We start from the raw sequence: 230686 nt of genomic DNA, 5'->3' as shown, positions 1-230686 counted from the left end.
GAGTTCGACGGGGTCAGCAAGTGGTTCGGCGACACCGTGGCCCTCTCCGACGTCACCGTGCACATCGACGCGGGCGTCACGGGGCTGCTCGGGCACAACGGGGCCGGCAAGTCGACCGCGCTGCAGGTGCTGGCCGGGGGGACCCGGCCGAGTCAGGGGACCGTGCGGGTCCTCGGCCGCGACCCGCACCGCGATCCCGAGGTCCACCGCGGGCTGGGGATCGTCGCCGACGGCGAGGCCACCTGGGCCCACGCCAGCGCCCGCACCCAGATCGAGTTCCTCGCCCGGCAACGCGGGGTGCGGGACCCCCGCTCCGCCACGCAGGACGCCCTGCACCGCGTCGGGTTGAGCGAGGCCGCGGACCGGCGGGTCGGGGGGTTCTCCAAGGGGATGCGCCAGCGGGTGAAGCTCGCCCAGGCGCTCGTGCACGACCCGCAGGTGCTGCTGCTCGACGAACCGCTGAACGGCCTGGACCCGGCGCAGCGCCGGGCCGACGTCGACCTCCTCGCGGCGCTCGGTGCCGAGGGGCGGACGGTGCTGGTGAGTTCGCACGTCCTGTCCGAGGTCGAGCGGATGGCGCACCGCGTGCTGGTCGTCGTCAACGGCCGGCTCGTCGCCGAGGGTGAACCCGCGGGGATCCGGGAACTGCTCGTCGACCGGCCGCGCACGGTCCGCCTCGAGGGGGACCGCGTGCTGGAGCTCGCGGGGATGCTGCTCGCGGCGGGTCTGGTGGAGTCGGTGCGCCGGGAGGGCGCCGGTCGCACCGGGGTCCTCGTCGAGGCGCCGCGGGCGGTGGCACTGGCCGAGGCGGTGCCGCGTCTCGCCCGGGAGTCGGGCACGACGTTGCGTCGGGTCGAAGGGGTCGGAGAGGACCTGGAGAGCGTGTTCGCGCACCTGGTGCGGGCCGCGAGAGGAGCGGGACGATGAACTTCTCGACCAGTCTCTACGGGTTCTCCCTGCGGGGGATCCTCTTCCGGGGCCGGACCGCGGGGTTCGCCTCGCTGCCGCTGGTGGTCGCGGTCGTGGCGTTCGTCGTCATCGGCATCACCAGCGTCCCGTCCCGCTACGGCGTGCAGAACACCTTCACCGGGAACCTGCTCACCGGTCTGGTGGTGCCGATCGTGGCGCTCGTGCTGGCGATCGGCGCCTTCGGCGACGAACGGGACGGGCGCACGCTCCCGCTGCTGCGGGCGATCGCCCGTCCGCGGTGGCAGATCGTCCTGGCCCGGTTCGCGGCCGCGTGGACCTCGACCGTCGTGGTCTGCCTGCCGGCGGTGATTGCCTGCGTCGTGCTGGGGATCTCGGTGAACCAGCCCGTCGGGCGCGTCCTCGGCGGGGTCGTGCTGGCGACGGTGCTGACGTCCGCCGCGTACTGCGGGGTGTTCGTGCTGCTGTCGCTGCTGACCCGGCGCGGCCTGCTCGCGGGGCTGGCCTACGTCGTGCTCTGGGAGACGTTCCTGGCCGGTCTGGCCCCCGCCCTGCGGGGGTTGTCCATCGGGTCCTACGGGCGCCGGGTGGCCTCGCTGGCCATCCCCGGCGACGTGCCCCTGGGCACCGTCGCCTCCGGCGGGGTGACGGCCTCGGCGCTGGTGCTGGCGGGGATCGCCGTCGTCGCGGTGGCCCTCGCGGGCTGGCGGTTGCAGAAGATGGACGTCGGCTGACGTCAGCGCAACGCGAGGGCGGGACGACCGGTGCGCTGGGCCACGACGAGGGACTCGGCGAGCAGGCTGAGGCCGAGGGCGAAGAGCACCGACTGCCCGATGGTGGTGGAGGCCACTCCGAGGGCGACGGCGCCGGCGTCGACGCCGAGGCGCAGCACGACCAGGGCGCCGAGGGTCGCGAAGCACGCCGGTCCCCAGCTGGTGAACAGGGCCTGACCGCGCTGGGTGATCCGGACGACGGAGCCGCGGACGGCGCCAAGTCCGAGGGCGAGCACCGCCGTGAGGACCAGGAACGCGACGTCGGGGGCGTCGAGGAGGGTGTCGCGCAGCAGGAACAGCCCGACCGCGCTGAGGATCAGCGGCTTGCGCAGGGCCTCCTCGGCGACCGGCCGCGGACGGGAGCGGCGGACCACGACGAGGGCGATGACGGCGAGGGCGGCGAGGACGGAGATCAGGGTCGTCGGCATGCCCTCCACACTGCTCGGGCGCGGCCCCCACGGGATCGGCCCGGGGGTCGATCCCGGGTCGATCCGGGGTGGAGGTCCGGGTGGAGGAGCGGGTTGAGGACGGGGCCCGACGCGGGGCCTAGGGTCGTCGCCATGCCTGCTCTACGCGCCATGTGGCGGCGCACCACCGTTCCGCTGCGGGCCCTGGAACTGCTGGTCGTGCTCGTGCTGCTCGTGGCGTTCCCGAGCACCGCCTGGACGTCCTCGCCCGACGTCGTCGTCTCCCTGGTCGTCGCCTCGCTGGCCTGGATCGCGTGGATGGTCGTCGAGCCGCTGTCGATGCGCGGGACCGTGGCCGTCGTCGGCCGGCGGGCCGTGGTCGTGACCGTGGTGCTCTCGGTGGTGACCGCGTCCGCGGGCTACGCCGCGGCGCGGACCGAGGCGGGCTGGATCTTCGTCCTGGCCGTCATCGCGGGCCTCGCCGCCGGCCGCGACACCGGGGTGGCCGGTGCCGTGGCGTCGTTCACGGCCGGGACGGCCGGCATCCAGCTGGGGCTGCTCGCCGCCGGGGGTTTCCCGTTGTCGGCCGTGCTGGGCTACCCGGCGGGTCTGCTCTCCGCGGTGTTCGGCGGGGTGATCCGCGCCGGCCGCCGCGACCAGGAGGAGGCGACCCGGCAACTCCTGCGCGCCTCCGACCAGGCGCGGACGGAACAGGCCCGTGGTGCGGCGCTCGCGGAACGCGCGCGGATCGCCCGCGAGGTCCACGACGTCCTCGCGCACTCCCTCGGCGGGCTGGCCATCCAGCTCGAGGTGGCCGACGCGCTGCTCTCCGGGGACCTCGACGAGAAGTCCCGGGACGCTGCGCTGCACCGGGTCCGGACCGCCCACCAGCTGGCGACGACGGGACTGGAGGAGACCCGCAAGGCCGTCCACGCGTTGCGCGTCGACTCCCCGCCGCTGCCGGACTCGCTGGCGACGCTGGCCGCCGGGTCGCGGGAGAACGGCACCGAGGTGACGCTGGACGTGCAGGGTCGGCCCCGTCCGCTGGGGGCCGGCGAGGTGGCGCTGCTGCGGACCGCGCAGGAGGCCCTGGTCAACGCCGCGAAGCACGCTCCGGGGTCACCGGTGCTGCTGGACCTGGACTACGGCGAGGAGAGCACCACGTTGCTCGTCACCGATCGCGGTGCGCTGGACCCCGACGCGCGCCGACCGGGCAGCGTCGACGGGGGTTTCGGCCTGGCCGGTCTGCGCGAGCGCCTCGAACTCACCGGCGGGTCGCTGGCCGCCGGTCCGTACGAGCGCGGGTGGCGGGTCACGGCCCGGGTGCCGCAGTGAGGAGGAGGATGTCCGGGTGAGCTCCCCCCTGCGTGTGGTCGTCGCCGACGACCAGACCATCGTCCGCGACGGCCTCGTCGCCCTGCTGGATCTGATGCCGGACCTCGAGGTCGTGGCGACCGCCTCCGACGGGGCGCAGGCCGTCGAGCGGGCGCGGGAGCACACCCCCGACGTGGTCCTGATGGACCTCGGGATGCCGAACGTCGACGGGGTCGAGGCGACCCGGCGGATCGTCGCCGCCCAGCCCGGCGTGGCCGTCGTCGTGCTGACGACCTACGTCGACGACGCGACGATCCTCCGTGCGCTGCAGGCGGGGGCGCGCGGCTACCTCACCAAGAGCGCCGGCCGCGCGGACATCGCCCGGGCCCTGCACGCGGCGGCCGCGAACCAGGTCGTGCTGGACGCCGACGTCCAGGCGCGGCTGCTCTCCGCGGCCGGGAACCCGGCGCCGAGCGCGCCGGCGGAACTACCGGACGGGCTGACCGAGCGCGAGGCCGACGTGCTGCGCCTCATCGCCAAGGGGTTGTCCAACCACGACATCGCCCGGGAACTCGTCGTCTCGGTGGCGACGGTCAAGACCCATGTGAACCACCTCTTCGCCAAGACCGGGTCCCGGGATCGCGCGCAGGCGGTCGCCTACGCCCACCGCACCGGTCTGGTCTGAGGTCAGGCCTCCGGCGGTCAGCTCCGGGTGGGGCCGGCGGCGACCTCGTGGACGAACCGGCCGGTGGCCGACAGGTCGGGGGTCAGGACGAGGCGCCAGGCCGCCGGGTCGACCGGCGCCGAACCGGGGTCGATGCCGTTGGTCAGCAGCCAGTGCCGGGACCGGGCCTGCTCGCCGCGCCACGCACGGCGGTTGAGCCACCACGACACCCACAGCACCCCGCCCGCGGCGAGCCCGCTCAGCAGCAACCAGAACAGCACCCGCACAGCTTGGCCGTCGCACCGTCGCCGTGGGTGAACGCGGTGTGAACACCGCTCCGCCCGGCGGGGTGGGGCTGTGAGGGCGGAAAGTGTTGTTTCCGCGGGCCGGGGGGTCAGAGGTCGCGGCCGGCGCCTTCGGAGGGGAGCGCGGTGAGGAACCGGGGGGCGCGCAGACCCTGCTCGGCGAACGCGGCGGCCACGGCCTCCGCGACGGCCTGCACGCGCCCGGCCGCGACGAGCGCGATCGCGGACCCGCCGAAACCGCCGCCGGTCATGCGGGCGCCGAGGGCGCCGTGGGCGCGGGCGACGTCGACGGTGAGGTCGAGTTCGCGGCAGGAGACCTCGTAGTCGTCGCGCAGCGAGTCGTGCGACGCGTTCAGCAGGTCACCGATCTCGCCGGCGCGCCCCTCGTGCAGGAGTTCCGCCGTGCGGCGCACCCGGTCGATCTCGGTGACGGCGTGCCTCACCCGGCGGCGCAGCACGTCACCGTCGGGTTCGGAGCCGACGCGCTCCAGCGCGGCGCCCAGCGCGGCGGGGTCGACCTCGCGCAGCGTGGGGACGCCGAGGAGTTCCGCTGCGTGCTCGACGTTGGCGCGGCGCCTGCCGTACTCACCGCCCGCGTGGGAGTGCTCTGCGCGGGTGTCGACGACGAGCAGCGCGAGCCCGGCCCCGGCGAGGTCGAGGGCGACCTGGGAGACGGTGTCGTCGCGGGTGTCGAGCAGGATCGCGCCGCCCTCGTGGCAGCGCAGCGACGCGGCCTGGTCCATCCCGCCGGTGTTCGCCCCGGCGACGACGTTCTCGGCCAGCATGCAGGCCCCGGCCAGCGCGGCCCGTCCCGCGTCGTCCAGCGGGGCTCCGATGAGGTCCCCGAGGGCCACCGCGACGGCGCACTCCAGCGCGGCCGAGGACGACAACCCCGAACCGTAGGGGACGTGGCCGTCGACCAGGGCGTCGAAGCCGCCGGTCAGCAGGTCCCCGGCGAACTCCTTCTGGGCCAGCGCCCACGGGACCCCGGCGACGTAGGCCGCCCAGCCCTGCGGGGACCCGGCGCCGACCTCGGCGAGCGGGAGCTCGACGACGGTGTCCTCCTGCCGGGAACGCAGCCGGACGACGCCGTCGGTGCGTGGGCGCAACGCGACGAAGGTGCGGTGCGGCAGGGCCAGCGGCAGGCAGAGACCACCGGTGTAGTCGACGTGCTCGCCGATGAGGTTCACCCGGCCCGGGGCGGACCAGACGCCCTCGGGCTCGTCGCCGAAGACGTCGCGGAACTCCTTGGCCAGGGCGGTCGCCGTGCTCGGACGGTCGGCGGCGTCGAAGAACTCAGGGGTGCTCATCGGGAAACCTCACGGAGTCGGGCCGCCACCTTCTCGGGCGTCGTGTCGTTGATCCAGGCCGCCATCGCCGATTCGGACCCGGCGAGGAACTTCACCTTCGAGGGGCCGCGCAGCACGCTGAAGACCTGCAGGTGCAGGCGCATCTCGTCGCGCCCCTCGGTCGCGGGAGCCTGGTACCAGCCCGCGATGTAGGGCAGCGGGTGGTCGTCGGGGTAGTAGCGGTCGAGCCGGCCCAGCAGGTCGAGGTACGCGGCGACCAGGTCGTCGCGTTCCTCCTCGGTCAGGGCCGGGAGGTCGGGGACGTCGCGGTGCGGTGCGAGGTGGACCTCGACGGGCCAGCGGGCCGCGGCGGGGACGTAGGCGGTGAAGTGCTCGGTCTCGAACACGACCCGCGACCCGGCGCGACGTTCGGCGTCGAGGACGTCGCGGAACAGGTTGCCGCCGGTGGCCGCGCGGTGCTCGCGAGCGCGGCGCAGCATGGTCTCCATCTTCGGCGCCAGGTAGGGGTAGCCGTAGATCTGACCGTGCGGGTGCGGCAGCGTGACGCCGATCTCCTCGCCGCGGTTCTCGAAGACGAACACCTGCTCGACGCCCTCGGTCGCGTTGAGGGCCTCGGTGCGGTCGATCCACGCCTCGAGGACCGTGCGCGCCCGGCGCGGGTCGAGGGTGCCGAACGAGCCGTGGGTGTCGGAGCTGAAGCAGATGACCTCGCAGCGTCCGGCCGCCGGACGGGTCGGCCACAGGGCCTCCCCGTCGAGGAACCCGCTCTCGCCGCCGATCCGGTTGGAGAACGACGGGAACCGGTTCTCGAAGGCGACGACGTCGTAGCTGGAGTCGGCGATCTCGGTGGGGAAACCACCGGGCACGGTGGGGGCCAACGGGTCCTGGTCCGGCGGGGGCATGAGGGTGCGGTCGTTGCGGTGGGAGGCCATCGCGATCCAGTCACCCGTCAGGGGGTCGAAACGCACCTGGGAACCGCCGCGCACCGTCTCCTCGGCGGGGGGCAGCGGACGGTGGTCGACGGCGTCGCGCACCCGTTCCCCCGACAACCACGGTTCGGTGTCGTCGAAGTAGATGAGTTCGCGTCCGTCGGCCATCGTGGTCGACGTCTTGCGGAACGGGTGGCTCACTGGTCCTCCTCCTGGGGGATGCCGGCGATCACGAGTTCGCCGACGAGTTCTGAGATGACGGGACGGGCCGAGGGGTCCAGGGCGTCGTCGGTGACGAGGACGTCGACCGCGGAGAGCGCGGCGAACGACGTCAGACCGACGACCCCCCACTTCGAGGCGTCGGCGACGACCACGACCTGTGCGGCGCAGTCCATCAGCGCCCGGTTGGTGTCGGCCTCGGTCAGGTTCGGGGTGCTCAGGCCGGCCGCGGCGTCGAGGCCGTGCACCCCCAGGAACAGCACGTCGACGTGCAACCCGCGCAGACCCGCGCGGGCGACGGGGCCGACGAGCGCGTCGGAGGGGGTGCGGGTGCCGCCGGACAGGATGACCGTGCGGGAGTGGTCGGCCGGGTCGTGCAGCAGGTCGGCCACCCGAGGGGAGTTCGTCACGACGGTGAGGTCGGAGACGTCGCGCAGTTCGCGGGCGACCTCGGCCGTCGTCGTCCCCGCCGACAGCCCCACTGAGGCGCCGTCGGGCACGAGGTCGGCGGCGGCCCGGGCGATGGCCCGCTTCGCGTCCGGCCGCAGGTTCGACTTGGCCGCGAAACCCGGTTCCTCGCTGGTCCGGCCGATCGCGGCGGCGCCGCCGTGCACGCGCGCGACGAGCCCGCGCCGCGACAGTTCCCCGATGTCGCGGCGCACCGTCATCTCCGAGACGCCGAGGCGTTCGACGAGGTCCGCCACCCGGACGCCGCCGTGGGTGCGGACGGCGTCGAGGATGAGTTCCTGGCGCTGGTGGGCGAGCACTCAGTCCTCCCGCGCGGTTTCCCGGACCACGGCGCTCTGGCCGGGTTCGAGGTGCAGGACCTCGACCTCGACCTCGCCGACGAGTTCGAAACCCCGGACGACGACCGTGGCGTCCTCCTCGCCGTGGTTCAGCGCGAACAACCAGCTGCCGTCCGCGGAGGACCGGCGGATGACGTCGACGGGCCCGCTGGCCTCGGCGACGGGCGTGACCCCGGCTGCGGTGCAGACGGTCCGCAGCAGTCCGGCGAGGGCTTCGTCGTCGAGGGAGGTGCCCAGGTACCAGGCGTGCGCGCCCGAGGGCAGGTCGCGACGGGTCAGGGCGGGGCACCCGGCGGCGGCGCCGTCGGCGTAGCGGACCAGGACCTCGGTGTCGTCGTGCGCGCTCGCGATCTCGGCCCAGACGTCACCGACGGTGCCGTCGTCGAGTTCACCGGCGACCCCGTCGGAGAGCGGGTGGAACTCCTCGACCCGGACGCCGAGCAGGTCCCGGAACGCCCCGGGGTAGCCACCGAGGCGGACCCGGACGGAGGCGTCGACGATCCCGGAGAAGTAGGTGACCAGGACGTGGGTCCCGGACTCCGCGGCCGCGGTCACGGCGGCCGCCGTGGTGTCGTCGCACAGGTAGAGCGTGGGGACGACGAGGACCCGGTAGCCCGAGAGCACCGCGGCGAGGTCGTCGGGGTGCGCGGTCACGGGGACGACGTCGGCCCCCGTGTGGGCCGCCCGGAGCAACCCGTGGACCCGCAGGGCGAGGTCCGCGTGCCCGACCCGCTGCGAGGGCAGGGTCGGCGACTCCATGGCCCAGGCGTTCTGCCAGTCGACGAGGATCGCCACGTCGTTGGTCACGGTGGAGTCGCGCAGTTCCCCGAGCCGGCCCAGGACGGCACCGAGCTCGACGACCTCGCGGAAGCGTTCGCTGTCCCCGCCCGCGTGCGGGACGAGGGCCGAGTGCCACTGCTCGGCCCCGCCGGCGGACTGGCGCCACTGGAAGAAGCAGATCCCGTCCGCGCCGCGGGCGACGTGGGACAGGCTGTCCTGCAGCATCTCCCTGGCGGCCTTGGCGACGTTCACCGGCTGCCAGTTCACGGCCGAGGTCGAGTGCTCCATGAGCAGCCACGGGTTCCCCGACGCCGCGCCGCGGGTCAGGTCGGCGGCGTAGGCGAGTTCCCCGCGCGGGTCGTCGTAGGCGCCGTGGATCAGGTAGTGGTCGTTGGAGACGACGTCCTGCTCGCGCGCCCAGCGCCCGTAGTCCAGCGGGTTGAGCTGGGAACCGACCATGAAGTTGGTCGTGACGGGGACGTCCGGCGTGATCGCGCGCAGGACCTCCTTCTCGGCGAGGTGCTGGCCGAGGAGTTCGTCGGAGCAGAACCGGGCGAAGTCCAGGGCCTGGGCTGGGTTGTGGAAGGAGGAGGTGTGCGCAGGGACCTGGACCTGCTCGAGGGAGGTGTAGTGCTGGCTCCAGAACGCCGTCGCCCAGGCCGCGTTCAGCGCGGCGACGTCGGCGTAGCGCGTGGCCAGCCAGCCCCGGAACGCCGTCGCGCTGACGGCGCAGTAGCAGCGGGCGTTGTGGCAGCCGAGTTCGTTGCTGACGTGCCACAGCCGCAGCGCCGGGTGCTCGCCGTAGCGTTCGGCCAGCGCCCGCACCAGCTTCAGCGACCGTTCGCGGTAGACCGGCGAGCTCGGGCACCAGCTCTGCCGGCTGCCGAACGTGACGCGACGGCCGTCGGCGTCCACCGGGAGGACCTCGGGGTGCTGCTGGGTCAGCCAGGCCGGGGGAGAGGCCGTGGCGGTCGCCAGGGAGACGCCGATCCCGCCGGCGTGCAGGTCGTCGAGGACGTCGTCGAACCAGTCGAAGTCGAAGCGGTCCGGTTCGGGCTCGAGCAGGCCCCAGGAGAAGATGCCGACCGAGACGAGGTTCACCCCGGCCTCCCGCATGAGCCGCACGTCGTCCGCGCGGACCTCGGCGGGCCACTGCTCGGGGTTGTAGTCGGACCCGAACACCAGCCCGGACGGTCCCTCGCTCCATCGCTGCACCCGCCGAGGATGCCCGCCCGCTCGACCCCGGGTCAACCAGAACCGCACACAACCGCACACGAGCCTCCGTGTGGGGGACGGGGGTGGGGCGACGGGCCGGCACCCGGCGGCTGGCAGGATGGAGTCATGTCCGTCATGGCAGGTACGCGCCCGCGACTGCTGTCGGGGATGCAGCCGACCTCAGGGTCGCTCCACCTCGGCAACTACCTCGGTGCCCTCAAGCAGTGGGTGGCCCTGCAGGAGACCCACGACGCGCTCTACTGCGTCGTCGACCTGCACGCCCTCACCGTCGGGCCGGACCCGGCCGCGCTGCGCGAGCGGACCCGCTGGACGGCCGCCCAGTACATCGCCGCGGGCGTCGACCCCGAACGCTCGGCCCTCTTCGTCCAGAGCCACGTCCCCGCCCACGCCCAGCTCGCCTGGGTGCTGTCGTGCATCACCGGTTTCGGCGAGGCCGGGCGGATGACGCAGTTCAAGGACAAGTCGGCCAAGCAGGGCTCCGACAGCACCACCGTCGGGCTGTTCACCTACCCGGTCCTCATGGCCGCGGACATCCTGCTCTACCAGGCTGCGGAGGTCCCCGTCGGTGAGGACCAGCGCCAGCACCTGGAGCTGACCCGCAACCTGGCCCAGCGCTTCAACTCCCGCTTCGGCGAGACGTTCACCGTGCCGGAACCCTTCATCCCCAAGGAGACCGCGAAGATCTTCGACCTGCAGGAACCCGGCGCGAAGATGAGCAAGTCCTCGTCCTCGCCCAACGGGATCGTCGACGTCATGGACGACCCCAAGGTCACCGCGAAGAAGATCCGCTCCGCCGTCACCGACACCGGCCGCGAGGTCCTCTTCGACCCCGTCGAGAAGGCCGGCGTCTCCAACCTGCTCTCGATCCACTCCGCCCTGTCCGGGCAGTCGATCCCCGAGCTCGAGGCGGACTTCGCCGGCCGCGGCTACGGCGACCTCAAGAAGGAGCTGGCCGAGGTCGTCACCGACGTGCTGGGCCCGGTCCGGACCCGTGCGCAGGAGCTCATGGCCGACGCCGGCGCCCTCGACGAACTGCTCGCCTCCGGCGCTGCGCGCGCGAACGAGATCGCCGAGGACACGCTGGCCACGGTCTACGACCGGGTCGGCCTGGTGGGTCGGCGCCGGTGAGCGGATCAGCACGGGACGACGCAGCGCAGCGTGGTGACGTGGCGACCATCGGGGTCTCGATCCCCGTCCCCGCACCGCACGCGGCCGAGCTGACGGCCTGGCGGGAGAAGTTCGGGGACCCGCTCGCGCACGCCATCCCGCCGCACATCACGCTGCTGCCGCCCTTCGAGCTCTCCTGCGCCGACCTCGACGCCGCCCGCGACCACCTCGCGTCGACCGCCGCCACCGGGACCCCCTTCGAGGTGCACCTGCGGGGCACCGCGACCTTCCGCCCCGTCTCGCCCGTCGTCTTCGTCCAGCTCGCCCGCGGCATCTCCGAGTGCGAACTGCTCCAGGCCGCGATCCGCACCGGCCCGCTGCGGCACGAGATCGCCTTCCCCTTCCACCCCCACGTCACCGTCGCCCACGACGTCGAGGAGTCCTCCCTCGACCGCGCCGAACTCGTGCTGCGGGACTGGGAGGCGACCTTCACCGTGAAGGGGTTCAGCCTCTACGAGCACGGCGGCGACGGGGTCTGGCGCCCGCGCGAGGACTTCACCTTCCCGCAGTAGGTGCCCTCCGCTGCGACTCGTGGTGCGACTCGTGGTGCGACTCGTGTTGCGGGACGAGGTGGCGACCACCACCGTGAGAGGGTTCAACCTCCACGACGACGGCGCCGACGGCGTCCGGTCGCCCCGAGAGGGCGTCACGTCCCAGCAGTGAGGGGTCCCTCCCGGTGAGCGGTGCCGTCGATCAGGCCAAGAGCGCGGTCAGCACCGTCCAGCGGTCGCTGCCGGCGCGGGTCTACAAGAAGTACGGCGACGCCCGGGGGAACGTGCTGGCGGGCGGGATCGCGTACTTCGCGTTCTTCTCCATCTTCCCGGCGCTCGCGGTGGCCTTGACGATCATCGGGCTCGTGATGACCGGGGTGCCGGAGTTCCGGGACTTCATCACCTCGAACCTCGTCTCGGGGCTCAGCAAGTACCTGCCGGGTCTCATCAACACCGGGACCTCCGAGGCGGCCAAGCAGACGCCCGGCGGGCCCAAGGGCATCTACATCGACGATTTCCTCTCGGGCAGCGCCCTGACCTGGGGTCTCGTCATCTCCACCGTGACCGCCCTCTTCACCGGTCTCGGCTGGATCGACGGCATGCGCCAGGGCGTCCGGGCCATCTACGGCGAGGACGCCGGCGGCGGCAACTTCCTGGTCGTGAAGCTGCGCGACCTCGGCGGCATGGTCGTCATCGGGTTCGGCGTCCTGCTCTCCGTCATCGCCGTCGTCGGCACGAACGGCGCGGGCGGGGTGCTGCTCGACGCGTTCGGCTTCGAACCCTCGACGTGGTCGCGCTGGCTGCTCGCGATCGTGGGTTTCGTCGTCGCGCTGGCGATCGACACCCTGACCTTCCTCGCGGTGTTCCGGATCCTGCCCGGCGCGAACCTCCCCGTGCGTGACCTGCTGCAGGGCGCGGTGATCGGCGGGGTCGGGATCGGCCTGCTGAAGCAGTTCGGGACGGCCATCGCGGGGCGCAGCGCCTCCGGCAACGCGTTCCTCGGGGCGGCCGCGACGTTCGTCGTGCTGCTCGTCCTCATGCAGCTGATCGCGCGGGTCGTGCTGCTCGCCGCGGCGTGGGCCGCGACCGTGGCCGAGGACAGGGGTTCCCTGCACCCGGACCTGATGGCGCAGGCGCGCCTGCAGGTCCCGCTCGGCCCGGAGGCACCGGCCGACCACAAGGGCCGGATGCCCTTCGTCTCCGGCCTCGTCGTCGGGGCGATCGGGGCCACCGCCCTCAAGGTCGTGCGCCGGGGGCGCTGACCGGGTGGGATGATCGGGACGTGGTCCTGTCCAAGCGTTCCAGCTGGTTCCTCATCCTCTTCGGCGTCTGGAGCTGGATCATCTGGCCCACGTTCCTCAAGAACATCTGGGCGGACCCGCGGTCCTTCGACGACGGCGCCCAGCCCTTCTTCCTCGTCCACCTGGTGCTCGTCGTGGTGAGCCTGGTGCTGGGGACGGCCATCGCGGTCCTGGGCATCCGCAGCCTCCGCCGCCCCTGACGCGTGATCTTGCTGGTGGACCCAGCAAGATCACGAACGGGCGGTCAGAGGGTGACGGTGCTCCCCAGCGGGACGGTCTCCAGGGGCAGCCCGCCCAGGTCGCCGATGAACTGGGCGGTGCTGTGCTGACCGGTCTCGGACAGCATGAGGTCGTGGATCTGGATGGCGCGCTGCGGCTTCACGGCGCGCAGGTAGTCGACGCCCTCGCCGACCTTCGACCACGGGCCGCTGGTGGGGAGCAGCAGCGTCTTCACCGGGACGTTCGGCACCTCGTAGGCGTCGCCGGGGTGGAAGACGTCGCCGTCGACGAGGAAGGCGACGTTCTCCATGACCGGCACGTCCGCGTGGATGACGGCGTGCTGCCCGCCGAACACGGCGACCTCGAAACCCGCCGCCGTGAAGGTGTCGCCGGCGGCGACGACCTGCACACGGTCGTCGCCGACGAACTCGCGCACGCCGGCCGGGCCGAACACGGGGAGTTCCGGACGGGCGGCGAGCGCGGTCTTCAGCGCATCGGCGTCCACGTGGTCCGGGTGGTCGTGGGTGTAGAGCACCGCGTCGGCGGCCGCGAGGAGTTCCGGGGTGTTCGGGGTGTAGGCACCCGGGTCGATGAGCAGCGCAGAGCCGTCCTTGCTGAGGACGACCGTGGCGTGGGTGTGCTTGGTGAGCTCCATGGTCGAAACCTACAGCACAACCTGTTCAGGCTGCACTGAAGACTTCGGGTAGCCTCGAGGCCATGAAGCCCGACGTGGAGGACCTCGCCCACGACCTCCGGCTCGTCACCGGGGCCCTCATCCGCTCCGTCGAGGGTGGGAACACGTTGCCGCCCATCACCGGCGCCGTCCTCGGGCTGCTCGCCCGACGGGGTGCGATGACGTCCTCCGACCTTGCCGCCCTGCGGCGGGTCCGGCCGCAGACGATGGCCGTCACCGTCAAGGAACTCCTGGAGGCCGGCTACCTCGCCACGGCCCCGCACCCCGTCGACGGCCGCAAGATCCTGCTCGACCTCACCGCCCGTGGACGTACGGCGGTGCTGGCCGATCGGGAGGGGCGGGTTCGCCGCATCGCCGACGGACTGGGAGCCGGGCTGCCGGACGCGGACCTGCAGACCCTCGCCCGCGCCGTCCCGGTCCTCGCGCGACTGGTCGACGACCTGGGTGGCGCGATCGACGAGCCGCTGGTCAACGCGTGAGTCAGCCCTCCGCGAGTCCTTTCGGCGCCCGGTTCGTCGTCCCCCTGCTCATCGGTCCCGTCCTCAACCCCGTCAACACCACCATGGTCTCGGTGGCGCTGGTCCCCATCTCCACCGCGCTCGGGGTCGGCTCCAGCACCGTCGTCTGGCTCGTCGCCGGTCTCTACCTCGCGAGCTCCATCGCCCAGCCGACCATGGGCACGCTGGCCGACCGGTTCGGACCACGCCGGACCTACCTGTTCGGCCTCGTGGTCGTCGTGGTCGCGGGGATCGTGCCGCTGGTGTCGGCGACGTTCGCGGGGGTCCTCGTCTCCCGCGTCCTCCTCGGGATCGGGACCTCGGCCGCCTACCCGAGCGCCATGACGATGATCCGCGACCAGTCCGCCCGCGCCGGGGTCGCGACCCCGCCGGCCCTGCTGTCGGCGGTGTCGATCGCAGCGCTCGCGACCACGGCCGTCGGTCCCGTCCTCGGGGGTTTCCTCGTCGGCTCCTTCGGCTGGCCGGCCGTCTTCGTCGTCAACGTGCCGCTCGCGGGGATCGCCCTGGTGCTGTCCTGGCTCTGGTTGCCGGGCGACGACACCCGCCCGGCCTCCCGGCTCCTCGCCGATCCCGGTCGCCTCGACGTCGTGGGCATGGCGGGTTTCGCCGTCACCACCACGACGATGCTGGTGTTCCTGCTCGACCTGGCCTCGGGGTACTGGTGGCTGCTGGCGGGTTCCGTCCTGGTGGGCGCGCTGACGGTCCGCTGGGAACTCCGTCGCACGGCGCCGTTCATCGACCTGCGGATGCTGCGCCGCAACGGGGCCCTCACCCGCACCTACCTGCGGATGATGCTGCTGTACTTCGGCTTCTACTCGATGACCTACGGGTACAGCCAGTGGCTGCAGGACGTGGCGGGTTTCTCCAGCGAACGGGCGGGGCTGCTCCAGCTGCCCTCCGCGGTGCTGGCGGGGTTGGCCTCGGTGCTGGTCGCCCGGACCACCCGGTTGCGGGCGCCGCTCGTCGCGGCCGGGGTGCTGCCGACGCTGGGGGGAGTGCTCCTCGTGCTGACCGACGCGGGCTCGCCCGTGGGGTTCCTCCTCGTCGTCGCGGGCTGCTTCGGGATCGCGCAGGGACTGGCCTCGGTGTCCAACCAGGCGGCGATGTACCGGCAGGCGCCGCCGGAGACGACGGGTGCCGCGTCCGGGCTGTCCCGCACGTTCGTCTACCTGGCGGCCATCGGCTCCTCCGCCCTCGTCGGTCTCGTGTTCGGGCAGCGGCCCACCGACGCCGGCCTGCACCTCATGGGCTGGGTCGTCGCGCTGTCCTGCCTCGGGGCACTGGCGCTGGCCGTGGGGGACCGGACCCTTGCGCGGCGCACCCCTGCCGGGGTTGGGTGAGGGCAGCGCGTCGACACCGATGTCGGCGCCGGTGAGAAGGGCTCAGTCCGTGACCACGACCGACAGTTCTGCTGGTACCAGCACGTCTGCTCCGACCGGCAACCGCGCCGTGGCCTACCTCGGCCCCGGCCGGGTCGAGGTGCAGACCATCGACTACCCGACCTTCGAGCTGAAGGACGGCCCCGGGGTCAACCCCGCCAACGTCGGGCGCAAGGTCGACCACGGCGTCATCCTCAAGCTGGTGGCGACCAACATCTGCGGTTCCGACCAGCACATGGTCCGCGGGCGCACCACCGCCCCGCCGAACCTCGTCCTCGGCCACGAGATCACCGGTGAGATCGTCGAGAAGGGCCGCGACGTCGAGTTCCTCGAGGTCGGCGACCTGGTGTCCGTCCCGTTCAACATCGCCTGCGGTCGCTGCCGCAACTGCAAGGAACGCAAGACGGGCATCTGCCTCAACGTGAACCCGGACCGCCCCGGATCGGCCTACGGCTACGTCGACATGGGCGGCTGGGTCGGCGGGCAGGCCGACTACGTCCTGGTGCCCTACGCGGACTTCAACTGCCTGAAGTTCCCGGACAAGGACCAGGCGATGGAGAAGATCCTCGACCTGACCATGCTCTCCGACATCTTCCCGACCGGTTTCCACGGCGCGGTCAGCGCCGGGGTGGGCGTCGGGTCGACGGTCTACGTCGCGGGCGCCGGTCCGGTCGGCCTCGCGGCCGCCGTCGGCGCGCAGCTGCTGGGCGCGGCCGTCGTCATCGTCGCCGACCTCAACCCCGAACGGCTGGAACGGGCCCGCAGCTTCGGCTGCGAGACCGTCGACGTCTCGAAGGGGGACCCGCGGGACCAGATCGAACAGATCCTCGGCGTCCCCGAGGTCGACTCCGGCATCGACGCCGTCGGTTTCGAAGCGCGCGGCCACGGTGCCGGTTCGGGCACCGAGGCGCCCGCGACGGTGCTCAACTCGCTCATGGAGGTCACCGCGGCGGGCGGGTCGCTCGGCATCCCGGGGCTCTACGTCACGGGTGACCCGGGCGGGGTCGACGAGGCGGCCAAGAAGGGGTCGCTGTCGCTGGACCTCGGCACCGGCTGGGCGAAGTCGCTGGCCTTCACCACGGGGCAGTGCCCGGTGATGAAGTACCACCGGGGGTTGATGATGGCGATCCTGCACGACAAGGTGCAGATCGCGAAGGCCGTCGGGGCGACGGCGATCTCGCTGGACGAGGCGCCCGACGCCTACGCGAAGTTCGACGCGGGTGCGCCGCAGAAGTTCGTCATCGACCCGCACGACATGATCAAGCGCTGACAATCTGTCCAGTGCTGCGCAGGTGAACTAGGCAGACTGCCCGCCATCGGCGCGCTACGGTGTGACCACGTAGTGCGCCGATGATGGGAGCTCCACCGTGTCCTCGTTGTTCCTCGACTCCTCGGCCACCGTGCCGACCTTCCTCGAGCTGCCGGCGACGCAGCGGGCGGCGATGGCCGCGCTGGGGTCGCGACTGAGCGCCGACCCCGTGACCGAGCCCGAGGCCTTCGGCCGCCAGGCCCGCCTGCTGGCCCGGGAACTCCCGCAGGAGGTCGCCGAGACGCTGTGGGCCTTCGAGGAGCGCGGTTCCGACTCCGGGGTGCTCGTCCTGCGCGGCCTCGAGGTCGGCGACCTGCCGGCCACCCCCGCCGACAACACCGGCGGTGTCGGCGGTCGGACGCTGCTGGCCAAGCAGCAGGCCATCGTCAGCCACGCCCTCGGGCACATGGTCGGCTACGCCGCCGAAGGTCACGGCCACCTGCTGCAGGACATGGTCCCCAACGCCAGGCTCGCCGCGACGCAGCAGTCGCAGGGCTCCCGGGTGGAGCTCGAGGCGCACACCGAGCAGTGCTTCTCCGGCCTGCGTCCCGACTACGTCGTCCTCGGCTGCCTGCGCGGGGACGCCGACGCCTCGACCTACGCCTTCCGCGCGCTCGACCTGCTCGAGCACGTCGACCCGACCGACGTCATGGAACTCTTCCGTCCGCTCTGGACGACGCTGGTCGACGAGTCCTTCGCCGACTTCCTCGACACCCGCGAGGTCCGCGGCCCGTTCTCGATCCTCACCGGTGACGTCGACGACCCGACGATGCTCGTGGACCAGGACCTCATGCACGGCATCACCAAGCGCGCGCAGGCGCTGCTCGAACGGGTCCTGGAGATCTACGTCGCGCACCGCCACGCCGTCGTCCTGCAGCCCGGTGACGTGCTGATGCTCGACAACCTGCGCGCGATGCACGGTCGCTCGCCGTTCACCCCCCGCTTCGACGGGACCGACCGCTTCATCAGCCGGGGCTTCGTCGTCCGCGACCTGCGTCGCTCGCGCTTCGCCCGCCCCGGCGGCAACCGCGTCGTGCAGGCCAGCTTCTCCTGACGACTCCTGGGAGACTTTCCACTCTTCCGGAGGCCGTGAAGGGTGGAAAGTCTCCCAGGAGTTGGGAGGGGGAGGTCAGGGGAGGAGGACGATCTTGCCGCGGGTGTGCCGACGTTCCAGCTCGGTGAACGCGGCGCCCACCTCCTCCAGCGGGTAGCTCGCGGCGATCTCCACCTCGAGCTTCCCGGTGGCGACGAGTTCGGCGATCTCGCCGAGGATTCCCGTCGTCGTGGCCCCCTCGCTGCCCTCGGCCTTGACGCCGAGTTCCGCGGCCAGGGCGAAGGAGATGATCGTCTCGATGCGGTGCTTCGGGATCCCCAGGTCGACGGCGAGCTGGACGTAGTCGGGACCGAAGAGGTCGATGAAGGCGTCGGGGACGTCCTCCTCCAGACGCTCGGCCAGACCCTCCCCGTACTCCACGGGTTCGGCGCCGTGGGTGCGCAACCAGTCGGCGTTGGCCGGGCCCGCGATCCCCAGGACCTTCGCGCCGCGGCGGGTGAGGAGCTGCACGACGAGCGATCCGACCCCGCCGGCCGCCGCGGAGACCGCCACCGTCTCACCCGGCTGCGGGTCCACGGCGCGCACCGCGGCGAAGGCCGTCACCCCGGCCACGTAGAGGGAACCCGCGACCTCCCAGCTCAGCCCGGCGGGTCTGGGGATCAGCTGGTCGCCGGGCACGAGGACGTGGCTCGCCTGGCTGGAACGGGCCCAGGACCAGCCCATGACCTCATCGCCGGGCGACCAGGTGGCGTCCGGGCCCACGGCGCTGACGACGCCGGCGAGGTCGCTGCCCTGGCCGGACGGGAACGTCGCCGGGAAGAGGTCCTTCATCGCCCCGCTGCGGATCGCGGTCTCGCCCGGGTTGATCCCGGCGGCCCGGACCTCCACGACCACCTCGCCGGGGCCGGGGTGCGGGGTCGGCAGTTCCTCGACCTGCAGGACCTCGGGTCCGCCGTAGCGGTGGAAGCGCACTGCGCGCACGGTCAACTCCTTCGTGGTCGGTGTGGAGCGGAGCTCCGCGAGGGTGTGGAGCGGAGCTCCGCGAGGGTGCGACGGGGTCCCCGGTCCGGGACCGGGGACGGGACGGCTCAGCGTCGTCGGGAGCGGTGACCCCTCGCGGTCCAGCCGAGGTACCCCGTCAGCGCGCCCAGGGCCGCCACCCCCACGGCGACGACCTTCGTCTCGTGGGGTTTGAAGCGTTCGGGGTCGGTGGAGCCGACGGTGGCCAGCGCCCCGATCCCGGCGGAGACGACGAGGCCGGCGACGACGCGGTTGCCGATGCGTTCGAGCCTCGCCACCAGGGGGTCCAGCTCGTCGGTGCGCAACGAGACCGAGATCCCGTCCCGGTCCAGGACGTCGAGCAGCCGGCCGAGCTGCCCGGGGAGTTCCACCCCGAGCTGGGCGACGTCCAGACCGGCCTGGCGCACCCGCTTCGCCATCGCCAGCGGGTCGAAGTGGCGGGCCACAAGCCTGCGCGCGTAGGGGTTGAGGACCCGCCCGAGCTGGAAGTCGGGGTCCAGGCTCGACCCCAGCCCCTCGGTCATGACGATCATCTTCACGACGAGGGCGAGGTTGCGCGGCAACGCCAGGTGGTGGCGGCGGAGGATCTCCAGCACGTCGCGCACGATGTCGCTGACGGAGATGCGCCCCAGCGGCAGACCCTCGTAGGTCCGCAGCAGGTGCGCGCAGTCGGCGGTGAGCCGGACCCGGTCGACGCGGTGCTCGGTGACGCCGATCGTCGCGAAGGCCGCCGCGATGCGCGAGGGGTCCCGCCGGGAGAACGCCGCCAGCAGCATCGCCAGCTGTTCCCGGGAGCGTTCGTCGACCTCGCCGACCATCCCGTAGTCGAGCAGCCCGATGCGCCCGGAGGGTTCGATGAGGAAGTTCCCCGGGTGCGGGTCGGCGTGGAAGAACCCGTGCTCGAAGACCATGTCGGCGAGCAGGCGCGTCGCGCGGGCGGCGAGTTCCGTCCGGTCGATGCCGTGCTCGGCGAGCGCGGCGTCGTCGTTGATCTTGACTCCGTGCAGGCGTTCGAGGGTGAGGACCCGCGACGTCGTCGTGTCCCAGTAGACCGCCGGGACCCGGATGTCGGGGTCGCCCTCGAAGTTGCGGGCGAACCGTTCCGCGTTGTGGCCCTCGGCGAGGTAGTCGAGTTCGGCGCGCAGGGTGTCGGCGAAGTCCGTCGCCAGTCCGACGACGTCGTAGTCGGCCGCCACCGTCCACCGCCGCGAGGCCTGCACGGCGAGGGTGCGGAGGATCTCGAGGTCGCCCTCGACCTCCTCGACCACCCCGGGCCGGCGGACCTTCACCACGACCTGCGTCCCGTCCTCCAGGACCGCGGTGTGGGCCTGCCCGATCGAGGCGCTGGCGAGCGGTTCGCGGCTGAAGTTCACGAACAGCTCCTCGGGCGGCGCCCCGAGTTCCTCCTCCACGGCGTCGCGGACCGTCTCGTAGGGAACGGGGGTGGCGCTGTCCTGCAGCTTCTCCAGCTCGTGCTGGAAGCCGGGGGAGAGCAGGTCGGGACGGGTGGAGAGGATCTGGCCGATCTTCACCGCGGTCGGCCCCAGTTCCTCCATGACGAGGCGGACGTGCGCGGCCCGGGTGTGCCGCTCGCGTTCCTGGGCCCGGCCCCCGAAGAGGTCCCAGTCGGTGCGCACCCACCGCTCGAGGCCGAGCGCGTCGATGAAGTACCCCAGACCGTGCCGGGACAGGATCCGGCTGATCTGCAGGTATCGGTCCTGGTGCCGCATTCGGTCTCTCCCCCGGGGTGGCCCTGCGCGGCACTCTACGTGGCGTCGATCGGGGGCCGACGAGGAGCTGCGCGCACCCACGACGAAGGGCCCGTCCGCAGCGGCGGACGGGCCCTTCGTCGTGCGGGTCAGAGCTTGCGCGAGATGAGCGCCTGCTTGACCTCGGCGATGGCCTTGGTGACCTGGATGCCCCGGGGGCAGGCCTCGGAGCAGTTGAAGGTGGTGCGGCAGCGCCACACCCCTTCCTTGTCGTTGAGGATCTCCAGGCGCAGGTCCGAGGCGGAGTCGCGGCTGTCGAAGATGAAGCGGTGCGCGTTGACGATCGCGGCGGGCCCGAAGTACTGGCCGTCGTTCCAGAAGACCGGGCAGCTCGACGTGCACGCGGCGCAGAGGATGCACTTGGTGGTGTCGTCGAAGCGTTCGCGGTCGGCCTGGGACTGGATGCGTTCCCGGGTCGGCTCGGCCCCGTTGGTGACGAGGAACGGCATGACCTCGCGGTAGGCCGCGAAGAACGGTTCCATGTCGACGATGAGGTCCTTCTCCACCGGCAGACCCTTGATCGGCTCGATCAGGATGGGCTTGTCGATGTTCAGGTCCTTCAGCAACGTCTTGCACGCCAGCCGGTTGCGGCCGTTGATGCGCATGGCGTCGGAGCCGCAGACCCCGTGGGCGCAGGAGCGGCGGAAGGACAGCCGACCGTCCTGCTCCCACTTGACCTTGTGCAGGGCGTCGAGCACGCGGTCGGTGCCGTGCATCGTCAGGTCGTAGGACTCCCAGTGCGGTTCCGCGTCGAGATCCGGGTCGTAGCGGCGGATCTTGACCGTCACGGAGAACGAGGGGACCTCGCCCGCCCCGCCCTGCCCCTCGACGGGCGACCGGCGGCCGCCACCGCTGCGTGCGGTCTCGGCGGACTTCGCCGGACCCGCTTCGCCGTTGGTCTCGGCGGGGCTGGTCTCGAAGGTCGACATCAGTACTTGCGCTCCATCGGCTGGTAGCGGGTCTGGACCACGGGCTTGAAGTCCAGTCGCGTCGAGTAGGAACCGTCGGCGGCGTACTCGCGGTAGACCATGGTGTGCCGCATGTAGTTCACGTCGTCGCGGTTGGGGTAGTCCTCGCGGAAGTGACCGCCGCGAGACTCCTTGCGCTCCAGCGCCCCGAGGCACATGGCCTCGGCGAGGTCGAGCAGGAACCCGAGCTCGAGGCCCTCGAGCAGGTCGAGGTTGAACCGCTTGCCCTTGTCCTGCACCGAGGCGCGCGAGTAGCGCTCCTTCAGGCGGTCGATGTCGGTGAGGGCCTGCTTCAGCGTCGCCTCGGTGCGGAACACCTGGGCGTTGGCGTCCATCGTGTCCTGCAGCTCACGACGGATGTCCGAGACGCGTTCACCCTGGGCGCGGTCACGCATCTCCGACATCCAGTTGATGACCGGGAGCTCGGAGCCGTCGGGGACGGCGATCCACTCGGCCTTCGTCGCGTACTCCGCCGCGGCGATGCCCGCGCGCTTGCCGAACACGTTGATGTCCAGCAGCGAGTTCGTGCCGAGACGGTTCGAGCCGTGCACCGAGACGCACGCGACCTCGCCGGCCGCGTAGAGGCCCGGGACGACGCGGGTGTTGTCCTGCAGCACCTCGGTGTCGACGTTGGTCGGCACCCCGCCCATGGCGTAGTGCGCCGTGGGGTAGACCGGAACGGGTTCGGTGTAGGGCTCGACCCCGAGGTAGGTGCGGGCGAACTCGGTGATGTCGGGCAGCTTCGCGTCGATGTGCGCGGGCTCGAGGTGGGTCAGGTCGAGGTAGACGTAGTCCTTGTTCGGACCGGCCCCGCGGCCCTCGCGCACCTCGTTGGCCATCGCCCGGGCGACGATGTCGCGGGGCGCGAGGTCCTTGATGGTCGGGGCGTAGCGCTCCATGAACCGCTCGCCGTCGGCGTTGCGGAGGATCCCGCCCTCACCGCGGGCCGCCTCGGAGAGCAGGATCCCGAGACCGGCGAGGCCGGTCGGGTGGAACTGGAAGAACTCCATGTCCTCCAGCGGCAGACCGCTGCGGTAGGCGATGCCCATGCCGTCCCCGGTCAGGGTGTGCGCGTTCGAGGTCGTCTTGTAGACCTTGCCCGCACCACCGGTCGCGAGGACGACCGACTTCGCCTGGAACACGTGGATCTCGCCGGTGGAGAGCTCGTAGGCCACGACGCCGGCGATGCGCTTGTCGCCCGGGACGCCGATGGTCGGCGGGGTCTGCAACCCGCGCTGGTCGGCCGCGCCCTCGATCTCGCTGCCGGTCTTCGCCTCGTCGGCGGGCACGAGCAGCAGGTCGAGGACGTAGAACTCGTTGAAGAACTCGACCTCGTGCTTCACGCACTGCTGGTACAGCGTCTGCAGGATCATGTGACCGGTGCGGTCGGCGGCGAAGCAGCTGCGACGCACCGGGGACTTGCCGTGGTCGCGGGTGTGCCCGCCGAAGCGGCGCTGGTCGATCTTGCCCTCGGGCGTGCGGTTGAAGGGCAGGCCCATCTTCTCGAGGTCGAGGACCGCGTCGATGGCCTCCTTGCACATCACCTCGGCCGCGTCCTGGTCGACGAGGTAGTCACCGCCCTTGACGGTGTCGAAGGTGTGCCACTCCCAGTTGTCCTCCTCGACGTTGGCCAGGGCGGCGCACATGCCGCCCTGGGCCGCACCGGTGTGCGAGCGCGTCGGGTAGAGCTTGGTGAGGACGGCCGTGCGCGCGCGCTGGCCGGATTCGAGGGCGGCGCGCATTCCGGCGCCCCCGGCGCCGACGATGACGACGTCGAACTGGTGCGTCTGCATGAGTTCCTCCGGGTCAGCTTGCCGCGCAGAAGGAGAACCTCTGCGCCTGCGTCGGGTCGGCGCAGGGGTCGAAGGTGAAGATGACCAGCGTCCCGACGACGATGACGATGACCGTCGCGAGGTAGAGGGCCATCTTCAGCCAGAATCGCGTGGAGTCGCGTTCGGCGTAGTCGTTGATGACGGTGCGGACGCCGTTGGTGCCGTGCAGCTGCGCCAGCCACAGCATCAGCAGGTCCCAGACCTGCCAGAACGGGCTGGCCCACTTGCCGGCCACGAAACCCCAGTCGACCTGGTGGATGCCTTCGCCCATGACCAGGTTCACGAACAGGTGGCCGAAGATCAGGACGAGGAGGACGACGCCCGACATCCGCATGAACAGCCAGCCGTACAGCTCCCAGTTGGTCCGGGTCGCCTTGTTGCGCTTGTAGGGGGAACGGGGGGTTTCCAGGGCGGGGGCGTAGCTGCCACCCGGGGTCTGCTCTGCGCTCACGGTTCGATCCCTCAGTGCGAGAAGACGTTGATCAGGTGGCGGGGCAGGAACCCGGCCATCAGCAGGACCCAGACCACGACGACGCCCCAGAACAGCTTCCGCTGGTGCTTGGTGCCGCCGGACCAGAAGTCCACGAGGATGATGCGGATCCCGTTGAGCGCGTGGAAGACGACCGCGCCGACGAGGCCGGCCTCGCCGAGGCCCATCACGGGGTTCTTGTACTGTCCGATCACACCGTTGTAGACCTCGGGGGAGACCCGCACGGTCGCGGTGTCGAGCACGTGCACGAAGAGGAAGAAGAAGATGAGGACACCGGAGATCCGGTGCATCACCCACGACCACATGCCTTCGCGGCCGCGGTAGAGCGTCCCTGCGGGTTTCCTGCTCCCCGTGGGCGTGCCCTGTCCGGGTGGGGTGAGGCTCGTGGCCACCAGCGTCCTCCTCGAGTGCTCCTCGACGCCGGATCACCCGGGCTTCGGCGCTCGGGCGGCGGCGTCCTGCCACCCACTGTAGGCGCGCTGCCGCGCAGCGACTGCTCGGCAGGAGCACTCGCGGAGCTTTTGTGACGAAGGACTCACAGCGTCGTGAGGCGCAGGTCACGGAGGAGAGCCTGACCTTAGCGGCCCCGTGGACGTCCCGTCGACCTCCTGCGCCCTGTCGGGGGACGACCTCACCCGTTCGCCGCTCTCCGGCGTGGACGGACGGAGCGCACCGGTAGGTTCCCGACCATGACTGACGGGGGACAGGGCACAGCGGGCACCAACTGGTCGGCGTCGTGGTCGGAGGACGACCTCGAGGACGGCCAGATCGACCTCTCCGACTTCCACGCCGTCGTCCCGGCGGGTGGGGCGGGCACGCGGTTGTGGCCCCTCTCGCGCAGTGACCGGCCGAAGTTCCTCCTCGACCTGACCGGTCGCGGGCGCACGCTGCTGCAGTCGACCTGGGACCGGTTGCTGCCGCTCACCGACGCGTCCCGCACCCTCGTCGTCACCGGCCGCTCCCACGCCGACGCCGTCGCCGAGCAGCTGCCCGACCTGCCGGCCGAGAACATCCTGCGCGAACCGATGCAGCGCGACTCCGCCGCCGCCATCGGTCTCGCCGCGGCCGTCCTCGTCCGCCGGAACCCCGACGCCGTCCTCGGCTCGTTCGCCGCCGACCACAACATCTCCGGCCGCGACGACTTCGAGAGCTCCGTCGAGGAGGCCGTGGTCACCGCCCGCCGCGGGTTCGTCGTCACCATCGGGATCGCGCCCTCGCACCCGGCCACCGGCTTCGGCTACATCCGCCTCGGCAAGCGACTGCGCCTGCAGGGCGCCCCGAACGCGCGCCGCGTCGTGCAGTTCAAGGAGAAGCCGGACGCGCGCACCGCCGCGGCCTACCTCTCCACCGGGGACTACCGCTGGAACGGCGGGATGTTCGTGACCCGCGCCGACGTCCTGCTGGAGCTCCTCGCCACGCACACCCCCGCCCTGCACTCCGGGCTGATGCGCATCGCCGACGCGTGGGACACCCCGCAGCGCGACGCCGTCCTCGAGGAGCAGTGGGCGGCCCTGCCCTCCATCGCCATCGACAACGCCGTGGCCGAGCCGGCCGCCGAGGCGGGCCGCGTCGCCGTCGTGCCCGCCACCTTCGGCTGGGACGACGTCGGCGACTTCTCCTCCCTCGCCGAACTGCTGCCGGCCGACGTCGACATGCCGAAGATCCTGGGCGACCCCGACCTCGTCATCACCGAGGGCGTCGCGGGCGGTCTCGTCGTGCCCGCCAACGGCCGCGTCGTGGCGCTGCTCGGCGTCGACGACCTCGTCGTCGTCGACACCCCGGACGCGCTGCTCGTGACCACCCGCGCCCGGGCGCAGGAGGTCAAGAAGCTCGTGGCCCGGGCCAAGCACCTCGGCCTCGACCACATCGTCTGAGCGGGGCTGGGGTACGCGGGGGCGGAGGGCGACGGGTAGCGTCGACCGACGTGACCAGCGACACCGAAGCCACGAGTGACGCGGGTTCCGCGACCCGGCGGACCGAGGGGCTCGCGGTGCGCGTCGCCGACCTCGTCCTCGCCCACGAACCCACGGCGCGGGCGGTGCGGCGCGAGATCCACGCCCACCCCGAGCTGGCCCACCAGGAACACCGCACGACCGCCCGGCTCGCCGAGGTCCTCACGGCCGCCGGCGCCGCCGTCCGGCTACTGCCGGGGACGGGGCTGATCGCCGACATCGGCCCGAGCGGCCCGATGCTCGCCGTGCGGGCCGACCTGGACGCCCTGCCCGTCCCCGAGGCCACCGGTCTGCCCTACGCCTCCACCGTGCCCGGCGTGGCCCACGCCTGCGGGCACGACGTGCACACCGCGTCGGTGCTCGGCGCCGGACTGGTCCTCGCCGACCTCGCCCGGACGGGTGATCTGCGGCACGGGGTGCGCCTCGTCTTCCAGCCCGCCGAGGAGGTCATGCCCGGCGGCGCCCTCGGGGTCATCGGGACCGGTGTGCTGGAGGGCGTCTCGGCCATCTACAGCCTGCACTGCGACCCCACGCTGGACGCCGGCACCGTCGGCCTCAAGGCCGGGCCCATCACCTCCGCCAGCGACCACGTCACCGTCCGCCTGCACGGCACGGGCGGGCACACCTCCCGCCCGCACCTCGCGGGTGACCTCGTCTTCGCCCTCGGTCAGGTCGTCACGCAGCTCCCCGCCGTCATCGCCCGCCGCGTCGACCCCCGCGCCGGCGTGAACCTCACCTGGGGAGCCGTGCACGCCGGCGACGTCGCCAACGCCGTCCCCTCCGCGGGCTACGCCGCAGGCACGTTGCGCTGCATGGAGACCGAGGCCTGGCAGCACGCCGGGGAACTCGTCGAGTCCGTCGTCGCCGACCTCGTCCGGCCCTACTCGGTGCGCGCCGAGGTCGACCTCGTCCGCGGCGTCCCGCCCGTCGACAACGAGGTGCACTCCACGGCCGCCCTCGACGAGGCCGCCCGGATCCTGCTCGGGACCGACGCCGTCCTGCCCACCCGGCAGTCGCTGGGCGGCGAGGACTTCGCCTGGTACCTGCACCACGTCCCCGGCGCGATGGTGCGCCTGGGGACCCGCACCCCCGGCGGCACGACGTTCGACCTGCACCGCGGGGACTACGCGCCCGACGAGGCGGCGCTCGCCGTCGGGATCGGCGTGCTGGCGACCACCGCGGCCTCGGAGCGGGCGCTGCCCTCCGGTCTGTCGGGTTGAAAGGTCTCGATCTGGACAACCTGCGTGCTCGCGCGCACGGGGAGGGGGATTTCGGCCACTACGATGGCCGCGCGTTCGCCGGTCCTGCTCCGGGCGTCCGCCTCACCCCCGTGAGTCACACCCCGACCTGGAGGACTACCCCCATGAAGACGTTGCACCGCCTCGCGCCGGTGGCCGCCCTGGGCGCAGCCGCCCTGATGCTGGCCTCCTGCGGCAGCCGGCCGGACGCCGCGACGGGATCGGGTGACGCGAGCAGCAACGCCGCCGGCACGGCGTTCAACGCCTGCATGGTCCTCGACACCGGCGGCGTGGACGACCGCTCGTTCAACCAGTCCTCCTACGCCGGGTTCACCGCGGCGAACAAGGAGAACCCGGACGTCAAGATCTCCTACGTTCCCTCCGACGACTCCAGCGCCTACGAGCCCAACCTCACCACCGAGGTCGGGAAGGGCTGCGACACCATCGTCGCCGTCGGCGGTCTGATGTCGGACGCCGTGACGGCCGTCGCGAAGCAGAACCCGGACAAGAAGTTCGCCGAGATCGACGCCGCACCGACCGCGGACAACGTCTACGGGTTCCAGTACAACACCGCCGAGGGCGGGTTCCTCGGTGGCTACCTCGCCGCCGGAATGACCAAGACGGGCACCGTCGGCACCTGGGGCGGCCTGAACATCCCGCCGGTCACCATCTACATGGACGGCTTCTGGGAAGGCGTGCAGTACTACAACCAGCAGAAGGGGAAGTCCGTCAAGGTCCTCGGCTGGGACGAGAACAACCCCAAGGGCGGGACGTTCGTCGGTGGCGACGCCGGGTTCACCGACCAGGCCGCGGGCCGCTCCATCACCGAGACGTTCGCCGCCCAGGGCGCCGACATCGTCATGCCGGTCGCCGGTCAGGCGGGCCTCGGAGCCGGGGCCGCGGCCCAGGCCGCCGGGGGCAAGCTCAACCTCATCTGGGTCGACACCGACGGCTGCGTCAGCGCCGAGCAGTACTGCCAGTACTTCATCTCCTCGGTGACCAAGAACCTCACCGACGCGGTCAAGCAGTACGTCCTCGACTCCGCGGACGGCAAGGCCCCCACGGGTTCCTACGTCGGCGACCTGAAGAACGACGGCACCGGCCTCGCGCCGTTCAACCAGTTCGACTCCCAGGTCCCGGCCGACCTCAAGTCCGAGCTGGACAAGGTCAAGGCCGACATCATCGACGGCTCCATCAAGATCACCTCGCCCAGCGCCGTCAAGGCCAGCTGACAGCGGGTTTCGCGGACGAGTCGACGGCTGACGAGGGGAACGACCCGCAGGTGCAACTGGAACTCAAGGGCATCACGAAGCGCTTCGGGCCCCTCGTCGCCAACGACTCGATCGACCTCGTCGTCCGCGAGGGCGAGATCCACGCCCTCCTGGGTGAGAACGGGGCCGGCAAGAGCACGTTGATGAACGTGCTCTACGGCCTCTACACCCCGGACGAGGGCCAGATCCTCGTCGACGGCGAACCCGTGGAGTTCACCTCCCCGGGCGACGCCATGGCCGCCGGGATCGGCATGGTGCACCAGCACTTCATGCTCGTCCCGACGTTCACGGCCACCGAGAACATCGTCCTCGGCGCGGAGCTCACCACGGGCGGTGGGTTCCTGGACCGGCGCCGGGCCCGCAAGCGCGTCGAGGAGACCTCGCAGCGGTTCGGGCTGGCGATCCCCGCCGACACCCTCGTCGCCGACCTCGCCGTCGGCGTCCAGCAACGCGTCGAGATCGTCAAGGCCCTGCTGCGCGACGCGAAGGTCCTCGTCCTCGACGAACCCACCGCCGTGCTCACCCCGGCCGAGACCGACGACCTCATGCGCGTCATGCGCGAGCTCGCCGACGCCGGCACGTCGATCGTCTTCATCACCCACAAGCTGCGCGAGGTCAAGGCCGTCGCCGACCGCATCACCGTCATCCGCCGCGGCAAGGTCGTCGGGGAGGCGTCTCCCAGCGCGTCGCCGGAGGAGCTCGCCGCGCTGATGGTGGGCCGCGAGGTGCGCCTGCAGGTCGAGAAGAAGACCGCCGAACCGGGCGACAGCGTCCTGACGATGTCCGCGGTGCGGGTGGTGGACCCCGCCGGCACCGTCCTGCTCGACGACATCGACCTCGACGTCCGGGCCGGGGAGGTGCTCGCCGTCGCCGGTGTCGACGGCAACGGTCAGACGGAACTCACCCGGAGCATCGTCGGGCTGCAGGGCATCGACTCCGGATCGGTGCGCATCGCCGGCGTGGACACCGCCGGCCGCTCGATCGCCGACGTGCTGGCCCTCGGGGTCGGCTACGTCCCCGAGGACCGTCTGCACGACGGCCTGGTCGGCTCGTTCAGCATCGCCGAGAACCTCGTCCTCGACGTCGTCGACCAACCCGCCTTCGCCAGCGGCCCGTCGGTGAACCGGGAGGCCGTACGGCGCAACGCCGACGACCGCATCGCCGAGTTCGACATCCGGACCCCCTCGCCGCAGGCCGCCGCCTCGACGCTGTCGGGCGGGAACCAGCAGAAGGTCGTGCTGGCCCGGGAGATGTCCCGACCGCTCAAGCTCCTCGTGGTCGCGCAGCCGACCCGCGGGGTCGACGTCGGGAGCCAGGAGTTCGTGCACCAGCGGATCGTGGCTGAACGCGACCGCGGTGCGGCCGTCGTGCTGGTCTCGACCGAACTCGACGAGGTCCGGGCGCTGGCCGACCGGATCGTCGTGCTCTACCGCGGCCGGATCGCCGGCGAGGTCGGTCCGGACGCGACGCAGGAGGAACTCGGCCTGCTGATGGCCGGTGCCCACACGGAAGGAACGCACCAGTGACGCTGGAGAAGACACCCGTGCAGGCGAGGCGACGCCGCCTGCAGTGGGGCGGCGACTGGCTGATCACGGTGTTCGCCGTGGTGAGCGCGCTGATCGTCGGGGCCGTGCTCATCGCCATCGGGGACGAGCAGACCCGCGCCAGTGCCGGGTACTTCTTCAGCTACCCCTGGGACCTGTTCTCCAACGTCTGGTACTCGGTGCGCGACGCCTACACCGCGTTGCTGCAGGGGGCGATCTACAACCCGAACCTGACGGGCACCGCCGCACTGCGCCCGATCTCGGAGACCCTGGTCAACGCGACCCCGCTGATCCTCGCCGGCCTCGCGGTGGCGTTGTCGTTCCGCGTCGGGCTGTTCAACATCGGGGCCCAGGGGCAGATCATCCTCGGCGCGATCGTCGCCGCCTGGATCGGGTTCACGTTCCACCTGCCCGTCGTGCTGCACGTCATCGTCGCCGTGATCGGCGGGATCGTCGGGGGAGCGGTCTGGGGCGGGATCGTCGGCTGGCTCAAGGCCCGCACCGGCGCCCACGAGGTCATCACGACGATCATGCTGAACTACGTCGCGGTGAACCTGCTCGGCTACCTGCTCACCGTCAGCTGGTTCCAGCGACAGCCCGCGACGCAGGCGATCTCGTCCAACGTCGATTCCAGCGCTCGACTGCCGCAACTGCTCGGTTCGTCGCTGCGCGTCCACGCGGGACTGCTGCTGGCGATCGCCGCGGCGATCTTCGTGTGGTGGTTGTTCGACCGCTCCCGGCTGGGTTTCCGGCTGCGGGCGGTCGGGGCCAACCCGAACGCGGCCCGGACGGCCGGGATGGCCGTCGGGCGGCTGCAGATCGTCTCGATGGCGCTCGCCGGTGGTCTCGCCGGTCTCGCCGGGGCGAGTCAGGTCCTCGGCGTGACGGGCAGTGTTTCCGGCAGCGTCGCGGGGGACATCGGTTTCGACGCCATCACCGTCGCGCTGCTGGGACGCAACAACCCCTACGGCGTCATCGCGGCCGGCCTGCTGTTCGGCGGGATGCGTGCCGGATCGGTCCAGATGCAGTCCGCGACGGGTGTGCCCGTCGATCTCGTCGGGGTCCTGCAGGCGCTGGTCGTCCTCTTCATCGCCGCCCCCGCCCTCGTCCGCTCCGTGTTCCGGCTGCGTTCGGGTGGCGGCGCGGGGGTCGGCTCCGAACTCGCGACGGGATGGACCCGATGAGCGTCGAAACTCCTGCGGCGATCGTCGAGCTCGCGCAGGTCGAACCGCCCGTCAGCCTGCGCAAACGGGTCCTCACCGGAACCCTGCTCGTCGTCGTCGGGTTGATCGCCCTGCTCGGCTGGGGTCTGGGGTCGGACGGCAACGACGCGACGTTCCGCTTCGGCGGAGGTTCCTCCGTGACGTTGCCGGACTTGACGGTGCCGGCGACCGTGACCCCTGCCGCCCTCGGGATCGTCGTCGTCGCGCTCGGGCTGTTCCAGCTCGCCAAGGGGTTCCGGGCCAAGCGGGGGCCGCTACTCGTCGCCGTCGCTGTCGTCTGCTTCGTCGTCGCCTTCCTGTGCTGGGCGATGAGCGGGGGGCCGGACGCGTCCATCGACGTCGTGAAGCTGCTGCAGCAGACGGTCTTCCTCGCCACCCCGTTGATCCTCGGTGCGATGGCCGGTGTGCTCGGCGAACGCAGCGGCGTGGTGAACGTGGCCATCGAAGGGCAGTTGTTGACGGGCGCCTTCACGGGTGCGCTGGTCGGGTCGATGGCGGGGAGCCTCGCGATCGGCACGATCGGGGCGGTCATCGCCGGTGCCCTCGTCGGTCTGGTCCTCGCCGTGTTCGCGATCCGCTACCGGGTGAACCAGGTGATCCTCGGGGTCGTCCTGAACGCGGCCGCCCTCGGGTTCACGGGGTGGGCCTACAAGGCGCTCATGCAGTCCGACACCGAACGGTTCAACACCCCGGGCGTCCTGTCGCCGATCGCGATCCCGCTGCTCTCCGACATCCCCGTCGTCGGTCCGCTGCTGTTCCGGGCGAACGTGCTGGTCTACGTGATGTACCTCGTCATCATCGCGCTCGACGTGGTGCTGTTCCGGACTCGCTGGGGTCTGCGGACGCGGGCCGTCGGGGAGCACCCGAAGGCCGCGGCGACCGTCGGGATCAACGTGCTCCGGGTGCGTTACGTCAACGTCGTCGTCGCCGGTGGGATCGCCGGTCTGGCGGGGGCGTACCTCTCGATCGGCACCATCGGACCGTTCACCGAGAACATGTCGGCGGGCAAGGGGTTCATCGCCCTCGCCGCGGTCATCTTCGGTCGGTGGAGCCCACGGGGGGCCCTCGGGGCGTCGCTGCTCTTCGGGTTCTTCGCCGCGTTGCAGACCCTCGTCGGGGTGCTGCCGGCGCCGGGGGCCGTCCCGTCCAGCTTCCTGCTGATGCTGCCCTACCTCGCCACGATCCTGGCCGTCGCCGGTTTCGTCGGCCGCGTCCGTCCGCCCGCCGCCTCCGGGGAGCCGTACCCGTCGTGAACCCTGACTTCGACCTCCTGCGGGCCGCCGCGCGCGAAGCGCTCGCGCACTCCTACTCGCCGTACTCGAACTTCCCCGTCGGCGCGGCCGCCCTCGTCGACGACGGGCGGATCGTGTCCGGGGCCAACGTGGAGAACGCCTCCTACGGCGTCACGTTGTGCGCCGAGTGCACGCTGGTCGGGCAGTTGCAGATGACCGGCGGCGGCAGGCTCGTCGCCTTCGCCTGCGTCGACGGCGCGGGCAACGTCCTCATGCCGTGCGGACGCTGCCGGCAGCTGCTCTACGAGTTCGGCGGACCGGACCTCCTCGTCGACTCCCCGCGCGGGGTGGTCCCGATGACCCAGGTGCTGCCCGACGCGTTCGGCCCGCACGACCTGACCGACCCCGCCCGGAAGGCCCAGCCGTGAGCCAGCAGCAGTTCGCCGCCGTCGACGTCATCCGCACCAAGCGCGACAAGGGCGTCCTCTCCGACGCGCAGATCGACTGGGTCGTCGACGCCTACACCCACGGGGTCGTCGCCGAGGAGCAGATGTCCGCGCTGGCGATGGCGATCCTGCTCAACGGGATGAACCGCGCCGAGGTCTCGCGCTGGACGAACGCGATGATCGACTCGGGCAGCCGGCTCGACTTCACCGACCTGCCCCGGCCCAGCGTCGACAAGCACTCCACGGGTGGGGTCGGCGACAAGGTCACGTTGCCGTTGGCGCCGCTCGTCGCGGCCTGCGGCGCGGCCGTCCCGCAGTTGTCCGGTCGTGGGCTCGGCCACACCGGCGGGACCCTGGACAAGCTCGAGGCGATCCCCGGCTGGCGGGCCTCGCTCACCCTGGCCGAGATCCGCGACCAGCTCGTCGACGTCGGCGCCGTGATCTGCGCGGCGACGGGCGACCTGGCCCCGGCGGACAAGAAGCTCTACGCCCTGCGCGACGTCACCAGCACCGTCGAGGCCATCCCGCTCATCGCCAGCTCCATCATGAGCAAGAAGATCGCCGAGGGGACCAGCGCCCTCGTCCTGGACGTGAAGACCGGCTCCGGCGCCTTCATGAAGGAACTCGGGCAGTCGCTCGAACTGGCCCGCACGATGGTCGAGCTCGGCACCGACGCCGGGGTGCGGACGGTCGCCGTGGTCACCGACATGTCGACGGTCCTGGGCCGCACGGCGGGCAACGCGCTGGAGGTCCGGGAGTCCCTCGAGGTGCTCGCCGGGGGAGGACCGGGCGACCTCGTCGAGCTCACCCTGGTGCTGGCGCGCGAGATGCTCGCCGCCGTCGGGCTCGACGCGGTGGACCCCGCGGACGCCCTCGCCGACGGCCGCGCGATGGACGCCTGGCGGCGGATGATCGCGGCCCAGGGCGGCGACCCGGACGCGCCCCTCCCGGTCGCCGCGCACACCCAGGACGTGCTGGCGCCGGCCGACGGTTTCCTCGACGTCGACGCGCTGGCCGTCGGGGTCGCCGCCTGGCGGTTGGGCGCGGGACGCTCGCGCCGGGAAGAGGCCGTGCAGGCCGGCGCCGGGGTCGAGCTGCACGCCGTGCGCGGGGACCGGGTGCGCGCCGGTCAGCGCCTCATGACCCTGCACACCGACACCCCGGACCGCTTCGACTGGGCCACGCAGGCCCTCGACGGGGGTTTCACGGTCTCGGCCGCCGAACCCGCGACGGTTCCGCTGGTCCACGAACGCATCACCGCCTGACCCCTGCCGTGGTTAGGGTGGCGAGCGTGGGTGGGCAGCAGGAGCTGACGGCGCGGTTCTCGACCGCGCTGATCGTGCTGCCCCTGCTGCTCTCGGCCCTGCTCCTCGCGGGCGGGTCCGAGCAGTTGCTGCTGGGGACCGCGGTCGCGGTCGCCTCGAGCGTCGTGGTCGGCCTCCTCGTCCTGCGGGGGGTCGTGGCCGAACTGCTGGCCGCGGTGATCCCGTCGCCGCCGGTGACCCGTCTCGAACCCGCGGACACGTTGCCGCAGAACGCACCGGCCGCGGTGGGGAACCCGCAGCCCCGGGCACCCGGAGTCCTCGCGCTCCCGTGCTGAGCTGACGCGCGCACGGGAGTCGACGCCTCCCGTTCCCGCGACCTCCGGAGTTCCCCGTGCTCGACACCCTGCACTCGATCCTGCGTCCCGTCGAGGACGCCGTCACCTTCGTCCTGCTCCACCTGCACGACCTCGGCGCCCCCTGGCCGCTGGCGATCGTCGGACTCGTCGTCCTGGCCCGGACCCTGCTGCTGCCGTTGTTCGTGGCACAGCAACGGTCCGCCCTCCGTTTCGCCGCACTGCGACCGCAGGTCCTCGCCGTCCAGGAGCGCTACCGCGGCCGCACCGACGTGGCCTCGCGACAGGCGATGCAGCGCGAGGTCACGACCCTGCACCGCGACGCCGGGGTGAACCCCCTCGGTGGCTGCCTGCCGGGGTTGCTGCAGTCGCCGGTGTTCCTCGCGCTCACCCTGACGTTGGAATCCGGCGACACCCTCGCCTCGTTCGGGTCGGCGACCCTGGCGGGGGCACCGTTGGCGGGGGTCCTGACCCAGGACCCCGACCCCGCGACCACGGTCGTCGCCGTCGTCCTGCTGCTGTTGACCGCTGCGCTGCAGGTGGTCACGATGCGGGCCAGCAGCACCGGGGTCGCCACCCCCACCTCGCTGCTGGTGGCGATCCCCGTCGTCGTGGTGTTCTCGGCGGCGCACTTCCCGATCGGTGTCCTGATCTACTGGGCCACCTCCGGGGCGTGGACGGCGGGCCAGCAACTCATCGCCCGGCAGCTCGTCAGGCGGCGCTAGCCATCGTCGGTGGGGTTCCGCCACCCCCGGCGCCGTCGGGGTGACCGGAGGTGTCCGACCCGTTACCGGCCATGGTTCCCGCCGTCGGTTCCGTCGTCGTGTCGACGCCGACGGTCAGCGCGACGGCGTAGCCGCTGGTGACGTCCCCGCTGAACGTCGGCGTCTGGGTGGCGCCGCTGTCGTCGCCGAAGACGTTGTCGCTGTCCAGGCTCACCTGGGCGAGGTTGCTCACCGACTGCTCGTAGCCGGTGGTGGCGTAGACCGCCTCGTTCGCCCCGGCCGGCATCGCGACCTGGGAGGTGGCGATGCAGTTCGCCACGTCCGTGATGTCGTCGACGCTCGGGTAGACCTCGAAGTGGACGTGCGGCCAGCGCCCGGAGTAGCAGGCCGGGTAGATGCTGGTGAAGGTCACGTTCCCGTCGGCGTCGGCGACCTGGACCCCACGCAGGTAGTTCTCGTTCGTGAGGGAGTCGGCGTAGAGGGAGTACTCGCCGTCGCGGTCGCAGTGCCAGACGTAGACCGCCACCCCCTCGAACGGGACGTTCCCGCCGGCCAGGTCGACGACGCTGAGGGTCAGGGTCATCGCCACCCCCTCGGCGGTGGTCGTGCTCGACCCGAAGCTGGACCGGATGTCGCTGCGCACGACCCCGCTCTGCTCGAGGACGTCCGGGCCGTTCGAGCCGTCGCCCGGGTAGGGGCCGGCCGTCTCGTCGGGGATCTCGGTGAGCGTGCCGGAGGTGGCGCTCGAGGAGCTCGTGGTGGTGTCGGCCGCGGCGGTGTCGTCGCTCCCGCAGGCGGCGAGGGTGAGCCCGGTGGCCCCGAGGCCCAGCAGCCCCAGCGCGCGACGACGGCCGATCATCGTCGTGAGGTCGAAGGCGAGGCCCTGGTCGTCGACGTCCTCGTCGGGGCGGGGGAGCGGACGACCCTCGTAGCTGGGGAGGTTGTTCTTCATGCCTCCACCGTCGGGGGCCCACTGAGGAGGATCCGGTGCTGCGTCAGTGCGCTTCCTGTGAACCGTGCACCCGACGGGCGACGAGCAGGGCCACGACGGCGAAGACGACGCACACGGGCAGGGTCCCGGCGAACCCCGCCCACGCCGAGACGGCGCCCAGGGCGGCGAAGACCAGACCGGTCAAGGCCATCGCCGTGCCGCCGCCGGCGGCGTCGGAGATCGTCAGCGCCGCCGACCCCGCGCCCTCCTGGCCGGCGGGCGACTGCTCCAGCACGAGGACGGTGGTGCGGGGGAAACCCAGTCCCATCCCGGCCCCGGCGCAGGCCCAGCCCAGGGCGGACGCCACGCCGGCGACGACGTCCCCGGGGGTGACCGCGGCGACGACGGCCTGGACGACGACGCCGACCAGCAGCAGGACGGTGCCGATCCGGACGGCGCGCGCGTGCGGGAGCCGCTGCCCCAGGCGGCCCTGGACGGCCGAGGCCGAGGCCCAGGCGATCGCGGCGACGGTCAGCGTCGCCCCCGCGAGCCAGAGCGGGAGCCCGAACCTCTCGTGCAGCATCAGCGGCAGGTAGACCTCGGTGCTGAAGAACGTCGCGGCCAGCAGACCGCGCAGCAGCACCGTCGCGGGGAGTCCCCGGTGGGCCGTGAGGGTTCCCGGCGGCAACAGCGGGCGGACCGCGACGACCAGCACGCCGAGGGCGACCGCGGCGACCAGCCACCGCCAGGGACCGGTGGCCCCCGCGGAACTCACCGCCACGACGGCCACCGCCACCCCGGTGGCGGCGACGAAGCGACTGCGCGGCAACGGCTCCCGGGACCCTTCCGCGGCCGGGACCCGCAGCAGGGCGGGCAGCACCGCGGACGCGGCGACCAGCACGAGGACGAGGACGCCGGAGAACACCCACGGCCAGCCGAACGTCTGCGCCACCAGCGCGGCCAGGAACGGGCCGACGAGGGAGGGCAGCACCCACGCCGAGGCGAACGCCCCGAACACCGCCGGCCGCAACGCCGGGGGGAACACCAGGGCGACCGTCACGTACAGGGTCACGCTGATCCCGCCCGACCCGAGCCCCTGCAGGAACCGGGCCGCGACGAAGAACTCCATGGTCGGCGCCAGGGAGGCGGCCAGCAGCCCGGCGGCGAACACCGTGATCGCCGCCAGCAGCGGCTTCCCCGGGCCACGCCGGTCGGCCCATCCCCCGGCGGCGACCATCCCCAGGACGCTCGCCGCGAGCGTCGCGGCGAACGCCGTCGCGTACTCGCCGCGACCGCCCAGGTCGGCGCTCACGACGGGCATCACGGTGGTCACCGCGAGGCTCTCGAAGGCGGACAGGAACACCAGTGCCGTCGTCCCGAGGGTGGTGATCAGGTAGGTGCGGGAGAAGATCCCTGCGGTCGGGGTGGCGGTGGTGCTCGTGGTCACGTCGTCACGTTAGGTGCTCCAGCGCACTGGAGCTCAAGCGCTCCGGGTGGCCAGTCCGCGCAGGGCGTCGAGCACGGTCCCGACCCCGCGACGGGCCAGGGCCTCCGGGCGCAGCAGGGCGTCGATGCGCCGGTTGAGCGTGAGGTCGGCCAGGGGACGCAGGACCACCCCGGGTTCGACCCGCGAGGTCAGGGCCGGCAGCAGGGCCAGTGCGTCGCCCGAGGCCACGACCGCGGCCGACACGAAGAACTCGTTGATGCGGTGGACGACGTCGAGGGGTCGGCGGGCCGCCGCGGCGACGACGTCGAGCGCACCGGCCAGCGGGAAACCCTCGTGGACCGAGATCCACCGTTCGTCCGCGACGTCGGCGACGGTGAGCCGCTCGCGCCCGGCGAGGGGGTGGTCCGCCGCGAGCGCGACGTGCAGCGGTTCGGTGAGCAGCGGCACCACGCGCAGCCGCCGGGCCGGCCACGGCGGACCGGCCTCGGGACGGTGGGCGATGACGACGTCGTAGTCGGCGACGAGGCCCGGGAAGTCCTGCTGGGCGACGTCCTCGTCGGTGCAGCGCAGGGGTGGGGCACCGTTCAGCTCCCGCAGCAACGGGCCGAACCAGGCCAGCCCCACGGAGTTGAACGCGCAGACGGCGACCGGGGTGTCGAGGGACTCCAGGTGGTCCTCGACGGCGCGGTTCGCCCGGTCCAGGGCCGCGGCGACGTCCACCGCGGCCGCCGCGAGCGCCTCGCCCGCGGGGGTCAGGGCCAGCCGCCGGCCGCGCTTCTCGGTCAGGGGGGTCGGGCAGGTGCGTTGCAGCGCCGTCAGGTGCTGCGACACCGCCGACGGGGTGACGTGCAGCGCACGAGCCACCGCCACCAGGCTGCCCCGCTCGGAGAGCTCGCGCAGGATCGTCAGCTGACGCACGTCCATGAAGCGATGCTAAATCCTGGCGTGAGCAACTGGGGTCTGGACTGAACTGTTGCGACCACCGACCATCGACACGTGACACGTGATCGCCGGGTCGACCTGCTCCTGCTGGGGGTGGCCGTCGTCTGGGGCTCCAGCTACCTCGCCGCCAAGGTCCTCCTCGACGTCGCCGGGGTCCTGCCCCTGCTCGCGCTGCGCTACGCGGGGGCCGCGGTGGCGCTCGCCGTCGTCGTCGCCGTGACCCGCGCGCGGCTGGGGCGCGAGGAGCTGCGCTGCGGCGTCCTCCTCGGGCTCTCGCAGGCGGCGATCCTCGCGCTCGAGACCTACGGCGTCGCCGGGACGAGCGCGACCAACGCCGGTCTGCTGATCTCGCTGACGATCCTGCTCACCCCGGGGTTCGAGGGGATCGTGCGCCGCTCCTGGCTGCCGCCGGCGTTCTTCGCGGCGGCCCTGGTCGCCGTCGTGGGGGTCGCCCTGCTCGTCGGGGGCGGCGGGTTCCGGGTACCGAACCACGGCGACCTGCTCGTCCTGGCAGCCGCCGTGGTCCGGGCCGGGCACGTGACGGCCATCGGCCGGGTCACGCGCACCCGCGACCTGGACCTGCGGGCGCTCACGTTCGTGCAGACCGCGCTGGGGGCGGTGCTGTTCACGGTGCTGGACCCCGCCGGGCTCTTCCGTGCGGTGACGTACGCGTCGCCCGCGCAGTGGGTCGGCATCGCCTACCTCGCCCTGGGCTGCAGCGTGTTCGCCTTCTTGGCCCAGAGCTGGGCCGTGCGCCGGACGTCGGCGGCGCGGGCGAGTCTGCTGCTCGGCACCGAGCCCCTGTTCGCCGTGCTCGTGGGGGTCGTGCTCGGCGGTGAGCTGCTCGGCCCGCTCGGGGCGCTCGGGGCGGTGCTCATCCTCGCCGGGACGGCCTGGGGTCAGCGCGTGGAACGCCTCGCCCGGGTCAGGACAGCGGTTCCGGAACCCCCGCCGGGCCCGCACCCAGTGGTCGCTGCAGACGGACCACGTCCCACCACCGGTCGAGCTTGAACCCGATGCCCCGGAACGTGCCCACCTCCTCGAAGCCCAGCGCCCGGTGCAGGCCGAGGCTCGCCTCGTTGGGCAGCGTCACGCCGGCCACGAGCATCCGGAAACCCCGCGCCCGCAGCGTCGCGAACAGCTCGCCGTAGAGCGCCCGGCCGGCGCCGCTGCGGCGCAGGCCGGGCGCGAGGTAGACGCTCACCTCGCACGACCAGTCGTAGGCGGCCCGGGCGGCGTAGGGGGAGGCGTAGGCGTAGCCGGTCACCACCCCCGCGTCCTCGAGGACCAGCCAGGCGTGACGCTCCCGGTAGCTCTCGATCCGGTGCGCCACCTCGGCCGCGTCGGGGGGTTCCCGCTCGAAGGTGATCGCGGTGTCGCGGACGTAGGGCGCGTAGACGGCGGCGCAGGCCGCCGCGTCGGCGACGCTCGCAGGGCGGATCACACGCTCAGGCATGTGACGATCGTACGCACATCAGTGACTATGGTGTCCAGCATGGCTGACCCCTCGACGTCCCTCGCGGACTCCCTGGCCCGGACGGTGAGTTCGGTCCGCAGCGCCCGCGGGCTCTCGGTCGCGGCGCTCGCGGACGCGTCCGGGGTCTCCCGCGCGATGATCGCCAAGGTGGAACGCGGTGCGGCCCAACCGACCGCGGTCCTGCTGGGGCGACTGGCGGGGGCGCTGGGGCTGACGCTGTCGCAACTGGTCGCCTGCGCGGAGGGGGAGGAGCGCCAGGTCGCGCGCCGTGACGAGCAACCGGTCTGGACGGACCCGGCCACCGGCTACGTCCGGCGCGCGGTCACCCCCGGCACGGGCGGACCGCTGGAACTCATCGAGGTGGACCTGCCGCCGGGGGCGCGGATCGGGTTCCCGGCCGCCACCTACGCCGGCACCCACCACCAGGTCTGGGTCCTCGCCGGCCGGTTGCGGTTCGAGGAGGGCCCTCAGGTCCACGACCTCGGCCCCGGGGACTGCCTGCGACTCGGGCCGGCGCAGGACTGCGCCTACGTCAACGACTCCGACGACGCGTGCCGCTACCTGGTCTGCCTGGTCCGTGCGTGACTGGCACGATCGGGGGGTGAGCACTCCCGAGAGCACCACCCCCCCGACCATCGAGCGCCTCCGCGCCCTGCCGAAGGTGTCGCTGCACGACCACCTCGACGGCGGGCTGCGGCCCGCGACCATCGTCGAGATCGCCGCCGCGAACGGGCACCGGCTGCCGACCACCGACCCCGAGGAACTCGGCGCCTGGTTCCGCGACGCCGCGGACTCCGGGACGCTGGTCCGCTACCTCGAGACCTTCGACCACACCGTCGCCGTCATGCAGGACGCCGAGTCGCTGGCCCGGGTCGCGACCGAGGCCGTCCTCGACCTCGCCGCCGACGGCGTCGTCTACGGCGAGCTGCGCTACGCCCCCGAGCAGCACCTGCAGGGCGGCCTGAGTCTCGACGAGGTCGTCGTCGCCGTCGAGGAGGGCATGCGCCGCGGTGAGCAGCTCGCCGCCGAGGCGGGCACGCCGATCCGGGTCGGCACCCTCGTCACCGCCATGCGGCACGCCGACCGCGGCCTCGAGATCGCCGAACTCGCCCTGCGCCACCGCGACGCCGGTGTCGTCGGTTTCGACATCGCCGGGGCCGAGATCGGGTTCCCGCCCTCGAACCACCTCGCGGCCTTCGACCGGCTGCACGCCGAGAACTTCCCGGTCACCATCCACGCCGGTGAGGCGTTCGGCCTGCCGAGCATCGCCGACGCGGTCCACCCCTGCGGTGCCGAACGCATCGGGCACGGGGTCCGGATCATCGAGGACGTCGAACTCGGGGAGGGACGCGACCGGTTCGGCCTGCCCGTGGCGAAGCTCGGCCGCCTCGCGACCTGGGTCCGCGACCGCGGGATCGTCCTGGAACTCTGCCCGTCCTCCAACGTGCAGACGGGGGCCGCGACCAGCGTCGCGGACCACCCCGTCACCGTGCTCAAGGACCTCGGGTTCTCGATCAGCGTGAACACCGACAACCGGCTGATGTCCGGGACGTCCCTGTCGAAGGAGTTCGCCCTGCTCGTCGACGAGGCCGGCTGGGACCTCGCCGACGTAGAACGCGCCACGATCACGGCGCTGTCCGCCTCCTTCCTGCCCTTCCCGGAACGTCTCGCGATCGCGAGCGACGTGATCCGCCCCGCCTACTCGGCCTGAGCTCCGGGGTCGCCGTAGCGTTCGAGCACGTCGCGGGCCGTCCGCACGAGGTCCGCGACGAGTTCGGCGGGTTCCAGCACGTGGACCGTCGTCCCGAGTCCCAGCAGCACCGCCCGGGCGGCCGGCAGGGCCCGGAAGGTCGCGGTGATCTCGACCTCCTCGCCGTGGGCGACGACCCGGGGTTCGTCGAGCAGCTGGGCGTCGGCAATGCGCAGCAGCAGGCCGGCGTCCCCGGCGGCGACCCGCATCCGGACGGGAGTTCCCGAGGTGTCGTGCCGCTCGACCTCGGCGCGCAGCCGCGCCCAGACCGCCGCGAGTTCCGGGAGGTCGTCGGCGACGGTGTCGTCGAGGAGCTCGACGTCGAGGACGCGGTCCACCCGGAACAACCGTTCCCCGTCCGCCACCTTCCCCACCAGGTACCAGACCCCACCCTTGGCGACCAGGCCGAGGGGATCGAGGGTGCGGGCGCTCGTCCGGGTCGCCCCCGCCGAGCGGTAGCGCATCCGGATCCGGCGCGCCGAGAACACCGCCTCCTGCAGTTCCGCCAGGTGCGGGTGGTCGCGCTGGCGTGAACGCCACCCGCCGGGTTCCACGAGGATCCGTGTCGCCGCGCGGCGGAAGGGTTCCCGACGGCCCTCCGGGGTGGCGGCCAGGAGTTTCCGGACGGCCGACTCCCAGGCCCCGCGCTGGGGATCACCCGTTCCCGAGGCACCGGAGAACAACGCCCGCGCCTCCGCGGTGGTGAAACCCGAGACGTCCGTGCGCCAGTTCGGCATCAACGCGATCCCGCCGCCGCGGCCGCGTTCGGTCCAGACGGGGACGCCCGCGCTCGAGAGGGCCTCGACGTCGCGCAGGATCGTGCGCACCGAGACCTCGAGGCGGGTGGAGAGGTCGGGGGCGGACATCCGCCCGTGCGTCTGCAGCAGGAAGAGCAGCGAGAGCAGTCGGTCGGCGCGCACCCGGTGAGGATGTCACCAGAACACGACAGGAGGTGTCATGTTCAGGGGGGAACCTCGAGGCGTGACCACAGACCCCAGAGACGACCTGTTCCGCGCCGCCGACCTCGCCGGCGACCTCCTCGAGACCGTGCGTGCGGAGGACCACCACCTGAGGACGCCCTGCGCCGAGTGGTCGGTGCTCGACCTCGTGGGCCACCTGGTGGCCGTGACCCGCCGGGTCGCCCACATCGGCCGCGGTGGACTACCGGGCGACCTGGCGACGATGGCCTCCGGCGAACCCGCGCAGGGGTGGGGTCCCGCCTACCGGGCGGGGGTCGCGGAGATGCGGACGGTCTGGGCCGACGACGCGCTCCTGACGAGGACGGTGACCCACCCCGCCGGGCCGATGCCGGGCGGTGCCGCCGCGACGGTGTACGTCCAGGAGTTCGCGACCCACGCTGGCGACCTGGCCGTCGCGATCGGGCGCACCGACCTGCTCGACGAGGAACTGGCGGAGACGGCCCTGGCGGACTCGATGCGCTTCGTGCCCCGCGACCGGACGGGTTTCCCGTTCGGGGACCCCGTCGAGGTTCCCGCCGACGCCCCGGCCCACGTCCGTCTCGCCGCCTGGCTCGGTCGGGGCTGAGGTCAGGAGTGGTGGCGGTCGCGGGTGGCCTTGACGAGCTTCTTCCACTCCTTGCGGCGTTCCGCGGCGAGGCGGTGGTCGGTCCGGGAGGCGAACCACGCCTGCTCCCGTTCCAGCCTGCGGTAGCTGTCGAGCCGCCGCTGCTCGAACACCCCCGCGTCGATCGCCGACAGCACCGCGCACCCGGGTTCGTTCGTGTGCGAGCAGTCGGAGAACCGGCAGTCCACCGCGACCTCGTCGAGGTCGGCGAACGTCCGTTCCAGCCCGTCGCCGAGTTCCGCGACGCCGAGGGTGCGCAACCCGGGGGTGTCGACGAGGACGAGACCCCCGGGCAGCGGGACGAGTTCCCGGGTCACCGTCGTGTGCCGCCCCTTGCCGTCCACGGACCGGACGGCCCCCACCGCGAAACGTTCCTCACCGAGCAGGGCGTTGGCCAGGGTCGACTTCCCCGCGCCGGAGGACCCGAGGAGGACGACGGTTCCCCGGAGGTGGTCGCGCAGGGCCTCGACGCTGGCCGGGTCGGTGGAACTCACCGCGACGACCTCGGCGCCCACGGCGTCGCCGCGGACGGTGGTGAGGGTCTCCGCGAGCTCCCCCTGTTCCAGGAGGTCGGACTTGGTGAGGGCGACGACGGGGCGTGCCCCGGAGTTCCACGCGAGGGCGAGGAAACGCTCCACCCGACCGAGGGAGAGGCGGGAGTCGGCGCCGATGGCGACCACGACGGTGTCGACGTTCGCGGCGAGCTGGTGGTCGACCGACCGTCCGGTGACCGAGGCGCGGGCGAGCACGGTGCGCCGCGGGAGGACGCCCAGCACCCGGGGACCCTCCGGGGCGTCCAGCACCAACCCCACCCAGTCGCCGGTCGTGGGGGCCGGGACCAGGTGCCCCGGGGGAGTCTCCACCCGTTGCGGGCCGAGCGGGGTCTCCACGTCGCAGGCGCCGCGGTGCACGCGGACGACACGGGCGGGCAGCAGGTGCTGCCCGTCGTGGGTGGTCACCGCGCGGAAGGAGTTCCACCGGTCGTCCCAGTCCTCGTCCCAGCCGAGGCGGGCGAGGGGGTCGCCGGGGTGTTCGTCGGGTTCGGGCACGCGAGCAGGCTAGGTTCCGCGGCCCGGGGGCGGCGACGGGTTTTCGGAGGGGTTCCTCAGAGGGTGACGACGGCGCGTCCGCGCAACCTCCCGGCCTCGCCGTCGGCGTGCACGGCGGCCAGTTCGGCCAGCGGTCGACGGGTGGAGACGTCGACGGAGAGTTCCCCTGCGTCGACGGCCCGGACGAGTTCGGTCAGCTGGGCGGTGTCGTTGCGGACGTAGAGGATCCGCCAGTGCACGTCGCGGGCCTCGTCGTCGGTGAGGGGGAGCGGGGGAGCGCTGACGGCCCGCCCGCCGTCACGGACGAGGTCGGTCAGTCGGCTGAGTTCCGCGGGGTCGCCGGAGACGTTGTTGAACACCAGGTCGACGGGTCCGGTGAGGCCGTCGGCGAGGGAGGTGGTCGTGTAGTCGATGACCTCGTCCGCACCGGCGGCGAGCACGGCGGCCCGGCTGCGGGGGCTCGCGGTGGCGATCACGTGCGCACCGGCCCGCTTCGCGAGCTGGACCGCGAACCCGCCGACCCCACCGCCGGCCCCGTTGACCAGCACCCGCTGCCCGGCCTGCAGCCCGCCGTGGTCGAACAGACCCTGGAACGCGGTGAGCCCGGCGACGGGCAGGGCGGCGGCGTCGGTCAGCGGGATCGAGCGCGGTGCCGCGACCAGCAGGTCCTCGGGGACGGCCGCGAACTCCGCCGCGCCGCCGCCGACGGGGACGCCGAGGAAGGCGATGACGTCCTGGCCGGTGTCCTCGACGGTGCCGGCGAGGTCGAGCCCCGGGGTGTACGGCAGGTCCACGGGGATCAGCTCGGTCATGTACCCGGCGCGGATGGCGCCGTCGACGGCGTTGAACGTGGTGGCGGCGACCCGGACGAGGACCTCACCGTCGGCGGGGACGGGGCGGTCGACCTCCTCGACCCGCAGGGTGTCGGCGGTTCCGTACCGGGTGATGCGAACGGCGCGCATGAGCTCTCCTCCATCGACAGGTGCTCCGAATTCGAAGCACATGCCGAGAGTACGACTGCTTCGAATTCGACGCAAGTACCCTGAGGGGGTGGACCGCGGACTGAGTGAGCAGCAACTGGCGACCTACTTCGCCCTGACCGAGGTCGGGAACCTGCTCGAGCAGGCCGTCACGGCCCAGCTCCGCGCCGACGGGGACCTCAGCCCCGTCCAGTTCCAGATCCTCGCGACCCTCGGCACCAGTCCGTCGACGGATCACCGCATGACCGACCTCGCCGACCGGATCGTCTACAGCCGCAGCGGGTTCACCTACCAGGCCGGGCAGCTCGAGAAGCGCGGTCTCATCGAGCGGAAACCCTCGCCGCACGACGAGCGCAGCACCGTCGTCACCCTCACCGCCGCCGGGCGCGACGTGCTCGCGACGGTCATGCCCGGCCACGTCGACGTCGTGCGCGGCCTCCTCTTCGAGGACGTCCCGCAACGCGACCTCGACGCCCTCCAGCGCGTCCTCGGCCCCGTCCGGGACCGGCTGCGGCAGGCTCCGCCGCGCTCGGCCCGGTCCCGTCGCGCGCGGGGGTGACCGCCGGGGTCAGCGGGGACCCGGTCCGCCCATCGGTCCGCCCAGCGTGGTGCCGACCGCGGTGACGACGGGGTCGAGCACGTGCCGGCCCACCTGCTCGAGCGACTGACGCAGACCGTCACCGGGCGACCCGGGACCGCCGGTCCACGGCGTCCCGTGACCGGGCACCAGCGGGAGGAGCGGGAGGAGCACGGCGCAGAGCACGACGGCCAGCCCGCCACGCACCACGGCCCCGGCCACCCGGTCCAGGACCCTCAGGTGCACCGCGCCCAGGGCCCGCGCCAGTCCGGTACCCACGGCGGCGCCCAGTGACGCCCCGACGACGGCCAGCACGAGCACCGTGCCGATCGAGAGGATCACGGCGTCCCCGCCGGTCTGCGGCCAGCGCGCCTGGATCCGGGCGGCCACCTCGACGCCGGTGACGGCGCCGACCGCCACGCCGAGCAGGGCGAGGACCGGGCGGGAGGCACCCCGGCGCCACCCCGACCGGGCGGCGAGCACGACGAGGAGCACCGCGAGGAGGACGGGGAGGAGGGGTGCGAGGCGTTCGGGGGTGAGGTCCACGTGCCGACGGTAGGCACGGGAGGTCGCCGTCGTCGCCCTTCCGCCGGTAACTTCAGGGTCCGCTCAGGGTCACACCGGAACGGTGGCCCCCGAGAAGAGGGCCGCGACGAGGTCCAGGTCGGCCAGGTCGGCCAGCGCCGCCGGGGACAGCGGCGGCAGGACCCGGGTCCCGGCCTCTGCGCAGGCCAGGCGCAGGTCAGCGTCGTAGTCGGCCGCCGCCGCCCGGGCGTCCAGCAGCGTCACCGTCGTCGCCAGCCTGCGCACCGTGTCGGGGTCCCGGGCGACGAGGGTCACCGCGCTCGGCGGGAACTCGGCCGCGACCACGTCGACCAGCGCCCGGACGGCCGCCGACTCGTGCGCGACGACGCAGCGGGCGCCCGCCGCCAGGGCCGAGCAGATCGCGCGGGCGGCGCCGAGGAACTCCGCCGGCGCCAGGATCGCCACCGGCGGTGGCCGGCGGTCGATGGCCACGGGCAGCACCAGGTCGAGCTTGTCGGCCCACCCGGCCCAGCGCACGATCGTGTCCACGCAGCCGTCGACCTGGGTTACCGCCTCGGAGATCCCGCACCGGTGGGCCCGCCGGACCTGCTCGACGAACCTGTTCCGCCCGGTCTCGACCTCGGCCGCGGCGCCCAGCAGGGCGCGTCCGCGGCGAGCGGCGCTGTGGGAGGGATCAGGACTGAACGGCGCTTCACCCACGGCAGGCCCGGAGGAGGTCCAGCGCGTCCCGGCGCGGGTCCGGCGGTGCCGGGACGTCCGTGCCCAGGGAGCCGCCCCAGACGGTGACGGATCCGGCCCCTCCGAGGTGGGGCAGCACGTCGGCCGGCGAGCGGATGGTCCGCACCCCCAGGACGGGTCCCGGCGGTGGCCACGCGCTGTGCCGGCCGAGCGTGACGACCCCCGGCGGGGTCCACCAGCCGGCCTCGGGCAGCCCGGACGGCAGGGCGCTGTCCAGGGCCTCGTGACCGGCGCGGGCCAGGTGCGGGCTCGGGACGGGGCCGATCGCCGTCGCCCGGTCCAGCGGGTGCCCGGTGCGCAGCCGCGCGACGACGGGCGCCACCCGGGCCACCAGCGCGTCGGCCACGGTGCGGGCCACGACCACCCGCGACCCGCCGGGCCGTTCGTGGGCGCCGCCGACGGCCGCGGCGACGAGCGCGGCCATCACCTCCTCCAGGTCCGCCTCCGGCAGGACGACGTCGACGTGCGGCGCGTCGAGGCGTTGCAGCAGAGGCGTTCCGGCGTGGGCGAGGGCGATGCCCACGCTGCGCAGGTCGTCGAGGGAGCCGTCGGCGCGGACCGCCACGAGGTCCTCGTGCGCCCACAACCGGGCGTCGGTGGCCTGGTCCGCCCCGGGCGCGACCCGGACCAGACCGTGCGGGACACCCGCCTCCTCCACGAGCCGGACGAGCTGCCGGGCGCTCGCCGCCGCGGCCGGCCGGGCCCGCAGGACGACACCGCAGCCGGTCGCCAGCCCCGCCACGATCGCGGTCAGGGCGTCGGCGGTGCTGGTCCGCCAGGTCGTCAGCACCCCGACGACACCCCCGCCGGGACGGTGGGCGGCGCCGACGGCCTCCAGCTTGTCCGCCCAGCCGGCGGCGGAGAAGGCGGCGGCGTGCGCGGCCGGGGCGTCGAGGGTGTACCCGGCCGCGACGGGACGCCCCGTGGTGAGGGCCGCGGTCACGGCGAGCGCGCGGACGTGGTCGGCGAGGACGTCGGCGATGGCGAAGAGGAAGCGCGCCCGGTCCTCCGCCGACAACCAGGCCCAGTCGCTGCGGCTGGTCGCGGCCGTGTCGGAGACGATGCGCTGCACCAGGTCCGGTGGGGTGTCCTCGACCGAGAGCAGGCGTTCCCCGGTGGTCGGGGCGAGCACCTCGAGCAGGGGGCCGGTGCCGGAACCCCCGGCGGGGCCGTCGGCGACGACGAGGTCGGGGACGACGTCGGGCAGGTCGGTCGACGGCTCGCCGGACCGCGGGGTGGAGGGTCCGGTGGTGGACACCCGCAACGGGGACTCCCGCGGGGCACCCAGTCCCACGACAGCTTCCGGTAGCGAAGTGCTCACGATCAGTGAGTCTACTGAGGTTCCTGTGCCGGGAGAGGGTCGTTCGAGCACTCCGTCCCCCGACTGGCAGGCTGGGGCCCGTGCTCTCCGACGAACCGCACTCCCACGCGCCGTCCCCGCTGCCGCCCGATCCGGTCAGTTCCGACGGCGACGACCGGGACTTCGCCTGGTACGCCGGAGACCACCACATCCACACCACCTTCTCCCGCGACGCCATGTACTCCGTGGACGACCAGGTCCGCCGGGCGCACGAGTGCGGGCTGGACTGGATGGTCATCACCGACCACGGCGGCCCCGACCACGCCAAGCAGTCCGTCGCGCTGCAGACCCCGCTGATCGCGCAGGCCCGCCGGCGCCACCCCGTCCTGGTCTTCCAGGGCATGGAGTGGAACATCCCGGGCGCCGAGCACGCGACGTTCATCGCCCCTGAGCACGTGGACACCCCCGACCTGCTGCAGCGCTTCGAACGCGCCTTCGACGGCGACGTCCTCGGGGCGCGGCAGAACCCCGGCGGGCCGCGGCTGATCGAGGACTCCGTCCACCCCGGCCCGGAGGCGGAACAGGTCGGTCTCGACGCCCTCGCCTGGCTGGTCGAGGAACTGCGGACCGGGACCGTCGGCGAGGCCCTCGTGCTCTCGAACCATCCCATGCGGACCGGTCGGGTCACCCCGTCGAAGGTGCGCGGCTGGCGCGACGCGGCGCCCGGGGTGTTCATCGGCTGGGAGGGCGCACCCGGTCACCAGGCCGCGGCGCTGCCCGCCCCGCTCGGACGCGGGCGGGGACGCGGTCAGTACGACGAACGTCCCGGGAAGTGGTCCTTCCCCGGCTACGACCTCGACCAGTACCGGACGTGGGGCGGGTTCGACGCCGCCACCGCCCGGATGGGCGGGTTGTGGGACTCGCTGCTGGCCGAGGGGCTGCCGTGGTGGATCACCGCGAACTCCGACAACCACTTCGACATCGGCGACACCGTCCGGGTCGGGAACCTCTCGCACGAGCACTACCGCGAACACGGTTCCCGCGGGGAACCCGTCGAGACCGGGGTCGTGCAGCACGGTTACGTCGACTTCGCGCCGGGTTTCTACTCCCGGACCTGCGTGGGTTCCGCCTCCCGGGACTACCGGTCGGTGATGGCCGCACTGCGGTCCGGGCGGGTCTTCGTCGTGCACGGCGGGTTGGTGAAGGCCGTCGAGGGACGGGTGCGCACCGGCCCCGGGCCGGGGGTCACGTTCGGGGCGCGGACGACGGTCGAACGCGGCGGGGACGTCGAGGTGGAACTGGTCGTCGACCCCGCGACCGAGGCGAACGGCAGCGGCGCGGTACCGCGCTCGGCCCGTTGGGACGTCATCGTGGGAACCGTCACCGGACGGGTGGCCGACGTCGACCGCGACCTGTTCGAGGCCCCGGGAACCCGGGTGGTCGAGAGTTTCGAGGTCCCCGCCTCGGCGACCGGGCGCCAGGTGTTCCGCACCGTCCTGCGCGGTGTCGCCGACCCGCTCTACGTCCGGTTCCGCGGCAGCGACGGGAACCACGCGCAGGACGACGGTCACCCGCGGGTGGACCGCATCGGGGACTCCGACCCGTGGGACGACCTGTGGTGCTACACGAACCCGGTGTTCGTCGACGTGCGCTGACTCACCAGGGGACCTCGCCCTCGTCGTCGAAGAAAACACCGCTCGGGCCGCCGTCGGGCAGGGTCGCGAGCCGGACCGGGGTGGCGGCCCCCTCGGCCGGGCTGCGGCCGTGGAAACCCGTGAAGTCGGTCGCGACCAGCCCCGGGCAGGCGGCGTTGACCAGGATCCCGGTGCCCTCCAGTTGCCGGGCGTACTGCACGGTGATCGCGTTCAGGAAGCTCTTCGACGGCGCGTAGGCGGCCATCACCGGTCCGGTCCGACGCGTCAGCGAACCCATGCTGCTGGAGGTGTTCACGATCCGGGGGGACGGGGCCCGGCGCAGCAGGGGCAGCAGGGCGTTCGTCACCCGGACGGTGCCGTAGACGTTCACGTCGACCACGGCCCGGACGGCGTCGAGGTCGAGCGTCGTCGGGTCCTGGGTCCAGTCGGGGGCGTACGGACCGGAGATCCCGGAGTTGTTCACGAGGACGTCGAGGCGGCCCTCCTGCCGTTGCAGGAGGTCCGCCGCCGCGGCGACGCTCGCGTCGTCGGTGACGTCCAGGGGGACGCCGAACGCGTCCGCGCCGTCGGCCCGGAGCTTCGCCACGGCCGTCCCGAGGCGTTCCGGGTCCCGGGCCCCGACGCCCACCCGGAAGCCGAGGGCGCCCAGCCCTGCCGCGATCTCGTAGCCGATGCCCTTGTTCGCGCCGGTGACCAGCGCGGTCTTCTTCTCACTCATGTGCTCGATGGTCGGTCGGGGTTCCCGTGCCGGTCCAACACCGATCGGGTGGTCCGTCATACCTTCCGGGTATCACGGTCGTAGGCTGTCGTGGTGGACACGTTGGAGACCCGGGAGTTGCGGTACTTCGTCGCCGTGGCGGAGGACCTGCACTTCGGTCGGGCCGCGCAACGCCTCGGCATCGCGCAACCGCCGCTCTCACGGGCCATCCAGCAGCTCGAACGCCGCCTCGGGGTCCGCCTGCTGGAACGCGACCGGCAGGGGGTCAGCCTGACCGACGCCGGGTCGGTGCTGCTGGTCGAGGGCCGCGCGACGCTGGAGGCCGCGAGCGCCGCGGCCCGCCGGACGCGGCGGGCGGTCGCGCAGCGGGGGACGCTCGTCCTCACGGTCAAGGCCGCCGGTTCGCACGAACTGCTGCGGAAGGTCCTCGACGCCTACGCGGCCGAACCGGGCGCCGTCGCCGTCGAGGTCCTGCCGAGCGGGTTGTGCGACCAGGCGCAGATGCTGCGCGACGGCCGCGCCGACGTGGCGTTGCTGCACACCCCGTTCAACTCCCTCGCGGGTTTCGACAGCGAGCAGCTCTCGAGCGAGGGGCAGGTCGCGATCCTCCCCGCCACGAACCCCCTCGCGTCGCGGAGCTCGGTCACGGTGGCCGAGGTCTCCGACCTCCCCGGCCTGCCGATGGCCCGCTGGCCGCAGCGTGACGGCTCGTTCCTCCCCGGTCCCGGGCCGGCGATCAGCGACGTGTCCCAGCTCGCCCAGCTGATCGCCCTGGGCCGGACCGTCGCGGTGTTCCCGGAGTCGGCGCGTTCGTGGTTGTGGGCCGAGCACCGGGCGGTTCCCGTCGTGGACGCGCCGGTGGTCGGGACCCACATCGCGTGGCCCGCGCACAGTTCCTCCCTCGCGGTGGCGGCTCTGGTGCGGTCCGCGCTCGGGCGCTGACGTCTCACGGGTTCCGGACGCTGAAGACGTCGCCGGGTTGACAGCGCAGGACGTCGCAGATCGCGGTGAGGGTGGAGAACCGGACCGCGCGGGCCCGGTCGTTCTTGAGGACCGAGAGGTTCACCACGGTCACCCCGACCCGCGCGGCGAGTTCGGCCAGCGTCATCCCGCGCTCGGCGAGGAGGCGGTCGAGGTGGCAGACGACGCGGTGGTACTGGTCTTCGTCCGTCACACCAGGCCGACCACGTCGTCCTGCAGGGAACGGCCCTGGCGCAGGGCGCCGGCCAGCAGCAGCAGGAGCGCCACGAACAGGAGGGAGGAGTGGAGTGGCCAGCCCCACGACGGGCCGAAGTCGGCGTTGGCCCTGAGGCGGTGCAGGGCGAGGTCGAGGGCCAACGGCGGCAGCAGTGGGACGACGTGGGTCGAGACCAGGAGGGCGAGAGCCATCCGGCGCAACCACCGGGGGTTCTTGCTGTGGAAGGGGTTCCCGTCGGCGAACGCGCGCAGCAGGAACGCACCCCACAGCGCGCCGAAGCCCACGCAGACCGTGAGCAGGTCCTCCCGAGCGGTGACCAGGCCGCGCTCGACGCGGGTGAGCTGGACGGTGGCGGTCCACCCCGTCCCGGTGGAGGTGGCGTCGACCGTCATCCCGGTGCGGACCGTGGTGGGGTTGATCAGGGCACCGTCGGCGGCCGTTGCCGAGTCCGATCGCTCCACCCGGATCGGGAAGGACTCCTGCCCCGGCCCGCTGCCGAACGCGCTGAGCACCCCCAGCAGGCCGAACACCACGCACAGCAACCCGATCCGCTGAGCGAAGAACGCGCAGAGCCGGATCACGTGGGGGCACAGGTGCACCCCGAAGCGCTGCGCCACCTGCGGGGCCATCGACAGTCGATACGTCACGCCGTGAGCATGGCACATCGAGAATCGATGTGTCAGTCGATCGCGACGACCGCCCGGACGTCCGCCGTCACCGCGGACAACCGCTCGCGGGCGGCGGCCCGGACCACGCCGAGTTCCCCGGCGTCCCCGTCCGTCACGGCGGCCACGACCTCGCAGTAGGCCTTGAGCTTCGGCTCGGTCCCGCTCGGGCGCACCACGACCCGGGTGCCGTCGGCGGTGCGGAAGCGGAGCCCGTCCGTGGGCGGCAGTCCGTCGAGACCGTCCGCGAGGTCCTCGACGCTGGTCACCGGCGAACCGCCGAGGCTCGTGGGCGGCGCGGCGCGCAGCCTCGCCATGGTGGCCGGGATGAGGGAGAGGTCCTCGACGCGGATCGTCACCGGAGCGGTCAGGTGGACCCCGTCGGCGCGGTCGAGGTCGGCCAGGACGTCGTGCAGGGTCCGGCCCGCCGCGAGTTCCCGACGGACGATCCCGGCGACGAGCAGCGAGGCGGAGATCCCGTCCTTGTCCCGGACGACCTCCGGGGCGACGCAGTAGCCGATCGCCTCCTCGTAGCCGAAGGTGAGGTCCGGGACGCGGGCGATCCACTTGAACCCCGTCAGGGCGGACGCGAAGCGCGCGCCGCGGCGTTCGGCGACGGCGGTCAGGGCCTGGGAACTCACCACCGAGCAGGCCAGGACCGCGCCGGGGGCGACGAGTTCGTCCCCCAGCACCCGGCCGAGGTCGTCGCCGCTCAGCGTCGTGAACCCCTCGGGCCCGGGGACGGCCACGCAGCAGCGGTCGGCGTCGGGGTCCACGGCCAGCACGACGTCCGCGCCCAGCCGCTGCGCCAGGGCGACCGCGCGGTCGAGCGCGCCGGCCTCCTCGGGGTTGGGGAAGGGCACGGTCGGGAACTCCGGATCGGGGTCGGCCTGCTCCGGGACCACGTGGACGTCGTGGAAGCCGTTGCGTCGCAGAGCCTCCAGCAGCACCGGACCGCCGACGCCGTGCATCGGGGTGACGACGATCCGCGGGTCCCGCCCCGGCGCCGGCCGCACCGCGTCGGTGATCGCGGCGAGGTAGTCCTCGACGACCTCCTCACCGAGCACCGTCCACCCCTGCGTGGCCAGGGGGAGGTCGCGCAGCGGTCCGACGGCGGCGATGCAGGCGGCGATCTCGGCGTCGGCCGGCGGCACGATCTGCACCCCCCGGCCTTCCTCGGGGGCGGCCCGACCGCCGAGGTAGACCTTGTAGCCGTTGTCCCGGGCGGGGTTGTGGCTCGCCGTGACCATGACGCCGGCGTCGGCGGCGTAGCGGCGCACGGCGAAGGCCAGCAGCGGCGTCGGCAGCGGCCGGGGCAGCAGCAGGACCTCGCAGCCGGCCGCGGTGAGGACGGCGGCGGAGTCGTCGGCGAACTCGCGCGAGCCGTGGCGGGCGTCGAGCCCGATCACGACGCGGGGGCGTTCGAAGCGCTGGGTCGACCAGGCCCCCAGGCCCGCGGCCGCCCGCTGCACCACGGCCCGGTTCATCCGGTGCTCCCCGGCGGCGACGACCCCGCGCAGTCCGGCGGTCCCGAACTCCAGGGGCCCGCTGAACCGGTCCGCGAGTTCCTGCCCGGCCTCGGCGTCGCCGGTCGTCGCCGCGCTCAGCAACGCCTCCAGGGCGGCGCGGTCACGGGCTTCGGGATCGTCCTCGATCCAGGTCCGGACGCGGTCGTGCAGGGTCTGCGACGGGTCGGCGTTCACCCCCTCACCCTACGAGGACCCCGTGCGACGATGGCCGGGTGAGCACTCCCGTGGTCGTACTCGCCGGGTTCCTCGGAGCGGGCAAGACCACGGTCCTCAACCAGTTGCTGCGCTCGGCCACCGACGTCCGGCTCGGGGTCGTCGTCAACGACTTCGGCGCCGTGGGCATCGACGCCCTCCTCGTGGCCGGCTGGGCCGACAGCACGGTGTCGCTGGAGAACGGGTGCCTGTGCTGCTCCACCGACGACGGGACCATCGACGAGCTGCTGACCCGGCTGACGGCCCCGCGTCCGGGGGCGGGCCTGGACGCCGTCGTCATCGAGGCGAGCGGGGTCGCGGAACCCGCCGCGATGGTCCGCCAGGTGCTGAGCAGTTCCGTGCCCGGGGTGAGGTACGGCGGGCTCGTCGTCGTGGTCGACGCCGTGGAGTTCGAGGCCACCCGGCTGCGGCACGCCGAACTCGACGACCACGTCGCCATGGCGGACGTCGTGCTGCTCACCAAGACCGACCTGGTGTCCCCGGAGGCGGCGGCGCGCGTCGCCGAGGTGTGCCGGGGGCTCAACGCGTGGGCGCCCGTCGTCCCCGCCGCGCGCGGCCGGATGGACGCGCGGTTGCTCTTCGAGCAGCGCCCCCGCGAACAGCGGCAGCTGACCCTCGGGGAACTGGTCGAGGAGCACGAGCACACCGACCACCTGCACACGATGTACGACGCCCTGGAGTTCCGCAGCGCCGCCCCGCTGGACCCGCGCCGGTTCGTGGAGTTCCTCGCCGCTCGCCCGTCCGGGGTCTTCCGGATGAAGGGTTTCCTGCGGTTCGCCGTCGAGGGTTTCCCGCAGCGCTACCTGCTGCACACCGTCGGGGCGGCGGTGCGGTTCGAACGGGGCGGCTGGCCGCGGGGCTCGGACCGGGCGAGCGAACTCGTGCTCATCGGTGCGGGGTTGGACGCCGACACCCTGCTGGCCGATCTGCAGGCGTGCGTGCACGACGGGCCGCCGCTCGACGACGAGATGGCGATGATGGGGGTCCTGCGGGACACCGAGGGGGTGTAGCGGGTGACGCTGGGGCTGCGCGACGGGGAGGTCGAGCTGGTTCCCCACTCCGCGGCGTGGATCAGGGCGGGTCGGGTCGAGGGCGACCGGCTGCGGGTGGCGCTGCGACGCTGGACCCGGCGGGTGGAGCACGTGGGCAGCACGTCCGTCCCGGGTCTGGTCGCGAAACCCGTCATCGACCTCTGCGTCGGTGTCGCGGAACTCCGGGCCGCGGACGAGATGGTGGAGGTCATGGCCTCGCTGGGCTACGACTACCCCGGCGACGTGGGGATCCCGGACGACCGCGTCTTCGGGCGGGAGCCCGGGTGGCGGACCCACCTCGTCCACGTCGTCGTGGAGGGAGGCCCCGCCTGGCGGGCCTACCTCGGGTTCCGGGACGCCCTACGGTCCGATGCCGTTCTCCGGGACGAGTACGCGGCGCTCAAGCACCGCCTCGCCCTCGACCACGCCGGCGACAGGTTCGCGTACACGCAGCGGAAGTCGGAGTTCGTGGCGCGCGCGCTCTCGGGCGGCGCGTCGCCGGACTCCGCACCCTGACCGGCGATCATCGCGTCGGAGGTCGGTGAGAGGGTCGCCGCCGTGGTCGACGATCCCCGTGGCAGGTTCAGCGTGCCGCTCGCGGTGCAGGCCCTGGTGCTCGACGGGACCCGGGTGCTGCTCGCGCGGCGGCGCGGTTCGGGATACCACGACGGCGAGCTCGGGCTGCCCGCCGGCCACGTCGACGGTGGTGAACCGGTGCGGGCCGCGCTGGTCCGCGAGGTGGCCGAGGAGGTCTGCCTGCGGGTCGACCCCGCGGACGCCCGGCTGGTCCTCACCGCGCACCTGGCCCCGGAACGCCCGGGGGACCGGGAGTACCTGCACACGTTCTTCGCGGTCCGCCGCTGGTCGGGGGACCCGAGGATCGGCGAACCGGACAAGTGCGACGAGCTGCGCTGGGCCGACGTCGACGACCTCCCCACCGACACCGTGGACCACGTCGCGGCGGCGATCGCGGCCTGGCGGGCCGGGGAGACGCTGCTGGAACGGGGGTGGTCGGGCGATGAGTTCCCACCGCGGCCCGGGTCGGGACGTCGGACGGATCGGAACGGCGAGGCAAAGGACGGGCGTGGTGTCGGTGGTCTCTCCTAGGGTCGGGGACATGTCGGTGAGCGGTCCAGCAGCAGTCACGGGGTCAGCGGTCAGCGCCCGCGGTCTGGTCAAGCGGTACGGGGACGTCACGGCGCTGGCGGGGGTGGACCTCGACGTGCCCGAGGGCACGGTCCTCGCGCTGCTCGGGCCGAACGGCGCCGGCAAGACGACGACGGTGCGCGTCCTCACGACGCTGCTCGTCCCCGACGAGGGGAGCGCGACCGTGGCCGGGGTGGACGTCCTGCGCGACCCGCGCGAGGTCCGCCGCCGCATCGGGCTGTCCGGGCAGTACGCGGCGGTCGACGAGAACCTGACCGGGTTCGAGAACCTGGACATGGTGGGCCGGCTCTACCACCTGGGCCGCAAGCGGTCCCGCGAACGGGCGAACGAGCTCCTCGAGCAGTTCCGGTTGAGCGACGCGGCGAACCGGGTGGCCAAGACCTACTCCGGGGGGATGCGTCGTCGTCTCGACCTGGCCGGGGCGCTCGTCGCCCAGCCCCCGGTGCTGTTCCTCGACGAGCCGACGACGGGTCTGGACCCACGCTCGCGCAACGACATGTGGGAGCTGCTGACCCAGATGGTCCAGGGCGGGACGACCCTGCTGCTGACGACGCAGTACCTGGAGGAGGCCGAACGCCTCGCCGACGACATCGTGGTCATCGACCACGGCCGCGTCATCGCCCGCGGCACGGCCGACGAGCTCAAGACGCAGGTCGGCGGTCAGCGGGTCGAGGTCGTCGTCGCGGTCGACGCCGAGGTCGAGACCACGGTGGAGGTCCTGCGGCCGGTCGCGGTGGGGGAGATCCAGGTCGAACGACGCGCCCGCCGGGTGACCGTCCCGGTCAGCGGGGGCACCCCCGCCCTCGTGGACGCGCTGCGACGGCTCGAGGCGGTGGGGGTCGTCCCGCTCGACGCCGGGCTGCGGCGGCCGACCCTGGACGACGTCTTCCTCACCCTCACCGGCAAACCCGCCGAGGAACTCGCCGACGAGCACGAGGAGCAGAACGCATGAGCTCGCTGGGCATGGCTCTGGCCGACGGATCCGTCGTCGCCAAGCGCAACCTCATCAAGATCAAGCGGATCCCCGACCTGCTGGTCGGGACCCTCATCTCCCCGATCATGTTCATCCTGCTGTTCGGGTACGTCTTCGGCGGGGCGATCGAGGTCCCGGGCATCAACTACCGGGAGTTCCTCGTCCCCGGGATCTTCGCCCAGACGGTCATCTTCGGGGCCACCATCACGGGCGCGGGGTTGGCCGACGACATGCAGAAGGGGATCATCGAACGGTTCCGCTCGCTGCCCATGGCCCAGTCGGCCGTGCTGGTGGGGCGGACGTCCTCCGACGTGGTGACCAACGTGATCGTCACCGTCATCATGTCCCTGACGGGGTTGATCATCGGCTGGCGGATCCGGACGTCGTTCCTGGACGCCGTGGTCGGCTACGCGCTGCTCCTGCTGTTCGCCTACGCGATCTCGTGGTGCATGGCGATGCTCGGGTTGCTGATCCGCACCCCCGAGGCGTTCAACAACCTGACGTTCATCACGATCTTCCCGGTCACGTTCCTCACCAACGGCTTCGTGCCCATCGAGAGCTACCCCCCGGTCCTGCGCCACATCGCCGAGTGGAACCCGGTGTCGACGTTGGTGCAGTCGGCGCGGGAGCGGTTCGGCAACGTGGGGCCCGGCGCGGAACCCTCGTCGTGGGCGCTGCAGCACGCGGAGCTCTACACCCTGGCCTGGATCGTCGTCATCCTCGTCGTGTTCGTCCCGCTGGCGACGCGTCAGTACAAGCGGGCCGCCGCGCGCTGACGCTCAGGACGGCGTGGGCCCGCTCAGGTGCCGGCTGAAGAACGCGAAGACCTGGGGCATCACGGCCTTGAACGACGTGGTCAGGTGCTGCCCGCCCTGCTGCAGGGAGACCTCGGCGGTGGCGGGCGGGCGGAGGAGCTGCGCGAACCGCTGGGCCCGGGTGACGTCGTCCGGGCTGGCGGTCCCGGCCAGCAGCAGCACCGGGAAACCCGCCCTGCCCTGCGCGGCGAGGGCGGTGGGGTAGAGCGCCTGGACCGCGGGGTCCTTGCGCTGGGGCAGGTTCGTCTCCATGTCGAAGTACCCGGCGATGCTGACGACGGCCCCGTAGTCCTCCGGGTGGCGCAACGCGATGGCCGCCGCGCAGTAGGCCCCCGACGACGCGCCCGCCGTGCCCCACCCGCGACCCGGGGCCGTGACGCGGAAGTCGTCGCGCACCATGGTCGGGACGTCGGTGTCGAGGAACGTCCCGACGGCGGGCTCACCCGGCAGGTCGGTGCACTCGGTGTCGAGGTCCTTCGAGACCTGCATCTCCGGCATGACGAGGACGAACGGCAGGACGGAACCGTTCGCCGACCCCGTCCGGACGACGTCCAGCGCCGAGTACGAGCGGTCGGTCCAGTTGTTGTAGGAGGCGCCGTCGCCCCCCGGGTAGAGGAAGAGCACCGGGAAGTCGGAGTGGGCGTAGCGGGGGTCGTCGTACTGCGGTGGGGTCCACACCCACACCGTCATCGTCACCCCGGACCGCGCGCCGACCAGGACGGTCTGGCGGACCTGGCCGTCGCCGAAGTCCTTGCCGGTGAACTGCTGCGCGTCGGCCACGTGCGGGTTCGCCGGGGACGTCGCCGAGGCACTGGCGGTGGAGGACGTCGACGCACCGGTGGTGGAGGCCGACGGCGAGCCTGGCGGGTCCGCTCGACCGGTCCCACCGCCGCCGCACCCCGTCACCAGCAGGAGGGCCGCGAGCGCCGAGGCCGGGCCGAGGCGGCGGGGGAGGACGGGGGAGGACGGGAGCACCCCCTGATCCTCCCGGCTCCCGCCGACGGGAGGGGTGCCCACGCGGGTCTGCACCCGAGGTCCACGGAACCCACGCGGTCCCCGCGCCGGAGGGGGTCAGAGCAGCGGCACGACCCCGGCCAGCAGGGCGGCGCAGCGACCGGCGGCGTCCCGCCCGGCCTGCAGCACCTCCTCGTGCGAGAGCGGCTGGTCGGAGACCCCCGCGGCGAGGTTGGTGACCAGGGAGAGGCCCAGGACCTCCATCCCCGCGTGCCGGGCCGCGATGGCCTCCAGCGCCGTGGACATGCCGACCAGTTGCGCCCCGAGGACCCCGGCCATCCGCACCTCGGCGGGCGTCTCGTACTGCGGCCCGCGGAACTGGGCGTAGACGCCCTCGGCGAGGTCCGGGTCGACCGTGCGCGCGACCCCGCGCAGCCGGGTGGAGTAGAGGTCCGTCAGGTCGACGAACGTCGGACCCTCCAGCGGCGAGGCGCCGGTGAAGTTCAGGTGGTCCGAGATCAGGACCGGCGAACCGGCCGGGATCGCCGGGTCGAGCCCACCGCAGCCGTTGGTGAGCACGATCGTGCGGCAGCCCGCGGCCGCGGCGACCCGGACGCCGTGGGCGACGGCGCGCACCCCGTGACCCTCGTAGAAGTGCGACCGGGGCAGGACCAGGGCCCGCAGCGGGGTCCCCCCGGGGCGGGCGACCGACACCGAGCGGACCGTCCCCGCGTGCCCGACAACGGCCGGCGGCAGGAACCCGGGGAGGTCGGTGGCGGGCAACGTCGCCACGACCTCACCCAGCTGGTCGGCCGCGGCCGACCAGCCCGATCCGAGGATCAGGGCCACGTCGTGACGCCCGACCCCGCTGAGCTCGGCGAGGGTCGCGGCCGTCTCCTCCGCGAGGGCGAAGGGGTCGTGCTCAGCGGCGTCAGGGGCGGCGATCGAGGTCACACGCCCCACCCTAGGGTCAGGCGTCGTTGGACCGGCAGGGGCGCGCACGCAGGCTGAGGACGTAGTCGTGCGGGGCACCACCGGCCTCCGCGGCGTCGGCGAGGCGCCCGAGGTAACGCGCCGTCGGCAGCCCGCCCTCGTAGTCGTCGATCGCGTAGGTCCAGGCGACGACGTCCCCGTCGAGGGTCTTGACCCGGACGCGGATCTTGCGGAAGAGCCCCAGGTCCATCCCCTCCTTCGCGTCGAGACGGGCCTCGTCGGCGTCGGTCACGTCGTAGAGGGCGACGTAGACCTGGTCCCCGGGGGCTTCGACGACCGTCGCGAGCGGTCCCTCCCAGCTGCGGTCGTCGCCGCCGAAGGTCAGACGCCAGTCCAGCAGCCACCCCGTGGAACGCAGGGGGGAGTGCGGAGCCTTCTGCATCATGGCTTCGGGATCGAGGTTGGTCGCGTACGCGGCGTAGGCGGGCACGGAGTGAAAGGGTAGGGGACCATGGCGTCTGTGAGTCCCACCAGCGCGTCCCCGATCAACCAGGCGACCCGCGTCGCGATCCTCGGCGGTGGTCCCGGCGGCTACGAGGCGGCCCTCGTCGCGGCCCAGCTGGGCGCCGACGTCACCGTCGTCGAGCGCGACGGCCTCGGTGGTTCCACCGTCCTCACCGACGTCGTGCCCTCCAAGACGCTCATCGCCACGGCCGAGCTGATGGCCAGCGTGGCGGGTGCCGCCGAGCTCGGGGTCCGCTTCCCCGGCGGCAGCACCCCCGACTCCGAACCCGCCGGCGCGGTGACCGTCGACCTCGCCCGCGTGCACGCCCGCGTCAAGGCGCTGGCCTCCGCGCAGTCAGCGGACGTGCGGGCCCGGCTGGAGAAGGAGGGCGTCACGCTGCTCTCCGGCGCCGGTGCCCTCGACGGGCCGAACGCGGTGGTCGTGAGCGACGGCGAGGACGCGGGCGCGCGGGTGGAGGCCGACGTCGTGCTCGTCTCCGTCGGCGCCCGGCCGCGGACGCTGCCCGACGCCGAACCGGACGGGGAACGGATCCTCACCTGGAAGCAGGTCTACGACCTCACCGAACTCCCCGAGCACCTGATCGTCGTCGGCTCCGGGGTCACCGGTGCCGAGTTCGCGAACGCCTACGACGCCCTCGGGGCGCACGTCACCCTCATCTCCTCCCGCGACCGGGTGCTGCCGGGGGAGGACGCCGACGCCGCCGAGGTCCTCGAGAGCGTGTTCCGCCGCCGCGGCATGGACGTCATGTCGCGCTCGCGGGCCGCGAAGGTGGAACGCCACGGCGACTCCGTGATCGTGACCCTCGCCGACGGCCGCACCGTCGAGGGGTCGCACTGCATCGTCGCGGTCGGGGCGATCCCGAACACCGCCGGGCTCGGGCTGGAGGAGGCCGGGGTCTGGACGAGCGAATCGGGTCACATCGACGTCGACAAGGTGTCGCGCACCTCGGCCCGCGGCGTCTACGCCGCCGGCGACTGCACCGGGGTGTTCCCGCTCGCCTCGGTCGCGGCCATGCAGGGCCGCATCGCGATGTGGCACGCGCTCGGCGACACCGTCGCCCCGCTGAAGCTCCGTTCGGTCGCCTCCACGGTGTTCACCTCGCCGGAGATCGCGACGGTCGGCTGGACCCAGGCGCAGATCGACTCCGGGGAGGCGCAGGGCGAGATCGTGAAGCTCCCGCTCGCCACCAACGCCCGCGCCAAGATGCTCGGCATCCACGACGGGTTCGTGAAGCTGTTCTGCCGCACCGGGTCCGGCACCGTCATCGGCGGGGTCGTCGTCGCGCCGCGGGCCAGCGAACTCATCTTCCCGGTGACCCTCGCCGTCGAGAAGCGGCTCAACGTCGACGACGTCGCGCACGCCTTCACGATCTACCCCTCGCTCACGGGTTCGCTCGCCGAGGCTGCGCGGCAGCTGCACGTGATGGGGGAGTAGCGGACGCACCTCACCGCGGAACTCCCCGGCGCTGCGGGCGGAGTTCCGCGGGGGGGTCAGCTCACGCGTCGAGGATCTCGCAGAGCACGGTACCGGTGGTCGTCGTGTCGCCCTGGGCGGCGGTCAGGCCGGTGATCGTCCCGGCCCTGTGGGCCAGCAGCGGCTGTTCCATCTTCATGGCCTCGAGGACCGCGACGAGCTGGCCCTCGACGACGACGTCACCCTCGGCGACCTCGATCTTGACGATGGTCCCCTGCATGGGGGCGACCAACGCGTTCGGGTTCTGCGCCGAACCACCGCCGGCCTTGGTCTTGCCCTTGCCGCCGCGGTGCGTCGCGGAACGGTAGGCGCGGGCCACGGCGGCCCCCGTGGCGACGCCGGCCCGGGAGATCTCCTGGCCGGCGCGGGAGAGCTGCGCGTTGAACTGCTCGACGGGGAAGGACACCTCGAGGCGCTTCCCGGCGACCTCGACGACGATCGTCTCGCGGTGCTGCGCACCGTCTCCACCGGCCTCCAGCGCACCGGCACCCGGCAGGGTCGAGGCGTCGAAGTCGGTCTCGATCCAGCGGGTGTGGATCGTGAAGTCCTCGCTCTTCGTGGCCGCGAAGGCGGGGTCGGCCACGACCGCGCGGTGGAAGGGGATGACCGTCGGAACCCCCTCGACGGCGAACTCGCCCAGGGCGCGGGCCGCCCGGGCCAGGGCCTGCTCGCGGGTCGCGCCGGTCACGATGAGCTTCGCCAGCAGGGAGTCGAAGTCCTGGGAGATCTCGACGCCGCCGTTGACGGCCACGGCGCGGGGGTCGATCCCGGTGTCGACGCGGACCCCGGGACCGGAGGGGATGGAGAACCGCGTGAGCTTCCCCGGACGGGGCAGGAAGTTCGCCGTCGGGTCCTCGCCGTTGATGCGGAACTCCAGGGAGTGGCCCCGGGTGGCGACCTCGGAGTAGCCCAGGTGCTCGCCGCGGGCGATGCGGAACTGCTCGACCACGAGGTCGAGACCGCTGATCTCCTCGGTGACGGGGTGTTCCACCTGCAGGCGGGTGTTGACCTCGAGGAAGGCCAGCGTCCCGTCGGCCGCGACGAGGAACTCGACGGTCCCCGCCCCGACGTAGCCGGCCTCGCGCACGATCGCCAGCGACGCGCGGCGGAGCTCGGCGTCCTGCTCGGCGCTGAGGAACGGCGCGGGCGCCTCCTCGACGAGCTTCTGGTGGCGGCGCTGCAGCGAGCAGTCGCGCGTGGACACCACGACCGCACCGCCGTGGGCGTCGGCCAGGACCTGGGTCTCGACGTGGCGGGGACGGTCGAGGTAGCGCTCGACGAAGCACTCGCCCCGGCCGAAGGCGGCCTCGGCCTCGCGGACGGCGGAAGCGAACAGCTCGGCGATCTTGTCGCGGTCGCGGGCGACCTTCAGCCCGCGGCCGCCGCCGCCGAAGGCGGCCTTGATCGCGATCGGCAGACCGTGCTCGTCGGCGAAGGCGATGACCTCCTCGGGTCCGTTCACCGGGTCCGGGGTGCCGGCGACCAGCGGGGCCCCGGCGCGGGCGGCCAGGTGACGGGCCGAGACCTTGTCGCCGAGGGCCTCGATCGCGCTGGGCGGCGGGCCGATCCAGGTGAGCCCGGCGTCCATGACCTGCTGGGCGAACCCAGCGTTCTCGGAGAGGAACCCGTAGCCCGGGTGGACGGCGTCGGCGCCGGAGCGCACCGCGACCTCGACGAGCTTGGCCCCGTCGAGGTAGGTCTCCTTGGCGCTGGTCCCGCCCAGGGAGTACGCCTCGTCGGCCATCCGGACGTGCAGCGCGTCGCGGTCCCCCTCGGAGTACACGGCGACCGACTGCAGACCCGCGTCGCGGGCGGCGCGCACCACGCGCACCGCGATCTCGCCCCGGTTGGCGACGAGGACCTTGGTGACCGGACCCGTCACCCGTACCGCAGTCGTCGACGACTCGGTGGACGGTTCGGGGGAGGTCATGCGGCGTCTCCGGAGATCGAGGGGGTGGGGAGGTGCGGGGGTGGCGGGACGAGGGCTGAGACTACCCGCGCGGCGCCCACAAGTCGGTCCACCGGACGCCCGCCTCCCGCGCGAGGTCGCGCAGCAGCGGCAGCGACACCCCCACGACGGCGTGCGGGTCGCCCTCGACCCCACGGACGAACGCCCCACCGAGGCCGTCGAGGGTGAAGGCACCCGCGACGAGCAGCGGTTCACCCGTCGCGACGTAGGCCTCGATCTCGGCGTCGGAGACGTCGGCGAAGTGCACCGTCACGCTGGCGACGCCGCCGATGGTCGCGCCGGAGCCACCCGCGTCGGAGTCCCGGGTGTCGATCAGCCAGTGACCCGTGTGCAGCACCCCGCTACGACCCCGCATGGCCTGCCAGCGGGCGCTCGCGTCGGCGGCGTCGCTCGGCTTGCCGAGGACCTGACCGTCGAAGGCGAGGACGGAGTCGCAGCCCAGGACCAGTGCGTCCTCCGCGACGTCGTCGTGCCCGGCGACGTCCTCGGCCTTCGCCTTGGCCAGGACCAGGCAGACGTCCTCGGCGTCGGTGACGCCGTAGTGCGCGACCACCGCGGGTTCGTCGACCCCCGACACGATGACCTGCGGGTCGATCCCGGCGGAGCGGAGGGTGGCCAGCCGGGCGGGCGAGGCGGAGGCGAGGAGCAGCGACGTCACGCCGTCATGGTTCCACGCCCCGCACCCCGGACCGGCGTCCGCTCAGGCGGGGAGCAGGGCGGAGCGCAGGACGTCGAGGCCGACCGAGCCGACGTCGAGGGCCCGGTGGTGGAAGGTGCGCAGGTCGAAGGAGTCACCGTCGCGGGCGGCGACGTCGTCGCGCAGGGCCGTCCAGAGGCGCTCGCCGACCTTGTAGCTCGGGGCCTGACCGGGCCAGCCGAGGTAGCGGTCGAGCTCGAAGCGCAGGACGTCGGCGTGGTTGCCGGACACCGACTGCAGGAACGCCCACGCCTTCTCGTAGGTCCACTCGCCGCCGCCGACCTCGGCGGGCGCGGGCAGGCCGCAGTGGATCCCGATGTCGAGCACCACGCGGCCCGCGCGCAGCAACTGCCCGTCGAGCATCCCGAGGACCTCGCCCGGGGAGCGCAGGAACCCCAGGTCCTGCATCAGCCGTTCGGCGTAGAGGGCCCAGCCCTCGCCGTGCCCGGAGATCCAGCAGGCCTGCCGTCGCCAGCGGTTCAGGACCGCGGAGTTCACGGCCGTCTGGCCGACCTGCAGGTGGTGGCCGGGAACGCCCTCGTGGTGCACGGTCGTCGCCTCGCGCCACGTCGAGAACGTCGTCTGGCCCGTCGGGACGGCCCACCACATCCGGCCCGGACGGGTGAAGTCCTCGCTGGGGCCGGTGTAGTAGATCCCGCCGCTCGTCGTGGGCGCGATCCGGCACTCGAGGCGGAGGATCTCGGCCGGTATGTCGAAGTGCCTGCCCTGCACGGCGTCGATGGTCTCGTCGGAGCGGTCCTGCATCCACGCGCGGAAGTTCGCGGCCCCCTCCACCACCAGGGCGGGGTCGGCGTCGAGCGCGGCCGCGGCGGCCGCGACGTCGCGGGAACCGGTGATGCGCCGGGCCACGTCGGCCATCTCCGAGCGCAACCGGGCGACCTCCTCCAGGCCCCACGCGTAGGTCTCGTCGAGGTCGATGGTGGCGCCGACGTGGTAGCGCGACCACAACCCGTACCGCTCGCGGCCGATCGCGTCGACGCTCGGCGCCCGGGGCAGGAGTTCTTCGCGCAGGACGTCGGCCAGCCCCGCGTAGGCCCGCGCGGCCAGCTCCCCGGCGCGCTCGACGGCGGCACCGTGGCCCGCGGGGAACGTCGTGAAGAACCCGTCCGGGGCGGCGTAGGACCCGGCCTCGGCGATGCACGCCCGCACCTGGCGGACCGCGGCGACCCGTCCGGTCGCCGCGGCCGCGCGCAGGCTCTCGACGTAGCCGGTGATCGCGTCGGGGAGCGCGGCCAGGCGCTCACCGACGACCTGCCAGTCGGCGTCGGACTCCGTCGGCAGCAGGTCGAAGACCATCCGCAGGTCCTGGACGGGGGAGGCGATGACGTTGAGGTCGCCGAGGGTCTCGCCCGCGTCGTGCAGGGTCACCTCGAGCCCGAGCCGGTCGTTCATCGCGGCCACCGTGACGCGGTCGACCTCGTCCACGACCGGGGTGGCGGCCAGCTCGGCGAGCGTCGAGCGGTTCAGCGCCGCGACCTGCTCCAGACCGGCCGGGGAACGGTCACCGAGACCGGGGGCGGGATCGGGCACCCCCAGCGTGAGGGCGAACGTCGGCTGCAGGCGCAGCACCGTCTCGAGGTGCCCCTCGGCGACCGCGTCGACGGCGGTGGCGGGGCGTCCGGCTCTCTGCACGCCGCGAGACTAGCCGCGTGATCACCCCCGCGCGTTCGCGGCGGCCGCGTCCAGCAACGGCAGCAGGCGTTCCAGCTGCCACGGGATGTTCAGCACCGTCGCCGACGTCGCGCTGACCAGCGACTGGTCCTCGAGCCAGGCGACGGCGTCGGCGGCGACGGCCGGCATCGTCGCGTAGACCGGGTCCGCCCGGAGCTCCTCGCGGGGCATGCCGTAGCCGATGACGAGGTCGGAGTCGACGTCGCGCACGCGTTCCTTGGCGACCTCGGCGTAGAACGTCTGCTCCTGCTCGGCCAGCGCCAGCACGCCCGGGGAGTCGACCAGGCCGAGCTCGTGCAGCATGTCGACGCGCGGGTCACCCGGGAGGTAGACGTAGAGGGTGCCCGGGTCGGCCGAGACGTAGGTGATCGTCCTGCCCCGCAGCGCAGGGTGTGCGGCAGCGCTGTTCGCGAGGTCGTCCTCGGTGTCCGCGACCAGGGCCGCCGCCTCCTCCGTCCTGCCGACGGCCCGGCCGATGAGGGTGGCCTGGTCCTGCCAGGTCGTCAGCCACGGCTGGTCGGGGTAGGCGACCGTGGGAGCGATCCTGCTGAGGGTGGTCCAGTCCTCGGCCGTGATCCCGGAGTACACCGCGAGGACCAGGTCGGGGGCCAGGGCGGTGATCTGCTCGAAGGGGACCTCGCCCGAGGTGGGGTTGGGCAGGAACTCGGTCTGCGCGGCGTCGAAGTGGCCCTCCCACCAGGGGTAGGTGCCGTCCTCGAGTCCGCCGTAGGTGACCTCGGGGACGCCCACCGGTTGCAGCCCCAGCGCCCACAGCGCGTCCTGCGAGCCCCAGCCGAGGCAGACGATCCGGGTCGGGGTGGCCTCGATCGTCGTCGAGCCGAGGGCGTGCTCGATCGTCACCGGGAAGGCCGCGTTGTCGGCACTGCCGGTGCCCGCCGGGGTGCTGCCCGGGTCCTGGGTCGATTCCGCACTGCCGCAGGCGGTCACGAGGGCGGCGAGGGGAGCGGTGGCGAGCAGGGCTCGGCGACTGGGGCGCACGGGGACTCCAGGAGGACAGCGGTGGTCAGGTCAGGCTCACCTCACCACACAACCCCCCGTTCCGGGAAGTCCGGTGCGTAGCGTGGGGCCGTGGACACGCCGTGGACCGACCTGGACCGACCTCCGCTGCGGGCGCTGCCGCTGCGGCGAGCCCTGGTGGGGGACGGGCTCTGGAGCCGTCTCGACCTCGTCGCCACCACCGGCTCCACCAACGCCGACCTGCTCGCCGACACCGACGCGCCCGACGGGGCCGTCCTGGTCGCCGACCACCAGGCCGCCGGGCGCGGGCGCCTGGGCCGGGTGTGGTCGGCACCGCCGCGTTCCGGCCTGGCCGTCTCGGTGCTGCTGCGCCCGCGACGTCCCGTCGCGGACTGGTCGCTGCTGCCGCTCGTCACGGGCCTCGCCGTCGTCGACGCGATGCAGGCCCTCGGGGTGAGCGCCCGGCTGAAGTGGCCCAACGACGTCCTCGTCGAGGGTCCCGACCGGCCGGGGAAGGTCTGCGGGATCCTCGCCGAGGTCCGGGGGGAGCGCGTCGTGCTCGGGGCCGGGATCAACGTCTCGCTGCGCACCGACGAACTGCCCGTCGACACCGCGACGTCGCTGGTGCTGGCCGGGGCGCGCAGCCACGACCGCGACACCGTCCTGCGGCGCTACCTGCGGGCGCTGCGCACCCGCGTCGACGCGTGGGCCGCGGGGGAGTCACCGCTGGGCGACTACCGCGCGCTGAGCGCGACCATCGGCCAGGACGTGCGGGCCCACCTGCCCGACGGATCGGCGCTGGAGGCCCTCGCCGTCGACGTCGACGACGACGGACGGCTGGTCGTGGAGGGGTCAGACGGCGCCCGGACGAGCCTCTCGGCGGCTGACGTCGTCCACCTGCGCCGACGCTGACCCCGCGTGCTGCTGCGGGTGGGCCTCCCAGCCCTCCTCGCCGAGCTCCTCGACGAAGACGAAGCGGCGGTAGGCCCACCAGCGGAACAACGTCCCCAGCGCGACGCCGACGATCTTGGCGGACACGTTGGAGGCGACCGGACCGCGCAGGTCGAGGACGTAGTAGGTGAAGGCCAGGCAGACCAGGGAGATGAGCAGACCGACGCCGTTCATCACGAAGAACAGCACCAGCTCCCGCGGGGCCGAGGCCCGACGGCGGTGCCGGAACGTCCAGTACCGGTTGCCCAGCCAGGCGACCAGGATGCTCAGGACGGTCGAGATGACGTTGGCCGTCAGCGGTTTCGCGTGCAGGACGCCGACGCCGTCGGCACCCGCGTAGCGGAGGAGGTTGAACACCCCGAAGTCGGTGACGAAGGCGACCCCGCCGACGATGCCGAACTTCGCGGCCTCGCGCGCCAGCACCTCGTAGGTGTCGCGCAGACGGCGCACCAGCCCCTGGTCGTTCCTGCTCACGCTGCTGTTCCCGCCCTCTCGCTCGTCCGTGCCACCCGTCCCGGGCCGTTGCCCGTGCACCGGTGCGGCCACGCAGTCTGACGCGTCAGGCTGGGAACCGGCTCCAGGTCAGCCTTCGGAGCGGGCCCGCGTGTCGGATGGGACCGACCTCGGCTCGAGGTGGTCCTCCATCTTCATCGCTCCGACGATCCCGATGACGACGAACGTCACGCAGGCGATCACGGTGAACAACTGGACTTCCCCCTCCGTGGGCACGCCCCGCAGGCAGCGGAACGGTGCGACCAGGGTGACTCACCCCACGAGAGGTGGCATCCCAGAGGTCCATCGGCACCCGTCGGGTACGGCTGAGCGGATCCGGTGGCCTACCCTCGGCGAACGTGTCGACCCTCGGTTCGCGACCCGACCCCGCCCCCTACGCCCGACCCGGTGGGTTCCCCGTCGTCGGGGTCGTCGGCGGGGGCCAGCTGGCCCGGATGATGCAGCCCCCCGCCATCGCCCTCGGGCTGCGGTTGCGGGTGCTGGCCGAGGGCCCCGACGTCAGTGCGGCGCAGGTCATCACGCCCGCCCCGATCGGTGCCGCCGACGACCTCGAGGCGCTCGTCGCGTTCGCCTCCGAGTGCGACGCCGTCACCTTCGACCACGAGCACGTCCCCACCGCGGGACTGCGCGCGATGGCCGAGGTGACCTCCGTGCAGCCCGGGGCCGACGCCCTCGTGCACGCCCAGGACAAGATCGTCATGCGCGAGAAGCTCACCGAGCTCGGGGTCCCGTGCCCCCGCTGGGCCCGCGTCGGCGACCGCGCGCAGGTCGAGGAGTTCGCCGCGCAGACCGGTTGGCCGGTCGTGCTGAAGACCCCGCGCGGTGGCTACGACGGCAAGGGCGTCCTCGTCCTCGACTCCCCGGAGGACCCCGCCTGGACCACGGCCGACGGGTGGTTCGCGGACTGGGCCGAGCGGGGTCCGCTGCTGGCCGAGGAACACGTCCCCTTCACCCGCGAGCTCGCGGCCCTCGTCGTGCGCAGCCCGTCCGGGCAGGCCGCGGCCTGGCCCGTCGTCGAGACCGTCCAGCGCGACGGCGTCTGCCACGAGGTCACCGCCCCGGCCCCCGACCTCGACGACGAGCTCGCCGCCCGGCTCACCGGGATCGCGCTGAGCATCGCGGGCGGTCTCGGCGTCACCGGAGTGCTGGCCGTCGAGGTGTTCGAGGTCGTGCGTGACGGGCGCCCGACCGTCCTCGTCAACGAACTCGCGATGCGCCCGCACAACTCGGGCCACTGGACCATCGACGGGTCGCAGACCAGCCAGTTCGAGAACCACCTGCGGGCCGTGCTCGACCTCCCGCTGGGGTCCACCGCGGCCCGCGACCCGTGGACGGTCATGGTGAACGTGCTGGGGCCGCGAGAGATCGAGTCCCGCCACGAGGACCTGTACCGCTCCTACCTGCACGTCATGGCCCACGACCCGGGCGTCAAGGTGCACCTGTACGGCAAGGAACAACGGGCCGGCCGCAAGCTCGGCCACGTCACCGTCCACGGTGACGACCTGGACACCGTCCGCGCGCGTGCCCGGCACGCGGCGGCCTTCATCGCTGGGGAGATCGACGAATGAGCGCAGTGCGTGTGGGACTCGTCATGGGTTCCGACTCCGACTGGCCCGTGATGGAGGAGGCCGCCAAGGCCCTCGACGAGTTCGCCGTCGGCTACGAGGCCGACGTCGTCTCCGCGCACCGGATGCCGCAGGACATGATCGCCTGGGGTTCCGCCGCCGCCGAGCGCGGCCTGCAGGTCGTCATCGCCGGGGCCGGCGGGGCCGCCCACCTGCCCGGCATGCTCGCCAGCGTCACGCCGCTGCCCGTCATCGGCGTCCCCGTCCCGTTGCGTCACCTCGACGGCATGGACTCGCTGCTCTCCATCGTCCAGATGCCGGCCGGGGTTCCCGTCGCGACGGTGTCCATCGGCGGCGCCCGCAACGCGGGTCTGCTGGCCGTGCGGATCCTCGCGGCGACCGACACCGACCTGCGCGCCCGGATGGTGGAGTTCCAGGAGTCGTTGCGCCAGAGCGCCTACGACAAGGGCTCGGCGTTGCGCGCGCGGACCCGCCGGGGTGGGGTGGGTTTCGGCGGCTGACCCCCGCTGCGCCCAGCTGGAGTGGAGCGTTCGGCGGCTCCCAGGTGTTCCTGGAGCCGCCGAACGCTCCACTCGACGCTTCGGCGGGGTCCCCTGACCCACCCTCACCGGACGGACCGACACACGGTGGTGCTGCGTACTGGGTGCACGGTGGACTGTGCGCGGTGCTGGGCTGCGCGGTGCACGGAGAGTCGAACTCCAGGCTGCCCTCCACCCCCATCGGTTGGCCGGGGTGCCCGCCGGCCATCGGGTCGTGTCCGCTCCCGTCCGGTTACCGACTTCCCGCCTCGATCAGTCAAGCAGTTCGTGCGTCCAGTTCGCCTCCTGGATGCGGCCTTCCAGGGTGCGCAGCGTGCGGGCCACCTCGTCGGCCTGCGACCGCAGTTCGCCCACCGGCAAGGCCTTGAGCTGCCGCAGTTCGCTGCGCAGGTGACGCAGGCTGCTGCCCGCCGCGGCGTCCGCGGCCGACACGAGCAGGGCGTGGCGCATCCGCAGGACGTCGCGGGCCGCGAGCGCGTCCGTCATCGACCCGTCCGGGCCGAGGTCGACCTGGGAGTTGGTGCGGTTGATCCGGGTGATGAGGTTCTGCAACCGGGTGAGCACGTGCCCGGCCTCCACGAGCAGGGCGGCGGCGTCCTCGGCAGGCTCCTCACCCTCCTGGTACCTGGCGTTGGCGGTGATGCGGGCCCGCAACTGCTCCACCCGGCGCTGGGCGTCCGCGCGCTCGGTCAGTCCCTCGGCGATCTTCACGGCTGCGACCCTAGGCGCCGGCGCGGGTCTCGTCGACGGGGTCGCACCGCCCTGTGGGTACGGTCGGGCGGTGAGTCTGCACACCGAGTCCCACCGCGTCGACGGTCACGACGTCCACGAGCACGTCCTCACCGTCCCCCTGGACCACCGGGGTTCCGACCCCGGGAGCATCGAGGTGTTCGCCCGCGAGTACGTCCGCGACGGGCAGCGTGACGCCCCGCGGCTGGTGTTCTTCCAGGGCGGGCCGGGAAACCCCGCGAACCGGCCGGAGGTGGTCGGTGGCTGGCTGGAGCGGGCGCTCGAGGAGTTCCGCGTGGTGCTGCTGGACCAGCGCGGCACGGGCCGGTCCACCCCGCTGGACCGCCAGAGCCTCGCCGAGGTGGGTTCCCCGCCCGACCAGGCCCGCTACCTGAGGCACTTCCGCGCCGACTCCATCGTGGCCGACGCCGAACTGCTGCGCCTCGCGCTCGGCGACGACACCTGGGCCGCGCTGGGCCAGAGCTACGGCGGGTTCTGCCTCACGACCTACCTCTCGCAGGCCCCGCAGGGTCTGCGCGAGGTGTTCATCACGGCCGGCCTCCCGGGGATCGCCACGACCGCCGACGACGTGTACCGCGCGACGTACGCGCAGACGGCCGTGCGCAACGCCGAGTTCTTCGCCCGCTACCCCCGCGATCTGGGTGTGGCGCAGGCGGTCGCCGACCACCTCGAGCAGCAGGAGGAACTCCTGCCGAGCGGGGAGCGGCTCAGCGCCCGGCGGTTCGCGACCATCGGCATCGCCCTGGGGCAGGTGTCCGGTTTCGACGCCCTGCACTTCGCGCTGGAGGACCCGTTCACGCGCAGCGGCCGGTTGCGCGAACGGTTCCTGCTCGAGATGGGGCGACGGCTGTCCTTCGCGGCGCACCCGCTCTACGCGGTGGTCCACGAGAGCATCTACGCCCAGGGGGCGGCGACGAACTGGGCCGCGCAGCGGGTGCGGGCGGAGTTCCCGCGCTTCGACCTCTCCAGTGGTTTCGCCTTCACCGGTGAGCACGTCTACCCCTGGCAGTTCGAGGAGGACCCCGCGCTGGTCCCGTTGCGCGGGGCCGCCGACCTGCTGGCCGCGGACGCCGACCTCCCGCCGCTCTACGACGCGGACGTGCTGGCCGGGAACACCGTCCCCGTCGCGGCCGCGGTCTACGTCGACGACATGTTCGTGCCCTACGCGTCCTCCCGGGCGACCGCCGCGGCGATCCGGGGTGCGCGCACCTTCGTGACGAACGAGTACCAGCACGACGGTCTGCGGATGGACGGGCGGCGGCTGCTGGACGTGCTGTTCGGTCTGGCGCGTCGTTAGGGCGTCGCGAAGGTGTGGAAGCGGTTCTTGCCGCCCACCTTCGCCGTGTACATGGCGTGGTCGGCGTTGCGCAGCAGCCGGTGCGCGTCGACGTCCGGCCCGGCCAGCGCCAGCCCGACGCTGATCCCCACCTGCACGGTGCGGCCGTCGAGGGCGATCGGTTCGCTGACCCGGTCCACCACCCGGTGCGCGACGGCGGTCGCGACCTGGAGGACGTCGCCCTCGGGGATCCGCAGCAGGACGACGAACTCGTCGCCGCCCAGGCGGGCGCAGAGGTCACCCGGACGCAGCGTGCGGCGCAGGCGGTCCGCGACCCGGCGCAGGAGTTCGTCGCCCGCCGCGTGGCCGAGTTCGTCGTTGACGGGTTTGAACCCGTCGAGGTCGCAGAACAGCACGGCCGTGCCGTCCGCGCCGGCGCGCAGCTCCTGCTCCAGGGCCAGGGTGAACGTCGAGCGGTTCGCGAGACCCGTGAGCCCGTCGGTGCGGGCGGCCCGGACGAGGTCGTCGTGCTGCTCCCGACCGCGCAGCGCCAGGACCGCCTGCTGCGAGACCGCCCGGACGGCGGTGGACACCTCGCCGGAGGAGGTGCGCGAGGACTCGCCGACGACGATCCACCGCGTCGGTCGTCCGCCCGGGGCGGGCAGGGCGAGGCTGATCCAGCGGTCCGCGTGGCCGACCTGCTGCAACCGCTGCAGCAGCGGACCGCTCACGGGAGCGGGTTCGTCGGTGCCGGCGAGGGCGTCGCGGTCCCACGGTGTGGAAGCGGGTAGTTGCAGACCCGTGGAGGTGTGGACCGCGGTCCGCCCCGCGCGCTCCTCGACGCCGAGGGCGTGGCTGCCCGGCGTGGCGGAGCAGACGGCTTCCGTCGCGACCCAGGCCAGACGCACGATCTCCTCCCGGGTGGTCGCGGTCAGCAGGGCGGCGCTGAGACCGGCCAGTGCGGCCTGGCGTCCGGTCGCCTGCTCCCGGGCGAAGAGGCTCCCGGCCAGGTGGCGGGCCACCGCGCTGATGAGCAGCGTCAGCGGCAGCGGGCCGAGCAGACCGCCGACCACGACGGACCCGGGATGGCCGGGCAGCAGCGGCCAGGTGACCAGGGAGGTCAGCAGGGCACCGGCGACGAGGACCGCGTGGACCACCCCGCACCGCCACGAACCGTAGACGGCGCGTTGCCACATGGCGGTGAAGGCGAAGCCGAAGGCGAGCTGCGGGGAGCTCGCGCAGGCCGCGAACGCGGCCGACGCCGCGGCCTCGAGCAGGTCGGTGTACCAGTGGGCCGCGGCCACCCGGTACCGGCGGAGCCAGACCGCGCAGAGAACGGTGCTCGCCAGGGCGAGACCTACCAGGGTGCTCCCGCGTTCGCCCACGACGGCGCCCGGCAGCGTGAGGGCCAGCGAGACCAGGGCCGAGCCGCAGAAGAGCCAGCGGGTCCGGGCGATCAGTCCCTCGGGCCGACGCAACGCCCGGCGCAGCACAGGACGGGTCACACGGAGGTCATCGACGTCCCGCCGGTGGTCCTTGACCGCCCAGCGGATCCCGCGGGGACTGAGACCGTCACTCTGGCCCCTCGTGTCTCAGGTTGCTCACGCTCAACCCTTGTCTGTGAGCACTCTGAGCACCAAACTCGGCCTCGTTCGTCCACCGAATCTGGAGGCCCCGTGCGCAAGATCGTCCTGTCGGCCGCGATGAGCACCGCGCTCCTCGCGACGACGCTCGCGGTGACGCAGTCGTCATCGTCGGCTCAGTCCGCCACCCCCGCCACCACCCGCACGACGAAGACCACCACCACCGCGGCCCAGTACGTCGTCCTCTACGACGCCGGCGTCAGCGACGCCCTGGCCCGCACCTCGATCGCCGCGGCCGGGGGCACCGTGCTCTCCAGCAACGCCGAGGTCGGCTACGCGCTGGTCTCCAGCGACGCCGCCGACTTCGTCGAGAAGGCCGGTTCCGCCCTCGGCCTGGTCGGAGCCGCGAAGAACCGCAGCATCGGTGAGGCGCCCGCCGACACCGTCGCCGACGCCGCCTCCGTCGTGGAGAAGCTCACCGCGTCCGAGCGTGCGCAGGTGCAGGCGAACGTGGACCTCAAGTCCCTCGCCACCCGCAAGCCCAAGGACGAACCGCTGGCCCCGCTGCAGTGGGACATGGCCGCCATCGGCGCCACCAGCGACGGCTCGTACGCGACCCAGCCCGGCACGAAGAAGGTCACCGTCGGGATCATCGACACCGGCGTCGACGGCACCCACCCCGACATCGCGCCGAACTTCGACGCCGCGGACAGCCGCAACTTCGTCACCGACATGCCCGACCTCGACGGTCCCTGCGAGGTCGCGACCTGCGTCGACCCCGTCGACGTCGACGACGACGGCCACGGCACCCACGTCGCCAGCACCATCGGCGCCCCCATCAACGGCCTCGGGATGGCCGGTGTCGCCCCCAAGGTCAACCTCGTGAACATCCGCGCGGGCCAGGACTCCGGGTACTTCTTCCTCCAGCCCACCCTCGACGCGCTCACCTACGCCGGTGACGCCGGCGTCGACGTCGTCAACATGAGCTTCTACGTCGACCCGTGGCTCTACAACTGCCAGGCGAACCCGGCCGACTCGCCCGCCGAGCAGCAGCAGCAGCGCGTCGTCGTCGCCGCCGTCCAGCGCGCGATCGACTACGCCCGCAGCAAGGGCGTCCTGCCGGTGTCCGCGTCCGGCAACGAGTCGACCGACCTCGGCGCCCCCGGCGTCGACTCGACCAGCCCCGACTACCCGGTCGACGCCGACGGCAACCCGACCCAGGCCCGCGACCGCACCATCGACAACGCCACCTGCCTCAACGTGCCCGCCGAGAACGACGGCGTCGTCACCGTGAACTCGACCGGCCCGTCCGGCCGGAAGGCGTACTACTCCAACTTCGGCACCGAGCAGTCCGACGTCTCCGCCCCCGGTGGCGACGCCTACGACACCCCCGACCAGCGGGTCAGCCCCGACGGGGAGATCCTCGCGGCCTACCCGGAGGCGCTCGCCATCGCCAGCGGTGACGTCGACGAGAACGGCGAACCCACCAGCCCGTTCGTGATCCGCGAGGTCACCAAGGACGGCCGCAACGCGTACTACCAGTACCTGCAGGGCACCTCGATGGCGTCCCCGCACGCAGCCGGTGTCGCGGCCCTCATCGTCAGCCAGTACGGCAAGCCCGACAAGGCCCACCCCGGCACCCTGACGCTGGACCCGGACCTCACCCAGGCGATCCTGCTCGGGACGGCCACGGACACCCCGTGCCCGGTGCCGGCGGAGTTCACCTACCGTCGCGTGTCGGCGACCGCGGGGGAGAGCACCACCACCGCGACCTGCGCCGGACCGGCCGACGACAACGGCTTCTACGGCGAGGGGATCGTGAACGCCCAGACCGCGGTCTCCGCGTTCTGAGGTCAGTCCTCCCGCACGCACCACGACCCCGCCGACCGCACCTGCGGTCGGCGGGGTCTTCGGGTCTCAGGCCGCCAGCGACTTCAGGGCCGCGGTGTCGTCCTTCTTGAGGTCCTCGAACATCTCCAGCGCCTTGTCGGTGTTCCACTTCACGGCCAGGCCGTGGGCGGTCCGCAGGTTCGGGTCGGAGACGGGGACCGTCATCGAGATCCCCGAGGCGCTCGACGCGCCGCGCATGCCCTGCAGGAACTTCACCAGGTCCCCGATCCCGGCGTCCTCGTCCAGCGTCACCGCGGAACCGCCGGAGGAGGCCAGCGGGAAGGCCTTGAACGGGTTCAGCAGCGTCGCCGGGCTGGCCGCCTTCGAGATGATCGCCGCGAGGAGTTCGCGCTGACGCACGGCGCGACCGAGGTCGCCCTGGACGTCGGAGTAGCGGTACCGGGCGTAGCCCAGCGCGGTCCTGCCGTCCATCTGCTGGCAGCCGGCCTGGATGTCCAGCCCCGCCCGCACGTCGTCGACGGCCTGCGTCGGGCACATCTGCACGCCGCCGACGGCGTTGACGATCTGGGCGAACCCGCCGAAACCCGTCTCGACGTAGTGGTCGATGCGCAGCCCGGAGACGTTCTCGATCGTCTGCATCAGCAGGGGAGCGCCCCCGATCGAGAACGCCGCGTTGATCTTGTTGCTGTCGTGGCCCGGGATCGGCACGTAGGAGTCGCGCGGGATGCTGATGAGCGCCGCGGGCCCGCCGCCGTCGGGGACGTGCAGCAGCATGATCGTGTCGGTGCGCTGACCGGAGATGTCCGTACCGCCCGCGGAGTACTCCGCGATCTCCTCCGGGGACAGGCCGTCGCGGGAGTCGCTGCCGACGATGAGGTAGGTCGTCCCCGGGGTCGCCGCCGGCCGTGCCCCCGTGGAGGCCGCGGCCACCTGGTTCACCGCGGACCAGCCGCGCCAGGTCAGCGCCAACGGGTAGGCGACCGCGAGGACGACGAGGACGGCCACGATCCCGAGGACCCGGCGGCGACGGCGGACGTTGCGGCGCGGCCGGGACCGGGGCTCGCGGGGTTCTCGCGGTTCCCGGGGTTCACGCGGTTCGCGCGCGGTCTGCGGGGCCGGCGCGGCGGGTTCGTGGAGGTCGAGGAGGCGCTGTTCGCGCCCGGGGGTCTGCGCCGCCGGCCTCGGGGGGGCGGGACGTCGCGACGGGCGGCCGTAGGTCGTGGAGTGCCACTGCTCGCCGCGGTCGGCGGTGTCGTCGTTCGGCGGCTCGGCGGGCATTGCTCCACCGTACGGCGCTCGGTGCGCCGGATCCGGTACCCGCGACACGCCCGCACGCGGGCCTCACGCTTCGCTCACATCCGGGCCCCCGACGCCAAGAACCCTCCCCACCCCGCGAGCGCCCGGAACGGGGGCTGCGCCGGGCGGGAAGGGTCCTTCCCACGGGTGGTGCGTCAGGCGCGCGGGCGGCCCAGCGCGCGGTACGTCCAGCCGGCGTTGCGCCAGCGCGAGGGGTCGAGGGCGTTGCGGCCGTCGAGGATGCGCTTCTCCTTGACCAGCCCGGCGATGGTGGCCGGTTCCAGGTCGCGGTACTCCTTCCACTCCGTCAGGAGCAGGACGACGTCGGCGCCGCGGACGGCCTCCTCGACGGTGTCGGCGTAGGAGATGTCCGGGACGGCCTTGCGGGCGTTGTCCAGGGCCGCGGGGTCGGTCAGGACGACGTCGCCGCCCTGGAGGCGGATCTGCGCGGCCACGTTGAGGGCGGGGCTGTCGCGGATGTCGTCGGAGAGCGGCTTGAACGCCGCACCGAGGACGGCGACGCGCTTGCCGATGAGCGAGCCCTCGCAGACCTCGCGGGCCAGGTCCACCATGCGGATCCGGCGGCGCATGTTGATGGAGTCGACCTCGCGCAGGAACGTCAGCGTCTGGTCGGCGCCGAGCTCCCCGGCGCGGGCCATGAAGGCGCGGATGTCCTTGGGCAGGCAGCCCCCGCCGAAGCCGAGGCCGGCGTTGAGGAACTTGCGCCCGATCCGGTCGTCGTGCCCGATGGCGTCGGCGAGCTGGGCGACGTCGGCGTTGACCTTCTCGCAGAGCTCGGCCATCGCGTTGATGAAGGAGATCTTGGTGGCGAGGAAGGAGTTGGCGGCGACCTTGACCAGCTCGGCGGTCTGGTAGTCGGTGACGATCAACGGGGTGCCCCGCTTCAGCGGCGTGGCGTAGACCTCGTCGAGGAGGGCCTTGGCGGCCTTGCCCTCGGTCGTGGTCTGGCCGCCGGAGACGCCGTAGACGAGGCGGTCGGGGGTCAGGGTGTCCTCGACGGCGTGACCCTCGCGCAGGAACTCGGGGTTCCAGGCCAGGCCGGCGCCCGGGGCCTTGTCGAGGACCTTGGCGGCCAGGCGGGTCGCCGTGCCGACGGGGACGGTGGACTTGCCGATGACGAGTTCGCCGGCGGCGACGTAGGGGAGGAGTCCGTCGACCGCGGCGTCGACGTACTTCATGTCCGCGGCGAACTCGCCCTTCTTCTGGGGTGTGCCCACGCACACGAAGTGCACGGCCGACCCGGCCGCCTCGGCCATGTCGGTGGTGAACTTCAGTCGGCCGGTGGCCATGGTGCGCTCGAGCAGTTCGGGCAGGCCCGGCTCGAAGAACGGCGCACGAGCGGCCTGGAGGGCCGCGATCTTCTCAGGGTCCACGTCGATCCCGATGACGTCGTGTCCCAGCTCCGCCATGCATGCCGCATGGACGGCTCCGAGGTATCCGCACCCGATGACAGTCATCCGCATGGAGCGCACAGTAGCGATACGTGAGCGGTGAGAGAACTCTTGACTCCATCCGTGGCGGTGTGCGTGCCTGCTTCGGGGGGCTCAGGAGGTGGGTTCGTGCAGGAGTGGTGAGGGAGGTCACGGCGGCGCGTGACACTCTGTGCCTCAAGATTCGGCCGTCAGAGGTCGAAGACTGGAGCCACGGCACGTCCCACCGGAAGGTCACCATGCGCTTGCGTCCTCGCACCCTCGGCCTCGCGGCCGCCCTCGCGGTCAGCTCGGCCCTCGTGGCGGGTGCCGCTCCCGCGACGGCTTCCCCGGGAGTCGACCTGAAGGCGGCGGCGACCAGCCGCGTCTACGGGGCCGACCGCATCGGCACCGCCGTCGCCGCCTCGAAGTCCTTCACCGGACAGGGGGCCGACGCCGTCGTCCTGACCCGCTCCGACACCTTCGCCGACGCCCTCGCGGGTGCGCCGCTGGCCTCGGACAAGGGCGGCCCGCTGCTCATGACGCCTCGCACCAGCCTCGACCCCGGCGTCGCCGCGGCGATCAAGGACGAGCTGAAGCCCGGCGGCACCGTCTACCTCCTCGGTGACGCCAACGCCCTCTCCGCCGACGTCGAGAACTCCGTCAAGGCCCTCGGCTTCCCGACGGTCCGCCTCTTCGGCTCCGACCGCTTCGGCACCGCCGTCGCGATCGCCAAGCAGCTGCCGTCGGCCACGAGCGTCTCGGTCGTCACCGGCTGGAACTTCCCCGACGGCCTCGCCGCCGGTGCCCTCATGGGGGTCGTCGACACCGACTCCGGTCACAGCATCGGCGCGGTCCTGCTCTCCGACGGCAACAACCTCGGCGCGAGCACCCAGGGCTACCTGGACTCCCGTCGGTTCAGCACCAAGATCGCCGTCGGCGGGACCGCCGTCACCGCCGTCACCAAGTACCAGACCGGCTGGTCGCAGCTCGCCGGCAACGACCGCTACGAGACGGCGTCGCTGGTCGCCAAGCAGTTCACCTCCACCGCGTACTTCCAGGACGCCACCGAGATCATCGGTGTCGCCACCGGTGAGAACTGGCCCGACGCCCTGGCGGGCTCGGCGCTGCTCGCCTACGGCGGTGGCCCCATGCTGCTGACCGCGAAGGGCTCGCTGCCCGCCAGCACCCGGTCCGCGATCGACGCGCTCAAGGCCGACGCGGCCACCGAGGGCACGTCCATCCAGAAGGTGCTCGTCTTCGGTGACGAGAACTCGGTGTCGGCCGGCGCCTACGACGCGATCGTCTCCGCCGTCGGCTGAGGCGGTACCCGTCAGGCAGGCCCGTCGCGCTCGTCGCGACGGGCCTGTTCGCGTGCCGGTTCCTGGCGCCGGGCCTGTTCCGGGGTCACGGCCTCGTCGAGGGCCAGGCGACGGGCGAGCTGGGTGATGGTCTCCTCCAGGTGGCGCGAGCGCCGGTAGGAGGAGACGACGAACCCGAGGAACGCGATCACCAGCCCGTAGAGCAGCAGGTCCGCCCCCCGGCCCACGCCGACGGCGTTCGCGACGTCCGTGACGGCCCCCGGGACGAGGATGCTGGCGACGGCCAGCGCGACCAGCGCCCCGAGCAGCAACCGGCGGATCGCCTGGTGACGGGCTCCGGCGGTGGAGCGGACGAGGACCACGCCGACGACGAGCACGACGACGATGAGCAGGACCTGGATGGCGAGCACGCGGTCTACCCCAGCAGCGTTTCGACGAGGATGTTGATGCTGTTCAGCAGCGACTGACCCTTGGAACGGGAGTAGTCGGTGTAGAGCACGTGGACGGGGTGCTCGGCCCAGCGCAGGTCGCTGCGCCCGACCTGGTGGACGATCTCGCTGGCGTGGGCCATCCGGTTGTGCCGGATGCGCAACGTCGCGGCGCCCGTGCGCGAGAGCACCCGCAACCCGTTGTGCGCGTCGGTCAGGCGCATCCCCGTCGTCCGGTTCGTGTAGACGACCGCGGCGCGCAGCACCAGGCGCCGCAACGGGTCCAGCTCGGTGCGCCGGTCCAGGAAGCGCGACCCGAAGACGACGTCGAGGTGCTCGCGCTCCAGGCGGGCGACCATCGCCGCGGCGTCCTCGACGCGGTGCTGGCCGTCGGCGTCGAAGGTGACGACCGAACGCGTCGACGGATCGCGCAGCGCGTAGGCGATGCCCGTCTGCAGGGCCGCGCCCTGGCCGAGGTTCACCGCGTGCCGCACGACCACGGCGCCCGCGTCCTGCGCCGCGGCGGCGGAGTCGTCGGTGCTGCCGTCGTCGACGCAGACCACGTGGTCGAACCGTTCGCGCAGCCCGCGCACGACGTCGCCGACGACGCTGGCCTCGCAGAACAGCGGGATGACCACCCACGTGCCGGGGAACCCGGGCGTGCACGGATCGACCGGGGAGTCGGTCGCGGGGACGTTCGATGAGGTGTTCACGGCCCGTCCATCATGGCTGCTCGCCGCCGTCGATCGGCGCATCGGCGAGGATGGCGCGCGTGAAGTCCCTGCTGTCGACCGTCCGCGCCCTGCTCGCCCTCCTCCCGGCGGGGAGTTCGCGGTTCGTGACGGCCTACTGCACCGCCCAGGCCCTGCTCTCCGTCTTCGACGTCGTCGCGCTCGGTCTGCTGGCCGTCCTGCTGCCCGCCGCGGTCAGCGGGAACGGGCAGCTGGCGATCGCGATCCCCTTCCTCGGCTCGGCCATCACCACGACCCAGCTCATCGTGCTGATCTGCGTCGCGAGCCTGCTGCTGGTGCTGAAGTCGCTGACCCAGCTCGCCCTGGTGCGCTGGGGGGTGATCCGCTTCGCCGAGCACGAGGTCGACGTCGCCGACCGGCTCGTGCGCTCCTACCTGTCGGCGTCGTGGGCCTACCGGCTGCGGGCGAGTTCGGCGCGCGCGGTCCGCACGGTCGACGAGTCGCTGAACCAGTCCTTCAACGGGTTCCTCATGCCGTTCTCCAGCCTCGTCGCCGAGGTCGCCTCGTTGTTCGCGGTGGGGATCGTCGTCCTCGTCGCGGCCTGGCAGACGGCGATCGTGGCCGCCGTCTACTTCGGGCTCGTCGCCGTCCTGCTCTACTCCGTCATCGCCAAGCGGGCCGCCGCGGCGGGACGCACCGCCACGGCCGCCAGCGTCGACACGATCCGCCTCGTGCAGGAGTCGTTCGCGACGACGAAGGAGATCACCCTGCGCGGTCGCGGCGACCAGCTCGCCGGGGTCGCGCGCGAGGTCCGCACGGGCAGCGCCCGGGCGCGCGGGATGGCGTTCTTCTACTCCGTCGGGCCGCGCTTCGTCCTGGAGGCGGCCCTGCTGGGCGGGTTCCTCGTCGTCGGTGGGATCGCGGTGCTCACCCAGGGCGTGACCGAGGCGGTGTCGGCGATCGGCCTCTTCGCCGTCGCCGGGTTCCGCGTCGTGCCGTGCCTGACCCGGCTGCAGTCGGTCTTCGCGACGATGCACGCCCACGAGCCGAACGCCCAGGAGGTCCTGGAGGCGCTGCGCGAGACCGGCGCCTCCCACGGTGCCGCCCGCTTCGCCCCGGTCGACCCGCGCGGACTGCCGGCCGGCGCCGTGGCCATCGACCTCCTCGACGTCACCTTCACCTACCCCGGCAGCGACCGTCCCGCCCTGGACGGGGTGTCGATCACGGTGCCCGCGGGGTCCCGCGTCGCCGTCGTCGGCCGCTCCGGCTCGGGGAAGTCCACCCTCGTCGACCTGGTGCTGGGGCTGCTCACGCCGTCCTCGGGGCAGCTGCTCGTCGGCGGCAAGCCGTTCGACGAGGTCGCCGCGGCGTGGCGCGCGCGGGTCGGCTACGTGCCGCAGGAGGTCGCGCTGCTCGACGCCGACGTGGCCCGCAACGTCGCGCTGTCCTGGCGCGACGAGGATGTCGACGTCGCCCGGGTCGAGCAGGTCCTCGCGGCCGCGCAGCTCAGCGACGTCGTCGCCGGTCTGCCCCAGGGCGTGCACACGCCGGTGGGGGAGCGCGGGTTGCGGCTCTCCGGCGGGCAGCGGCAGCGGCTGGGGATCGCGCGGGCCCTCTACGCCGACCCGAAGGTCCTCGTCCTCGACGAGGCGACGTCGGCGCTGGACGCCTCGACGGAGGCCGCGGTGACCGCGACGGTCGCCGCGCTGCGTTCGGAGGTGACGGTCCTGGTGGTCGCGCACCGGCTCGCGACGGTGCGCGACTGCGACGCGGTGGTGCTGCTGGAGGAGGGGCGCGTCGTCGACGTGGGGACGTTCGACGAGGTCGTCGCGCGGGTCCCGGACTTCGCGCGCCAGGCCCAGCTCTCGGGCCTGGCGAGTGATCACGAGATCGCTGGGTAGGGTCACCGATCGTGTCGTGCCTGGTCCGCATCGCGACGCGGACCTACCCCCCGGACGTGGGTGCCGCGCCGTTCCGGCTGCGCGCCCTCGCCCGTGCCCTGGTCGAGGCCGGGTGCGACGTCGAGGTCGTCACGACCACCGCGACCGCGCCGGAGACCCGTGACCCCGGGGTCGCCACCTCGCGCTTCCCCGTGCTGCGCGACCGTGACGGTGCCGTGCGCGGGTACCTGCAGTACCTCTCCTTCGACGTCCCGCTGACCGCACGGCTGCTCACCGGTCGCCGTCCCGACGTCGTCGTCCACGAACCGCCGCCCACCACCGGCGTCGTCACCCGGATCACCTCGGCGCTGCGCCGGACCCCCTACGTCTCCTACCTGCCCGACGTCTGGTCGCAGGGTGCCGTCGCCGCCGGCGCGCCCCGGCCCGTGCTCCGGGCCGTCGAGTTCGCCGAGCAGGCCGCCCTGCGCGGGGCCGCGCGCGTCCTCGCCGTCACCGAGGGGATGGCGCAGCAGGTGGTCCGCGGCGGGGTCGACCCCGACACGGTCCGCGTCGTCGGCAACGGCGTCGACGTCGACGTGTTCCGCCCGCAGGAGAGCGTCGCGGGGCCGGGGTTGCGGGTCGTCTACAGCGGCACGATGTCGGAGTGGCAGGGGGCCGAGGTCCTGCTCCGCGGGTTCGTGCGGTTCCTCGGGTCGAACCCCGACGCCCGGCTGACCATGGTCGGCGGGGGAGTCGACGTCCCGAGGTTGCGGGCGCTGGCCGCCGACCTCGCCCCGCACGCCGTGGACCTCCCCGGCACCGTCGCCCCGGAACGCGCGGCCGAGCTGCTGGCCCACGCCGACGTCGCGCTCGCCTCGCTGGTCCCGGACACCGGCTACGACCTCATGTCGCCCACCAAGATCTTCGCCGCCACCGCCTGCGGGACCCCCGTCCTCTTCGCCGGGGTCGGGGGCGGCGCCGACCTCGTGCGCGAGCACGACCTGGGGTGGGTGGTCGGGCACTCCGCGACCGCCGTCGCCGACGCCCTGCGCGAGGTCACGACCCCGATCCCGCCGACCCGGGAACGCCTGCGGGAGTGGGCCCTGGAGCACGGGTCGCTGGCCTCCGCCGCGCGACGGGCCGCCGCCGCGGTCCTCGAGGTCCTGTGAACCCCCCGATCCCCGTCATCACCGGCGGCTCCCCGGCCTCCGACGCCCTGACCCTCGCGCTCGGCGTCCTCTGGGTCCTCCTCCCGGGCGGTCTGGTGCTGGTGGCCGGCGGGGTCCGGAAGGTCCCCGTGCTGCTCGGGGCCGCGCCGGCCACCTCCGTCGGGATCTCCACCCTCGCCGCGACGGTCAGCGGGCTGAGCGGCACGCGGTTCTCCTGGTGGCTCGTGCTCGCGGCCACCGCCGGTCTGCTCGCCGTGCTCGCCCTCGTCCGCGGCCGGGCCGGTGCCTTCGAGACCGAACGGGTCCCGCGCGGGCCCGCGCTCGCCGCTGCCGCGCTGCTGCTCGCCGCGACCGCCACCGCCCTCGAGCTGTTCCGCCGCGGGATGGGGGCGCTGGCGACGCCGTCGCAGGAACACGACACCCTCACCCACGCCCTCGTCACCGCCCGGATCCTGCGCACCGGTGACGCGGCCCCCTGGCGCGGGCAGGTCCTCGACGTCGTCACCGGGACACCCGCGCAGTACTACCCGAACGGTCTGCACCAGTGGGCCGCGCTCGTCGCCCAGAGCGGGGACGTTAGCGCCGTCGCCGGCTTCAACGCGACCAGCGTCGTCGTCCTCGCCGTCGTCCAGCCCCTCGGCCTCCTCGCCCTGGCGGCGCGGACCCTGCCGAAGGAGTGGCTGCCCGCCGGCGGGGTCGCCGCGATCGCGTCGGTGCTGGCCTACCAACCGCTGCAGGCCATGCACCACGACTCGGGCGCCCTGCCCAACGCCGCCGCGATCGCCTTCGCCCCCGGGGTGGTCGCACTGCTGCTGCCCCCACCGCGGACCCCCGGCCGGGGTGTCGTCGGGATCCTCCCCGCGATCGCCCTCGCCTGCGCCGGAGCCGTCACCGTCCACCCCAGCGCCGCCCTCACCATCGGCGGCGGCTTCCTCGGGGCCTACGTCTTCGGCCTCGTCCTCCGCGCGGAAACAACACTTTCCGCCCCTGACCGGGCACGTTCGAGGGCGGAAAGTGTTGTTTCCGCGGGGACGTGGCTCGCGGGGCTCGCCGGGGCGGGGGTCCTGGTCGCCGCGCTCGTCGGGACCGCCCTCACCCAGGCGGCGGCCGCCGGCGGCGGGTCCAGCTCACGCTTCGCCCGCGACATCCCGGCGCAGTCGCTGCCCGACGCACTGCACCGCGTGTTCACGCTGCCCTTCCAGGGCGGCCTCGACCTCGCCGCCACCCGCGAGCAGTGGTGGCTGGCGGTCCCCGTCCTGCTCGGTGTCGCGCTCGCCGGGCGCCGGGCCGGGGCCGTCGCGCTGACCTGGCTGGTCTGGTCCGCGCTCGCGCTCGCCTACCTGCTCGACCTGCACGCCCCGGGTCTCGACCTGGTCTGGGACACCGCGTGGAACTCCTACTTCCGGGTCGTGGCGCACGGCAGTCCCTGGGCGTGGCTGCTCGTCGGGGTCGGTGTGCTGCGGCTCTCGACGCTGCTCGCCCGCCGGTGGACCCCCGTGCTGGCCCCGGTGCTGGCCACCGTCCTGGGCGCCGCGCTGCTCACCGCCAACGTGCTCGACGTGTTCTCGATCGAGGTGCAGGCCCTGCGCGAGCGCTACGCCGAGCCCACCTACCAGCGCATCGACGCCGACGACCAGGCCGCCGGCCGCTACCTGGCCGCGCACGTGCAGCCCGGCCAGCGCGTCATGAACTCCGGCAACGACGGGTCGACCTACGACTACGTCCTCGACGGTGTCCCGATCCTCGCCACGACGGCCGTGCCCACGACCCCGCTGCCCGACCTGCGGACGCTGACGGCCCGCTTCCACGACCTGCCCACCGACCCCGAGGTCCAGGCGCTGGTCGCGAAGTACGACATCGGCTGGGTCGTCGTGGACTCCGTGGCCCCCGGCCTGCCGCTGAAACCGGCCGACGCCGTGTTCTTCGGCCAGCCCGGCTACGACGTCCCGCCCGGGCTCACCGGCCTCGACGGGGTCGAGGGGCTGCGCAAGGTCTTCACCAGCGGGACGGTGAGCGTGTGGCAGGTGACCCTGCCGTGACACCGCGAGCGACCTGGCACCCTGTCCCGGTGCCCCGGGAACGTGTCATCGCCGTCGTCGTCGCCTGGGACCGCCGCGACCTGCTGCTCGCCGGGCTCGACGCGCTCGCCGCCCAGACCCGCCGCCCCGACCTCGTCGTGGTGGTCGACAACGCCTCCTCCGACGGCTCCCCGCAGGCCGTCCGGGAGTGGAGCACCGGCACCGACCTGCCGCTCGACCTGGTCGTCCTGCCCCGCAACACCGGCGGCGCCGGCGGGTTCGCGGCCGGTCTGGCCCGCGCGGTGCACCGCCACGACGCCGACGCCGTCTGGCTGATGGACGACGACACCGTCCCGACCCCGACGGCGCTCGCGGAAGCGCTGGCCGCCCTGCGGCGCACCGGGTCCGCGGTCGTGGCGAGCCGGGTCGTGTGGACCGACGGCCGGGACCACCCGATGAACACCCCCCGCGAGCGTCCCGGGGTCAGCGCGCAGGAGCGGGCGGCGGCCCGGGCCGCGGGCTGCCTGCCGATCCGTTCGGCCAGCTTCGTCGCGCTGCTGCTCGACGCGCGGGCGGTGCGCGAGGACGGACTGCCCGAGGCCGCCTTCTTCCTCTGGAACGACGACTTCGAGTACACGACCCGGCTGCTGCGCCGCCGGCGCGGGGTCGCGTGCGCGGCCAGCGTCGTGGAGCACCGCACCAAGGTGTTCGGCTCCACCGACGCCGACCCGGGGGAGCGGTTCGTGCTCGAGGTCCGCAACAAGCTGTGGACCTTCACCCGCTCCCGACCCCTCGACGCCCGCGACACCGTCCTCTACGGCGGGGCGACGCTGCGCCGCTGGGGCCGGACCATCGCCCGCTCGCAGCGCCGCGACGTCCTGCTCAGGGGCCTGACCAGCGGACTGCGCCAGGGGGTCCGCCGCCCCGCCGCCACGGCCACCGTCCTCGCCGGCCTCGGAGAGGTCTCCGACGACGTCCGCGCCGTGGAGTCCGCCGCCGGCCGCGCCCCCCTCCTGGAGCCGGCTGGACGCCGGCTCCAGGACCTGAGGTTCTCGGTGCTGCTGCCGGTGTGGGCGCGCGACGAGGTCGCGCAGCTGCAGCGCGCGGTCGCCAGCGTGACGAGCGACCAGGAACTGCGGCCCGACGAGGTCCTGATCGTCCGCGACGGCCCCGTCCCCGACGACCTGCAGGAGGCCCTCGACGCCCTGCAGGGCGTCCGCGTCCTGGAACTGCCGGTCAACGTGGGTCTCGCCCGGGCCCTCGAGGAGGGTCTGCGGCACTGCACCTTCGACGTCGTCGCCCGGATGGACGCCGACGACGTGAGCCTGCCGCACCGCTTCGCCCGTCAGCTGCCGCTGATCGCCGCGGGTGCGGACCTCGTGGGGGCGGGTCTGCTGGAGATCGGCGCCGACGAGGACGACGTCGTCGGCCGCCGCGTCCCGCCGACCGGCGCGGCCGCGATCGCCCGCTACGCCCGCTTCCACGACCCCTTCAACCACCCGACGGTGGTCTACCGCCGTTCCGCGGTCGCCGCGGCGGGGGGTTACCGGGACCTGGACCTCATGGAGGACTACTGGCTGTTCGCGCGGATGATCGGCGCGGGTGCCCGCGTGGAGAACCTCGCCGAACCGCTCGTGAAGTATCGCGTGGGTGCGTCCCCGGACGCCGGCTCCTACGCCCGCCGCGGTGGTCTGCGCCTCTTCCGCTCCGAGCTCACCCTGCAGGGGCACCTGCTGCGGGAGGGGTTCACGAGTCCCGTCCAGGCCGCCCGCAACGTCGTCGTGCGCGGCGGCTACCGCTTCGTCCCGACCCGGATCCGCACGCTCGCCTACCGGGCGCTCATCGCGACGTCCCACCAGCAAGGAGGTGACCGGTGACCGCCGTCACCGACACGCAGCCCCCCGCCGACACCACGGCGGCCAGGCGCCTCCCCGAGGTCCGCTCGATCACCGGGCTGCGGATCGTCGCGGCCGTCTGGGTGCTGCTCTTCCACTGGAAGTTCACCCCGCTGCCGGACTGGGAGCGGGTGCGGGCCTTCCTCGTGCCGGTCACCGACTCCGGCCACCTGGGCGTCGACCTCTTCTACGTGATCTCGGGGTTCGTCATCACGCTGACCTACGTCGAGAAGATGGGCCGGCGACCGGACCTGCGCGGCTGGTGGCGGTTCTGGTGGGCCCGGATCTGCCGCGTCTGGCCCGCCTACGCCGTCGTCGTCGTGCTGTTCGGGATCTGGCTGCTGTGGCGGCGCAGCATCGACCCGACGTTCTACGCCTACCAGGGCGTCCAGCCCGACCTCGGGCCGTGGAGCTGGATCCAGCAGCTGCTGCTCGTCCAGCTCTGGCACCGTCCCGACTTCGACGGGGCCAGCTTCGTCGGCGCGACGTGGTCGGTCTCGGCCGAGATGGCCGCCTACGTCGCCTTCCCCGTCCTCGCGCTCGTGCTGTACCGGCTGAAGCGGCTGCCCTGGTGGGTGCTCGTCGCCGGCGCCGTCGCGCTGATGGCCCCGGCCGCCCTGCGCAGCTACCAGACCGGGGTCATCTACTGGGACTACAGCTGGCTGGAGCGCATCTTCACCTGCTTCGGCGCAGGTGCGCTGGTCTGCCTCGCGGTGCGCAAGCTGCAGGCGGGTCCCCGCTCCGGCGAGCTCGCGGCCCGCTGGGCCCCGCGGGTCGCCTGGATCCTGGTGATCGAGTGCGTGCTCGTCGTCGGCTGGGCCGCGGGCCGGCCCTACGACCGCTTCGCCGTCGTCGCGGTCTTCTTCCCGCTGCTCGTCGGCGCGCTGGCCCTCACCGACGCGGGCCCCTCGGCCTTCCTGTCCCGCCCGGCGATCGTGCTCGGCGGGCGGATCTCCTACAGCGTCTACCTGGTGCACGTGCCGGTGTACGAGATCTTCTGGACCTTCCAGAAGGAGGTCCCGCAGATCGCGCCGGGGGGGCCGTGGACGAGCTTCGTGGTGCCGAACCTGCCGATCGTCGCCATCGGGCTCGGGTGGGTCCTGTGGAGGTTCGTCGAGGAACCCGCCCGCCGCCGCCTGCGCGCGGTGGGCCGTGCGCGCCGTTGAAGTGGGTGGGGGTCCGGGACGGCTACGCTGACGCCACCATGCCCGAGCACAGTGACGCCCCTGTAGATGCCACGCAGAAGACGCCAGAGACGGAGCGACCGAGGGTGAGCCAGCCGTGAACATCGACCTCGTCGTCGTCGGATCGGGCTTCTTCGGGCTGACGGTCGCCCGTCAGTGCGCGGAGGACCTGGGCCTGAAGGTCCTCGTCATCGACCGCCGGCACCACATCGGTGGCAACGCCTACTCCGAGGCCGAACCGGAGACGGGCATCGAGGTGCACCGCTACGGCGCGCACCTGTTCCACACCTCCAACGAGCGGGTGTGGGAGCACGTCAACCGGTTCACGAAGTTCACGCCCTACGTGCACCGCGTCTTCTCGACGTACCAGGGCGGCGTCTACTCGATGCCGGTCAACCTGCACACGATCAACCAGTACTTCGGCAAGGCGCTCTCGCCGGCCGAGGCGAAGGCGCTCGTCGCCGAGCAGGCGGGCGAGATCGACACCGCCGCCGCCGACAACTTCGAGGACAAGGCGATCTCGCTGATCGGCCGTCCGCTGTACGAGGCGTTCTTCAAGGGCTACACCGCCAAGCAGTGGCAGACCGACCCGCGCAACCTGCCCGGGGCCACGGTCACCCGCCTGCCGGTGCGTTACGGCTACGACAACCGCTACTTCAACGACACCCACGAGGGTCTGCCCGTCGACGGGTACACGAAGTGGCTGGAACGCCTCGCCGACCACCCCAACATCGAGGTGCGGCTGAACACCGACTTCTTCGACGCGGACCAAGAGGTCCGCAAGGGCAACGTCGCCGGGAACGTGCCGATCATCTACACCGGTCCCGTCGACACCTACTTCGACAACGCCGAGGGCGAACTGTCCTGGCGCACGCTCGACTTCGAGCAGGAGGTCCTCGACGTCGGGGACTTCCAGGGGGCGCCGGTCATGAACTACGCCGATGAGGACGTGCCCTACACCCGGATCCACGAGTTCCGGCACTTCCACCCCGAGCGGGACTACCCCAAGGACAAGACCGTCATCATGCGGGAGTTCTCCCGCTTCGCGGTCGAGGGTGACGAGCCCTACTACCCGGTGAACACCCCCGAGGACCGGCAGAAGCTGCTGGCCTACCGCGACCTCGCGTCGCGGGAGAAGGGCGTGCTCTTCGGGGGCCGGCTCGGTACCTACAAGTACCTCGACATGCACATGGCCATCGGGGCGGCCCTGTCGATGGTGGACAACAAGCTGACCCCGCACTTCAAGGACGGCGTGGCCCTCGTGGCCGGTGGGGTGGACGCATGAGCACTGTCACTTCTGGTTCGGAACTGCACCTCGCAGCCACCGGCGTGGGCCTCGCGCCCGACGACGGCGCGTGGCGCGAGGTCCACCGCATCGTCTTCCCGTCCCGCGCGGACATCGACGTGCTGCCGCTCTACGTCGACTTCTCCCAGTCGGAGGGTTTCGCCTCCGCGGAGTCCGACGGCGTCGAGTTCGTGAGCACCGGTTCCGGTGACTCCGACACCGAGGCCGCCGGCGACCGCCGCAGCCTCACCGTCCCGGCCGGCAAGCGATACTCGCTGGGTTCCTACTTCAACGCGTTCCCGGCCTCCTACTGGCGCAAGTGGACTCGGGCCGAGAAGATCCGGTTCGCGGGCACGTTCGTCGGTTTCGGCACGGTGACGCTGTTCAAGTCCAACGCCCGAGGTTCGCGTCAGCGCGTCACGTCCTGGCGCGTGGACGGCGAGGCGCAGCTGCGCGAGGAACTCAGCCTCGCCCCCTTCGCCGACGGCGGCTGGTACTGGATCGACGTCGCCGGCGGTTCCGACGACCTGACGCTGGTCGAGGCTGCGTGGAGCGCCCCCGTCGCCGACCACGTCGCCGGCAAGGCCTCCATCGGGGTCACGACGTTCAACCGGCCCGACTACTGCGTGAAGACGCTCAACGCGCTGGCCTCCGACGCCTCCGTGCTCGAGGTCCTCGAAGAGATCGTCATCGTCGACCAGGGCACCCAGAAGGTGCGCGACGAGGACGGTTTCGACGAGGTCGCGGCCCTGCTGGGCTCGAAGCTGCGCATCATCGAACAGGCGAACCTCGGCGGGTCCGGCGGGTTCGCCCGCGGGATGTTCGAGGCCGTCCGCTCGGAGAAGGCCAAGTACGTCCTCCTCCTCGACGACGACGTGAACATCGAGCCCGAGGGCATCGTGCGCGCCGTGCAGTTCGGCGACGCGTGCCGCAAGCCCACCCTCGTCGGTGGGCACATGTTCGACATGTACGACCGTTCGGTGCTGCACACCCTCGGTGAGTCGGTGAACCTCTACCGGTTCTTCTGGGGCCCCGCGCGCGGGCTGTACCACGGCCACAACCTGGCGGCCTCGAACCTGCGCCAGACCCCGTGGATGCACCGCCGCGTCGACACCGACTACAACGGCTGGTGGATGTGCCTCATCCCCGTCGAGGTCGTCAAGGACATCGGGCTCTCGCTGCCCGCGTTCATCAAGTGGGACGACGCCGAGTACGGCCTGCGCGCCACGGAGCACGGCTACTCGACGGTGTCGCTGCCCGGTGCCTGCGTCTGGCACGTGTCCTGGAACGACAAGGACGACACCATCGACTGGCAGGCCTACTACCACGAGCGGAACCGCTTCCTGGTGGCCCTGCTGTACTCGCCGTACGAGCGCGGTGGCCGGTTGTTCCGCGAGAGCAGCTACACCGACGTCAAGCACCTCATCTCGATGCAGTACTACGCGCAGGCCCTGCGCAACCGGGCGCTGAGCGACCTGCTGAAGGGCCCGAAGCACCTGCACGAACTGCTCGGCGCGACGCTGCCGGCCGTCCGGGCGCTGCGCTCGGAGTACCCCGACGCGCAGGTCGCCGCCGAACCCGACGCCTACCCGACCCCCAAGCGCGGCAAGCCCGCGCACAAGGGCAAGGAACCGCAGGCGCCGAAGAAGGCGACGCTGCTGCCGTGGGCCGCGCAGGCCGCGCTGCGTCAGTTGCGTCCCCCGAAGCCGGAGTCCGCCCAGCGTCCCGACGCGACCCTCGCCGCCAGCGAGGGCAAGTGGTGGGAACTGTCCCTCTACGACAGCGCCGTGGTCTCGATGGCCGACGGCAAGGGGGCGGTCTGGTACCGCCGCGACGCGAAGAAGTTCCGGTCGCTGCTCGCCGAGTCGGCCGACCTGCACCGTCGGATGCTGACGTCCTGGCCGCAGCTGCGGGCCGCGTACAAGGCCTCGCTGCCGGAGATCACCTCGATGCAGGCCTGGGCGGACACCTTCGGCGTCGACCTCGACGCCCCCCGCGAGGAGAGCTGAGCGTGCCGACGGCCACGACCGTCACGGCGACGTCGCCGCTGGTAGCCCCGGGCCACGGCTCGGGGCTGCTGGACGTCGTCCGGTACCGGTACCTGCTGAAGCTGCTGGTCCGCAAGGAGATGCGGGTCCGCTACCGCGGCTCCGTCATGGGTCTGCTGTGGTCCTACGTGAAGCCGGGCGTGCAGTTCGCCGTCTTCTACTTCGCGATGGGGGAGTTCCTCAAGCTCAACGAGAGCGTCCCCAACTTCGCGGTGTACCTGTTCTCCGGCATCGTCGTGATCAACTTCTACACCGAGGCGTTCGGCAACGCGACGCGCTCGGTGGTGGGCAACGCCCCCCTGATCAAGAAGATCTTCCTGCCCCGGGAACTGTTCTCGGTGTCCTCGGCGTGGGTCGCGGCGATCCACTTCCTGCCCCAGCTGATCGTCCTGCTGGTGGCCTGCTTCGTCACGGGCTGGCGTCCCGGGGTCGTGCAGGTCCTCGCCGGACTGCTGGGTTTCGTGATCGTGGCCGTGCTCTCGGTGGGGCTGGGGCTGCTCTTCGGTGCGGTCAACGTGCTGTACCGGGACTTCGAGAACATCGTGGACCTGCTGCTGATGATCGTGACCTGGACCTCGCCCGTCCTCTACGACTGGCAGAAGGTCGCCGCCGCGACCGGCGGTCCGAACTCCCTGTTCATGACCCTCTACCAGCTGAACCCGGTGACGGCGGCCGTCGAGCTGTTCCACTGGGCGTTCTGGTACCCGACCGGCGACGTCCGTGACGCCGTGGCCCCGGTCGTGCTGCCGCCGCACCTGCTGTGGTCGGGTCTGTGGGGTCTCCTCATCGCTCTCGTGATGCTCGCGCTGGGACAGTTCGTGTTCCGCCGCATCGAGGGCCGTTTCGCGCAGGAGCTGTGATGAGCGTGACGACTTCCTCCGACTCCCCGGTGCCGGGCGCCGCCGCGGCCGACGCACCCACCGCGATCGAGGTCCACGGCCTGGTCAAGGACTTCACCCTCCGCCACAACCGCTCCCTCAAGGAGCTGGCGATGGCGAAGATCCGCAAGCGTCCGATCTCGGACAACTTCCGCGCGCTGCACAGCATCGACCTCGAGGTCCGCCAGGGCGAGTCCCTGGCCCTGCTCGGGTTCAACGGGTCGGGCAAGTCGACGCTGCTGAAGCTGATCTCCGGGGTCATGCGCCCGGACCAGGGCACCATCGGGGTCCGCGGCCGCATCGCCGGGCTCATCGAGGTCGGTGCCGGGTTCCACCCCGACCTGACGGGGCGGGAGAACGTCTACCTCAACGGCGCCATCCTCGGGATGGACGAGGCGACGATCAACGAACGCTTCGACGACATCGTCGCGTTCAGCGAGATCGAGCGCTTCATCGACACCGAGGTGAAGTTCTACTCCTCCGGGATGTTCCTGCGCCTCGCCTTCGCCGTCGCGGTGCACACCGACCCCGAGGTCTTCCTCATCGACGAGATCCTCTCCGTCGGCGACGAGCCGTTCCAGAAGAAGTGCCTGGCCCGGATCGAGGAACTGCGCGCCGAGGGCCGCACGCTCGTCATCGTCAGCCACGACCTCGACATGGTCGCGAACCTCTGCACCCGCGGGATCCTGCTCGAGCAGGGTCGCATCGTGGCCGACGACACCGCGACCCGCGTCGTCGCCCGCATGCGCGGTGAGGCGTGACCGCCACGACGACACCGGGGACGGGGCGGCCGCGCACGGCCGGACCCGCCGCCTCCCGCTTCGGGACCTTCGTCCCCGCCCTCGTGGTCGGCGTCCTCGCGGCCGCCACCTTCGTCCTCGTCCACCGGGCCCTGGTCGACGACGCCTACATCACCCTCGCCTACGCGCGGAACCTCGCGCTGCACGGGACGTGGGGGCTGCTGTCGAACGTCGAGTCCAACACCGCGACGTCACCGTTGTGGGTGCTGCTGCTCGCCGGGGTCACCGCCATCGTGCGCCGGCCCGTCGTCGCGCTGGGCATCCTGCACGTCGTGATGGCCGTGGCCCTCACCCTCTCGCTGACCTCCGCGGCCCGTCGCACGGGACTGCCGGCGTGGGTGGGTCCGGTCGCGGCCGTCGCGATCGGGGTCAACCCGCTGCTGCTGAGTTCCGTCGGCCTCGAGTCGGCGTTCCTCGTGCTGCTGCTGTCGTTGCTGCTGCTCACCGCGGTCCGCGGGGCCGCGCTGCCCTACGGGCTGGTCGCGGGCGCCGTCGTGCTGACCCGGATGGACGCCTCCGTCGTGGTCGTCGTCCTCACCCTGCTGACCCCGGCCGTGCTGAAGCGGGTCTGGATCGCCGTCCCCGCCGCCCTGGTCGTGGTGCTCCCGTGGATGGCGTGGAGCTGGTTCGCCCTGGGCTCCGCCGTCCCGGACACCGTCGTCATCAAGACGCTGCAGAAGGCGTGGGAGCAGTACGACGTCCACAACGGCATGCAGCTCTACGTCGAGGTCTACGGGCTGACGGCCGTCCTCGCGTTCCTGCCGGTGCTGCTGGGCGGGCTCGGTTGGTTCGTGCTCGTGGGGTTCGGCTGGACCCGTCGCCGGTCGGCGACGAGCGCCCCGAGCGAGCTGCGGGTGTGGCCGTGGCTGGCGCTGGGGATCGCGGGCGTCGCGCACTACGTGGCGCTGAGCGTCCTCGGCGTGCCGCCGTACCACTGGTACTACGCGGTGCTGGTGTCGGCGTCGACGATGGTCGGGGCCGCGGCCCTCGGTGCCTGCTTCCGCGGCCTGGAACTGCGCCCCGTCGCGCTCGGGGCGAGCGCGGCGGCCGTCGTCCTGCTCGTGGCGAGCGTCGGCTCCGACCTGCGGGCCGGGACGCCGTGGGCGCTGGCCCCGATCCAGACGAACTGGGCCCACCCGGCCCGCTACACCGAGATCGCCCTCGACGTGAAGACGATCCTCCAGCAGCAGGGGGGTCCGCAGTACGTGACCTCGCCCGGTGAGGTCGGGCACCTGGCCTACGTCTGCGACTGCGTCGTCGACTACTTCGGCGACCCGGCCCGGGTGCAGCCGATGATCGACCAGGTCGAGGCCGGGGCCTCGCCCCTGGAGAAGCGGCTGCTGGAGTGGAACTTCACGCACCGCGACGCGTCCGCACCGCCCGTCCCGGTGGCGGGGGAGTTGTTCCGCTACGACCGGGGGACCGAACCGCCCGCGGCGCAGGGGCTGCCGACCTGGCCGATCACCACGACCTGGGACATGGTCCCCTCCGACATCGTCCTGCAACCGGTGGGTGGCGCGTGAGCCCGTTGTCCTCGATCGCCGCGGCCGACCTGCGCGTCCTGCGCGGCGTCCAGTCCGCGGTGACCTTCCCCGGCGCCGTCCCCACGGCGACGGCCCTCTCGCACGCGGGGGAGCACGCCGCCGCGTGGATCGGCCTCGGCACCGTCGGGTTCCTGCTCGACCGGTCCCGTCGCCAGGAGTGGGCGATCGCCACGGCGTCGGTGGTCGCCGCGCACGGCGCCTCCGTCGTGCTCAAGCGCGTCGCGCGCCGCCATCGCCCGCTGGACCACCACGTCCAGGTCCGGGTCGGCACACCCAGCCGTTGGAGCATGCCCTCCTCGCACGCGACGTCGACGACGGCCGCCGCGGTCGCGTTCGCGCCGCTGCTGCCGGTCCCGACGTGGCCGCTGGTCCCCGCGATGGCCCTGTCCCGGCTCGTGCTCGGCGTGCACTACCCGAGCGACGTCACCGCCGGTGCCCTCCTCGGCGCCGCGACGACGGTCGTGGTCCGCCGGATCGCCTCGTGACCACCCAGGAGCGCTCGATCACCCCGTCCACGTCCCGGCTGCCCGCCTGGCTGCGGGCGATGCGCCCGCGGCAGTGGGTCAAGAACGTCCTCGTCCTCGCGCCGGTGTTCCCGGCCGGATCGCAGGTCGGGCTGGACACCCTCACCGGGGTGGGCGTCGCGTTCGTGCTGTTCTGCCTCGTGTCGAGCTCGATCTACCTCATCAACGACGCGAAGGACGTCGAGGCCGACCGCGCCCACCCGCGCAAGCGGTTCCGCCCGATCGCGTCGGGGGAGCTGTCCTCCCGGACCGCCGTCGTCCTCGCGATCGTGCTCGCCGTGCTCGCCCTGGGGTTCGGCACCTTCTGGCAGCCGATGCTCGGGGTCGTCCTCGGGGTGTACTTCGCGATCCAGCTCGCGTACTGCTTCGGGGTCAAGCACGAACCCGTCCTCGAGCTCGCCTGCGTCGCGTCGGGTTTCCTGCTGCGGATGCTCGCCGGCGGCACCGCGGGTGACATCCCGCTGTCGGGGTGGTTCCTGCTCACCACGGCGTTCGGTTCGCTGTTCATGGCGGCCGGCAAGCGCTACGGCGAGGCCCGTCGCGGGGAACTCACCGGTGAACCGGTGCGCCGCGTCGTGCAGAAGTACTCCACCACCTACCTGCGGTTCGTCTGGACGCTGGCGGCGACGGTCGTCGTCACGACCTACGCGCTGTGGGCGATCGAGGTGCTCGTCGCCCAGACCGGCACGAACCTCGCGACCCTGACCATCGTCCCGTTCATCCTCGCCGTCCTGCGCTACGCCGTCGACGTGGACGCGGGCAACGCCGAGGAACCCGAGGAGATCGCCCTGCACGACCGGGTGCTGCTGGCCCTCGCCGTGGTGTGGTGCGGCTCGCTGCTGCTGGCGGTGTGGCTCTGATGCGCGAGTTCCTGCGCTCCGAGCGCATGGGCGAGGTCGTCCGGTTCCTCATCTCGGGCGGGATCGCCTACCTCGCCGACCTCCTGGTCTTCAACCTGCTGCTGCTCGCCGGGGTCGACTCGATCCTGGCGAAGGTCGTCTCCAGCGTCATCGCGATCTTCATCGCGTTCCTGGGCAGCCGCTACTACACGTGGCGCGACCGGCGAAGCGTTCACCCGGGCCGCGAGTACGCGATGTTCTTCCTGTTCTCCGCGATCGCGGCGGGCCTGCAGCTGCTGTGCCTGGCGATCACCCACAACGGCCTCGGCTGGACGTCGGCGCTGGCCGACAACATCTCCGGCAACGTCGTGGGGATGGCCATCGCGATGGTGTTCCGGTTCCTGACCTTCCGGACGTTCGTCTTCCCGGACCGCTCCGTCACCCGTGCGTGACCGTCGCTTCCTGGTCCCCGCGCTGCTGGGGGCCGTGGTGGCCGTCGCGATCGTCCTCTCCGGGGTCGGTCAGGAGTCGTGGGAACGCGGCTACGACCTCGCGGTCTACCGCGACGGCGCGCAGGACCTGCTGGCCGGTCGCGACCTGTACCTGCGCGAGACCTACCGCGGGCACTGGTTCGTCTACCCGCCCTTCGCGGCGGTCCTCTTCCTGCCGTTGCTGCTCCTCCCGGCCGCGGCGGACCTCCTCGTGTGGGACGCGGTGCTGCTCGGGGTCACGGTGTGGGGGACCTGGCGGGTCTTCCGGTCCTTCGGCGCCGCGCTGTCCGCGGGTCTCGGTGTCGCGTTCGTCCTGCTGAGCGACCCGTTCCGGGAGGCGCTGGTGCTCGGGCAGATCAGCCCGCTCGTCGTGCTCGGGCTGGTGCTCGGGTGCCTCTACGGCGGCCGGGGCGGATCGATCCCCGCCGCGTTGTCGGCGGCGGTGAAGGTGACCCCGGCACTCGTCGTGGCGGCGCTGCTGAACCGGCAGGCGCGACGGTGGTTCGCGCTGCCTGTCGTCGTGGTCGGGGCCGTCCTGACCCTGCTCGGGGTGCTCGTCTCACCCCGGTCGGCGGTGTCCTACTTCGGGGGCCTGCTCTGGGACTCCGCCCGGGTCGCCGCCCCGGGGACGACGACGAACAACTCCCTGGCCGGGGCGTTCGCCCACGCCGGGGTGCCGACGTGGCCCGCGCTGGTGCTCAGTGTCCCGTTGCTGGTGACCGTCGCCGTAGTGGCGCGGCGCTGCGACTGGCTGGACCGGAGCGCCCGCGTCCGGTTCGGGCTGCTCGTCTCCCTGGTGACGTGCCTCGTGTCGCCGGTGACGTGGTCGCACCACGCGCTGGCCGCACCGATCGCCGTCGTGGTGCTGTTCGCCCTCGGGGGGTCCCGGCCGCTGGTGGTGCTGGCCGGCGTCCCGTGGTTGCTGCCGGTGCTGCAGTGGGGGCCCGTGCTCAGCGAGACGCGGCCGGTGTCGTTGCTGGTGCTCGTCGTCCTGCTGGTGCGGCGACGACCGCGAGCCTCGGTCACCCCACCGGGGCCGGCGACCGCGTAGGCACCGGGGGACGGACCACCAGCACCGCGACGACGACCGCCATGACCACGGCCGTCAGGGTCACGGGGACGGGCAGCACGGGGTCGAGTAGCACGAGCAGCGCACCGACCGGGACGACGGTGTTGACGAGGCGGTCGGCGCTCTGCCGGATCGCGAGGAACCAGATCCCGAGGACGAACACCGCGACGGGGACGGTCACCGTGAACGAGGCGGCGACGTCGCCGAGTTCGCCCTTCCCCGCGAGGTGCTCGATCTCCACCTCGATCCCGGCGGAGAACGCGCCCGCGGCGGCGAACACGAAGTAGTGCAGGTAGCCGTAGCGGAGGGAACTGCGGAGGTCGCGGATCACCCGGTGGTGCGGCGGCCAGAAGTAGGTCCACCACATCGCCGCCGTCACGACGAGGGTGAGGACGGCGATGGAGATCAGCGGTCGCAGCGCCTCGGCGTCGTGCAGGGCCTCGATGACCGCGTTGGCCGATCCGAGCAGGCTCTCGCCCAGCAGGATGAGGGTGAAGAGGCCGTACCGCTCGGTGATGTGGTGCGTGTGCCACGGCGTCCGGCCCTGGCGTTCCGCCACGACGGGGACGGCGATCTCGGCCAGGGCCAGGACGACGAACGCGGGGACCGCGAGGTCCTCGGGCAGGGCGAGGAACGCGATCCAGAACACCTGCACGACGGCGATGCCCAGCGCGTACACGACCGTCGTCCGCCGACGGGGCCCCGCGCTCCGCGCCGCGCGGAGCCACTGCGCGATCATCGCGACGCGCATGACGACGTAGCCGACGACGGTGATCGTGAAGTCGGAGTGCTCGAACGCCGGTTGCACCCCGGCCGCGAGGATCAGGACCCCGGCCATCTGGAGGATCGTGAGGACGCGGTAGAGCCAGTCGTCGGTGGCGAAGCTCGTGGCGAACCAGGTGAAGTTCATCCACGCCCACCAGATGGCGAAGAACAGCAACAGGTAGTGCGTGAGGGCGTACCCGACGTCACCGTCGGAGAGGGAGTGGTGGAACTCGGCCGCCGTGATGCTCACGGCCACCACGAACACCAGGTCGAAGAACAGTTCCAGCGAGGACGCGACCCGTCCCGGTTCCTGCGGGTCGCGGGCCCGCATCGGGATCAGGCGGGCACGGGCGCTCGTCTCGGTCACGCGCCGACGGTAGCGGGTAGCGTCGGGCCGTGGAGGAGGCGCTGCGAGGGGGATACCTGTCCGCGCCGGTCCGGCGAGGTGACACCGTCGTGCGGCCGACCGGACCGTGGAGTCCGGGAGTTCACCGCTTGCTGGGCGCGTTGGTCGAGCGGGGTTTCCCCTCCGCCCCGCGGCTCCTCTCGGTCGACGCCACCACCGAAACCCTGACGTTCGTGCCCGGTCAGGCCGGGACGTACCCGGTGAGCGCGGTCCAGCGGTCGGACGCCGCCCTCGTCTCGGTCGCCCGAACCCTGCGCTCGCTGCACGACACCACGTCGGGTCTCGACCTGGCGGGGGAGTGGCAGGCCCGGACGGTCCTGCCCGTCGAGGTCGACTGCTTCGGCCACAACGACCTCGGACCGTACAACGTCGTCTTCGACGGCTCCGAGGTGGTGGCCTTCATTGACTGGGACCTCGCGGGACCCTCGAACCGCGTCTGGGACCTCTGCTACGCCGCCCACCGCTTCGCGCCCCTGTCTGCGCCGCGGTCGACGGTGGCCTTCGGTTGGGATCCGGTGCCCGACCAGGGCGTCCGGTTGCGGACGTTCTTGCACGCCTACGGACGCCCGGTCGACGTCGGGTACCTGCTCGACCTGCTCGTCGTGCGGCTCTCCGCGCTCGCTGCGAACATCGAACTCCAGGTCTCCCGGGGTAACCCCGCCTACGACCGGCACCGCGACGAGCAGCACGGGGACGGCTACCGCGAGGACGTCGGGTGGATCCTCGGCCACCGGGCGGAGTGGGTCGTTCAGGCGGCGGGTCGTCCGGCGGTGTGAACGTCGCGGACCACTGCGAGCCACCACCCCCGCTGCCGGACGACCTGGTCCCAGCTGAACCGCAGCACGACGAATCCCCGTCGCCGCAGTTCGGCGTCCCGACGGAGGTCCTCGTTGCGTCGTTCGCGTGCGGAGTGGAAGGTGAAACCGTCCACCTCGACGACCAGCCAGCCGTCGATGACGAAGTCGGTCCGGCCGGCTGGTTCCAGCACACGCTGGGTTCGCAGCGGATACCCCTCGTCGAGCAGGTCGACACGCGCGATGCTCTCCAGCGCCGAATCGCACACCGGGTCGGCCAGGGTGATCAGCCCACGACGGGGATCGTTGCGGTTCATCCGACGGGCTGCGTCCTCCAGTTCCTCGACCGTGACGAGGCCGCGCCGCAGGGCGTGGTCGAGGGGGACGAGTGCGAAACGCCGTGGGAGGCAGCGCAGGCAGTCCAGGACGGTGGTCAGGGGATCGGTGCACCCGTCGAGGTCACGGACCTCCCTGCGGTGCACCACCGTCCCCGGCCAGGTGCCGCGTGAGCCGGGAGGACTGGTGATGTGCGGCCGTGAGGGTGGGTCGACGAGGTCGAGCCCGAGGGCGGCCGCCGCGGTGTGGCAACTGCGGACACCCCCGAGGACGGCGGCCGCGACGAGTTCGGGGTGGGTGTCCAGCAGCGCGTACACGCCCCGGCTGGGCTGGACGACCTCGCCGACGGCGACGGCTGCTCGCAAGGACGTCGGGACGTCCTGAGGTGCAGCCGTTCGAACCGTGCGGCGCCACCGCACTCGCGGAGGGCTTCGAGGGGGTCCATGGCCGGAAAGGTTGCCCGAACGGTGGCTCGGCTGCTCAGAGGCCTGTGGACAACGAGGGGGCGAACACGATTGCTAGCTCCATTCAACGACACACCGGGAGACGCAGGCGGTTCAACGGCGTGTCGTCGAATGGAGCTAGCAGTTCTGTTCGCCGACCGTGTGGTGCTCCACCACCAGCGGGGGCGACGACGGGGAGCACCACAGCGTGTGAGCGTCAGCTGCGGGCGACCGTGCGGGTGGTCGAGTCGTAGGTGAGCGTTCCGCCCTGGAAGGTCTGCGAGACGCGGGAGCCGTTCCACTGCTCGTCGGCCGTGGGCATGCCCAGGGAACCGTTCTCCCACCCCTGGGCGGCCCAGGTGGTGAGGAGCGCCCCGCGCACCGCGTGCGCACCGGTCGCGGCGGAGTAGTAGATCGACCCGCCCTGGAAGGGGGTGAACCAGCCCCGTCCGTTCGGCAGGGCGGCGTCCCCGGAGGTGGGGAAACCCAGACCGTTCTCCCAGCCGAGCTGACCGTACTTCTGCAGGATCGCGCCACGGACCTCGTGGGCGCCGGTCGTGGGGGACCAGTAGATCGACCCGCCCTGGAACCGGGTGAACCAGCCCGCCCCGTTCGGCGTGGGCGCGTCGCTGCTCACCGGCAGGCCCAGGCCCGTCTCCCACCCGAGGGAGGCCCACCGGCGGAGGATGTCCCCGCGGACGGCCTGCGCGCCGGTGGCCGCGGACCAGTAGATCGACCCGCCCTGGAAGTGGGTGTAGTAGGCGTTCCCGCCGGGAACCCGGTTGTCACCGGTCGTGGGGAAACCGAGGCCGGTCTCCCAGCCCATCGCGGCCCACTTGCTGCGGATGGCGCCGCGGACCTCGTGCGCACCGGTCGCCGCGGAAGCGTAGATCGAACCGCCCGCGTAGTGCTGGTAGGCGCCCTGGCCGCTCGGGGTGGTGAGTTCACCGGTGGTGGCCCCGCCCATCGTGCCGCCCGCGCCGCCGAGGGCGTCGTACTGCAGCTGCACCGCGCTGACGATGGCGAAGTAGTCCGACCGCAGGGCACCCAGCTGACGCAGTTTCGTCCCCGTCACCGCGACGCTGCCGTTGGTGCAGACGAGGGTCGCGCCGGTGACGCGGCCGCCGTAGTCGCCGCGACCGTCGCGGGCCTTGACGACGATGCCCGTCGCGGCGCCACCGGGGGCGCAGCCCGCGTTGAAGGCCGCGGCGGACACGGTGTTCGTCCAGGCGGCCACGGTGTCCCCGGGGGCGGTGCGGCCCGGCGCGGAGAACGGGTCCTCCTTGGCGACGAGGTACGGCTTGGAACCCGCGACCGTCCACCCTCCGTTGGAGGAGGAGAACTGGGTGAAGGCGACCTGGCCGGAGGAGGCGCGGATCTCACCGGCGGTCGCGGCGATCGCCGAGTTCGTCGACGACGGCGTCGTCCAGGTCTGCGCCCCGTTCCTGTCCCGGCTCTCCGCACCCCGGTACACCTGGCACGCGGTCGTGTCGCAGATGTCGGTCTGCGCCTGCGCGTTCAGCACGGACAGCGCGTAGCTGCGGGCCGCCACGGCCTGGGCCTTGAGCGCCTCCGCGTTCCAGGACGAGGGGGACTCGGCGGGCACGACCCCGCGCAGGTAGGTCTCGAGCGGGACGTCGTTGACGACGGTCAGGGTCGGACCGGTGACGATGCGGATGACCCCGTCGTAGCGGACGAAGGAACCGTCGCCCTTCTGCAGCATCACCCCGTCGGGACCGCTGATGGTGACGGAACCACCCCACGTCTGGTTCCCGCCGCCGTCGACGGTGCCGGAGAGCCCGGAGCCGCTCGGCGCGACGACCAGCCGCTGCCCGGGGGCGACCTTCTGGGCGGTGCCGGAGATGGACAACGGCTGGCCCGTGGGCGCGTAGACGGCGACGGCGGCGTTGGCGAACGACGTCAGTCCGACCCGCAGCGTCCGGTTCTCGCGCGAGGCGACGTCGGTGCCCGGGTAGTAGAAGTCGAGGATCGTGCGGTAGCCCTGGCCGGCGACGGCGCGCGACTGGGCCCCCCACTGCGACATGCCGATCCCGTGGCCGAACCCGTGGCCCACGAACGTGAACGAACCCCCGCTGGCGGGGCGCACCTCGTCGGCGGCCGCCGGGCCCGCGGTGAGGGTTCCGGCCGTGAGGGCCAGGGCGGTTCCGGCGATGACACCGGTGAGGCCGGTGACCAGGCGGGAGAGGGGGGTGCGTGTCATGTCGTCCTCCGGGGACTCGCGCGGTTCAGTGGTTCAGCGAGATCGAGGTGCTGCGGCGGACGGCGTCCCACACGAGGTAACCGCCCTGGAAGTCCAGGCGCAAGCCCCCCGGAAGGGGGTGCTCCTCGCCCACCGGGAAACCCAGCGGGCCGTTCTCCCAGCCCGAGGCGGCCCACGCGTCGCGGAACGCGCCGCGGACGGCGTGCGCACCGGTCGACGGCGACCAGTACACGGAACCGCCCTCGAAGTGGGTGTAGGCCCCCGGTCTCGTGGGCGTGCGCTGGTCGCCCGTCGTCGGGAAACCGAGACCGGTCTCCCACCCCAGTGCCGCCCAGCGGTCCCGGACCGCCCCGCGGACCTCGTGGGCCCCCGTCGCGGGGGACCAGTAGATCGAGCCGCCCTGGAAGTGGTTGTAGGCGCCGGCGCGCTGCGGGGTGCGCTGTTCGTCGGTGAGCGGCGCACCGAGCGCGGACGTGGCGCCGAGGGAGGTGAACCGGCCCGCGATGGCGCCGTGCACCTCGCGCACCGGCGTCGTGGGGGAGGAGTAGACGCTGCCGTAGCGGTAGTCGCGGCGCTGGACGCCCGTCGCGGACGTCGTGCGCCGGCCGCCGACGTCGGCGCCGAGGACGGAGCGGTCCCCGCCGAGGGCGATCCAGTGGCCCGTCAGCGGGTCGGCCGTCCCGCTCCACCACGAGGTCTCGCGGGCCGCGCCGGAGAACGTCAACGACAGGTGGACGTGGCTCGTGTGCGGGTCGGGACCGGTGTACGGCTGCCACCCGGCGGCGGGGTCGTACGCCTTCCACACCGAACGGTTCCAGATGACGTACATGATCCCGAGCCGGCGGGCGTTGACGGCGGTGTTCCCCTGCTCGTCCGGCGCCAGCAACCAGGTGGTGAACTCCTGGGCGAGGGCCGCCTGCGCCGGGTTCGCAGCGTCCAGCACCCAGTCCAGGGCGCGGCCGTCGGAGTGCTCGGAGACCGGGACGCCGTTCGCCGGGCAGTCCCGGGAGGTGCCCACGGTCTGCTTCCCGTAGGTGTCCCTGATCAGCTGGGCGAGCGCCAGGGTTCCCGGACGGGGTGCGGCGCAGGAGATCGGCGCCTGGTAGCGCGCGGGCAGCGCGTCGACGTCGGCGGGAACCCCCGCGGGGGTGCGGGGTGCCGCCGACGCCGACGACACCGCCGACGGCGCCAGCAGGCACGTCAACGTCGCGGCGAGGACTCCTGCCACGACGTTCCGCCGACGTCCCACGTCACTTCTGCTTCGCGGTGATCTTGCCGGTGGAGCGGTTCCAGGTCAGGGTTCCGCCCTCGAAGTCCATCCGCAGCCCGCCGTCGACGGAGTACTCGTCCTTGGTCGGGAAACCCAGCCAGGAGTTCTCCCAGCCGAGACCGGCCCAGGTCTCGCGGAACGCGCCGCGCACGGCGTGGGCGCCGGTCGCGGGGCTCCAGTAGATCGAGCCGCCCTGGAAGTGGTTGTAGAAACCCTTGCCGTTCGGGGTCGCGGTGTCGTCGATCGTGGGGAAACCCATGCCGCGTTCCCAGCCGAGGGCGGCCCAGCGGGCCCGGATGTCCCCGGCGGTCCAGTGGGCTCCGGTGGCCCCGGAGTAGTAGATGGAACCGCCCTGGAAGTGCGTGAACCAGCCGCCCGCGGCCTTCGAGTCGCCCGTCACGGGGAACCCGGCGGGGCCGCCCTCCCAGCCCAGCGCGGCCCACTTGCTGCGGATCGCGCCGCGCACGTCGTGCGCCCCGGTGGCCGCGGACCAGTAGATCGAGCCGTTCTGGAAGTGGTTGTAGGCACCGCCCTTGGCCTTGGAGTCGTCGGTCGTCGGGAACCCGAGCCCGTTCTCCCAGCCGAGGTTCCCCCAGGCCGCCAGGATCGCCCCGCGCACCGTGTGCGCACCGGTGGTCCTGTTCCAGTAGATCGCGCCGCCGGTGTAGAAGCGGTAGGAACCGCTCCCACCGGGGGTGTCGTTCTCGGGGGTGGTCGGTGCGCCGAGCACGGCGGCCCCGCCGACGGCGGCGTACTTCGAGTCGATCGCGGTGCTGGTGGCGGCACCCATGAGCTGGGCGACGCGAGCGCGGATGCTGTCCATCCGGGTGAAGCCGACGTTGCCGGGGCAGGCCGTGAAACCCACGTCGCGGTGGGCGTTGATCGTCCGGAGCTTCACGGTCGTGCCGGGGGAGTAGCGCGCGGTGCCGCCGCCGGCGGAGGTGAGGTAGGTGACCCCGTCGGCGGGCAGGCCGTACATCGACAGCTTCCAGGCGATGACCTGCGCCACGGAGTCGAGGCACTCGGCGCTCGGCGCGACGGAGGTGAAGTCGCCCATCATCGAGACGCCGAAGGTGTCGGCGTTGAAGCCACCGGCGTGGGCGCCCACGACGGGCTGGGTGATCCCGCCGGCGCGACCCTCCCAGATGCCACCGAAGCGGTCGACGACGAAGTTGTACCCGAGGTCGGCCCAGCCCAGGGAGACCGTGTGGTAGCGGTACATCCCGCGGATCACCGAGGGGACCTCGGCGAGGCTGTAGGTCCCGCCGTCGGCGGTGTGGTGCACCACGCAGGCCTTGATGGTGTCGCTGTAGCTCGCGCCGCCCTTGCGCAGGGACTCGTCGGCGCCCCAGTCCGAGCGGGAGCGGATCCTCGGTTGCGGGACGGCCTTCGGGCTGGCCTTGACCTCCGAGGCGAGGGTGCTGCGGGAGAGCGCGGAGCTCTCACCCGCGTCGACGAGCTGCAGGTGGGCGTCGGCGACGTCGATCGCGGGCAGGCGCACCTGGACGGTCGCGCCGGCGCCGAGGGCGCCGACCCAGGTGGGGTCCGAGGCCGTCACGGAGCGTCGCCCCTCGGCGGTGTCCGGGTCGGGTTCGGAGTCGTTGAGGGGGAGGTCGCTCCAGGCGGTCCAGTCGCCGCCGGCCTTGCGCACCCGCAGCGAGACGGTGTCCGTGGAGGCGCCGGACGGGAAGGTCACGCCGAGCATGTGGCCGCCGTCGACGTCGACGGAGACGACGGTCAGCCCACCGGTGGAGAGCAGACCGGCGCTGCGCCGGCCACCGAGCGGGTAGGCGCGGGTCGAGCCACCGACCTGGAGGGCCGCGGGGGCCAGGGCGCTCGCGGAGGTCTGCCCGCACAGCAGGGCGGCGCCGGCCGCCCCTCCGGCGAGGAGGGCGCGACGGGACAGGGGGGTGGTGACGGACCGCATCTGGGCTCGTTCCTCCTTCTGGCGTGGGGCGACGATCACCCCGTGGGTCACACCCACACGGGTGAACGCTCGGCTCCGGCATCGGCTGACCCACGGCGGACCTTGAGCGTGTCGCTGCTGTCCTGTGCGCCATCCGTCACGCAAAGTAGGTGACGATGCCAGTGGTGTACAAGGTGCGTGAGTGCACAACTGCGTAACACCTCTGTGGTCACTCACTCACTCTACGTCACAATCGTCCGTCCAGCCCCAGTTCTGAGGGCCGAGATGTGGTCTTCACCAAGGGTTCGAGTCGTTCGGGAACGACGAAGCCCCCCGGCCCGCAGGGGGCTCGGAGGGCTCGTCCAGCCCCTTCTCAGACTCAGGGGCACGTCACGCAGAGTGATGGCTACGTCGAACGGACGACCCCCAGAGGGGTGCCCGAGAACCCCGGGAAGATCGTCGCGAGCGAACCCGCCCCGCACCGCTTCTGCAGCACCTCGCCGATGATCGAGCGGTAGTCGCTCGTCCCGGCGAGGTCCCCGTCGACGAGCCGGTCGGCCCCCAGGCCCGGCCAGACGCCGTGGACCCTGCCGCCGACGACGCCGCCGCCGAGCAGCAGGACGGCGTTGCCGTGACCGTGGTCCAGACCGCCCGAGGCGTTCTCCCCGACCCGGCGGCCGAACTCCGACAACGTCACGAGGGTGGTGGAGGCGAAGGAGCCGCCGAGGTCGGTCGCGAAGGCCGCCAACGACGAGGACAGCTCCGTGAGCTTCTCCTTCATCCACCCGCCGTCGACCCGGCCGAGGCCGGCGTGCATGTCCCAGTCGCCGTAGTCCAGGGCGATCACCTGGACCGGGGCGCCGGACTTCTTGAGCACGGCGGCCTGGGCGAGCGCCTTGCCGAGGTCGGTGTCGGGGTAGCTCGCCCCGTTCGCCGGACCGCTCGCGGTGCTCTTGAGCGCGGCGACCCCCTCCATCGCGGTGATGAGGGTGCCCGCGGGGGCCGCGACCTCGGGACGGGCGCCGGTGTGCATGCGACGCAGCGCCGCGTGCCACGTCGGCCGGTCGTCGCCCGGGCCGATGAGGTTGAAACCCGCCAGGGACGTCATCGTCGTCTCCTGGCCGGGCCCGGCGAACGAGCGCGGGGTGGTGTTGGAGATGCCGACCACGTTCAGCACCGAACCCGTGCCCAGCGAGCCGAGGGTGCGGTCGATCCAGCCGGTGCGGACCGAGGAACCCGGGGCGGCGAGTTCCATCTGCTCCATCGCGGCGAAGTGCGAACGCGTCGGGTCGGACTGGCCGACGGCGTGCACGACCCCGAAGGTGCCGTTGCGCCACAGCGGCATCAGCGGGGCCATCGCCGGGTGCAGGCCGAACGTCTGGTCCAGGCCGAGCAGCGTGGACCGCGGGACGGCGATGTTCGGGCGGGCCGCGTAGTACCCCGCGTCGCCGCCGGGCACGACGGCCGACAACCCGTCGAAACCCCCGTGCAGGCTCAGCACGACCAGGGTCTCGCCGTTCCAGCCGGACCCGGCGAAGGAGACCTGGGTGGAGACGTCGCCCACGGTGTAGGTGGTCGCACCCGCGGCCGCCGCGGCCAGCGCCGCGCGCAGCACGGTCCGGCGGGAGACGAGCTTCGAACCCTCGTCGCAGCCGCAGCGGTCGGCGTCCTCGAACTTCGACACGTCAGGGTCCTTCCTCAGCGGATCGTGAACGTCGGGCCGTCGAGCGTGAGCGCGACGACGTAGCGCAGGTTGTCCTGGACCCACCGGTCGTTCCTCGAGACCGGCGCTCCGGGCTGGCGGTTCGCGTACATCAGCAGCGCCGCCTTCTCGTCCGCGGTCAACGGGCTCCCCGTGAGGCGGACGCCCAGCGCGTCGACCAGCGCGCCCCAGGTGCCGGGGAAGTCGCCCAGCAGGTCCGGCGCCTTGGCGAAGGGCAGCTCGGGCGGGTACCACCCGGCGGCGAAGTCCATGTGCCGGTTCCAGCGCGAGAGCGTGCCGCTGGGGGAGATCCAGGCCGCGGCCACGTCGGGGTACCCGTTCGGGGCGCCCCAGGCCATCGGCGCGTGCCCCTGGTCCAGCACGTGCCAGAACAGCTTGGTGATGCCGCCGGTGCCGTTGGACTCCATGCCGGTGCCCAGCGTCCGCAGGGTCGCGACGTAGTCCTCCTGCGGGGTGCGGACCTTCTCGCCCGCCGCGGACCAGAACTCGGCGGAGTCGAACAGCGTGCGCAGCACCGCGACGACCTGACCACCGGTGCTGGTCCAGGTCTGGGCCATCCGGTCGATCAGCGCCGCCGGGGGGTTGTCGGAGACGAACCGGGTGGCGATCCTCGTGCTGAGGCGGCGCGCGGTGGCCGGGTGGACCGCCAGCCAGCGCAGGTAGGCGTCGATCCAGCCGTTCCCGTCCGCCGGGGCGTGCGGCGGGACGACGAAGCCGAAGACGGTGCGGCCGCCGCCGTCGTGGCGACCGGCGTCGTAGACCGCGGAACCGTCCGCGGCGATCGTCAGGCCGGTCAGCAACCGGGCGGAGTTCTTGACGTCGGCCTCGGTGTACCCGGCGTCGACGCCGACGGTGTGCAGTTCCAGCAGTTCCCGGCCGTAGTTCTCGTTCGGCTTCGCCGCGGTCGAGCTCGCGTTGTCCAGGTAGTTCAGCATCGCCTGGTGGCGGGCCGAGGCGACCAGCATGTCGGGGAAGCTCCCGAACGCGAACCGGCGGACCACGTTGCGGTCGTAGTCCTGCCGGCTGTACCAGGCGTCGGAACTCGGGCAGGTGACGTGCAGGACGTTGTTGAAGACGTCGACGACGACCTCGAACAGCTGCCGGTTGCTCCAGATCTGGCGGGCCAGCGTGAGGCGGCCCGTCTCGAGCATCGCGTTCCACTCCGTCGCCGCGTACCCGCCGGCGTAGAGCTGCTGGGCGCTGCGCCAGTAGAAGCTCATCCGGCCGGCGAAGGAGTCCATCGCGGCGTCGTCGACCGCGCCGGGAGCGAGCTGGCGGTCCAGCCAGGCCGCGGTGCCGAGCCTCGCGACCTCGGCCAGGGACGCCGGGGTGGGGCCCCAGCTGGCGCGGCGCAGCAGGTGCAGCCGGTCGGCGGCGCTCTCGTGCGCGAACGGCGACGCCGCGGGGCGTCGGCGGCCTCGGGTGACGGTGGCGGCGGAGGAAGGCACGCGACCTGTTCGGCAGGGGATCTCCGAAGCTTGAGCCGACCGGGTGGGCGGGCTGCGGACCGGGCCTTGCGCTGGAGTGCCCTCCAGCGCCTAGCGTCCCCGGCATGCGGACGACGACAGGCCTGGCGCTGCTCGCGCCGGGCGGAACCTTGCAGCCCTCGACCATCGAACGGCGGGACCTGCGCCCGGACGACCTCGCGGTGCGGGTCACGTGGTGCGGCGTCTGCCACACCGACCTGCACGCGGTGCAGGACGCGGGCAGCGGCCCGCTCGTCCCGGGGCACGAGTTCGTGGGCGTGGTGAGCGAGGTGGGGACGCAGGTCACCCGCTTCGCCGTCGGTGACACGGTCGCGGTCGGCAACATCGTCGACTCCTGCGGGACGTGCGCCTCCTGTCGCGCCGGTGACGAGCAGTTCTGCGCCGAGTTCCCGACCCTGACCTACGGCGGGAGGGACCGCGTCGACGGCTCCACCACGTCGGGCGCGTACGCGGGGGAGTACGTCGTGCGCGAGGGGTTCGCCTACGCCCTGCCCGCCGGGATGGACCCCGCCGGCGCGGCCCCGCTGATGTGCGCCGGGGTGACGGTCTTCGAACCGTTGCGCCGCTTCGGGGTGGGGGCGGGGGACCGGGTGGGGGTCGTCGGGCTCGGTGGGCTGGGTCACCTCGCGGTGAAGTTCGCCCGGGCGATGGGGGCGGAGGTCTCGGTGTTCACGACCTCGCAGGCGAAGGTGGAGGACGCCCGTTCGCTCGGGGTCGAGGACGTCGTGGTCTCCCGCGACGCCGACGCGATGGCCGCCGTGGCCGGCCGGTTCGACGTCGTGCTGGACACCGCGTCGGCCAAGCACGACCTCTCGCCGTACCTGCGCAGCCTGCGTGCGGACGGCACGTTGTGCGTCCTCGGCATCCCCGACCGCTACGAGGCCGATCCGATGGCCCTCATGCAGGGGTTCAAGCGGCTGACCGCCTCGGGCAGCGGCGGGCGCCCCCGGACCCGGGAGATGCTGGACTTCGCCGCCGCGCACGGGATCAGCGCGGACGTCGAGGTCGTGACCCCGGCGGAGATCACGACGGCCTTCGAACGGCTGGGACGCGGGGACGTCCGCTGGCGGTTCGTCCTGGACACCGCGTCCCTGGCTCAGGCGTAGCGTCGTGGCCGTGACCACCCCGGACGCCGCCGGGCTCGGGATCCGTGAGGTCTCCGAGTCCACCGGACTCAGCGTCGACGCCCTGCGCTGGTACGAGAAGGAGGGGCTGCTCCCGCAGGTCGGGCGCCGCGCCGACGGTCGCCGGGTCTACGGCCCCGGCGCCGTCCGCTTCGTGCAGCTCGTCCAGGCGTTGCGCCGCACCGGAATGCCCGTCGCGCAGGTGCGGACGTTCGTGCAGCTCGGGCCGGGGACGCCCGGGAACAGCGCCGTGCGGCTGGAGGTGCTGCTCCGGCAGCAGGAACTCGTCGCGCACCGGATGGCCGAACTGCGCCGCGACGAGGAGGTCCTGCGCCGCAAGATCGAGAACTACCGCTACCTCATCGCGAACGGACTCGACTGCGAGGACGAGTCCTGAACCCCGCCTCCCCGGGGGAGGGGTTCAGGTGACCTGAGCGGTCTAGGCGGCTGCACCACCGTCGGTGCGGTCACGGTGGTGACGGGCCTTGGCCGCGTACATCGCCGCGTCCGCTCGGCGCAGCAGCTCGTCGAGGGTGGCCGGCTCGGTGCTGACGGCGGTGCCGATGCTGGCCGAGACGCGGACCACGGTCCCGTCGAGGTCGTACGGAGCCCGCAGCGCGGCGCCCGTGCGAGCGGCCACCTCCGCCACGACCGCAGCGTCCCCGGTGGCCAGCACCACGACGAACTCGTCACCGCCCAGACGGGCCAGTCCGTCGCCGGGACGCAGGAGCCCGGCCATGCGGTCCGCGGCCAGGCGCAGCAGCAGGTCTCCGGCGGCGTGCCCGTACCGGTCGTTGACGGGTTTGAAGTGGTCCAGGTCGACGTAGATGACCGCGACCGTGCTCACGGTGTCCACCTCGGGAACGGCCGCGTCGCCCAGGTGCCGGGTGAAGTGCTCCTGCAGCCCGGTGCGGTTCAGCCGTCCGGTCAGTGCGTCGTGGGTCGCGGCGTGCAGCAGCGCGTCGTGGCGGCTGCGCCGCTCGACGTCCAGGGCAGCGCCCTGAGCCTCGCGCTGGGCGGTGATCAGGGCGGTGTTGCCGATCAGGGCCAGGGACACCACCAGGGTGATCACCGCAGCCACCAGGTCCAGGGACCGGGGCAGGTACGAGGGCAACCAGCCGACCTGCACCGACACCTGCAGCGCCACGCTCAGCACCAGCGTCATCACCGCGCAGGGTCGCCAGGCCCGTGCCCCGCTCCACTGCAGGTGCACGCCGGCCACCAGGGCGGCCAGGACGGGGAAGAGGAAGGAGACCCCGGTCGTGGCGATGGTCGCGGCGAAGAGGGCACCGGCGATCGTGAGGCGGAGCCAGAGGCGGTTGTCCAGGCGGCCTCCGCCGAGCCGGCGTTGCACCGGGTCGGTGCGCACGAGCAGGATGGCCGGCCAGCCGACCACCTGCGTCCACCACGGCGAGTACACCGCCTCGTCGGGCAGCGCCCACCAGGCCAGCCCGGCCAGGGCGGCGCCGACCGCCGCGGCGGCGGTCAGGCGCAACCCCGTGCCTCGCCCACCGTCCGCCACACCGCCCCCGAGTTCGAGTCGCACCTCTCCGCAGATCGTCGCGTCATCAATCCATCGGTGCTCGGGACAGCGGCCTCGATCCGGCGAACGAGTGAGCTCCCGGGTCTCGACGACCTCGGTCAGGCGCCCGACGCCACGATCCCGGGGGCCCGCCTCACCCGACCCGCACCCTCCCGGTCGAGGCGTTCCACCGCAGCCGTCCTCCCTCGAAGTCCGAGGCCCGTCCGCCGGGGACGCCGTACTCGTCGCTGGTGGGGAAGCCCAGGGGGGACGTCTCCCAGCCCATCGCCGCCCAGGTCTGCCGGATCGCGCCCCGCACCACGTGCGGTCCGGCGCCGGCGCGCCGGTAGATCGAGCCGTTCTCGAAGTGCGTCACGCTGCCGCTGCCGCCGGCGAAGTCGGTGGTGTCCATCGTCGGGAAACCCAGCGGGGACCACTCCCAGCCGATCGAGGCGAACTTCGCCCGGTGGGTCCCGCGCACGACGAACGCGCCGAGGCCCGGCCGGAAGAGGATCGACCCCTCCTCGTAGTGCCGGAACCGGCCGCCGCGCAGGGCGTCGCCCTCGTCACTCGTGGGGGCGCCGAGCAGGCTCCGGCCGCCGACGTCGCCGTACTTGCGGGCGATCGGCGAACCCGCGGCCTTCGAGCCGCCCGCCAGCAGCGCCGCGACCCGGCCGCGCACGTCGTCCATCCGGGTGTAGCCGACGTCGCCGGGGCACGCCGTGTACCCGACGTCGCGGTGGCCGTTGATCGTGCGCAGCGACACCGTCTCGCCCGCGGGGTAGCGGGCGGTCCCGCCGCCGGCGGAGGTGAGCCGGGCGGGGGCGTCGGCGTCCAGGTCGTGCAGCGCGAACTTCCAGGCGATGACCGCGGCGACCGACTGCAGGCACGCGTCGCTGGGGGCCTTCGAGGTGAAGTCGCCCATCATCGACACGCCGAAGGTGTCGGCGTTGAACCCGCCGGCGTGCGCGCCGACGACGGGTCGGGTGGTGCCGCCGGCGCGACCCTCCCAGATCCCGCCGAAGCGGTCGACGACGACGTTGTAGCCGAGGTCGTTCCAGCCCAACGTCTGCGTGTGGTACCGGTACATCCCGCGGATGACGCTCGGCACCTGCGACGCCGAGTAGTCGCCCCCGTCGGCGGTGTGGTGCACCACGGCGGCCCTGATCGTCGCGCTGTACTCGACCTCGCCGCGGCGCAGCGACTCGTCGGCCCCCCACTCGGCGCGGGAGCGGACGCCCGGTCCGGTGGAGGACGCGAGCGTCACGGCGGTCCGTGACGTGGCGGCGGGTCCGGGGTCGACGACCTCCAGGCGGGCGTGCCCCGCGTCCTCGGCCGGCAGGCGGACCTCCACGACCGCACCCGGACCGAGCTCACCCGTCCACACCGGGTCGGAGGCCACGACCTCCGGCTCCGCCGACCCCGGGTCGGGGGCGCTGTCGCCGAGGGCCAGGTCGATCCACGGGCCGACCACGCCGGCGCGCGTCACCCGCAGCGACACCGAGGTGGCGCGGGTCCCGGCGGGGAAGCTGACGCCGAGCATGCTGGCGCCGTGGATGCCGTCGAGGGGGACGCGCACGGTGCGCAGCCCGCCCGAGGTGAGGAGCGCGCGGGCCGGGCCCGCGACGTCGGAGAGGGCCAGCGACGTGACACCTCCGGCGGGGGAGGCGGCTCGGGCGGGGGTGGGGACCGCGGGGACGGCGAGCACCGCGAGGGCGCCACCGACCCCGAGCAGCGTGGTGCGGCGCGACACGGGCAGGGGCGAGGGCATGGGGGAGGGTGCTCCGTCCGTCGAGGGTTCGTGACGGAACGTAGGTGATCGGTGAAGAGGTTGTAAACGGAGGGTCAGGAGTGACCGGTGTGACGAGCGAAGATCGTGATCGGGTCGACACCTCGGGTTCGCGTCAGCGCGACGCCGCGCCGGTGTCCTCCAGGACGTACAGCTTCACGCTGAACGCCCGCTTGTCCTCCGTCGACACCAGCCGGTAGCCGCGGTTCAGCAGACGGACCGTCTCACGGTCCTCCGCGGTCTTGGTGACCACCGGTCCGACCCCGCCGATGACCCAGATCCGCCCGACGCCGGCCATCGCCGACCACAGGTGCGGTGCCTCGACGGTCGTGCCGACGAGGGTCGCGGACTCGGCGGCGGGCTCGGCCAGGGCGATGTCGTCCAGGCCCGCGAAGGCCTCGGGGTAGAGCTGAGTCAGCACGCGGTAGCGGTACTCCCCGTCGGGCACGAACAGCAGGCCGTCACCGGGCTGGGCGTGGGCCCGGACGTACTCGGCGGTGCCCCGCAGGTCCTCGGCGTGCCCGATGGTGGGGGAGCGGAAGACGAACTGCATGTGCAGCCCCGTCAGCGCCATGGCCGCGACGAGGGCGCCGGCCACGACCGCGGTGCGGCGGACGCGGACCGCGGCCGTCACCACGACGGCCAGGAACAGGCAGGTCCCCGGCGCGACGAAGACGAGGTAGCGCGTCGTCCACAACGGGTGGACCTGCGAGAGCGCCCACAGCAGCGGCCACGGCAGGACGCCCCAGAGGAACCCGAGCAGCTGCAGCCGGCGGGCCCGCGCCCAGCGCAACCCCACCAGCGTGGCGAGGCCCGCCACGACCAGCGCGACGGTGGAGGAGCCGAGGGCGAAGTCGACGTGCGCGCCGAGCTCCGCCGTCGTCGGCCTCTGCAGGAACGCGACCTGACCGGACTGCCGGCTCTGGGCCAGCAGCAGCGGGACCGCGAGGACCACCCCCGTCCCGGCGGCCACGGCGGCCCGCCAGTGGACCCGGCGCGGCCCGGTCAGGGCCCACCCGGCGTGCGCGACGAGCACCAGCGCGGCGACGGTGTTGAACGCGACGAGGAGCGGGATCGTCAGCGTGTACGCGACCCACCAGCCCGCACGCCGCGCCGCGCACGCCCGCAGCAGCAGGTACGTGCCCAGCGTCGCGACGAGGGTGGCGAGCGCGTAGGGCCGCGCTTCCTGCGCGTAGCGGCTGACGAACGGCATCGAGACGAACAGGGCGGCCGCGGCGACCCCCGTGATCCGGGCCGTGACCGGCCCGACCGCCCCGGCCGCCGCGCGACGCGCCACCCCGTAGAGCGCCGCCACGGTCAGCGAGGCCGCCACGACGGAGATCCACCGGGCCTGGACGACGTCGACGCCGGAGCCGAACAACGCGTGGGCCAGGAAGTAGAAGGGCGCGTGCACGAGGTCGACGTGCTGGACGAGCCTCCAGATCTGCTCCGGGGTGCGGGAGGCGACGGCGATCGTCACGGCCTCGTCGCGCCACGGGCTCGGCGTCCCCAGCCGCCAGGAGAAGACGACGGCTCCCGCGATGGCCGCGAGCAGGCCGATCAGGACGTCGACCCGGCCGCGGGGGACGGTCTCGCGCAGGCCGGGCACGGCGGCGCGACCGCGTGCCGCGGGGATCGCGCCGGTGCCGGGGCGGGCGTGCGTGCTCGACAGATCGACCTCGCTCAGAAGGGCAGCTTGCGGAAGACCGGCGCGGGCACGTGGCGCAACGCCGACATGACCCAGCGCATCGGCTCGGGGGCCCACACGGTCTCCTTGCCGCTGCGCACCGCGTCCACGGTCACCTCCGCCACCTGCTCGGCCGACACGGACAACGGGGCCGCCTTGAGCCCCTCGGTCATCTTCGTGGTGACGAAGCCGGGGCGCACGACGACGACGCGCACGCCGCTCGGGCGCAGGGCCTCGCGCAGGCCGGTGAAGAAGGCGTCGAAGCCGGCCTTGGAGGAGCCGTAGACGAAGTTCGAGCGGCGGGCCCGCTCACCGGCGACGCTGGAGAGCGCGACCAGGACGCCGTGACCCTGCAGCTGCAGCTTGGCGGCCAGGTGCACACCCAGGTTCACCGGGGCCGTGTAGTTGACCGTCGCGACCTGCACGGCCGCCGGGGCGTCCTGCCAGGACACCTCGTTGTCGCCCAGGACCCCGAAGGCGAGCACGGTCACGTCGACGTCGCCGAAGGACCCGTCGAAGCTCTCGTCGACGACCTCGGCGTGCCCGTCGAGGTCGGTCGCCTCGAAGTCGACCGTGCGGACCTCGTGCCCACGCCGGTGCAGCCGGTCCACGGCGGCCTCGCGGCGCGCACCCGGTCGGGCGGCCAGGGTCACCCGCAGCGGTCGTTCCGGGCTGAGGCGCTCGACGATGGCGAGGCCGATGTCGGAGGTGCCCCCGAGGAGGAGGACGGAGCGGGGGTTCCCGAGGGCGTCGATCACAGGGCTCGACCTTAGCAACGCCGCCTGGGTGCTCCCTGTCGAGGCGACGGGACCGCTCCCGATCGTTGCGCGACGGTGACCTCGGCCCCGCGGATACCCTCACCCGGGTGATCCCGTCGCACCACCGCCCGCCCGACGTCGCGTGAGCGGAGTCCTCACCGGGTTCGTCGTGGTCGCCACGCTCGTCGCCGTCGGCTACGTCCTGGGGCGCACGGGCGTCCTCGGCCCCGCGGGACAGGGGGTGGTGTCCCGGTTGGTGTTCTTCGTGGGGTCTCCGGCCCTGCTCGTGCAGACCCTCGCCGACGCCGACGTCCACGTCCTGTTCTCGGGCCAGCTGCTGGTCACCTCCAGCGGGGTGGTCGTCAGCGTCGTCGTCTGGGTCCTGCTCGCCCGCTACCGGCTGAGGCTGTCGCGCGAGGACCTCGTCATCGGCAGCCTCGCCAGCTCCTTCGTCAACGCGGCCAACATCGGGCTGCCCGTCGCGGTCTACGTCCTGCAGGACCTCACGGCGGTGCTGCCCGCGATGCTGCTGCAGATGGTCGTGCTCTCACCGGTCGCGCTGGGGATCCTCGACGTGAGCCGGCACCAGGGCGACGGCTCCCGCGCGGCCCTGGCGAAGAAGCTGCTGACCCCGCTGGCCAACCCGGTCCTCATCGCCAGCGCGGTCGGGATCCTGCTCTCGGTCACCGGCTGGACGCTGCCGACGGCGCTGGCCCAGCCGCTGGACCTGCTGGCCGGGTTCGCGATCCCCGGGGCGCTGGTCGCGTTCGGGATCTCGCTGCACGGGCGCAGCCTCGCGGGCTGGCGCACCCCGCAGGTGCTGATCGCGAGCGCGCTGAAGGCGTTCCTGCAGCCCGCGGTCACCTACCTCGCGGCCCGGTCGCTCGGCCTCGACGACGACGCGGTCTTCGCGGCCACCGTGGTCGCGGCTCTGCCCACCGCGCAGAACGTGTTCACCTACGCCGTGCGCTACGGCGTCGGGCGCGACCTGGCCCGCGACACCGTGCTGGTGACGACGATCCTGGTCGCGCCCGTGCTGCTGCTGATCAGCGTGCTGCTGCCGCACTGACCAGCGGTTCGATCAGCGGGTTCGGTCAGCGGTTGGTCTTCCACGCCGCCCACGCGCTGCCGACGATGTCGTCGAGGTCCTTCGTCGTGGACCAGCCGAGGGTGGAGGTGATGCGGGAGACGTCGGCCACCAGCTGCGGCGGGTCTCCCGCGCGGCGCTCGCGGACGTCGGGCGCGACGTCGACGCCGGTGACCCGGCGGATGACCTCGAGGACCTCGAACACCGAGGACCCCGCCCCGGAGCCCACGTTGAAGGTGTCGAACGGGCGTTCCTCGGTGCCGAGGTGGTCCAGCGCGGCGAGGTGCGCCTGGGCCAGGTCGAGGACGTGGACGTAGTCGCGGATGCAGGAACCGTCCGGTGTCGGGTAGTCGCCGCCGAACACCGTCGGCACCTCGCCCGCGTCGAGGGCGGTGAAGACGATCGGGATGAGGTTCATGACGGCGGAGTCGCCGAGGTCGTCCCAGCCGGCGCCGGCGACGTTGAAGTAGCGCAGGTTCGCCGCGCGCAGGCCCCAGGCGACCCCGGCGGCGCGCGACATCCACTCGCCGACGAGTTTCGTCTGGCCGTAGGGGTTGATCGGCTCGGCCGGTCCGTCCTCGCGCACGACGGCGCTCTGCGGGGCGCCGTAGGTGGCCGCGGAGGAGGAGAAGACGAGTTTTCCCACCCCCGCGGTCTCCATGGCCTGCAGCAGGTTCGCCATGCCGCCGACGTTCTGCGACCAGTAGTGCGCGGGCCGGGCCACGGACTCCCCGACCTGCTTGCGGGCGGCGAAGTGGACGACGGCGTCGACGCCGTGCGTGGCGAACGCGTCCGCGAGCGCCGGGGCGGCGGCGGCGGTGGCGAGGTCGACCTCGACGACGGTCGCGTCGCCGACGCGGGCCGCCCGGCCGTTGGAGAGGTCGTCGACCACGACGACCTGCTCACCGCGCTGTTGCAACAGCCGCACCACGTGGGATCCGATGTAGCCGGCACCGCCCGTCACGAGAACGCTCATGCCAGCGACTGTAGCCAGGTGCGCGCGGGCCCCGGCAGCGCTGTCACCCCGTAGCCTCGGTGGTGTGCTGAGACTGACCAACACCGTTCAGCCCTACGCGTGGGGTTCGACGACGGCGATCCCCCGGTTCCTGGGGGTGGAGCCGGACGGCTCACCGCAGGCGGAGGTGTGGATCGGCGCGCACCCCTCCGCACCCTCCGACGCGGAGGGGGTGGCCCTCGACGAGCGGATCGCGGCGTCCCCCGAGGAGTTCCTCGGCGCCGCCGCGGGTGACGGGGCGACGCTGGGGTACCTGCTGAAGGTCCTCGCCGCGGGGGCGCCGTTGTCGTTGCAGGCGCACCCCGACCGCGCGACGGCGGCCCGCCGCTACGCGGAGGAGGAGGCGGCGGGGGTCCCGCGCGACGCCCCGCACCGCCTCTACAAGGACACCGAGCACAAACCCGAACTGCTGTACGCGCTGGAACCCTTCGCGGCGATGGCGGGGTTCCGCTCGCCCGCGGCCGCCCGCGAGCTGCTGGCCGGGCTGGAACTGCCCGCGCTGCCCGGTGACGCGCAGGACCTGTTCGAGGCGCTGCTCGCGGCGTTGCGGGGTGCGGACGCGCTGCGGGAGGCGACGCGGTTGCTGCTGACCGCGGACGCCGCGGTCGTGGGACCGCTCGTCGAGGCCGTGGCCGGGGCCTGCACGGACTCCGAGGACCCCTCCGCCCGCTGCGTGGTGGAACTCGCCGGGCACTACCCGGGCGACGCCGGGGTCCTGGTGTCGGTGCTGCTCAACCAGGTGCGCCTGGTCGCCGGCGAGGCGCTGTACCTCCCGGCCGGCAACGTCCACGCCTACCTGGAGGGGACCGGGGTGGAACTCATGGCGAGTTCCGACAACGTCCTGCGCGGTGGCCTGACCCCCAAGCACGTCGACGTGCCCGAACTCCTCGCCGTCCTGGACTTCCGGGAGCTCCCGCCGCCGCTGCTGGCCCCGCGGGTGCTGTCGCCGGACGAGGTGGTGTTCGCGCCCGACGACGTCGACGACTTCGCCCTGACGGTGCTGACGGTGCGTTCCGAGACCCGGTGGGAGCGCCCGGTCCCGCGCGAGGTGCTGTGCCTGGAGGGGACGGTCGTGCTGAGTTCCTCGGCGGGGTCGGTGGAACTCACGCGGGGCCGGGCGGTGTTCGTGACCGCCGCCGAGCACCCGTTGACGATCTCCGGTTCCGGCCGGGTCGCCGCCGCCGGTCCGGGAGGTGCGGACCTCCCCTGACCGGCGGCGGGCGGGTCACTCGGGGGCGACGGTCGTGGCCGTGGCCTGCTGGGCGGGGGTGAGGTTGCTCAGCAGGGCCTGCACGTCCAGACCGGTCGTGCGCTTCACGATCTCGAGGGTCTCGGTGAGGTTCGTGCCGACCTGGCGGGAGAGCTGCGAGGCGCCGTCGGTGGAGATGACCGTGAGGTCCTTGATGGCCGCCATCGGCGCGGCGAGCTCGTGCGCGACGCGCGGCAGGACGTCGACGACCATCTGCGCGACAGCGGCTTCGCCGTAGCGTTCGAAGGCCTCGGCGCGCAGCTGCATGGTCTCGGCCTCCGCCTCACCGCGGGCGCGGATGGCGGCGGCCTCGGCCTCACCCTCGAGCTTCGTCGCCGTGGCCAGCGCGGTGCGCCGGTCGAGTTCGGCCTGCCCCGCGAGGCGGACCCGCTGGGCGTCGGCCTCGGCGGCGAGTTTGATCCGGTTGCTCTCCGCCGTGGCGGAGAGTTCCACGCGGCGCGCGTCGGCCTCGGCGTTGGCGATGTCGGAGGCCTTCTTCGCCTCGGCCTCGAAGATCTCGGAGTTCCTGCGGGCCTGCGCCTGCTGCTCGGCGTCGTAGCGACGTGCGTCGGCGGGTTTGCGGACCTCGGTGTCGAGCTGGCGTTCGGTCAGCGCGGCCTGGCGTTCGGCGACGCGTTCCTGCTCGAGCAGGACCTCCTGGTCGCGGGCGGCCTTGGCCAGGACCCCGGCCGCGGCGGCCCGGGCCTGGGCGGTGTCGGTCTCGGCCTTGAACTCCGCCTGGCGCAGCGAGAGGTCGCGCTGGGAACCGGAGATCTTCTCCTGCGCCCGGGCTTCGGCCTGCTGGGACTCCTGCTGGGAGTTCGCCTCGGCGATCGCCGCGTTCTGCGTCGCGATGGCCGCCTCGGGCCGGCCGAGGTCGCGCAGGTAGTTCACGTCGTCGGTGACGTCCTGGATCTGGAACGTGTCCAGCACGAGGCCCTGGTTGGTGAGCGAGGTCTCGGCCTCCTCCGCGACGCGGGAGGCGAAGGCGGCGCGGTCACGGATGATCTCGTCGACGGTCAGGGTGCCGACGATGGAGCGCAGCGAACCGGCCAGCACCTCCTGGGTGAAGGACTCGATCTCGTCCTGCTGGTGCAGGAAGCGTTGCGCCGCAGCGCGGACGGAGTCCTCGGTGCCACCGACCTTGATGATGGCGACGCCGTCGAGGTTCAGCCGGATGCCCTTGGCGGAGACCGCGCCGCGGATCTGCACCGAGATGCGGCGCGAGGCCAGCGAGAGCGAGTAGGCCTGCTGCACGAACGGCAGCACGAAGATGCCGCCGCCCATGACGACCTTCTGGCCGGAGAGGTCCGTCGAGACCTTCCCCGTCTCGGGGTTGGTGACGGGTTTGCCCTTCTGGCCGACGACGACGAACGCCTCGCTCGGCCCGGCGATGCGGTAGCGGCGGACGATGGCGACCGCGAGCAGCAGCACGACGACGACGGCGGCTGCGACCAGGATCACGGATGGGGTCAGGAACGTCACGGGAGGTCCTCTCGTGGCTGGGTGGGTGGTGGGTTCACTCGAGGGGTTTCACCCGGACGGCGGTCGCGGAGACCTCGGCGACGACCTCGACGGCCGTGCCGCGGACGAGGGCGACGTCGCTGACCGCGGTGCGCTTCACCGTCGTGCCGTGCAGCTTGAGGTTCACCTCGCCGTAGGAACCGGGGGTGTTCGCGGGGGTCGTCACGTACCCCTGGGTCCCGACGATGCTGCGGTGGGTCTCGGGTTCCTCGCGGCGCAGCGTGCGCACGAGAACCCCCACCCCGACCATGGTGACGATCCCGGCGGCCGCGCCGAAACCGGTCGCCTGCAGCGTGTTCCAGCCGAACGACGTGGTGGCCAGGGTCGCGCCGAGCCCGAACAGGGCGACGCCGCCGGTGAGGGACGTGAGGGACAGGAACCCGCCCGCGATGTCCAGGTCGAGGGCTTCGAAGAGACCGTCGAACACGAACGAGAGCACGCACAGTCCGAAGCCCACGACGGCGAGCACCACGAACACGGTCACCGGTGATCACCCCTGATCGACACCCTACCGGCCCGGCGGGACGCTACGACCGGGCGAGGGTGACGGTGCTCAGTTCCGCCGCGGTCACGGTCTCGGGCAGGGTCCCCAGGTCGGGGGTCACCACGAGCGAGCCGGTGCGGGCCCACGCGGCCAGCGGCCCGGCGACGACGTCGGCGGGGCCGACGTCGGTGAGCAGGCGCACCCCGAGCGGCCAACCGTCACCGGCCTCCGCGGCGCGGGCCAGCAGGGCGGGGTGGGTCAGGGTGCCACCGTCGGCGGTCTCCAGGGCCGGGTCCTCCGGGCCGGGTTCCAGCAGGGGGGAGTAGGTGTCGCCGTAGCCGGTGATCACCCGGGAGTAGTCCAGGACGCCGTCCGGGACGGGGGCGCCGAAGTTCGTCGCCAACGGGGCCAGCGAGACGGCGATGCGCTCGACGGAGGCGTTGCGCGCCACCGCCTGGACCAGGGTGTCCGCGTCGGCGGAGACGAGCACGTCGGCGGGCCGGCCGGCGCCGAGGCGGACGACGGCCCCCGTGGACCACACGGCCAGCTGGAAGACCAGGGTGCGCCAGTGCGTCGGCAGGTCGAGCGCCACGACGGAACCGGGGCCGACCTCGAACTCCTCCTCGAGCAGGTTCGCCGTCTTGGCGACCCACGTCGAGAGGACCCGCGCGGAGAGTTCGACGCGTTCACCGGTCCGCACGTAGTGCTCGCCGTAGAACGTCAGGCGCGGGGCCGTCGGGTCGTCGTCCATGAGCCGGCGCAGCAGCGCGGGGATCGACCGGGAGGAACCAGGGGGCACGCGGTCACCTTAGGCGTGCCGGGACGGGGGCCTCCGCGACGGTAGGTTCTCGCGGCGTGAGCACCCCTGCGCCGACGACCGCCGACACCACCGCGGGGATCGTGCTGACCCGGGTACCGGTCGTCCTCGCCGCCGCCGTCGCGGCCGTCACCGCGTTCGCCGTCCCGCTGGTGCTGCTGGACCTGTGGACCCCGCCCGTCGCCGTGCCCGTCAGCGTCGTCGTCGCCGTCCTCGCGGGCCGGCTCGCGTGGGGGGTCCCCGTCGTCGCCGCGGGGTGGTGGTCGGCCGGCGGTTCGCTGGCGATCGCCCTCGGCGCCGGCGTCTGGGCCGCGCTGACGCACGCCTCGCACGTCGTGCTGCGCCGCGACGCGGGGTCCGTGGCGCTCTACGCCCACCAGCTCGCCACCCACCACGGCCTGCCCGTCGACCCCTCGCTGGCGGCGCTCGGGGGTGCGGCCGCGCTCGCCGACCCGAACTTCTCGATCGCCTCCCCGGCCTTCTACGAGGTCGGCGACCACGTCGTCCCGCAGTTCCTGCTGGGGGCGCCGGCGCTGTACTCGCTGGGGGAGTGGGCGGCCGGCTGGACGGGTCTGCTCGTCGTCCCCGCCGTCCTCGGGGCCTTCGGCGTCCTGGCCGTCGCCGGGTTCACCGCCCGTCTCGCCGGGGCCCGCTGGGCCCCCCTGGCCGCGGGAACCTTCGCGCTGGCGCAGCCCGTCCTGCACGCGAACCGCTCCACCTACTCCGAACCGCCCGCGCTGCTCGTCCTGGTCGGCGCCGCGTCGCTGCTCGTCGCGCTGGTCCCCGCGACCGGACGCACGGCGGCCCGCCTCGGCGGCGGGGCCGGGTTGCTGTTCGGGGCGTGCGGTTTCGTCCGCATCGACTTCCTGCGCGAGATCGCGGTGCTCGCCCCGGTGGTCGCGGTCCTGCTCGTGGTGCGCCACCCCGGGGCGCGGGCGCTGCTCGCGGGGACGACGCTGACCTCGGTGCTCGCCGTGGCCGCCGCGCTGCTGACGTCGCGGCCCTACCTCGCCACCATCGCGGGGTCGCTGCTGCCGCTCGTCGCGGGTCTGGTCCTGCTCGCGCTCGCCTGCGCGGTGCTCGCCCACCTCGCCCGCACCGGCCGGCTCGCGCAGCAGCGCTGGCTGACCAGCCCCCGACTCCCGGACGTCCTCGCCGGGCTCCTCGCGCTCGTCCTGCTGGTGCTGGCCAGCCGCCCGTTCTGGCTCGTCGTGCGCCAGGACCCGGAGGACTCCGGCAGCAAGCTCGTGGCGGCGCTCCAACTGGCGCAGGGACTCACGGTCGACGGCGGGCGCACCTACGCCGAGCACTCGGTCGACTGGATCGCCTGGTACCTCGGCTGGCCCGCCGTCGTGCTCGCCGGTGCGGCGGCCGTCGTGGCGCTGCCCCGGCTGGTGCGCGGGATCCAGGGCGTCAGCCCGCTGCCGTCGTGGACGGCGCCCTACGTCGTGGCCATGGGGTCGACGCTGCTCACCCTCTACCGCCCGGGCATCACCCCCGACCACCCGTGGGCCGACCGGCGCTTCGTCGTCGTCGTGCTGCCGGCGGTCGTGGTGCTCGCCGTGCTCGCGGCCCGCTGGGTGGTCGAGCGCTACGCCCACCAGCGCCTCACCGGGCTGCGGGTCGCGATCGCCGTGGTCCTGCTCGTCGTCCCCGCGGCGCTCGCGACCGCGCCGGTCGCCGGCCAGCGCACCGAGGCGGGTGAACCGCAGGCCGTCGCGCGGGCCTGCGCCTCCTTCGGGCCGAACGACGTGGCGCTCGCCGTGGACCCGCGCTCGCGCAACGAGTGGCCGCAGGTCCTGCGCGGGACCTGCGACGTGCCCAGCGCCTCGCTCGTCGTGCCCACCGCGTCCGGGCGGGCCGGGACGGCGGAGTACTGGACGACGCTGCGCGCGGCCGTCGACCGTGCGGCGCAACGCGTCCGGGCCGCCGGCGGGAACCCCGTCCTCGTCGCGGCCGGGGGCGACACGGATCCCGTCGAGGTCCTGCAGAAGCTCGGGGTGACCTCGCCGCGCCTCGTGACCCACCGCCGCACCATCGAGGACGAACGGGTGCTGGAGGAACGTCCCGACGGCGCCCAGAGCATCGACGTCCGGCTGGTCACGGGCGACGCCCCCTGACCCGTGACCTGGTGACCCGGCGCCGGGTCCTCAGGGGCGGCGGGCGCGGGAGCAGCGGGTGACGTACTCCAGGGCGAGGGTGCCGGTCTCCTCGAGGTGGGCCTGCGCCTGGGCGCGCACGTCCTCCAGCACGCGGTCGCGGTGCGTCTCGTCGAGGGCGATGACCCAGCTGCGGGAGCGGGTGAGGTCCAGCAGCGACTCCACGGTCACCGGGTCCGACCAGCGCACGTCGTAGCGCTCGACCGGGCCGAAGGGGGCGGCGACGCGGGGCGCGAGGCTGCCGAGCTGCTCCTCGCCCGGGCCGGGCAGCAGCCGGTCCAGCTGCGCGATCCACTCGACGCCGGCGTCGCGGACGTTCCAGAGCAGCCCGAGCCGCCCGCCCGGGCGCAGCACCCGGGCGACCTCGGGGGAGGCGGTGTCGGGGTCGACCCAGTGCCAGGCCTGGGCCATCAGGACGGCGTCGACGCTGGCGTCGGGCAGCGGGATCGCCTCACCGGTGCCGTCGAGCAGCTCGACGTCGGGCAGCACCCGGGCGAACTGCCCACGCATCCCCGGGGTCGGCTCGACCGCGACGACCTCGAGGCCGCGGGCGACCAGCGAGCGGGTCAGCTTGCCCGTCCCGGCCCCCAGGTCGAGCACCCTGCGTGCACCGGGTGGCAACAGCCAGTCGAGGGCTTCGTCCGGGTAGCTCGGCCGGGACCGTTCGTAGGCCTCGGCGACCGCACCGAACGACGTCGCCCGGTCGGTCGCGGGTCCGTGCTGCGTCCTGCGCCCGGTCATGGCGCCATCGTGCCGCGCGGCCCGTGGATCCCCGGCATCGGGTCCACCCGTAGGTAAGCTCTGCCCGCCATGCCTGTCGACGACACCCCTCCCGCCGCGGTGACCGCCCCCGCGCCCACCGCCACCATCGTGCTGCCCTGCTACAACGAGGAGGCGCACGTCCTGCTGGAGATCCAGCGGATCACGAAGGTGATGGACGACGACGGCATGCCGTACGAGCTGCTGGCGGTCGACGACTGCTCCACCGACGACACCCTGAAGGTCCTGCGCTCGGTCGAGGCCGACTACCCGAACCTGCGCGTCGTCGCCTTCCGCCGCAACGGCGGGTCCGGCACCGTGCGCCGGATCGGGACGCAGATGGCCCGGGGCGAGATCGTCGTCTGGACCGACGCGGACATGTCCTACGAGAACGAGCGCATCCCCGAACTCGTGCGGATCCTGCTCGAGGACGACTCCTACGACCAGGTCGTCGGGGCGCGCACGACGGAGGAGGGGTCGCACAAGGCGTTGCGCGTGCCCGCCAAGTTCGTCATCCGCAAGGTCGCCGAGGTGCTCGCCCGCGAACGGATCCCGGACCTGAACTCGGGTCTGCGCGCGTTCCGCCGCGAGGTGTCGCTGCCCTACCTGCGACTGCTGCCGGCCGGGTTCTCCTGCGTCACGACGATCACGCTGTCGTTCCTGTGCAACCAGCACGACATCAAGTTCGTGCCGACGACCTACGCCAAGCGCGCCGGGACCTCGAAGTTCCACTTCACCAAGGACGCCTACCGCTACATCCTCCAGGTGCTGCGGATGATCATGTACTTCGAGCCCCTGCGGGTGCTCATGCCGCTGGCGCTGTTCCTCTTCGGCCTCGGGTTCGTCAAGGGGGTCACCGACATGTTCCGGCACCTCTTCTACTTCCCCGCGAACACCGTGCTGCTGCTGGTGTCCGGGTTGCTCATCGGGGCGGTCGCGCTGCTCGCCGACCTCGTCGTGCGTTCGAGGGACAGCGCGTGAGCGCCACCGAGTCCCGCAAGGTCGTCGTCGTGGGGCCCGCCCACCCCGCCAAGGGCGGCACGGCCGTCCACACCACCGAGCTCGCGCGCCACCTCGCCGCCGACCCCGGTTCCGAGGTCAAGCTCGTCTCCTGGGCGCGGCAGTACCCGGCGGCGCTCTACCCGGGTGAGCTGCGCGTGCCGGGCGGCCTGCCCGAGGTCCCCGAGTTCCACCCGACGATCCGGCCGCTGGCCTGGAACTCGCCGGCGTCCTGGGTCCGCACCGGCCGGCGCATCGCCGACGCCGACGTCGTCGTCCTGACCCACGTCGTCCCGCTGCAGGTCCCGGCGCTGCTCGGTGTCCTCGCGGGGATGCGCACCGCCCGTTCGCAGGCGCGGACCGTCGTCGTCGCGCACAACGTCCTGCCGCACGAAGCCCGCCCGGGGGACGCCCTGCTCGTCGGACGCCTCTTCGCCGCCGTCGACGGGGTCGTCGTGCACTCCGAGGAGCAGGCCACCCTCGCCCACGCCCACGGCGCCCGCCGGGTCGTCGTCGCCGACCTGCCCCCGCACCTGCCCGGTGGCCCCAGGGTCGACGCGCCCGCCGGCTCGCGGGTCCCGCGCGACGGGGGCGTCCGTCTGCTGAGCCTCGGGGTCGTCCGCGACTACAAGGGCGTCGACCTGCTGCTCGAGGCCCTGCGCGAGGTCCACCAGCGCGGGGTCGACGCCCGCCTCACCATCGCCGGGGAACTCTGGGGTGACGCCGGTCGCCGCGTCCGCGAACTGGCGGCCGCGCCCGGGCTGCGCGGTCACGTGGAACTGCGCGAGGGCTACGTCCCCGCGGGGGAGCTCCCGGACCTGATGGCCGCCCACGACGCCGTCGTCCTGCCCTACCGCTCGGCGACGGCCTCGCAGAACGCCGTCCTCGCCTTCGCCCACGGCCTGCCCGTGCTCGCGACCCGCGTCGGGTCCTTCCCCGCGCAGGTCCGCGACGGCGTCGACGGGATCCTCGTCGAACCCGGCAGCGTCGACGCCCTCGTCGCCGGGGTGCTGAGCCTCGCGGGCGGCGGGCTGGAGCGCCTGCGCGACGGGGTCGAAGCCCCGGACCTCGACGAACCCTGGGACCGCTACCTCGGCGCCCTCGAGCAGGCCGCGGAGGGCGGGACGGCCGCCGCCCCGCCGGGCGGTCGGCTGCTGGCCGTCGCCAAGCGCGGTGCGGAGCACGCCCTCTGGACCCGGGTCGGGGTCCAGCGTCGCGTCGGCGAGCGCCTCGCCGCCCGTCGGCTCGGGGCCGCGCCCGCGGCCCGCCCGGTGCCGAGCGGGGTGCCGCGCACCGGTGTCCTGCACGACGCCGACGAGGTCGCCGACGCCGTCGCGCAGACGAAGCAGCTGCGTCTGCCCGCCCACCCTGACGCCCCCAAGAACTGGGACGCCCTCGGGGCGGTGGCCGCCGTCCTCACCCTGGCCGACGACGGGTCCCGCACCGCCCGCGTCCTCGACGCCGGTTCCGCCCGCTACTCACCCGTCCTGCCCTGGCTGCGCCTCTACGGCCTCGGGGCCGAGCGCGGCGCGCTGGCCGGCATCAACCTCGAGTTCGGCGCGACCGTGCACCGCGACGGCGTCGAGTTCCGCCGCGGCGACGTCACCGACACCGGCCTCGCCGACGCCTCGCTGGACGCCGTGACCTGCATGTCGGTCATCGAGCACGGGGTGCCCATCACCCCCTTCCTCGCCGAGACCGCGCGCATCCTGCGGCCCGGGGGTGTGCTGGCGCTCTCCACCGACTACGACCAGGACCCGCCGGACACCACCGGCATCGAGGCCTACGGCGCGCAGGTGAAGATCTTCGGCCCCGCCGACCTCCGCGCCCTGGTCACGACGGCGAAGCAGCTCGGACTCGAACTCGTCGGGGAGCTCACCGACGACGTCCTGGCCCACCCGGCGCGACCGGTGCACTGGACGCGGACCGGCCTGGACTACACGTTCGTGCTGCTGACCTTCGTCCGGCACTGAGGTGCTGAACCGCCTGCTCGGGGTGCTGCGCTCGCCCGTCCTGCGGGTGGGTTTCCTCGCCCTCGCGCTGGTCCTCGCGGTCGGCTACGTCTGGCGCGACCGGTCCGCGATCGCCGACGCGTGGTCGCGCCTCGACGCGGGCTCCGTCGTGCTGGCCGGTGTCCTCTCCCTCGCGAACGTCGCGCTGTCCGGGGCGTCGTGGCGCGCCGTCCTCGGTGACCTCGGCTCCCGCCTGCCCTGGCGCGCCGCGGCCCGGGTGTTCTTCGTCGGCCAGCTCGGCCGCTACATCCCCGGGACCGTGTTCCAGTTCGTCGCCCAGGCCGAACTCGCCCGCGACCACGGGGTCCCGCGGCGCCGCACCGGGTCCGCCCTCGCGGTGGCCCTGCTGGTGTCCATGACCACGGCGTCGCTGCTCGTCGCCGGGGTGCTTCCGATCGCTTTGCAGGGCAGGGACATCCGCGGCTGGGAGTGGACCGGCTGGTTGCGCTGGCTCACCCCGCTGCTGCTGGTCCTGCTCGTGCCCCGCGTCATCAACCCGCTGCTGACGTTCCTGCTGCGGATCGCCCGCCAGGACCCCCTCGAGCACCCCGTCACCTGGCGCGGACTGCTGTCTTCGGCCGCGTGGGCGATGGCGTCCTGGGTCGCCGTCGGGTTGCAGGTGTTCGTGCTGTCCCAGGCCGTGGGGGTGGCCTGGCCGACGGGGTCGGCGCTGGCGCTCGCGATCGGTGGCTACGCGCTGGCCTGGATCGTGGGTTTCCTGGTCGTCCTGGCCCCGGCGGGTGCGGGGGCGCGGGAACTCGTCCTCGGTGCGGTCGTCGCGCTGGCCACGGGGTCGGGGGCCGCGACGGTCGTCGTGCTGGGGTCCCGCGTGCTGCTGACGCTGGCCGACCTGCTGCTCGCCTTCGGGGCCTTGGCCGGGCACCGGTTCAGCGCCGCCGGGCGGTCCCGGACCCCCGGGTCTGCGGAGGACTGAGCACCCACCGGGACAGGTCCACCGGATCCGCAGGACGTAGCGGACCGTGCCCGCCGGCCCGGGCGTAGGCGGCCTCGAACTCGGCGGTCTGCTCCGCGGGGACCACGTAGCGGAGGTACTCGACGACGCTCACGCCGGGCCGGCCGCGCGGGCGCGTTCGACGTTCACGAGCGCGTCGCGCAGCTGCTCGATCCAGTCCTGCTGGTGCTGCCCCACGAGCCGGACGCACCAGGCCAGCGCCTCCGAGCGGGTGCGGGCGACCCCGGCGTCGACGAGGGTGTCGAGGACCTGGCGCTGGGGTTGACGCAGCCTGGTCATGACCGGGGTGGCGAGGGTGGTGAAGAGTTCCTGCGTCTCGCCGCAGTCCGCGCCCCAGGCGACCTTGCGCCCGAACAGCACCTCGGCCTCGTCGGCGATCTTCATGCGGACACCCCGGGTGTCCTCGCGGAACCGGGTGATCCGGCCGGCCTCCGCGCGGCGCTCGGCGGCCGCCCCGCCCTCGGGGGTGTCAGGGCGGGGCAGCACACCGGTGACCACGATCTCCTCGCGGTCGAGGGAGACCGTGGGGGCGGTCTCGAACCAGTCGTCGGGCAGGCGGCCGGAGAACCAGGCCGTCACGTCAGCGTCATCGCTCATGCATTGATTACACGATTACGCCGTTGCAGAGTCAAGGCCTCCGGGCCGGGTCAGTCGCTCTTCCGCTTGTAGCCGAAGAAGTTCCGCTTGATGATCATCGACGCGACCTCCTCGGGGACCATGGACTCCCAGCTGTCGTCCCCGGCCCCGATGCGCCGCAGCACGTCGCGGCTCAGGATCGGCAGGTACTCCGGCTTGTAGTTGTCCAGGTGCACGAAGCTGCCGCGGCGGGCGAGGAAGTCGAAGAGCGGTTGGAGGTCGTCCGCGACCTGGAGGTCCTCCACGGTCCGCGTCTCGCCGGTCTCCTGGTCCTGCATCGGGTAGACGAAGAGCTTGAGGTCGTTCTTGAACAGGCGCCCGAAGCTCTCCAGGATCCCGCCCTGCATGTGGGCGTGGTTGCTCTCGTCGAAGAGGTTCACCAGGCTCGGGACGCCCATGACGATGCCGATGCGCTCGCTGGTGCGGCGCTGGAGGTACTCGGCGAGGCGGTTGTACTCGTAGTAGTCCGAGATGACCGTCGTCATGCCGCACGCCCCGAGGAGGTCGGCCCGGGCCAGGAAGTCCCGCCGGTCGACCTTGTCGCCGGCGGCCCGCAGGTTGCGCATCGTCAGCTCGGCGAGGGCGAGGACCGGAGCACCCTCGGCGTCCTGCTCCGCGAACTTCTGCTCGGCCGAGGCGAGCATGTCGATGTTGACGACCGTCGGGGGGCGGAAGCTGCCGCGCTCGACGAGGACCGCGTGCTTGCGCAGCACCTCCGAGGGCTGCAGCACCTCCCCGTCGGGACCGAACATCGCCACGCCGGACAGACCGAGCTGCACCAGCTGCAGCGCCATCACCCGGTTGTCCACGTGGCGGAACTCGATGCCGCGGAACTGGATCACGTCGATCTCGATGCGCCCGGTCGACAGCTTGTCCAGCAGGCTCGCCACCACCTGCTCGGGCTCGTGGCGCTCGAAGAACGCCGCGTGCAGCAGGTTGACGCCGACGATGCCCAGCGCCTCCTGCTGCAGCCCCGCGTCGTCGTCGAGCATCCGCACGTGCAGCACGATCTGGCTGGGCTCGTCGTTGGGGTGGGCCTGGAAGCGGACCCCCATCCACCCGTGGCACTCGTTGCCGCCCCGGTAGCTGCGGGCCACCACGGTGTCGGCGAAGGCGAAGAAGCAGGTGTCGTCACCGCGCGCCTCGGTGAGGCGTTCGACGTTGAGCGACAGCTCGTGCTGCAGCATCGCCTGCAACCGGCCCAGCGAGACGTAGCGGTCCGACTTGCCGTAGACGGCGTCGCTGACGGCCATGTCGTAGGCCGACATCGACTTCGCCACCGTCCCGGCCGCACCTCCGGCGCGGAAGAACCAGCGCGCGACCTCCTGCCCGGCTCCGATCTCGGCGATGGTCCCGTACCACCGCGGGTCCAGGTTGACCCGTAGAGCCTTCTGAAGCGTGTCGGCTGCGATCTCCATGCGGCGTTCCTCCGAATCGCGGCGTCGTCCGTGAACCCATCCTGCTGGTCCAGGTCACAGCGTGTCACCTCGTGGCCCGCCGGGGTGAGTAGACGGCGAAGTCGGCGGACAGCGAGGTCAGCGCCGGCGAGGTCAGTGGACGGCGAGGTCAGTGGACGGCGCGGCGACCCCGCGCTCCCACGATCAGCAGCACGATGATCGAACCGATGACCGCGCCGATGATGCCGGCGGGCTGCAGGAAGCCGTCGGAGGCGTCCTTGTGGAAGATGAGGAAGCCGAGGAAACCGCCGACGAACGAGCCGACGATGCCCAGCAGGATCGTCATGCCGACCGACATCGACTGGCGGCCGGGCACGATCAGGCGGGCGAGGGCGCCGGCGATGAGGCCGACGACGATGACGGTGACGACGGTGCCGATGAGGCCCATGTGAATCTCCTGGTGGTGAGCGCGGCCGGACCGCGCGGTGGTCGGGCCCGGGGTCGGGCCGTGTGCCCACTCGACCACCTGGCGGGAGGGGCTGGTACACCCCTAGGGGTGGTAGCTTCGCCGCATCGACACCCTGACGCGGACCCGCCCGATCACCGTCGCCCTCGTGGACGACTACGACGTCGTCCTCGTGGGACTGGCGCACCTCTTCGACGCCTACCGCGACCGCGTGCTGGTGGCGGAGATCGACGCCAACGCGGCCCTGCACGACGACGTCGACGTCGTGCTCTACGACTCCTTCGCCCAGCCGGAGTCGGACGCGACCGAGGTGGCGGCCCTGGTGCGCAACCCGCGCGTGCGCCGCGTCGTGGTCTACACCTGGAACTTCCAGCCCGAACTGGTGGAGACGGCCCGTTCCCTCGGCGTGCACGGCTACCTCTCGAAGACGCTGCCCGCCCGCGACCTCGTCGCGGCCATCGAGGCCGTGCACGCCGGTGAGCGGGTGTTCAGCACCCCACCCCGACGCGCCGCCAGTGCCCTCGGGCTCGACTGGCCGGGCCGCACCGAGGGGATCACCGACCGGGAGTCCGAGATCCTCGCCCTCATCACCCAGGGCAAGAACAACGCCGACATCGCCACGCTCACCTACCTGAGCCCGAACACCGTCAAGTCCTACATCCGCTCGATCTACCGGAAGATCGACGCGCAGAGCCGCACGCAGGCGGTGCTCTGGGGCGTCGCGCACGGCTTCGCGCCCGACCACCGCCGCATCGACCACTGGCTGGGGGGACCCTAGGTCGCCACCCCGTGATCAGGGGGTGGCGTCGGGGCGTTCGGCGGCGACGCGCCGGAGTTCCTCCAGGACGGCAGCGGTGGGGGCGTCGGTGCCGCGCCCGGCCCGGGTGGCGGCGTAGATCGATCGGGCGGGGCTGGGACCGGCCAGGGGGATCACGCGCAACCCGCTGGGACGCAACGGGTGCGCCATCCGCGGGACGAGGGCGGCCCCGGCCCCGGCGGCGACGAGGGCCGCGAGGGCGTCGTACTCCAGGGTGTGGTGGCGCACGTCGGGGGCGAACCCCGCGGCGGCGCAGGCGGCGACGGTGATCTGCGTGCAGGCGTCGTCGCTCGCCGCGGCGATCCACTCCTCGTCGGCCAGTTCCCGCAGGGCGAGCGCGTCGCGCCCGGCCAGCGGGTGCTCGGCCGGCAGCAGGACGTCGAGGACGTCGGTGAGCAGGTCGACCCGGTCGTAGCGGGCGTCGTCGCGGCGCGGCCCGCCCGGGTGGTCGACCGCGACGACGACGTCGAGGTCCCCGGCGTCCAGACCCGCGACGGCGGCGACGGCGTCCCGTTCGCGCACCAGCAGCCGCAACCCCGGACGGTCGTGGCGCAGCCGCCGCATGGCCGGGCCGACCAGCGCCGCGATGGTGCTGGCGAGCGAACCGATCCGGACCTCGCCGACCGTCCCGGCGTCGAAGGCCACCAGATCGGCGCGGGCCTTCTCCAGCTGCGCGGACACGGCGTCGGCGTGGGTGAGGAGCACCCGGGCCTGACCCGTGAGCCGCACCCCGCGCCCCACCCGTTCCAGCAGCGGGACGTCGAGTTCCCGGGCCAGACCCGCGAGCTGCTGGGAGACCGCCGACGGCGTGAGGTGCAGGGCGGCGGCCGTCGCGGCCACCGTCCCGCGGCGCTCGACCTCGCGGAGCAGGCGCAGCCGGCGGAGATCAATCGTGAAGTTCTCACTGTCGAGACTCATGAGGAAACTCTAGCTGGACTGAATGGTCGTGCGGGAGCACGATCGACGGGTGACCCGCCGTGCCGCCCTGATCTTCGCCGCCCTCGGGTTCGCCTGGGGGATCCCGTACCTGCTGATCAAGGTGGTCGGCGAGGAACTCCCGCCCTCGACGATGGTGCTGGCGCGCACCGCCCTCGCCGCCCTCGTCCTCGCCCCGATCGCGTTGTCCCGCAGGGAGTTCCGCGCCGGCCTGCCGACCCTGCTGCGACGCTGGCCGGCGCTCGCGGCCTACACGGGGTTCGAGATCGTCGGCCCGTGGCTGTTCCTGGCCCGGGCCGAGCACGACCTCCCCAGCTCGACGACCGCGGTGCTCGTCTCGGTCGTCCCGGTGGTGGGCGTCCTCGTCGCCTTCGCCGGCGGGCGGGCCGAGCGGCTCGGGCTCACCGGTTGGGCGGGCCTCGGCCTGGGAACCCTCGGGGTCGCGACACTCGTGGGGTTCGACCTGGTGCCGGGGCAGTTCGGGGCCGTCGCGGAGATGCTCGTCGTCGTGGTGGGCTACGCCGTCGGGCCGGCCGTGCTGGCCCGCCACCTCTCCGACCTGCCGGGGACCTCGGTCGTGCTCGCCAGCCTGGTGCTCGCGGCGCTGACCTACGTGCCGGTCGTCCTCCTGGGCCCCGGTCTGCCGGCGGAGCTCCCCTCGGGACAGGTCGTCGCGGCGCTACTCACGCTGGCCGTGGTCTGCACCGCCGGAGCCTTCGTGCTGCTGTTCGCGCTCATCGGGGAGCTCGGCCCGGTCCGGGCCACGGCCATCGTCTACGTGAACCCCGTCGTCGCCGTGATCGCCGGTGCGGTGGTGCTGGGGGAGCGGATCACGGTGACCACGGTGCTCGGGTTCGTCCTCGTCCTGGCCGGATCCTTCCTGGCCACCCGCAGGCCGGGGAAACGGGCCGATCACCCCGCCCCGGCCCTTACTGTGAGGACGTGACGGAAGGCGTGACACCGGACGGGGAACTGCGCTGGCGGCCCGGCCGCCCCGTCGCCGTCGCGCAGAGCCTGGGGACGCTGCGACGCGGAGCCGGCGACCCGACCTTCCGGCGCGATCCCGACGGCACCGTCTGGCGCGCCACCCGGACCCCGCAGGGTCCCGTCCTGCTCCGGGTCCGCGCCCGTCCCGCCGAGGCCGAGGTCCACGCGCAGGCGTGGGGCCCGGGGACCGGGTGGGCGCTCGAGGGGGTCCCGCACCTGCTGGGCGACGCCGACGACGACCACACCGACTTCGTCCCGCGCCCCGAGCACCCCACCCTCGTCCAGGCGTGGAAGGAGAACCCGCACTTCCGGGTCATCCGCACCCGCGCCGTCTTCGAAGCGCTCTCCGCCTCCGCGCTGGAGCAGGTCGTCACCGGCGTCGAGGCCTTCGCGGCGTGGCGCCGGCTCGTCCACCGCTTCGGCGAACCCGCCCCCGGTCCGGCCGGGCTGACGCTGCCCCCGACCCCCGAGCAGTGGTCGCGGATCCCGTCCTGGGAGTGGTTGCAGGCGGGGGTGGAACTGCGGCGCCGGAAGGTCACGATCCTCGCCGCACCGCGCGCGGCCGGCCTGGAACGCACCCTGGAGATGTCGCCCGAGGCCGCCGACTCCGCCCTGCGGTCGCTGCCGGGCATCGGGGTGTGGACGTCCGCGGAGATCCGGCAACGGGCCCACGGCCACGCCGACGCGTTCAGCTTCGGCGACTACCACGTGGCCAAGAACGTCTCCTGGGCCCTGACGGGAGAGGTCCTCGACGACGCCGGCTGCGCCGAGGTCATCGAGTGCTACCGGGGGCACCGGTTCCGGGTCCAGCGGCTGCTGGAACTCGCCGGGCACCGGCGCCCGCGTCGTGCGCCGCGGATGACGTTGCCGACGCACACCCCGAACCGGGCGGTCTCAGCGCGCTACCGCGCGCACGGGTGACCCGTCGCCGCCGCTCAGCGCCCACCCGAACGCGAAGAACTCCACCCGCGGGGGCAGTCCGCCGAGGCCGCGGAGGTTCTCGACGAGGACCCCCGGATCGGCCCGGGTCCCCAGCAGGACCCGGTGTGCGGCCAGGGAGTCCGGGGCGTCGACGCTCGCGGTGTCGATCCCGACGGTCCGCGTCCCGCCGGCGCGCAGGAACCCCGCCGCGGCGGGGGTGAGGAACGGGTGGTCGAACTCCCGCCCGGTCCCGGCGAACGCGTCCCACCCGGTGTGCAGCAGCACGATCCGCTCACCCTCGGCGTCCCGCACCTGATCGACGTCGACGACGGAGCGGCCCGAGACGTCGAGGACCAGGGCGGGCCCGGCGAACAGCCCCAGCGGGAGTTCGTCGAGGGTCGCACCGTCCGGGTGGACGTGGACGGGGGCGTCGACGTGGGTTCCCGTGTGGGTCCCCAGACCCAGCCGGGTGACCGCGAAACCGTCGGCCGCGATGGTCGTGGCGGGTTCCGCGCTGAACTCCGGATCGCCCGGGAACACCGGGGTCCCGACCGCGACGGGGCGGCTGAGGTCCACCCACATCAGCGGGGGAGTTCCACGACCCGCACCAGCACGGAGCCCTCCTCGCGGTCGAGGAGACCGACCAGGAACTCCGTCCACAACGCGGCGAGCGTCCGCTGGGTGAGGGCGCCGAGGGCGAAGTCGTCCTCGGCCTCCAGACGCAGCGCCGGACCCGAACCGTCGTCCTCCACGGCGATCACCGCGCCGGCCACGGGGCCGGCGGCGCAGGCCACCTCGGCGGCGCGTTCGAGCCGTTCGAGGAGGGTTCCCGCCTCCACCGGCGGTGGCTCGACCGAGCCCGCGCCGAGGGCCGCCCGGACGGCCTCGACGTGCCCGAGGCGGAACCAGTCGCCGGCCGCGGCGCGCACCAGCGAGCGGGCCCCGGGGACCTCGACGTCGGCGGGCAGGACCAGGTCGGCCAGGCCCCGGATCAGGGCGGCGGGAACGCCGGAGGTCTTGCCCTTCACCAGGTCCGCCGCGGCGGCGACCTCGTCGACGACCGCCCGGGCGGTCACGCTCAGCTCCCGGCCCGAGGTGTCGGTCTGCCCGCGGAGGTCGTCGAGGGCGGCGAGCCCGGCGCTGCCCAGCGCGAAGTCGGTCTGACCCGCCCGCCACGGCCGGCCGGCGGTGTCGGTGACGACCACGCCGACGTTCGCGCCGGTGATCTCCCGGAAGCGGACGCGCAGCTCCCGGGCGCAGGCGTCGGCGTCGGCGGGCAGCAGCAGCACCACGTCGCCGACCACGTTGGAGGCGTCGACCCCGGCGGCGGCCATCACCGGGCCGGCGGCGGACTCCACGATGCGGGCCACGCCGTGCGGGGTGCGACGGGCCGCGACCAGGCGCCGGGACTCCCGCAGGACGACCTCGTCGCGCTCGCTCGCGGGAGCGGTCAGCCCGGCGGCCTTGGACACGACCTTGCTGGACACGGCGAGGACGTCGCCGTCGCTGAGGGAGGTGCGCTGGGCGTACAGGGCGTCCACGAGGAGACCCGCGACGTCGTCGCCGGCCACGACCTCCGCGATCCCGGGGACCCCGACGAGCTGCAGGCTGGTGGGGGGTGTTCCGCTCACGCGGCGGGGTCCTTCCGGTCGAGTTCGAGCGCGAGGTCGAGGGCGGCCCCGGCGAGGTCGGCGGTCGCCGCGGGCGAGCTCATGAGCAGCGGGCGGCGGCGGACCTCCAGCCCCGAGCGGACCGGGGGCTCGTCCTCCTCGGCGACGAGCCAGCCGTCGAGGAAGTCGTCGTAGAGGCCGGCGACGGCGGCGGCGGTGGTGGGAACGCCGATGGCGGCCAGGCAGGCGTCGGCCATCCCGCGCACGGGGGCGCCGGCGATGACGGGGGAGACCCCGACGACGGGCGCCGACGTCCGCACCAGGGCCTCGCGGATCCCGGGGACCTGGAGGATGGTGCCGATCGAGACGACCGGGTTGCTGGGCGGCAGGACGACGACGTCGGCCTCGCGCAACGCCTCGAGCACACCGGGGGCCGGGCGGGCGGTGGCGGCCCCCACGGGTTCGATGCGCAGGGCCGGGACGGCGGCGTGCAGGCGGACCCACCACTCCTGGAAGTGCACGCGTCGCGTCGACCCGTCGGCCTCGGCGAGGTCGACGTGGGTCTCGACGCGGTCGTCGGTCATGGGCAGCAGCCGGACCCCGGGCCGCCAGCGTTCGCAGAGGCGGGCGGTCGCCTCCGAGAGCGTCGCGCCCTCGCCCAGCAGGCGCGTGCGGACGAGGTGGGTGGCGATGTCCTTGTCGCCGAGGGTGAACCAGGACGGTTGCGCCCCGTAGGCGGCGAGCTCGTCGGCGACCCCGGACGTCTCGCTCGAGCGACCCCAGCCGCGGTCCTCGTCGATGCCCCCGCCGAGGGTGTACATCACGGAGTCGAGGTCGGGGGAGATCCGCAGCCCGTGCAGGGTGATGTCGTCGGCGGTGTTGCTGATGACCGTGACCTGCGCCTCGCGCCGGGCGGGATCCCCCGAGGAGCGCAGGTGGGCCAGCAGTCCGCGCAGGAACCGGGCACCGCCGACGCCGCCGGCGAGAGCGGTGATCTGCAGGGCCCTGCTCGGTCGGTTCGCGTCGCTCACGGTCGCCATCATCCCCCGTCACCGCACCCGTCACCCGGACGGATCACGGGGAATCGTGGTGTTCGTGTGATGGATGTGGCAGAACCGTTGCAGGGAGGCCGGTGGGATACCACGCTGGGCTTGACTCTGAGGGACGACACGCGTGTAATTCCACCAGTGGTGGTCGTAGGGTGACTGGCACAGCACACCGCGTGATCAGGGCGCACGGAGTGACAGACCGAGGCTGTGGGGGCCACCGAATGACTGACGACGACTTCCGGTTCATCGACGACTCCTTCCGTTCGCCGGTCGCCAGCACTGGCGATCCGGTCGGCACGGTGGACACGGTCGTCCCCCTCGACCGCGCCGCGGCTCCGCCGCAGGCCCTGGTCGTGCTGGCCCCGATCGCGTCCGAGGACGCCGACGAAGAGGCCGACGACGAGGCCGACGCGGACGGTCCCCTCGACGCGGACGGCCGCCCGGAGCTCTCGCTGGTGGACCTGACCGGTGGCCTCACCGGCCTCTCGGGTCTGACCCCGGAGGACCCGGGCTGGCAGGAACTCGCGCTCTGCGCCCAGACCGACCCCGAGGCGTTCTTCCCCGAGAAGGGCGGATCGACCCGCGAGGCCAAGCGCGTCTGCCAGTCCTGCGAGGTCCGCCAGGAGTGCCTGGAGTACGCGCTGGGCAACGACGAGCGGTTCGGCATCTGGGGCGGTCTCTCCGAACGCGAACGTCGCCGCCTCAAGCGCCGCATCAGCTGAAGGTTCGGCCCCGACCTGCCGAGACCCACAGGTGAGGGGGTCGTCTGCCTCCCGCCGAACTCGGGGAGGTACCGATGAGCCAGTCCATCTGGGAACGTCGCCAGGCCGTCGCCTCGCGGCTCGGGGAGCACGCGCAGCACGACCAGGACGTGCTCGCGGAGGTGGTGACCACCTTCGCGGCCGCGTCGCTGCGCCTCGAGGACGTGGACCCGAGGGGCTGCCTGCGGGCTTCCGTGGCCGCCGTCGCCCAGGTCGCCTCGGGCCGGCCGGGGTTCAACCTGGTGCTCGGTGCCGTCGGGTACGGGATCCGCGTCGAGAGCGACGAGCAGGGACACGTCCTGCTGAGCGCCGTCGCCCTGACCGTGGGGGACCCCGCACCGCCGGCGGTCGCCTCAGAGCTCGCGTCGCTGCTCTGGAAGCGCTGAATCTTCTAGAAGTTCAGGGTCTCGGTCCCGTTATTCGGTACCGGGGACCACACTTTCGGCCGCTCACGGCCGCTTCCCAGCAGGACGACACCTCTTCCAGGACCGGACCGTTCCGGTCGCACGTCACCGATGACTGCTCGTGGACCCACCGGCCCGCCCGGCACCCACGTTGGAAGAGGAGAACGCATGACCTTCCTGCTGCGTCGCGTCCGAGTGGGCGCACGCTTCGCCATCGCCTTCGGGGTGATCCTGGTGCTCACCCTGATCACCGGCGCCGTCTCGTTCGTCGGGAGCCGTGAGCAGTCCAAGACCCTGGCCGACGCCCAGGACGCCACCAAGCTCGTCCAGTACGTGAACCAGCAGCGCTACTACGACGCCGACATCAGCGCCTGGCAGAACGCCTACGCGTGGGACACCTACCGCATCGGCGTGGACGCCGCGCTCGCGGACGACAACCGCAACCGCGCCGCCTACCTCGACGACCGCACCACCCTCGTCACGGCCCTCAAGACCGCCCCCACCGGTCTGATGACCAAGGACGAGCAGGCCATCAACGTCGAGCTCATCGGTCTCTGGGACCAGTTCATCGACTACGACAACCGCGCCGTCATCGCCTACCGCGACGGGCGCACGGCGGACGCCGAGGCGCACATCCTCAACGGCGGGTACCCGGTCTACCAGCAGATCCTCACCGCGATGGACCGCCTCGAGGCCTCCGTCGCGAAGCGCAGCGCCGCGGCCGAGGCCCACGCGACCCGCGTGGCGCACATCGCCCAGCTGTTCATCATCGCCGTCGCCGCCCTCGCCGTCGTGCTGGTCGCGCTCATGCTGATCGCCCTCATCCGCACCGTCGTCGTCCCGCTGCGCGCGCTCACCGCCCGCGCCGAGGAGGTCGCCTCCGAGCGCCTGCCCGAGGCCATCGGCGAGATCCGCGTCCTGGCCGCCGACGGCGTGCCGCCGACGCTGCCGGCCTTCGAGGTCGCGACCAAGGACGAGCTCGCCGCCCTCGCCGTCGCGTTCAACCACGTCCAGGACAGCGCCCTCGACCTCGCGCTCGAGCAGCACCGCAACGAGGTCGCCGCCGCCGAGATGCTCGTCAACCTCGGCCGCCGCAACCAGAACCTGCTCACCCGTACCCTCGCGTTCCTCGCCGAGCTCGAACGTTCCGAGCGCGACCCGCAGGTCCTCGACAAGCTGTTCCGCCTGGACCACCTCTCCACCCGTGTCCGCCGCAACGCCGAGTCGATGCTCGTCCTCGCCGGCGCGGAGCAGACCCGCACCAAGTCCCGCCCGGTGCCCGTCGCCGGCGTCGTCCGCGCGGCCCTCGCCGAGATCGAGGACTACCCCCGCGTCGACATCACCGAGCTCGACGACGCGACCCTGCACGGCAGCGCCGCGGCCGACGTCACCCACCTGCTGGCGGAACTGCTGGAGAACGCGACCGCGTTCTCGCCCAGCACGACCCGCGTCGTCGTCAGCGGTTCCCCGACCGTCGACGGTGGCTACGCCCTCTCCGTCACCGACTCCGGTGTCGGCATGAGCGACGACGAGATCGCCGTCGCCAACAACCGCATCCAGAACGCGGCGAACACCCGTCCGGACTCGCGTCTGCTCGGTCACCACGTCGTCGGTCTGCTCGCGGCCCGCTGGACCATGTCCATCCGCCTCTCCCGCGCCCCCGGCTCCGGGGTCGTCGCGACCGTCGTGCTGCCGAACACGCTCGTCGTGCTCGGTTCCCGTGCGGCCGTTCCCGCGGCCCCCGTCGCGGCCCCCGTCGCGGCCCCCGTCGTGGAGTCCGTGCCGGAGCCCGAGCTCGCCCTCGTCGGCGCGCCCGTCGCCGAGGTCACGGCGGAAGCCGTCGTCGAACCCGTCGTCGAGGCCGCTCCGGTCGCGGCCCCGGTCGAGGTTCCCGTCGCGGCTCCGGTCGCCGAGGTCGTCCCGGTCCAGGCGGTCGCCCCGCTGAAGGCGTCGGTCCCGCAGTCCCGCGCCACCTCCGGGGTTCCCTCCACCCGCGTCCGCGGCGCCCAGCTCGCCGACCTCGGCCGCGACCTCGGCCGCACGGCCGAGGAGGGGGTCGGGCCGCAGGTCGCGGCACTGCCCGCCGACCTGCCGGAGACCGTCGTCCGCACCCGCGTCCGTGGTGCGCAGCTGCCCGACACCGGTGACGCCGCGGCGGCGACCGCGACCACGTCCCGTTCCGCCGACGAGGTCCGTCGTGGCCTCTCCGGCCTGCAGAGCGGGGTCGCCCGCGCCCGCAAGGAAAGCTCCGCCGACACCTCCGCCGACACCACCACCGAGAGCGAGTGACCCCGATGAGCGTCGACTCCCAGAACCTCGTCAGCCAGACCGCGCAGGACGTCAACTTCCTGCTCGAACGCTTCGTCTCCCAGACTCCCGGTGTGGAGCAGGCCATCGGGGTCTCCTCCGACGGGCTGCTCATGACCATGCGCGCCGACCTCGACCGCGCGGACGCGGACAAGCTCGCCGCGACCGTCTCCGGCCTCACGACGCTGGCCGTCTCGGCCTCGCGGTTGCTGCACAAGGGTCCGCTGAGCCAGGTCATCACCGAGTTCGGCCAGGGGTACCTGCTGGTCTCCTCGATCGCCGGCCGGGCCTGCCTCGGTGTCGTCACCGCCGCCGACTGCGACCTCGGTCTCGTCGGCTACGAGACGACGATGCTCGTGGAGCGCGTCGGGGCGCTGCTGACCCCGGAACTCATCACCGAGCTGAAGACGTCGCTGGAGCTGTGACTCCCCTCGAGCAGTACGGCTCCGAGGAGGAGGACGAGTTCGACGAGTTCGACCGTCCCTTCCTCGGAAGTGCCGCAACGACGTCCGGGGCGGCGGCCACCGCCGCCCCGGTACCGGCCCACCTCGCGCAGGACCTCCCCGACGAGTTCGCCGAGGAGGCCGGCTCCGAGGTCCGGGCCTACCTGCTGACCGGCGGACGGACCGGGGGAGGGGCCGCCGGGATCGCGATGGAGACCACGGCCGTGCTCACCCCGCAGGGTGTGGAGGTGGCGGCGAAGCGCTCGCTCGCCTTCGAACTCGGACAGGTCCTCGACGTGTGCGCCGAGGTCCGCTCCGTCGCCGAGGTCGCCGCCCTCGTCGGCATCCCCCTGGGCGTCGCCCAGGTCCTCGTCGGCGACCTCGTCGCCCGCGAACTGCTCATCACGACGTCCACCGCGAAGTCCCTCGCGTTCGACGTCTCGTTCATCGAGAGGTTGATCAACGGTGTCGCTGCACTCTGAGGTCGCGCCCCCGCAGGCGGCCGTGAAACGTCCCCCGATCCCGGTCAAGATCCTCGTCTCCGGCGGTTTCGGCGTCGGGAAGACGACGACCGTCGGGGCCTTGTCCGAGATCGAACCGCTGAGCACCGAGGCCGCCATGACCTCGGCGTCCATCGGGGTCGACTACGCCGGCGAGGCCAGCGAGAAGACCACGACGACCGTGGCCATGGACTTCGGTCGCGTCACGATCGACGAGAGCATCATCCTGTACATGTTCGGGACCCCGGGGCAGGACCGCTTCGGGTTCATGTGGAACGACCTCGCCGACGGTGCGCTCGGCGGGATCATCCTGGTGGACCCCAGCCGGATCGACGACTGCTTCGTGGCCCTGGACTACTTCGAGAAGATCGGCCTGCCGTTCGTGCTCGCCGTCAACTCCTTCGCGAACCGCAGCCAGCTCACCCTGGACCAGGTCCGCGCCGCCGCCAACGTCGACCCCGCCGTCCCCGTGGTGTCCGTCGACGCCCGGGAGCGCGAGGGGGTCAAGCGGGTCGTGCTGACGCTGCTGCAGCTGATCCTGTCCCGCGCCCGCAACGCCGCCTGATCCCGGCGTGCGGGTTCGGGTCGTGGACGCCTCGCGCCGCTAGGTTCGGCGTGAGGCGTCCACGACCCGGACGCGGCGACCCCCAGCGGAGCGCTCAGTCGGAGTAGCGCGGGTCGACGTCCTCGGGCGGCATCTCGAGCAGGTGCGCGACCTGCTCCACCACGACGTCGGCGACGAGGTCGTCGAGCTCGTCGCCGTCGGCGCGCGTCTCCAGCGGCCGGCGGTACAGCACGACCCGGGCGGGACGGTTGCCGTGGGCCGGGAAGAGGCGGCCCAGCGGGACGACGTCGTCCTCCCAGGGCGCCGGGTCGGAGGGCGGGACGTCCTCGACGGCGAACTCCACCCCGGCCAGCTGCTCGGCCCAGCGCCGCTCCAGCAGCTCCACCGCGTCGAGCACCAGGTCGTCGAAGCGTTCGGCCCGGGTGCGCGCCGCGGGCAGCGCAGCGGGCAACAGGGGACCGCGCAGGCCACGACCGTGCCGGTCGCGGCGGCGGCGTGGACGGGTCTGCGCCCGGCGTCGGAGGACCACCGGGCGAGACTACCCACGCGGGGCCCTCCGGAGACACGCTGCGCAGACACTCCGCGGGTGTCCGACCTCACGGGGGACGTGGAGGTAGCGTGCGCGCGTGAGCACCCGCACCCCTGGAACGAACGCCTCCCGCCCGGGAGCCGGCCGCTCCGCCGCGCCCACCGCCCGGCGCTGTTCGCGCACGGCCTGCGGCAAGCCCGCGGTCGCGACGCTCACCTACGTCTACTCCGACTCCACGGCCGTCCTCGGCCCGCTCGCGACGTTCGCCGAGCCGCACTGCTACGACCTCTGCGGCGAGCACGCCGAGCGGCTCACCGCGCCCCGCGGGTGGGAGGTCGTGCGGTTGGCCCCCGACCTCGTCGAGGCCGCCCGCCACCACGACGACATCGACGCCCTCGCGGACTCGCTGCGCGAGAAGCCGGCGCCCCCCCGGGGCATCGACCCGGACGCGCCGGCGGTGCGGCGGGGCCACCTGCGGGTCCTGCGGGAGAGCTGACCGGCCCCCGGCATCACCCGGACGGACTCCTCAACCGCCGGGGCGACCTGCCGATGAACGGTCGTGCCCGCCGCCAACCCGCCCCGAGCGACCCGTCGCCCCCGCGCCACCCGCAGCGCCCCGCCGCTGGGGTCGCTGACCCAGGCCGCCCACCGCGAGACCGCGGCCTGCACGCACTGCGGGAGCGAGCGCGTCACGCAGCTGTCGATGTCGCTGACCGACGGCACCCCCGTCCGCTTCGTGTCCTGCCACGTCTGCGAGGAACGCAGCTGGATGTCCGCGAGCGGGCCGATCTCCGTCGACGCCGTCCTGGACCGCACCCGCAAGCAGTAGTCGCACCCCTCGTCGGCACCGCGTCCGCGGGGGCGCGCTTGTAGGCTCCGGAGCGTGACCGCCTCTTCCTCCGTTGACCTGTCGTCCTTCATCAAGGCCTACGACGTGCGGGGGACGGTCCCCGACCAGCTCGACGCGGGCGTGGTCCGGGCCATCGGGGCGGCGTTCGCCGAGGTCGTCGTCCTGCCGGAGGCCGCGACCGGCGCGACACCGCGCGCCGTCATCGGCCACGACATGCGCCCCTCCTCCCCGGAACTGTCCCGGGCCTTCGCCGAGGGACTGGCCTCCCGCGGGGTCGACGTCACCCTCATCGGGCTCTGCTCCACCGACGGCCTCTACTTCGCCAGCGGGTTCCTCGACATCCCCGGCGCCATGTTCACCGCGAGCCACAACCCCGCCCAGTACAACGGCATCAAGATGTGCCGGGCCGGCGCGAAGCCCGTCGGCCAGGACTCGGGGCTCTCCGCGATCCGCGACCTCGCCCAGGGCTGGCTGGACACCGCCAGCGTCCCCGAGGGGTCCGGGTCGATCGGCGAGGTGGACGAGCAGGACCTGCTGAAGGCCTACGCCCAGCACCTGCGCACCCTCGTCGACCTCACCGGGGCGCGCCGCCTCAAGGTCGTCATCGACGCCGGGAACGGCATGGGCGGCTTCACCGCTCCCGCGGTCCTCGGCATCGACGCCGGTCTGGCGCCGCTGCCGCTGGACGTCGTCCCGATGTACTTCGAGCTCGACGGGACGTTCCCCAACCACGAGGCGAACCCCCTCGACCCGAAGAACCTCCTCGACCTGCAGAAGGCCGTCCCCGAGCACGGCGCCGACATCGGCCTCGCCTTCGACGGCGACGCCGACCGCTGCTTCGTCATCGACGAGAACGGCGACCCGGTGAGCCCCAGCGCCGTCACCGCGATGGTCGCCCGCCGCGAGATCGCCAAGGAGATCCTCGCCGGCCGCGAACCCGTCGTCATCCACAACCTCATCACCTCCCGGGCCGTGCCCGAGATCATCACCGCCGACGGGGGGAAACCCGTCCGGACCCGCGTCGGGCACTCCTTCATCAAGGAGCAGATGGCCGAGGTTGGCGCCGTGTTCGGCGGCGAGCACTCCGCCCACTACTACTTCCGCGAGTTCTGGTCCGCCGACACCGGCATGCTCGCCGCGATGCACGTCCTCGCCGCGCTCGCCGAACAGGACCGCCCCCTCTCCGAACTCGCCGCCGAGTACGAGAAGTACGTCGCCAGCGGCGAGATCAACTCCACCGTCGACGACGCCGCGGCCACGACCGTGAAGGTCGTCGACGCGATCACCGAACAGGCTGCGGCGGAGGGGGAGGAACTCGAGATCGACCACCTCGACGGCGTCACCGTGTTCCACCCGGCCTCGCCGGAGCAACCGATGTGGTGGTTCAACCTGCGGGCCTCCAACACCGAACCCCTGCTGCGGCTGAACGCCGAGGGCGCCGACGAGGCCACCATGACCGTGATCCGCGACCGCGTGCTCGAACTCGTCCGGGGGAGCAACTGATGGCGCTCGAGAGCTGGGTCCTCGACCTGCTGCGCTGCCCGGTCTCCGGTGAACCCCTCTCCCCGACCACGGTCGACGGCGCGGAGTTCCTCGTGACGCCCTCGGGCCTGCGCTACCCGGTGCTCGACGGGGTTCCCGTCCTGCTCGCCGACCAGGCGATCCAGCCGGGCGCGAGCGCGTGAGCGCCCTCGACGAGGCCCTGCTCGCCGACGGCGACCAGCTCACCGGCGCCGACTCCACCGGTGTCCTGCGGGCGCTCGCCAGCGCCGGCGCGCAGGTCCGCGAGGCCCTCGACCTCTCCGCCGAGGCGCGGGTCGTGCGCCTCGCCGAGGACGACCGTCCGCGCGCCGTGGTCATCGCCGCGCTGGCGGGGAGTTCCGTCGTCGCCGACATCGTGCAGTCGCTGGCCGGGCGCGGTTGCCCGGTTCCCGTCGTCGTCCGCCACGGGGGGCCGCTGCCGAGCTGGGTCGGCCCGCTCGACCTCGTCATCGCGGTCTCGTTGTCCGGTCGCGCGCCGGGCCCGGTCGCGTTGGCCGTCGAGGCGTCCCGGCGCGGGGCGCGGGTCGTCGCGGTCGCCGGGGACGGTTCCCCGCTGTCCGAGATCGGTTCCCGCAACGGCAACGTGCACGTCCGGCCCGCCCGCGGGGTCCGCGCCGACGGCGGCGACCCGCGCTCGTCCCGGGTCGCGCTGTGGTCGCTGGTGACGCCCGTGCTGCTGGCCTGCGACGCGATGGGTCTGCTGTCCGCGTCGGCGAGCGAACTCGCCGGGGTCGCGGACCGCCTCGACGCCGAGGCCGAGGCGTGCCGCCCGTGGTCGGAGACGTTCGTGAACCCGGCGAAGGTCCTCGCCCTCGAGGTCTCCGGCGCGGTCCCGGTCGTGCTCGGTGACGGTGACCTGATGGCCGCGGCGGCCCGTCGCGCGGCCGGGATGCTGGCCCGCACGGCGCGGGTCCCCGCGGTCAGCGGCGCCCTGCCGGACGACGCGAGCGAGGTCGTCGCCACGTTCGGCGGGCCGTTCGCGGCCGGCGTCGACGACGTGTTCGCCGACCCCTTCGTCGACGGCCCCGCCGGGCCCCGCCTGCAGTTGCTGATGGTCCGCGACTCCCCGCTCGCGGTCTCCGACGAGGACCGCCGACTCGCGAACGCCGTGGTCACGACCGCGAGCGACGCCGGGGTGCGGGTCTCCGAGCTCGTCGCCGACGAGGGAACCCCCGCGCAGCGGCTCGCGCAGCTGATCGCCCGCACCGACTACGCCGCGGTGTACCTGGCGCTGGCCTCCGGGATCGACCCCGAACGCTCCCCGCAGGTCGCCGACCTCAAGGACCGGCTGGGCTGAGGAGCTCCGCACGGCGCGGGACGTGGAGTGGAGCGTTCCGCGTCCCCGTGCGCCTCGTGAGCCGCGAAACGCTCCACTCCGCAGACGTCAGCCGGCGAGCCAGGCCAGGACGTCGCGGTGCAGGGCGAGCTGGTAGTCGCCCTGGATGCCGTGCGGGGCACCCTCGTAGACCTTGAGGGTCCCGTCCTTCACCAGGGTGATCGACTTCTTCGCCGCGCCGTCGATGGGCACGATCTGGTCGTCGTCGCCGTGGCAGAGCAGGATCGGGACCTCCAGGGCCTTGAGGTCGTCGGTGAAGTCGGTCTCGGAGAACGCCTTCACGCAGTCGTAGGCCGCGACCAGGTTCACCAGCATCCCCTGGCGCCAGAAGTCGTCCTTGTCGCCCTGGGACACCGCTCGGCCGTGGTTGGCGCCGAAGAAGCTCTCCGACAGGTCCTGGTAGAACTGCGAGCGGTCGGCGAGGACCCCGGCGCGGATCCCGTCGAACACCTCGATCGGCAGCCCCTCCGGGTTGGTGTCGGTCTTCGCCATCAGCGGGGGGACCGCGCCGAAGGTGACGACCTTCGACACCCTGCCGTTCGCGTACTTCGCGGCGTACTTCACGACCTCGCCGCCACCGGTGGAGTGGCCCATCACGACGACGTCGTGCAGGTCGAGGGACTCGATCAGCGCCGCGAGGTCGCGGGCGTAGGTGTCCATGTCGTGGCCGTTCGCGGTCTTCTCGGACCGGCCGTGGCCCCGCCGGTCGTGGGCGATGACGCGGTAGCCGGCGTCGGAGTAGACCTTGAGCTCGACCTGCCAGGCGTCCGAGCTCAGGGGCCAGCCGTGGCTCAGCACGATGGGCCGGCCGGTACCGGCCTCAGTGTAGTAGATCTCGACACCGTCGGGAGTGATGAAGGTGGGCATGCGGCGCAGCATGTCGGGGAACCGACCGGCCCGTCCAGACCCACCGCCGAGGGCCGGGCGCCGTCCGCGTGCCGGTCCAGGAGTGTTCACCGAGCCGGTGCCGAGACGTCGCCGCAGCGTTCGGCCGACCGTCGGGTCAGCGGGCGGGCCGGGTCGGGTCGAGGGTGCGGGAGGTGACCCGGCCGAACTCGTCCACGATCACCTGCGTGGTGCGGCGCCGGGCGGCGCGGACACGGGCGACGACCAGCCAGACCGGCAGCCAGCAGCCGAGGCTGCAGATCGAGCCGATGAGGTGGCGGCGGTGGGAAGTGGTGCGTCCCCAGCGGACGACCGCCTGGTGCGCGCCCGCCGACTCCACCACCGCGCCCTCCGCCTGCCAGCGGCGCAGAGCGAGGTGGAGCACCCGGGCCCGCTCGACGTCGCCCGAGAGCAGGGGCGGCGCCTCGGGGACCGGGTCGGAGGATCCGGCCCGGCCGGTTCCGCCGACGACCCGTGCGTCGCCTCGCGACGGCTTCCAACGTTCCAGCAGGGACAACGCGGTTCTCCGATGTCTAGCAGTTCCAGACCTTCTGCTAGATGTTTCGGGAAGTGGTTGCGCATTCTTGAGGTGCTGCCAACCCCCTCCGGGATCGGCGCGCGAGAGGTCGTGGACTCGACGGGACGCCGAGACGTCAGCGCCGCGCCCCCGCGCACACCGTCAGCCCGCGGCGTGGACCGGTGTCGCGCTGTCCGCCACCGGAGCGGTCAGCTCACGGGCCGCCCGACCCGCGATCGCGACGGCGGTGGTGCGCAGCACGGGGTCGAGTTCGTGCTGCGGATCGCGCCAGACGGCGACCAGCACGTGGCTGACGCCACCGTGGCCGGTGGTGACGGGGACGGTGAGGATCGCCGCGGCCCCGAGGTGGCGGGTGAGGTCACTCTCCTCCAGGCTGCTGGTCGCGGCGTCCGGCACCCACACCGGGCGCCCGGTGGCGATCGAGCGGGCGACGGCGCTGCGTCCGGTGAGGTCGAAACCGACCCGGGTCAGCAGGTGGGGGTCGACGTCGCCCCGGTGCTCGAGCAGTTGCCACGGCCCGGCGCCCGACGGCGCGGGGTGCACCACGAGGCTGTGGTCGGGCCGGAGCAGCTCGTGGACCGCGGTGGCGAACGTCGCGACCACCCGGTCCGGGCCGGGGACCCGGTGGTGTCCGTCGTCGAGCTCGGCCACCGCTCGCAGCATGTTCCGCGCACCGTCGAGCCGGTCGGCGACGTCGATCCCGGCGAGGTGGTCGGCCACCACGTCGGCGAGCAGCTGCAGCTGGCTGCGCTGGAGGTCGCTCGAGGGCAGCAGCCCGCGGTCGTAGGCGCACAGGACGCCCAGGACCCGCCCCGCCGCGTCGATCACCGGGGCCCCGACGTAGTGCTGGATCCCCGCCCGCGAGGCCGAACCCCCCGCGCCGCGCCCGTCGGTCGAGGGGTCGAGGTGCAGGACGTCGTGCTGCTGCACCGTCCAGGCGCAGGGGGTGCCGTCACGGGGAGCGAGGGCGGTCTCGTGGCCGTGAGGAGCCAGCAGGTGCACGTGCTCCTCGGTGACGACGTTGAAGCTGGCGAACTGCGTCCCGCTGACGGCGGCGGCCAGGGCCGTGATGCTGCTCAGCACCTCCGCAGAGCTGCGGGCGGAGCGCAGGACGGTGTGGGCCAACTGCACCCGCTCCTCCTCGTCGGCGCCGCGAGGGGCCGGCACGGGTTCCGTCGCGGAAGGGGCTCCGGAACCCACGGGGGCGCTCGGGAAGACGTCGGCGGCCGGGACCGGCCGGGCGAAGTGGAACCCCTGCAGGACGTCGGCGCCCAGGGCGTGGATGAGGTCGGCGGTGGAGGCGTCCTCCACGCCCTCGGCGACGACCTCCATCGACAACCGGTGGGCGAGGTCGACCAGGGCCCGCACGATGGCGGTGTCGGCGGGGACCTGCGCGGCGGCGGCCACGAAGCAGCGGTCGATCTTCAGTTCGTCGACCTCGAGCTGGCGCAGCATCGTCAGCGAGGTGTAGCCGGTGCCGAAGTCGTCGAGGGAGATGCGCGCCCCGGCGGCGCGCAGGTCGGCCAGGACGGCGCCGGCGCCCTCGGGGTCGCCCAGCAGGGCGCTCTCGGTGACCTCCAGGGTGAGGACGCCGTCGCCCAGGTGGTTCTCGGCGATGGCCCGGCGCACCGCGTTGAGCAGCGCGGGGTCGGCGAGGACCACGGGGGAGACGTTGACGGACATCCCGACGTCGTGGCCGTCCGCGCGCCAGGCGGCGCACTGGGCGGCGGCGGTGCGCAGCACCCAGTAGGTGAGGCCGACGATGGCCTGGCTGCGTTCGGCGAGGGGGATGAACGCGCCCGGGCCGAGCAGCCCGCGTTCGGGGTGCTGCCAGCGCACGAGGGCCTCCACGCCGACGGTGCGGCCGGTGCCGGCGGCGACGAGGCGCTGGTAGTGCACCCGCAGCTGGCCCGCCTCGACGGCGGCGGGCAGCTCGGCGTGCAGGCGCAGGGCGTCGGCGTCGAAGGCCGCCTCGCCCTCGGCCACGGCGACGTGCTCCTGGTCGCCGGCGGCGCGCACCGCCGCGACGTCGGCCAGCGCGAGCAGCTCCTCGACCTCCCGGCCGTGCTGCGGGGCGCACGCCACACCGATCGAGACGTCGGGGCGCACCGTCAGACCCTGGCCGGGACCGTCGCCGCTCAGGACGACGTGCTCGCGCAGCACGTCGAGCAGTACCCGTCCCTCGGCGCGGCACGTGCTGGTGGCCTCGCCCGAGCCGTCGAGCTCGGCGGGGCGCACGACGGCCAGGGAGTCCTGGTCGATGCGGGCGACGACGGCGCCCGGCAGGTCGGCGGCGCGGCGGGCGCACTCGGCGATGACCTCCTCGGCGGCGGCGGGACCCAGGGCCAGGCGCAGGTCGCGCAGGTCGTCGAAGTGGGCGACGCTCACCGTCGCCTGCCCGGCCAGACCCTCGCTCGCCTGCAGCTGTTCGGCGCAGCTCTCGAACAGCCCTCTGCGGTTCAGCAGTTCCGACCCGCCGTCGCGACGGGCGCGGCGTGCGGCCAGGGACAGCAGCGAGCGGACGCCGAGGACCGGCAGCACGGTGGTGGCGGGCAGGACGGCCAGCCACCCCGCGACCTGGCCGGGGTGCCCGGAGGCGAGGAGGGCGGTGGGCAGCAGCAGGAACGGCAGCGCGGTGGCGGCGAGCATGCCGCGCACCGAGCGCAGGAACGGGATGTGCGCCGCGGTCGCGCAGTAGAGCGCGACGAACACACCGACCGCGGGCGAGCCGTCGGCGGCGTAGACGCCGACCGAGGTGGTCACCGCCGCGCCGACGAGGGCGGCCCGGTGGCTGAGCAGCGGCCACGCGGGGACGAGCAGCAGTCCCGCACCACTGAGGAGACCCGAGACGGCGATCGTGAGGATCACCCCGTCGTGCACGCCGGTCCAGCCGGGCAGCAGCGCGACGGAGGCGGTGATGAGGCTGGCGACCAGGTACTCGACCGCCACGAGGCGGCGCCCGGGTCCTCCGTCGCCGAGGTCGACGATCGGCTCGCGCTGCTGACTAGTCACTATCTAGAAGTCGGGTGGTGGAGCGCCGTCCTCCATGCTCCGTCCGGGTGAACTGCGAACGGTGAACGGCCGGGTCAGGCCGTCTGGGGCGTGAGCGCCCCGCCCCGGGCCAGGGTGGCGATCCGCTGGGAGGCCAGGCCGTCGCCGTAGGGGCTGGGGGTCGCCGCCAGGCGGGCCAGCACCTGCGGGGAGGACATCCGCTCGGCGTGCTCGACGAGGTGCTCGGGCTCGCTCAGCACGGAGAACCCCGCGGCCACCGACTCGGGACGTTCGGTGCTGGTCCGGACGACCACGAGCGGCTTCTTCAGGACCGTGACCTCCTCCTGCAGCCCGCCGGAGTCGGACACCAGCAGCGACGCGCTGCGGGTGAAGGCCAGGAAGGTCCGGTAGTCCACCGGGGGCAGCACCTGCACCGCGGCCGGGACCGCCGTGCCCCAGGTGGCCAGCGCCTTGCGGGTCCTGGGGTGCAGCGGCAGGGCCACGGGGGAGCCGAGACGACCCAGCCCGTCGAGCAGTGCGCCCAGCCGCGCCGGGTCGTCGGTGTTCTCCGGACGGTGCACCGTGGCCAGCACGAACCGTTCCGGGAGCCCGTGCGCGGCGAGCAGGCGGGCACCTTCCGCCTCGTCCGGGAGCAGGTTCGCGACCGCCTCCACGATGGGGTTGCCGGTCACGAAGACGGCCTCGGCGGGCACGGCGCCGTCGAGGAGGTTGCGTGCGTTCTCCGGGGTGGCGGCGCAGTGCACGTCGGCGAGCGCCGACACCAGCAGGCGGTTCGTCTCCTCCGGCATCGCCCGGTCGTGGCTGCGCAACCCCGCCTCGACGTGCACGACCGGGATCCCGAGGTAGTGCCCGGCCTGCGCACCGGCGTTGGTCGTGTTCGTGTCGCCCTGGACGACGACGGCTCGCGGACGGCTGCGGGTGAAGAGCTGCGAGAGCTGGTCCACCATCGTGGCGACCTGCTGGGCGCGGGTGCCGCCGCCGACGCCGGTGAGCGCCGGGGCCGTGACGGGCAGGCCGCAGGAGCGGAACACCGCATCGGTGAGCTCGGCGTCGTAGTGCTGACCGGTGAAGACCGGGTGCCCGTCCGCCCCGAGCGCGAGCAGGACGGGGGCCAGCTTGATGATCTCGGGACGGGTGCCGAAGACGACGGCGACCTTCCCGGTGAGGTTCTCAGCCACGGCTCCCGCTCCTCGCGCTCAGGGCGTGCAGGACGGGACGGCGGAAGCGCCAGCCGAGCACGGCGAGCGCCGCGGCGCTCAGCGGTGCGGCGGGTCCGGGGAGGGCGTTGGTGGGGACGGTCTTCGCGTTGGCGCCGCAGGTGACGGTGCCGATGCTCGCGTAGACCGTCTTGCCGAGGACGACGACCTTCAGGGCGTTGACGGTGATGCTGCCGGCGGTGGGCCTGGTCGTGGCCCGGGTCAGGACCTGCGCGACGGGGAGGCCGGCGAGGCTCAGGTCGATCCCGCTGTTCTCGGCCGCGGTGGCCGAGACGTTCGTCGTCCCTCCGCCCAGGCCGAGGACGGTGGCCGAGACCCCGAGGAGCTTGACCGAACCGGTCGTCACGCCCGCCGACGTCGCGGTGCAGGTGGCGAGGACCGCGTCGGCCTTGATGACCACGAGGCCGCCGACGGTGAGCTGCACGCCACCCGGGCCGCCCCCGGAGGGGGTGCACTCCCCGTCGGCGCCGACGGTGATCGTGCCGCCGGCCCCGACGAGGCCGGCGCAGGCCGCGGACGATCCGTCGGCCCGGGCGACCGCGGTCTGCGCGAGGACGCCGGCGGAGATGCCGCTCTGACCGTTGAGCACGCTCAGCGCCGGGGTCGCCCCGCTGTTCTGGGTGGCCTGCGACCCGGAGTTGCTGGCGGTCCCGGTCCCGGAGGTGACAGCGGTGCCTCCCAGCAGACCGACCGTGACGGCGCTGGCGGTGGCCACCGAGGTGTCGGCCGCGGCCGACGTCGCGGTCGCCAGGCCGAGGGCGGCTGCACCGGCGACACCGGTCACCAGCAGCCGCCTCCACGCACGGCGGGGGGAGTTCGTCTCGTCCATGGTCCTGCTCCTCAGCTGCTCGGGAGGGGTGAGGGGATCGGGGTGTTCGCGACGGGCCGGTCGTGGGTCCGGGCGGTCTTGTGCCACTCGGTGTGGCCCTTGAGGACGCGGAACAGCGCGCGCCAAGCGCAGATCTGCAGCAGGTAGCCGTAGCCGATGTTGGCCACGGCCATCCACAGCGCCCCGCGCCGGGTGACGAACGTCCCGCAGTGGCTGCGGTAGAAGAACCCCCACAGGGCGTGGGGCAGCACCCCGAAGAGCAGGCCCAGCGGGATGAGGCCCCAGGCCCCGGCCAGCAACCACCGGTCGGCGCCCTGGGGGTCGCTGAAGGCGTAGTAGAGGGTGACGATCGAGGTCAGCGGGAACACGACGCTGCCGAAGACCTGGGAGAACGGGACCCACATGTAGTGCGCGATCTCCAGGGCGCCGGAGATGGAGATGCGCTCGGAGTTCAGGACGCGCCACAGGTAGCGCAGGCACTGGATGTTGCCCTGCGACCAGCGGGTGCGCTGGCGCAGCAGGGGTCCCACCTCGCTCAGGCCGTCCTGGGCGACGAACGTGTCGTGGCAGTACTCGGTGCGGTGCCCGGCCAGCAGGACGTGCAGACCGAGTTCGAAGTCCTCCAGCAGGGCTCCGTGCCACGGCGTGCCGTTGTCGCGGGCGACGTCGTCGAGGGCGGTGAGGCGGGTGAACTGCCCGTTGCCGCCCATCGCGACGCTGCCGGTGCGCCGGCGCAGGAACTGCATCGCCGCGATGGGGCCGGCGAACTCCAGGTCCTGCAGGCGCACGAGGACGTGGTCACCCCGGGTGCGGGCCCGGGAACCGACGAGGCGGTCCAGGTCGGTCCCGACGAGGGCGTCGACGTCCTCGGTGATGCGGACCTGGACCTGCACCGCCCCCACCGTCGGGTCCCCGAACAGCGTCGGGCCGGCGACGACGTCGGGGCAGAACTGCTCCAGGCGCCCGTCCGCGTCCACGACACCGACGACCACGCGGGAACGGTCGCCGTCTGCGGGAACTTCCGCGCAGATCCGCCGGTAGGCGTCGTTGAGGGCTTCGCCCTTGCCCTTGCGGGCCTCCGGGGGGCGGCGGCTGACGACGCGGACCTTCTCGTGCCGGGTCGCCAGCCAGGTGATCAGCTCGTGGGTGTGGTCGCGGGAGTCGTCGTCGATGCACCACACGGTCGCCTCGGGGAAGTTGTCCAGCAGGTGCTGGACGGTGCCCACGATGACCGTCTCCTCGTCCAGGCAGGGGATGAGGATGTGCCAGTCGAAGTCCGCGCGGTCACCGAGTTCCACCTCGCGGTTGCGCAGGAAGGGGCGCAGGACGGTGATGACGTAGCTGAGGAACAGCACGCACAGCACGAAGGCGGCGGTGTTCAGCAGGGCCAGGCCGAGGTGGACGCTATCCACGGCGCACCACCCGCGAGCCCCGGGTCAGCAGGACCAGGAAGGTCAGGCCGCCGGCGACGACGCCCACGGTGCTGACGATCGATCCGGCCAGGACGTGGGTGACCCCGTAGCCCTGCTCCACGCCCCAGAGGTGCATCCCGGTGGCGATGGTCAGCAGCCGCAGCTGGTTGACCGCGGCCACCACCAGGGCGGCGACGCCCAGGGCGCCCAGGGTGACGACGGCCGGCATCCGCCGCACCGGCAGGAGCATGGCCGAGACGAGCACGAACGGCACGAGCAGCACCACGGCGCTGCACCCGATGGTCACGGTGTGCCCGACGAGCAGCCCGTCGATCCGGTAGAGGGCGTTGTCGTCCACGCAGCGGGCGTCGGGACCCCACGTGCTGCGGACCAGCAACGCCGAGACGCACGCCTCGGTGTGCCGGACGGCGCGGTCGTGGGCCAGCAGCACCACGGTGGCCACCAGCAGCCCGAGGGTGAGGACGCAGCGCACCGGGCCGATCTCGTGCAGGACGCCGGCGAGCCGCACGGTGCGGGGCACGGGCGCGGCGGCGCTCACGCGGGGCCCCCGTCGCGGCGGGCGCGGTAGAGGCGCTGCTCGGCCAGGGTCCACACCGCGCTGAGGTCGCGGGCCTCCCCGGAGGCCGCCCAGGCGGTGGTGGCGTCGAACCCGGCGGCCCGCAGGTGCGCGGCCACCACGCGCCCGACCGCGTCGACCTCCTCGGACTCCGCGTCGGGCAGGATCGCGCCGAACTGACGGGCGGTGAGCCGGGAGACGGTCGCGTCGGGCAGCGCCCGCACGACGGTCTCGGTGGCCTTCTGGAGGCGCCGGGAGGAGCGGACCCGGCCCAGGTCGACCACGAGGAGGGCGACCGGGACGGCGCGTTCCACGCTGCGCCGGTCCTCCTGCTGCAGCAGCGCGCCCCAGCCGACCCGGCTGGACAGCTCCGTCACCCGGTCGGCGGCGTCGACGCGCACCGAGCGCCGCTCCGTCTCGCGCTGGGTGTCGTCCGCGGCGACCTCGGCAGCCAGGGCCTGCGCGAGCAGCTCGGCGAAGGCCCCCATGAGGCTCTCCACCGCCGGCCCCACGGCCACGTCGGGGCGGGAGCTCCACCCGGCCATCGTCCCGAGCAGGCGACCGTGGTCGTCGCGCAGCGCGGTGCCGGCGTAGGCGGTCATCCGCAGCGCGATCGCCGCGGGGGCTCGCACGTAGTTGGGCACGAGGGTGATGTCGGGGGCGACCGCCGGCCCGAGGCCGTTGACCATGCGCCGGCACACCGTGTCCGACCAGGGGACGCGGTGTCCGACGTGCACGCCGGTCGCCTCGCCGGACACCGCCAGCGGCAGCACCGCCGGCCCGTCCAGGCGCCCGAGGTACCACGTGTCGAGGCCGGTGCTCCCCGCGAGGGCCTCCACCACCTGTCGAGCGCTGCGGCGCAGCGACGTCCCGGTCGCGGTGCCGGTCGCACGGGGGCGGGGTCGGGTGCGGAGCACCGACGTCCCCGGTGCCGGGACCGCGGCGCGGCTTGCCAGTTCGACCATGCTCACGGAGGAGGCATCGGCCCACGGGGAGGGGATCCTGATGCTCCGAACGTGTAGTAGAAGTTCCCCGGGCAGGTGTTAGAAGAAGGAGTGCAGGGTCACCGTGGGAATGCCGATGGGATGGGGTGACCGACACCTCCGCAGGGACCAGCGGGTCCCGCCGTCGCCTCCTGGTCCACCGCGCCGCCGTGCTCGGCCTCCCCCTCGCGCTGCTCGGCGGCGGGATCGGGGCGAGTGCCGTCGTGAGCGGGGTGCTGCAGCGGTCGGGGGCGGAGCACGCCCGTCTCGCCACGGACGCGGCCGCCGCCGAGGAGGCCGCCGCCCTGGGCGACGCGGTCCGCACCTACACCAGCACGCTGGAGTCGCTGGCGACCGTCGTGGGCGACCAGCCGGCGCTCACCGACGACGACTTCCAGGACCTCACCGCCACGATGACCTCGCTGCCCGGGGTGGCCAACCTGACCTACACCGTTCCCGTCGCCGACGACCCGCAGGCCGTGGTCCGGGCGCAGCAGGAGCTGCGGGCCCAGCTCGGGACGCAGCTCAGCCTCAAACCCCAGCCCACCACGATCGGTGAGCACCTCTTCGTCGTCAGCTACCGCGCGGTCGACGTCGTCGGTTCGGCCCTCGGCGCCGACGCGGCCGCGGTCCCGCAGATCGCGGTCGCGGCGACCGAGGCCCGCGACAGCGGTCGGGTCACCGTGACGGCCCCCTACGTCCTCCTCGCCGACCGCGTCCTCCCGGTCGAGCAGCAGCAGCAGTCCGTCCTCTTCATGGCCCCCGTCGTCGGCGGTCCCGGCCAGGCCGACCGGGGCGTCTTCCGCGGCTGGGTCTCCGCCTCCTTCCGCACCGGCACCGTCCTGCGGTCCACCGCCGACCGGCACACCGCCGACCAGTCGGGTTCCCTGGGGGCGAATCTGACGCTGTGGGACACCACCGACGCGGCCGGCCCGCAGCGGCTCGCCACCGTCGATCCCGGGACCGCACTGGCGGACGTCTCCTCCGGTGCCGACGTCATCGCCGCCTCCCGCCGCTGGCGGTTGCAGGTGACCCCCACCGGGCGCGCCTACGCCGAGGAACTCGGCCACGCCCCGTCCGTCGCCTTCACCGCGGGCAGCACCGCGTCGTTGCTGCTGGCGGCCTTGCTGTTCTCGGTGACCTCCGGTCGCGAACGCGCCCGGCGCCGGGTCGAGCAGGCCACCGCGCAGCTCGCCGACGAGGTCGTCTCCCGCCGCCACAGCGAGGAGTCCCTGCGCACCCGCGAGTCGGAGCTGGGCGCCTACACGACCGTCGTCGCGGACCGGTTGCGCCTGCCCCTGGCGCGGCTGACCGCTCTGGCCGCCGCCTCGCGCGAGACGGAGACGTGGACGGCCGCCGACTGGCAGGACCGCCTCGACGCCGTCGACCACCGCCTCGACCGGGCCCGCCGGCTCGTGGACGACCTGCTCCTGTACGCCCAGGTCAGCGAGACGGCGCTCACCGAACGCGCCGTCGACCTCTTCGCCACCGCGACGCTGGTCGCCGACGAGCAGGAGGCCCTCACCGCCCACCTGCCCGAGGACCTGCGACCGCGGATCGAGGTCGGGCCGCTGCCGGAGGTGGTCGGGGAACCCTGGCTGCTGCACCAGCTGCTCGCCCGCCTGGTGGACAACGCGGTCGTCCACGCCCCCGCCGGGCAGGCCGCCGTGGTCACCCTCGGCGCCGAGCTGACCGGTTCGCGGTTCCGCGGGGAGGTGTGGCGCATCGAGGTCCGGGACCGGGGCCTGGGTGTGCCCCTCGAGCAGCGCGCCGGCGTCTTCGAGCCCTTCGCGGGGGAGGACGCCGACGTCGAGCTCGGCGGCAACCACCTCAGCCTCGCCATTTGCCGCCGCATCGCGCTGCGCCTGGGCGGGGACATCGGCGTGGAGGACGACCCGCGCGGGGGCAGCGTCTTCTGGTTCACGCTGCCGGTGCGCAGCACGGCCGGGGTCCTCACGGCCCCGGTCGCGGCTCCCTCGACGGCGGTCCCCGCGCTCGGCTGAGCGTCCGCGGGCCGGGCGCGTACCCTGGGGGGAGCTCCGGCGTCCGGTGATGCCGAGTGGCCCAGAGGGGCCGCGCCGGGAGACCGTCACAGACCGCACGAGAGGACAACCATGTCTTTCGAGTACCAGGTCCGGGACCTTTCCCTGGCCGAACCCGGACGCCACGAGCTGCGTCTGGCCGAGCACGAGATGCCCGGGCTCATGGCGCTGCGCGCCGAGTTCGGCGAGGCCCAGCCACTGGCCGGCGCCCGCATCGCAGGGTCCCTGCACATGACGGTGCAGACCGCCGTCCTCATCGAGACCCTCGTCGCCCTCGGCGCCGAGGTCCGCTGGGCCAGCTGCAACATCTTCTCCACCCAGGACCAGGCCGCCTCGGCGATCGTCGTGGGCGCGGGCACCGTCGAGGAGCCCGCCGGCGTCCCCGTCTTCGCCTGGAAGGGGGAGACCCTCGAGGAGTACTGGGCGCTCGCCGACCGGATCTTCGACTGGGGCACCGACGCCGAGGGCCACCGCATCGGCCCGAACATGATCCTCGACGACGGTGGCGACGCCACCATGCTCGTCCTCGAGGGCAAGCGCTTCGAGGCCGCCGGGGCCGTCCCCGCGACGACCGAGGAGGACTCCGAGGAGTACGCGGTCGTCCTCGAACTGCTCCGCAAGAGCATCGCCGAGGACCCCGAGCGCTGGACCCGCATCGCGGCCCAGATCCAGGGCGTCACCGAGGAGACGACCACCGGGGTGCACCGCCTCGCGGAGTACTTCCGCAACGGCGTGCTGCCCTTCCCGGCGATCAACGTCAACGACTCGGTGACGAAGTCGAAGTTCGACAACAAGTACGGCACCCGCCACTCGTTGATCGACGGCATCAACCGCGGGACCGACATCCTCATCGGCGGCAAGACGGCCGTCGTGTTCGGCTACGGCGACGTCGGCAAGGGTTCCGCGGAATCCCTGCGCGGCCAGGGTGCGCGCGTCGTCGTCACCGAGGTCGACCCCATCAACGCCCTGCAGGCCGCGATGGACGGGTTCCAGGTCGTCCGCCTCGAGGACGTCGTCGAGACCGCCGACATCTTCATCACCGCGACGGGCAACAAGGACGTCATCATGGCGGCCGACATCGCGAAGATGAAGCACCAGGCCCTCGTCGGCAACATCGGTCACTTCGACAACGAGATCGACATCGCCGGTCTGGCGAAGATCGCCGGGGTCGAGAAGATCGAGATCAAGCCGCAGGTCCACGAGTGGCGCATCCCCGCGGGCGAAGGCGTTGCCGCGCACAGCATCATCATGCTGTCCGAGGGCCGCCTGCTGAACCTCGGCAACGCGACGGGGCACCCCAGCTTCGTGATGTCGAACTCGTTCACCAACCAGGTCCTCGGCCAGATCGAGGTCTTCACCAAGCCCGCGGAGTACCCCGTCGGCGTCCACCGCCTGCCGAAGCACCTCGACGAGAAGGTCGCGCGCCTGCACCTCGACGCGCTCGGCGTGCACCTGACGGAACTCACGAAGTCGCAGGCCGAGTACCTCGGCGTCGACGTCGAGGGTCCGTACAAGTCCGACCACTACCGGTACTGAGTCCTCACCCCCGGTGTGACGCCCGGCACCCCTCGCGGGGTGCCGGGCGTTCTCAGTTCCCGGGGACGCGCTCGGTCAGGGTGGGGAACACGTGTCCCGGGTCCTCGCCCTGTTCCAGCACCCGTCCGGCGGGTCCGAGACCGACGATGAGCGGGTCGGGGGTCCCCACGACGTCGAGGTCCTTGTCGTCGTAGGGGAGCATCGCCAGGACGTGGCGCATCGCCTCGATCCGGGCCCGCTTCTTGTCGTTGCTGCGGATCGTCGTCCAGGGCGCGTCGGCGGTGTCGGTGTAGAAGAACATCGCCTCCTTCGCCTCGGTGTAGTCGTCCCAGCGGTCGAGCGACTGCAGGTCCATGTCGGAGAGCTTCCAGCGCCGCACCGGGTCCTCGGCGCGCGACGCGAACCGGGTCCGCTGTTCGGCCCGGGAGACGGAGAACCACATCTTCACCAGCCGGATGCCGCTGCGGACCCACATCCGCTCCAGCTCCGGCACCTGGCGCATGAACTCCAGGTACTCGGTGGGGGAGGCGAAACCCATCACCCGCTCCACCCCGGCCCGGTTGTACCAGGACCGGTCGAACAGGACGATCTCCCCGCCCACCGGCAGGTGCTGGACGTAGCGCTGGAAGTACCACTGCGTGCGCTCGCGGTCCGTCGGCTTCTCGAGGGCGACGACCCGCGCACCGCGCGGGTTGAGGTTCTCGGTGAACCGCTTGATCGTCCCCCCCTTGCCGGCCGCGTCGCGCCCCTCGAAGAGCAGGACGACCTTCTCCTCGCGCGCCTTGACCCAGCTCTGCAGCTTCAGCAGCTCGATCTGCAGGCCCTGCTTGAGCTTCTCGTACTCCTTGCGGGACATCTTCTCCTCGTAGGGGTAGCCCTCCCGCCAGGTCTCGTCGCCGCCGTCGGCGCTCCCGACCGCCTCTTCCACCTCGTGGTCCTTCACCTCGCGGACGTGCCCCGTGAGCGCCCCGGTGAAACATCCCGGTGCGCGCGAGCGCGCGAGCGCTGGTGGACTGGTGGGGTGAGCCACGTCGTCGCACCGGTCCGGTCGGCGCTCTTCGGCGACTCCCCGCCGTCGTCGTGGTGGGCGCCCACGACCTGACGCACTTCGTGCCGGTCCCGGAGGTCGTCGCGCACCTCGCCGCCGACCCGTCGATGTTCTCCGCGGACCGCTTCCACCCCTCCGCGGCCGGCTACCGCGCGATCGCCGCCGCGCTCGCCCCGGTGCTGCGCACGGCCGCGCGTGCCCTCCGGCAGGCCCCCTGAGATCCTGGCGGGGTGAACCTGGAGGACGCCGCGTCGTGGGCCACCATCGCCGGGGGAGTCGCGGTGCTCGCGGCGTTCCTGCGCGGGTGCGTCCTCGTGGCGATGAAGTACCACGCCCGGGAGGTCCGCCGGTGGGAACGGACCGAGGCGGGGCTGGACTCGGGGAGGTTGCGCTGGTGGAACGGGGTCCGGGCCCGGTGGCGACTGCTCTGGGCGAAGGGCCGGTTGCGCACCCGCCGGGAGGAGCAGGACTAGATCGACTCGCGGGACCCCGGTTTCTGCCCGACGATCTCGAGGTGGACAACAGCACCCCCTACCCCCTCGGCGTGACGATCCGCCAGGACGGGTTGAACGTCGCCGTGTACTCCGAGACCGCCGAGGCGGTCGACGTCGCCGTCTTCGGCGAGGACGGCGCCGAGACCCGTCACCGGCTGGCGCAGCGCACCGGTCACGTCTTCCACGGGGTCGTCACCGGCGGCGCCGGCACCCGCTACGGGTTCCGCGTGCACGGCGAGTGGGAACCCGCGGAGGGCCTGCGGCACAACGCCGCGAAACTCCTGCTGGACCCCTACACCCGGGCGGTCGAGGGCCAGTGGGGCGCCGGCGAGGAGACCTTCGGGCACACCTTCGCCGATCCCGAGCTGCGCAACGACGCCGACTCCGCCCCGTCGGTGCCGCGTTCCGTCGTCGTCGACCCGTCGTTCGACTGGTCCGGGGACACCGCTCCGCGCACCCCGCTGGCCGACACCGTCGTCTACGAGGTCCACGTCAAGGGTTTCACGAAGCAGCACCCCGACGTGCCCGAGGAGATCCGCGGCACCTACGCCGGCCTCGCGCACCCGGCCGCGATCCAGCACCTCACCGACCTCGGCGTCACCGCCGTCGAACTGCTGCCCGTGCACCAGTTCGTCCAGGACTCCCACCTGGCCGAGAAGGGCCTGCGCAACTACTGGGGGTACAACTCGATCGGGTTCTTCGCCCCGCACAACGAGTACAGCGCGGCCGGCGACGGCGGTGGCCAGGTGCGCGAGTTCCAGGAGATGGTGAAGGCCCTGCACGCGGCGGGTCTCGAGGTCATCCTCGACGTCGTCTACAACCACACGGCCGAGGGCAACCACATGGGCCCGACGCTCTCCCTCAAGGGCATCGACAACGGTTCCTACTACCGCGTGGTCGAGGAGGAGCCGGAGAACTACTTCGACACCACCGGCACCGGCAACAGCCTCAACGTCTCCCACCCCGCGGCGCTGCAGCTGATCCTCGACTCGTTGCGCTACTGGGTGACCGAGATGCACGTCGACGGGTTCCGGTTCGACCTCGCGACGACGCTCACCCGGCAGTGGGGCGACGCGCACGTCCACTCCGCGTTCCTCGACATCGTGCACCAGGACCCGGTGCTGGCCGGGGTGAAGCTCATCGCCGAACCGTGGGACACCGCCGGGTACCAGGTCGGCGGGTTCCCGGCTCGCTGGTCGGAGTGGAACGGGAAGTACCGCGACGACGTCCGCGACTTCTGGCGCGGGCAGAGCACGCTCGGGGACTTCACGAAGCGCCTGACCGGCAGTCCCGACGTCTACGAGGCCGACCGCCGCTCCCCGCTGTGCAGCGTCAACTTCCTCACCGCCCACGACGGGTTCACCCTCGCCGACCTCACCGCCTACGACGAGAAGCGCAACGAGGCCAACGGCGAGGACAGCAAGGACGGCGAGAGCGACAACCGCTCCTGGAACTGCGGCGCCGAGGGCCCAACCGACGACGAGACCGTCAACGCGTTGCGCGACCGCCAGCGCCGCAACCTGCTGACCACCTTGCTGCTCTCGGCCGGGGTGCCGATGATCCTGGGCGGGGACGAGATGGCCCGCACCCAGAACGGCAACAACAACGCCTACTGCCAGGACGACGAGATCTCCTGGTTCGACTGGGAGAACGCCGACCGCGAGCTGCTGGCGTTCACCCGCGACCTGCTGACGCTGCGTCGGGAGACCTCCGCGCTGCGCGGGGCCTGGTACCGCGGCGACGGTCTCGACGGTTCGCCCGACGCGGTGCTCTCGCTGCGCGCCGACGGTGAACCCATGACGCAGGCGGAGTGGGACGACGGCAACGCCCGGGCCTACGCCGTGCAGTTCAAGGCCGAGGGGTCGCCCACGGTCCTGCTGCTCGTCAACGGGGCCACCAACCCCGTCGAGTTCACCGTCCCGAAGCCGCCCGCCGGTCCCTGGAAGCTCGCCGTGTCCTCCGACCCGCAGCAGGACGTCGGCCGTGAGGTCGAGACCCTGCTCGTGGGGGAGTGGTCGACGACGGTCCTGCGTTCGGCCTGAAACTCCTGGCGTGACCTCTCACCCGGCGCGATGATCGCCGGGTGAGAGTTCACCGCTGGCCACCCGCCGTCGAACCCGACGAGCTCGGGGCGATCGTCCACGGCCCGGTGGTCCTGGCCCGCTCGCCGGGGGTCGTGGCGGCCCTGCGGTGCGTCTTCGCGCACACCGGCGGGTTGTCGTTGCCCTTCGTGCTGCGCGCCGAAGGGGTGCAGGCGGAGGCGGCGAACCGGCAGAGCACGAGTCACCGGCTCGCTCTGGAGGACATCGGTCCGGGGACGTTCTCCGAACCCCGGGTCGTCGTCCGGGTCGGGGAGGCCGAGGGACTGGCGGACGCCTCCCAGGCCACCTCGTCGGGAGGCGACGACGCCTACGACCTCGACGCCAACTTCTGGATCGACGCACTCCCCACCGACGGCCGGATCGTCGTCACCGTGAGCTGGGTGCAGGCCGGGCTCGCGGAGTCCCGGACCGAGCTCCGGCTCCGGCCGTGGACCGGGGACGACGTCCTGCGGTTGCTCTAGGCCCGCCCGATCGTCCGTTCGAGTTCCCGGGTCCGCGCCTCGCGACGTTGCATCCGTTCGAACTCGCGGTCGCGGCGTTCGACGAGGACGGCCACGAGGAAGCGTTCCGGGTCGGCCTGCGCGGGCGGGGCGGGGTTCACGAACGGGATCAGCGCCCCGGCGAGCTGGAGACCCAGCGCGGTCCGTGAGGCCGGGTTCAGGGTGGCCGTGCGGGCGAGGAACTGCCGGGCTGCCGTCGTGGTGTCGAGCGGGAGCCGGCCGATGTCGGCGGTGCGGGCCCAGCCCGCCAGTTCCGGCGGCATCGGCGGCAGCGGGACGTGGCGGGCGGAACTGCGTTCGCGCACGACGTAGGTCCCGGCCAGCAGGTCGCCGACCCGCTTGCCCCGCTGGGTGATCAACGAGCAGATGATCGCCGGGCTGCCCGCCAGGCTCCAGAGTTCGAAGAGCCCCAGGACGGCGCGCACGAGGGAGTGCCGGAAGCGCACCGGGCCGCCGTCGTCGCGCACGACGCGGACGCCCATGACGAGCTTGCCCACCGTGCGCCCGCGGGTCGCGGTCTCGACCGCGACGGGGATGCCGACGAAGCAGAGCACCGTCTCGGCCAGCGTGATCGCCGCGGAGGCGGCCTCGTCGGTGTCGGAGAGCAGCGCCGACGTCCCCCACAGCAGGGCACCGAAGACGAGGCCGACGATCACGGCGTCCAGCAGCGCGGAGAGCATCCGGGACGCGAACGACGCCGCGCGCAGGCCGAGGACGACGGCCTCACCGGTGACGATCTCGCCGACGGGTTCCCCGACCGGGCCAGCAGCACTCACCACCCCACCGTATCCGGGCGGCCCGACCCGGGTGCACGATGCTGGAGTGGACTCGCACGGCTCCTGGACCTCACCTCTCACCGCCGACGCCGTCGCCGCGGCGGCACTGCGGTTGACCGCCGTCGCCCTCGACGGGGAGGGGCGTACGTGGTGGTCCGAGGGCCGTCCCGCCGAGGGGGGCCGGGTGGCCGTGATGCGCCGCGACCCCGACGGCGGGGTCGTCGAGGCGACCCCGTCCCTGGACGCGCGGACCCGGGTCCACGAGTACGGCGGCGGCTCCTGGGGGCTGGTCCGGTCCGCGCAGGGCGAGGTCGGGGTCGTCGCGGCCTCGGCGGGCGACCAGCGCTGGTTCCACGTCAGCGCCCCGCACCGCGCGCCGCGCCCGCTGACCCCGGCCGACGGGGTCCGCTACGCCGATCCCGTGCAGGTGGGGGACGGGGTGGTGCTCGTCGCCGAGGACGTCTCCGGTGAGGTCCCCCGGCGCGCCCTCGTGCACGTCCCGCTCGACGGTTCCGGCCCGCGGGAACTCTTCAGCGGGCCGCGGTTCCTGGCCGCGCCGCGGCTCTCCCCGGACGGGACGCGACTGGTCTGGATCAGCTGGGAACACCCCGACATGCCGTGGCAGGCGACCCTGTTGTGGGAGGCCTCCGTCGTCGACGGGGGACTGCGCGACGTGCGGGTGCTGGCCGGGCAGGACCAGCGGCAGTCCCTGGTCCACCCGGGTTTCGCCCCCGACGGCACCGTCCTCGTGGTCAGCGACCGCGACGGCTGGTGGAACCTGCACGAAGTGGTCGACGGCGGGCTGCGTCCGGTGCTGCCCGAGGCCGCCGAACAGGGTTTCCCGCCGTGGGTGTTCGCGACGACGTCCTGGGCGGCGCTGGACGCCGAGCGGATCGCGCTGATCCACGCGGCCGACGTCGGGTACCGCCTCGACGTGGTCCACCGGGGTTCCGGGGAACTGCACCGCCTCGACCTGCCGTTCACGGCCTGGACCCCGGTGCTCGCCGCCGTGGACGGCCGGATCGCCGCGATCGCGGCCTCGCCGACCACCCCCGCCGCGGTCGTCCTGCTGGACCCGGCGACCTCGGCCGTGGACGTCGTGCGGTCGGCCGCCGCGGCACCCGACCCCGCCTACCTCCCCGTCCCGCGCCCGCTCGAGGTGTCCAGTTCCGGGCGGACCGTCCACGCCCACCACTACCCGCCGACGCACCCCGACCACGTGGACGGCGGGCCCGCCCCGCACGTCCTGTTCGTGCACGGCGGACCCACCGCGCAGTCGCAGGCCGCGTACTCGCCGGAGTTCGCGTTCTTCACCTCCCGCGGCATCGGGGTCGTCGACGTCCAGTACGGCGGGTCCACCGGGTACGGCCGCGCGTACCGCGAGGCCCTCGACGGCAACTGGGGGATCGTCGACGTCGAGGACTGCGCCGCCGTGGCCCGCCGGCTCGTCGCCGACGGTCTCGCCCCGGCCGGGCAGGTGGGCATCCGGGGTGGCAGCGCCGGCGGATTCACCGTCCTCGCGGCATTGACCGGGACCGACGCGTTCTCCGCCGGGACCTCCTACTACGGGGTGGCGGACCTGCGGGCGCTGGCCGCCGAGACCCACGACTTCGAGTCCCGCTACCTCGACTCCCTGGTCGGTCCGCTGCCCCAGGCCGAGGCGGTGTACGTCGAGCGGGCGCCGCTGTCCCACGTCGACGACCTGTCCTGCCCCGTCCTGCTGCTGCAGGGAGCCGACGACCCGGTGGTCCCGCGGGCCCAGGCCGAGGCGTTCGCCGACGCGCTGGCCCGCAAGGGGTTGCCGCACGCGCTGCTGGTGTTCCCCGGTGAGCAGCACGGGTTCCGCCGGGCCGAGAACGTCGTCGCCTCGCTCGAGGCGGAACTGTCGTTCTACGGGCAGGTCTGGGGTTTCGTCCCGCCCGGCGTCCCGCGGCTGCCGCTGCGCTGATCAGCGCGCCAGGAGTTCCAGGGTGTCGACGACCCGGTTCGAGAAGCCCCACTCGTTGTCGTACCAGGCGACGACCTTCACGTGGCGGCCGTCGACCCGGGTCAGGGCGGAGTCGAACACCGCGGAGGCGGGTCGGCCGGTGATGTCGCTGGACACCAGGGGTTCCTCGGAGAACTCGAGGATCCCGTTCAGGGGCCCGTCGGCGGCGGCGCGGTAGGCGGCGAGGACCTGCTCGCGGGTGACGTCGCGGGCCACCGTGGTGTTGAGCTCGACGATCGAGCCGACCGGCACGGGGACCCGGATCGAGTCGCCGGACAGCTTCCCCGCCAGGTTCGGCAGGACCAGCCCGATGGCCTTCGCGGCGCCCGTCGTCGTCGGGACGATGTTCACCCCGGCCGCGCGGGCGCGCCGCAGGTCGCGGTGCGGGCCGTCCTGCAGGTTCTGCTCCTGGGTGTAGGCGTGGACGGTCGTCATGAACCCGTGCTCGATCCCGGCGAGGTCGTCGAGGACCGAGGCCAGCGGGGCCAGCGCGTTCGTCGTGCAGGAGGCGTTGGAGACGATCGTGTGGGCCTGCGCGTCGTAGGCGCCGGTGTTCACGCCGTAGGCCAGGGTCACGTCCGCACCGTCGGCGGGGGCGCTGACCAGGACCTTGCGGGCCCCGGCCCGCAGGTGGGCCCGCGCGGCGCCGGCCGCGGTGAAGCGTCCCGTCGACTCCAGGACGAGGTCGACCCCGAGTTCCGCCCAGGGCAGGTCCGCCGGCTCGCGTTCGGCGAGCACGCGCACGCGCCGCCCGTCGACGACGAGGTCGGAACCCTCGACCTCGACGGTGCGGTCGAACCGGCCGAGGGAGGAGTCGTAGCGCAGCAGGTGCGCCAGCGTCCCGGGGGCGCTCAGGTCGTTGACGGCGACGAGTTCCAGGTCGCTCCCGCGGGTGAGGAGGGCGCGCAGGGTGTTGCGGCCGATGCGGCCGAAACCGTTGATGGCGATGCGGGTCATGCCTCGAGGTTCGGTGTTCCGCCGGCGCGCGACCAGTGGCCGCAGCGACACCGGCCGCAAGGATCCCGCCAGGGTCAGGGGGCGAACGTGTGCCGGTAGGCCGTCGGGGAGGTCCCGAGGACCCGCCGGAAGTGCAGCCGCAGGTTCGCGCCGCTGCCCAGCCCGACGCGGTCGGCGATCTGCTCGACGCCGAGGTCGCTGCGTTCCAGGAGTTCCCGCGCCGCGTCGATCCGCGCCCGCAGCACCCACTGCATCGGGGTGTACCCGGTGCCCTCCAGGAACCGGCGCGAGAACGTCCGGGCCGACACCCGCGCGTGACGGGCGAGCGCCTCCAGCGTCAGCGGTCGCTCGAGGTGGCGCAGCACCCACTCCCGGGTGCCGGCGTAGAGGTCGTCGACCGGTTCCGGGACGCTGCGCGGGACGTACTGGGCCTGGCCGCCGCTGCGGTAGGGCGCGGTGACGAGGCGACGGGCGGTGTGGTTCGACAACCCGACGCCGTGGTCGCGCCGGACCAGGTGCAGGCACAGGTCGAGCCCGGACGCCGCGCCGGCGGAGGTGAGGACGCTGCCCTCGTCGACGAAGAGGACGTTCTCGTCGACCCGGACCGCGGGGTGGCGCTGCGCGAGGGCCCGCGCGTAGTGCCAGTGCGTCGTCGCGCGCAGGCCGTCCAGCAACCCGGTGGCGGCCAGGGCGAAGGCGCCGGTGGAGATCGCGGCGAGGCGGGCACCGCGGGCGTGCGCGGCCCGCAACGCCTCGACCACCTCGGGGGCGGGACGGGTCGTCGCGGGGTCGCGGTAGCCGGGGACGAACACGGTGTCGGCCTCCTGCAGCGCCTCCAGACCCTCCGCGACCTGGTAGGCCAGCCCGTCGCCACCGCGGACGGCGCCGGGCCGCGCGCCGCAGACCCGGACCTCGTAGGGCATGCTCGGGCGCCGCGCGAAGACCTGGGCGGGGATCCCGACGTCGAGGGGTTTCGCGCCGTCCAGCACCAGGACGGCCACCCGGTGCGCTCCGCCCGTCCCCGCCACGGGTCGACGGTAGCTTGGGGGGGTGGACGTCGACGCCTTCCGAGCGGTGCACGAGCACGAGTGGACGCGGTTGCGCCGCCTCGTCGGGCAGCGCCATCTCAACGGCCAGGAGGCCGACGAACTCGTCGTGCTCTACCAGCGGACGGCGACCCACCTCTCCTCGTTGCGCTCCGCGCAGTCGGAGCCGGTGCTCCTCGACGAACTCTCCACCGTGCTGGTCCGGGCGCGGGCGCGCCTCACGGGATCGCGCTACACGGCCTGGCGCCAGGTCGTGCACTTCACGACGCGGGGACTGCCTGCGGCGTTGTGGCGGGTGCGCTGGTGGACGTTCGGGGCGGCCGCGTTCACGATCCTGCTCGCCGTCGTCTCGGGGGTCTGGATGGCCGGGAACCCCGCCGCCCAGGCGAGCCTGTTCGGCTCCGACGAGAACGTCCGTCAGCTGGTGAACTCCGACTTCTCGGGCTACTACTCCGAGTACGGGCACGCGTCCTTCGCCGGGAGGGTCTGGACGAACAACGCCGTCGTCGCCGCGACCTGCATCGCGCTGGGCATCACCGGCGTCTTCGTCGTGGTCGCCTTGACCCAGAACGCCGTGAACGTGGGGCTGCAGGGCGGTCTGCTCATCGAGAACGGCCGCGGTGAGCTGTTCTTCGGGTTGATCCTGCCGCACGGTCTGCTCGAGCTGACCGCGGTGTTCGTGGCCGCCGGCGCGGGGATGAAGTTGTTCTGGGCGTGGGTCTCTCCCGGCGCCCGCACCCGCTCGCAGTCGTTGGCCACCGAGGGCCGGGCGATGATGGGCATCGCCCTCGGCCTGGTGTTCGTCCTGTTCGTGTCGGGACTCATCGAGGGTTTCGTCACCCCCTCGGGCCTGCCGACGTGGGCGCGGATCGGCGTCGGGGCGCTGGCCGAGGTCGCGTTCCTCACCTACGTCCTCGTCCTGGGCCGACCCGCGGCCCGGGCGGGGGAGACCGGCGACCTCGAGGAACGCTTCGCCGGCGACACCGCGCCCGTCAGCGCGTAGCTCAGCCGCTGCCCAGCAGGCTGCGGGTGAGCGACTCCGCGTCGGAGAGCAGTTCGTCCAGCGCCGCCCGCACGTCCTCGTCACGGACGTCGTGACCGGCCTCGGCCCCGAACAGGACCGCGCGACGCAGCAGTTCCTTCGCGAAGCTCGCCGTGACCCCGGCGCTCCGGGCGGCGGCGTCGCGCAGCACCTCCTCCGACACCCCGAGCCCGCGGGCGTAGAGGCGGAACAGCTCCAGGCGGGCGGCCTCGTCCGGCAGCGGGACCTCCACGGCCAGGTCGACCCGGCCCGGGCGTTGCGCCAGCGCCCGTTCCAGCAGGTCCGCCCGGTTCGTCGTGAGCAGGAACGCGACGTCGGCGTCGCCGTCGAGGCCGTCCATCGCGTCCAGCAGCTCGAAGAGCAGCGGCCGCTCGCCGGGGGAGTGGCCGCGGTCCTCGGCGACGAGGTCGCAGTCCTCCAGCACGACGATCGCGGGCTGCATGGCCCGGGCCAGGTGCGCGGCCAGCGTCACGAAACCCAGGGTCTGACCGGCGAGCAGGACGACCGTCGTCCCCTGCGCGCGGGCCACGAGGTGGCGCACGGTGAGGGTCTTGCCGGTCCCGGGCGGGCCGTAGAGCAGGATCCCGCGCTTGAGGTGCTGGCCCGCCCGTGCCAGCTGCTCGGCGTGGGCGCCCACCCCGACGACGTGGCGCGCGATGCGTTCCAGCGCACCGTCGGGGAGCACGACGTCACCGGCCCCCACGGTGGGACGGTGGACGAAGGTGATCCCGGAGTTGTTGTGCTCGTAGGGCGACCCGGAGAACGACAGCACCTGTCCCCGCAGGACGCTGTGCTCGATCATCAGCCGGCGGACCTCGGTGATGAACTCCGGGACGAGGCCCTCCTCCGGGCAGGCGACCTCGAACCCCGCCGGGTGCCCGCTGTGCCGTTGCGCCGAGCGCTGCAGCACCGCGACGGGCCGCCCGTCGAAGTGCAGCATCCGCACCCCGAACGCGACGACGCGCCGGGTGGTGTCCGGGCCGGTGGGCAGGTTCACCCGGTCCACGGCGCCGGTGCCGAACCGGCCGAAGACCCCGGACAGGAAGTCGGAGAACCCCTGGTGGTTGCGCTGGTCGCCACCGCCGATGCCGACGACCTGCTCCCCGCCGCCGCGTTCCGCCAGCAGCGTCAGGGCGATGTCGAGGTCGACGTACTGGTGCTCGGGGACCTCCTCGCGCACCACCGGCACCTGCTGGGCGGGGACGCCCAGGAAGGCGCCCACCACGTCCCCGACGGCGGGCCGGGACTCGTCCGCGTCGACCTGCTGGGAGTGCACGACGTCGTCCAGGAACGTGCGGATCGACCGGGCCAGGTCACGGGTCTCTGCGTCCATGCCCTGATCGTGTCGGGGGGCTCGGACACTGCGCCACCGACTTCCGGAAACCGGTCAGGTCCACCCGCGAACGGTCCGGGTGGACGCGGTTCGTGAGCAGCACCCGACACGTCCCCCGCACCGGGTCCAGGAGCAGCGACGTCCCGGTGAACCCCGTGTGGCCCAGGTGGTCCGGGGTCGGCATCCAGCTCGGGTCACCCACCCGCAGACCCTCCCCGGAGCTCATCCGCCGCCACGACCCCTCCGAGAGCAGGGTCCGCTCCAGCAGGCCCCGACCCAGGGCGTGCACCTCCTCGGCGGTGCCGAACAGCCCGGCGTTGCCGGCCGGGCGCTGCAACGAGGCCGCGAACTCGTCGTGCACCACACCCCGCGGGGTACCCGTCTCGGTGGCCGGGACGGGCTCCGCCACCGGCCAGAAGAGCGGCCCGCCCAGTCCCAGGGGGTGCGTGACGAACTCCTCGAGCAGGGAGTCCAGCCCCTGCCCGGTGGCCTCCTCGGCCAGGTGCCCGGCGGTGACGTAGCCGACGCAGGAGTAGCGGAACTCCACCCCCGGCGCCGACTCCAGCGGCGCGTCGAGGGCCCGCTGCAACCGCTGCGCCGGTCGCAGGTCGGTGCGGCGCCACACGTCGGACACCGCGGGCAGACCGGAGGTGTGGGCCAGCAGTTGCCCGATCGTGAAACCCCGCTCGGTGGGGCGGTCGAGCTCCAGGGCACCGACCTCGGCCAGGGAGTGCACGACGGTGGCGGTGAAGACCTTGGTCAGCGAGGCCAGGTCGAAGCGGGTGGCTGCGGTGACCGGGGTCGGGTCGTCGTGCGCCAGGGTTCCCGCCACCGCCCGCTGCACGGGAGCGCCGGGGGCCGAGGACACCGCGCTCGCGCCGGAGAACAACCGGTCGCGGAGACCGGCGGCGAGGGCGGCGCTGAGCTCCACGTCGCGATCCTCCCACCCCGGCCCGTGATCCCCCGGGATCACGGGCCGGGGGTGGTGGGGCGGGACCAGGTGTCCCACAACCGCGCGTAGCGGCCACCGAGTTCGAGCAGTTCGGCGTGGCTGCCCAGCTCGGTCACCTGCCCGCGTTCCACGACGGCGATGGCGTCGCACACCGCCGCCTGGGACAGCCGGTGCGCGACGACCAGCGCCGTCCGTCCCGCCACGACCGCCACCGCGGACTGCTCCAGGTCCCGCGCACCCGCGCTGCCCGCCTCGGCGGTGGCCTCGTCCAGCACCACGACGGGCGGGTCGCGCAGCACGATCCGGGCCAGGGCCAGCTGCTGCTGCCGGGCGGGGGACAGGGGGAGCTCGCCCGGCCCGACCCGCGTGCCCAGCCCGTCGGGCAGCGCCTCGACCCAGTCCTGCGCGCCGACCACGGCCAGCGCCCGGTGCAGGTCGGCGTCCGTGGCGTCGGGACGGGCCAGCGTGAGGTCCTCGCGCAGCGTACCGGTGAAGACGTGGGACTCCTGGGCGATGACCCCGATCCGCTCCCGGACCGCGACGGCGTCCAGTTCGTCGAGGTCGGCGGCGCCGGATCGGCCCACCAGGGTGATGGTCCCGCCGCTCGCGGGGAACACCCCGCCGACGACCGCGGCGAGCGTCGTCTTGCCGGCCCCGCTCTCGCCGACGACGGCCAGCGAGGTCCCCGCGGGGACGTCGAGGTCGATGCCGCGCAGGACGAGGTCCTCGTCGGCCCCGGAGTCGGAGTAGCTGTGCCGGACACCGCGGATGCGCAGCGAGACCGCTTCGCGGGGGGCCCGGGCCAGGGCCGCGGGATCGGCGTCGGGTGCGACGGGCAGGTCAGTGACCCCCACGAGACGCCCCAGCGCGGCGGCCGCGCGCTGCACCTCGTCGAAGCTCAGCAGCAACGACCCCAGTGGCCCGAAGAGCCGGTGGAAGAGCAGGGCCGCGGCCGTCACGTCACCGACGCTGACGTCCCCGCCGCGGACGAGGAGGAACCCCGTGAGCAGCAGGCTGCAGAGCCCGACCGCCTCCGCGCCGTTCATCGAGACCGACAACCGGGCGAAGGTGGCGAGCGCGGCCAGCGACGCGCCGATCGTGCGTTCGGAGGCGACCTCCACGCGGGCGCCCTGCAGTTGCGCCATCTCGTAGGCGTGCACCGTCGAGGCGCCGTGGAAGGACTGCAGGACGACCGTGGAGCGCTGCGCGGCGACGGCCCGTTCCCGCGCGTAGAGCGGTCCGGCCTTCGGGAGGTAGTCGCGCAGGCTCAGCGCGTAGACCGGGAAGACCACGCAGAACGCGAGGGCGAGGCGCCAGTCGAGGGAGACGAAGCCGACGGCGGAGAGCAGGACCGTCAACGCCGAGGCCAGCACCGTCGCCCCGAGCTGGACGGAGGAGGTGAACAGCTCGACGTCCTCGGTGACCCGGGAGGCGACGTCGCCGGAACCGGCGCGTTCCAGGACGCGCGGCGACATCCGCAGCGAGCGCTCCACGACCTGCTCGCGCAGGTCGGCGGCGATGCTCGCGCCGAGGCGCTCGGCGTCGCGACGGGCCAGGGCGGTCACGACCGCGGTGGCGACCGCGGTCACGGACAGCCACACCAGGACGGGCGTGAGCGACGTGCCCGTCCGCACGACGTCGACGGCGCGACCCAGCAGCAGCGGCAGCGCGACCGTCCCGGCACTGGCCAGCGTCGTGGTGACCAGGGCCGCCGCGAGCTCACCGGGGTTGCGGGTGGCCGCGCGGGCCAGCACGGCGGCGCTGCGCCGACCGGTGGCGACGGGCAGGGCGTGCGAGGTGCTCACCGCGTCACCGCGCTCGCGTAGTCGGGGTCGGTGAGCAGCTCGGCGTGGCTGCCGGTGCGGTGCCGGCCGTCGCCGGTCAGCAGCACCACCCGGTCGCAGCGGGCCAGCAGCAGCGGGGACGTCGTGACGAAGACCGTCGTCCCGGTGCCGGCCCGCAACCGGCGGATCCCGGCCGCGACACGGTCCTCGGTGACGGCGTCGAGGGCCGTCGTGGGGTCGCGCAGGACGAGGACCTCGCGGTCGGCGGCCAGCGCCCGGGCCAGGCCGATGCGCTGGCGCTGACCCCCGGAGTAGTTGCCCCCACCGTCGGTGAGCGGGGTGTCGAGGTCGTCGGGGGCCGCCGCGGCGTCCAGCGCGAGCGCCAGGGCGACCCCGCGGCCGGCCGGGGCGGGCCCGGAGTCGAGGGCGTCGGCGAGGGTGTCGCCCAGCAGGTGCGTCTGGGCGGGCTCCACCAGGGTGCCCGCCCCCGCGGCGAGCGCGGCCGTCACGGCGTCGGCGGTCGCGGTGTCCGTGGTCACCACCCCGAGGACCTCCCCGGGCACGGTCCGCACGCCCCGCACCGGCACCGTCGCCGTCGCGGTCGGGAGTGCGGGGGCGCTCGCGGGCACCTCGAGGATCGAGGCGACCCGTCGCGCGCTCGCCCGGGACACCGCGAGCTGCTGGACGCACGAGCTGACGTTGCGGACGGGGTCGGCCAGGAAGCTGGCCATGCCCACGACGGTGACGAACTCGCCCACGTCGAGGCGACCCTGCTGGACGAACGTCCCGGCGACGGCGGCGGTCGCGACCAGGACGGCCCCGGTGGCCAGGGTGCTGACGCCGACGACGACCGAGGTCCCCGTCGCGGCCTGGACCGCCGCGTCCCGCGAGGTGCGGCTGGCGAGGTGGTAGCGGCGGACGGCCTCGGGGACCCCGCCGAAACCGCGTAGCGGCCGCAGCCCGTTCAGCAGGTCCGCGGCGACGGCGGCGGCCAGACCGGCGCTGCGCTGGCGGGTGTGCATCTGCTTCTCCAGCCGCGGGGCGAGGGCCTGCAGGCCGAGGACCAGGACGGGGACGCAGACCAGGAGCCCCAGGCCCAGGGCGAGGTCGATGCGCAGCAGGACCACGGCCGAGACGAGCATCCCGAAGCAGCCCGCCGTGCCCCAGCTGACCAGGGCGAGGGACTCCGCCGCGTGCCGGGTGTCCGACGTCGCGATCGAGAGGGCCTCCCCGACCTGGCGTTCCCGCAGGACGGCGGGCTCGCGCAGCACCGCGCGGGCCACCGCGGTGCGCAGGAAGTGCGCCTCGGCGAACTCCGCCCGGTCGATCGTCCAGAACGCGAAGGTCCCCGCGCTGGTGAGGACCGCGAACAGCACCAGCACCGCCGCGATGGACACGACGATCGAGCGGGTGTCCCCGGTGCGCACGGCGCCGTCGACGACGGCGCCGATGGCGACCGGGACGAGGGCCTCGCAGGTCTGGTGCAGCATCGAGGACCCGCAGCCGATCGCGGCGGCGCGGGGGTGCCGTCGGAGGACGTCGACGACGGGGCGGGAGGACACGAGGGGTGACGCTAATCCACCCGCACCCGGGGTCACTCCACCTCGGCCGCCGCCCCGGAGAACTGGGCGTCGTGCAGCCGCGCGTACGGCCCGCCCGCGTCCACCAGGTCGACGTGGCGACCCTGTTCCACGACCCGACCCGACTCCATGACGAGGATGAGGTCGGCGTCGCGGATCGTGGAGAGCCGGTGCGCGATGACCAGGCTCGTGCGGTCGGCCCGCAGCGCCGCCATCGCGTGCTGGACCACGCGTTCGGTGCGGGTGTCCACCGAGGAGGTCGCCTCGTCCAGCACCAGCACGTGGGGTTTCGCCAGGTAGGCCCGGGCGATCGTGATGAGCTGCTTCTCGCCGGCGCTGATGCGTCCCGCGTCGTCGTCCACCAGCGTCTGGAAACCGTCGGGCAGGGTCTGCACGACGGTGTCCACGGAGGCGGCCCGGGCGGCCTCGAGGACGTCCTCCTCGCTCGCCGAGGGACGCGCGTAGGCGATGTTCTCGGCGATCGTCCCCTGGAACAACCAGGTGTCCTGCAGCACGATCGCGGCCCGCGAGCGCAGGTCGGCCCGAGACATCGTCGCGACGTCCACCCCGTCGAGCAGGATCCTGCCCGCGTCCAGCTCGTAGTAGCGCAGCAGCAGGTTCACCAGCGTCGTCTTGCCCGCGCCCGTCGGCCCGACGATCGCGACGGTGTGCCCGGGTTCGGCGACGAAGGAGAGGTCCTCGATGAGGGGCTTCTCGGGGGAGTAGCGGAACGACACGTGCTGGAACTCGATGCGGCCCGGGCCGGAGGGTTTCGGCCCGTCCACCGGGTCCGGCGACATCGTCGGGGCGTCGAGCAGTTCGAAGACGCGTTCGGCGGAGGCGACCCCGGACTGCAGCATGTTCGCCATCGACCCCAGCTGGGCCAGCGGCTGGGTGAACTGGCGGGAGTACTGCACGAACGCCTGCACGCCGCCGATGGTGAGGGTCCCCCCGGTCACCATCGTGGCGCCGACGACGGCGACGGCGACGTAGACGAGGTTCCCGACGAGCATCGTCGAGGGCATGATCGTCCCGGAGAGGAACTGCGCGCCCGAGCTCGCCGTGTACAGCTCGGCGTTCTTCGCGGCGAAGCGGTCCCGGACCTCCTCGCGGCGCCCGAAGGCGGTGACGACGTCGTGGCCGGTGAAGGCCTCCTCGATCTGCGCGTTCAGCTGGCCCGTCTCGCGCCACTGGTTCACGAACAGCGGCTGCGACCGCTTCGCGATGACCACCACGATCCCCAGCGTCAGCGGGATCGCGACCAGGGCGAGCAGCGCGAGCTCCCAGGAGATCGTGAACATCATCGCGACGACGCCGATGACGGTGAGGACCGAGACCAGCGCCTGCGACACCGTCTGCTGCAGGCTCTGGGAGATGTTGTCGATGTCGTTGGTGACCCGGCTCAGCAGCTCCCCGCGGGGGGTGGAGTCGACGTGGGAGAGCGGCAACCGGTGGATCGTGGCCTCGACGTCGGCCCGCAGCCGGAACACCGTGCGCTGCACGACGCGGTTCAGCAGGACGCCCTGGGCGTAGGCCAGCACCGCGGACCCCACGTAGACGGCCACGGCCTGCAGGACGACGTCGCGCAACCCGTCGCGGTCCAGCGGCTGCCCGCGGAACGCGGTGGCGACGACGAAGTCGGTGGCCCGCCCCAGGAGCTTGGGGCCCGTGACGTTCAGGCCGACGCTCGCCACGGCCAGGACCAGGACGAGGACGAGCCGGGGCAGGTCCGGGCCCATGCGGCGCAGCAACCGCTTCGCCGAGGGCAGGAAGTCCACCGACTTCTGCGGCGGCCCCGCCATCCGCATGGGTCCTCCGCGCCCGCTCACGCAGCCACCTCCAGCTGGGAGCTGACGATCTCCAGGTACGTGGGGCAGGTCTCCAGCAGTTCCCGGTGCCGGCCCCGGCCGACGACCTTCCCCGCCTCCAGGACGACGATCTCGTCGGCGTCGACGATGGTCGAGACCCGTTGCGCCACCACGAGGATGGCCGCGTCGGGCAGGGTCCGCGCCAACGCCGTCCGCAACCGGGCGTCGGTGGCGGTGTCCAGCGCCGAGAACGCGTCGTCGAAGACGTGCACGGCGGGGGACTGCACCAGCATCCGGGCGATGGACAACCGCTGGCGCTGCCCGCCGGAGACGTTCGTCCCGCCCTGGGAGATCGGGGCCTGGAGGGCGCCGGTCATCTCCCGCACGAAGTCCGCGGCCTGCGCCGTCGTCAACGCGGCCCACAACTCCTCGTCGGTGGCGTCGGGGCGACCGAAGCGGAGGTTCGAGGCGACGGTCCCCGCGAAGAGGTAGGGCCGTTGCGGCACCAGGCCGACGCGTCGCCGCAGGTCGACGTCGGAGAGTTCGCGCAGGTCCACCCCGTCGAGCAGGACCGTGCCCGCGGACACGTCCGCGAGCCGGGTCGCGAGGTTCACGACCGTCGTCTTGCCGGACCCGGTGGACCCGATCACGGCCGTCGTGCGACCGGGCAGGACGTCGAAGGTGACGCCGTCCAGGACGGGCCGGTCCGCGCCCGGGTAGCTGAACCCGACGTCGCGGAACTCCATCCGCCCGCCCGAGGTGACCTCGACGGGTCCGCTGCTGTCGTGCACGGAGGGCGCGGTCTGCAGGACCTCGCCGATGCGCCCGGCCGACACCGCCGCGCGGGGACCCATCACGGCCAGGAACGTCGTCATCATCACGCCGGTGAGGATCTGCACGAGGTAGGACAGGAACGCGATGAGGGCCCCGACCTGCAGTTCCCCCGACTCCACCCGCGCGGCGCCGAACCAGACGACCGCGGCGCTGGCCAGGTTCACCACCAGCGTGACGAAGGGGAAGACGACGGCGAAGAGCCGCCCGGTCCGCATCGCGACGTCGGTGAGTTCCTCGTTGGCCCGCCCGAAGCGGGCCTGCTCGGCGTCCTCGCGGACGAAGCCCCGGATGACCCGCAGCCCCGTCAGCTGCTCGCGCAGCACCCGGTTCACGGTGTCCAGCCGCTTCTGCAGCACCCCGAACAGCGGCCCGAGGCGCACCATGATCACCGCCATCACCGCCACCAGCAGCGGGACGGCCACGACCACCAGCCAGCTCAGCCCGACGTCCTCGCGCAGCGCCATGACGATGCCGCCCACGCAGAGGATCGGTGCCGAGACGATCATCGTGCAGGTCATCAGCACGAGCATCTGCACCTGCTGCACGTCGTTGGTGCCGCGGGTGATGAGCGAGGGGGCACCGAAGCGGCCGACCTCGGCCTTGGAGAAGGACAGCACGTGCTCGAAGACGGCGCCGCGCAGGTCGCGACCCATGGCCATGGCCGCTCGCGCCCCGCACCACACGGCCGCGATCGTCGCCACCACCTGGACCAGCGTCACCCCGAGCATCAGCAGACCGGTGTGGACGATGTAGCCGGTGTCCCCGGTCGCCACACCCCGGTCGATGATGTCGGCGTTGAGACGGGGCAGGTACAGCGAGGCCACGGTCTGCAGGACCTGCAGGACCAGGACCCCGATCAACAGCCCGCGGTGCGGGCGCAGGTGCTCTCGGAGCAGGGGGAACAACACGAGGTTCAGGTCTAGCAGCCGCCGCGCCCCGTGACATCAGACTTTCGTGTCCCCGTCGAACCTGTGGTCAGAGGCGCCCCGCGGCCTTGAGCGCGAGGTAGCGGTCGGCCAGGGCGGGGGCCAGCCCGTCCGGGTCGGCGTGCACGACCTCGACGCCGAGCCGGGTCAGCAACCGGGCCGTGCGGTCGCGTTCGGCTGTGGCGGCCTCGGCGGCGGCGGCGGTGTAGACGGCCTCGGCGTCGGAGCGGCCGCGGGCCAGCTGCGCCAGCGCGGGGTCGTCGACCGCGGCGAGGACGACAGTGTGCCGGGTCGCGAGCTGCTCCAGCACCCCGAGCAGCCCCGAGTCCAGGACCGAGGAGTCCAGGGCGGTCAGCAGCACCACGAGCGAGCGCTGGCGGGCCGTGGTCCGGACCTCCGTCGCCACGGCGTCCCAGTCTGCCTCCACGAGGGAGGGTTCGAGCGGGGCGAGCGCCTCCACGAGCGAGGGCAGCAGGTCCCCGCGGGTGCCGCCCCGCACCCGGGCGCGGACGCGGCGGTCGTGCGCGACGAGGTCGACGCGGTCGCCGGCCCGGGCGGCGAGCGCCGCGGTCAGCAGGGCCGCCTCGATCTGCGCGTCCAGGCGGACGCTGACCTCGCCGCTCAGCGAGCCCCCCGCGTCCAGGCGGGCCGCGGAGGTGCGGGAGGTGTCGAGCACGAGCAGCACCCGGCGGTCGCGTTCGGGACGCCAGGTGCGCACGACGACGGCCTGCCGGCGTGCGCTGGCGCGCCAGTCGATGGAGCGGACGTCGTCGCCGTCGACGTACTCCCGCAACGAGTCGAACTCCGTGCCCTGACCGCGGTGCTGGACGGCGCTGCGGCCGTCGAGCTCGCGCAGCCGGGCCAGGCGGGACGGCAGGTGCTTGCGGGACGTGAACGGCGGCAGCACCCGCAACCGCCCGGGGACGGGGGTGGAGCGCTGCCGGGCGGCGAGGCCGAGCGGACCGGCGCAGCGCAGGGTGACCCGGTCGCTGAGGCGGTCCCCGCGGCGGGTGGGGACGAGGACCGTCGTGACGCGGCGGCGTTCCCCGGCGGGGAGGTCCAGGCGGTGCCGGGAGGAACGGGCCCCGGCGGAGGGGACCCAGGCGTCGCGCAGGAGCCCCCGCACCCGCTTGCCGCCGGTGTTGTGCACGAGCAGCTCCGTCTCGCGCGGTTCGCCGAGACGCACCGCGCTCAACGGCGGCCGCTGCACCTGCAGCGAGCGCGGCGACGGCGCGAGGACGACGTCGAGGACGACCAGGACCACGCTGAGGGCGCACCAGAGCCAGACCGCGGCCCACCCCGGCCAGGCCACGACGAGGACCAGCCCCGCGAGGACGAGCAGCACGGCCCGTCCGGTCAGCGCCATGTCAACCCCACGTCACGGCCCGATCAGCGGGGGACGGGGACGGAGCCGAGCACCGAGTCCAGGACGGCGTCGACACTCACCCCGTCCAGCTCGGCCTCGGGGCGCAGCTGCACGCGGTGGCGCAGCGTCGGGCGGGCGAGCGCCTTCACGTCGTCGGGGGAGACGTAGTCCCGGCCCGACAGCCACGCCCAGGCCCGCGCCGTCGCCAGCAGCGCCGTCGCCCCGCGGGGGGAGACGCCCAGCGCCAGCGACGGCGAGCTGCGGGTGGCCCGGCAGACGTCGACGACGTAGCCGAGGACCTCGCGCGAGCACTGCACCCGGCGCACGGCGGCGGCCGCGATCGCGAGCTGCTCCCGGGTCGCGACGGCCCGGACCCCGGCGGCGGCCAGGTCGCGCGGGTCGAACCCCGTGGCGTGGCGCACCAGGACCTCGATCTCGTCCTCCCGCGGGGGAAGCGGCAGGGTCAGCTTCAGCAGGAACCGGTCCAGCTGCGCCTCGGGCAGCGGGTAGGTGCCCTCGTACTCCACCGGGTTCTGGGTGGCGGCGACGATGAACGGGTCGGGCAGCGGACGGGCCTCGCCCTCGACGGAGACCTGCTTCTCCTCCATCGCCTCCAGGAGGGAGGCCTGCGTCTTCGGCGGGGTCCGGTTGATCTCGTCGGCGAGCAGGATGTTGGTGAACACCGGGCCCTCGCGGAAGGAGAACCGCGAGCTCTGCGCGTCGTAGACCAGCGACCCGGTGACGTCGCCGGGCATCAGGTCCGGGGTGAACTGCACGCGCTTGGTGTCGAGGGCGAGAGCGGCCGACAACGTCCGCACCAGCAGCGTCTTCGCCACGCCCGGAACGCCTTCGAGCAGCACGTGGCCGCGGCAGAGGACGGCGATCACCAGCCCGGTGACGGCGGCGTCCTGACCGACGACGGCCTTGGCGACCTCCTGGCGGACCGCCCGCAGCGCCTGCCGGGCGTCCTCGACCTCGGGGCCCTCGCTCGCACGGGCCACGGGTGTTGCCGTCTCGGGGGTTTCCGGTTCGCTCACTTCTCGGCCTTCCTCGGGGTGGATCCGCGCACGTCGTCCTCCAGGGTGTCCAGTTCGAGGGCCAGCCGGACCAGCGCGGGGTCGTCGCGCGGGGAGGTCCCGGCCAGCAGTTCCTGCACGCCGGTCGCGGGTCGTCCGGTCAGCCACGCGACCTGGTCGGCCACGTCGTGCACGGGGGCCTGCGGGTCCAGGCCCACCGCGGCGCGCAGCCGGCGGGTGGTCGCGCCGCGCAGGACGTCCGCGGCCCGGCCCGAGGCCCCGGCGCTCGCGTAGAGCCGGCCGTGGCCTTCGACGGTCTCGGCCGCGCGGACGACGACGGGCAGCGGTTCGCCCACCAGGCGACCCAGCCGTCGTCCGCGCCAGAACAGCCCCACGAGGGTCGCGAGGAGCAGCAGCGCGATCGCCGGGGCGAGCCAGCGCGGGACCAGGTTCAGCAGCGGCACGGTCGGGGAGTCGGTGTCCAGCGGGTCCGGCAGGTACCAGACGAGGGACGGGTCGGCGCCGAGCGTGCGCAGCGCCAGCGTCCCGTTGCCCTCGCGGTCGGCCCAGCGGTTGGTGAGCAGCGCCGGCTGGCCCAGGACGGTCAGCGAGGCCTCCGACCCGCCGACCCCGGACTCGACGCGCACGTAGGACCCGCCGTAGCAGGAGCGCGCGTCGCCCTCCGTCGCGTAGGTCAGCCCGCCCGCGCGGGCCCGTCCGGCCGCCACGGCCGCGGCCACGGTGCACCCCGGGTCGCGGTCCAGTGCCGCCTCCGAGCCCGTCCCGCGCACGTCGGGGGTCAGCGCCTCCAGCGTGTCGTCGCTGGGCCGCAGCAGCACGAGGTCCGCGCCCGAGGCGAGCAGCACCTGCAGGCGCTGCGCGGAGAGCAGGTCGGGGTCGGTGACCAGCAGCGTCACCCCGCCGGTCCGGTTCTCGTCGAGGGCCCGGGTCGCGGCGTCGAAGGACCGGGCCTGCGTGAGGGTCACGCCCTGGTCCTGCAGGACCCGCGCGAGCGCACGGGCACCGCTGGGGGAGACGGAGTCCGGGGCGAGGGCCTCCTCGCTGGTGCGCGGCGTGAGCAGGCTCAGCAGCAGCACGACCGCGACGACGACCACCCCGAGGGCGACGATCCCGCGCCAGCGGCGCCACGCCCCGCCCACCTCGGGTTGCGCGCTGCGGGTCTCGAACCCGAGCGCGCTCACGCCGCGACCACCGGCCGTGCGGCCGCGACGGCGGCGACCACGGCCCGCAGGTCCTCGTTCGTCGCGGCCCCGGCGCTGCGGCCGCCGTAGCGGATGTCGTCGAAGGTCCGCGCGGCCCGGGTCAGGGCCCCGGCGCAGTCGGGCAGCGTGGCCCCGGCCTGCCCGGCGATCTCGCCGGCGGTCCGCCCGGCGCGGGAGTCGATGATCGTCCGTTCCTCCAGCGAGCGGACCAGACCGCGGAAGCGTTCGGCGACGGCGAGGTCCCAGTCGCCCGCGGTGGCCGCGGCGTCGGCGCGGGCGAAGTGGGTGGCCGACGGTTCGGGACCGGCGTCGAAGACCGCGTCGGGTTCGCGCTGGCGGGCGCTGCGCCGCAGCGGACCCCCGACGAGGAAGACCACCGCGACGACGGCCGCCAGCAGCAGCACGACCACGACGACGGCGGTCCAGTTCGTGCCCAGACCCGGCACCCGCACCTGCGAGAGCCAGTCCTGCAACCAGGCCCACGCCCGCGCCAGCCAGGACCCCTGCGCCTCGCGGTACTCCGGACCGGCGAGCTCGCGCGCCAGCCACTCCCGGCCCTGGGCGCGGTCGGGGTCGAGCGGGACCCCGGCGAGGAGGGTCACCGGCCGCTGGCCCGGTGCAGTTCGACGTCGAGGCCCTCGCGGCGCATCCGCAGGTCCACGTAGACCAGGGCGGTCACCGAGGCGAGGAAGGGGTAGGCGACGACGCTGCCGATCACCGAGCCGAGGGTGGAGACGGTCTGGCTCAGCGCGAGCCCCCACGTCCCGGTGTCGCCGACGGCGACCGCCACGACCTGCCCGACGGCGCTGAACGGCACCGACACGGCCGCCACCACCGCGTAGACCACGACCGCGGTGAGCAGCAGGATCCCGAACGTCCGCCAGAACGTGCGGGCGGTGAGGCGGTACGAACGCGTCAGGGCCGCCCGGATCCCGAGGTCCTCCAGCAGCATCGCCGGGGTGGCCATCGACCACTTCACCCACAGGAACGCACCGACGACCAGCCAGGCGAGCAGACCGAGCAGCAGGGCGGCCACGCCGATCCCGGTGACGGTCGTGGAGTCGGCCTGCCAGACGAGCAGCGCCCCCGGCGCCAGGGCGACCGCGCCGACCACGAGCGTGCCGAGGGTGATCACGAGCGACAGCCCGACGAGGGGCAGGATCCGGCGGGCGCAGGTGCGCCACAGCTCCCCGAACCCGATCGTGCGCCCGAGCACCGCGCGGCTCACGCTGACGATGAGCATCCCGTTGAGGACGAGGACCGCCACCGACTGCAGCACGGTGCTGAAGAGCAGCAGCGGCACCCCGCGCTGGACGGAGGAGAAGAGGTCGTCGAAGGAACCGTCGGCGGCCTCGAACCGGTTCATCGCCCCGACGAGGTCGCGGGTGGTGACGTAGCTGGCGACCAGCGTCACGACCGAGGTGATGACCACGACGATCGCGGAGAGCCCCACCATCACCCGCGGGTTCTGCCGGAAGGCGCGGAACGCGCCGTCCCAGATCTCACCCAGGCCCAGCGGTCGCAGCGGCACGATCCCCGGCCGGGGGGCGCTCGGGCGGTCCCAGGCGGGCGGCGGTGCACCGGTCGGGCCCGGCTGCGGCTGTCCCCAGCCCGTGGGCCCGGCCGGGTCCGGAGTGCCCTCGTCCGGCCGTTGCCACTGGTCCGTCCCCATCGCCCGTACGCCCCCGTACCGCCAAGATCCACCCGTTGCCGGTGGCCCATGCTGCCAGAGGACGGGCGCCGAGCGCGGTCACGGCGTGGTGATCAGCCCCGATCGCGTGCTGTACGGGCAAGATGACCCCATGAGGGGACGTGTCCTCGTGGTGGACGACGACACCGCGCTGGCCGAGATGCTGGGGATCGTGCTGCAGGGCGAAGGGTTGGAGACCCGCTTCTGCGCGAACGGGGACGAGGCGCTGGGCGCCTTCCGGGCCACGCGGCCCGACCTGGTGCTGCTGGACCTGATGCTTCCCGGGACGGACGGCATGGAGGTCTGCCGCCAGATCCGCGCCGAGTCGGGCGTGCCCATCGTCATGCTCACGGCGAAGAGCGACACCGTCGACGTCGTGCTCGGGCTCGAGGCCGGCGCCGACGACTACGTCGTCAAGCCGTTCAAGCCCAAGGAACTCGTGGCCCGGGTGCGGGCGCGGTTGCGTTCCGCCGGCGACCGCCCGCCCGAGACGCTGCGCATCGGCGACCTGACCATCGACGTCGCCGGGCACTCCGTGCGTCGCGACGGCCGGTCCCTGCCGCTGACCCCGCTGGAGTTCGAACTGCTGGTCACCCTGGCCCGCAAGCCCTGGCAGGCGTTCACCCGCGAGCTGCTGCTGGAGCAGGTCTGGGGCTACCGCCACGCCGCCGACACCCGGCTCGTGAACGTCCACGTCCAGCGGTTGCGCTCCAAGATCGAGGTCGACCCCGAGCACCCCGAGATCGTGGTGACCGTCCGCGGGGTGGGGTACCGCGCCGGTCCGCTCTGATGGGCCCGTTCTGATGGGTCGGTTCTGATGGGTCGGGTGCTGGCCCGCTGGCGGGCCTCCCTGCAGTTGCGGGTCGTCGTCCTCACCACCCTGCTCGGGCTCGCCGTCGTCGTCGGGGTCGGCTCGTTCCTGCTCGACGGGATCGCCGACGGGCTGGTGGCGGAACGCCAGGAGGTCGCCCTCGCCGACGCCGCCCGCAGCGCCCAGACCGCGCAGCAGCAGTTCGACGCCTCCACGACCACGAACTCCGCCGAGGTCGAGCAGCTCGCCGGCGACGTCGTGTCCTCGCTGGAGGGCGCCGGTCCCGACCGGGTCCGCGGGGTGGTCCTGCTGCGCGCCATCGGCTCCCCGGACACCAGCGGCAGCGGGCAGGTCATCGTCCGCGACATCGCCTCCGAGGGGCTGGAGGCCGGTGACGTCCCGATGGCGCTGCGCGAGGCCGTCGTCGGCTCCGACGTCCAGCAGATGCAGATCGTCGACCTGCCCGACGCGGGCACCGCGCCGTCCCTCGTCGTCGGCTCCACCGTCACCCTGCCGCGGGCGGGGCAGTACGAGATCTACTTCGTCTACTCCCTGGCCAGCGAGGAGTCGACCGTCTCGCTGGTGCGCACGACGTTCGTCGGCGGCGGCATCGCCCTCGTGCTGCTCGTCGGAGCCGTCGCCTGGGTCGTCGCCCGGATGGTCGTCGAACCCGTCCGCGAGGCCGCCGGCACCGCCGAACGGCTCACCGGCGGCCACCTCGACGAACGCATGCGGGTCCGCGGCACCGACGACCTGGCCCGCCTGGCCCGGGCGTTCAACGAGATGGCCGCCGGGATGCAGCAGCACATCGAGCAGCTCGAAGAACTCTCCCGGGTGCAGCGCCGCTTCGTCTCCGACGTCAGCCACGAGCTGCGCACCCCGCTGACGACGATCCGGATGGCCGGGGAGGTCCTGCACGACGCCCGCGCGGGTTTCGACCCCGCCGTGGCGCGTTCCTCCGAGCTCATGCTGACCCAGCTCGAACGGTTCGACTCCCTCCTCGCCGACCTGCTCGAGATCAGCCGCTTCGACGCCGGAGCCGCTGCGCTGGAACCCGACCCGCAGGACGTGCGGGCGCTGGTGCACCGCGTCGTGGAGTTCGCCTCCACCCTCGCCGAACGTCGCGGCTCGCAGGTGCTGCTCTCCGAACCGGCCTCCCCGTGCACCGCCGAGGTCGACTCCCGGCGCATCGAACGGGTCCTGCGCAACCTGCTGGGCAACGCCCTCGAGCACGGGGAGTCCCGGCCCATCGAGATCACGGTCGTCTGCGACGAGCACGCCGTCGCCATCGGCGTCCGCGACCACGGGGTCGGCCTCGAACCGGCCCAGCTGCCGCGGGTCTTCGACCGCTTCTGGCGCGCCGACCCCGCCCGCGCCCGCACCACCGGCGGCAGCGGGCTCGGGCTGGCGATCGCGCTGGAGGACACCCGCCTCCACGGCGGCTGGCTGGAGGTGTGGGGTCGCCCGGGGCAGGGGTGCCACTTCGTCCTGACCGTTCCGCGCACCGCCGGCCGGGCGTTGCGCTCCTCCCCGCTGCCCGTCGTCCCGCTGGGCTGGCGCGAACCCGTCGCGGCGCTCACCGCCGGACGGTCCCGCCCGTCCCCGGGCCTCCCGTGAGACGCCGCGCCGCGCTGGCGCTGGCGCTCGCGGGCGTCCTCGCCGGGTGCGGTGGGGTGCCGCGCTCCAGCGACGTCGTCAGCGGTCAGCGCATCGAGGACGACCCCCGGATCGGTCTGCTGCAGGTCATCCCCGACGGTCCCGTCAGGGACGCCGCCGCCGTCGACGTCGTCCGGGGGTTCCTGCTCGCCGCGTCCTCCTCGGAACAGGACCACGCGGTCGCCCGGCAGTTCCTCGACGCCGGCGCGGCGCAGACGTGGCGCCCCGACGCGGGGACCACCATCGTCACGACCAGCCCCGACCTCGCGCTGCTGCGCCAGGACGCGGACACGGCCGTCGTCGCCGTCACCGCGCCCGTCGACGCCCTCGTCGACACCGACGGGCACTACGCCGAGCAACCCCCGGCCTCGACGTACACCCGCTCGCTGAACCTGGTGCGGGAGGAGGGGCAGTGGCGCGTCACCGACCCCGGCGACGGCGTCGTCATCACCGCCCTCGACGCCTCCCGCACCCTGCGGCCCTTCCCGGTGTACTTCGCGACGTCGGGGCCCGCCACCCAGCTCGTCGGCGACGTCCGCTGGTTCGGCTACGACTCCTCCACGGCCACCCGGATCGTCCGCGCGCTGCTGGCGGGACCGTCGGCGTGGCTGGCCCCGGGGGTCGACTCCGGGGCGCCGGTGGGCACGGAACTGCGGGTGGGGACGGTCCCGGTGGCGGCCGGGACGGCGACCGTCGACCTCACCGACACCGCCCTGGACGCCGACCCCACCCAGCGCGGTGTCCTGCTCGCCCAGCTGCGGGCCAGCCTCACCGGCCTGCCCGCCGTCGGCGACGTGCAGGTCAGCGTGGACGGCGCGGAACTGAGCCGCGGGTCGGAGACCGCCGGCACCGACGTGCCGCGGGCCGGCGCACCGAGCGACAGCCGGCTGGTGGCGCTGGGGCCGCAGGGGATCTCGCGCTGGGACCGCAGCCAACTGCGCGCCGTCGCCGGCACCGGGCCGGGGCTGGAGGCCGCCGGTGCCGCCTCGCACCCCGCGGTCGCGGCCGACGGCAGCGTCTTCGCGGTGCTCACCGACGCCGGGAAGGTCGCCCGCACCCAGCGCACCGGCGGTCAGCTGGAACCCGCGGTGACCGGTCAGGGCAGTCTCGTGCCGCCCTCGATCGACCGCTTCGGCTGGCTCTGGACCGCACCGACGACGGCCGGGCAGCCTCCCCTCGTCGTCCCCACGGGAACCCCGCAGACCCCCGCCGCGCCGGTGGAACCGCCCGCCGACGGGCTGGGGGCCCTGGTGTCCGTGCGGGTCTCCCGGGACGGCGCGCGGCTGCTGGTGGTGGGCCGCGACGACGCCGGAGCCGTGCACGTGCGCGTCCACGGCATCGTCCGCGACGCCGGCGGGAAACCGCTGCGCCTCGGCGTCGGGACGCCCGACCTCGTCCCCGGCGTCGCCGACGTCGCCGACGCCGCCTGGCTCGTCGACGACGAGCTGGTGGTGCTGACCCGTCCGCCCGGCGGCGACCCGGTGCCGGTGCTCGTCCGGGTCTCCGGTCCCAGCACCCGGCTGCCCGCCGTGCCGGGGGCGGTGACGATCGCCGGTGGCTGGAGCGAGCGCGACCTCGTCGTCGGCACCGTCGACGGCCGCCTCCTCACCCGCAGCGGTGCGAGCTGGATCGTCCTCGCCGACGGACGGGACCCCTCCTACCCCGGCTGAGCGGCTGTCCGGCTGTCCACAGGCCCCGGACCGGCCCACCGCCGGGGCGGAGCTGTGGACGGGCACGGGTGGGTGCCGCCGGGGGAGGTGATGCTCTGCCGGTGCCCCCCGCGACCTCGTTCCTGACCGCCGCCGCCGACCTCGTCTGGCCCGCCGACTGCGCGGGGTGCGGGCGGGCGGGCACCGTCTGCTGCGTCCCCTGCGGACGGGCGTTGCGCGCCGGCGCCGGCTCGGAACTGCCCGACGGGATCCCGGTCCGGGCCTGCGCCACCCACGACGGTCCCGCCCGCCAGCTCCTGCTGGCGGTGAAGGAACGGGGCCGGGCCGAACTGCGCGGTCGCCTCGCCGGAGCCCTGGCCCCTGCTCTCGACGACCTCGTCCCGCGCGGTCCGCTGGACCTGGTGCCCGTCCCGACGCGTCGTGCGAGCCGACGCGCCCGGGGCGGCGACCTCGTCGCCGATCTCGCGGCCCGCACCGCCGAGGTCGCGCGCCGCCGGGGGCGCGACGTGGGGGTGGCCCGGTCGCTGCGGGTGGTGCGACGGGTGGCGGACCAGACCGAGCTCGACGCGGCCGGTCGCCGGGCCAACCTCGCCGGGGCGTTCGCGCTGGCCGGCCCCGTCCCGGGCCGCCCCTGCGTCGTCCTCGACGACGTCGTGACGACCACGGCCACCGCGGCCGAGGCCGTGCGGGCGTTGCGGGCGGGGGGTGTCCGGGTGATCGGCGTGCTCTGCGTGACGCTGGCCTGAGCCGCGGGGGCGGATCCGCTGGGCGTTCGCCGGGAAACGCGCGTCACACCTGGGCACCGGAGGGGGAGGGGGTCTAGCGTGTCTGCATGGCAGCCCTCACCGGCACCGTGGCCGACCTCGCGTCGGCCCTCGCCCCGGCGGAGTCCAAGGACGGACCCGCTCACCGGGGGACACGGTCCTGCCGGATGCTGCCCGCTCACCGTGCGCTCCCCCCGGGGGTGGTGCACGGCACGAGGTGACGGTCCGAGGCGGGCCGGCCCCACGTGCCGGCGCCGCCAGTTCGAACGAGGGAGGCATCCCGTGGAAGTTGTGGTCACCGGACGGCACACCGACGTCAAGGAGAGGTTCCGGCGCCACGTCGAGGACAAGCTGGAGAAGGTCACCCAGTTCGCCCCGCGCGCCCAGCGCATCGACGTCGAGGTTTCCCACGAGAACAACCGTCGACAGGCCAGCAACTGCGAACGCGTCGAGATCACGGTGCGGGACAAGGGACCCGTGGTGCGGGCCGAAGCCTGCGCGGACGATCCCTACGCCGCACTGGACCTGGCGACCACGAAGCTCTTCGAACGGTTGCGCAGGGCGCGCGACCGCCGCAAGGTCCACCACGGCCGGCACCGGCCGACGTCGGTGGCCCAGGCGACGGCCGGGTTGTCCGACGAGGTCCTGACGGGTTCCTTCGACCCCGCCCGCCCGCTCGCGGAACAGGTGCAGCACACCGTGGCGGACGGTTCGCCGGTGCCGACGCCCGCCGTCATGGCCGGGACGAAACCCCCGACCGCGGAACCCGTCGGGTCCGGCTCCGACGCGGCGCTCGAGGACGCCTCGCCGGTCGTCATCCGCGAGAAGACCCACGACGCCGAGCCGATGACGCTGGACCAGGCGTTGTACGAGATGGAACTCGTCGGGCACGACTTCTACCTCTTCGTCGACGCCGCCACGAGTTCCCCGAGCGTGGTCTACCGCCGGCGCGGTTGGGACTACGGCGTGATCCACCTCGACCTGCAGGGCGGCACCACGCCGCTCGAGACGGGATCCGCGGACCGGCGCAGCACCGGTGACGCCGCCCTGACCGCCGTCGTGGCAGCCGCCATGCGCTGAGTCCCGATCGCAGCAGAGGGCGCCACTCCCCGCCGCGGGGAGTGGCGCCCGCTGCTGCCCGTGCCAAGATCGCCGGAGAGCAGAACGGCACGCGGAGGGGGAACGGACGAGGATGACCGACCAGCCGGGCGAACGCACGAGCGGCGAGGCGATCCGCGTCGTCGTCGTGGACGACCACTCGCTGTTCCGGCGCGGGTTGCAGATGGTCCTCTCCGTCGAGGACGACATCGACGTCGTCGGCGAGGCCGGTGACGGCGCCGACGCGCTGGCCCGGGTGGAGGAGCTGCTGCCCGATGTCGTCCTCATGGACGTCTGGATGCCGCGCCGCTCGGGGATCGACGCCTGCGCCGAGATCAAGGCCGCCGCCCCCTCGACGAAGATCCTCATGCTGACCTCCTCGGAGGAGGAGGACGACCTCTTCGGGGCCGTGCGCGCCGGGGCCAACGGCTACCTCCTCAAGGACGTCCCGGCCGAGGAGGTCGCCGACGCCATCCGCGCGGTCATGACCGGGCAGTCGCTCATCACCCCGAAGATGGCGGGGCTGCTCCTCGGTGAGTTCAACGCCATGCGACGCCGCGACGAGGAACGCGCCCTGGGGCTGCCCGGCGCACCGCGGCTCTCGCCCCGCGAGCTCGACGTCCTGCGGCTGCTGGCGCGCGGGATGGCCAACCGCGAGATCGCCGGTGCCCTGGGCATCAGCGAGAACACCGTCAAGAACCACGTCCGCAACATCCTCGAGAAGCTGCAGCTGCACTCGCGGATGGAGGCCGTCGTCTACGCCGTGCGGGAGAAGATCGTGGAACTGTCGTGACCGCCGCCCTCCCCGTCCCGGTGGAGGAGATCACGGCGCGCCAGGCCCGGCTTGCGGCGCTCGCGGCCCAGGGCTTCAGCCGCCGCCGACCCGCCACCGTCACCGCGGCCGGGATCGCCCGCGTCGTGGACCGGCTCGGGATCGTCCAGATCGACAGCGTCAACGTGCTGTGCCGCAGCCACTACCTCCCCTTCTTCTCTCGGCTCGGGCCCTACGCCACCGATCTCCTCGACCGGGCGGCGAACCGCGGTCCCCGTCGCCTGGTGGAGTACTGGGCCCACGAGGCCAGCTACGTCGCGCCCGCCACCCACCGGCTGCTCCGCTGGCGGATGGACCGGGCCGCGGACGACGCCTGGGGCAGCGTGCGCAGCATCGCCCACGAACGCCCCGACCTGCTCGAGGCGGTGCTCGAGCACCTCGCCGTGCACGGCCCGAGCACCGCGCGCGTGCTCGAGGCGCAGCTGGCCCCCGGCGCCGTCCGCCCCAGGGACAACTGGGGCTGGAACTGGTCGGACGTCAAACGCGCCTGCGAGCACCTCTTCTTCGCGGGCCGGCTCTCCGCCGCCGGCCGCAACCAGCAGTTCGAGCGCCGCTACGACCTCACCGAGCGCGTCCTGCCGCCCGCCGTGCTGGCCCTGCCGGTCCCCGATCCCGCCGACGCCGTCCGCGAGCTGGTCCGGATCGCGGCGCGCGCCACCGGGGTGGCCACCGAGGCCAGCCTGCGCGACTACTTCCGGCTCCGGCCGGAGCAGTCGAAGGCAGCCGTCGCCGACCTCGTGGAGGCCGGTGAGCTGGAACCCGTCCGGGTCCGCGGCTGGGCCGTCCACCGACCCGCCTACCGCCTCCCCGCCACCCCGACGCCGCGGGTCCGCGCCCGGGCCCTGCTCACGCCGTTCGACCCCCTGGTCTGGCACCGCGCCCGCACCGAGGAGGTCTTCGGCGTCACCGTGCGACTGGAGTTCTACGTCCCGCGCGAGAAGCGCGTCCACGGCTACTACGTGCTGCCCTTCCTGCTGGGCGAGGACATCGTCGGCCGGGTGGACCTCAAGGCCGACCGCGGCGGCAGCGGCGTGCTGCGCGTCGAGGCCGCGTGGGCCGAACCCGACGCGCCGCCCGAGACGGCCGAGGAGCTCGCCGCCGAACTGGGTGACCTCGCCCGCTGGCTGGGCCTCGACGACGTCGTCGTGCTCGGCCCCGGTGACCTGGCGCCCGCCCTGGCCGGCGCGTTGAGGCGTTCGGGTCACTGACCCCCTCCCCGCCTCAACATCACGTCCCCGCAGGCCGAAGCACCTGACGTGGACGTCGCCGCTCTCTCGCCCGAACAGCTCGGGCACGCCAGCACGTTGCTCGAGCACGTCCTGACGGAGCTCAGCGCCGGGGCCAGCGAACGCGACGTCCTCAACCGTTGCGCCGCCCTCGTCGCCGACCTCGTCGATGCCGACGTCGTCGCCGTCTGCGAGGGCGCCCACGTGCACGGCGGGGTCGGCCTCGGTCAGCGCTTCCTGCCCGAACGCGGTCTCGCCCGCGTGGTCCGCGACGGGGGCGGGTCCTTCGCCGTCCCCGGCCTCGGCCGGGTCCGCACCACCGTCGTCGAGGTGCCGGCCCTCGCGGGCGTGCACATCGTCGTCGGGTGGGCGGAGGACACCGAGACCCCCGAGGGCGTCCTCGCCACCGCCACCCTCGTGGCCCGCGTCCTCGGGCTCGTCGTCCTGGGCCGCCACGGACGCGAACGGGAGCGCTGGCACCGCCAGCAGGGCGCGCAGGGCGTGGCCGAGCGCAACCGGCTGCAGCAGGCCCTGCGCCAGCGCGAGCAGGTCCTGACCACCTCGGTCCGCTTCCAGCGCGCCGTCTCCAGCCGTCGGCCCCTGCCGGAGCTGCTGGTCCAGATCGCCACGAGCTCCTCGGAACTCATGGACGGCCGCGCCGTCACGCTGGTGCTCGCCGACCCGCGCTCGCAGATGCAGATGCGCGTCGTCGCGGCCGTCGGCGACCCGCAGCTCGCCCCCGAGCTCGCCCTCGCCGCGACGAGCGCGCTCGGCGGTTTCGGCGTCGCCACCGGCGACGCGCACGTCCCCGCCGCGGCGGCCGTGCACATCAACGGCCGCAGCGTCGGCGCCCTCGTCCTCGACACCCTCGCCAGCGGCCCGCTCGACCCCGTCGGCGCGACCGTCCTGCGCGCCTTCGCCGAGCACGCCAGCATGGCGCTGAGCCACGCGGACACCGTCCGCGCCGTCGAGGCCGCGTCCTCGGACTCCCTCACCAACCTGCCCAACCGGGCCACGCTGCTGCGCCACCTCGAGGTCTCGCTGCGCGTCACCGAGTCCGACGGCATCGGCACCGCGGTGCTCTTCGTGGACCTCAACGGGTTCAAGAAGATCAACGACACCCTCGGCCACGCCGCCGGCGACGAGGTCCTCTCCCGCATCGCGCGCCGCCTGCGCCGCTGCCTGCGCGGCGACGACCTCGCCGCCCGCCTCGGCGGCGACGAGTTCGCCCTCGTCGTCCGCGACGTCGAACCGGCCCGCGCCGCGGCCCGCATCGCCGCCCGCGTGCAGGCCGACGTGTCCCAGCCCCTGGAGACCCACGGGCAGTCGGTCCGCGTCGGCGCCAGCATCGGCATCGCGGTGGCCGAACCCGGCGTCGGTGCCGCCGAGATGCTGCGCCGCGCCGACAGCGCCATGTACCGGGCCAAGGCGGAGTCCCACGCCCTGGGCACGGGCTCCTCCGACACGAGCCAGAGCGCCCGGGAAGGGGTCGTGGCCGGCCGCGTCGTCCTCTTCGAGGCCGACATGCACGACGCCGACCGCCTGCGCAGCCAGCTCGAGCACGACCTGCTGCGCGCGGTCGGCGACGACGAGTTCGAACTCGCCTACCAGCCCATCGTCCGTCTCGGCGACGGGGCGGTCGTCGGGGCCGAGGCGCTGCTGCGCTGGCGCCACCGCACCCGCGGGCTGCTCGAACCGGGTGCGTTCCTGGCCGGCGCCGAACGCTCCCCGGCCGTGGAGGAGCTCTGGCGCTGGGTCCTGCGGACCGCGTGCGCCCAGGCCGCCGCCTGGCGCGAGCAGGTCCCCGACCTCTCCATCACCGTCAACCTCTCCGCCGCCCACGTCATGACCCGCGGGGTGTCCGACGACGTCCGCAACGCCCTCACCGCAGCGTCGCTGGACCCCACGGCCCTCGTGCTGGACATCCCCGCCGACCTGCTCGGCGAGGACCCGGACATGCTCGCCGCGCGGCTCAAGAAGCTGCGCGCCACCGGGGCGCGGATCCTCCTCGACGACTTCGCCACGCTGCGCCCCGACGGCGACAGCGACGTGCTCGTCAACCACTCCCTCGCGCCGCTGCGGCAGTTGCCGGTGGACGGCGTCAAGCTGGACCGCACCCTGATCGCCGAGATCGACGGTCCCGACGGGGCCGACGCGCTCGCCGCGGTCCGCACCCTCTGCGAACTCGGCGCCGCCCTCGACCTGGGTGTCGTCGCCGAGGGCGTGGAGCGCACCGAGCAGGTCCTGCTGCTGCAGGAGGCCGGCTGCTCCGTCGCCCAGGGCATCCTGCTCGGCGCGCCGCGCTCGGTGGCCGAGCTCGGGGCCGAGCTGACCGCCGGCGAGCTGGGCCCGGTCGAGAAGCTGGCGACCGTCCCGGCGCTCGCCGACCTCGCCGACCTCGCCGGTCTCGTCGAGTTCACCGGGGACCCCCTGGAGGGACCGGGGGAGGACGGGGACGTCGCCGAGGCCGCGCTGGACGCGCAGTCGCTCTTCGCCCGGGAGTTCGGGCCGGTCGGGCCGGTCGGAGTGGCGCGCGAGGGGGCCGTGGCCGTCCCGGTGCAGGGTGGCCCGGGGGAGGCCCCCGTGCCCGTCCCCATCAGCGGTGTGCGCCCCACGGACCTGCGCAGGATGCTCGACCGCTCGCGCTGACGCCACGTCGCGAGACCACTGCATTCCGTAGAGGCACCGTCACGTGACGTTGCGCCGCTAGAGTGACGGGGTGCCAGCGATCGTCGAAAAGGTCCTCCGCGCCGGTGAGGGCCGCGTGGTCAAGCGCCTGCACCGCATCGCGGAGCAGGTGAACGCCCTCGAAGGTGACTTCGAGGCGATGAGCGACGAGGAGCTGCGGGGCGAGACCGACCGCTTCCGGGAGCGCATCGCCGACGGCGAGACGCTCGACAGCCTGCTGCCCGAGGCCTTCGCCGTGGTGCGCGAGGCCGCGCGCCGGACGCTGGGCCAGCGTCACTTCGACGTGCAGCTGATGGGTGGCGCGGCGCTGCACCAGGGCAACATCGCGGAGATGCGCACCGGTGAGGGCAAGACCCTCGTCGCGACGCTGCCGGCCTACCTCAACGCCCTGTCCGGCAAGGGCGTCCACGTCGTCACGGTCAACGACTTCCTGGCCGAGTACCAGAGCGAGCTCATGGGACGCGTCTTCCGCTTCCTGGGCATGACGAGCTCCTGCATCCTCTCCTCGATGCGCCCGGACGAGCGGCGCGAGGCCTACGCGGCCGACGTCACCTACGGCACGAACAACGAGTTCGGCTTCGACTACCTGCGCGACAACATGGCGTGGAACACCGAGGAGATGGTCCAGCGCGGCCACAACTTCGCGGTCGTCGACGAGGTCGACTCGATCCTCATCGACGAGGCCCGCACGCCGCTGATCATCTCCGGCCCCTCCGACTCCCCGACCAAGTGGTACGGCGAGTTCGCCAAGATCGTCCGCCGGCTCACCGTCGACGTCGACTACGAGGTGGACGAGAAGAAGCGCACGATCGGGATCCTCGAGGCCGGCATCGAGAAGGTCGAGGACCTGCTCGGGATCGAGAACCTCTACGAGAGCGTGAACACCCCGCTCATCGGGTTCCTGAACAACGCGGTCAAGGCCAAGGAGCTGTTCAAGCGGGACAAGGACTACGTCGTCTCCCCGAACAACGAGGTCCTGATCGTCGACGAGCACACCGGCCGCATCCTGGCCGGTCGCCGCTACAACGAGGGCATGCACCAGGCCATCGAGGCGAAGGAGGGCGTGCCGATCCAGAACGAGAACCAGACGCTGGCGACGATCACCCTCCAGAACTTCTTCCGAATGTACGACAAGCTCTCCGGGATGACCGGTACGGCCATGACCGAGGCCGCGGAGTTCCACCAGATCTACAAGCTCGGCGTCGTCTCGATCCCGACGAACCGCCCCGCGGTGCGGATGGACCAGCCCGACCTCGTCTACAAGAACGAGCAGGCCAAGTTCAACGCCGTCGTCGAGGACATCGCCGAGCACCACGCGAGCGGTCAGCCCGTCCTCGTCGGCACGACGAGCGTCGAGAAGAGCGAGTACCTCTCGACCCTGCTCACCAAGGCCGGCGTCGAGCACACCGTCCTCAACGCCAAGCAGCACGAGCGCGAGGCCTCGATCGTCGCGCAGGCCGGGCGCAAGGGTGCCGTGACGGTCGCGACGAACATGGCGGGCCGCGGGACGGACATCATGCTCGGCGGCAACGCGGAGTTCCTCGCCGTCGCCGCGATGAAGGACAAGGGGCTCGACCCCGACGAGGCCCCCGAGGCCTACGAGGCCGCGTGGCCCGAGGTCGTCGAGCAGGCCAAGGCGTCCGTGCAGGCCGAGCACGACGAGGTCCGCGACCTCGGTGGGCTCTACGTGCTGGGGACCGAGCGTCACGAGTCGCGTCGCATCGACAACCAGCTGCGCGGTCGTTCCGGTCGTCAGGGCGACCCGGGGGAGTCCCGGTTCTACCTGTCGCTGACCGACGACCTCATGCGCCTGTTCAACGCCGCGCTGGTGGAGTCCTTCCTGACCCGCACGGGCATCCCCGAGGACGTCCCCATCGAGTCGAAGATGGTCTCCCGCGCGATCCAGAGCGCGCAGGGTCAGGTCGAGGGCCGCAACTTCGAGATCCGCAAGAACGTCCTCAAGTACGACGACGTCCTGAACCGCCAGCGCGAGGTCATCTACGCCGAACGCCGCAAGGTGCTCGAGGGGGAGGACCTGCACCTGCAGATCCGCCACTTCCTCGACGACGTCGTGACCGCCTACGTCACCGAGGCCACGGCCCGCGGCTTCGGCGAGGACTGGGACCTCGAGGAGCTCTTCGAGGCGTTGCGCAGCCTCTACCCGGTCTCCGTGACGCCGGCGGAGGTCGTCGAGGCCGCCGGGGGTCGCGGGAACCTCACCGTCGAGCGGCTCGTCGAGGAGATGCGTGGCGACGCGCAGGCCTGCTACGACGTCCGCGAGGTGGAGTTGGGCGAGGGCGTCGTGCGCGACCTCGAACGCCGTGTGGTGCTGTCGGTGCTCGACCGCAAGTGGCGTGAGCACCTCTACGAGATGGACTACCTCCAGGAGGGCATCGGGCTGCGCGCGATGGCCCAGCGCGACCCGCTCGTGGAGTACCAGCGCGAGGGGTACCAGCTCTTCGGGGCGATGACCGAGGCCATCAAGGAGGAGTCGATCGGCTACCTCTTCTCGCTGCAGGTCCAGCCGGCGACCCAGCCGGGGACCGCGGCGACCGCCCCGGGGTTCGGCGCGCCCCCGCCGCGTCAGCAGTTGCAGTACTCGGCCCCGACGGCCGAAGGTGACGTCGAGGTCCACGCCGGCGACGCCGCGGCGACGGACGCCGAGACCGGCAACCGGGCCCAGCGCCGCGCGGCCCAGCGCCGCCAGGACGACTGAGCGCAGGTCAGGTGGGGCGGGTCACCCGAGTTCCAGCGCGGTGACCCGCCACCGCTCCCCGGAGCGGTCGGTGCAGCGCTCGATGCGCAGCGCCGCGGCGCGCACCCGGTCCGACTCCCTCAGCACGGCCCCGACCTCGGCCACGTCCGGGCGGGGGAACGACACCCGCAGCGTCCCGACCTGCGGACGCACCGTCCGTCCGGTCCGAGCGCGCAGCCGGGCCTGCAGCGCCGCCCGCCGCTGCACCCCCGCGTAGATGTCGGCGGCGGACCACCGCAGCAGCTGCTGGGTGGGTCGCTGACCGGTGAGGACCTCGAGCAGGACGACGAGGTAGCGCCGCGTCCACGCCGTCACCTCCGGCAGCTCCGAGGGCGGCAACAGCCGCGGGTCGACGATCGCGAGTTCGAGGACGCCCTGGTCGGGGCTGAGGTGGCTGAGGACGGGCCCCTCGGGACCGAAGGCGTCCTCGCGTTCGTCGATGTACGGCGGCAGCCCGTAGGGCACGGGCACTCGTCCGGTGCCCGGCGTGAGGTCGTCGAGCAGGGCGGCGGTGGAGCTGGTCACGCGGGGTTCTCCTCGGTGCGGTGTCGAACGGGTGGCCGAACGGGTGCTCGGACGGGATCAGGGCAGGCGCAGGACCTGGCCGGGCAGCAGCAGGTCGGGGTCGTCGCCGATGACGTCGACGTTGGCGGTGTGGAGGCGGTGCTGCTCGGCCATCACCTCGCCGGCGGTGGCGTCGGGACCGCACCGTTGCGCGGCCAGCGACCACAGGCTGTCCCCGCGGTGGACGACGATCTCGCCGCTGACCTCCCGGGGCGCCGGGGGAGTGCTCGCCGCGCTGGTTTCGGGGGCGGTCTCCGGGACGGCGGCCCAGCCGAGGTCGAGGGCCGGTGCCGAGGTGACCTGCAGGGGCGCGGAAGCGGCCCAGCCGAGCTCGGGGACCGCGGTCGCCGCGCCTCGTTCGGCCGCGCCGGCGGAGAGGGCGGCCGACCCCAGCATCACGCCCACGACGAGGGCGACGACCCGGCGGACGGTCCGCGGGACGCCGGGTGAGGGCCGCACGGCGAGTCGCGGGTGACTGCGGGCCCGGACCTCGTCCGCGACGGCCACCAGGACGGTGAGCGCCAACCACCCCAGGACGAGGGCGCCCACGACGGAGCACCCACCGACGAGCAGGTCGGCGACCGTCGCAGTGCCCGACTGCGCGGTGCGCAGCGCCGGTGCCGCCAGCGCGAGGAGCCCGGCGCCGGCCAGGGCGGGCACGGCGGCCAGCCCGGCGCCGACGGCGAACGTCAGCAGGTGCCGGAGCTTGTGCACGGTAACCACCTTCGTGATCGCACGACCCCGGTTGGACCACTTAGGTCCTTCTGGATGTCGTTTGGTGTCGTTTGCTGCGCCATGTCTAGCGACCACCTGTGCGCGGGGCCAGGAACTCCCGTGACATGCGCCCGATCGGAGGGCAGCGTCTGACGGTGGGTGAAGACGGGTGACGGGCGACCCGACGGGTGGTCACCGCGACGTAGCGTTGTGTCGTGCGCTGGGACGACCTCTTCGACGACCTCGCCGCCCGCGCGGAGCACGCCCACCGGCTCGAGCGGGACGAGGAGGTCGCCGACCGGATCCGCCGGGACGAGGCGACCGTCACGCTCGCCTCCCGTGTGCGCGCGGCGACCGGGGCCGTCACCTTCGTGCTGCGCGACGGCACCACGCTGAACGGGCGGGTCGAGGGGGTGGGACCGGACTGGTTCCTGGTCCGGGAGGCCGCGGCGTCGCGGCAGGTCCTGCTGCCGGCCGCGGCCGTGCTCGCACTGCGGGGGGTTCCCGGGCGCAGTGCGGCGCCCTGGGGTGCGGTCGCAGCGCGGCGGACCCTGCTCCTGGCGGTCCGCGCGCTGGCCGGAGCCGGTGTGCACGTCGTCGTGCGCACGGGTGGTGTCGACGTCCGGGGCACGGTGGGCCGGGTGGGCGCCGACCACGTCGACGTCGTCGACCTCGACGACCTCGTCGACGTCGCCGAGGGTCAGCGTGCGGACAGCGGTGCGCGCACCACGACGGTGCCGTTCGCGGCGTTGCTCAGCATCACCGAGGTGGTCTGACCGGGAGGTCGGTCGGTGGGGTCGGTGAGCGGGTCAGTCGGTGTGGTCCTCGCCCGCGAGGACGCTCTCGCGGGTCTGGGTGTACATCCGCTGGATGTAGTCCTCGAGCTCGGAGTCCTCGACGCGCCACTGCCCACGCCCGCCGACCTTGATGGCCCGCAGTTCTCCCGTGCGGACCAGGGCGTAGGCCTGGGCCGAGCTGATCGCGAGCGTCTCGGCGACATCCGCGAGCGGGACGAAACGGGCGGGCACGGGGTCTCCTGGTGGGCGTCGTCGGAGCTGGTCCTGGCGGGTGTCCGCATCCTCGCACGACGTCACCCTGGCGCATCGGCCGTTCGGGTGGCCTGTGGACAACCGCGGACCCCCGCCGCTCAGGAGCCTCACCATGGTCCTCGATCACAGCGCCTGGAGCCCGGGAAGTGCCCGGACCTCCACGCGTCGGACGACGGAGGGCCCCCAGTGCGGACAGCGGTACGAGCGGTACGAGGACGTGACGTGCCGCCGGTGTCGGTCGCCCGGCGGGTGAGCGCCCCCTCGTGGCGCGATCCGCGGTTGCTGATCGGCCTGGCCCTCGTCCTGGCCAGTGTCGTGCTGGGCGCGCGGGTGGTCGGTGCCGCCCAGGCGACGGTGGGCGTGTGGGCGCTGGCGCGCGACGTCGGCGCGGGGCAGTCGCTGACCGCCGCCGACCTGCGCGTGGTCGAGGTGCACCTCGACGAGGGGACGGGGACGGCCTACCTCGAGGCCTCCGCCGGCGCGCTCGACGCCGAGCTGGTCGCTCTGCGGGGCCTGCGCGCCGGTGAACTCCTCCCGCTGTCCGCCCTGGGACGCACCGGAGACCTCACGTCGCGACCCGTGACGGTGCCCGTCGCGGGGAACGTCCCGCAGGGCGTCCAGGTCGGTGCCCTCGTCGACCTCTGGGTCGTCCGGGCGGCCGGGGCCGGGGCTGTCGAGGACGCGGTCGAGCCGGAGCGCCTCGTCGAGACCGCCGAGGTGTCGGCGGTCGTCACCGGCGGGGGTGCGCTCGGTGCCCGGTCGGGGGCCGACGTGCAGGTGGTCGTCCCGGAGTCCGCCATGCCCGCTGTCCTGCAGGCGGTCTCGAACGACGACGACCTGGTCCTGGTGCCGGTCCCCGGTGCCGGAGGTGCTCGCTCGTGACGCTGCCGGTGGTCGTCTCGGTGCCCGGGCCGGCCGAGGCGAGGCTCCTCGCGGGCTGGGAACCGTTGCGACGCGAGCTCGTCGTCGTGCGCCGTTGCCCGGACGTGGCCGACCTGCTGGCGGCCGCCGGGGCCGGTCTCACCCGCGCCGTGGTGGTGGGGGCGGACCTCCCGGGGTGCGACAGCGAGACCGTCGAGGCGTTGCGGCGGTGGGGGGTCGCACTCCTCGTCCTGGTGCCGGAAGGACCCGAGGGGGAGGCGGCCGAACGACGCTGGCGCGCGGTGGGGGCGACGCGGTTCGCCCTCGAGGGGCGGTCTCCCGGCGACCTCGCGCGGGACGTGGCGATGGCCGTCGAGTCGCTCGACCGGGTGGACGAACCGGGTCCTCCGCCTGCGCTCGAACCGGTCGCCCAGGCCGTCCCGGGGCGCACCGTCGCGGTCTGGGGACCGCACGGTTCCACGGGACGCACCACGGTCGCCGTGAACCTCGCGTTCGAGCTCGCGCTGGCCGGGCAGGAGGTGCTCCTGGTCGACGCGGACACCCGGGGAGCAGCGGTGGGCCAGACCCTCGGTCTCCTCGACGAGGCGCCCGGTCTGCTCGCGGCCGTGCGCTCCGCGGCGGACGGCCGGTTGGACGTCGCCGCGTTGCAGCGGCACACCGCCGTCGTCGCCACCGGGCTGGGGGTCTTGACCGGCGCGACCGACCCGCTGCGTTGGAGCGAGGTACGTCCGGCGGCGTTCCGCCGGGTGCTCGAGGTCGGCGCCACCGCGCACGACTGGAGCGTGCTGGACCTCCCCGGTGGCCTCGAGGACCCCGTGCAGGGAGCGGGGGAGGGGCGCAGCCGGGACGCGATCACGACCACGGCGCTCGAGGCCGCCGACGTGGTCCTGGTCGTGGGGGCGGCTGACCCCGTGGGGTTGCAGCGCTTCGTCCGCACCTGGGACCGCCTGCGGGAGGTGGCGCCGGACGCGCTCGTGGTGCCCGTCCTCAACCGGGTACGGGTTTCGGCCGTGGGGAGCCCCGCTGCCCGACGGACGACGTCCACGCTCCGTCGCTTCGGTGGGGTGGAGAACCCGGTGCTGTTGGACGAGGATGCCGCGGCGGACGCTGCGTCGCTGGCCGGCCGCGCCCTGGCGGAGGTGGCACCGCGCAGTGGCCTGCGCCGCTCGCTCAGCGATCTGGCGATGCAGGTGGAGGCGGTGGTCGACCTGCCGCCGGACCCGGCGGAGGCGCTCGTGGGGGCAGGATTTGACCCGCTGCTGGCCCGCAGTTAACGTAGTTGTCACACCGCAGGACGGGGAGGAACGGACGGGAAACCGGCCGGTCTCCGGAGGCGGGGGGACAGCTCCGAAGAGTTTCACCAGTTGCAGGCGCTCAACTGTGCCCGTCGACTGCCGATGAAACTGGAGCGTCCCGACCGGGCCTGAAAGTCCGGTAAGCTGGACGAACTACCGCAGACGAGAAGCCGCCGAAAAGCGGTTGACAGTCGTGTGTCCGGTTCTTGAGAACTCAACAGTGTGCCAAAAATGTTGATGCCATATATGTATCAACCCCCAATTCGACTGTCACTGCGCTGCGTTTTCTGCGTGGGTGGGTGATGGTTTGGGGTTCCTTTGGGATTGATCTCCGCCTCTTTCACGCCAGTGGGGGGTGGGGTTTTCGAGTCCAAGGGTCAACTATGAAGTGCTAAAGATCTTGGCTGTGCTGCTGCTTTTGGTGGTGGTGTGGTCGTAGGTTTTTCGACGGAGAGTTTGATCCTGGCTCAGGACGAACGCTGGCGGCGTGCTTAACACATGCAAGTCGAACGGTGAAGCCCTTCGGGGTGGATCAGTGGCGAACGGGTGAGTAACACGTGAGCAACCTGCCCCTGGCTCTGGGACAACCACTGGAAACGGTGGCTAATACCGGATACGACCTGCCTCGGCATCGAGTGTGGGTGGAAAGTTTTTCGGCTGGGGATGGGCTCGCGGCCTATCAGCTTGTTGGTGGGGTAATGGCCTACCAAGGCGACGACGGGTAGCCGGCCTGAGAGGGCGACCGGCCACACTGGGACTGAGACACGGCCCAGACTCCTACGGGAGGCAGCAGTGGGGAATATTGCACAATGGGCGAAAGCCTGATGCAGCGACGCCGCGTGAGGGATGACGGCCTTCGGGTTGTAAACCTCTTTCAGCTCCGAAGAAGCGAAAGTGACGGTAGGAGCAGAAGAAGCACCGGCTAACTACGTGCCAGCAGCCGCGGTAATACGTAGGGTGCAAGCGTTGTCCGGAATTATTGGGCGTAAAGAGCTCGTAGGCGGTGTGTCGCGTCTGCTGTGAAAACTCAGGGCTCAACTCTGAGCTTGCAGTGGGTACGGGCACACTAGAGTGCTGTAGGGGAGACTGGAATTCCTGGTGTAGCGGTGAAATGCGCAGATATCAGGAGGAACACCGGTGGCGAAGGCGGGTCTCTGGGCAGTTACTGACGCTGAGGAGCGAAAGCATGGGGAGCGAACAGGATTAGATACCCTGGTAGTCCATGCCGTAAACGTTGGGCGCTAGGTGTGGGGTCCATTCCACGGATTCCGTGCCGCAGCTAACGCATTAAGCGCCCCGCCTGGGGAGTACGGCCGCAAGGCTAAAACTCAAAGGAATTGACGGGGGCCCGCACAAGCGGCGGAGCATGCGGATTAATTCGATGCAACGCGAAGAACCTTACCAAGGCTTGACATGCGCGGTGGAATCCCAGAGATGGGGTGTCATTTAGTTGGTCGCGTACAGGTGGTGCATGGTTGTCGTCAGCTCGTGTCGTGAGATGTTGGGTTAAGTCCCGCAACGAGCGCAACCCTCGTTCCATGTTGCCAGCACGTTATGGTGGGGACTCATGGGAGACTGCCGGGGTCAACTCGGAGGAAGGTGGGGATGACGTCAAATCATCATGCCCCTTATGTCTTGGGCTTCACGCATGCTACAATGGCCAGTACAGAGGGCTGCGATACCGTGAGGTGGAGCGAATCCCAAAAAGCTGGTCTCAGTTCGGATCGGGGTCTGCAACTCGACCCCGTGAAGTCGGAGTCGCTAGTAATCGCAGATCAGCAACGCTGCGGTGAATACGTTCCCGGGCCTTGTACACACCGCCCGTCACGTCATGAAAGTCGGTAACACCCGAAGCCGGTGGCCCAACCCGTAAGGGGGGGAGCTGTCGAAGGTGGGACTGGCGATTGGGACGAAGTCGTAACAAGGTAGCCGTACCGGAAGGTGCGGCTGGATCACCTCCTTTCTAAGGAGCATCAACCCCGTCACTGAGTTGAATCTCAGGTCTCAGGCCTCCTTCGTGGGGTATGAGGTGTGGTGGGGATGGGCCAGTTTCGTCGGCGTATGTTCGGCGGCTGGTGCTCAAGGGTGGAACATCAACACGGCACTTCTGGATGCTCATCATCTGTCAGTACCTCGAGTTTTGCTCGGGTGGAACGCGGTGGTGGGGGTCGGGGAGTGTCTGGCGCACTGTTGGGTCCTGAGGGACCGGCCGGCTGGCGTGCTTTCGGGCATGGCTGGTGGTTGGTGTCTTGGTCTGGGCCTGCCCTGATCGTTCACATCGGCTCGAGAGTTTTCTAGGGTGTCTGGTGTCGGTCTCTACGGGGTGGGTGCGGGTTGTCTGTTGAGAACTGCACAGTGGACGCGAGCATCAAGTAGTGATGTTCGTCGAGTGATAATCCTCTGATGAGCGGGCTGTCATCTCACTTCGGTGGGTGGTGGTCCGTACTGTCTTTGTGGTTTGGGTTTTTATTGCAGTTTTGCCTTGACCTGCATGTCTTCTCTGCTGCTGTTGACCTGTTGCCGGGTGGTGTTCCTTTCGGGGGGTGCTGGTCGGTGGGGTTGGTGGTGGTGGGTGGTGTGTGGTGGTCAAGTGTGTAAGGGCGCATGGTGGATGCCTTGGCATCAGGAGCCGATGAAGGACGTGGGAGCCTGCGATAAGCCTCGGGGAGTTGGCAACCGAATGTTGATCCGAGGGTGTCCGAATGGGGAAACCCGGCCGTCGTCATGGGCGGTCACCCGCACCTGAATGTATAGGGTGTGTGGAGGGAACGTGGGGAAGTGAAACATCTCAGTACCCACAGGAAGAGAAAACAAATAGTGATTCCGTGAGTAGTGGCGAGCGAAAGCGGATGAGGCTAAACCAGTTCCGTGTGATACCTGGTAGGGGTTGCGGGGTTGGGGTTGTGGGAGTGTTCTGGACTGGGCTACCACCTGGTCGGGGAGTGAGAAAGTCGTGGTGTAGCCGAAGGGCCTGGGATGGTCCGGCGTAGTGGGTGAGACCCCCGTAGGCGAAACATTGCGGCCTCCTTGGGAGCATGTCCCGAGTAGCACGGGGCTCGTGGAATCTCGTGTGAATCTGCCAGGACCACCTGGTAAGCCTAAATACTTCCTGATGACCGATAGCGGACAAGTACCGTGAGGGAATGGTGAAAAGCACCCCGGGAGGGGAGTGAAATAGTACCTGAAACCGTGTGCCTACAATCCGTCGGAGCAGGCTTGTACCTGTGACGGCGTGCCTTTTGAAGAATGAGCCTGCGAGTTAGTGGTGCGTGGCGAGGTTAACCCGTGTGGGGTAGCCGTAGCGAAAGCGAGTCCGAATAGGGCGTCCTATAGTCGCGTGCTCTAGACCCGAAGCGGAGTGATCTACCCATGGCCAGGTTGAAGCGCGGGTAAGACCGCGTGGAGGACCGAACCCACCAGGGTTGAAAACCTGGGGGATGAGCTGTGGGTAGGGGTGAAAGGCCAATCAAACTCCGTGATAGCTGGTTCTCCCCGAAATGCATTTAGGTGCAGCGTCACGTGTTTCTTGCCGGAGGTAGAGCTACTGGATGGCTAATGGGCCCCACCGGGTTACTGACGTCAGCCAAACTCCGAATGCCGGTAAGTGAGAGCGTGGCAGTGAGACTGCGGGGGATAAGCTTCGTAGTCGAGAGGGAAACAGCCCAGATCATCAGCTAAGGCCCCTAAGCGTGTGCTAAGTGGGAAAGGATGTGGAGTTGCGCAGACAACCAGGAGGTTGGCTTAGAAGCAGCCACCCTTGAAAGAGTGCGTAATAGCTCACTGGTCAAGTGATTCCGCGCCGACAATGTAGCGGGGCTCAAGTACACCGCCGAAGCTGTGGCATTCACATATTAATCTCTCTCCAGCAGTGATTCTTGTCTGTGGCCTTCGGGTTGTGGGTGGGGGTTGGGTGTTGGTGGGCAGGTGTGTGGATGGGTAGGGGAGCGTCGTGTGTGGGGTGAAGCAGCCTGGTGATGGGTTGTGGACTGCACGCGAGTGAGAATGCAGGCATGAGTAGCGAATGACGGGTGAGAAACCCGTCCGCCGATTGACCAAGGGTTCCAGGGCTAGGTTCATCCGCCCTGGGTAAGTCGGGACCTAAGGCGAGGCCGACAGGCGTAGTCGATGGACAACGGGTTGATATTCCCGTACCGGCGTAGAACCGTCCATGGTGAGGCCGGGGATGCTAAGCACCCTAAGCCGCCGGCGCCTTCGGGTGGTGGTTGGTGGAGCGTGTGATCCGATCCGGTAGTAGTCAAGCGTATTAACAGGGGTGACGCAGGAGGGTAGCTTCCGCGTGGCGATGGTTGTCCACGTCCAAGGGTGTAGGGCGAGGTGTTGGTAAATCCGCACTTCTGACTTCAATGTCGTGTCTGAGACCTGATGGTGACCCTTTCGGGGGGAAGTAGGGTGATCCCATGCTGCCTAGAAAAGCCTCGGCGCGAGGTTCGAGCCGCCCGTACCCTAAACCGACTCAGGTGGTCAGGTAGAGAATACCGAGGCGTTCGAGTGAATCGTGGTTAAGGAACTCGGCAAAATGCCCCCGTAACTTCGGGAGAAGGGGGGCCTGAGACGTGAAGCTCCTTGCGGGCTAGCGTTTGAGGGCCGCAGAGACCAGGGGGAAGCGACTGTTTACTAAAAACACAGGTCCGTGCGAAGTCGCAAGACGATGTATACGGACTGACGCCTGCCCGGTGCTGGAACGTTAAGGGGACCGGTTACCCACGCAAGTGGGGACGCTGAGAACTTAAGCGCCAGTAAACGGCGGTGGTAACTATAACCATCCTAAGGTAGCGAAATTCCTTGTCGGGTAAGTTCCGACCTGCACGAATGGCGTAACGACTTCCCCGCTGTCTCAACCGCGAACTCGGCGAAATTGCACTACGAGTAAAGATGCTCGTTACGCGCAGCAGGACGGAAAGACCCCGGGACCTTCACTATAGTTTGGTATTGGTGTTCGGGACGGCTTGTGTAGGATAGGTGGGAGACTGTGAAGCGGTCACGCTAGTGATGGTGGAGTCATCGTTGAAATACCACTCTGGTCGTTCTGGATGTCTAACTTCGGTCCGTGATCCGGATCAGGGACAGTGCCTGATGGGTAGTTTAACTGGGGCGGTTGCCTCCTAAAGAGTAACGGAGGCGCCCAAAGGTTCCCTCAGCCTGGTTGGCAATCAGGTGTTGAGTGTAAGTGCACAAGGGAGCTTGACTGTGAGACCGACAGGTCGAGCAGGGACGAAAGTCGGGACTAGTGATCCGGCCGTGGAGTGTGGAATCGCGGTCGCTCAACGGATAAAAGGTACCCCGGGGATAACAGGCTGATCTTGCCCAAGAGTCCATATCGACGGCATGGTTTGGCACCTCGATGTCGGCTCGTCGCATCCTGGGGCTGGAGTAGGTCCCAAGGGTTGGGCTGTTCGCCCATTAAAGCGGTACGCGAGCTGGGTTTAGAACGTCGTGAGACAGTTCGGTCCCTATCCGCTGCGCGCGTTGGAAACTTGAGAAGGGCTGTCCCTAGTACGAGAGGACCGGGACGGACGAACCTCTGGTGTGCCAGTTGTTCCGCCAGGAGCATGGCTGGTTGGCTACGTTCGGAAGGGATAACCGCTGAAGGCATCTAAGCGGGAAGCCTGCTTCGAGATGAGGTTTCCGTGCCCTGTTGAAGGGGTGGGAGGCTCCCTGTAGATCACGGGGTTGATAGGCCGGGTGTGGAAGCAGCGACGAGAGAGCTGTGGAGCTGACCGGTACTAATAAGCCGATCACTTGTCTACCACGCACCAGCTGCCGCCACGTTGTGGTGGGTTGGTGGGTCATGGCGAGTGCAGTAAGACCTAACGAAACAACATCAACTGCTGTTGAGTGTTCGCGTCCATTGTGTGGTTCTCGGGAGAGAACTCGAACACACGCTTCACGTCCTAGTTCGCTGGGGGTGGGGGGTGTGGTTTGATCCTGGCCTTTGTGGTCCGGTGGTCATAGCGGTGGGGAAACGCCCGGTCTCATTCCGAACCCGGAAGCTAAGCCCACCTGCGCCGATGGTACTGCTCGGGAGACTGGGTGGGAGAGTAGGTCACCGCCGGCCACTCACTCTTGTAGTGGGTAAGCGTGTGGGGAGTAGTCCTTTTCGGGGGCTGCTCCCCACACGCATGTCCAGCCTCAACGTGAAACGTGAGACGCTGGACCGCTCTGAAGTTCGAGCTCAATGTGAACAGTGACGAGGACTCCGCGTTCGACGCGGGTGGGTGGGAGATCGGCATGGCTGAATCTGGTGCACGAGGTCGCGACGGTGGCGACCGGCGACCAGCCGGCGGCGGTCAGCGCGGCGCACGCGCTGGCGCTCCCCGCAGCGGAGGTGGGTTCCGACCCGCCGCTGGTGGTCCTCGTCGAAGCGGTCCGCCCTCCGGTGAGGCGGGCCAAGAACGAGGTGAACGCCGCGAGTGGGGTGACCGTCCGCGTCGCTCGACGCCCAGCGATGACCAGCGGCCCGGACGTCCTGTCCGCGACGGGGCCTCGCGCTCGGATCGTCCGCAGCGCAACGACTTCCGCAACGGTGAACGTTCCTACGGTGGTGGCACCAGCCGTCCCCAGCGTGACGGCGACCGTCCCCCCTTCCGCGGGGAACGCGACCAGCGCCCCAACCGCGACGGTGAACGTTCCTACGGCGGTGGCAGCACGCGCCCGCAGCGTGATGACCGTCCTCGTCGTGACGGGGACCGTCCTCCCTTCCGCGGTGACCGCGAGCAGCGACCCGCTCGCGACGGTGAACGTTCCTACGGCGGCGGTACCAGTCGACCGCAGCGCGACGACCGTCCCCAGCGCGACGGTGCGCGCTCTTACGGCGCGGGTAGCCGCCCGCAGCGTGATGACCGTCCTCGTCGTGACGGGGACCGTCCTCCCTTCCGCGGGGACCGCGAGCAGCGACCCGCCCGCGACGGCGAACGTTCCTACGGCGGCGGCACCAGTCGTCCGCAGCGCGACGACCGTCCTCGTCGTGACGGGGACCGTCCTCCCTTCCGCGGGGACCGCGAGCAGCGACCCGCCCGCGACGGCGAACGTTCCTACGGCGGCGGCAGCAGTCGACCGCAGCGCGACGACCGCCCTCCTCGTGACGGCGGCCGACCGGCTTTCCGGTCGGACCGCCCGCAGCGCAACGACTCCCGTAGCGACGAACGCAGCGGACGTCCCCCTCGCGGTGATCGTGACCAGCGACCGCCGCGCGACGGTCAACGTTCCGCCGGCGCCGGTACCAGCCGTCCCCAGCGCGATGAGCGTCCCCGCCGTGACGGCGACCGGCCTGCGTTCCGTGGCGACCGTGACCAGCGACCCCCGCGCGACGGTCAACGTTCCGCCGGCGCCGGTACCAGCCGTCCCCAGCGTGACGACCGTCCCCGCCGCGAGGAGAACCGATCGTCCGGCGGTGGTCGACCCACGCGTGGCGACGAGCGTCCCCGTCGCAGCGAGCGTGGACCCGTGCGTGCTGGTGCGGACCGTCCGCGTGAGGACCGTCCCGAGCGCCCGACCGGCCCGCGGCTCCCGGACGACGTCACCGGCAAGGAACTCGCGCCCGACGTCCGGCACTCGCTCTCGGGGTTGACCTCCGAGAACGCCGACATCGTCGCGAAGCACCTCGTGGCCAGCGGTCGCTTCGTCGACGTCGATCCCGAGCTGGCGTGGCAGCACGCCCAGGCCGCGCAGCGTCGCGGTGGGCGCATTGCCGCCGTGCGCGAGGCCGCCGCCATCGCCGCCTACAAGGCCGGTCACTTCCGCGAAGCCCTGTCCGAGCTCCGGACCGTGCGTCGCATGACCGGGGACGACAGCTACCTGCCTCTCATGGCCGACTGCGAACGCGGCCTCGGCCGCCCCGAGCGTGCCCTCGACCTCGCGACCTCGCCTGAGGCCGCCGCCCTCGAGACCGAGGCGAAGGTCGAGATGTTGATCGTCGCCGCCGGCGCTCGTCACGACCTCGGCCAGCACGATGCGGCCGTCGTCTCGTTGCAGGTGCCGCAGCTGCGCACCAACAGCCGCGCCACCTGGCGTGCCCGGCTCTGGTACGCCTACGCCGATGCGCTCATCTCCGTCGGCCGCCAGGCCGACGCCCGGGAATGGCTCGTGCGCGCCGCCGAGGCCGACACCGACGGCGAGACCGACGCCTCTGAGCGTCTCGACGAACTCGACGGCATCGTCTTCGACGAGGAGTTCGAGGACGACGACGTGGCGGCAGCCTCCACGGCCTCCGCGACCTCTGACGAGGACGACGACGAGGACGACGACGAGGACGACGACGAGGACGACGACGAGGACGACGACGAGGACGACGACGAGGACGACGACGAGTCGGACGAGTCCGAGTCCGACGACGAGTCCGACGACGTGAAGAGCGAGCACTGAGCAGCATGCGGGTGTACTGGCCGACGACCCTGTCGGAGCTGGCGCGGGTGGCTGAGTCAGGGCTCCTCGCCCCGGCCCCCGCCGTGGTGCACGCGGTCACCCGCACCCTGCGCGACTTCTACGCTGACGCCGATCCTCGTGACCTCGAGGAGGAGCTGGAGTACGTGGCCATGTCGGACGCGGCGGAGCAGTCGGTCCGCCTGTTGGCGCGCGACACCGCGCCACCGCGACGGGTCGTGCTCGCCCTCGACGTCACCGATGGTGACGTCGAGACGAGCTCCGACGCCGGGTGGTCAGCGCCGGTGCGTTCCCAGGTCACGGTGAAGGTCGCGCTGACGCTCGACGCGCTGGCCAGCCTGCACGTCGACGACGCGGAGGCGGAGGCCGACGTCCGAGCGGCGGTGGCCGCCCTGCCCGCCGCCGACGCCGGTGACGAGGAGGCCCAGTTCGCCGTCGAGGCGTGCGAGGGTCACGACCTGCTCTGGTACGACGCCGGTGAACTGCCGGTGCTGCTCGCGGTCGGTCCCTGACCGACCGACGGGCTCAGCGGGACAGCCACTCCCGGGCCAGTTCGACCTCGGAACGCACGAGGTCGAGCAGGCCCGGGAGTGCTGCTTTCTCCACCGTCCCGCCCAGCAACGGGACCCGGACGCTCAACGACCCGGTCAGCTCGTGGACGCTGCCGGCCTCGACGGGAGCGAGGACGGCGGTCGCCGTCAGCTCGACGGGGGCGGAGCGGACGGTCAGAGTCAGCTGTCCCCGGCGGGAGCCGTCAGAGCCGGCCGGTGCCCAGCGCTCGACCTGGTCGACCACGGCCGTGGTCCCGAGGAAGCGCGACGCGGCCTGGGGGAGCCGGTCGGTGCCCACGGTGCGCGACGTCGTGACGACGGTCGTTCCCGCGTCGTCCGTGACGGATTCCTCGTGGGTCAGCGCGCCGGTGCGTTCGGCCCGGGCGACGAGGAAGGCCGGGTCGGTGAGGACGGCCCACACGGCGCCGGGTGCGGCGGTGAACTCTGAGCGTTCGGAGAAGTTCGTGGACACCTTCAGCGGTTCCCTTCACGGGTCAGGACGGCGAGCGGGGCACCCAGGTCGCCGACCAGGGCCCGCTCGACCTCGAGGACGGCATCTGCGCCGGGCGGTGACGGAAGGGCCCGCAGCCGGTCCGCGGCGAGGTCCACCGTCCGGGCTGCGGCCAGGACGGCGGCGACGTCGTCCGCGGCGGTCAGAGCCGTGGACGCCCGCCGCAACCGGGCGGCGAGGGCGGCGAGCCCGGTGACGTCGCCGCGGCTGGGACCGACGAGGTCGACGACGGTCACGGGCGCGAGAGGAGGTCGTGAACGGCTGCCACCAGCTCCTCCACGGCCGACGCGGCGGTCGGGTCGTGCAGGTCGACGTCGGTGGCGGCCAGCTCGCGGGCCAGCGCCGCGCGCTCGGCCGGCGGGGCGCTCGGGCCGGTGATCGGCTCGCTGGTGATCGGCACGCGAACACTCTATTGCGCGGCCCGCGAGCAGTCCGCGACCCGGGCCCGCCGCACGATCGCGGAGATCACCACTAGGCTGCTGGTGCGTATCCACCCGCGAATCGGAGCAGTGATGCCCGCCTCCACCTCGGCCCCCGCCAGCACCGTCCGCGAGCTCGTGCGAGCCGCTGTCGCCGTCCGCGACACGTCGTGGGGTGACGGCCTGCCGACGTCGTTGCGCGACGGCAGCGCGCCCGAACGGTTGCTGCTGGACTACTACGCCCACACGTCCGTGGACGACCTCGCCGACCACGAACCGGCCGAACTGCTGGCCGCGGTGGCCTCGCACGTGCGCAGCGGGGAACGGCGCCCAGCGGGCACGACGCTGGTGCGCGTCGTCGACGGTGCCGAGTCCGGGGCGGGGTCCGGCCGCTCCACCGTCGAGGTGGTCACCGACGACATGCCGTTCCTGGTGGACAGCCTCACGGCGGCGTTGACGCGGCTGGGACGGGGGATCCACCTGATGGTGCACCCGCGCCTCGCCGCGAAGCGTTCCGACGACGGCACCCTCATGGACCTGCACGACCTCGACACCGCGCCGCCCTCGGAGCCGGCGGAGTCCTGGATCCGGATCGAGGTCGACGGGCACGGCGGCCACGAGGCCGACGCGGAGCTGCTGAGCGAGCTGACCCACGTGCTGGACGACGTCCGGGCAGCGGTCAACGGCTGGCAGCCCATGCGCGCCAGGGCGTTGCAGATCGCCGACGAGTTGCAGATCGACCCGCCCCGTGGGGTGAGCGACGCCGAACTGCGCGTCACCGAACGGTTCCTCCGCTGGATGGCCGACGACCGCTTCACGTTCCTCGGCTACCGCGAGTACGACCTGCGGACGTCCGGAGACGACGTCGTCCTCGCCGCCCGTCCCGGGACCGGACTCGGGGTCCTCGCCGAGCGGCCCGGGCGTTCCGGCGGGCGTGAGCGGACGCTGTCGGGTCCGGTGCGCGACAAGGCGACCGAGGCCCAGGTGCTCGTCGTCACCAAGGCCAACGCCAAGGCGACGGTGCACCGACCCGCGTTCCTGGACTACGTCGGGATCAAGACCTTCGACGACCAGGGACGGGTGACGGGGGAGCGACGCTTCCTCGGGCTCTTCACGTCCGTCGCCTACACCGACTCGGTGAAGCGCGTCCCCGTCGTGGCCGAGAAGGTCACCGACGTGCTGCAGCGCGCCGGTTTCGGGTCCAGCGGGCACTCCGCCAAGGACCTGCTGAGCATCCTCGAGACGTTCCCCCGCGACGAGCTCCTGCAGTCCGACGTCGACTCCATCCTGCGCACGGCCCTCGCCGTGCTGCGGTTGCAGGAACGTCGCCGCACGCGCCTGTTCCTGCGCCGCGACGACTACCGCCGGTTCATGTCCTGCCTGGTCTACCTGCCCCGCGACCGCTACACGACCCGGGTCGGGGCCCGCATCGAGGCCTCCCTCAAGGAGGCGTTCGACGGCGGTTCCGTCGAGTCGACGTTGCGCGTCTCGGAGTCGGTGCTGGCTCGGCTGCACATCGTCGTGCGGGCCCGGCCGGGCGAGGAACTCAGCGACGTCGACGTGTCCCGCCTGGAGACCGATGTCGCCCGCGCCGCCCGGTCCTGGGACGACGACCTCGCCGACGCCGCCCGCGTCCAGCTCGGGGACCGCGCCTCGGCGGCGCTGGTGCGTCGCTGGGTGGCGGGCATCCCCAACGGTTACCGGGCCGCGGTCGACGCCGAACGTGCGGTGCGCGACCTCGCCCGGGCCGGTGAACTCCTCGACGCCGGCGGTGAGGTGCCCGTCCTCGACCTGCGCGACGATCCCGAACAGCCCCGCACCTGGCGCTTCACCAGCTACCGGACCGTTCCCGTCACGTTGAGCGCGGTCCTGCCCGTCCTGACCGACCTCGGGGTCGAGGTGACCGACGAGCGGCCGCACGTCGTGCACCGCGACGACGAGCGCACCGTCCACATCGACGACGTCGGGCTGCGCCTGCCCGTCGACGTCTGGCAGCTCGACGCCGACCCGGCCGCCGCCAGGAAGCGCTTCTGCGACGCCTTCGCCGCGGCCTGGACGGGGAAGGCCGAGAGCGACGCCCTGGCCCGCCTCGTCCTGGCGGGGCAGCTGGACTGGCGCCAGGTCTCGATCCTGCGGGCGCTGGTGCGCTACCTGCGCCAGGTCGGTCTGGCCTACTCGCTCGACTACGTGGCCAACTGCCTGCTGGCCAACGTCGGACTGACCCGGCTCATCGTGCGGTTGTTCGAGGCGCGGTTCGCGCCGACCCGGCACGGTCACGAGGACGAACGCGCCGAGCTCGTCGACGCTCTGGTGGAGGAGACCCACGGCGCTCTCGACGAGGTCGACGGCCTGGACGCCGACCGCATCCTGCGCGCCCTGCTCTCCGTCGTGCAGGCGATCGTGCGGACCAACGCCTACCAGCACGCACCGGACGGGCAGGCCCACGACCACCTGTCGTTCAAGTTGTTCCCGCGCCTCGTCGCCGGGATGCCGGAACCCGCCCCGCACGCCGAGGTCTGGGTCTACTCCCCGCGCGTCGAGGGCGTCCACCTGCGTTTCGGCGAGGTCGCCCGAGGCGGGTTGCGCTGGTCGGACCGCCGCGAGGACTTCCGCACCGAGGTGCTCGGGCTGGTCAAGGCGCAGATCGTGAAGAACGCCGTCATCGTCCCCACCGGGGCCAAGGGCGGTTTCGTCGCCAAGCAGCTCCCCGACCCGTCGGTGGACCGCGACGCCTGGTGGGCCGAGGGGATCGCGTCGTACAGGACGTTCATCTCGGGGTTGCTGGACATCACCGACGACCTGCGGATCGTCGAGGGCCGACGCACGACGGTTCCCCCCGTGGACGTCGTGCGCTACGACGGCGACGACTCCTACCTGGTGGTGGCGGCCGACAAGGGGACGGCCACGTTCTCCGACATCGCCAACGAGATCGCGGTCTCCCGGGGGTTCTGGCTCGGGGACGCGTTCGCCTCGGGCGGGTCGGTGGGCTACGACCACAAGGCCATGGGCATCACGGCCCGCGGCGCGTGGGAGAGCGTCCGCCGCCACTTCCGCGAACTCGGGCACGACACCCAGACCCAGGAGTTCAGCGTCGTCGGCGTCGGCGACATGAGCGGCGACGTCTTCGGCAACGGGATGCTGCTCTCGGACCGGATCCGGCTGGTCGCCGCGTTCGACCACCGCCACGTGTTCCTCGACCCCGATCCCGAACCCGTTGCCGCGCACGCCGAGCGGGCCCGGTTGTTCGCGTTGCCGCGCTCGTCGTGGGCCGACTACGACACCTCGCTGATCTCGGCCGGTGGTGGGGTGTACCCGCGGACGGCCAAGTCGGTCCCGGTCAGCCCGCAGGTCGCGCAGGCCCTCGGCCTGGAACCCGGAACGCACTCGATGTCCCCGGTCGAACTGCTCAAGGCGGTGCTCGCGGCCCCGGTGGACCTGTTCTGGAACGGCGGGATCGGCACCTACGTCAAGGCGTCGACGGAGTCGCACCCGGACGTGGGCGACAAGGCGAACGACGCCATCCGCATCGACGGCCGCGACCTGCGGGCCAGGGTCGTCGGCGAGGGCGGGAACCTCGGGCTGACCCAGCGCGGTCGCATCGAGGCCGCCCTGCAGGGCCGCGGGGGAGCGGGCGTCAAGCTCAACACCGACGCCATCGACAACTCCGCCGGCGTCGACTGCAGCGACCACGAGGTCAACATCAAGATCCTCCTCGACCACCTCGTCACGCAGGGGGAACTCGAGCCGGGTGACCGCAACGACACCCTGCTGCGGATGACCGACGAGGTCGGCCGTCTCGTGCTGCGCGACAACTACGACCAGAACGTCGTCCTGAGCGTCGAGGGGACCTTCGCGGCCGGGCTGCTCCCGGCGCACCGACGGTTCCTCGACACGCTGCAGCGCAACGGGGACATCGACCGGCGGCTGGAGGCGCTGCCGTCGCCGACGGAACTGGACCGGCGCGCCCGCGACGGTGCCGGGCTCACCATGCCCGAACTCTCCGTCCTCGTCGCGCACGCCAAGATCAGTCTCGGTCGCGACGTGCTGGCCAGTGCTCTGCCCGACGAGCCCTGGGTGGCGGAGACCCTCAAGGGGTACTTCCCGGCCGAGCTGCGGGAACGTTTCGGCGACCACCTGGCCGACCACCCGCTGCGGCGGGAGATCGCGACGACGGTGCTGGTGAACCACGTCGTCGGCACCGGCGGGTTGACGTTCGCCTTCCGGGCGGCTGAGGAGACGGGCTGCGACCCGGCCGACGTCGTGCGGGCGTTCGTCGTCGCGACCCTGGTGTTCGGGCTGCTCGAGCGCGCTGCCGCGGTCGAGGCCCTGGACGGCACCGTCGAGGCCCACGTGCAGTCGCGGATGCGCCAGGAGCACCAGCGGTTGCTGGACCGTTCGGTGCGGTGGCTGCTGCACGCCCGGCCGGAGGGGATCGACGTGCCGGCCGAGATCGCGCGGTTCGGTCCGGCGGTGGCGCGGCTCACGCCGCAGATCGCCACGTTCATGCGCGGCGTGGACGCCGAGGCGACCGACGCCGAGACCGCCTGGTTCACCGAGCGCGGGATCGAGGAGGGCGAGGCCCGCCGCACGGCGTCGCTGCTGGCGACGTACCCGTTGCTGGACGTCGTGGAGGTCGCCGAGGCGTCCGGGCGGGCCGTCGAGGAGATCGCCGCCACCTGGTACGAGCTCTCGCACCGCTACGGCATCGAAGCGATGCTCGACGGGATCGCGGCCCTGCCGCGGGCGGACCGCTGGCAGTCGCTCGCGCGGGCCGCGCTGCGCGACGACCTCTACTCCGCCCTGCGCGACCTCACGGCCGCCGTCGTCGCCCACGCCGGTGCGGAGGACGAACTCGACCCGGCCGCGGCCGTCGAGGCGTGGGAGACCGCGCACGCGCCGGCGGTGCGACGGGCCCGGCAGACGATGGGGGACCTCGAGGGGGAGCCGGGTGCCGGGGACCTCGCGGCGCTCTCCGTGGGGCTGCGGACGCTGCGGACCGTGCTCCGTGCGGGCTGACCGGTTCGCCGCGCCGGGCGAGCCGTAGGCTCACAGGGTGCCGACCATGTCTGACCTGCTGCACTCGGAGACCGCCGTCGAAGGCGCCGAGGCGGAGTGGTTGCGCCTGCTGGTCGGCGACTGGCAGCTCATCTCGGACCTGTCCTTCGCCGACCTGGTGCTGTGGGTCCCCTCCGCGGACCGGCAGCACTTCGTCGCGGTGGCGCACTGCCGGCCCACGACGGGACCGACCGTGCACTACGACGACGTCGTGGGCGCGGTCCTGGAGCGGGGTCGCCGCCCGCAGGTCGACACGACGTTCGACGAGGCGCGCAGCCTGCGCGGCCGGGACCCGGAGTGGGATGACGACGTCCCCGTGCGCGAGGAGACGATCCCCGTCGTCCGCGAGGGGGTCGTCCTCGGGGTGCTGGCCCGCCACACCAACCTGGCGACCTCGCGGACCCCGAGCCGGCTGGAACTCAACTACGTCAAGTGCGCCGACGACCTCACGCGGATGATCGCCGCGGGTGACTTCCCGCAGACGGCGGCGCCGACCGGGCCCCGGCGCGGCGCTCCCCGGGTGGGGGACGGGATGTTGCGCCTCGACTCCGAGGGCGTCGTGACCTACGCCAGCCCGAACGCCCTCTCCGCCTTTCACCGGGCGGGCCTCATCGGGGAACTCGTCGGGGCCAACCTCGCCGAGATCTCGAGTTCGCTGGCGGCGAGCCACCTGCCCGTCGACGAGTCGCTGCCGCTGGTCGTGACCGGTCGAGCGCCCTGGCGCACCGATCTCGAGACCGATGCCGCGACCTTGTCGATGCGGGCCATCCCGTTGACCCGCAAGGAGAACGGTACGGCGACCCGGATGGCGGCGCTGCTGCTGGTGCGCGACGTGTCCGAACTCCGTCGTCGTGAGCGTGAACTCATGACGAAGGACGCCACCATCCGCGAGGTCCACCACCGGGTGAAGAACAACCTGCAGACGGTGGCCGCCCTGCTGCGTCTGCAGGCCCGCCGGATCGTCTCCGAGGAGGGGCGTTCGGCGCTGCAGGAGGCGATGCGTCGCGTCTCGACGATCGCGACCGTGCACGAGACGTTGTCGCAGGGGATCGACGAGAACGTCGACTTCGACCAGGTCCTCGACCGCTGCCTGATGATGGCCGCCGAGGTCGCGATGGAGAACGCCGAGCGCGTCCGCACCGTCCGGGAGGGGAAGTTCGGGGAGTTGCGGCAGGAGGACGCCACGGCGCTGGCCCTCGTCCTCACCGAACTCGTCACCAACGCCGTCGAGCACGGGTTCGGCTCAGACCGGGCCGGGACGGTCGTGGTGCGGGTCGAGCACACCGACGACGACCGCCTCGCGGTCGTCGTCAGCGACGACGGGATCGGGCTGCCCGAGGACTTCCAGGCCGGCAGTTCGGGTCTGGGGACCCAGATCGTGCGGTCGCTGGTGGCCGGCGAACTGAGGGGGCGCATGGAGTTCGGGTCGAGCGACACCGGCGGGACCGAGGTCCGCCTGGATCTGCGGGTGCGTCGCGACGCCAGCCAGATCGGCTCCGTCCGCAACTGACCGGACATCGCTGACCGGACATCGCTGACCGGACGTCGAACAGCCCCGGGACCTCGTGGATCCCGGGGCTGCTCGAGGTGGGTGGTGGAGCTGAGGTCAGCTCGCGCGGCGGGCGCGGGCGGCGCGGCGCTTGAGCGCGCGGCGTTCGTCCTCGCTCATGCCGCCCCAGACGCCGGCGTCCTGGCCGGTCTCCAGCGCCCACTTCAGGCAGGAGTCGACGACGTCGCAACGACGGCAGACAGCTTTGGCCTCTTCGATCTGGAGGATCGCCGGACCCGTGTTCCCGATGGGGAAGAACAGTTCGGGGTCTTCGTCGAGGCAGGCAGCGCGGTGGCGCCAGTCCATGGGGATTCCACTCCTTCTCAGCGGTTGCGGTCTCAGTACGCGCGGGCCCGTGTCGTGGTGACGAGTTGGACACGCGTGATCCCTGAGCACCGGCAGCGCCGGCGGTGCCGGGACGCAGCCGCACTGGTCGGTGTGGACCAGGTGCGACGTGTGTCGGGGATCGCGTTGGGATCTAATGTCACATCCCGCGGCGCTTCCCACAAGAGGTACAGCCGGGCCGTTCGTGGAGGAAGCGTGTCGGCTTCGTCACATGGACGTAACACGGATGACCCCTCCCGGTAATCCCCGATCCCCGCACGAGGCAGCGCGACACGCCGTAGTGGTGGCCCCCCGAGGGGGGACGGTGCTCAGGGGCACGCCGTAGCGTTCTCCTCGTGCCCCCCGGTTCGCCCTCCCACCCTGCGCTCACCCCGCGCCGTTCACCCCTGCTGACGCTCGTCGCGGCCCTCGTGATCGTCGAGGCGCTGATCCTCGTGGGGGCCGCGGTCTACCTGCTGCACGGACTGCTCGTCGAGGACGCCGCCGCGCCGATCGCGGCGATCGCGATGGTCGTGATGGCGCTGATCTTCGCGGTGGGCGTCGGCTTCTGCGGGTGGGGCCTCCTGCACCGCGCGACCTGGGCGCGTTCCCCGGTCGTGGTGTGGCAGCTGCTCGAACTGGCCGCGGGCATCCCCGCGTTCAGCGGGGGATCACCGTGGGTGGGGGTCGTCCTGGTCGTGCCAGCCGTCGTCGTGCTCGTCGGGCTGTTCGTACCGTCGGTCTCCGCGCAGGTCTCGCGCTGACCCGCACGCAGCCGGGTCAGTCCGTCTCGTCACCGAGGCCCTCGCGCAGCTCGGCGAGGGTCCGGGTCAGCAACCGCGACACGTGCATCTGGGAGATGCCGATTTCGGCCGCGATCTGCGACTGCGACATCCCGCGCACGAAGCGCAGCGCCAGGATCCGGCGTTCCCGTGCCGCCAGACCGGCCAGCAGCGGGCGCAGCGCCTCGCGGTTCTCGACGTTCTGCAAGGCGTCGTCGTCGGCACCGAGGGAGGCGACCGGGGACGTCGGGGAGCCGGTGTCCAGGGGCAACGTCGAGTAGGCGTTCGCGGACTCCAGGACGTCGACGACGTCCTCGGCGTCGTAGCCGGTGCGTTCGGCCAGTTCGGCGATGGTCGGTGCCCGACCGAGTTCGTGGGTGAGCGCCTCGCGCGCGTCGCCGAGCGCCCGTCCGGCCTCCTGGATGCGGCGGGGGACGCGCATCGCCCACCCGCGGTCGCGGAAGTGACGCTTGATCTCGCCGAGCATGGTCGGCACGGCGTAGGCGCCGAAGGGGACGCCGCGGGTCGGGTCGAAGCGGTCGAGGGCCTTCAGGAGCCCGATGGTGGCGACCTGGACGAGGTCGTCCTGCGGTTCGCCGCGGCCGAGGAACCGCGCGGCGAGGTGCTCGGCCAGGGGGAGGTGGCGGCGGGTGAGGTCGTCGCGCAGGCGGACCCGCTCGGGGTCCCCGATCGGGAGGGAGGCCATCCGGGACAGCAGCGGGGCGTCCTCCACGTCGCGCGAGGACGGCAGGTCGAGCGGCGCCGCGACGGGCGGCTGCGGGACGTCCGCAGGGCGGCCGTCGGGGTCTTCGTCGGCTCTGCTGCGCGGATCGATGACCTCAGGGTCACCGTGCGCGTGCGTGCGCGCCACCGGGACGTCACGCGCACGGGGGCGCGGCGGCGTCCGGTTCACCCGACCCCCGCCGCCAGGCTTGCCTGGGCGCCACTGGTCTTGCTGTGCCGCAACACGATCCAGGCCCCGGTGGAGGACGTTCCGGTGAAGACCTCGCCGACCAGGGCCTCCAGCACGGCCCAGGCGAAGCTGGAACGCTCGGGCAGTTCCCGGGCCGGGCCGCGGACCTCGACCTCGAGGCTGCCCTCGCCGAGCCGGAAGGTCGCGACCAGTTCCTCGTCGTCGGGGGCGGAGCCCAGGAGCAGGGTGCAGGCCTCGTCCACGGCGATGCGCAGGTCCTCGATCTCGTCGAGGGTCAGGTCGAGCCGCGCGGCCAGGCCGGCGCTCGCCGTGCGGACCACGGTCAGGTAGGCCGGGTCCGCCGGTACCCGCAGCTCCACCAGATCGGTCGCTGCGTCCGGGTCCGGGGTGCTCACCGGGTCTCCGGTCGTGGGGGTGGACACGGGTTGACGTCCTCTCAGGGCCGGGTGCGGGTGTCGCACGCAGCAGCTTGGTAGATGCTCACCGTAGACCGCCGCGCACTGTGGGTCACTTCCGGTCGGAGGCGGTCGCCAGCGCGTCCAGCCGGTCCCCGTCGAGGCGCCACACGGTCCAGTCCTCCTCGGGGCTCGCCCCGAGCGTCCGGTAGAAGCCGTGGGCCGGGGTGTTCCAGTCCAGCACCCAGAACTCCAGGCGCCCGAAGCCGCGGTCGGCGCAGATGCGCCCCAGCTCGCCGAAGAACGCCCGACCGATCCCGGACCGTCGGTGCTCGGGCCGGACGAACAGGTCCTCCAGCCACATCCCCTGCCGGCCCAGCCAGGTCGAGAACGTCGTGTACCAGAGGGCCATCCCGGCGACCTGGACGACCCCGTCGACCTCCACCTCGGCCAGCACGCAGCCGATCCCCGTACCCGGCTCCAGCGCGCGGGCGAAGTCCTCGGCCCGCGCTGTCGCGGCCTCCGGCTCCTTCTCGTACTCGGCGAGCTCACGGACCATCTCGGCGATGCTCGCGCCGTCGGCGGGGACGGCGGTGCGGAGGGTGAAAGCGGTGGGGGAGGCGTCACTCACCCACTCACCGTAAGGCAACCGTCACGGCGTTCCGGGCCCACCTCGGGGCCCTCGTCCAGGTGCTCGACGGGGGTGGCGACGCGCACGCTCGTCCACTGCCCGTCACGCACCACGAAGCCCGCTCCCACGCCCGGCCCGGGGGCCACGACCGGGCGCCGCGAGACGACCTCCGCGGGCACCGTCCCGCCGCGGCCCAGCAGCACCGTGGTCCGGGCGGCCGTCCGTGCCGCGGCGGCCAGGCCGCGGAAGGCCCCGGACACCTCCGCGCCGTCCCCCGCGAGCACCACCCGTGCCCTGCCGCCGCGGGTCAGGGCAGCCGCCAACGCGTCCTCCGACGCCGGCGGCAGGGGGCGGGAGACGTCGTCGACGAGGACGAGGGCGTCACCCGCGAGAGCGGCGGCGAGAGCCTCCGCGCCGACCTCACGAGCCCAGCACACCGTGCCGCCCGCGGCGGTCTCGGCCCCGGCCAGCGCCCGCAGTGCGGACGTGCGTCCGCTGCCCGGGGGACCGCAGACCAGGACGGCCCCCCGCGGGTCGACCCGCACCACGTCGGCGTCGTCACCGCCACGCCCCAACGGGAGCCCGTCCCGGCCGCCCACGTCGACGTCGTCGAGGCGCACCACCGCGGGGAGGGGGGCCACCGCGTCGCGCCCGCCGACCGCACCCGGCGCGAAGGGCAGGGCGACCTGCACCTCCTGCGCGCGACCGTCGACGACCAGCAGACCCCGCCCCGGTGGGGCCTGTCGCGGCACCTCGGCAGCGCGCAGACCGAGCAGCGCGGCGTCGCTGCGGTCCGGCAGGCGCAGCAGCACGACCTGACCGCAGGTGCCCGCCACGGGACCCGTCAGCGCCTGCCGGTCCGCGCCCACGACGATCCGGACGCCGACGCCGGAGGCCTCCCGCAGCAGCCGCAGCAGCGCCTCCGGACCGGCGGCCGGGTCCGCCACGCCGAGGGCGTTCACCCAGGCCTCCCAGCCGTCGACGGCGAGCAGCAGGAACGGTTCACCGGCCCAGCCCGAGGCCCGCCGCCGCTCGACCTCCCCCTGCAGCCGCAGCAGCAACCGACCGGCCCGCCACACCTCGCTCGGGCCCACCACCGACCCGACCCGACCCCGGCCGGCGAGGTCGGCGAACCCGCCGCCGGCGTCCAGCACGTGCACCTCCAGAGGATCCGCGGCCCTGCCGCGACCGGCCGTCGTCACCAGGCGCCGCAGCAGCGTCGTGCGGCCCGAACGGATCCCGCCGACGACGAGCAGGTGGTCCCCGGCCGCGAGGTCCCAGCCGGCGCTCTCCTGACGCTGGCTGTCCGGCAGGTCGAGCCGCCCCCAGGTCAGGACGCTCCCACCGGAGGGCGGGACGTCGTCGGAGCCCAGGACGTCGGGCAGCGGCGCCAGCCAGGGGGAGGCGGGCACCGTCCGGTCGGTGGCGGCCGTGCGGACCGCGTCCACCAGGCCGGGGAGGTCGTCGACCTCCTCGCCCGCCTGCACCGTCCCCGGGGCCCGGACCTGCAGGCCCACGCGGGGGCGCGGACCCGACAGCCGCGCGGTCTGGAACGTCTCCAGCCCTTCGCTGCCCCGGCGCAGGACGGCGCGTCCGGGGACCCGGTCGCTGAAGGAGGCCGGGGACGGATCGCCCACGACGTCCTCGGCATCGGCCCGGTCCTGCACGCGCAGGGCGATCCGCAGGTTGGTGTTCGCCCGGATCTCCGGGCTGACCACCCCCGCGGGCCGCTGGGTCGCCAGGACCAGGTGGATGCCCAGCGACCGACCGACGGCGGCCAACCGCACGAGACCGTCGACGAAGTCGGGCAGCTCCTGGCTCAGCACCCGGAACTCGTCGACGACGACGACCAGGCGCGGGAGTCGCCCCGGCGCCAGGTCACGCACGTCCGCGGCGCCCGCGGCGGCCAGGACCTCCTCGCGGCGGCGGACCTCGGCCCGCAGGCTGCGCAGCACCCGCGCGGCGAGCTGGTCGTCGAGGTCGGTGACGACCCCGGCGACGTGCGGCAACCGCACGCAGTCACCGAACGCCGCCCCGCCCTTGTAGTCGACGAGGACCAGCTGGACGGCCTCGGGCGGTGACCCCGCGCACAACCCGGCGACGAGGGTCCGCAGCAGCACGGACTTGCCCGCACCCGTCGTGCCGGCGACGAGCGTGTGCGGACCGTCCGCGGCGAGGTCGACCCGGCAGACACCCTGCCCGCCCACGCCCAGGACCGCCGGGAGCCCCGGGACCACCTCCCGCCAGGAACGGGCGAGATCCCCGGCGCTCGCGGGACCCAGGAGGTCGGTGAGCCGCACGTCACCGGGCGTCGCGGTACCCGCCGTCGTCCCGGCGTCCCGCAGGGCGGCCAGTCCGCGGGCCAGCCGCTCCGACCAGTCCACACCCACCCCGTCGGGACGGAAGCGGCTCGACCCGGTGCCGGTGACGAGCCGGGCCGGGGTCGCGGCGAGGTCGACGACGGAACGGCACTCCGCGGGCAGCTCGGAGACGTCGTCGGCCAGGCAGACCACGTGCACGCCGTGCCGGGGCCCGTCGTCGAGCAGGTCGGCCAGTCGCGGGTCCGGCCGCCACCGGGGCGCGTCGTCGAGCACGAGCACCAGGTGGCTCCCGCCGCGCCACTGCTCCCGACCGCCCCGCGTACCGGCCCGGCGCTGGGCCAGCTCGCGCGCGGCGGTGGCGAGGACGTGAGCGGCGTCGAGGTCGAGGTCGGGGGTGAGCAGGTGCGGCAGCCAGGCGCTCCACGACCAGTCCTCCGGGGACCCGGCCACGCCGAGGCGCAGGGTCGCCGGCGAGTGCCACCCCGCGAGCTGGCCGACCACGAACCGGGCCGTGCGCAGCAGGGCGGGACGGGGTCCGGCCAGCCCGAGCGGCCCCGCGGTGAGCGCGACCCCCACCGGGACGTCGCGCAGCAGCACCTCCGGCAGCTCGGCGTCGGGGCGTTCCCCGCGCACCTCGACCGCTGCGGACGGGCGGTCGCCGAGTCCGAACCGGACGTGCAGGTGGTCGGGGTGCTCCGGCGAACGCGCGAACAGGCCCTCGCCGCGGCCGAGGACCTCGGCCAGCAGCCTCGCCGCGTCCGGAGCGAACTCGTGGGCCCGGTCGCGCTCGGCGGTGAGCGCCGAGCGGCGGGTGGCGGTGACCAGTTCCCGGGCGGCCCGCAGTTCCACGGCCCGACGGCGGGTGGTGGCCGTGTGCCGACGGCGCTGGGTCCACCACTGCCCCCCGACGAGCACGGGGGAGGCCAGGCCCAGCAGCAGGGACAGCGGGCTCCAGAGCAGCGCCAGGACACCCGCGAGGGCCAAGGGCACCAGCAGTGCGAGGACGGGGAGTTCCGGGGCCGCTGCGCTCGGCGCTTCCGCGGGCCAGCGCAGCACGTGGCTGGGCGCCGGCGGGAGCAGTCGCGGCGGCCGGTTCAACCGGAGACGGCCCTGACCGTCGGCACGGACCCCCGCGGGACGCACCGGGGTCGGGGCGAGTTCGAGCACGGAACCACCGAGCACCAGGCGGACGGGCAACGGCACCCGACGGGAGCCGCGGAGGGTCTCCCGCCCGTTCGTGTGGAGCAACGCGGTTCCGTTGAGCGAGCCGGTGTCGCGCACCGTCACGGTTCCGTCGTCGTGCACGGTGAGTTCCGCGTGGACGCGCGACACCGAGGGGTCGTCGAGACCGAGGTCGAGGTCGAGGTCGGTCCCCGGTTCCCCGCGGCGACCAACGCGGTGGGTTCCGGTTCCCAGGCCCGACGTCCGACCGGCCTCGGGTCCGGCGACGACGTGCAGCGCGAGTTCCGCCTCGCCGATCTCACCGGCCTCGCCGACGGCGGGAACCCGGACCCCGGCCACCAGCGGCGGTCGGCCGAGGACCGCGCCGGCGACGAGTTCCCCGTCCACCCGCCACTCCTCCTCCCACCCCGAGGGCCAGGGGCCGGTCAGGGGTTCGAGGAGTTCGCGGGCAGCCGCCAGCGTGACACCGGCGGGATCCTCGACCGGTGGGTCGATCTCCACGTCGGCGCCCAGGACGGTCATCCGGAACGGCACGCCGGGATCGTGGCACGCTGCCCGCGGGATCCGGTCGTCGTCCACAGGGCCGAGGGTCGTACCGGGAGTTGTCCACATCACCCGAACGCCACACGGCCCTGCTGCCCTACCGTCTCCGGACGAGAACCGGGGACCGAGAAGCAGGGGGTGGACGTGGACGCGGTGCGGATGGTCGAGGACGAGGTGCGCACGCTGGTGCGCCGCCGGATCGCGGCGGGTAGTTTCCGCGGCGACCCCGCGGAACTCCGGGCCCTCGTCGACGGCGTCGTGCTCGACTACGACCTGCGTTCCCTCGACGGTTCCCTGCCGGGCCTCGACGACCGCGACCAGGCCGTGCGTGCGGTGATGGCCGCGGTGTCGGGTTTCGGCCCGCTGCAGCGCTACTTCGACGACCCCGAGGTCGAGGAGATCTGGATCAACGAACCCGGGAAGGTGTTCGTGGCCCGCGGCGGGGTCTCCGAACTCACGACCACCATCCTCGACGAGGACACCGTCGCCGAACTCGTCGAGCGGATGCTGGCCAGCACCGGCCGTCGGGTGGACCTCTCGAGCCCGTTCGTCGACGCCGCGCTGCCCGACGGTTCCCGGCTCCACGTCGTCATCCCCGACGTCACGCGTCGGCACTGGGCGGTGAACGTGCGGCGCTTCGTCGCCCGGGCCCGCCGCCTCGACGACCTCGTGACCCTCGGTTCGCTGACGGCCCCGGCCGCCGCGTTCCTCGCCGCGGCCGTCAGCTCCGGGGTGAACCTCCTGGTCTCCGGCGCGACCCAGGCCGGCAAGACGACGCTCCTGAACTGCCTGCTCAGCGCGGTGCCGGCGAACCAGCGGGTCATCACCTGCGAGGAGGTCTTCGAACTGCAGCTCGCCGCGCGCGACGTCGTCGCGATGCAGTGCCGCCAGCCGAACCTCGAGGGGCGGGGGGAGATCCCGCTGCGGCGCCTGGTGAAGGAGGCGTTGCGGATGCGCCCGGACCGACTCGTCGTGGGGGAGGTGCGCCAGGCCGAGAGCCTCGACCTGCTCATCGCGCTGAACAGCGGCCTGCCGGGGGCCGCGACGATCCACGCGAACTCCGCCGCCGACGCCGTCGCCAAGATGTGCACGTTGCCGTTGCTGGCCGGGGAGAACGTGACGAGCGGTTTCGTCGTCCCCGCGGTGGCGGCGAGCCTCGACCTCGTCGTGCACGCGGAACTCGACGTCGACGGGCGGCGGCGGGTGCGGGAGGTCCTGGCCGTCATGGGTCGCACCGAGGGTGGCGTCGTCGAGACCGCGGAGGTCTTCGTCACCCGTGACGGTGCCCTCGTCCGGGGGAGCGGGTGGCCGCCGCACCGCGACCGGTTCGCGCGCGCGGGTTTCGACCTGACGGCGTTGCTGGCGGGTGGGTCCTGATGGACGGCGTCGGCATCGGCGTGGTGTTCGGCGTCGGGTTGTTCTGCGCGTGGTGGGCCTGCTGGGAACGGCCGCCCCGCGCCGCTGCCCGCCGCGCCTCCCGCGTCCGCGAACTCCTGGACGCCGCGGGGTGGCGGGAGGTTCCCGTCCCCGTGCTGCCCGCGGCGTGCCTGCTCGCGGGGGTGCTGGGCGCGGTGGTGGTGACCGGGACGAGCGGGGTCCTCGTCCTCGGCGCTGCCGCGGGGTGCGCCGCCACCGTCCTGCCCGTGCTCGGTCTGCGGCAGCGCGTCCGGCGACGCCGCCAGGACACCGCCGCGCAGTGGCCGGACGTCGTCGACACCCTCGCCTCGGCGGTGCGGGCCGGGTCGTCCCTGCCCGAGGCCGTCTGCGGTCTCGCGAGCCGGGGGCCGCAGTCGCTGCGACCGGCCTTCGCGCGCTTCGCCGCCGGCCACCGCGCCAGCGGTGCCTTCGACACCGAACTCCGCCGGTTGCAGGAGGAACTCGCCGACCCGGTGTTCGACCGGCTCGCCGCCACCCTGCGGATGACCCGGCAGGTCGGTGGCAGCGACCTCGGGACCACGTTGCGGACGTTGTCCGGCTACCTGCGCGAGGACCAGCGCACCCGCGGTGAACTCCTGGCCCGTCAGAGCTGGACGGTCTCGGCGGCGCGGCTCGCCGTCGCCGCTCCGTGGATCGTCCTGGCGCTGCTGGCCACCCGCCCGGGAACCCTGGAGGCCTTCGACTCCTCGGCCGGGGCCCTGGTGCTGCTGGTGGGAACGGTCGTCTCCGCGGGTTCCTACGCGGCGATGTCCCGCCTGGGCCGCCTGCCCACGACGCGACGGGTGCTGTCGTGAACGTCGGGATCCTGCTCGGGCTGCTGGCCGGGACGGGTTTCCTCGTGCTCCTGCACGCCGCGCCGTGGAACCGTTCGCCGGGGATCGAGGCCCGTGTCGGCCCCTACCTCGGCGCCGCCCCGTCGTACCGGGCGTCGTGGTGGGCCGATCCGTTGCGCGGTCTCGGGTCCGCGGTGGGTGCGCGGTTGGGGTCGGGGCGGGTGGTCGCCGAACGACTGGCGGTCCTGGACCCGTCCCTCGACCCTGCTTCCGACGGGGCGTCCGGACTGGAGGCCGCCCTCGCCCAGCACCGCGCGGAACAGGTCCTCTTCTCGGTCGCCGGGGTCGTGTCGGCGGTGCCTGCGGGGTTCCTGGCCGGCGGGTCGACCCCGGTCACGGTCGTGGCGTTCGTGGTGGCGGGTGGGTTCGCCGGCGCCCTGGCCCGGGGGGAACTCCTGGCCCGCCGGGTCCGGGTCCGCCGGGCGGAGATCGCGGCGGACCTGCCCGACGTCGCGGAACTGCTCGCCCTGTCCGTGG

The 230686-nt window shown here is 72.8% G+C and carries 205 protein-coding genes, 3 rRNA genes and 2 pseudogenes (2 of these 210 only partly in view); 110 read left to right on the top strand and 100 right to left on the bottom strand.

Annotated elements, in window-relative coordinates; all coding sequences use genetic code 11:
• Positions 1–927, top strand: the 3' portion of a protein-coding gene (locus tag SJY07_RS07885; protein ID WP_380158229.1) for an ABC transporter ATP-binding protein. Its footprint begins 12 nt before the window's first position; 927 of the gene's 939 nt are visible here — the last part of the coding sequence; the start codon falls outside the window, past its left edge; the stop codon is at positions 925–927.
• Complete coding sequence (locus SJY07_RS07880) at positions 924–1661, top strand: ABC transporter permease subunit (RefSeq protein WP_328294796.1); 738 nt, start codon at positions 924–926, stop codon at positions 1659–1661. The genes SJY07_RS07885 and SJY07_RS07880 overlap by 4 nt, the downstream gene beginning before the upstream one ends.
• A 2-nt stretch (positions 1662–1663) precedes the next feature.
• Here SJY07_RS07880 and SJY07_RS07875 read toward each other — a convergent pair whose 3' ends face one another.
• The gene (locus SJY07_RS07875; protein ID WP_380158227.1) at positions 1664–2128 is read right to left on the bottom strand and encodes a hypothetical protein; all 465 of its coding nucleotides are present in this window, start codon (positions 2126–2128) and stop codon (positions 1664–1666) included.
• Positions 2129–2260: 132 nt separating this feature from the next.
• Between SJY07_RS07875 and SJY07_RS07870 the strand changes: the two genes are divergently transcribed.
• Positions 2261–3442, top strand: coding sequence for a histidine kinase (locus SJY07_RS07870; RefSeq protein ID WP_328294798.1), 1182 nt, complete (start codon positions 2261–2263; stop codon positions 3440–3442).
• 16 nt (positions 3443–3458) lie between these two features.
• Complete coding sequence (locus tag SJY07_RS07865) at positions 3459–4106, top strand: response regulator transcription factor (protein WP_328294799.1); 648 nt, start codon at positions 3459–3461, stop codon at positions 4104–4106.
• Between the two features lie 17 nt (positions 4107–4123).
• Here SJY07_RS07865 and SJY07_RS07860 read toward each other — a convergent pair whose 3' ends face one another.
• The 5 genes from SJY07_RS07860 to SJY07_RS07840 all read right to left on the bottom strand — a co-directional run bounded on the left by SJY07_RS07860 (position 4124) and on the right by SJY07_RS07840 (position 9649).
• Positions 4124–4366 (bottom strand): hypothetical protein, encoded by a 243-nt coding sequence (locus SJY07_RS07860; protein ID WP_380158224.1) that lies wholly within the window; start codon positions 4364–4366, stop codon positions 4124–4126.
• 113 nt (positions 4367–4479) lie between these two features.
• Complete coding sequence (galK, locus tag SJY07_RS07855) at positions 4480–5700, bottom strand: galactokinase (RefSeq protein ID WP_380158222.1); 1221 nt, start codon at positions 5698–5700, stop codon at positions 4480–4482.
• The gene (gene galT / locus SJY07_RS07850) at positions 5697–6797 is read right to left on the bottom strand and encodes a galactose-1-phosphate uridylyltransferase (RefSeq protein ID WP_380162216.1); all 1101 of its coding nucleotides are present in this window, start codon (positions 6795–6797) and stop codon (positions 5697–5699) included. The genes galK and galT overlap by 4 nt, the downstream gene beginning before the upstream one ends.
• 29 nt (positions 6798–6826) lie before the next feature.
• On the bottom strand, positions 6827–7615 hold the full coding sequence (locus tag SJY07_RS07845) for a DeoR/GlpR family DNA-binding transcription regulator (protein WP_328294803.1): 789 nt from the start codon (positions 7613–7615) through the stop codon (positions 6827–6829).
• Complete coding sequence (locus tag SJY07_RS07840) at positions 7616–9649, bottom strand: beta-galactosidase (protein WP_380158220.1); 2034 nt, start codon at positions 9647–9649, stop codon at positions 7616–7618.
• Between the two features lie 135 nt (positions 9650–9784).
• Between SJY07_RS07840 and trpS the strand changes: the two genes are divergently transcribed.
• The 4 genes from trpS (at position 9785) to SJY07_RS07820 (ending at position 12829) form a co-directional block, all read left to right on the top strand.
• The gene (gene trpS, locus SJY07_RS07835) at positions 9785–10798 is read left to right on the top strand and encodes a tryptophan--tRNA ligase (RefSeq protein WP_380162214.1); all 1014 of its coding nucleotides are present in this window, start codon (positions 9785–9787) and stop codon (positions 10796–10798) included.
• A 38-nt stretch (positions 10799–10836) separates the two neighbouring features.
• Entirely contained in the window at positions 10837–11349 is a 513-nt protein-coding gene (locus SJY07_RS07830) for a 2'-5' RNA ligase family protein (RefSeq protein ID WP_328294806.1), read from the top strand.
• A 164-nt stretch (positions 11350–11513) separates the two neighbouring features.
• Entirely contained in the window at positions 11514–12590 is a 1077-nt protein-coding gene (locus SJY07_RS07825; protein ID WP_380158217.1) for a YihY/virulence factor BrkB family protein, read from the top strand.
• Between the two features lie 20 nt (positions 12591–12610).
• Positions 12611–12829, top strand: coding sequence for an SCO4848 family membrane protein (locus tag SJY07_RS07820; RefSeq protein WP_380158215.1), 219 nt, complete (start codon positions 12611–12613; stop codon positions 12827–12829).
• Positions 12830–12873: 44 nt separating this feature from the next.
• Here SJY07_RS07820 and SJY07_RS07815 read toward each other — a convergent pair whose 3' ends face one another.
• Positions 12874–13503, bottom strand: a complete 630-nt coding sequence (locus tag SJY07_RS07815; protein ID WP_328294809.1) for an MBL fold metallo-hydrolase — start codon at positions 13501–13503, stop codon at positions 12874–12876.
• Positions 13504–13565: 62 nt separating this feature from the next.
• On the opposite strand from SJY07_RS07815, the gene SJY07_RS07810 reads away from it, so the two are divergent.
• From SJY07_RS07810 to SJY07_RS07795, 4 genes are all read left to right on the top strand, one after another.
• Positions 13566–14021, top strand: coding sequence for a MarR family winged helix-turn-helix transcriptional regulator (locus tag SJY07_RS07810; RefSeq protein ID WP_380158213.1), 456 nt, complete (start codon positions 13566–13568; stop codon positions 14019–14021).
• Complete coding sequence (locus SJY07_RS07805) at positions 14018–15400, top strand: MFS transporter (protein WP_380158211.1); 1383 nt, start codon at positions 14018–14020, stop codon at positions 15398–15400. Before SJY07_RS07810 ends, SJY07_RS07805 begins: the two co-directional genes overlap by 4 nt.
• Before the next feature lie 49 nt (positions 15401–15449).
• Positions 15450–16709, top strand: a complete 1260-nt coding sequence (fdhA, locus tag SJY07_RS07800) for a formaldehyde dehydrogenase, glutathione-independent (protein WP_380158209.1) — start codon at positions 15450–15452, stop codon at positions 16707–16709.
• Positions 16710–16806: 97 nt separating this feature from the next.
• Positions 16807–17802 (top strand): TauD/TfdA family dioxygenase, encoded by a 996-nt coding sequence (locus SJY07_RS07795; RefSeq protein WP_328294813.1) that lies wholly within the window; start codon positions 16807–16809, stop codon positions 17800–17802.
• Between the two features lie 75 nt (positions 17803–17877).
• On the opposite strand, the gene SJY07_RS07790 is transcribed toward SJY07_RS07795, so the two are convergent.
• From SJY07_RS07790 to sdhC, 7 genes and pseudogenes are all read right to left on the bottom strand, one after another.
• Positions 17878–18783: an NADP-dependent oxidoreductase gene (locus SJY07_RS07790; protein WP_328294814.1), complete on the bottom strand. Its 906-nt coding sequence runs from the start codon at positions 18781–18783 to the stop codon at positions 17878–17880.
• A 107-nt stretch (positions 18784–18890) separates the two neighbouring features.
• Positions 18891–20552: an AarF/ABC1/UbiB kinase family protein gene (locus tag SJY07_RS07785; protein ID WP_328294815.1), complete on the bottom strand. Its 1662-nt coding sequence runs from the start codon at positions 20550–20552 to the stop codon at positions 18891–18893.
• A 128-nt stretch (positions 20553–20680) separates the two neighbouring features.
• Positions 20681–21520 carry a succinate dehydrogenase iron-sulfur subunit gene (locus tag SJY07_RS07780; RefSeq protein ID WP_328294817.1) on the bottom strand — a complete coding sequence of 280 codons (840 nt, stop codon included), beginning with the start codon at positions 21518–21520 and terminating at the stop codon, positions 20681–20683.
• A pseudogene (locus SJY07_RS07775) lies at positions 21520–21927 on the bottom strand (succinate dehydrogenase/fumarate reductase flavoprotein subunit); the annotation flags it as partial. The pseudogene SJY07_RS07775 and the gene SJY07_RS07780, both read right to left, overlap by 1 nt.
• Before the next feature lie 83 nt (positions 21928–22010).
• A pseudogene (locus SJY07_RS07770) lies at positions 22011–23352 on the bottom strand (FAD-binding protein); the annotation flags it as partial.
• A gap of 13 nt (positions 23353–23365) precedes the next feature.
• Positions 23366–23842 (bottom strand): succinate dehydrogenase hydrophobic membrane anchor subunit, encoded by a 477-nt coding sequence (locus SJY07_RS07765; protein ID WP_328294819.1) that lies wholly within the window; start codon positions 23840–23842, stop codon positions 23366–23368.
• Between the two features lie 11 nt (positions 23843–23853).
• Positions 23854–24273 (bottom strand): succinate dehydrogenase, cytochrome b556 subunit, encoded by a 420-nt coding sequence (gene sdhC, locus SJY07_RS07760; protein ID WP_328294820.1) that lies wholly within the window; start codon positions 24271–24273, stop codon positions 23854–23856.
• Between the two features lie 297 nt (positions 24274–24570).
• Between sdhC and SJY07_RS07755 the strand changes: the two genes are divergently transcribed.
• The 10 genes from SJY07_RS07755 (at position 24571) to SJY07_RS07710 (ending at position 35130) form a co-directional block, all read left to right on the top strand.
• Positions 24571–25755: a mannose-1-phosphate guanylyltransferase gene (locus tag SJY07_RS07755; RefSeq protein WP_380158208.1), complete on the top strand. Its 1185-nt coding sequence runs from the start codon at positions 24571–24573 to the stop codon at positions 25753–25755.
• Between the two features lie 50 nt (positions 25756–25805).
• Positions 25806–27053: an amidohydrolase gene (locus SJY07_RS07750; protein WP_380158206.1), complete on the top strand. Its 1248-nt coding sequence runs from the start codon at positions 25806–25808 to the stop codon at positions 27051–27053.
• A 143-nt stretch (positions 27054–27196) separates the two neighbouring features.
• Complete coding sequence (locus tag SJY07_RS07745) at positions 27197–28303, top strand: BMP family protein (RefSeq protein ID WP_380158204.1); 1107 nt, start codon at positions 27197–27199, stop codon at positions 28301–28303.
• 50 nt (positions 28304–28353) lie between these two features.
• A complete protein-coding gene (locus tag SJY07_RS07740; protein ID WP_380158203.1) occupies positions 28354–29868 on the top strand; it encodes an ABC transporter ATP-binding protein in 1515 nt (504 codons plus the stop codon).
• Complete coding sequence (locus tag SJY07_RS07735; RefSeq protein ID WP_380158201.1) at positions 29865–31070, top strand: ABC transporter permease; 1206 nt, start codon at positions 29865–29867, stop codon at positions 31068–31070. The genes SJY07_RS07740 and SJY07_RS07735 overlap by 4 nt, the downstream gene beginning before the upstream one ends.
• Positions 31067–32362: an ABC transporter permease gene (locus SJY07_RS07730; RefSeq protein WP_380158199.1), complete on the top strand. Its 1296-nt coding sequence runs from the start codon at positions 31067–31069 to the stop codon at positions 32360–32362. The genes SJY07_RS07735 and SJY07_RS07730 overlap by 4 nt, the downstream gene beginning before the upstream one ends.
• On the top strand, positions 32359–32769 hold the full coding sequence (locus tag SJY07_RS07725) for a cytidine deaminase (protein ID WP_380158197.1): 411 nt from the start codon (positions 32359–32361) through the stop codon (positions 32767–32769). The genes SJY07_RS07730 and SJY07_RS07725 overlap by 4 nt, the downstream gene beginning before the upstream one ends.
• Positions 32766–34052: a thymidine phosphorylase gene (locus tag SJY07_RS07720; protein WP_380158195.1), complete on the top strand. Its 1287-nt coding sequence runs from the start codon at positions 32766–32768 to the stop codon at positions 34050–34052. The genes SJY07_RS07725 and SJY07_RS07720 overlap by 4 nt, the downstream gene beginning before the upstream one ends.
• 26 nt (positions 34053–34078) lie before the next feature.
• Entirely contained in the window at positions 34079–34387 is a 309-nt protein-coding gene (locus SJY07_RS07715) for a hypothetical protein (protein ID WP_328294829.1), read from the top strand.
• A gap of 56 nt (positions 34388–34443) precedes the next feature.
• Positions 34444–35130 carry a YidC/Oxa1 family membrane protein insertase gene (locus SJY07_RS07710; RefSeq protein WP_380158192.1) on the top strand — a complete coding sequence of 229 codons (687 nt, stop codon included), beginning with the start codon at positions 34444–34446 and terminating at the stop codon, positions 35128–35130.
• Here SJY07_RS07710 and SJY07_RS07705 read toward each other — a convergent pair.
• The 3 genes from SJY07_RS07705 to SJY07_RS07695 are packed head-to-tail and all read right to left on the bottom strand — an operon-like array spanning position 35117 to position 38432.
• Positions 35117–36082 carry a 3,4-dioxygenase subunit beta gene (locus SJY07_RS07705; protein ID WP_380158190.1) on the bottom strand — a complete coding sequence of 322 codons (966 nt, stop codon included), beginning with the start codon at positions 36080–36082 and terminating at the stop codon, positions 35117–35119. The two genes, SJY07_RS07710 and SJY07_RS07705, sit on opposite strands and share 14 nt — an antisense overlap.
• Before the next feature lie 43 nt (positions 36083–36125).
• Positions 36126–37508 carry an MFS transporter gene (locus SJY07_RS07700; RefSeq protein ID WP_380158188.1) on the bottom strand — a complete coding sequence of 461 codons (1383 nt, stop codon included), beginning with the start codon at positions 37506–37508 and terminating at the stop codon, positions 36126–36128.
• 33 nt (positions 37509–37541) lie between these two features.
• Positions 37542–38432 carry a LysR family transcriptional regulator gene (locus SJY07_RS07695; RefSeq protein ID WP_380158186.1) on the bottom strand — a complete coding sequence of 297 codons (891 nt, stop codon included), beginning with the start codon at positions 38430–38432 and terminating at the stop codon, positions 37542–37544.
• A gap of 72 nt (positions 38433–38504) precedes the next feature.
• On the opposite strand from SJY07_RS07695, the gene SJY07_RS07690 reads away from it, so the two are divergent.
• The gene (locus SJY07_RS07690) at positions 38505–39461 is read left to right on the top strand and encodes a DMT family transporter (protein WP_380158184.1); all 957 of its coding nucleotides are present in this window, start codon (positions 38505–38507) and stop codon (positions 39459–39461) included.
• Here the strand turns inward: SJY07_RS07690 and SJY07_RS07685 are convergent.
• A complete protein-coding gene (locus tag SJY07_RS07685; protein ID WP_328294835.1) occupies positions 39376–39906 on the bottom strand; it encodes an N-acetyltransferase family protein in 531 nt (176 codons plus the stop codon). The genes SJY07_RS07690 and SJY07_RS07685 overlap by 86 nt on opposite strands.
• Positions 39907–39945: 39 nt before the next feature.
• Here SJY07_RS07685 and SJY07_RS07680 point away from each other — a divergent pair, with 39 nt between their 5' ends.
• Together SJY07_RS07680 and SJY07_RS07675 are read left to right on the top strand one after the other, a co-directional pair.
• Positions 39946–40512 (top strand): helix-turn-helix domain-containing protein, encoded by a 567-nt coding sequence (locus SJY07_RS07680; protein WP_380158182.1) that lies wholly within the window; start codon positions 39946–39948, stop codon positions 40510–40512.
• Positions 40513–40528: 16 nt separating this feature from the next.
• On the top strand, positions 40529–41638 hold the full coding sequence (locus SJY07_RS07675; protein ID WP_380158180.1) for an adenosine deaminase: 1110 nt from the start codon (positions 40529–40531) through the stop codon (positions 41636–41638).
• Here the strand turns inward: SJY07_RS07675 and SJY07_RS07670 are convergent.
• Positions 41626–42597 carry a helix-turn-helix transcriptional regulator gene (locus SJY07_RS07670; RefSeq protein ID WP_380158178.1) on the bottom strand — a complete coding sequence of 324 codons (972 nt, stop codon included), beginning with the start codon at positions 42595–42597 and terminating at the stop codon, positions 41626–41628. The two genes, SJY07_RS07675 and SJY07_RS07670, sit on opposite strands and share 13 nt — an antisense overlap.
• A gap of 61 nt (positions 42598–42658) precedes the next feature.
• On the opposite strand from SJY07_RS07670, the gene SJY07_RS07665 reads away from it, so the two are divergent.
• Positions 42659–43222: a TIGR03086 family metal-binding protein gene (locus tag SJY07_RS07665; protein WP_380158176.1), complete on the top strand. Its 564-nt coding sequence runs from the start codon at positions 42659–42661 to the stop codon at positions 43220–43222.
• Positions 43223–43224: 2 nt separating this feature from the next.
• Here SJY07_RS07665 and rsgA read toward each other — a convergent pair whose 3' ends face one another.
• Positions 43225–44310 (bottom strand): ribosome small subunit-dependent GTPase A, encoded by a 1086-nt coding sequence (rsgA, locus tag SJY07_RS07660; RefSeq protein ID WP_380158174.1) that lies wholly within the window; start codon positions 44308–44310, stop codon positions 43225–43227.
• A gap of 56 nt (positions 44311–44366) precedes the next feature.
• Positions 44367–45272: an NADP-dependent oxidoreductase gene (locus tag SJY07_RS07655; protein ID WP_380158172.1), complete on the bottom strand. Its 906-nt coding sequence runs from the start codon at positions 45270–45272 to the stop codon at positions 44367–44369.
• 40 nt (positions 45273–45312) lie between these two features.
• Here SJY07_RS07655 and SJY07_RS07650 point away from each other — a divergent pair, with 40 nt between their 5' ends.
• Positions 45313–45849: a MarR family winged helix-turn-helix transcriptional regulator gene (locus SJY07_RS07650; protein WP_380158170.1), complete on the top strand. Its 537-nt coding sequence runs from the start codon at positions 45313–45315 to the stop codon at positions 45847–45849.
• 9 nt (positions 45850–45858) lie between these two features.
• On the opposite strand, the gene SJY07_RS07645 is transcribed toward SJY07_RS07650, so the two are convergent.
• The 3 genes from SJY07_RS07645 to SJY07_RS07635 form a co-directional block, all read right to left on the bottom strand.
• Complete coding sequence (locus SJY07_RS07645; RefSeq protein ID WP_380158168.1) at positions 45859–46413, bottom strand: CvpA family protein; 555 nt, start codon at positions 46411–46413, stop codon at positions 45859–45861.
• A 69-nt stretch (positions 46414–46482) separates the two neighbouring features.
• Entirely contained in the window at positions 46483–47112 is a 630-nt protein-coding gene (locus SJY07_RS07640; RefSeq protein ID WP_380158166.1) for a hypothetical protein, read from the bottom strand.
• Entirely contained in the window at positions 47105–48472 is a 1368-nt protein-coding gene (locus tag SJY07_RS07635; protein ID WP_328294845.1) for an aldehyde dehydrogenase family protein, read from the bottom strand. Before SJY07_RS07635 ends, SJY07_RS07640 begins: the two co-directional genes overlap by 8 nt.
• A gap of 80 nt (positions 48473–48552) precedes the next feature.
• On the opposite strand from SJY07_RS07635, the gene SJY07_RS07630 reads away from it, so the two are divergent.
• On the top strand, positions 48553–50106 hold the full coding sequence (locus SJY07_RS07630) for a PHP domain-containing protein (protein ID WP_380158163.1): 1554 nt from the start codon (positions 48553–48555) through the stop codon (positions 50104–50106).
• Position 50107: 1 nt separating this feature from the next.
• Here the strand turns inward: SJY07_RS07630 and SJY07_RS07625 are convergent, their stop codons facing one another.
• On the bottom strand, positions 50108–50824 hold the full coding sequence (locus SJY07_RS07625) for an SDR family oxidoreductase (protein ID WP_380158161.1): 717 nt from the start codon (positions 50822–50824) through the stop codon (positions 50108–50110).
• A gap of 93 nt (positions 50825–50917) precedes the next feature.
• On the opposite strand from SJY07_RS07625, the gene SJY07_RS07620 reads away from it, so the two are divergent.
• Positions 50918–51766, top strand: coding sequence for a LysR family transcriptional regulator (locus SJY07_RS07620; protein ID WP_380158159.1), 849 nt, complete (start codon positions 50918–50920; stop codon positions 51764–51766).
• A 4-nt stretch (positions 51767–51770) separates the two neighbouring features.
• On the opposite strand, the gene SJY07_RS07615 is transcribed toward SJY07_RS07620, so the two are convergent.
• Genes SJY07_RS07615 through SJY07_RS07605 form a run of 3 tightly spaced genes read right to left on the bottom strand, consistent with a single transcriptional unit; the run spans position 51771 to position 54390 of the window.
• Positions 51771–51998: a helix-turn-helix domain-containing protein gene (locus SJY07_RS07615; protein WP_380158157.1), complete on the bottom strand. Its 228-nt coding sequence runs from the start codon at positions 51996–51998 to the stop codon at positions 51771–51773.
• Positions 51995–52669: a hypothetical protein gene (locus tag SJY07_RS07610; protein ID WP_380158155.1), complete on the bottom strand. Its 675-nt coding sequence runs from the start codon at positions 52667–52669 to the stop codon at positions 51995–51997. Before SJY07_RS07610 ends, SJY07_RS07615 begins: the two co-directional genes overlap by 4 nt.
• A 32-nt stretch (positions 52670–52701) precedes the next feature.
• Positions 52702–54390 carry a phospho-sugar mutase gene (locus SJY07_RS07605; RefSeq protein ID WP_380158153.1) on the bottom strand — a complete coding sequence of 563 codons (1689 nt, stop codon included), beginning with the start codon at positions 54388–54390 and terminating at the stop codon, positions 52702–52704.
• Positions 54391–54428: 38 nt separating this feature from the next.
• Here SJY07_RS07605 and SJY07_RS07600 point away from each other — a divergent pair, with 38 nt between their 5' ends.
• The 5 genes from SJY07_RS07600 to SJY07_RS07580 are packed head-to-tail and all read left to right on the top strand — an operon-like array spanning position 54429 to position 58376.
• A complete protein-coding gene (locus SJY07_RS07600; RefSeq protein WP_380158151.1) occupies positions 54429–55439 on the top strand; it encodes a CobW family GTP-binding protein in 1011 nt (336 codons plus the stop codon).
• 3 nt (positions 55440–55442) lie between these two features.
• On the top strand, positions 55443–55976 hold the full coding sequence (locus SJY07_RS07595; RefSeq protein ID WP_380158149.1) for a GrpB family protein: 534 nt from the start codon (positions 55443–55445) through the stop codon (positions 55974–55976).
• A 42-nt stretch (positions 55977–56018) separates the two neighbouring features.
• Positions 56019–56567, top strand: a complete 549-nt coding sequence (locus SJY07_RS07590) for an NUDIX domain-containing protein (protein WP_380158147.1) — start codon at positions 56019–56021, stop codon at positions 56565–56567.
• Positions 56568–56577: 10 nt separating this feature from the next.
• On the top strand, positions 56578–57579 hold the full coding sequence (locus tag SJY07_RS07585) for an ATP-binding cassette domain-containing protein (protein ID WP_328294855.1): 1002 nt from the start codon (positions 56578–56580) through the stop codon (positions 57577–57579).
• Complete coding sequence (locus tag SJY07_RS07580) at positions 57576–58376, top strand: ABC transporter permease (RefSeq protein WP_380158144.1); 801 nt, start codon at positions 57576–57578, stop codon at positions 58374–58376. Before SJY07_RS07585 ends, SJY07_RS07580 begins: the two co-directional genes overlap by 4 nt.
• 3 nt (positions 58377–58379) lie before the next feature.
• Here SJY07_RS07580 and SJY07_RS07575 read toward each other — a convergent pair whose 3' ends face one another.
• The 3 genes from SJY07_RS07575 to SJY07_RS07565 all read right to left on the bottom strand — a co-directional run bounded on the left by SJY07_RS07575 (position 58380) and on the right by SJY07_RS07565 (position 60792).
• Entirely contained in the window at positions 58380–59390 is a 1011-nt protein-coding gene (locus tag SJY07_RS07575) for an alpha/beta hydrolase (RefSeq protein ID WP_380158143.1), read from the bottom strand.
• A gap of 96 nt (positions 59391–59486) precedes the next feature.
• Positions 59487–60323, bottom strand: a complete 837-nt coding sequence (locus tag SJY07_RS07570) for a purine-nucleoside phosphorylase (protein WP_328294858.1) — start codon at positions 60321–60323, stop codon at positions 59487–59489.
• A 16-nt stretch (positions 60324–60339) separates the two neighbouring features.
• Positions 60340–60792, bottom strand: coding sequence for a gamma-glutamylcyclotransferase (locus SJY07_RS07565; protein WP_328294859.1), 453 nt, complete (start codon positions 60790–60792; stop codon positions 60340–60342).
• A 30-nt stretch (positions 60793–60822) separates the two neighbouring features.
• Here SJY07_RS07565 and SJY07_RS07560 point away from each other — a divergent pair, with 30 nt between their 5' ends.
• On the top strand, positions 60823–62262 hold the full coding sequence (locus SJY07_RS07560; protein ID WP_380158141.1) for an NAD(P)H-quinone dehydrogenase: 1440 nt from the start codon (positions 60823–60825) through the stop codon (positions 62260–62262).
• Between the two features lie 61 nt (positions 62263–62323).
• On the opposite strand, the gene SJY07_RS07555 is transcribed toward SJY07_RS07560, so the two are convergent.
• The 4 genes from SJY07_RS07555 to SJY07_RS07540 form a co-directional block, all read right to left on the bottom strand.
• Positions 62324–64231 carry an acetyl/propionyl/methylcrotonyl-CoA carboxylase subunit alpha gene (locus SJY07_RS07555; protein WP_380158139.1) on the bottom strand — a complete coding sequence of 636 codons (1908 nt, stop codon included), beginning with the start codon at positions 64229–64231 and terminating at the stop codon, positions 62324–62326.
• Positions 64232–64292: 61 nt separating this feature from the next.
• On the bottom strand, positions 64293–64928 hold the full coding sequence (locus SJY07_RS07550) for a Maf family protein (protein ID WP_380158137.1): 636 nt from the start codon (positions 64926–64928) through the stop codon (positions 64293–64295).
• Positions 64929–64970: 42 nt separating this feature from the next.
• Entirely contained in the window at positions 64971–66620 is a 1650-nt protein-coding gene (locus SJY07_RS07545; RefSeq protein WP_380158135.1) for a DUF885 domain-containing protein, read from the bottom strand.
• Positions 66621–66641: 21 nt separating this feature from the next.
• On the bottom strand, positions 66642–67658 hold the full coding sequence (locus SJY07_RS07540) for an iron-siderophore ABC transporter substrate-binding protein (protein ID WP_380158133.1): 1017 nt from the start codon (positions 67656–67658) through the stop codon (positions 66642–66644).
• A gap of 90 nt (positions 67659–67748) precedes the next feature.
• Here SJY07_RS07540 and SJY07_RS07535 point away from each other — a divergent pair, with 90 nt between their 5' ends.
• A complete protein-coding gene (locus tag SJY07_RS07535; protein WP_328294865.1) occupies positions 67749–68549 on the top strand; it encodes a biotin--[acetyl-CoA-carboxylase] ligase in 801 nt (266 codons plus the stop codon).
• Here the strand turns inward: SJY07_RS07535 and SJY07_RS07530 are convergent.
• Positions 68490–69062 carry a GtrA family protein gene (locus SJY07_RS07530; RefSeq protein ID WP_328294866.1) on the bottom strand — a complete coding sequence of 191 codons (573 nt, stop codon included), beginning with the start codon at positions 69060–69062 and terminating at the stop codon, positions 68490–68492. The two genes, SJY07_RS07535 and SJY07_RS07530, sit on opposite strands and share 60 nt — an antisense overlap.
• A 377-nt stretch (positions 69063–69439) precedes the next feature.
• Between SJY07_RS07530 and SJY07_RS07525 the strand changes: the two genes are divergently transcribed.
• Both SJY07_RS07525 and purE read left to right on the top strand, forming a co-directional pair.
• Entirely contained in the window at positions 69440–70669 is a 1230-nt protein-coding gene (locus SJY07_RS07525) for a 5-(carboxyamino)imidazole ribonucleotide synthase (RefSeq protein WP_380158130.1), read from the top strand.
• Positions 70666–71187, top strand: coding sequence for a 5-(carboxyamino)imidazole ribonucleotide mutase (gene purE / locus SJY07_RS07520; protein ID WP_380158129.1), 522 nt, complete (start codon positions 70666–70668; stop codon positions 71185–71187). The genes SJY07_RS07525 and purE overlap by 4 nt, the downstream gene beginning before the upstream one ends.
• 291 nt (positions 71188–71478) lie before the next feature.
• On the opposite strand, the gene SJY07_RS07515 is transcribed toward purE, so the two are convergent.
• The gene (locus SJY07_RS07515) at positions 71479–71937 is read right to left on the bottom strand and encodes a DIP1984 family protein (protein WP_328294870.1); all 459 of its coding nucleotides are present in this window, start codon (positions 71935–71937) and stop codon (positions 71479–71481) included.
• A 70-nt stretch (positions 71938–72007) separates the two neighbouring features.
• Here SJY07_RS07515 and SJY07_RS07510 point away from each other — a divergent pair, with 70 nt between their 5' ends.
• Positions 72008–73273, top strand: a complete 1266-nt coding sequence (locus SJY07_RS07510; protein WP_380158126.1) for an alpha/beta fold hydrolase — start codon at positions 72008–72010, stop codon at positions 73271–73273.
• Here the strand turns inward: SJY07_RS07510 and SJY07_RS07505 are convergent.
• On the bottom strand, positions 73270–74757 hold the full coding sequence (locus SJY07_RS07505; RefSeq protein ID WP_380158124.1) for a diguanylate cyclase domain-containing protein: 1488 nt from the start codon (positions 74755–74757) through the stop codon (positions 73270–73272). The two genes, SJY07_RS07510 and SJY07_RS07505, sit on opposite strands and share 4 nt — an antisense overlap.
• A 171-nt stretch (positions 74758–74928) precedes the next feature.
• Between SJY07_RS07505 and SJY07_RS07500 the strand changes: the two genes are divergently transcribed.
• On the top strand, positions 74929–76686 hold the full coding sequence (locus tag SJY07_RS07500) for a S8 family serine peptidase (RefSeq protein WP_380158122.1): 1758 nt from the start codon (positions 74929–74931) through the stop codon (positions 76684–76686).
• A gap of 66 nt (positions 76687–76752) precedes the next feature.
• Here the strand turns inward: SJY07_RS07500 and SJY07_RS07495 are convergent, their stop codons facing one another.
• Both SJY07_RS07495 and SJY07_RS07490 read right to left on the bottom strand, forming a co-directional pair.
• Positions 76753–77964 carry an LCP family protein gene (locus SJY07_RS07495; protein ID WP_380158120.1) on the bottom strand — a complete coding sequence of 404 codons (1212 nt, stop codon included), beginning with the start codon at positions 77962–77964 and terminating at the stop codon, positions 76753–76755.
• 173 nt (positions 77965–78137) lie between these two features.
• On the bottom strand, positions 78138–79466 hold the full coding sequence (locus SJY07_RS07490) for a UDP-glucose/GDP-mannose dehydrogenase family protein (protein WP_328294875.1): 1329 nt from the start codon (positions 79464–79466) through the stop codon (positions 78138–78140).
• A 206-nt stretch (positions 79467–79672) separates the two neighbouring features.
• Here SJY07_RS07490 and SJY07_RS07485 point away from each other — a divergent pair, with 206 nt between their 5' ends.
• A complete protein-coding gene (locus tag SJY07_RS07485) occupies positions 79673–80734 on the top strand; it encodes a cell wall-binding repeat-containing protein (RefSeq protein WP_328294876.1) in 1062 nt (353 codons plus the stop codon).
• An 11-nt stretch (positions 80735–80745) separates the two neighbouring features.
• On the opposite strand, the gene SJY07_RS07480 is transcribed toward SJY07_RS07485, so the two are convergent.
• Both SJY07_RS07480 and SJY07_RS07475 read right to left on the bottom strand, forming a co-directional pair.
• Complete coding sequence (locus SJY07_RS07480) at positions 80746–81144, bottom strand: DUF2304 domain-containing protein (RefSeq protein WP_328294877.1); 399 nt, start codon at positions 81142–81144, stop codon at positions 80746–80748.
• Positions 81145–81149: 5 nt separating this feature from the next.
• Positions 81150–81875 carry a glycosyltransferase family 2 protein gene (locus tag SJY07_RS07475; protein ID WP_380158116.1) on the bottom strand — a complete coding sequence of 242 codons (726 nt, stop codon included), beginning with the start codon at positions 81873–81875 and terminating at the stop codon, positions 81150–81152.
• 59 nt (positions 81876–81934) lie between these two features.
• Between SJY07_RS07475 and SJY07_RS07470 the strand changes: the two genes are divergently transcribed.
• From SJY07_RS07470 to SJY07_RS07405, 14 genes are all read left to right on the top strand, one after another.
• Entirely contained in the window at positions 81935–83755 is a 1821-nt protein-coding gene (locus tag SJY07_RS07470; protein ID WP_380158114.1) for an ABC transporter ATP-binding protein, read from the top strand.
• A gap of 11 nt (positions 83756–83766) precedes the next feature.
• Positions 83767–84903: a glycosyltransferase family 4 protein gene (locus SJY07_RS07465; protein ID WP_380158112.1), complete on the top strand. Its 1137-nt coding sequence runs from the start codon at positions 83767–83769 to the stop codon at positions 84901–84903.
• Entirely contained in the window at positions 84900–86942 is a 2043-nt protein-coding gene (locus SJY07_RS07460) for a DUF6541 family protein (RefSeq protein WP_380158110.1), read from the top strand. The genes SJY07_RS07465 and SJY07_RS07460 overlap by 4 nt, the downstream gene beginning before the upstream one ends.
• Positions 86943–86971: 29 nt before the next feature.
• Entirely contained in the window at positions 86972–88798 is a 1827-nt protein-coding gene (locus tag SJY07_RS07455) for a glycosyltransferase (RefSeq protein ID WP_328294882.1), read from the top strand.
• On the top strand, positions 88795–89982 hold the full coding sequence (locus SJY07_RS07450; protein WP_380158107.1) for an acyltransferase family protein: 1188 nt from the start codon (positions 88795–88797) through the stop codon (positions 89980–89982). The genes SJY07_RS07455 and SJY07_RS07450 overlap by 4 nt, the downstream gene beginning before the upstream one ends.
• A gap of 115 nt (positions 89983–90097) precedes the next feature.
• A complete protein-coding gene (gene glf, locus SJY07_RS07445) occupies positions 90098–91285 on the top strand; it encodes a UDP-galactopyranose mutase (RefSeq protein ID WP_328294884.1) in 1188 nt (395 codons plus the stop codon).
• Positions 91282–93294, top strand: a complete 2013-nt coding sequence (locus SJY07_RS07440; protein WP_328294885.1) for a glycosyltransferase — start codon at positions 91282–91284, stop codon at positions 93292–93294. Before glf ends, SJY07_RS07440 begins: the two co-directional genes overlap by 4 nt.
• Before the next feature lie 2 nt (positions 93295–93296).
• The gene (locus tag SJY07_RS07435; RefSeq protein ID WP_380158104.1) at positions 93297–94193 is read left to right on the top strand and encodes an ABC transporter permease; all 897 of its coding nucleotides are present in this window, start codon (positions 93297–93299) and stop codon (positions 94191–94193) included.
• Complete coding sequence (locus tag SJY07_RS07430) at positions 94193–94972, top strand: ABC transporter ATP-binding protein (RefSeq protein ID WP_328294887.1); 780 nt, start codon at positions 94193–94195, stop codon at positions 94970–94972. The genes SJY07_RS07435 and SJY07_RS07430 overlap by 1 nt, the downstream gene beginning before the upstream one ends.
• On the top strand, positions 94969–96534 hold the full coding sequence (locus tag SJY07_RS07425; RefSeq protein WP_380158102.1) for a hypothetical protein: 1566 nt from the start codon (positions 94969–94971) through the stop codon (positions 96532–96534). Before SJY07_RS07430 ends, SJY07_RS07425 begins: the two co-directional genes overlap by 4 nt.
• Positions 96531–97040 (top strand): phosphatase PAP2 family protein, encoded by a 510-nt coding sequence (locus SJY07_RS07420; protein WP_380158100.1) that lies wholly within the window; start codon positions 96531–96533, stop codon positions 97038–97040. The genes SJY07_RS07425 and SJY07_RS07420 overlap by 4 nt, the downstream gene beginning before the upstream one ends.
• Positions 97037–97939, top strand: coding sequence for a decaprenyl-phosphate phosphoribosyltransferase (locus SJY07_RS07415; RefSeq protein ID WP_328294890.1), 903 nt, complete (start codon positions 97037–97039; stop codon positions 97937–97939). Before SJY07_RS07420 ends, SJY07_RS07415 begins: the two co-directional genes overlap by 4 nt.
• Complete coding sequence (locus SJY07_RS07410; RefSeq protein WP_380162212.1) at positions 97939–98370, top strand: GtrA family protein; 432 nt, start codon at positions 97939–97941, stop codon at positions 98368–98370. Before SJY07_RS07415 ends, SJY07_RS07410 begins: the two co-directional genes overlap by 1 nt.
• On the top strand, positions 98363–99460 hold the full coding sequence (locus SJY07_RS07405; RefSeq protein WP_380158098.1) for a glycosyltransferase family 87 protein: 1098 nt from the start codon (positions 98363–98365) through the stop codon (positions 99458–99460). The genes SJY07_RS07410 and SJY07_RS07405 overlap by 8 nt, the downstream gene beginning before the upstream one ends.
• On the opposite strand, the gene SJY07_RS07400 is transcribed toward SJY07_RS07405, so the two are convergent.
• Positions 99432–100574, bottom strand: coding sequence for a low temperature requirement protein A (locus tag SJY07_RS07400; RefSeq protein ID WP_380162210.1), 1143 nt, complete (start codon positions 100572–100574; stop codon positions 99432–99434). The two genes, SJY07_RS07405 and SJY07_RS07400, sit on opposite strands and share 29 nt — an antisense overlap.
• 164 nt (positions 100575–100738) lie before the next feature.
• Between SJY07_RS07400 and SJY07_RS07395 the strand changes: the two genes are divergently transcribed.
• Positions 100739–101425 carry a phosphotransferase gene (locus SJY07_RS07395; RefSeq protein WP_380158096.1) on the top strand — a complete coding sequence of 229 codons (687 nt, stop codon included), beginning with the start codon at positions 100739–100741 and terminating at the stop codon, positions 101423–101425.
• Here SJY07_RS07395 and SJY07_RS07390 read toward each other — a convergent pair.
• The 6 genes from SJY07_RS07390 to SJY07_RS07365 form a co-directional block, all read right to left on the bottom strand.
• Entirely contained in the window at positions 101398–102144 is a 747-nt protein-coding gene (locus tag SJY07_RS07390; protein ID WP_380158095.1) for a DUF559 domain-containing protein, read from the bottom strand. The genes SJY07_RS07395 and SJY07_RS07390 overlap by 28 nt on opposite strands.
• A 295-nt stretch (positions 102145–102439) precedes the next feature.
• A complete protein-coding gene (locus tag SJY07_RS07385) occupies positions 102440–104443 on the bottom strand; it encodes a SpoIID/LytB domain-containing protein (protein WP_380158093.1) in 2004 nt (667 codons plus the stop codon).
• Positions 104444–104468: 25 nt separating this feature from the next.
• Positions 104469–105692 carry an LGFP repeat-containing protein gene (locus tag SJY07_RS07380; RefSeq protein ID WP_380158091.1) on the bottom strand — a complete coding sequence of 408 codons (1224 nt, stop codon included), beginning with the start codon at positions 105690–105692 and terminating at the stop codon, positions 104469–104471.
• A 1-nt stretch (position 105693) separates the two neighbouring features.
• Positions 105694–107640 (bottom strand): N-acetylmuramoyl-L-alanine amidase, encoded by a 1947-nt coding sequence (locus tag SJY07_RS07375; RefSeq protein WP_380158089.1) that lies wholly within the window; start codon positions 107638–107640, stop codon positions 105694–105696.
• 385 nt (positions 107641–108025) lie between these two features.
• On the bottom strand, positions 108026–109303 hold the full coding sequence (locus tag SJY07_RS07370; RefSeq protein WP_328294898.1) for a DUF1501 domain-containing protein: 1278 nt from the start codon (positions 109301–109303) through the stop codon (positions 108026–108028).
• A 14-nt stretch (positions 109304–109317) separates the two neighbouring features.
• Positions 109318–110790 (bottom strand): DUF1800 domain-containing protein, encoded by a 1473-nt coding sequence (locus SJY07_RS07365; protein ID WP_380158086.1) that lies wholly within the window; start codon positions 110788–110790, stop codon positions 109318–109320.
• Positions 110791–110894: 104 nt separating this feature from the next.
• Here SJY07_RS07365 and SJY07_RS07360 point away from each other — a divergent pair, with 104 nt between their 5' ends.
• Both SJY07_RS07360 and SJY07_RS07355 read left to right on the top strand, forming a co-directional pair.
• On the top strand, positions 110895–111935 hold the full coding sequence (locus SJY07_RS07360; protein WP_328294900.1) for an NAD(P)-dependent alcohol dehydrogenase: 1041 nt from the start codon (positions 110895–110897) through the stop codon (positions 111933–111935).
• A gap of 10 nt (positions 111936–111945) precedes the next feature.
• Positions 111946–112350 carry a MerR family transcriptional regulator gene (locus SJY07_RS07355; RefSeq protein WP_380158084.1) on the top strand — a complete coding sequence of 135 codons (405 nt, stop codon included), beginning with the start codon at positions 111946–111948 and terminating at the stop codon, positions 112348–112350.
• A gap of 42 nt (positions 112351–112392) precedes the next feature.
• Here the strand turns inward: SJY07_RS07355 and SJY07_RS07350 are convergent, their stop codons facing one another.
• The 4 genes from SJY07_RS07350 to SJY07_RS07335 all read right to left on the bottom strand — a co-directional run bounded on the left by SJY07_RS07350 (position 112393) and on the right by SJY07_RS07335 (position 117709).
• Entirely contained in the window at positions 112393–113499 is a 1107-nt protein-coding gene (locus SJY07_RS07350; RefSeq protein ID WP_380158082.1) for a diguanylate cyclase domain-containing protein, read from the bottom strand.
• Positions 113500–113629: 130 nt separating this feature from the next.
• Positions 113630–115246, bottom strand: coding sequence for an N-acetylmuramoyl-L-alanine amidase (locus tag SJY07_RS07345; RefSeq protein WP_380158079.1), 1617 nt, complete (start codon positions 115244–115246; stop codon positions 113630–113632).
• A 133-nt stretch (positions 115247–115379) separates the two neighbouring features.
• The gene (locus SJY07_RS07340) at positions 115380–116873 is read right to left on the bottom strand and encodes a glycosyltransferase family 39 protein (protein ID WP_380158077.1); all 1494 of its coding nucleotides are present in this window, start codon (positions 116871–116873) and stop codon (positions 115380–115382) included.
• A 74-nt stretch (positions 116874–116947) separates the two neighbouring features.
• Entirely contained in the window at positions 116948–117709 is a 762-nt protein-coding gene (locus tag SJY07_RS07335) for a decaprenylphospho-beta-D-erythro-pentofuranosid-2-ulose 2-reductase (RefSeq protein ID WP_328294905.1), read from the bottom strand.
• Between the two features lie 142 nt (positions 117710–117851).
• On the opposite strand from SJY07_RS07335, the gene SJY07_RS07330 reads away from it, so the two are divergent.
• Positions 117852–118778, top strand: coding sequence for an AEC family transporter (locus SJY07_RS07330; protein ID WP_380158075.1), 927 nt, complete (start codon positions 117852–117854; stop codon positions 118776–118778).
• Between the two features lie 25 nt (positions 118779–118803).
• Here the strand turns inward: SJY07_RS07330 and galE are convergent, their stop codons facing one another.
• On the bottom strand, positions 118804–119772 hold the full coding sequence (gene galE, locus SJY07_RS07325; RefSeq protein WP_380158073.1) for a UDP-glucose 4-epimerase GalE: 969 nt from the start codon (positions 119770–119772) through the stop codon (positions 118804–118806).
• A gap of 64 nt (positions 119773–119836) precedes the next feature.
• On the opposite strand from galE, the gene manA reads away from it, so the two are divergent.
• Entirely contained in the window at positions 119837–121021 is a 1185-nt protein-coding gene (gene manA, locus SJY07_RS07320; protein ID WP_380158071.1) for a mannose-6-phosphate isomerase, class I, read from the top strand.
• A 15-nt stretch (positions 121022–121036) separates the two neighbouring features.
• Here the strand turns inward: manA and SJY07_RS07315 are convergent, their stop codons facing one another.
• Genes SJY07_RS07315 through SJY07_RS07305 form a run of 3 tightly spaced genes read right to left on the bottom strand, consistent with a single transcriptional unit; the run spans position 121037 to position 123867 of the window.
• Positions 121037–122545 (bottom strand): SPFH domain-containing protein, encoded by a 1509-nt coding sequence (locus SJY07_RS07315; protein ID WP_328294909.1) that lies wholly within the window; start codon positions 122543–122545, stop codon positions 121037–121039.
• Between the two features lie 34 nt (positions 122546–122579).
• A complete protein-coding gene (locus SJY07_RS07310; RefSeq protein ID WP_328294910.1) occupies positions 122580–123068 on the bottom strand; it encodes a hypothetical protein in 489 nt (162 codons plus the stop codon).
• A 43-nt stretch (positions 123069–123111) separates the two neighbouring features.
• Positions 123112–123867: a TIGR03089 family protein gene (locus SJY07_RS07305; protein ID WP_380158068.1), complete on the bottom strand. Its 756-nt coding sequence runs from the start codon at positions 123865–123867 to the stop codon at positions 123112–123114.
• Between the two features lie 56 nt (positions 123868–123923).
• Between SJY07_RS07305 and SJY07_RS07300 the strand changes: the two genes are divergently transcribed.
• Positions 123924–126005, top strand: coding sequence for a hypothetical protein (locus tag SJY07_RS07300; protein WP_380158066.1), 2082 nt, complete (start codon positions 123924–123926; stop codon positions 126003–126005).
• A 30-nt stretch (positions 126006–126035) separates the two neighbouring features.
• Here SJY07_RS07300 and SJY07_RS07295 read toward each other — a convergent pair whose 3' ends face one another.
• Positions 126036–126785, bottom strand: a complete 750-nt coding sequence (locus SJY07_RS07295) for a class I SAM-dependent methyltransferase (RefSeq protein WP_380158064.1) — start codon at positions 126783–126785, stop codon at positions 126036–126038.
• A 69-nt stretch (positions 126786–126854) separates the two neighbouring features.
• Here SJY07_RS07295 and SJY07_RS07290 point away from each other — a divergent pair, with 69 nt between their 5' ends.
• From SJY07_RS07290 to SJY07_RS07280, 3 genes are read left to right on the top strand one after another with little or no spacing between them, the layout of a single operon-like run.
• A complete protein-coding gene (locus tag SJY07_RS07290; RefSeq protein ID WP_328294914.1) occupies positions 126855–127784 on the top strand; it encodes a glycosyltransferase family 2 protein in 930 nt (309 codons plus the stop codon).
• Positions 127781–129775, top strand: coding sequence for a glycosyltransferase (locus SJY07_RS07285; RefSeq protein WP_380158062.1), 1995 nt, complete (start codon positions 127781–127783; stop codon positions 129773–129775). The genes SJY07_RS07290 and SJY07_RS07285 overlap by 4 nt, the downstream gene beginning before the upstream one ends.
• A 1-nt stretch (position 129776) precedes the next feature.
• Positions 129777–130748, top strand: a complete 972-nt coding sequence (locus SJY07_RS07280; protein ID WP_380158060.1) for a lysylphosphatidylglycerol synthase domain-containing protein — start codon at positions 129777–129779, stop codon at positions 130746–130748.
• Between the two features lie 129 nt (positions 130749–130877).
• Here SJY07_RS07280 and SJY07_RS07275 read toward each other — a convergent pair whose 3' ends face one another.
• From SJY07_RS07275 to SJY07_RS07265, 3 genes are all read right to left on the bottom strand, one after another.
• Entirely contained in the window at positions 130878–131384 is a 507-nt protein-coding gene (locus SJY07_RS07275; protein WP_380158058.1) for a hypothetical protein, read from the bottom strand.
• A gap of 50 nt (positions 131385–131434) precedes the next feature.
• Positions 131435–132841: a TonB-dependent receptor gene (locus SJY07_RS07270; RefSeq protein ID WP_380158056.1), complete on the bottom strand. Its 1407-nt coding sequence runs from the start codon at positions 132839–132841 to the stop codon at positions 131435–131437.
• Between the two features lie 148 nt (positions 132842–132989).
• Positions 132990–133268 (bottom strand): GlsB/YeaQ/YmgE family stress response membrane protein, encoded by a 279-nt coding sequence (locus SJY07_RS07265; protein ID WP_328294920.1) that lies wholly within the window; start codon positions 133266–133268, stop codon positions 132990–132992.
• A 166-nt stretch (positions 133269–133434) separates the two neighbouring features.
• On the opposite strand from SJY07_RS07265, the gene SJY07_RS07260 reads away from it, so the two are divergent.
• The gene (locus SJY07_RS07260; protein WP_380158054.1) at positions 133435–134064 is read left to right on the top strand and encodes a DNA-binding response regulator; all 630 of its coding nucleotides are present in this window, start codon (positions 133435–133437) and stop codon (positions 134062–134064) included.
• Between the two features lie 15 nt (positions 134065–134079).
• Here the strand turns inward: SJY07_RS07260 and SJY07_RS07255 are convergent, their stop codons facing one another.
• Positions 134080–135021: a LysR substrate-binding domain-containing protein gene (locus tag SJY07_RS07255; protein WP_380158052.1), complete on the bottom strand. Its 942-nt coding sequence runs from the start codon at positions 135019–135021 to the stop codon at positions 134080–134082.
• Between the two features lie 49 nt (positions 135022–135070).
• Between SJY07_RS07255 and SJY07_RS07250 the strand changes: the two genes are divergently transcribed.
• The gene (locus SJY07_RS07250; RefSeq protein ID WP_380158050.1) at positions 135071–135985 is read left to right on the top strand and encodes a DMT family transporter; all 915 of its coding nucleotides are present in this window, start codon (positions 135071–135073) and stop codon (positions 135983–135985) included.
• Positions 135982–136947: a DNA-3-methyladenine glycosylase family protein gene (locus SJY07_RS07245; RefSeq protein ID WP_380158048.1), complete on the top strand. Its 966-nt coding sequence runs from the start codon at positions 135982–135984 to the stop codon at positions 136945–136947. Before SJY07_RS07250 ends, SJY07_RS07245 begins: the two co-directional genes overlap by 4 nt.
• Here SJY07_RS07245 and SJY07_RS07240 read toward each other — a convergent pair.
• From SJY07_RS07240 to cofD, 3 genes are read right to left on the bottom strand one after another with little or no spacing between them, the layout of a single operon-like run.
• The gene (locus SJY07_RS07240; protein ID WP_380158046.1) at positions 136921–137523 is read right to left on the bottom strand and encodes a cyclase family protein; all 603 of its coding nucleotides are present in this window, start codon (positions 137521–137523) and stop codon (positions 136921–136923) included. The genes SJY07_RS07245 and SJY07_RS07240 overlap by 27 nt on opposite strands.
• A gap of 5 nt (positions 137524–137528) precedes the next feature.
• Positions 137529–138578, bottom strand: a complete 1050-nt coding sequence (gene cofE / locus SJY07_RS07235; RefSeq protein ID WP_328294926.1) for a coenzyme F420-0:L-glutamate ligase — start codon at positions 138576–138578, stop codon at positions 137529–137531.
• Positions 138575–139558: a 2-phospho-L-lactate transferase gene (cofD, locus tag SJY07_RS07230; protein ID WP_380162208.1), complete on the bottom strand. Its 984-nt coding sequence runs from the start codon at positions 139556–139558 to the stop codon at positions 138575–138577. Before cofD ends, cofE begins: the two co-directional genes overlap by 4 nt.
• Before the next feature lie 500 nt (positions 139559–140058).
• Between cofD and SJY07_RS07225 the strand changes: the two genes are divergently transcribed.
• The 6 genes from SJY07_RS07225 (at position 140059) to SJY07_RS07200 (ending at position 144586) form a co-directional block, all read left to right on the top strand.
• The gene (locus SJY07_RS07225; RefSeq protein ID WP_380162206.1) at positions 140059–140328 is read left to right on the top strand and encodes a WhiB family transcriptional regulator; all 270 of its coding nucleotides are present in this window, start codon (positions 140059–140061) and stop codon (positions 140326–140328) included.
• Positions 140329–140402: 74 nt separating this feature from the next.
• A complete protein-coding gene (locus tag SJY07_RS07220) occupies positions 140403–140753 on the top strand; it encodes a hypothetical protein (protein WP_328294928.1) in 351 nt (116 codons plus the stop codon).
• Between the two features lie 186 nt (positions 140754–140939).
• Positions 140940–143060, top strand: a complete 2121-nt coding sequence (locus SJY07_RS07215; RefSeq protein ID WP_380158043.1) for an ATP-binding protein — start codon at positions 140940–140942, stop codon at positions 143058–143060.
• 5 nt (positions 143061–143065) lie between these two features.
• Positions 143066–143503, top strand: a complete 438-nt coding sequence (locus tag SJY07_RS07210; protein WP_328294930.1) for a roadblock/LC7 domain-containing protein — start codon at positions 143066–143068, stop codon at positions 143501–143503.
• Positions 143500–144003 (top strand): DUF742 domain-containing protein, encoded by a 504-nt coding sequence (locus SJY07_RS07205; protein WP_380158041.1) that lies wholly within the window; start codon positions 143500–143502, stop codon positions 144001–144003. Before SJY07_RS07210 ends, SJY07_RS07205 begins: the two co-directional genes overlap by 4 nt.
• On the top strand, positions 143987–144586 hold the full coding sequence (locus SJY07_RS07200) for an ATP/GTP-binding protein (protein WP_328294932.1): 600 nt from the start codon (positions 143987–143989) through the stop codon (positions 144584–144586). Before SJY07_RS07205 ends, SJY07_RS07200 begins: the two co-directional genes overlap by 17 nt.
• Positions 144587–144680: 94 nt before the next feature.
• Here SJY07_RS07200 and SJY07_RS07195 read toward each other — a convergent pair whose 3' ends face one another.
• Positions 144681–145115 carry a metallopeptidase family protein gene (locus tag SJY07_RS07195; RefSeq protein ID WP_328294933.1) on the bottom strand — a complete coding sequence of 145 codons (435 nt, stop codon included), beginning with the start codon at positions 145113–145115 and terminating at the stop codon, positions 144681–144683.
• A gap of 97 nt (positions 145116–145212) precedes the next feature.
• On the opposite strand from SJY07_RS07195, the gene SJY07_RS07190 reads away from it, so the two are divergent.
• The 5 genes from SJY07_RS07190 (at position 145213) to SJY07_RS07170 (ending at position 148804) form a co-directional block, all read left to right on the top strand.
• Entirely contained in the window at positions 145213–145611 is a 399-nt protein-coding gene (locus tag SJY07_RS07190) for a DUF3499 domain-containing protein (protein WP_380158038.1), read from the top strand.
• A gap of 63 nt (positions 145612–145674) precedes the next feature.
• Positions 145675–145944 carry a hypothetical protein gene (locus SJY07_RS07185; protein ID WP_328294935.1) on the top strand — a complete coding sequence of 90 codons (270 nt, stop codon included), beginning with the start codon at positions 145675–145677 and terminating at the stop codon, positions 145942–145944.
• Positions 145945–145998: 54 nt separating this feature from the next.
• Positions 145999–147468, top strand: coding sequence for a phosphomannomutase/phosphoglucomutase (locus SJY07_RS07180; RefSeq protein ID WP_380158036.1), 1470 nt, complete (start codon positions 145999–146001; stop codon positions 147466–147468).
• Positions 147468–147650, top strand: a complete 183-nt coding sequence (locus tag SJY07_RS07175) for a Trm112 family protein (RefSeq protein ID WP_328294937.1) — start codon at positions 147468–147470, stop codon at positions 147648–147650. The genes SJY07_RS07180 and SJY07_RS07175 overlap by 1 nt, the downstream gene beginning before the upstream one ends.
• On the top strand, positions 147647–148804 hold the full coding sequence (locus SJY07_RS07170; protein WP_328294938.1) for an SIS domain-containing protein: 1158 nt from the start codon (positions 147647–147649) through the stop codon (positions 148802–148804). Before SJY07_RS07175 ends, SJY07_RS07170 begins: the two co-directional genes overlap by 4 nt.
• An 87-nt stretch (positions 148805–148891) precedes the next feature.
• Here the strand turns inward: SJY07_RS07170 and SJY07_RS07165 are convergent, their stop codons facing one another.
• The 8 genes from SJY07_RS07165 to SJY07_RS07130 form a co-directional block, all read right to left on the bottom strand.
• Positions 148892–149710 (bottom strand): alpha/beta fold hydrolase, encoded by an 819-nt coding sequence (locus tag SJY07_RS07165; RefSeq protein ID WP_380158033.1) that lies wholly within the window; start codon positions 149708–149710, stop codon positions 148892–148894.
• 136 nt (positions 149711–149846) lie between these two features.
• The gene (locus tag SJY07_RS07160; protein WP_380158031.1) at positions 149847–150245 is read right to left on the bottom strand and encodes a hypothetical protein; all 399 of its coding nucleotides are present in this window, start codon (positions 150243–150245) and stop codon (positions 149847–149849) included.
• Between the two features lie 162 nt (positions 150246–150407).
• Positions 150408–153278: an EAL domain-containing protein gene (locus tag SJY07_RS07155; protein WP_380158029.1), complete on the bottom strand. Its 2871-nt coding sequence runs from the start codon at positions 153276–153278 to the stop codon at positions 150408–150410.
• A gap of 74 nt (positions 153279–153352) precedes the next feature.
• The gene (gene wecB, locus SJY07_RS07150; RefSeq protein ID WP_380158027.1) at positions 153353–154456 is read right to left on the bottom strand and encodes a non-hydrolyzing UDP-N-acetylglucosamine 2-epimerase; all 1104 of its coding nucleotides are present in this window, start codon (positions 154454–154456) and stop codon (positions 153353–153355) included.
• Positions 154449–155324: a hypothetical protein gene (locus SJY07_RS07145; RefSeq protein ID WP_380158025.1), complete on the bottom strand. Its 876-nt coding sequence runs from the start codon at positions 155322–155324 to the stop codon at positions 154449–154451. The genes wecB and SJY07_RS07145 overlap by 8 nt, the downstream gene beginning before the upstream one ends.
• An 11-nt stretch (positions 155325–155335) precedes the next feature.
• A complete protein-coding gene (locus tag SJY07_RS07140; RefSeq protein ID WP_328294944.1) occupies positions 155336–156736 on the bottom strand; it encodes a glycosyltransferase family 2 protein in 1401 nt (466 codons plus the stop codon).
• On the bottom strand, positions 156729–157295 hold the full coding sequence (locus SJY07_RS07135) for a hypothetical protein (RefSeq protein WP_328294945.1): 567 nt from the start codon (positions 157293–157295) through the stop codon (positions 156729–156731). Before SJY07_RS07135 ends, SJY07_RS07140 begins: the two co-directional genes overlap by 8 nt.
• Positions 157292–158284, bottom strand: coding sequence for a hypothetical protein (locus SJY07_RS07130; RefSeq protein WP_328294946.1), 993 nt, complete (start codon positions 158282–158284; stop codon positions 157292–157294). Before SJY07_RS07130 ends, SJY07_RS07135 begins: the two co-directional genes overlap by 4 nt.
• A gap of 119 nt (positions 158285–158403) precedes the next feature.
• On the opposite strand from SJY07_RS07130, the gene SJY07_RS07125 reads away from it, so the two are divergent.
• Both SJY07_RS07125 and ahcY read left to right on the top strand, forming a co-directional pair.
• Positions 158404–160299, top strand: coding sequence for an ATP-binding protein (locus tag SJY07_RS07125; protein ID WP_380158022.1), 1896 nt, complete (start codon positions 158404–158406; stop codon positions 160297–160299).
• Positions 160300–160410: 111 nt separating this feature from the next.
• Positions 160411–161874, top strand: a complete 1464-nt coding sequence (gene ahcY / locus SJY07_RS07120) for an adenosylhomocysteinase (RefSeq protein ID WP_380158020.1) — start codon at positions 160411–160413, stop codon at positions 161872–161874.
• A 52-nt stretch (positions 161875–161926) separates the two neighbouring features.
• On the opposite strand, the gene ppk2 is transcribed toward ahcY, so the two are convergent.
• Positions 161927–162802, bottom strand: a complete 876-nt coding sequence (gene ppk2 / locus SJY07_RS07115; RefSeq protein WP_380158018.1) for a polyphosphate kinase 2 — start codon at positions 162800–162802, stop codon at positions 161927–161929.
• Between the two features lie 56 nt (positions 162803–162858).
• Between ppk2 and SJY07_RS07110 the strand changes: the two genes are divergently transcribed.
• From SJY07_RS07110 to SJY07_RS07095, 4 genes are read left to right on the top strand one after another with little or no spacing between them, the layout of a single operon-like run.
• Entirely contained in the window at positions 162859–163140 is a 282-nt protein-coding gene (locus tag SJY07_RS07110; RefSeq protein WP_328294950.1) for a hypothetical protein, read from the top strand.
• A 12-nt stretch (positions 163141–163152) separates the two neighbouring features.
• The gene (locus SJY07_RS07105) at positions 163153–163395 is read left to right on the top strand and encodes a hypothetical protein (RefSeq protein ID WP_328294951.1); all 243 of its coding nucleotides are present in this window, start codon (positions 163153–163155) and stop codon (positions 163393–163395) included.
• A gap of 41 nt (positions 163396–163436) precedes the next feature.
• Positions 163437–165458: a glycogen debranching protein GlgX gene (gene glgX, locus SJY07_RS07100; RefSeq protein WP_380158015.1), complete on the top strand. Its 2022-nt coding sequence runs from the start codon at positions 163437–163439 to the stop codon at positions 165456–165458.
• 41 nt (positions 165459–165499) lie between these two features.
• Positions 165500–165979 carry a hypothetical protein gene (locus SJY07_RS07095; RefSeq protein ID WP_380158013.1) on the top strand — a complete coding sequence of 160 codons (480 nt, stop codon included), beginning with the start codon at positions 165500–165502 and terminating at the stop codon, positions 165977–165979.
• Here SJY07_RS07095 and SJY07_RS07090 read toward each other — a convergent pair.
• The gene (locus SJY07_RS07090; RefSeq protein ID WP_380158011.1) at positions 165976–166794 is read right to left on the bottom strand and encodes an RDD family protein; all 819 of its coding nucleotides are present in this window, start codon (positions 166792–166794) and stop codon (positions 165976–165978) included. The two genes, SJY07_RS07095 and SJY07_RS07090, sit on opposite strands and share 4 nt — an antisense overlap.
• A 46-nt stretch (positions 166795–166840) precedes the next feature.
• On the opposite strand from SJY07_RS07090, the gene SJY07_RS07085 reads away from it, so the two are divergent.
• Entirely contained in the window at positions 166841–168742 is a 1902-nt protein-coding gene (locus tag SJY07_RS07085; protein WP_380158009.1) for a S9 family peptidase, read from the top strand.
• Here the strand turns inward: SJY07_RS07085 and gap are convergent, their stop codons facing one another.
• Both gap and SJY07_RS07075 read right to left on the bottom strand, forming a co-directional pair.
• On the bottom strand, positions 168743–169738 hold the full coding sequence (gap, locus tag SJY07_RS07080; protein ID WP_328294956.1) for a type I glyceraldehyde-3-phosphate dehydrogenase: 996 nt from the start codon (positions 169736–169738) through the stop codon (positions 168743–168745).
• A gap of 74 nt (positions 169739–169812) precedes the next feature.
• On the bottom strand, positions 169813–170766 hold the full coding sequence (locus SJY07_RS07075; RefSeq protein WP_380158006.1) for a GlxA family transcriptional regulator: 954 nt from the start codon (positions 170764–170766) through the stop codon (positions 169813–169815).
• 22 nt (positions 170767–170788) lie between these two features.
• On the opposite strand from SJY07_RS07075, the gene SJY07_RS07070 reads away from it, so the two are divergent.
• Positions 170789–171787: a stage II sporulation protein M gene (locus SJY07_RS07070; protein ID WP_380158004.1), complete on the top strand. Its 999-nt coding sequence runs from the start codon at positions 170789–170791 to the stop codon at positions 171785–171787.
• Between the two features lies 1 nt (position 171788).
• Here SJY07_RS07070 and SJY07_RS07065 read toward each other — a convergent pair whose 3' ends face one another.
• From SJY07_RS07065 to SJY07_RS07015, 11 genes are all read right to left on the bottom strand, one after another.
• Positions 171789–173159 carry an AAA family ATPase gene (locus SJY07_RS07065; protein ID WP_380158002.1) on the bottom strand — a complete coding sequence of 457 codons (1371 nt, stop codon included), beginning with the start codon at positions 173157–173159 and terminating at the stop codon, positions 171789–171791.
• Positions 173140–174090 (bottom strand): serine hydrolase domain-containing protein, encoded by a 951-nt coding sequence (locus SJY07_RS07060; protein ID WP_380157999.1) that lies wholly within the window; start codon positions 174088–174090, stop codon positions 173140–173142. Before SJY07_RS07060 ends, SJY07_RS07065 begins: the two co-directional genes overlap by 20 nt.
• 38 nt (positions 174091–174128) lie before the next feature.
• Complete coding sequence (locus SJY07_RS07055) at positions 174129–175916, bottom strand: ABC transporter ATP-binding protein (protein WP_380157997.1); 1788 nt, start codon at positions 175914–175916, stop codon at positions 174129–174131.
• A complete protein-coding gene (locus SJY07_RS07050; protein ID WP_380157995.1) occupies positions 175913–177457 on the bottom strand; it encodes an ABC transporter transmembrane domain-containing protein in 1545 nt (514 codons plus the stop codon). Before SJY07_RS07050 ends, SJY07_RS07055 begins: the two co-directional genes overlap by 4 nt.
• A 32-nt stretch (positions 177458–177489) precedes the next feature.
• Positions 177490–179304, bottom strand: coding sequence for an ABC transporter ATP-binding protein (locus SJY07_RS07045; RefSeq protein WP_380157993.1), 1815 nt, complete (start codon positions 179302–179304; stop codon positions 177490–177492).
• A complete protein-coding gene (locus SJY07_RS07040; RefSeq protein WP_380157991.1) occupies positions 179301–181025 on the bottom strand; it encodes an ABC transporter ATP-binding protein in 1725 nt (574 codons plus the stop codon). The genes SJY07_RS07045 and SJY07_RS07040 overlap by 4 nt, the downstream gene beginning before the upstream one ends.
• A 67-nt stretch (positions 181026–181092) precedes the next feature.
• The gene (locus SJY07_RS07035) at positions 181093–182409 is read right to left on the bottom strand and encodes a DUF58 domain-containing protein (RefSeq protein ID WP_328294965.1); all 1317 of its coding nucleotides are present in this window, start codon (positions 182407–182409) and stop codon (positions 181093–181095) included.
• A 23-nt stretch (positions 182410–182432) separates the two neighbouring features.
• Complete coding sequence (locus SJY07_RS07030; protein ID WP_380162204.1) at positions 182433–183410, bottom strand: AAA family ATPase; 978 nt, start codon at positions 183408–183410, stop codon at positions 182433–182435.
• A gap of 32 nt (positions 183411–183442) precedes the next feature.
• Positions 183443–184627, bottom strand: a complete 1185-nt coding sequence (locus SJY07_RS07025) for a DUF4350 domain-containing protein (protein WP_380157989.1) — start codon at positions 184625–184627, stop codon at positions 183443–183445.
• Positions 184624–185250: a DUF4129 domain-containing protein gene (locus SJY07_RS07020; protein ID WP_328294968.1), complete on the bottom strand. Its 627-nt coding sequence runs from the start codon at positions 185248–185250 to the stop codon at positions 184624–184626. Before SJY07_RS07020 ends, SJY07_RS07025 begins: the two co-directional genes overlap by 4 nt.
• Positions 185247–186320 (bottom strand): glycerophosphoryl diester phosphodiesterase membrane domain-containing protein, encoded by a 1074-nt coding sequence (locus SJY07_RS07015; RefSeq protein WP_380157986.1) that lies wholly within the window; start codon positions 186318–186320, stop codon positions 185247–185249. The genes SJY07_RS07020 and SJY07_RS07015 overlap by 4 nt, the downstream gene beginning before the upstream one ends.
• Before the next feature lie 130 nt (positions 186321–186450).
• On the opposite strand from SJY07_RS07015, the gene mtrA reads away from it, so the two are divergent.
• From mtrA to secA, 10 genes are all read left to right on the top strand, one after another.
• Complete coding sequence (gene mtrA, locus SJY07_RS07010) at positions 186451–187128, top strand: MtrAB system response regulator MtrA (protein ID WP_380157984.1); 678 nt, start codon at positions 186451–186453, stop codon at positions 187126–187128.
• Positions 187129–187155: 27 nt separating this feature from the next.
• Positions 187156–188766 (top strand): MtrAB system histidine kinase MtrB, encoded by a 1611-nt coding sequence (gene mtrB, locus SJY07_RS07005; RefSeq protein WP_380157982.1) that lies wholly within the window; start codon positions 187156–187158, stop codon positions 188764–188766.
• Positions 188763–190475 carry an LpqB family beta-propeller domain-containing protein gene (locus tag SJY07_RS07000; RefSeq protein ID WP_380157980.1) on the top strand — a complete coding sequence of 571 codons (1713 nt, stop codon included), beginning with the start codon at positions 188763–188765 and terminating at the stop codon, positions 190473–190475. The genes mtrB and SJY07_RS07000 overlap by 4 nt, the downstream gene beginning before the upstream one ends.
• A 101-nt stretch (positions 190476–190576) precedes the next feature.
• Positions 190577–191221: a ComF family protein gene (locus SJY07_RS06995; RefSeq protein WP_380157978.1), complete on the top strand. Its 645-nt coding sequence runs from the start codon at positions 190577–190579 to the stop codon at positions 191219–191221.
• Positions 191222–191307: 86 nt separating this feature from the next.
• On the top strand, positions 191308–191460 hold the full coding sequence (locus tag SJY07_RS06990) for a hypothetical protein (RefSeq protein ID WP_380157977.1): 153 nt from the start codon (positions 191308–191310) through the stop codon (positions 191458–191460).
• A 61-nt stretch (positions 191461–191521) separates the two neighbouring features.
• Complete coding sequence (hpf, locus tag SJY07_RS06985; RefSeq protein ID WP_380157976.1) at positions 191522–192319, top strand: ribosome hibernation-promoting factor, HPF/YfiA family; 798 nt, start codon at positions 191522–191524, stop codon at positions 192317–192319.
• A gap of 112 nt (positions 192320–192431) precedes the next feature.
• Entirely contained in the window at positions 192432–193130 is a 699-nt protein-coding gene (locus SJY07_RS06980) for a response regulator transcription factor (RefSeq protein ID WP_328294976.1), read from the top strand.
• A complete protein-coding gene (locus SJY07_RS06975) occupies positions 193127–194377 on the top strand; it encodes a winged helix-turn-helix domain-containing protein (RefSeq protein ID WP_380157973.1) in 1251 nt (416 codons plus the stop codon). The genes SJY07_RS06980 and SJY07_RS06975 overlap by 4 nt, the downstream gene beginning before the upstream one ends.
• A gap of 48 nt (positions 194378–194425) precedes the next feature.
• Positions 194426–197044: a putative bifunctional diguanylate cyclase/phosphodiesterase gene (locus SJY07_RS06970; RefSeq protein ID WP_380157971.1), complete on the top strand. Its 2619-nt coding sequence runs from the start codon at positions 194426–194428 to the stop codon at positions 197042–197044.
• Between the two features lie 70 nt (positions 197045–197114).
• A complete protein-coding gene (gene secA, locus SJY07_RS06965; protein ID WP_328294979.1) occupies positions 197115–199799 on the top strand; it encodes a preprotein translocase subunit SecA in 2685 nt (894 codons plus the stop codon).
• Between the two features lie 21 nt (positions 199800–199820).
• On the opposite strand, the gene SJY07_RS06960 is transcribed toward secA, so the two are convergent.
• Together SJY07_RS06960 and SJY07_RS06955 are read right to left on the bottom strand one after the other, a co-directional pair.
• Positions 199821–200363, bottom strand: coding sequence for an Rv3235 family protein (locus SJY07_RS06960; protein ID WP_380157969.1), 543 nt, complete (start codon positions 200361–200363; stop codon positions 199821–199823).
• A 57-nt stretch (positions 200364–200420) separates the two neighbouring features.
• On the bottom strand, positions 200421–201116 hold the full coding sequence (locus SJY07_RS06955) for a LysM peptidoglycan-binding domain-containing protein (protein WP_380157967.1): 696 nt from the start codon (positions 201114–201116) through the stop codon (positions 200421–200423).
• Between the two features lie 215 nt (positions 201117–201331).
• Between SJY07_RS06955 and SJY07_RS06950 the strand changes: the two genes are divergently transcribed.
• Positions 201332–201892 (top strand): hypothetical protein, encoded by a 561-nt coding sequence (locus SJY07_RS06950; RefSeq protein ID WP_328294982.1) that lies wholly within the window; start codon positions 201332–201334, stop codon positions 201890–201892.
• Positions 201893–201925: 33 nt separating this feature from the next.
• Here SJY07_RS06950 and SJY07_RS06945 read toward each other — a convergent pair whose 3' ends face one another.
• Positions 201926–202144, bottom strand: a complete 219-nt coding sequence (locus tag SJY07_RS06945; protein ID WP_328294983.1) for a helix-turn-helix domain-containing protein — start codon at positions 202142–202144, stop codon at positions 201926–201928.
• Positions 202145–202387: 243 nt separating this feature from the next.
• Here SJY07_RS06945 and SJY07_RS06940 point away from each other — a divergent pair, with 243 nt between their 5' ends.
• The 7 genes from SJY07_RS06940 (at position 202388) to SJY07_RS06910 (ending at position 213254) form a co-directional block, all read left to right on the top strand.
• Positions 202388–203047, top strand: a complete 660-nt coding sequence (locus SJY07_RS06940) for a hypothetical protein (RefSeq protein ID WP_380157964.1) — start codon at positions 202388–202390, stop codon at positions 203045–203047.
• Entirely contained in the window at positions 203044–204321 is a 1278-nt protein-coding gene (locus SJY07_RS06935; RefSeq protein ID WP_380157962.1) for a CpaE family protein, read from the top strand. Before SJY07_RS06940 ends, SJY07_RS06935 begins: the two co-directional genes overlap by 4 nt.
• A gap of 465 nt (positions 204322–204786) precedes the next feature.
• Positions 204787–206305, top strand: a 16S ribosomal RNA gene (locus SJY07_RS06930).
• A 621-nt stretch (positions 206306–206926) separates the two neighbouring features.
• Positions 206927–210110 (top strand): 23S ribosomal RNA (locus SJY07_RS06925).
• 191 nt (positions 210111–210301) lie between these two features.
• Positions 210302–210418: ribosomal RNA gene (gene rrf, locus SJY07_RS06920) — 5S ribosomal RNA — on the top strand.
• The 16S, 23S and 5S rRNA genes sit together here, the layout of an rRNA operon.
• Positions 210419–211806: 1388 nt before the next feature.
• Positions 211807–212724, top strand: coding sequence for a hypothetical protein (locus SJY07_RS06915; protein ID WP_380157961.1), 918 nt, complete (start codon positions 211807–211809; stop codon positions 212722–212724).
• 5 nt (positions 212725–212729) lie between these two features.
• Complete coding sequence (locus tag SJY07_RS06910; protein ID WP_380157959.1) at positions 212730–213254, top strand: DUF6912 family protein; 525 nt, start codon at positions 212730–212732, stop codon at positions 213252–213254.
• 13 nt (positions 213255–213267) lie between these two features.
• Here SJY07_RS06910 and SJY07_RS06905 read toward each other — a convergent pair whose 3' ends face one another.
• The 3 genes from SJY07_RS06905 to SJY07_RS06895 are packed head-to-tail and all read right to left on the bottom strand — an operon-like array spanning position 213268 to position 214204.
• A complete protein-coding gene (locus SJY07_RS06905) occupies positions 213268–213765 on the bottom strand; it encodes a DUF2505 domain-containing protein (RefSeq protein ID WP_380157957.1) in 498 nt (165 codons plus the stop codon).
• Positions 213766–213767: 2 nt separating this feature from the next.
• Positions 213768–214040, bottom strand: a complete 273-nt coding sequence (locus SJY07_RS06900) for a hypothetical protein (protein ID WP_380157955.1) — start codon at positions 214038–214040, stop codon at positions 213768–213770.
• Positions 214037–214204, bottom strand: coding sequence for a hypothetical protein (locus SJY07_RS06895; protein WP_328294991.1), 168 nt, complete (start codon positions 214202–214204; stop codon positions 214037–214039). The genes SJY07_RS06900 and SJY07_RS06895 overlap by 4 nt, the downstream gene beginning before the upstream one ends.
• A 112-nt stretch (positions 214205–214316) precedes the next feature.
• Here SJY07_RS06895 and SJY07_RS06890 point away from each other — a divergent pair, with 112 nt between their 5' ends.
• Both SJY07_RS06890 and SJY07_RS06885 read left to right on the top strand, forming a co-directional pair.
• Positions 214317–219239: an NAD-glutamate dehydrogenase gene (locus tag SJY07_RS06890; protein ID WP_380157953.1), complete on the top strand. Its 4923-nt coding sequence runs from the start codon at positions 214317–214319 to the stop codon at positions 219237–219239.
• A gap of 46 nt (positions 219240–219285) precedes the next feature.
• On the top strand, positions 219286–220788 hold the full coding sequence (locus SJY07_RS06885) for a histidine kinase N-terminal domain-containing protein (RefSeq protein WP_328296268.1): 1503 nt from the start codon (positions 219286–219288) through the stop codon (positions 220786–220788).
• Positions 220789–220884: 96 nt separating this feature from the next.
• On the opposite strand, the gene SJY07_RS06880 is transcribed toward SJY07_RS06885, so the two are convergent.
• Positions 220885–221133, bottom strand: a complete 249-nt coding sequence (locus SJY07_RS06880; protein ID WP_012086460.1) for a WhiB family transcriptional regulator — start codon at positions 221131–221133, stop codon at positions 220885–220887.
• Between the two features lie 374 nt (positions 221134–221507).
• Between SJY07_RS06880 and SJY07_RS06875 the strand changes: the two genes are divergently transcribed.
• Complete coding sequence (locus tag SJY07_RS06875; RefSeq protein WP_380157950.1) at positions 221508–221915, top strand: hypothetical protein; 408 nt, start codon at positions 221508–221510, stop codon at positions 221913–221915.
• A gap of 16 nt (positions 221916–221931) precedes the next feature.
• Here the strand turns inward: SJY07_RS06875 and SJY07_RS06870 are convergent, their stop codons facing one another.
• From SJY07_RS06870 to SJY07_RS06855, 4 genes are all read right to left on the bottom strand, one after another.
• Positions 221932–222804, bottom strand: a complete 873-nt coding sequence (locus SJY07_RS06870; protein ID WP_328294994.1) for a SigB/SigF/SigG family RNA polymerase sigma factor — start codon at positions 222802–222804, stop codon at positions 221932–221934.
• 38 nt (positions 222805–222842) lie between these two features.
• Positions 222843–223262 carry an ATP-binding protein gene (locus SJY07_RS06865; RefSeq protein WP_328296269.1) on the bottom strand — a complete coding sequence of 140 codons (420 nt, stop codon included), beginning with the start codon at positions 223260–223262 and terminating at the stop codon, positions 222843–222845.
• A gap of 112 nt (positions 223263–223374) precedes the next feature.
• Positions 223375–223893, bottom strand: a complete 519-nt coding sequence (locus SJY07_RS06860) for a GNAT family N-acetyltransferase (RefSeq protein ID WP_380157947.1) — start codon at positions 223891–223893, stop codon at positions 223375–223377.
• The gene (locus tag SJY07_RS06855; protein ID WP_380157945.1) at positions 223890–227930 is read right to left on the bottom strand and encodes an FtsK/SpoIIIE domain-containing protein; all 4041 of its coding nucleotides are present in this window, start codon (positions 227928–227930) and stop codon (positions 223890–223892) included. The genes SJY07_RS06860 and SJY07_RS06855 overlap by 4 nt, the downstream gene beginning before the upstream one ends.
• 168 nt (positions 227931–228098) lie before the next feature.
• On the opposite strand from SJY07_RS06855, the gene SJY07_RS06850 reads away from it, so the two are divergent.
• The 3 genes in view from SJY07_RS06850 to SJY07_RS06840 are tightly spaced (each overlapping or abutting the next) and all read left to right on the top strand, a layout consistent with a single transcriptional unit that may run on beyond the window.
• Entirely contained in the window at positions 228099–229316 is a 1218-nt protein-coding gene (locus SJY07_RS06850; protein ID WP_380162201.1) for a CpaF family protein, read from the top strand.
• Complete coding sequence (locus SJY07_RS06845; protein ID WP_328294998.1) at positions 229316–230170, top strand: type II secretion system F family protein; 855 nt, start codon at positions 229316–229318, stop codon at positions 230168–230170. The genes SJY07_RS06850 and SJY07_RS06845 overlap by 1 nt, the downstream gene beginning before the upstream one ends.
• Positions 230167–230686 carry the 5' portion of a type II secretion system F family protein gene (locus tag SJY07_RS06840; protein WP_380157943.1) on the top strand. 383 nt of this gene lie beyond the right edge of the window, so only the first 520 of its 903 coding nucleotides appear in the window; its start codon is at positions 230167–230169; its stop codon lies off the right edge, out of view. Before SJY07_RS06845 ends, SJY07_RS06840 begins: the two co-directional genes overlap by 4 nt.

It is taken from the genome of Kineococcus sp. R86509, assembly GCF_042466365.1.
In the GTDB taxonomy this organism is placed as follows: domain Bacteria; phylum Actinomycetota; class Actinomycetes; order Actinomycetales; family Kineococcaceae; genus Kineococcus.
The sequence above is the reverse complement of the archived record's forward strand: the minus strand, read 5'-3'. Positions and strand labels throughout refer to the sequence as shown.

Excerpts from the sequence above, each read along its gene's own strand:
- SJY07_RS07880 (WP_328294796.1), top strand. The coding sequence starts at position 924 with ATGAACTTCTCGACCAGTCTCTACGGGTTCTCCCTGCGGGGGATCCTC.
- SJY07_RS07875 (WP_380158227.1), bottom strand. The coding sequence starts at position 2,128 with ATGCCGACGACCCTGATCTCCGTCCTCGCCGCCCTCGCCGTCATCGCC.
- SJY07_RS07870 (WP_328294798.1), top strand. The coding sequence starts at position 2,261 with ATGCCTGCTCTACGCGCCATGTGGCGGCGCACCACCGTTCCGCTGCGG.
- galK (WP_380158222.1), bottom strand. The coding sequence starts at position 5,700 with ATGAGCACCCCTGAGTTCTTCGACGCCGCCGACCGTCCGAGCACGGCG.
- galT (WP_380162216.1), bottom strand. The coding sequence starts at position 6,797 with ATGGCCGACGGACGCGAACTCATCTACTTCGACGACACCGAACCGTGG.
- trpS (WP_380162214.1), top strand. The coding sequence starts at position 9,785 with ATGGCAGGTACGCGCCCGCGACTGCTGTCGGGGATGCAGCCGACCTCA.
- SJY07_RS07815 (WP_328294809.1), bottom strand. The coding sequence starts at position 13,503 with ATGGAGCTCACCAAGCACACCCACGCCACGGTCGTCCTCAGCAAGGAC.
- SJY07_RS07810 (WP_380158213.1), top strand. The coding sequence starts at position 13,566 with ATGAAGCCCGACGTGGAGGACCTCGCCCACGACCTCCGGCTCGTCACC.
- SJY07_RS07785 (WP_328294815.1), bottom strand. The coding sequence starts at position 20,552 with ATGCGGCACCAGGACCGATACCTGCAGATCAGCCGGATCCTGTCCCGG.
- SJY07_RS07780 (WP_328294817.1), bottom strand. The coding sequence starts at position 21,520 with ATGTCGACCTTCGAGACCAGCCCCGCCGAGACCAACGGCGAAGCGGGT.
- SJY07_RS07755 (WP_380158208.1), top strand. The coding sequence starts at position 24,571 with ATGACTGACGGGGGACAGGGCACAGCGGGCACCAACTGGTCGGCGTCG.
- SJY07_RS07745 (WP_380158204.1), top strand. The coding sequence starts at position 27,197 with ATGAAGACGTTGCACCGCCTCGCGCCGGTGGCCGCCCTGGGCGCAGCC.
- SJY07_RS07730 (WP_380158199.1), top strand. The coding sequence starts at position 31,067 with ATGAGCGTCGAAACTCCTGCGGCGATCGTCGAGCTCGCGCAGGTCGAA.
- SJY07_RS07705 (WP_380158190.1), bottom strand. The coding sequence starts at position 36,082 with ATGAAGAACAACCTCCCCAGCTACGAGGGTCGTCCGCTCCCCCGCCCC.
- SJY07_RS07695 (WP_380158186.1), bottom strand. The coding sequence starts at position 38,432 with ATGGACGTGCGTCAGCTGACGATCCTGCGCGAGCTCTCCGAGCGGGGC.
- SJY07_RS07685 (WP_328294835.1), bottom strand. The coding sequence starts at position 39,906 with ATGCCTGAGCGTGTGATCCGCCCTGCGAGCGTCGCCGACGCGGCGGCC.
- SJY07_RS07680 (WP_380158182.1), top strand. The coding sequence starts at position 39,946 with ATGGCTGACCCCTCGACGTCCCTCGCGGACTCCCTGGCCCGGACGGTG.
- SJY07_RS07655 (WP_380158172.1), bottom strand. The coding sequence starts at position 45,272 with ATGCGCGCCGTTCGCATCACCCGGTACGGAACCGCCGACACCCTGCGG.
- SJY07_RS07650 (WP_380158170.1), top strand. The coding sequence starts at position 45,313 with ATGCCGAGAGTACGACTGCTTCGAATTCGACGCAAGTACCCTGAGGGG.
- SJY07_RS07625 (WP_380158161.1), bottom strand. The coding sequence starts at position 50,824 with ATGAGTGAGAAGAAGACCGCGCTGGTCACCGGCGCGAACAAGGGCATC.
- SJY07_RS07585 (WP_328294855.1), top strand. The coding sequence starts at position 56,578 with ATGTCGGTGAGCGGTCCAGCAGCAGTCACGGGGTCAGCGGTCAGCGCC.
- SJY07_RS07580 (WP_380158144.1), top strand. The coding sequence starts at position 57,576 with ATGAGCTCGCTGGGCATGGCTCTGGCCGACGGATCCGTCGTCGCCAAG.
- SJY07_RS07555 (WP_380158139.1), bottom strand. The coding sequence starts at position 64,231 with ATGACCTCCCCCGAACCGTCCACCGAGTCGTCGACGACTGCGGTACGG.
- purE (WP_380158129.1), top strand. The coding sequence starts at position 70,666 with ATGAGCGCAGTGCGTGTGGGACTCGTCATGGGTTCCGACTCCGACTGG.
- SJY07_RS07495 (WP_380158120.1), bottom strand. The coding sequence starts at position 77,964 with ATGCCCGCCGAGCCGCCGAACGACGACACCGCCGACCGCGGCGAGCAG.
- SJY07_RS07490 (WP_328294875.1), bottom strand. The coding sequence starts at position 79,466 with ATGCGGATGACTGTCATCGGGTGCGGATACCTCGGAGCCGTCCATGCG.
- SJY07_RS07485 (WP_328294876.1), top strand. The coding sequence starts at position 79,673 with ATGCGCTTGCGTCCTCGCACCCTCGGCCTCGCGGCCGCCCTCGCGGTC.
- SJY07_RS07440 (WP_328294885.1), top strand. The coding sequence starts at position 91,282 with ATGAGCACTGTCACTTCTGGTTCGGAACTGCACCTCGCAGCCACCGGC.
- SJY07_RS07430 (WP_328294887.1), top strand. The coding sequence starts at position 94,193 with ATGAGCGTGACGACTTCCTCCGACTCCCCGGTGCCGGGCGCCGCCGCG.
- SJY07_RS07410 (WP_380162212.1), top strand. The coding sequence starts at position 97,939 with ATGCGCGAGTTCCTGCGCTCCGAGCGCATGGGCGAGGTCGTCCGGTTC.
- SJY07_RS07400 (WP_380162210.1), bottom strand. The coding sequence starts at position 100,574 with ATGCGGGCCCGCGACCCGCAGGAACCGGGACGGGTCGCGTCCTCGCTG.
- SJY07_RS07385 (WP_380158093.1), bottom strand. The coding sequence starts at position 104,443 with ATGACACGCACCCCCCTCTCCCGCCTGGTCACCGGCCTCACCGGTGTC.
- SJY07_RS07375 (WP_380158089.1), bottom strand. The coding sequence starts at position 107,640 with ATGCGGTCCGTCACCACCCCCCTGTCCCGTCGCGCCCTCCTCGCCGGA.
- SJY07_RS07360 (WP_328294900.1), top strand. The coding sequence starts at position 110,895 with ATGCGGACGACGACAGGCCTGGCGCTGCTCGCGCCGGGCGGAACCTTG.
- SJY07_RS07345 (WP_380158079.1), bottom strand. The coding sequence starts at position 115,246 with ATGCCCTCGCCCCTGCCCGTGTCGCGCCGCACCACGCTGCTCGGGGTC.
- galE (WP_380158073.1), bottom strand. The coding sequence starts at position 119,772 with ATGAGCGTTCTCGTGACGGGCGGTGCCGGCTACATCGGATCCCACGTG.
- SJY07_RS07295 (WP_380158064.1), bottom strand. The coding sequence starts at position 126,785 with ATGACCGGGCGCAGGACGCAGCACGGACCCGCGACCGACCGGGCGACG.
- SJY07_RS07290 (WP_328294914.1), top strand. The coding sequence starts at position 126,855 with ATGCCTGTCGACGACACCCCTCCCGCCGCGGTGACCGCCCCCGCGCCC.
- SJY07_RS07275 (WP_380158058.1), bottom strand. The coding sequence starts at position 131,384 with ATGAGCGATGACGCTGACGTGACGGCCTGGTTCTCCGGCCGCCTGCCC.
- SJY07_RS07270 (WP_380158056.1), bottom strand. The coding sequence starts at position 132,841 with ATGGAGATCGCAGCCGACACGCTTCAGAAGGCTCTACGGGTCAACCTG.
- SJY07_RS07265 (WP_328294920.1), bottom strand. The coding sequence starts at position 133,268 with ATGGGCCTCATCGGCACCGTCGTCACCGTCATCGTCGTCGGCCTCATC.
- SJY07_RS07255 (WP_380158052.1), bottom strand. The coding sequence starts at position 135,021 with ATGAGTCTCGACAGTGAGAACTTCACGATTGATCTCCGCCGGCTGCGC.
- SJY07_RS07220 (WP_328294928.1), top strand. The coding sequence starts at position 140,403 with ATGAGCCAGTCCATCTGGGAACGTCGCCAGGCCGTCGCCTCGCGGCTC.
- SJY07_RS07215 (WP_380158043.1), top strand. The coding sequence starts at position 140,940 with ATGACCTTCCTGCTGCGTCGCGTCCGAGTGGGCGCACGCTTCGCCATC.
- SJY07_RS07210 (WP_328294930.1), top strand. The coding sequence starts at position 143,066 with ATGAGCGTCGACTCCCAGAACCTCGTCAGCCAGACCGCGCAGGACGTC.
- SJY07_RS07175 (WP_328294937.1), top strand. The coding sequence starts at position 147,468 with ATGGCGCTCGAGAGCTGGGTCCTCGACCTGCTGCGCTGCCCGGTCTCC.
- SJY07_RS07165 (WP_380158033.1), bottom strand. The coding sequence starts at position 149,710 with ATGCCCACCTTCATCACTCCCGACGGTGTCGAGATCTACTACACTGAG.
- SJY07_RS07145 (WP_380158025.1), bottom strand. The coding sequence starts at position 155,324 with ATGGACGAGACGAACTCCCCCCGCCGTGCGTGGAGGCGGCTGCTGGTG.
- ahcY (WP_380158020.1), top strand. The coding sequence starts at position 160,411 with ATGTCTTTCGAGTACCAGGTCCGGGACCTTTCCCTGGCCGAACCCGGA.
- gap (WP_328294956.1), bottom strand. The coding sequence starts at position 169,738 with ATGACCCGCATCGCCATCAACGGTTTCGGCCGCATCGGCCGCAACACC.
- SJY07_RS07065 (WP_380158002.1), bottom strand. The coding sequence starts at position 173,159 with ATGGACGCAGAGACCCGTGACCTGGCCCGGTCGATCCGCACGTTCCTG.
- SJY07_RS07035 (WP_328294965.1), bottom strand. The coding sequence starts at position 182,409 with ATGGCGCTGACCGGACGGGCCGTGCTGCTCGTCCTCGCGGGGCTGGTC.
- SJY07_RS07015 (WP_380157986.1), bottom strand. The coding sequence starts at position 186,320 with ATGGGGACGGACCAGTGGCAACGGCCGGACGAGGGCACTCCGGACCCG.
- mtrA (WP_380157984.1), top strand. The coding sequence starts at position 186,451 with ATGAGGGGACGTGTCCTCGTGGTGGACGACGACACCGCGCTGGCCGAG.
- mtrB (WP_380157982.1), top strand. The coding sequence starts at position 187,156 with ATGGGTCGGGTGCTGGCCCGCTGGCGGGCCTCCCTGCAGTTGCGGGTC.
- SJY07_RS06990 (WP_380157977.1), top strand. The coding sequence starts at position 191,308 with ATGGCAGCCCTCACCGGCACCGTGGCCGACCTCGCGTCGGCCCTCGCC.
- SJY07_RS06980 (WP_328294976.1), top strand. The coding sequence starts at position 192,432 with ATGACCGACCAGCCGGGCGAACGCACGAGCGGCGAGGCGATCCGCGTC.
- SJY07_RS06910 (WP_380157959.1), top strand. The coding sequence starts at position 212,730 with ATGCGGGTGTACTGGCCGACGACCCTGTCGGAGCTGGCGCGGGTGGCT.
- SJY07_RS06890 (WP_380157953.1), top strand. The coding sequence starts at position 214,317 with ATGCCCGCCTCCACCTCGGCCCCCGCCAGCACCGTCCGCGAGCTCGTG.
- SJY07_RS06885 (WP_328296268.1), top strand. The coding sequence starts at position 219,286 with ATGTCTGACCTGCTGCACTCGGAGACCGCCGTCGAAGGCGCCGAGGCG.
- SJY07_RS06880 (WP_012086460.1), bottom strand. The coding sequence starts at position 221,133 with ATGGACTGGCGCCACCGCGCTGCCTGCCTCGACGAAGACCCCGAACTG.
- SJY07_RS06850 (WP_380162201.1), top strand. The coding sequence starts at position 228,099 with ATGGTCGAGGACGAGGTGCGCACGCTGGTGCGCCGCCGGATCGCGGCG.
- SJY07_RS06845 (WP_328294998.1), top strand. The coding sequence starts at position 229,316 with ATGGACGGCGTCGGCATCGGCGTGGTGTTCGGCGTCGGGTTGTTCTGC.